This is a genomic window from Marinomonas sp. THO17 (genome assembly GCF_040436405.1).
Lineage (GTDB): Bacteria > Pseudomonadota > Gammaproteobacteria > Pseudomonadales > Marinomonadaceae > Marinomonas.
The window spans coordinates 850,858-1,081,543 of sequence record NZ_AP031575.1; the positions used below are offsets into that span (position 1 = coordinate 850,858).

211 protein-coding genes, 1 tRNA gene and 3 pseudogenes (2 of these 215 running past the window's edge) are annotated in these 230,686 nt (G+C 43.6%); 71 read left to right on the forward strand and 144 right to left on the reverse strand.

Annotated elements, in window-relative coordinates; all coding sequences use genetic code 11:
- The 12 genes from ABXS85_RS04015 to tsaE form a co-directional block, all read right to left on the reverse strand.
- Window positions 1-643 carry the 5' portion of a response regulator transcription factor gene (locus ABXS85_RS04015; RefSeq protein ID WP_353668748.1) on the reverse strand. Its footprint begins 56 nt before the window's first position, so 643 of the gene's 699 nt are visible here — the first part of the coding sequence; its start codon is at window positions 641-643; its stop codon lies off the left edge, out of view.
- Window positions 644-853: 210 nt separating this feature from the next.
- On the reverse strand, window positions 854-2,152 hold the full coding sequence (locus ABXS85_RS04020) for an adenylosuccinate synthase (RefSeq protein ID WP_353669751.1): 1,299 nt from the start codon (window positions 2,150-2,152) through the stop codon (window positions 854-856).
- Window positions 2,153-2,196: 44 nt separating this feature from the next.
- Window positions 2,197-3,366 carry an ATP phosphoribosyltransferase regulatory subunit gene (locus tag ABXS85_RS04025; protein WP_353668749.1) on the reverse strand — a complete coding sequence of 390 codons (1,170 nt, stop codon included), beginning with the start codon at window positions 3,364-3,366 and terminating at the stop codon, window positions 2,197-2,199.
- A gap of 12 nt (window positions 3,367-3,378) precedes the next feature.
- Window positions 3,379-3,576 (reverse strand): DUF2065 domain-containing protein, encoded by a 198-nt coding sequence (locus ABXS85_RS04030; RefSeq protein WP_353668750.1) that lies wholly within the window; start codon window positions 3,574-3,576, stop codon window positions 3,379-3,381.
- A 167-nt stretch (window positions 3,577-3,743) separates the two neighbouring features.
- Window positions 3,744-4,625 (reverse strand): protease modulator HflC, encoded by an 882-nt coding sequence (gene hflC, locus ABXS85_RS04035; protein WP_353668751.1) that lies wholly within the window; start codon window positions 4,623-4,625, stop codon window positions 3,744-3,746.
- On the reverse strand, window positions 4,625-5,869 hold the full coding sequence (hflK, locus tag ABXS85_RS04040; RefSeq protein WP_353668752.1) for an FtsH protease activity modulator HflK: 1,245 nt from the start codon (window positions 5,867-5,869) through the stop codon (window positions 4,625-4,627). Before hflK ends, hflC begins: the two co-directional genes overlap by 1 nt.
- A 39-nt stretch (window positions 5,870-5,908) precedes the next feature.
- Window positions 5,909-7,198: a ribosome rescue GTPase HflX gene (gene hflX / locus ABXS85_RS04045; RefSeq protein WP_353668753.1), complete on the reverse strand. Its 1,290-nt coding sequence runs from the start codon at window positions 7,196-7,198 to the stop codon at window positions 5,909-5,911.
- A gap of 35 nt (window positions 7,199-7,233) precedes the next feature.
- Window positions 7,234-7,479 carry an RNA chaperone Hfq gene (gene hfq, locus ABXS85_RS04050; RefSeq protein ID WP_353668754.1) on the reverse strand — a complete coding sequence of 82 codons (246 nt, stop codon included), beginning with the start codon at window positions 7,477-7,479 and terminating at the stop codon, window positions 7,234-7,236.
- Between the two features lie 89 nt (window positions 7,480-7,568).
- Window positions 7,569-8,501, reverse strand: a complete 933-nt coding sequence (gene miaA, locus ABXS85_RS04055; RefSeq protein ID WP_353668755.1) for a tRNA (adenosine(37)-N6)-dimethylallyltransferase MiaA — start codon at window positions 8,499-8,501, stop codon at window positions 7,569-7,571.
- Between the two features lies 1 nt (window position 8,502).
- Window positions 8,503-10,449, reverse strand: coding sequence for a DNA mismatch repair endonuclease MutL (gene mutL, locus ABXS85_RS04060; RefSeq protein ID WP_353668756.1), 1,947 nt, complete (start codon window positions 10,447-10,449; stop codon window positions 8,503-8,505).
- A 43-nt stretch (window positions 10,450-10,492) separates the two neighbouring features.
- Window positions 10,493-11,821 (reverse strand): N-acetylmuramoyl-L-alanine amidase, encoded by a 1,329-nt coding sequence (locus ABXS85_RS04065; RefSeq protein ID WP_353668757.1) that lies wholly within the window; start codon window positions 11,819-11,821, stop codon window positions 10,493-10,495.
- Between the two features lie 87 nt (window positions 11,822-11,908).
- Window positions 11,909-12,379, reverse strand: a complete 471-nt coding sequence (tsaE, locus tag ABXS85_RS04070) for a tRNA (adenosine(37)-N6)-threonylcarbamoyltransferase complex ATPase subunit type 1 TsaE (RefSeq protein ID WP_353668758.1) — start codon at window positions 12,377-12,379, stop codon at window positions 11,909-11,911.
- Between the two features lie 148 nt (window positions 12,380-12,527).
- On the opposite strand from tsaE, the gene ABXS85_RS04075 reads away from it, so the two are divergent.
- Window positions 12,528-13,277: a sulfite exporter TauE/SafE family protein gene (locus ABXS85_RS04075; RefSeq protein WP_353668759.1), complete on the forward strand. Its 750-nt coding sequence runs from the start codon at window positions 12,528-12,530 to the stop codon at window positions 13,275-13,277.
- Window positions 13,278-13,352: 75 nt separating this feature from the next.
- Here ABXS85_RS04075 and orn read toward each other — a convergent pair whose 3' ends face one another.
- Window positions 13,353-13,904 (reverse strand): oligoribonuclease, encoded by a 552-nt coding sequence (orn, locus tag ABXS85_RS04080; RefSeq protein ID WP_353668760.1) that lies wholly within the window; start codon window positions 13,902-13,904, stop codon window positions 13,353-13,355.
- 74 nt (window positions 13,905-13,978) lie between these two features.
- Here orn and rsgA point away from each other — a divergent pair, with 74 nt between their 5' ends.
- Window positions 13,979-15,016, forward strand: a complete 1,038-nt coding sequence (gene rsgA / locus ABXS85_RS04085) for a small ribosomal subunit biogenesis GTPase RsgA (RefSeq protein ID WP_353668761.1) — start codon at window positions 13,979-13,981, stop codon at window positions 15,014-15,016.
- A gap of 85 nt (window positions 15,017-15,101) precedes the next feature.
- Here the strand turns inward: rsgA and ABXS85_RS04090 are convergent, their stop codons facing one another.
- Window positions 15,102-16,010, reverse strand: coding sequence for a flagellar motor protein MotB (locus ABXS85_RS04090; protein ID WP_353668762.1), 909 nt, complete (start codon window positions 16,008-16,010; stop codon window positions 15,102-15,104).
- A 28-nt stretch (window positions 16,011-16,038) separates the two neighbouring features.
- Window positions 16,039-16,893: a flagellar motor stator protein MotA gene (gene motA / locus ABXS85_RS04095; protein WP_353668763.1), complete on the reverse strand. Its 855-nt coding sequence runs from the start codon at window positions 16,891-16,893 to the stop codon at window positions 16,039-16,041.
- A gap of 124 nt (window positions 16,894-17,017) precedes the next feature.
- On the opposite strand from motA, the gene ABXS85_RS04100 reads away from it, so the two are divergent.
- Together ABXS85_RS04100 and asd are read left to right on the forward strand one after the other, a co-directional pair.
- The gene (locus tag ABXS85_RS04100) at window positions 17,018-18,520 is read left to right on the forward strand and encodes an HDOD domain-containing protein (RefSeq protein ID WP_353668764.1); all 1,503 of its coding nucleotides are present in this window, start codon (window positions 17,018-17,020) and stop codon (window positions 18,518-18,520) included.
- The gene (asd, locus tag ABXS85_RS04105) at window positions 18,517-19,377 is read left to right on the forward strand and encodes an archaetidylserine decarboxylase (RefSeq protein ID WP_353668765.1); all 861 of its coding nucleotides are present in this window, start codon (window positions 18,517-18,519) and stop codon (window positions 19,375-19,377) included. The genes ABXS85_RS04100 and asd overlap by 4 nt, the downstream gene beginning before the upstream one ends.
- Window positions 19,378-19,457: 80 nt before the next feature.
- On the opposite strand, the gene secF is transcribed toward asd, so the two are convergent.
- The 5 genes from secF to queA all read right to left on the reverse strand — a co-directional run bounded on the left by secF (window position 19,458) and on the right by queA (window position 24,936).
- Complete coding sequence (gene secF, locus ABXS85_RS04110; protein WP_353668766.1) at window positions 19,458-20,372, reverse strand: protein translocase subunit SecF; 915 nt, start codon at window positions 20,370-20,372, stop codon at window positions 19,458-19,460.
- A 10-nt stretch (window positions 20,373-20,382) separates the two neighbouring features.
- Complete coding sequence (gene secD, locus ABXS85_RS04115) at window positions 20,383-22,236, reverse strand: protein translocase subunit SecD (RefSeq protein WP_353668767.1); 1,854 nt, start codon at window positions 22,234-22,236, stop codon at window positions 20,383-20,385.
- A gap of 88 nt (window positions 22,237-22,324) precedes the next feature.
- Window positions 22,325-22,651, reverse strand: coding sequence for a preprotein translocase subunit YajC (gene yajC, locus ABXS85_RS04120; protein ID WP_353668768.1), 327 nt, complete (start codon window positions 22,649-22,651; stop codon window positions 22,325-22,327).
- Between the two features lie 72 nt (window positions 22,652-22,723).
- Window positions 22,724-23,842 carry a tRNA guanosine(34) transglycosylase Tgt gene (gene tgt, locus ABXS85_RS04125; protein ID WP_353669752.1) on the reverse strand — a complete coding sequence of 373 codons (1,119 nt, stop codon included), beginning with the start codon at window positions 23,840-23,842 and terminating at the stop codon, window positions 22,724-22,726.
- A 32-nt stretch (window positions 23,843-23,874) separates the two neighbouring features.
- On the reverse strand, window positions 23,875-24,936 hold the full coding sequence (gene queA, locus ABXS85_RS04130; protein ID WP_353668769.1) for a tRNA preQ1(34) S-adenosylmethionine ribosyltransferase-isomerase QueA: 1,062 nt from the start codon (window positions 24,934-24,936) through the stop codon (window positions 23,875-23,877).
- Window positions 24,937-25,095: 159 nt separating this feature from the next.
- On the opposite strand from queA, the gene ABXS85_RS04135 reads away from it, so the two are divergent.
- Both ABXS85_RS04135 and ABXS85_RS04140 read left to right on the forward strand, forming a co-directional pair.
- A tRNA-Leu gene (locus ABXS85_RS04135) sits at window positions 25,096-25,180 on the forward strand.
- An 81-nt stretch (window positions 25,181-25,261) separates the two neighbouring features.
- Window positions 25,262-25,447 carry a DUF2986 domain-containing protein gene (locus tag ABXS85_RS04140; protein WP_353668770.1) on the forward strand — a complete coding sequence of 62 codons (186 nt, stop codon included), beginning with the start codon at window positions 25,262-25,264 and terminating at the stop codon, window positions 25,445-25,447.
- 15 nt (window positions 25,448-25,462) lie between these two features.
- Here ABXS85_RS04140 and ABXS85_RS04145 read toward each other — a convergent pair whose 3' ends face one another.
- The 3 genes from ABXS85_RS04145 to ABXS85_RS04155 form a co-directional block, all read right to left on the reverse strand.
- Window positions 25,463-25,816, reverse strand: coding sequence for a VOC family protein (locus ABXS85_RS04145; RefSeq protein WP_353668771.1), 354 nt, complete (start codon window positions 25,814-25,816; stop codon window positions 25,463-25,465).
- 34 nt (window positions 25,817-25,850) lie between these two features.
- Entirely contained in the window at window positions 25,851-26,744 is an 894-nt protein-coding gene (locus ABXS85_RS04150) for a DMT family transporter (protein ID WP_353668772.1), read from the reverse strand.
- Window positions 26,745-26,849: 105 nt separating this feature from the next.
- The gene (locus ABXS85_RS04155; protein WP_353668773.1) at window positions 26,850-27,050 is read right to left on the reverse strand and encodes a 4-oxalocrotonate tautomerase family protein; all 201 of its coding nucleotides are present in this window, start codon (window positions 27,048-27,050) and stop codon (window positions 26,850-26,852) included.
- Between the two features lie 54 nt (window positions 27,051-27,104).
- On the opposite strand from ABXS85_RS04155, the gene ABXS85_RS04160 reads away from it, so the two are divergent.
- Window positions 27,105-27,509 carry a GtrA family protein gene (locus ABXS85_RS04160; protein ID WP_353668774.1) on the forward strand — a complete coding sequence of 135 codons (405 nt, stop codon included), beginning with the start codon at window positions 27,105-27,107 and terminating at the stop codon, window positions 27,507-27,509.
- A gap of 3 nt (window positions 27,510-27,512) precedes the next feature.
- On the opposite strand, the gene ABXS85_RS04165 is transcribed toward ABXS85_RS04160, so the two are convergent.
- The 3 genes from ABXS85_RS04165 to ABXS85_RS04175 form a co-directional block, all read right to left on the reverse strand.
- Entirely contained in the window at window positions 27,513-28,514 is a 1,002-nt protein-coding gene (locus tag ABXS85_RS04165; RefSeq protein ID WP_353668775.1) for a pirin family protein, read from the reverse strand.
- 113 nt (window positions 28,515-28,627) lie between these two features.
- A complete protein-coding gene (locus tag ABXS85_RS04170; RefSeq protein WP_353668776.1) occupies window positions 28,628-29,884 on the reverse strand; it encodes a HAMP domain-containing sensor histidine kinase in 1,257 nt (418 codons plus the stop codon).
- Between the two features lie 18 nt (window positions 29,885-29,902).
- Window positions 29,903-30,592 carry a response regulator transcription factor gene (locus ABXS85_RS04175; protein WP_353668777.1) on the reverse strand — a complete coding sequence of 230 codons (690 nt, stop codon included), beginning with the start codon at window positions 30,590-30,592 and terminating at the stop codon, window positions 29,903-29,905.
- A gap of 130 nt (window positions 30,593-30,722) precedes the next feature.
- Here ABXS85_RS04175 and ABXS85_RS04180 point away from each other — a divergent pair, with 130 nt between their 5' ends.
- A complete protein-coding gene (locus ABXS85_RS04180; RefSeq protein WP_353668778.1) occupies window positions 30,723-31,739 on the forward strand; it encodes a glycosyltransferase family 2 protein in 1,017 nt (338 codons plus the stop codon).
- Window positions 31,736-33,166, forward strand: a complete 1,431-nt coding sequence (locus ABXS85_RS04185) for a glycosyltransferase family 39 protein (protein WP_353668779.1) — start codon at window positions 31,736-31,738, stop codon at window positions 33,164-33,166. The genes ABXS85_RS04180 and ABXS85_RS04185 overlap by 4 nt, the downstream gene beginning before the upstream one ends.
- A gap of 90 nt (window positions 33,167-33,256) precedes the next feature.
- Here ABXS85_RS04185 and ABXS85_RS04190 read toward each other — a convergent pair whose 3' ends face one another.
- On the reverse strand, window positions 33,257-34,378 hold the full coding sequence (locus tag ABXS85_RS04190) for a GlxA family transcriptional regulator (RefSeq protein ID WP_353668780.1): 1,122 nt from the start codon (window positions 34,376-34,378) through the stop codon (window positions 33,257-33,259).
- 303 nt (window positions 34,379-34,681) lie between these two features.
- Window positions 34,682-35,803, reverse strand: a complete 1,122-nt coding sequence (locus ABXS85_RS04195) for a hybrid-cluster NAD(P)-dependent oxidoreductase (RefSeq protein ID WP_353668781.1) — start codon at window positions 35,801-35,803, stop codon at window positions 34,682-34,684.
- A 250-nt stretch (window positions 35,804-36,053) separates the two neighbouring features.
- On the opposite strand from ABXS85_RS04195, the gene ABXS85_RS04200 reads away from it, so the two are divergent.
- From ABXS85_RS04200 to ABXS85_RS04210, 3 genes are all read left to right on the forward strand, one after another.
- Window positions 36,054-37,325: an aromatic ring-hydroxylating dioxygenase subunit alpha gene (locus ABXS85_RS04200; RefSeq protein WP_353668782.1), complete on the forward strand. Its 1,272-nt coding sequence runs from the start codon at window positions 36,054-36,056 to the stop codon at window positions 37,323-37,325.
- A 274-nt stretch (window positions 37,326-37,599) separates the two neighbouring features.
- A complete protein-coding gene (locus ABXS85_RS04205; RefSeq protein ID WP_353668783.1) occupies window positions 37,600-37,923 on the forward strand; it encodes a helix-turn-helix domain-containing protein in 324 nt (107 codons plus the stop codon).
- A complete protein-coding gene (locus ABXS85_RS04210; protein WP_353668784.1) occupies window positions 37,917-39,233 on the forward strand; it encodes a type II toxin-antitoxin system HipA family toxin in 1,317 nt (438 codons plus the stop codon). The genes ABXS85_RS04205 and ABXS85_RS04210 overlap by 7 nt, the downstream gene beginning before the upstream one ends.
- Before the next feature lie 41 nt (window positions 39,234-39,274).
- Here ABXS85_RS04210 and pssA read toward each other — a convergent pair whose 3' ends face one another.
- Together pssA and ABXS85_RS04220 are read right to left on the reverse strand one after the other, a co-directional pair.
- Window positions 39,275-40,612 (reverse strand): CDP-diacylglycerol--serine O-phosphatidyltransferase, encoded by a 1,338-nt coding sequence (gene pssA, locus ABXS85_RS04215; protein ID WP_353668785.1) that lies wholly within the window; start codon window positions 40,610-40,612, stop codon window positions 39,275-39,277.
- A 161-nt stretch (window positions 40,613-40,773) separates the two neighbouring features.
- Window positions 40,774-41,697, reverse strand: a complete 924-nt coding sequence (locus ABXS85_RS04220) for an alpha/beta hydrolase (protein WP_353668786.1) — start codon at window positions 41,695-41,697, stop codon at window positions 40,774-40,776.
- Window positions 41,698-42,256: 559 nt separating this feature from the next.
- Between ABXS85_RS04220 and ABXS85_RS04225 the strand changes: the two genes are divergently transcribed.
- Window positions 42,257-44,170: a methyl-accepting chemotaxis protein gene (locus tag ABXS85_RS04225; RefSeq protein ID WP_353668787.1), complete on the forward strand. Its 1,914-nt coding sequence runs from the start codon at window positions 42,257-42,259 to the stop codon at window positions 44,168-44,170.
- Window positions 44,171-44,701: 531 nt separating this feature from the next.
- A complete protein-coding gene (locus ABXS85_RS04230) occupies window positions 44,702-46,639 on the forward strand; it encodes a methyl-accepting chemotaxis protein (protein ID WP_353668788.1) in 1,938 nt (645 codons plus the stop codon).
- A gap of 35 nt (window positions 46,640-46,674) precedes the next feature.
- On the opposite strand, the gene ABXS85_RS04235 is transcribed toward ABXS85_RS04230, so the two are convergent.
- Window positions 46,675-47,628, reverse strand: coding sequence for a LysR substrate-binding domain-containing protein (locus ABXS85_RS04235; RefSeq protein WP_353668789.1), 954 nt, complete (start codon window positions 47,626-47,628; stop codon window positions 46,675-46,677).
- 115 nt (window positions 47,629-47,743) lie between these two features.
- Between ABXS85_RS04235 and ABXS85_RS04240 the strand changes: the two genes are divergently transcribed.
- Both ABXS85_RS04240 and ABXS85_RS04245 read left to right on the forward strand, forming a co-directional pair.
- Window positions 47,744-47,983 (forward strand): DUF1127 domain-containing protein, encoded by a 240-nt coding sequence (locus ABXS85_RS04240; protein ID WP_353668790.1) that lies wholly within the window; start codon window positions 47,744-47,746, stop codon window positions 47,981-47,983.
- A 194-nt stretch (window positions 47,984-48,177) separates the two neighbouring features.
- Window positions 48,178-49,941, forward strand: coding sequence for a hypothetical protein (locus tag ABXS85_RS04245; protein WP_353668791.1), 1,764 nt, complete (start codon window positions 48,178-48,180; stop codon window positions 49,939-49,941).
- Window positions 49,942-49,994: 53 nt separating this feature from the next.
- Here the strand turns inward: ABXS85_RS04245 and ABXS85_RS04250 are convergent, their stop codons facing one another.
- On the reverse strand, window positions 49,995-50,897 hold the full coding sequence (locus ABXS85_RS04250) for a LysR family transcriptional regulator (RefSeq protein WP_353668792.1): 903 nt from the start codon (window positions 50,895-50,897) through the stop codon (window positions 49,995-49,997).
- 131 nt (window positions 50,898-51,028) lie between these two features.
- On the opposite strand from ABXS85_RS04250, the gene speB reads away from it, so the two are divergent.
- The 7 genes from speB to ABXS85_RS04285 all read left to right on the forward strand — a co-directional run bounded on the left by speB (window position 51,029) and on the right by ABXS85_RS04285 (window position 58,270).
- A complete protein-coding gene (speB, locus tag ABXS85_RS04255; RefSeq protein WP_353668793.1) occupies window positions 51,029-51,991 on the forward strand; it encodes an agmatinase in 963 nt (320 codons plus the stop codon).
- Window positions 51,992-52,051: 60 nt separating this feature from the next.
- A complete protein-coding gene (locus tag ABXS85_RS04260; protein WP_353668794.1) occupies window positions 52,052-52,903 on the forward strand; it encodes a sugar phosphate isomerase/epimerase in 852 nt (283 codons plus the stop codon).
- 59 nt (window positions 52,904-52,962) lie between these two features.
- Window positions 52,963-54,006 (forward strand): 2-oxoglutarate and iron-dependent oxygenase domain-containing protein, encoded by a 1,044-nt coding sequence (locus ABXS85_RS04265; RefSeq protein ID WP_353668795.1) that lies wholly within the window; start codon window positions 52,963-52,965, stop codon window positions 54,004-54,006.
- Between the two features lie 68 nt (window positions 54,007-54,074).
- Window positions 54,075-54,872, forward strand: coding sequence for an ABC transporter substrate-binding protein (locus ABXS85_RS04270; protein ID WP_353668796.1), 798 nt, complete (start codon window positions 54,075-54,077; stop codon window positions 54,870-54,872).
- A 167-nt stretch (window positions 54,873-55,039) separates the two neighbouring features.
- A complete protein-coding gene (locus ABXS85_RS04275) occupies window positions 55,040-56,587 on the forward strand; it encodes an amino acid ABC transporter permease/ATP-binding protein (RefSeq protein WP_353668797.1) in 1,548 nt (515 codons plus the stop codon).
- Window positions 56,588-56,600: 13 nt separating this feature from the next.
- On the forward strand, window positions 56,601-57,338 hold the full coding sequence (locus ABXS85_RS04280) for a class II aldolase/adducin family protein (RefSeq protein WP_353668798.1): 738 nt from the start codon (window positions 56,601-56,603) through the stop codon (window positions 57,336-57,338).
- A 20-nt stretch (window positions 57,339-57,358) separates the two neighbouring features.
- The gene (locus ABXS85_RS04285) at window positions 57,359-58,270 is read left to right on the forward strand and encodes a glyoxylate/hydroxypyruvate reductase A (RefSeq protein ID WP_353668799.1); all 912 of its coding nucleotides are present in this window, start codon (window positions 57,359-57,361) and stop codon (window positions 58,268-58,270) included.
- A 63-nt stretch (window positions 58,271-58,333) separates the two neighbouring features.
- Here the strand turns inward: ABXS85_RS04285 and xdhC are convergent, their stop codons facing one another.
- The 3 genes from xdhC to xdhA form a co-directional block, all read right to left on the reverse strand.
- Window positions 58,334-59,197, reverse strand: a complete 864-nt coding sequence (xdhC, locus tag ABXS85_RS04290; RefSeq protein WP_353668800.1) for a xanthine dehydrogenase accessory protein XdhC — start codon at window positions 59,195-59,197, stop codon at window positions 58,334-58,336.
- A 107-nt stretch (window positions 59,198-59,304) separates the two neighbouring features.
- Window positions 59,305-61,638, reverse strand: a complete 2,334-nt coding sequence (gene xdhB / locus ABXS85_RS04295) for a xanthine dehydrogenase molybdopterin binding subunit (protein WP_353668801.1) — start codon at window positions 61,636-61,638, stop codon at window positions 59,305-59,307.
- A complete protein-coding gene (xdhA, locus tag ABXS85_RS04300; RefSeq protein WP_353668802.1) occupies window positions 61,631-63,121 on the reverse strand; it encodes a xanthine dehydrogenase small subunit in 1,491 nt (496 codons plus the stop codon). The genes xdhB and xdhA overlap by 8 nt, the downstream gene beginning before the upstream one ends.
- A gap of 225 nt (window positions 63,122-63,346) precedes the next feature.
- Between xdhA and ABXS85_RS04305 the strand changes: the two genes are divergently transcribed.
- From ABXS85_RS04305 to ABXS85_RS04340, 8 genes are all read left to right on the forward strand, one after another.
- Window positions 63,347-64,327, forward strand: coding sequence for an ABC transporter substrate-binding protein (locus ABXS85_RS04305; RefSeq protein ID WP_353668803.1), 981 nt, complete (start codon window positions 63,347-63,349; stop codon window positions 64,325-64,327).
- Window positions 64,328-64,358: 31 nt separating this feature from the next.
- Complete coding sequence (locus ABXS85_RS04310; RefSeq protein WP_353668804.1) at window positions 64,359-65,141, forward strand: ABC transporter ATP-binding protein; 783 nt, start codon at window positions 64,359-64,361, stop codon at window positions 65,139-65,141.
- Entirely contained in the window at window positions 65,119-65,910 is a 792-nt protein-coding gene (locus ABXS85_RS04315; RefSeq protein ID WP_353668805.1) for an ABC transporter permease, read from the forward strand. The genes ABXS85_RS04310 and ABXS85_RS04315 overlap by 23 nt, the downstream gene beginning before the upstream one ends.
- A gap of 48 nt (window positions 65,911-65,958) precedes the next feature.
- The gene (locus tag ABXS85_RS04320; protein WP_353668806.1) at window positions 65,959-66,456 is read left to right on the forward strand and encodes a nucleoside deaminase; all 498 of its coding nucleotides are present in this window, start codon (window positions 65,959-65,961) and stop codon (window positions 66,454-66,456) included.
- Between the two features lie 113 nt (window positions 66,457-66,569).
- The gene (locus tag ABXS85_RS04325) at window positions 66,570-67,559 is read left to right on the forward strand and encodes a 2-oxoglutarate and iron-dependent oxygenase domain-containing protein (protein ID WP_353668807.1); all 990 of its coding nucleotides are present in this window, start codon (window positions 66,570-66,572) and stop codon (window positions 67,557-67,559) included.
- 963 nt (window positions 67,560-68,522) lie between these two features.
- On the forward strand, window positions 68,523-69,662 hold the full coding sequence (locus ABXS85_RS04330) for a sigma-54 dependent transcriptional regulator (protein WP_353668808.1): 1,140 nt from the start codon (window positions 68,523-68,525) through the stop codon (window positions 69,660-69,662).
- Between the two features lie 39 nt (window positions 69,663-69,701).
- Window positions 69,702-70,148 carry a hypothetical protein gene (locus ABXS85_RS04335; protein WP_353668809.1) on the forward strand — a complete coding sequence of 149 codons (447 nt, stop codon included), beginning with the start codon at window positions 69,702-69,704 and terminating at the stop codon, window positions 70,146-70,148.
- A gap of 8 nt (window positions 70,149-70,156) precedes the next feature.
- The gene (locus tag ABXS85_RS04340; RefSeq protein WP_353668810.1) at window positions 70,157-70,669 is read left to right on the forward strand and encodes a hypothetical protein; all 513 of its coding nucleotides are present in this window, start codon (window positions 70,157-70,159) and stop codon (window positions 70,667-70,669) included.
- A gap of 76 nt (window positions 70,670-70,745) precedes the next feature.
- Here the strand turns inward: ABXS85_RS04340 and ABXS85_RS04345 are convergent, their stop codons facing one another.
- Genes ABXS85_RS04345 through ABXS85_RS04365 form a run of 5 tightly spaced genes read right to left on the reverse strand, consistent with a single transcriptional unit; the run spans window position 70,746 to window position 78,685 of the window.
- The gene (locus ABXS85_RS04345) at window positions 70,746-71,144 is read right to left on the reverse strand and encodes a DUF4150 domain-containing protein (protein ID WP_353668811.1); all 399 of its coding nucleotides are present in this window, start codon (window positions 71,142-71,144) and stop codon (window positions 70,746-70,748) included.
- A gap of 12 nt (window positions 71,145-71,156) precedes the next feature.
- Entirely contained in the window at window positions 71,157-71,684 is a 528-nt protein-coding gene (locus ABXS85_RS04350; protein WP_353668812.1) for a DUF3540 domain-containing protein, read from the reverse strand.
- Window positions 71,681-72,748, reverse strand: coding sequence for a pentapeptide repeat-containing protein (locus ABXS85_RS04355; RefSeq protein WP_353668813.1), 1,068 nt, complete (start codon window positions 72,746-72,748; stop codon window positions 71,681-71,683). Before ABXS85_RS04355 ends, ABXS85_RS04350 begins: the two co-directional genes overlap by 4 nt.
- Window positions 72,749-72,764: 16 nt before the next feature.
- Window positions 72,765-75,410 (reverse strand): DUF2169 domain-containing protein, encoded by a 2,646-nt coding sequence (locus tag ABXS85_RS04360; protein ID WP_353668814.1) that lies wholly within the window; start codon window positions 75,408-75,410, stop codon window positions 72,765-72,767.
- Between the two features lie 2 nt (window positions 75,411-75,412).
- Window positions 75,413-78,685: a contractile injection system protein, VgrG/Pvc8 family gene (locus ABXS85_RS04365; protein ID WP_353668815.1), complete on the reverse strand. Its 3,273-nt coding sequence runs from the start codon at window positions 78,683-78,685 to the stop codon at window positions 75,413-75,415.
- A 346-nt stretch (window positions 78,686-79,031) separates the two neighbouring features.
- On the opposite strand from ABXS85_RS04365, the gene ABXS85_RS04370 reads away from it, so the two are divergent.
- Entirely contained in the window at window positions 79,032-80,558 is a 1,527-nt protein-coding gene (locus ABXS85_RS04370; RefSeq protein ID WP_353668816.1) for an NAD(P)/FAD-dependent oxidoreductase, read from the forward strand.
- A gap of 470 nt (window positions 80,559-81,028) precedes the next feature.
- Here the strand turns inward: ABXS85_RS04370 and ABXS85_RS04375 are convergent, their stop codons facing one another.
- Window positions 81,029-82,507, reverse strand: coding sequence for a gamma-aminobutyraldehyde dehydrogenase (locus tag ABXS85_RS04375; protein ID WP_353668817.1), 1,479 nt, complete (start codon window positions 82,505-82,507; stop codon window positions 81,029-81,031).
- A 16-nt stretch (window positions 82,508-82,523) separates the two neighbouring features.
- The gene (locus ABXS85_RS04380) at window positions 82,524-83,435 is read right to left on the reverse strand and encodes a LysR family transcriptional regulator (RefSeq protein ID WP_353668818.1); all 912 of its coding nucleotides are present in this window, start codon (window positions 83,433-83,435) and stop codon (window positions 82,524-82,526) included.
- Between the two features lie 294 nt (window positions 83,436-83,729).
- Between ABXS85_RS04380 and ABXS85_RS04385 the strand changes: the two genes are divergently transcribed.
- The 6 genes from ABXS85_RS04385 (at window position 83,730) to pncA (ending at window position 90,209) form a co-directional block, all read left to right on the forward strand.
- Complete coding sequence (locus ABXS85_RS04385; protein ID WP_353668819.1) at window positions 83,730-84,881, forward strand: ABC transporter substrate-binding protein; 1,152 nt, start codon at window positions 83,730-83,732, stop codon at window positions 84,879-84,881.
- 137 nt (window positions 84,882-85,018) lie between these two features.
- Window positions 85,019-86,035, forward strand: coding sequence for an ABC transporter ATP-binding protein (locus tag ABXS85_RS04390; protein ID WP_353668820.1), 1,017 nt, complete (start codon window positions 85,019-85,021; stop codon window positions 86,033-86,035).
- Complete coding sequence (locus ABXS85_RS04395; protein WP_353668821.1) at window positions 86,032-86,988, forward strand: ABC transporter permease; 957 nt, start codon at window positions 86,032-86,034, stop codon at window positions 86,986-86,988. Before ABXS85_RS04390 ends, ABXS85_RS04395 begins: the two co-directional genes overlap by 4 nt.
- The gene (locus tag ABXS85_RS04400; RefSeq protein ID WP_353668822.1) at window positions 86,978-87,787 is read left to right on the forward strand and encodes an ABC transporter permease; all 810 of its coding nucleotides are present in this window, start codon (window positions 86,978-86,980) and stop codon (window positions 87,785-87,787) included. Before ABXS85_RS04395 ends, ABXS85_RS04400 begins: the two co-directional genes overlap by 11 nt.
- Before the next feature lie 39 nt (window positions 87,788-87,826).
- A complete protein-coding gene (locus ABXS85_RS04405) occupies window positions 87,827-89,251 on the forward strand; it encodes a gamma-aminobutyraldehyde dehydrogenase (RefSeq protein WP_353668823.1) in 1,425 nt (474 codons plus the stop codon).
- Between the two features lie 214 nt (window positions 89,252-89,465).
- On the forward strand, window positions 89,466-90,209 hold the full coding sequence (gene pncA, locus ABXS85_RS04410; RefSeq protein ID WP_353668824.1) for a bifunctional nicotinamidase/pyrazinamidase: 744 nt from the start codon (window positions 89,466-89,468) through the stop codon (window positions 90,207-90,209).
- 126 nt (window positions 90,210-90,335) lie between these two features.
- On the opposite strand, the gene ABXS85_RS04415 is transcribed toward pncA, so the two are convergent.
- Window positions 90,336-91,787, reverse strand: a complete 1,452-nt coding sequence (locus ABXS85_RS04415; protein WP_353668825.1) for a mannan-binding lectin — start codon at window positions 91,785-91,787, stop codon at window positions 90,336-90,338.
- 554 nt (window positions 91,788-92,341) lie between these two features.
- On the opposite strand from ABXS85_RS04415, the pseudogene ABXS85_RS04420 reads away from it, so the two are divergent.
- Window positions 92,342-93,358, forward strand: a pseudogene (locus tag ABXS85_RS04420) (IS110 family transposase).
- Window positions 93,359-93,708: 350 nt separating this feature from the next.
- Here ABXS85_RS04420 and ABXS85_RS04425 read toward each other — a convergent pair.
- From ABXS85_RS04425 to ABXS85_RS04495, 15 genes are all read right to left on the reverse strand, one after another.
- Window positions 93,709-94,563, reverse strand: a complete 855-nt coding sequence (locus ABXS85_RS04425) for a hypothetical protein (protein ID WP_353668826.1) — start codon at window positions 94,561-94,563, stop codon at window positions 93,709-93,711.
- 327 nt (window positions 94,564-94,890) lie between these two features.
- Window positions 94,891-95,469, reverse strand: a complete 579-nt coding sequence (locus ABXS85_RS04430; RefSeq protein WP_353668827.1) for a hypothetical protein — start codon at window positions 95,467-95,469, stop codon at window positions 94,891-94,893.
- An 818-nt stretch (window positions 95,470-96,287) separates the two neighbouring features.
- The gene (locus ABXS85_RS04435) at window positions 96,288-97,364 is read right to left on the reverse strand and encodes a GNAT family N-acetyltransferase (RefSeq protein ID WP_353668828.1); all 1,077 of its coding nucleotides are present in this window, start codon (window positions 97,362-97,364) and stop codon (window positions 96,288-96,290) included.
- Between the two features lie 59 nt (window positions 97,365-97,423).
- Window positions 97,424-97,750, reverse strand: a complete 327-nt coding sequence (locus tag ABXS85_RS04440; protein ID WP_353668829.1) for a hypothetical protein — start codon at window positions 97,748-97,750, stop codon at window positions 97,424-97,426.
- Window positions 97,751-98,041: 291 nt separating this feature from the next.
- Entirely contained in the window at window positions 98,042-99,139 is a 1,098-nt protein-coding gene (gene tssA / locus ABXS85_RS04445; RefSeq protein WP_353668830.1) for a type VI secretion system protein TssA, read from the reverse strand.
- 17 nt (window positions 99,140-99,156) lie between these two features.
- Window positions 99,157-103,236: a type VI secretion protein IcmF/TssM N-terminal domain-containing protein gene (locus ABXS85_RS04450; protein WP_353668831.1), complete on the reverse strand. Its 4,080-nt coding sequence runs from the start codon at window positions 103,234-103,236 to the stop codon at window positions 99,157-99,159.
- Complete coding sequence (locus ABXS85_RS04455; protein ID WP_353668832.1) at window positions 103,233-103,976, reverse strand: DotU family type IV/VI secretion system protein; 744 nt, start codon at window positions 103,974-103,976, stop codon at window positions 103,233-103,235. The genes ABXS85_RS04450 and ABXS85_RS04455 overlap by 4 nt, the downstream gene beginning before the upstream one ends.
- A gap of 11 nt (window positions 103,977-103,987) precedes the next feature.
- On the reverse strand, window positions 103,988-105,370 hold the full coding sequence (gene tssK / locus ABXS85_RS04460) for a type VI secretion system baseplate subunit TssK (protein ID WP_353668833.1): 1,383 nt from the start codon (window positions 105,368-105,370) through the stop codon (window positions 103,988-103,990).
- The gene (locus ABXS85_RS04465) at window positions 105,367-105,876 is read right to left on the reverse strand and encodes a hypothetical protein (protein ID WP_353668834.1); all 510 of its coding nucleotides are present in this window, start codon (window positions 105,874-105,876) and stop codon (window positions 105,367-105,369) included. Before ABXS85_RS04465 ends, tssK begins: the two co-directional genes overlap by 4 nt.
- 8 nt (window positions 105,877-105,884) lie before the next feature.
- Window positions 105,885-106,976 (reverse strand): type VI secretion system baseplate subunit TssG, encoded by a 1,092-nt coding sequence (gene tssG, locus ABXS85_RS04470; protein WP_353668835.1) that lies wholly within the window; start codon window positions 106,974-106,976, stop codon window positions 105,885-105,887.
- Entirely contained in the window at window positions 106,940-108,805 is a 1,866-nt protein-coding gene (gene tssF, locus ABXS85_RS04475) for a type VI secretion system baseplate subunit TssF (protein WP_353668836.1), read from the reverse strand. The genes tssG and tssF overlap by 37 nt, the downstream gene beginning before the upstream one ends.
- 19 nt (window positions 108,806-108,824) lie before the next feature.
- On the reverse strand, window positions 108,825-109,208 hold the full coding sequence (locus ABXS85_RS04480) for a hypothetical protein (protein WP_353668837.1): 384 nt from the start codon (window positions 109,206-109,208) through the stop codon (window positions 108,825-108,827).
- Between the two features lie 16 nt (window positions 109,209-109,224).
- Entirely contained in the window at window positions 109,225-109,845 is a 621-nt protein-coding gene (locus ABXS85_RS04485) for a type VI secretion system tube protein Hcp (protein ID WP_353668838.1), read from the reverse strand.
- Window positions 109,846-109,932: 87 nt separating this feature from the next.
- Window positions 109,933-111,873 (reverse strand): type VI secretion system contractile sheath large subunit, encoded by a 1,941-nt coding sequence (gene tssC / locus ABXS85_RS04490; protein WP_353668839.1) that lies wholly within the window; start codon window positions 111,871-111,873, stop codon window positions 109,933-109,935.
- Window positions 111,874-111,919: 46 nt separating this feature from the next.
- Window positions 111,920-112,159 (reverse strand): hypothetical protein, encoded by a 240-nt coding sequence (locus ABXS85_RS04495; RefSeq protein ID WP_353668840.1) that lies wholly within the window; start codon window positions 112,157-112,159, stop codon window positions 111,920-111,922.
- A gap of 337 nt (window positions 112,160-112,496) precedes the next feature.
- On the opposite strand from ABXS85_RS04495, the gene ABXS85_RS04500 reads away from it, so the two are divergent.
- Window positions 112,497-112,916, forward strand: coding sequence for an SPOR domain-containing protein (locus tag ABXS85_RS04500; protein WP_353668841.1), 420 nt, complete (start codon window positions 112,497-112,499; stop codon window positions 112,914-112,916).
- Between the two features lie 170 nt (window positions 112,917-113,086).
- Here the strand turns inward: ABXS85_RS04500 and ABXS85_RS04505 are convergent, their stop codons facing one another.
- Genes ABXS85_RS04505 through ABXS85_RS04520 form a run of 4 tightly spaced genes read right to left on the reverse strand, consistent with a single transcriptional unit; the run spans window position 113,087 to window position 117,575 of the window.
- Window positions 113,087-114,220, reverse strand: coding sequence for a transporter substrate-binding domain-containing protein (locus tag ABXS85_RS04505; protein WP_353668842.1), 1,134 nt, complete (start codon window positions 114,218-114,220; stop codon window positions 113,087-113,089).
- A complete protein-coding gene (locus ABXS85_RS04510) occupies window positions 114,217-114,921 on the reverse strand; it encodes an HAD family hydrolase (protein WP_353668843.1) in 705 nt (234 codons plus the stop codon). Before ABXS85_RS04510 ends, ABXS85_RS04505 begins: the two co-directional genes overlap by 4 nt.
- The gene (locus ABXS85_RS04515; protein ID WP_353668844.1) at window positions 114,908-116,092 is read right to left on the reverse strand and encodes a hypothetical protein; all 1,185 of its coding nucleotides are present in this window, start codon (window positions 116,090-116,092) and stop codon (window positions 114,908-114,910) included. The genes ABXS85_RS04510 and ABXS85_RS04515 overlap by 14 nt, the downstream gene beginning before the upstream one ends.
- Before the next feature lie 13 nt (window positions 116,093-116,105).
- On the reverse strand, window positions 116,106-117,575 hold the full coding sequence (locus ABXS85_RS04520; RefSeq protein WP_353668845.1) for an SLC13 family permease: 1,470 nt from the start codon (window positions 117,573-117,575) through the stop codon (window positions 116,106-116,108).
- 519 nt (window positions 117,576-118,094) lie between these two features.
- Between ABXS85_RS04520 and ABXS85_RS04525 the strand changes: the two genes are divergently transcribed.
- The 8 genes from ABXS85_RS04525 to ABXS85_RS04560 all read left to right on the forward strand — a co-directional run bounded on the left by ABXS85_RS04525 (window position 118,095) and on the right by ABXS85_RS04560 (window position 124,942).
- Window positions 118,095-119,282, forward strand: a complete 1,188-nt coding sequence (locus ABXS85_RS04525; RefSeq protein WP_353668846.1) for a helix-turn-helix domain-containing protein — start codon at window positions 118,095-118,097, stop codon at window positions 119,280-119,282.
- A gap of 425 nt (window positions 119,283-119,707) precedes the next feature.
- Window positions 119,708-120,346, forward strand: a complete 639-nt coding sequence (locus ABXS85_RS04530) for a DUF2589 domain-containing protein (RefSeq protein WP_353668847.1) — start codon at window positions 119,708-119,710, stop codon at window positions 120,344-120,346.
- A gap of 82 nt (window positions 120,347-120,428) precedes the next feature.
- Window positions 120,429-120,932: a DUF2589 domain-containing protein gene (locus ABXS85_RS04535; protein ID WP_353668848.1), complete on the forward strand. Its 504-nt coding sequence runs from the start codon at window positions 120,429-120,431 to the stop codon at window positions 120,930-120,932.
- A 33-nt stretch (window positions 120,933-120,965) separates the two neighbouring features.
- Window positions 120,966-121,568: a DUF2589 domain-containing protein gene (locus ABXS85_RS04540; RefSeq protein ID WP_353668849.1), complete on the forward strand. Its 603-nt coding sequence runs from the start codon at window positions 120,966-120,968 to the stop codon at window positions 121,566-121,568.
- 25 nt (window positions 121,569-121,593) lie between these two features.
- On the forward strand, window positions 121,594-121,812 hold the full coding sequence (locus ABXS85_RS04545; protein WP_353668850.1) for a hypothetical protein: 219 nt from the start codon (window positions 121,594-121,596) through the stop codon (window positions 121,810-121,812).
- A gap of 178 nt (window positions 121,813-121,990) precedes the next feature.
- The gene (locus ABXS85_RS04550) at window positions 121,991-122,308 is read left to right on the forward strand and encodes a hypothetical protein (protein ID WP_353668851.1); all 318 of its coding nucleotides are present in this window, start codon (window positions 121,991-121,993) and stop codon (window positions 122,306-122,308) included.
- 259 nt (window positions 122,309-122,567) lie between these two features.
- Window positions 122,568-123,779: a cyclopropane fatty acyl phospholipid synthase gene (cfa, locus tag ABXS85_RS04555; protein ID WP_353668852.1), complete on the forward strand. Its 1,212-nt coding sequence runs from the start codon at window positions 122,568-122,570 to the stop codon at window positions 123,777-123,779.
- 524 nt (window positions 123,780-124,303) lie between these two features.
- Complete coding sequence (locus tag ABXS85_RS04560; RefSeq protein ID WP_353668853.1) at window positions 124,304-124,942, forward strand: hypothetical protein; 639 nt, start codon at window positions 124,304-124,306, stop codon at window positions 124,940-124,942.
- A 95-nt stretch (window positions 124,943-125,037) separates the two neighbouring features.
- Here ABXS85_RS04560 and uraD read toward each other — a convergent pair whose 3' ends face one another.
- The gene (gene uraD, locus ABXS85_RS04565; RefSeq protein WP_353668854.1) at window positions 125,038-125,559 is read right to left on the reverse strand and encodes a 2-oxo-4-hydroxy-4-carboxy-5-ureidoimidazoline decarboxylase; all 522 of its coding nucleotides are present in this window, start codon (window positions 125,557-125,559) and stop codon (window positions 125,038-125,040) included.
- Window positions 125,560-126,016: 457 nt separating this feature from the next.
- On the opposite strand from uraD, the gene uraH reads away from it, so the two are divergent.
- From uraH to ABXS85_RS04580, 3 genes are all read left to right on the forward strand, one after another.
- On the forward strand, window positions 126,017-126,373 hold the full coding sequence (gene uraH / locus ABXS85_RS04570) for a hydroxyisourate hydrolase (protein ID WP_353668855.1): 357 nt from the start codon (window positions 126,017-126,019) through the stop codon (window positions 126,371-126,373).
- A 340-nt stretch (window positions 126,374-126,713) separates the two neighbouring features.
- A complete protein-coding gene (gene hpxO, locus ABXS85_RS04575; protein ID WP_353668856.1) occupies window positions 126,714-127,868 on the forward strand; it encodes an FAD-dependent urate hydroxylase HpxO in 1,155 nt (384 codons plus the stop codon).
- A 273-nt stretch (window positions 127,869-128,141) separates the two neighbouring features.
- On the forward strand, window positions 128,142-129,119 hold the full coding sequence (locus tag ABXS85_RS04580; protein ID WP_353668857.1) for an aldose epimerase family protein: 978 nt from the start codon (window positions 128,142-128,144) through the stop codon (window positions 129,117-129,119).
- A 74-nt stretch (window positions 129,120-129,193) separates the two neighbouring features.
- Here the strand turns inward: ABXS85_RS04580 and ABXS85_RS04585 are convergent, their stop codons facing one another.
- From ABXS85_RS04585 to ABXS85_RS04645, 13 genes are all read right to left on the reverse strand, one after another.
- Window positions 129,194-130,276: an ABC transporter substrate-binding protein gene (locus tag ABXS85_RS04585; protein ID WP_353668858.1), complete on the reverse strand. Its 1,083-nt coding sequence runs from the start codon at window positions 130,274-130,276 to the stop codon at window positions 129,194-129,196.
- 172 nt (window positions 130,277-130,448) lie between these two features.
- A complete protein-coding gene (locus ABXS85_RS04590; RefSeq protein ID WP_353668859.1) occupies window positions 130,449-132,416 on the reverse strand; it encodes a methyl-accepting chemotaxis protein in 1,968 nt (655 codons plus the stop codon).
- 236 nt (window positions 132,417-132,652) lie between these two features.
- Window positions 132,653-134,638 carry a methyl-accepting chemotaxis protein gene (locus tag ABXS85_RS04595; RefSeq protein ID WP_353668860.1) on the reverse strand — a complete coding sequence of 662 codons (1,986 nt, stop codon included), beginning with the start codon at window positions 134,636-134,638 and terminating at the stop codon, window positions 132,653-132,655.
- A gap of 16 nt (window positions 134,639-134,654) precedes the next feature.
- Window positions 134,655-135,575 carry a substrate-binding domain-containing protein gene (locus tag ABXS85_RS04600; RefSeq protein ID WP_353668861.1) on the reverse strand — a complete coding sequence of 307 codons (921 nt, stop codon included), beginning with the start codon at window positions 135,573-135,575 and terminating at the stop codon, window positions 134,655-134,657.
- Between the two features lie 404 nt (window positions 135,576-135,979).
- Window positions 135,980-136,756: a helix-turn-helix domain-containing protein gene (locus ABXS85_RS04605; RefSeq protein ID WP_353668862.1), complete on the reverse strand. Its 777-nt coding sequence runs from the start codon at window positions 136,754-136,756 to the stop codon at window positions 135,980-135,982.
- A 271-nt stretch (window positions 136,757-137,027) separates the two neighbouring features.
- Window positions 137,028-138,029: a porin gene (locus ABXS85_RS04610; RefSeq protein ID WP_353668863.1), complete on the reverse strand. Its 1,002-nt coding sequence runs from the start codon at window positions 138,027-138,029 to the stop codon at window positions 137,028-137,030.
- A 307-nt stretch (window positions 138,030-138,336) separates the two neighbouring features.
- Window positions 138,337-138,567: a hypothetical protein gene (locus ABXS85_RS04615; RefSeq protein ID WP_353668864.1), complete on the reverse strand. Its 231-nt coding sequence runs from the start codon at window positions 138,565-138,567 to the stop codon at window positions 138,337-138,339.
- Between the two features lie 28 nt (window positions 138,568-138,595).
- Window positions 138,596-139,375 carry an electron transfer flavoprotein subunit beta gene (locus ABXS85_RS04620; protein WP_353668865.1) on the reverse strand — a complete coding sequence of 260 codons (780 nt, stop codon included), beginning with the start codon at window positions 139,373-139,375 and terminating at the stop codon, window positions 138,596-138,598.
- Window positions 139,365-140,657, reverse strand: coding sequence for an electron transfer flavoprotein subunit alpha/FixB family protein (locus tag ABXS85_RS04625; protein ID WP_353668866.1), 1,293 nt, complete (start codon window positions 140,655-140,657; stop codon window positions 139,365-139,367). The genes ABXS85_RS04620 and ABXS85_RS04625 overlap by 11 nt, the downstream gene beginning before the upstream one ends.
- Entirely contained in the window at window positions 140,654-142,582 is a 1,929-nt protein-coding gene (locus ABXS85_RS04630) for a (Fe-S)-binding protein (protein ID WP_353668867.1), read from the reverse strand. The genes ABXS85_RS04625 and ABXS85_RS04630 overlap by 4 nt, the downstream gene beginning before the upstream one ends.
- Before the next feature lie 166 nt (window positions 142,583-142,748).
- Complete coding sequence (dgcA, locus tag ABXS85_RS04635) at window positions 142,749-144,815, reverse strand: dimethylglycine demethylation protein DgcA (protein ID WP_353668868.1); 2,067 nt, start codon at window positions 144,813-144,815, stop codon at window positions 142,749-142,751.
- 111 nt (window positions 144,816-144,926) lie between these two features.
- Window positions 144,927-145,472: a DUF5943 domain-containing protein gene (locus ABXS85_RS04640; RefSeq protein WP_353668869.1), complete on the reverse strand. Its 546-nt coding sequence runs from the start codon at window positions 145,470-145,472 to the stop codon at window positions 144,927-144,929.
- 164 nt (window positions 145,473-145,636) lie between these two features.
- On the reverse strand, window positions 145,637-146,614 hold the full coding sequence (locus ABXS85_RS04645) for a dipeptidase (RefSeq protein WP_353668870.1): 978 nt from the start codon (window positions 146,612-146,614) through the stop codon (window positions 145,637-145,639).
- A gap of 328 nt (window positions 146,615-146,942) precedes the next feature.
- On the opposite strand from ABXS85_RS04645, the gene ABXS85_RS04650 reads away from it, so the two are divergent.
- Window positions 146,943-147,956, forward strand: coding sequence for a hypothetical protein (locus tag ABXS85_RS04650; protein WP_353668871.1), 1,014 nt, complete (start codon window positions 146,943-146,945; stop codon window positions 147,954-147,956).
- Window positions 147,957-148,359: 403 nt separating this feature from the next.
- Here ABXS85_RS04650 and ABXS85_RS04655 read toward each other — a convergent pair whose 3' ends face one another.
- From ABXS85_RS04655 to ABXS85_RS04670, 4 genes and pseudogenes are all read right to left on the reverse strand, one after another.
- Window positions 148,360-149,334 (reverse strand): hypothetical protein, encoded by a 975-nt coding sequence (locus ABXS85_RS04655; protein ID WP_353668872.1) that lies wholly within the window; start codon window positions 149,332-149,334, stop codon window positions 148,360-148,362.
- Window positions 149,335-149,336: 2 nt separating this feature from the next.
- A complete protein-coding gene (locus tag ABXS85_RS04660; protein ID WP_353668873.1) occupies window positions 149,337-150,128 on the reverse strand; it encodes a hypothetical protein in 792 nt (263 codons plus the stop codon).
- A gap of 364 nt (window positions 150,129-150,492) precedes the next feature.
- Window positions 150,493-150,669 (reverse strand): annotated as a pseudogene (locus ABXS85_RS04665) (integrase core domain-containing protein); the annotation flags it as partial.
- Between the two features lie 4 nt (window positions 150,670-150,673).
- Window positions 150,674-150,817 (reverse strand): annotated as a pseudogene (locus ABXS85_RS04670) (transposase); the annotation flags it as partial.
- Window positions 150,818-151,055: 238 nt separating this feature from the next.
- Between ABXS85_RS04670 and ABXS85_RS04675 the strand changes: the two are divergent.
- Complete coding sequence (locus ABXS85_RS04675) at window positions 151,056-152,867, forward strand: hypothetical protein (protein WP_353668874.1); 1,812 nt, start codon at window positions 151,056-151,058, stop codon at window positions 152,865-152,867.
- A 189-nt stretch (window positions 152,868-153,056) separates the two neighbouring features.
- On the opposite strand, the gene ABXS85_RS04680 is transcribed toward ABXS85_RS04675, so the two are convergent.
- On the reverse strand, window positions 153,057-153,323 hold the full coding sequence (locus ABXS85_RS04680; RefSeq protein ID WP_353668875.1) for a hypothetical protein: 267 nt from the start codon (window positions 153,321-153,323) through the stop codon (window positions 153,057-153,059).
- 114 nt (window positions 153,324-153,437) lie between these two features.
- Between ABXS85_RS04680 and ABXS85_RS04685 the strand changes: the two genes are divergently transcribed.
- Window positions 153,438-154,688, forward strand: coding sequence for a murein transglycosylase domain-containing protein (locus tag ABXS85_RS04685; protein WP_353668876.1), 1,251 nt, complete (start codon window positions 153,438-153,440; stop codon window positions 154,686-154,688).
- A 107-nt stretch (window positions 154,689-154,795) separates the two neighbouring features.
- On the opposite strand, the gene ABXS85_RS04690 is transcribed toward ABXS85_RS04685, so the two are convergent.
- Together ABXS85_RS04690 and ABXS85_RS04695 are read right to left on the reverse strand one after the other, a co-directional pair.
- Window positions 154,796-155,272: a GNAT family N-acetyltransferase gene (locus tag ABXS85_RS04690; protein WP_353668877.1), complete on the reverse strand. Its 477-nt coding sequence runs from the start codon at window positions 155,270-155,272 to the stop codon at window positions 154,796-154,798.
- 207 nt (window positions 155,273-155,479) lie between these two features.
- Window positions 155,480-156,688, reverse strand: a complete 1,209-nt coding sequence (locus tag ABXS85_RS04695) for a hypothetical protein (RefSeq protein ID WP_353668878.1) — start codon at window positions 156,686-156,688, stop codon at window positions 155,480-155,482.
- A gap of 68 nt (window positions 156,689-156,756) precedes the next feature.
- Between ABXS85_RS04695 and ABXS85_RS04700 the strand changes: the two genes are divergently transcribed.
- Window positions 156,757-157,053, forward strand: a complete 297-nt coding sequence (locus tag ABXS85_RS04700) for a cupin domain-containing protein (protein ID WP_353668879.1) — start codon at window positions 156,757-156,759, stop codon at window positions 157,051-157,053.
- A 10-nt stretch (window positions 157,054-157,063) separates the two neighbouring features.
- On the opposite strand, the gene ABXS85_RS04705 is transcribed toward ABXS85_RS04700, so the two are convergent.
- The 5 genes from ABXS85_RS04705 to ABXS85_RS04725 all read right to left on the reverse strand — a co-directional run bounded on the left by ABXS85_RS04705 (window position 157,064) and on the right by ABXS85_RS04725 (window position 163,219).
- The gene (locus ABXS85_RS04705; RefSeq protein WP_353668880.1) at window positions 157,064-158,038 is read right to left on the reverse strand and encodes a sensor domain-containing diguanylate cyclase; all 975 of its coding nucleotides are present in this window, start codon (window positions 158,036-158,038) and stop codon (window positions 157,064-157,066) included.
- A gap of 266 nt (window positions 158,039-158,304) precedes the next feature.
- Window positions 158,305-160,128: a methyl-accepting chemotaxis protein gene (locus ABXS85_RS04710; RefSeq protein WP_353668881.1), complete on the reverse strand. Its 1,824-nt coding sequence runs from the start codon at window positions 160,126-160,128 to the stop codon at window positions 158,305-158,307.
- A gap of 269 nt (window positions 160,129-160,397) precedes the next feature.
- Window positions 160,398-161,870, reverse strand: coding sequence for an EAL domain-containing protein (locus ABXS85_RS04715; RefSeq protein ID WP_353668882.1), 1,473 nt, complete (start codon window positions 161,868-161,870; stop codon window positions 160,398-160,400).
- Between the two features lie 442 nt (window positions 161,871-162,312).
- On the reverse strand, window positions 162,313-162,801 hold the full coding sequence (locus ABXS85_RS04720; protein ID WP_353668883.1) for a GNAT family N-acetyltransferase: 489 nt from the start codon (window positions 162,799-162,801) through the stop codon (window positions 162,313-162,315).
- 76 nt (window positions 162,802-162,877) lie between these two features.
- Window positions 162,878-163,219 (reverse strand): hypothetical protein, encoded by a 342-nt coding sequence (locus ABXS85_RS04725; RefSeq protein ID WP_353668884.1) that lies wholly within the window; start codon window positions 163,217-163,219, stop codon window positions 162,878-162,880.
- 512 nt (window positions 163,220-163,731) lie between these two features.
- On the opposite strand from ABXS85_RS04725, the gene ABXS85_RS04730 reads away from it, so the two are divergent.
- Window positions 163,732-164,448, forward strand: coding sequence for a hypothetical protein (locus ABXS85_RS04730; protein ID WP_353668885.1), 717 nt, complete (start codon window positions 163,732-163,734; stop codon window positions 164,446-164,448).
- 141 nt (window positions 164,449-164,589) lie between these two features.
- On the opposite strand, the gene ABXS85_RS04735 is transcribed toward ABXS85_RS04730, so the two are convergent.
- The 15 genes from ABXS85_RS04735 to ABXS85_RS04805 form a co-directional block, all read right to left on the reverse strand.
- Window positions 164,590-165,039: a GNAT family N-acetyltransferase gene (locus ABXS85_RS04735; RefSeq protein ID WP_353668886.1), complete on the reverse strand. Its 450-nt coding sequence runs from the start codon at window positions 165,037-165,039 to the stop codon at window positions 164,590-164,592.
- 55 nt (window positions 165,040-165,094) lie between these two features.
- On the reverse strand, window positions 165,095-165,394 hold the full coding sequence (locus tag ABXS85_RS04740; RefSeq protein WP_353668887.1) for a chorismate mutase: 300 nt from the start codon (window positions 165,392-165,394) through the stop codon (window positions 165,095-165,097).
- A 111-nt stretch (window positions 165,395-165,505) separates the two neighbouring features.
- Window positions 165,506-165,769 (reverse strand): Txe/YoeB family addiction module toxin, encoded by a 264-nt coding sequence (locus ABXS85_RS04745; RefSeq protein ID WP_353668888.1) that lies wholly within the window; start codon window positions 165,767-165,769, stop codon window positions 165,506-165,508.
- On the reverse strand, window positions 165,762-166,016 hold the full coding sequence (locus tag ABXS85_RS04750; protein WP_353668889.1) for a type II toxin-antitoxin system prevent-host-death family antitoxin: 255 nt from the start codon (window positions 166,014-166,016) through the stop codon (window positions 165,762-165,764). The genes ABXS85_RS04745 and ABXS85_RS04750 overlap by 8 nt, the downstream gene beginning before the upstream one ends.
- A gap of 136 nt (window positions 166,017-166,152) precedes the next feature.
- Window positions 166,153-166,530: a DUF1801 domain-containing protein gene (locus ABXS85_RS04755; RefSeq protein ID WP_353668890.1), complete on the reverse strand. Its 378-nt coding sequence runs from the start codon at window positions 166,528-166,530 to the stop codon at window positions 166,153-166,155.
- A gap of 118 nt (window positions 166,531-166,648) precedes the next feature.
- Window positions 166,649-167,743: a hypothetical protein gene (locus tag ABXS85_RS04760; RefSeq protein ID WP_353668891.1), complete on the reverse strand. Its 1,095-nt coding sequence runs from the start codon at window positions 167,741-167,743 to the stop codon at window positions 166,649-166,651.
- Window positions 167,744-167,854: 111 nt separating this feature from the next.
- The gene (locus tag ABXS85_RS04765) at window positions 167,855-168,340 is read right to left on the reverse strand and encodes a hypothetical protein (RefSeq protein WP_353668892.1); all 486 of its coding nucleotides are present in this window, start codon (window positions 168,338-168,340) and stop codon (window positions 167,855-167,857) included.
- A gap of 111 nt (window positions 168,341-168,451) precedes the next feature.
- Complete coding sequence (locus tag ABXS85_RS04770; RefSeq protein WP_353668893.1) at window positions 168,452-169,003, reverse strand: dihydrofolate reductase family protein; 552 nt, start codon at window positions 169,001-169,003, stop codon at window positions 168,452-168,454.
- Between the two features lie 39 nt (window positions 169,004-169,042).
- Window positions 169,043-169,570, reverse strand: coding sequence for a hypothetical protein (locus ABXS85_RS04775; RefSeq protein ID WP_353668894.1), 528 nt, complete (start codon window positions 169,568-169,570; stop codon window positions 169,043-169,045).
- 564 nt (window positions 169,571-170,134) lie between these two features.
- On the reverse strand, window positions 170,135-170,518 hold the full coding sequence (locus ABXS85_RS04780) for an immunity 22 family protein (protein ID WP_353668895.1): 384 nt from the start codon (window positions 170,516-170,518) through the stop codon (window positions 170,135-170,137).
- A gap of 75 nt (window positions 170,519-170,593) precedes the next feature.
- Window positions 170,594-170,920: a hypothetical protein gene (locus ABXS85_RS04785; protein WP_353668896.1), complete on the reverse strand. Its 327-nt coding sequence runs from the start codon at window positions 170,918-170,920 to the stop codon at window positions 170,594-170,596.
- A gap of 108 nt (window positions 170,921-171,028) precedes the next feature.
- Window positions 171,029-171,517 (reverse strand): hypothetical protein, encoded by a 489-nt coding sequence (locus ABXS85_RS04790; RefSeq protein ID WP_353668897.1) that lies wholly within the window; start codon window positions 171,515-171,517, stop codon window positions 171,029-171,031.
- 108 nt (window positions 171,518-171,625) lie between these two features.
- Window positions 171,626-171,886 carry a hypothetical protein gene (locus ABXS85_RS04795; RefSeq protein ID WP_353668898.1) on the reverse strand — a complete coding sequence of 87 codons (261 nt, stop codon included), beginning with the start codon at window positions 171,884-171,886 and terminating at the stop codon, window positions 171,626-171,628.
- 124 nt (window positions 171,887-172,010) lie between these two features.
- Complete coding sequence (locus ABXS85_RS04800) at window positions 172,011-172,526, reverse strand: hypothetical protein (protein ID WP_353668899.1); 516 nt, start codon at window positions 172,524-172,526, stop codon at window positions 172,011-172,013.
- A gap of 513 nt (window positions 172,527-173,039) precedes the next feature.
- Window positions 173,040-173,606: a hypothetical protein gene (locus tag ABXS85_RS04805; protein ID WP_353668900.1), complete on the reverse strand. Its 567-nt coding sequence runs from the start codon at window positions 173,604-173,606 to the stop codon at window positions 173,040-173,042.
- 469 nt (window positions 173,607-174,075) lie between these two features.
- On the opposite strand from ABXS85_RS04805, the gene ABXS85_RS04810 reads away from it, so the two are divergent.
- Entirely contained in the window at window positions 174,076-174,297 is a 222-nt protein-coding gene (locus tag ABXS85_RS04810) for a hypothetical protein (RefSeq protein WP_063331944.1), read from the forward strand.
- Entirely contained in the window at window positions 174,290-174,580 is a 291-nt protein-coding gene (locus ABXS85_RS04815) for a type II toxin-antitoxin system RelE/ParE family toxin (RefSeq protein ID WP_353668901.1), read from the forward strand. Before ABXS85_RS04810 ends, ABXS85_RS04815 begins: the two co-directional genes overlap by 8 nt.
- A gap of 104 nt (window positions 174,581-174,684) precedes the next feature.
- Here ABXS85_RS04815 and ABXS85_RS04820 read toward each other — a convergent pair whose 3' ends face one another.
- The 13 genes from ABXS85_RS04820 to dld form a co-directional block, all read right to left on the reverse strand.
- Complete coding sequence (locus ABXS85_RS04820) at window positions 174,685-174,948, reverse strand: type II toxin-antitoxin system RelE/ParE family toxin (protein WP_353668902.1); 264 nt, start codon at window positions 174,946-174,948, stop codon at window positions 174,685-174,687.
- Complete coding sequence (locus ABXS85_RS04825) at window positions 174,935-175,168, reverse strand: ribbon-helix-helix domain-containing protein (protein WP_353668903.1); 234 nt, start codon at window positions 175,166-175,168, stop codon at window positions 174,935-174,937. The genes ABXS85_RS04820 and ABXS85_RS04825 overlap by 14 nt, the downstream gene beginning before the upstream one ends.
- Before the next feature lie 165 nt (window positions 175,169-175,333).
- Window positions 175,334-175,930, reverse strand: coding sequence for a methyltransferase domain-containing protein (locus ABXS85_RS04830; RefSeq protein ID WP_353668904.1), 597 nt, complete (start codon window positions 175,928-175,930; stop codon window positions 175,334-175,336).
- Window positions 175,931-176,056: 126 nt separating this feature from the next.
- On the reverse strand, window positions 176,057-176,686 hold the full coding sequence (locus tag ABXS85_RS04835) for a DUF1349 domain-containing protein (protein ID WP_353668905.1): 630 nt from the start codon (window positions 176,684-176,686) through the stop codon (window positions 176,057-176,059).
- Window positions 176,687-177,114: 428 nt separating this feature from the next.
- The gene (locus tag ABXS85_RS04840; protein ID WP_353668906.1) at window positions 177,115-177,762 is read right to left on the reverse strand and encodes a glutathione S-transferase; all 648 of its coding nucleotides are present in this window, start codon (window positions 177,760-177,762) and stop codon (window positions 177,115-177,117) included.
- Between the two features lie 96 nt (window positions 177,763-177,858).
- A complete protein-coding gene (locus tag ABXS85_RS04845) occupies window positions 177,859-178,647 on the reverse strand; it encodes a DUF2071 domain-containing protein (RefSeq protein ID WP_353668907.1) in 789 nt (262 codons plus the stop codon).
- Between the two features lie 60 nt (window positions 178,648-178,707).
- Window positions 178,708-179,115: a hypothetical protein gene (locus ABXS85_RS04850; RefSeq protein WP_353668908.1), complete on the reverse strand. Its 408-nt coding sequence runs from the start codon at window positions 179,113-179,115 to the stop codon at window positions 178,708-178,710.
- Between the two features lie 103 nt (window positions 179,116-179,218).
- Window positions 179,219-179,641 (reverse strand): hypothetical protein, encoded by a 423-nt coding sequence (locus ABXS85_RS04855; protein WP_353668909.1) that lies wholly within the window; start codon window positions 179,639-179,641, stop codon window positions 179,219-179,221.
- 172 nt (window positions 179,642-179,813) lie between these two features.
- Window positions 179,814-180,824, reverse strand: a complete 1,011-nt coding sequence (locus ABXS85_RS04860; RefSeq protein WP_353668910.1) for a 5'-nucleotidase — start codon at window positions 180,822-180,824, stop codon at window positions 179,814-179,816.
- A 106-nt stretch (window positions 180,825-180,930) separates the two neighbouring features.
- A complete protein-coding gene (locus ABXS85_RS04865; RefSeq protein WP_353668911.1) occupies window positions 180,931-181,719 on the reverse strand; it encodes an SIR2 family protein in 789 nt (262 codons plus the stop codon).
- Window positions 181,719-182,273: a non-canonical purine NTP pyrophosphatase gene (locus ABXS85_RS04870; protein WP_353668912.1), complete on the reverse strand. Its 555-nt coding sequence runs from the start codon at window positions 182,271-182,273 to the stop codon at window positions 181,719-181,721. The genes ABXS85_RS04865 and ABXS85_RS04870 overlap by 1 nt, the downstream gene beginning before the upstream one ends.
- Window positions 182,263-183,249, reverse strand: a complete 987-nt coding sequence (locus ABXS85_RS04875; RefSeq protein WP_353668913.1) for an adenosine deaminase — start codon at window positions 183,247-183,249, stop codon at window positions 182,263-182,265. Before ABXS85_RS04875 ends, ABXS85_RS04870 begins: the two co-directional genes overlap by 11 nt.
- 1,497 nt (window positions 183,250-184,746) lie before the next feature.
- Window positions 184,747-186,492: a D-lactate dehydrogenase gene (dld, locus tag ABXS85_RS04880; RefSeq protein WP_353668914.1), complete on the reverse strand. Its 1,746-nt coding sequence runs from the start codon at window positions 186,490-186,492 to the stop codon at window positions 184,747-184,749.
- Between the two features lie 237 nt (window positions 186,493-186,729).
- Between dld and ABXS85_RS04885 the strand changes: the two genes are divergently transcribed.
- Window positions 186,730-187,350: a phosphoadenosine phosphosulfate reductase family protein gene (locus ABXS85_RS04885; protein ID WP_353668915.1), complete on the forward strand. Its 621-nt coding sequence runs from the start codon at window positions 186,730-186,732 to the stop codon at window positions 187,348-187,350.
- Window positions 187,351-187,443: 93 nt separating this feature from the next.
- Here the strand turns inward: ABXS85_RS04885 and purU are convergent, their stop codons facing one another.
- From purU to ABXS85_RS04910, 5 genes are all read right to left on the reverse strand, one after another.
- A complete protein-coding gene (gene purU / locus ABXS85_RS04890) occupies window positions 187,444-188,310 on the reverse strand; it encodes a formyltetrahydrofolate deformylase (RefSeq protein WP_353668916.1) in 867 nt (288 codons plus the stop codon).
- Window positions 188,311-188,424: 114 nt separating this feature from the next.
- Window positions 188,425-189,090, reverse strand: a complete 666-nt coding sequence (locus ABXS85_RS04895; RefSeq protein WP_353668917.1) for a sarcosine oxidase subunit gamma family protein — start codon at window positions 189,088-189,090, stop codon at window positions 188,425-188,427.
- Entirely contained in the window at window positions 189,083-192,100 is a 3,018-nt protein-coding gene (locus tag ABXS85_RS04900; RefSeq protein WP_353668918.1) for a sarcosine oxidase subunit alpha, read from the reverse strand. The genes ABXS85_RS04895 and ABXS85_RS04900 overlap by 8 nt, the downstream gene beginning before the upstream one ends.
- A 12-nt stretch (window positions 192,101-192,112) precedes the next feature.
- Window positions 192,113-192,397 (reverse strand): sarcosine oxidase subunit delta, encoded by a 285-nt coding sequence (locus ABXS85_RS04905; protein ID WP_353668919.1) that lies wholly within the window; start codon window positions 192,395-192,397, stop codon window positions 192,113-192,115.
- A gap of 30 nt (window positions 192,398-192,427) precedes the next feature.
- Window positions 192,428-193,681, reverse strand: coding sequence for a sarcosine oxidase subunit beta family protein (locus ABXS85_RS04910; protein WP_353668920.1), 1,254 nt, complete (start codon window positions 193,679-193,681; stop codon window positions 192,428-192,430).
- A gap of 337 nt (window positions 193,682-194,018) precedes the next feature.
- Here ABXS85_RS04910 and ABXS85_RS04915 point away from each other — a divergent pair, with 337 nt between their 5' ends.
- Window positions 194,019-195,032, forward strand: a complete 1,014-nt coding sequence (locus ABXS85_RS04915; protein ID WP_353668921.1) for a lipid A deacylase LpxR family protein — start codon at window positions 194,019-194,021, stop codon at window positions 195,030-195,032.
- A gap of 372 nt (window positions 195,033-195,404) precedes the next feature.
- Here ABXS85_RS04915 and ABXS85_RS04920 read toward each other — a convergent pair whose 3' ends face one another.
- The gene (locus ABXS85_RS04920) at window positions 195,405-196,304 is read right to left on the reverse strand and encodes a LysR substrate-binding domain-containing protein (RefSeq protein WP_353668922.1); all 900 of its coding nucleotides are present in this window, start codon (window positions 196,302-196,304) and stop codon (window positions 195,405-195,407) included.
- Window positions 196,305-196,385: 81 nt separating this feature from the next.
- Here ABXS85_RS04920 and ABXS85_RS04925 point away from each other — a divergent pair, with 81 nt between their 5' ends.
- The 3 genes from ABXS85_RS04925 (at window position 196,386) to ykgO (ending at window position 197,690) form a co-directional block, all read left to right on the forward strand.
- Window positions 196,386-197,033: a LysE family translocator gene (locus ABXS85_RS04925; protein WP_353668923.1), complete on the forward strand. Its 648-nt coding sequence runs from the start codon at window positions 196,386-196,388 to the stop codon at window positions 197,031-197,033.
- 249 nt (window positions 197,034-197,282) lie between these two features.
- The gene (locus ABXS85_RS04930; protein WP_353668924.1) at window positions 197,283-197,546 is read left to right on the forward strand and encodes a type B 50S ribosomal protein L31; all 264 of its coding nucleotides are present in this window, start codon (window positions 197,283-197,285) and stop codon (window positions 197,544-197,546) included.
- Window positions 197,547-197,690: a type B 50S ribosomal protein L36 gene (ykgO, locus tag ABXS85_RS04935; RefSeq protein WP_013795806.1), complete on the forward strand. Its 144-nt coding sequence runs from the start codon at window positions 197,547-197,549 to the stop codon at window positions 197,688-197,690. It begins immediately after the preceding gene.
- A gap of 36 nt (window positions 197,691-197,726) precedes the next feature.
- Here ykgO and ABXS85_RS04940 read toward each other — a convergent pair whose 3' ends face one another.
- The gene (locus ABXS85_RS04940; protein WP_353668925.1) at window positions 197,727-198,266 is read right to left on the reverse strand and encodes a DinB family protein; all 540 of its coding nucleotides are present in this window, start codon (window positions 198,264-198,266) and stop codon (window positions 197,727-197,729) included.
- Between the two features lie 55 nt (window positions 198,267-198,321).
- A complete protein-coding gene (locus tag ABXS85_RS04945) occupies window positions 198,322-198,807 on the reverse strand; it encodes an arsinothricin resistance N-acetyltransferase ArsN1 family B (protein ID WP_353668926.1) in 486 nt (161 codons plus the stop codon).
- 178 nt (window positions 198,808-198,985) lie between these two features.
- Here ABXS85_RS04945 and ABXS85_RS04950 point away from each other — a divergent pair, with 178 nt between their 5' ends.
- From ABXS85_RS04950 to ABXS85_RS04965, 4 genes are all read left to right on the forward strand, one after another.
- On the forward strand, window positions 198,986-200,269 hold the full coding sequence (locus tag ABXS85_RS04950; RefSeq protein ID WP_353668927.1) for a 2-hydroxycarboxylate transporter family protein: 1,284 nt from the start codon (window positions 198,986-198,988) through the stop codon (window positions 200,267-200,269).
- Between the two features lie 118 nt (window positions 200,270-200,387).
- Complete coding sequence (locus ABXS85_RS04955) at window positions 200,388-202,007, forward strand: sensor histidine kinase (RefSeq protein ID WP_353668928.1); 1,620 nt, start codon at window positions 200,388-200,390, stop codon at window positions 202,005-202,007.
- Window positions 202,004-202,687 (forward strand): response regulator, encoded by a 684-nt coding sequence (locus tag ABXS85_RS04960; protein WP_353668929.1) that lies wholly within the window; start codon window positions 202,004-202,006, stop codon window positions 202,685-202,687. The genes ABXS85_RS04955 and ABXS85_RS04960 overlap by 4 nt, the downstream gene beginning before the upstream one ends.
- Window positions 202,688-202,798: 111 nt before the next feature.
- A complete protein-coding gene (locus ABXS85_RS04965) occupies window positions 202,799-203,230 on the forward strand; it encodes a hypothetical protein (RefSeq protein WP_353668930.1) in 432 nt (143 codons plus the stop codon).
- Here ABXS85_RS04965 and ABXS85_RS04970 read toward each other — a convergent pair.
- The 12 genes from ABXS85_RS04970 to sdhC all read right to left on the reverse strand — a co-directional run bounded on the left by ABXS85_RS04970 (window position 203,213) and on the right by sdhC (window position 217,062).
- Window positions 203,213-203,722 carry a hypothetical protein gene (locus ABXS85_RS04970; RefSeq protein ID WP_353668931.1) on the reverse strand — a complete coding sequence of 170 codons (510 nt, stop codon included), beginning with the start codon at window positions 203,720-203,722 and terminating at the stop codon, window positions 203,213-203,215. The genes ABXS85_RS04965 and ABXS85_RS04970 overlap by 18 nt on opposite strands.
- 124 nt (window positions 203,723-203,846) lie before the next feature.
- A complete protein-coding gene (lhgO, locus tag ABXS85_RS04975; protein WP_353668932.1) occupies window positions 203,847-205,070 on the reverse strand; it encodes an L-2-hydroxyglutarate oxidase in 1,224 nt (407 codons plus the stop codon).
- 29 nt (window positions 205,071-205,099) lie between these two features.
- The gene (locus ABXS85_RS04980) at window positions 205,100-205,345 is read right to left on the reverse strand and encodes a cysteine-rich CWC family protein (protein WP_353668933.1); all 246 of its coding nucleotides are present in this window, start codon (window positions 205,343-205,345) and stop codon (window positions 205,100-205,102) included.
- A 72-nt stretch (window positions 205,346-205,417) separates the two neighbouring features.
- Window positions 205,418-206,290 carry a succinate--CoA ligase subunit alpha gene (gene sucD / locus ABXS85_RS04985; RefSeq protein WP_353668934.1) on the reverse strand — a complete coding sequence of 291 codons (873 nt, stop codon included), beginning with the start codon at window positions 206,288-206,290 and terminating at the stop codon, window positions 205,418-205,420.
- Between the two features lie 2 nt (window positions 206,291-206,292).
- Window positions 206,293-207,459, reverse strand: coding sequence for an ADP-forming succinate--CoA ligase subunit beta (sucC, locus tag ABXS85_RS04990; protein ID WP_353668935.1), 1,167 nt, complete (start codon window positions 207,457-207,459; stop codon window positions 206,293-206,295).
- Window positions 207,460-207,549: 90 nt separating this feature from the next.
- Window positions 207,550-208,989 carry a dihydrolipoyl dehydrogenase gene (lpdA, locus tag ABXS85_RS04995; protein ID WP_353668936.1) on the reverse strand — a complete coding sequence of 480 codons (1,440 nt, stop codon included), beginning with the start codon at window positions 208,987-208,989 and terminating at the stop codon, window positions 207,550-207,552.
- Window positions 208,990-209,097: 108 nt separating this feature from the next.
- On the reverse strand, window positions 209,098-210,609 hold the full coding sequence (gene odhB, locus ABXS85_RS05000; RefSeq protein ID WP_353668937.1) for a 2-oxoglutarate dehydrogenase complex dihydrolipoyllysine-residue succinyltransferase: 1,512 nt from the start codon (window positions 210,607-210,609) through the stop codon (window positions 209,098-209,100).
- A 31-nt stretch (window positions 210,610-210,640) separates the two neighbouring features.
- Window positions 210,641-213,478 (reverse strand): 2-oxoglutarate dehydrogenase E1 component, encoded by a 2,838-nt coding sequence (locus ABXS85_RS05005; protein WP_353668938.1) that lies wholly within the window; start codon window positions 213,476-213,478, stop codon window positions 210,641-210,643.
- Window positions 213,479-213,850: 372 nt separating this feature from the next.
- Entirely contained in the window at window positions 213,851-214,555 is a 705-nt protein-coding gene (locus ABXS85_RS05010) for a succinate dehydrogenase iron-sulfur subunit (RefSeq protein WP_353668939.1), read from the reverse strand.
- A gap of 12 nt (window positions 214,556-214,567) precedes the next feature.
- Window positions 214,568-216,340 (reverse strand): succinate dehydrogenase flavoprotein subunit, encoded by a 1,773-nt coding sequence (sdhA, locus tag ABXS85_RS05015; protein WP_353668940.1) that lies wholly within the window; start codon window positions 216,338-216,340, stop codon window positions 214,568-214,570.
- A gap of 3 nt (window positions 216,341-216,343) precedes the next feature.
- Window positions 216,344-216,691, reverse strand: coding sequence for a succinate dehydrogenase, hydrophobic membrane anchor protein (gene sdhD / locus ABXS85_RS05020; protein ID WP_353668941.1), 348 nt, complete (start codon window positions 216,689-216,691; stop codon window positions 216,344-216,346).
- On the reverse strand, window positions 216,685-217,062 hold the full coding sequence (gene sdhC, locus ABXS85_RS05025; RefSeq protein ID WP_353668942.1) for a succinate dehydrogenase, cytochrome b556 subunit: 378 nt from the start codon (window positions 217,060-217,062) through the stop codon (window positions 216,685-216,687). Before sdhC ends, sdhD begins: the two co-directional genes overlap by 7 nt.
- 564 nt (window positions 217,063-217,626) lie before the next feature.
- Here sdhC and gltA point away from each other — a divergent pair.
- Window positions 217,627-218,913: a citrate synthase gene (gene gltA / locus ABXS85_RS05030; RefSeq protein ID WP_353668943.1), complete on the forward strand. Its 1,287-nt coding sequence runs from the start codon at window positions 217,627-217,629 to the stop codon at window positions 218,911-218,913.
- A 68-nt stretch (window positions 218,914-218,981) separates the two neighbouring features.
- Here gltA and ABXS85_RS05035 read toward each other — a convergent pair whose 3' ends face one another.
- Complete coding sequence (locus tag ABXS85_RS05035; protein ID WP_353668944.1) at window positions 218,982-219,212, reverse strand: hypothetical protein; 231 nt, start codon at window positions 219,210-219,212, stop codon at window positions 218,982-218,984.
- Window positions 219,212-220,297 (reverse strand): DUF2066 domain-containing protein, encoded by a 1,086-nt coding sequence (locus tag ABXS85_RS05040; protein WP_353668945.1) that lies wholly within the window; start codon window positions 220,295-220,297, stop codon window positions 219,212-219,214. The genes ABXS85_RS05035 and ABXS85_RS05040 overlap by 1 nt, the downstream gene beginning before the upstream one ends.
- Window positions 220,298-220,415: 118 nt before the next feature.
- Here ABXS85_RS05040 and purM point away from each other — a divergent pair, with 118 nt between their 5' ends.
- From purM to ABXS85_RS05055, 3 genes are read left to right on the forward strand one after another with little or no spacing between them, the layout of a single operon-like run.
- The gene (purM, locus tag ABXS85_RS05045; protein ID WP_353668946.1) at window positions 220,416-221,474 is read left to right on the forward strand and encodes a phosphoribosylformylglycinamidine cyclo-ligase; all 1,059 of its coding nucleotides are present in this window, start codon (window positions 220,416-220,418) and stop codon (window positions 221,472-221,474) included.
- Window positions 221,471-222,124: a phosphoribosylglycinamide formyltransferase gene (purN, locus tag ABXS85_RS05050; protein ID WP_353668947.1), complete on the forward strand. Its 654-nt coding sequence runs from the start codon at window positions 221,471-221,473 to the stop codon at window positions 222,122-222,124. The genes purM and purN overlap by 4 nt, the downstream gene beginning before the upstream one ends.
- Before the next feature lie 12 nt (window positions 222,125-222,136).
- Window positions 222,137-222,883, forward strand: a complete 747-nt coding sequence (locus ABXS85_RS05055) for a DUF3108 domain-containing protein (RefSeq protein WP_353668948.1) — start codon at window positions 222,137-222,139, stop codon at window positions 222,881-222,883.
- On the opposite strand, the gene mobA is transcribed toward ABXS85_RS05055, so the two are convergent.
- The 6 genes from mobA to ABXS85_RS05085 form a co-directional block, all read right to left on the reverse strand.
- The gene (gene mobA / locus ABXS85_RS05060; protein ID WP_353668949.1) at window positions 222,866-223,450 is read right to left on the reverse strand and encodes a molybdenum cofactor guanylyltransferase; all 585 of its coding nucleotides are present in this window, start codon (window positions 223,448-223,450) and stop codon (window positions 222,866-222,868) included. The two genes, ABXS85_RS05055 and mobA, sit on opposite strands and share 18 nt — an antisense overlap.
- A gap of 3 nt (window positions 223,451-223,453) precedes the next feature.
- Window positions 223,454-224,452 (reverse strand): glycosyl transferase family protein, encoded by a 999-nt coding sequence (locus ABXS85_RS05065; RefSeq protein ID WP_353668950.1) that lies wholly within the window; start codon window positions 224,450-224,452, stop codon window positions 223,454-223,456.
- The gene (locus ABXS85_RS05070) at window positions 224,449-227,130 is read right to left on the reverse strand and encodes a nitrate reductase (protein WP_353668951.1); all 2,682 of its coding nucleotides are present in this window, start codon (window positions 227,128-227,130) and stop codon (window positions 224,449-224,451) included. The genes ABXS85_RS05065 and ABXS85_RS05070 overlap by 4 nt, the downstream gene beginning before the upstream one ends.
- A gap of 271 nt (window positions 227,131-227,401) precedes the next feature.
- Window positions 227,402-227,731, reverse strand: coding sequence for a nitrite reductase small subunit NirD (gene nirD / locus ABXS85_RS05075; RefSeq protein WP_353668952.1), 330 nt, complete (start codon window positions 227,729-227,731; stop codon window positions 227,402-227,404).
- A gap of 8 nt (window positions 227,732-227,739) precedes the next feature.
- On the reverse strand, window positions 227,740-230,295 hold the full coding sequence (gene nirB, locus ABXS85_RS05080) for a nitrite reductase large subunit NirB (RefSeq protein ID WP_353668953.1): 2,556 nt from the start codon (window positions 230,293-230,295) through the stop codon (window positions 227,740-227,742).
- Window positions 230,296-230,335: 40 nt separating this feature from the next.
- A protein-coding gene (locus ABXS85_RS05085) for an FAD-dependent oxidoreductase (protein WP_353668954.1) crosses the window boundary here: on the reverse strand, window positions 230,336-230,686 show its end. It continues 861 nt past the right edge of the window; 351 of the gene's 1,212 nt are visible here — the last part of the coding sequence; the start codon falls outside the window, past its right edge; the stop codon is at window positions 230,336-230,338.

A 230,686-nucleotide genomic window follows, 5' to 3' on the forward strand; every position in this document is an offset into this window, starting at 1 on the left:
TTCTCGGATCACCATTTTCCAAACTACCTATTTTTTTACGCAAATTACTAATATGCATATCCAAACTACGATCGTACATGGTTAATTTACGGCCCAATGCCTTCTCAGACAATTCTTGTTTGGTTAAAACTTGACCTGGTGCCATTAACATACATTCAAGTAATGTATATTCAGAGGTTGTTAATTCAACCAGTTCACCTTCTAGATAAACAGTACGATCTTTACGGCGCAACAACACACCGGACAACTCAATATCTGCGGTTGGATCGTCTTCTTTTTCCTGGCTAGCGCGACGTAAAATTGCTTTTATACGAGCCAACAATTCACGTGGATTAAATGGCTTCGATAAATAATCGTCTGCCCCCATTTCCAGACCTAAAATACGATCAATATCATCCCCTTTCGCTGTCAACATAATAACCGGGACCGCACTCTTATTACGGATTTGTTTAAGGGTTTCGAAGCCATCCAACTCAGGCATCATGACATCCAAAATCACAATATCGGGCATGTCATTTGCCATCAACTCCAAGGCTTCACGGCCATTCCAAGCATGCATCACTTCATAGCCTTCACCATCAAAATATTCTTTTATTAAATCCGATAAGCGAGCGTCATCATCAGCCAGCAACAACTTCATCATATTTAAATCCTCTTCCACTAATCTTTATTATATCGACATAATATGCCTTCAATTCAATTGTAAAGATTACCCTAGACAGCAGCACACCCGCGCCCCTCTTTTCACACTATTTACAAAGAATACTTAATATTGAACTATGGGATTTATAACAACAAAAAAGCCGCAAAACTGCGGCTTTCTTTACAAAACAATTAAGGAAGATGTATTAACTTATTGTTTAAATGGATCACGTAAAACAATAGTTTCGTTACGATCTGGACCAGTTGAAATAATATCAACCGGCACACCAACTTGTTTCTCTAAATAAAGAATATAATCTTGCGCGTTTTTCGGCAAAGCATCAAAGCTTTCCGCACCAACAGTGGATTCACTCCACCCTGGCAACTCAACATAAGTTGGTTCAGCTTGTTCATAACCCTCACTGTCCACCAAAGAACCGGCAACAGGATTACCTTGTCCATCCGTATAACCAATACAGACTTTTACTGTTTCGAAGCCATCCAGAACATCCAGTTTAGTTAAACAGATACCCGATACAGAGTTGATTTGCACCGCATGACGTAATGCCACAGCATCAAACCAACCACAACGACGTGAACGCCCTGTTGTTGCACCAAACTCATGACCACGTTCACCTAAACGCTGACCATTTTCGCAGAATAATTCTGTTGGGAAAGGGCCAGAACCAACACGAGTTGTATAAGCTTTAGTAATTCCCAAAACATAATCCAGATACAAAGGACCAAACCCCGTACCTGCTGGTGCGCCACCTGCCGTTGTATTAGAAGAAGTCACATATGGATATGTACCATGATCCACATCCAACAAGGAACCTTGAGCACCTTCAAACATGATGTTCGCACCCGCTTTACGCAGATCGTGCAACAAGTTGATGGTATCTGCCACCATAGGACGAAGAAACTCTGCCATTTGCAGACCTTCCGCGTAAACCTCATCATAAGAAATGGCTTCAACATTGTGATATTGAGTCAAAACGAAGTTGTAGTATTCCAACACTTCTTTCAACTTGCTGGCAAAGCGCTCTGCATCCAATAAATCACCAACACGAATGGCTCTTCGAGCCACTTTGTCTTCATACGCAGGACCGATACCACGCCCCGTCGTACCAATTTTCTTCTCGCCTTTCGCTTGCTCACGAGCTTGGTCAAGGGCAATATGATATGGCAAAATCAATGGACAAGCCGCACTCACTTTTAGACGATCAACCGCAGGCACACCTTGCTCTTGAAGCTCAAGCACTTCTTTTTGCAACGCCGCTGGCGATAACACCACACCATTACCAATGATACACTGTACGCCATCTCGCAAGATACCCGAAGGAATCAAGTGTAGAACAGTTTTCTTTCCGTCGATTACCAAGGTATGTCCCGCATTATGACCACCTTGAAAACGCACAACGGCAGCAACATCTTCAGTAAGCAGGTCAACCACCTTACCCTTGCCCTCGTCACCCCATTGTGTGCCCAGAATAACAACGTTTTTACCCATAGTTTCAGGTCTCATTTAGATAGTTCTTAAAGAAAAGTCTTGTGTTAACGTGGCAGCATTTGCCATTCGCCATCCATTTGCACCAACTGGTATTGCGCCTCTTTGGCTGTGTCACCCTCCAGTGCTTCAACCACCTGATAACCTTCAGCACGAAGTGCATTCACCTTATGCCAAAGCTTGGCATCTTGACTAACAGGAGAAATCACCGTTTTTGGTTTCGCTACCACCACTTCACTGAGGCTCACCAAAGCCTTAACATCGGTACTAAAACCCGTTGCTGGACGCGAACGACCAAACACGTGACCAATGTTGTTATAACGACCACCACGAGCGATCGCATTACCATGACCCGGCACATAAGCTGCGAATACCACACCTGTGTGGTAGCTATAAGACACCAAATCACTTAAATCAAAATGCATTCCCACTGCTGGGAAACGGTTTTCTACAGACCTTGCCATGTCCTGCAAAAGCGCAATGGCATTTTTCACTGGCACTGAGATATTCGCCAACAAAGCTTCCGCTTTTTCCAACACTTCATAACCACCACACAAACGAGGTAATTGAATTAACCAGTTTGCTTGCTCAGCATTTAATGAAAGGGTTTCAACATAACGCTCAAGCTCAGGCAAATCTTTGGCACGATACAAATCAGCCAATTTAGTTTCTTGGTCTGACGTTAAACCACAGGCCGCCACCACGCCATTAACGATGTCAACATGCCCAAGATCTAGCACTAGATTTGACAAACCTGCTACAGTTAAGGTCTGTAGCATTAAAGAGAGCACTTCGATATCACTTTCAACACCACCATGACCGTATAATTCTGCTCCCAATTGAATCGGACAGCGAGTGCCATCTAAACCAGATGGCACAGTACGCAACACACTGCCGCAGTAACTCAAGCGCTGAACACCTTCTTCTTTTAGACAGTGCGCATCAATACGCGCCACTTGAGATGTAAAGTCGGCACGCACCCCCATGAGGCGACCCGACAACTGATCGATAACTTTGAAGGTTTCAATTTCTAAATCTGAACCAGCACCCGTTAATAAGGAATCTAGGTACTCTAATAGAGGAGGTATTACCAGTTGGTATCCCCAACCTTGATGGAGATTAAGCAGAGTTCTTCTTAGGTGTTCTATTTTAGCAGCCTGCTCAGGCAAAGCTTCGTCCACTCCCTCAGGAAGTAACCAGCGATCTGCTAACGTCATTCAATTATCCTCTTAGCTTCGTGTCAGCAAAAGAAGCGCTACTCCAAGAAACATACTAACCGCCCCTAGGATACGTAGATTGAGGTCGGAGCTGGCTAGAGCTCGAGCCATAATTTCACGCCAGAAATGCGGCGCGAGAAAAGGCAAAATCCCCTCGGCGATCAATAAAAGGCTGACGCCAACCAGTAGCGACTGCAACAATTCCTGCATAGATTCTCTTTATTCCGACCATTAAAAAACCGGGCCTAACCCGGTTTGTGCAATAATAACATGTTTCCTATTTTAACAAATAGGCTTAACGGACGATTATTCACGAATATCTGTCGAAGATACCCACAAAATTGCTTTCGCCTTTATGAGTACCCTCAACAAAAGAATTACTTGATACCACCTTCCGTAGAGCTATTTAAATACTTAAAGAACTCACTATCTGGTTCAAGTACAAACAAGTTCCCATTACCAACAAAGCTTTCTCGATAAGCTTGGAGACTACGATAAAATTCATAAAACTCAGGATCTTGTTTATACACTTCAGCATAAATAGCTGCCGCTTGGGCATCGCCATCACCACGAATCATTTCCGCGTCACGTTGTGCTTCAGCTTCCAGTACAACTTTTTGACGATCTGCATCAGCACGAATACCTTCCGCTAGCTCCAGACCTTTTGATCTGTGTTCTCGCGCCTCACGCTCACGCTCCGTTCTCATACGCTGATAAACAGACTCACTAACATCTGGTGGAAGATCGATTCGCTTAACACGGATATCGATAATAGAAATACCCAATTCATTTTGTGCGACTTTATTTAGGTCATCACGCAATTCTGTCATGAGCAAATCACGCTCTCCAGACACCACTTCGTGCATGGTTCGCTCACCAAACTTGTTACGCAAACCTGTATCTACTCGTGAAGACAAAACACGGTTAGCAACAAACTCATCACCCGAAGTGGCTTGATAGAACTTAGCAACCGAATCAATTTTCCATTTTACATAAGAATCTACCACTACCGCTTTTTGCTCCAAGGTCAAGTAACGTTGTGGGCGTGAATCCATCGTCAGAATACGCGCATCAAACTTCTTCACCTCGTTCATAATGGGCAGTTTGAAATGTAAGCCTGGCTTGACATCATCCTCAACAATTTCACCAAATCGCAACACCACTGCACGTTCAGTTTCTTTCACAACATACAGAGTCTGAGAAGCAACCAAAACCACCAACAGGACGACAAATAAAACGACAAAAGAAAAACCTTTCATTAATTTCTGCCCTCTCTACGAACGGTTACACCTTGACGCTTACGCAACTCATTTACTACTTGATCCGCTAAGCTACTGATGTCTGAAGAACCTAAGCTACTTGTATCTCTAGCAGAGGTGGCCGCTTGCTTCATAAGCTGATCCAAAGGCAAATACATCATATTGTTGCCACCTTCCGTATCAACCACCACTTTATTCACGTCTTTGTAAACAGACTCAACCGTTTCGATATACAAGCGACGACGAGTCACTTCAGGCGCTTTGGTATATTCGCGGTACAATCGATCAAAACGATCTGCTTGACCACTGGCTCGAGCGATAATTTCGGAACGGTATGCTTCCGCTTCCTCTCGAATACGCTGTGCACGACCACGTGCTTCAGGAATCACACCATTGGCGTAAGCCTCAGCTTCATTTTTCACCCGTAACTCATCTTCTTTGGCCTTGATTACATCATCAAACGCTTCTTGAACTTGTGTAGGCGCTTGTGTGTTTTCAACGTTGACTTTCGAAATCAACAAACCAGTACCGTAAGCATTACTGTAATTCTGAATACGTGTTTTCACTTCATCAGCCAACAGCTCACGACCTTCTGTCAGAATCTGTCCCATCTGTGAACTGCCCACTACATGGCGTAAAGCACTCTCTGTCATTTGCGCCAAAGACTCTTCAGGATTGCGCACATTGATCAAAAAGTCTTTTGGGTCTTGTACTGAGTATTGAACTGAAACGCCCACTTCTACAATGGCATCATCAACCGTCAACATAAGCGCTTTGTGATCATGAGAACGTACTTTGGTTACGTTCACTTTACTCACGCTGTCAATTAAAGGTGGATTCCAATGTAAGCCTGGCATCACAGTGCTATGGTATTTACCAAGACGCAGAACCACACCGCGCTCTTGTTGGTCAACCTGATACACACCCGTTGCCGCCCACAAAGCAAATAAAGCCAATAGCACGATAACCACTAAGCCACCGCTGAACTTGCCAGAGAAACCTGAGCTGCCATTACTGGAACCGCCACCTTTACGAGATTTTTTCACCCCTAACATGTCCATCAATTTATTAAAGGCTTCATCAAGGTCTGGTGGACCTTGTTCCTTACCTCCTGATGGACGGCCCCAAGGATCATTACCTTTTTCTTTATCGCGACCTTCATCTGGGCGACCAGTACCATTACTACGGTTTTTATCTGGATTCCATGGGTCGTTGTCGTTATTACCCGGTTCATTCCAGGCCATACTACATCTCCACTTTATTTTAATGATAATTCCAGTTACCTATGCGGCTTCTATCTGCTCTTCAGACATACCAACACGGGCCAAAATCTGTAAATAGTCTTTCTTTGGTAGCTTCACATCCAACACAAAGCGACCATCGTCATCAAAGCTTTCTGACTTTACCGCGCCTTGTTCAAACAACATAGCACGTAAGCGCCCATAATGACTTGGCAAACGCAATGTTTCACTGAATACGTCCACCGCCAGCAACTCAGCGATGGCCTGTTTTAGCAAATCCATTCCATCTCCGTCACGTGCAGACAACCAAACTCGACGAGGGTTCCCTTGTTCGTCTCTATCTATACGTGGCTCAGCGGTAGAAAGTGCATCAATTTTATTAAAAATCAGTAAAGTCGGCACGTCTTTGGCACCAATTTCTTCTAACACGTCATCCACATGCAGCATATTATCGTCACGAGACACGTCAGCCGCATCAACTACATGCAATAGCAAATCTGCCTCTGCAGACTCTTTCAAAGTCGCTTGGAAAGCATTAATCAAACGATGAGGCAAATGTCGAATAAAACCAACGGTATCCGCTAACACTACGGAGCCGATCTGCTCTAAATCCAAACGACGTAGAGTCGGATCCAAGGTCGCAAACAATTGATCTGCTGCATAGACTTCAGAACCCGTCACACGATTAAACAAGGTAGACTTACCGGCGTTGGTATAACCCACTAAAGAGACAGTTGGTACCGCTGAACGAGAACGAGAACGTCGGCTCTGGTCACGCTGTGTACCCACTTTATCTAAGCGTTTTTGAATGGATTTTATTCGCACACGCAATAAACGACGGTCGGTTTCCAACTGGGTTTCACCCGGCCCACGCATACCGATACCGCCTTTTTGGCGCTCTAAGTGAGTCCAACCCCGAATAAGGCGAGTAGACATGTGCTGCAACTGGGCCAGTTCAACTTGCAGTTTACCTTCATGGGTACGTGCACGTTGCGCAAAGATATCAAGAATCAGACCAGTACGATCTAATACTCGACACTTCAAAACACTTTCTAAATTACGTTCTTGAGATGGCGATAAAGCGTGATCGAACAATACCACTTGGGCTTCTTCCTGATCCACAATATCTTTAATTTCATCCAATTTTCCGCTGCCAACAAAATATTTAGCATCGGGGCGCTGACGGGACCCTGTCACCACTGCCACAGGGTCAGCACCAGCCGATATAGCAAGCTCAACAAACTCTTCTGGACCATAGCTTTCATTTTGATCATGAAAATCAATGTGAACCACAACAGCAATTTCACCACTATCTGGGCGTTCAAAAAACAATCTAGTATTCCTCTGTTTGCCTTATCTCAGACAAACTATTCAGCGGCATCTTCCGGCTGATCAGGAGACGGGATGCGAATTGTACGAGAAGGCACTACAGTTGAAATAGCATGTTTATATACCATTTGGCTCACTGTGTTCTTCAAAAGAATCACGAACTGATCAAATGATTCAATTTGGCCTTGAAGTTTAATCCCATTCACAAGAAAGATTGACACAGGTATTCTTTCCTTGCGTAGAACATTTAAGTAAGGGTCTTGTAATGATTGCCCTTTTGACATCGGAATCTCCTTAAAAAAAGCGAAAACTAAAAATTAAATATTGAAAAAACAATACCGTAGATACTACACCAAAATTTTTATTATTTCCCCTATATAATCCTGCTTTCTGTATAATTCAAGACTTGTGAGACAAGATCTTGCGACAAACTGTCAAAAATCCTCAGATCCTCCCAACCTCGCAACCAAGTCAGCTGTCGCTTCGCTAGCTGACGCGACGCGACCACTCCTTTAAAGATAGCATCTTCTAATAAATCGTCACCGTCTAAATACTGCCAAAGTTGCCGATAGCCGACACAGCGCATGGATGGCATTTCACTGGTCAAATCACCACGTCGGTATAACGCTTCAACCTCAGCTAAAAAACCTTGCTCCATCATCTGATAAAAACGCTGCTCAATACGTTCATGTAATACGCTTCTTTCTTTGGGCATAACCGCTATATTAATCATGTTAAATGGTAAAGCCATTTTTTCCTGTTCTGCCCACCATTGCGTCATGGTTTTTCCCGTTAAACGGTAGACCTCCAACGCACGCTGTAATCGTTGCGGATCATTGGGATGAATGCGCGCCGCTGCAGCAGGGTCCACTTCAGCCAGTTGTGCGTGCAAAGCCCCCCAACCAAGCTGAGCGGCTTCCGCTTCTATCTGTTGACGTAATGCGGCATCGGCTTTGGGCATATCGGCCAAGCCTTTTTGCAACGCATTGAAATACATCATGGTTCCGCCAACCAGTAATGGTTTTTTCCCTTTTGCCAAAATATCATCAACATGGGCTACGGCATCGACCACAAAATCCGCCGCTGAGTAAGACTCAATCGGATCAATAATATCAATCAAACGATGCGGCGCTCTAGCCAGTACTTCAGCCTCAGGTTTTGCCGTACCTATATCCATTCCTTTATAAACCAAGGCCGAATCAACACTAATGATCTCAAAACCATGCTGTTCAGCCAGTTCTACCGCTAAGCCAGTTTTTCCTGAGGCCGTCGGCCCCATTAAACACAATACATTTGGCTTAGCCATGTTAGCGACCCCGTAAAAATAGTTTATCTAAATCAGACATACTTAAATATGCCCATGTCGGTCGTCCGTGGTTGCATTGCCCACTGCGTTCCGTGATTTCCATATCACGCAGTAAACTATTCATTTCTTCTATGGTCAATTTACGATTGGCACGCACTGCACCGTGACACGCCATAGAAGCCATCAACTCATTCGCTCTTGACTCCAATAAATCCGAGACTCCATTGGTTGATAAATCACTGATCACGTCACGCACTAAATTCTCCACATCCCCTCGTATCAGAATAATAGGCACTTCTCTTACCATGACGCTTTCCAGGCCAGTTCGCTCGACTTGAAAACCGAAAGCCTCAAATACGTGACCGCTCTCCTCGACCAGATCTGCCTCACTTTGTGACACGGAAATATTGATCGGTACCAACAAGGGTTGAGTCGCAATGCTTTTTTCATAGAAAGCATTTTTCATACGCTCATACACTATGCGCTCGTGAGCTGCATGCATGTCCACGACAATTAAACCTTGCTCACTTTCAGACAAAATATAGACACCATGAATTTGCGCCACGGCATAACCCAAGGGCGGCACTTTTTGATAATCCTTTTCCGCCACATGGTCAAAAGGGGTTACCGATGACGCCGTCGCTACCTGAGTCACTTCGCCAGTTTCAGGGTCTATCTGCTCAACGAATGGTGAACTTGATGAGGTAAAACCCTCTGCGTATCCAGAAAAACGCTGTATGCCATTTAACTGACTACGAATGGAATCTCCAGATGGATTTTGAGCATTATTTTGCGAACTCTTTTGAAAATCTGTTTGACGCATCCAATCCATTCCAGAAGAAGGACGATTGGCTAAAGGCAAAGCCGATTGTTCAGACAGTTGCGAATTCACTGCCGCTTCATTTTGATAATCCGTTACACCCGTTGGAGCCGCTTCTGATTCTGGACGCACATCGGCAATGGCTTTATGGATACGACTAAATAAAAAGTCATGTACTAGACGACCATCACGAAAACGTACTTCATGCTTGGTTGGATGCACATTGACATCCACAGTGGAAGGATCCAGCTCTAAATACAACACAAATGTTGGATGTCGACCGTTATACAAAACATCCCGATACGCTTGTCGCACCGCATGCGCCACCAACTTATCTTTAACCACTCGGCCATTGACAAAGAAATATTGTAAATCCGCTTGTGAACGAGAAAAGGTTGGCAGCCCTATCCAGCCCCATAAGCGCAAACCAGCCGCTTCCACATCTAATGTCAGAGCATTTTCAATGAACTTCTTACCTAACAAGGTGGCCAATCTGTGTTCCGCGTGCAACTGATCCGTCACTGGTCGAAGATCATATACCTGTTTGCCATTATGACTTAAACGAAAACCAGTCTCATAACGACTCAGCGCCAAACGTTTGACCACTTCCTCTAGGTGAGAAAACTCCGTTTTTTCAGTACGCAAAAACTTACGGCGCGCTGGTGTATTAAAAAACAAATCACGTACGTCAATGGTGGTACCTTGTGGGTGGGAAGCCGGTCGAATCGCCGCGGCCATCTCCTTGCCTTCTGCTTCAACACGCCAAGCTTCACTCTCATCTTCTGCCAACGAGGTCAAATGCATACGAGAAACCGAACTAATACTGGCCAAAGCTTCACCACGAAAGCCCAGAGTAGACACAGCTTCCAAATCATCCAAGGTGACAATTTTGCTGGTGGCGTGACGACTCAACGCCAAGGACAGATCGTCTTTGACAATACCAGCACCATTGTCGCGAATTTTTATGCGTCTTACGCCTCCCTGCTCTACATCAATGTCCAATTGAGAAGCACCAGCGTCCAAGCTGTTCTCCAGCAATTCCTTAACAACGGACGCTGGTCGCTCAACCACTTCACCTGCAGCAATTTGGTTGGCAAGACGAGGAGATAAAAGATGAATTCTTTTCATTAACGACCTTTTGTAGTTTGTCCCTAAAAGATAGGCAATGTTGTTATCCGGCTGGAATGACGAGCTTCTGGCCCACCCAAATAACATCATTCTTTAGGTTGTTGGCTTTACGCAGTACGCCTAAGGATACCTGATTACGACGTGCAATTTTTGATAAGGTATCACCTTTGCTTACGGTATAAATGTAATCGGAATGTTTTTTCTGCTTCCAAGCAACCAAGGTACCTTCTGGCGCATTCTTGGTGTAGTAATCAATCACGCCCTCAGCAATCGCGGCTGCCAACTTAACACGATAAGTGCGACTGGATAAATTTTTGGCTTCCGTTTTATTTGACACAAAGCCTGTTTCCACCAATATGGAAGGTATATCAGGCGATTTTAACACCACAAAACCCGCCTGCTGAACGGTATTCTTATGCAGCTTAGCAACATTTTTCATTTCACCTAGAACACTTTGCCCTATGTTCAAACTCATTTGAATGGTCGAGTTCATTGACATATCGAGCAAGACTTCTGCCAAAAGTTGGTCTTTATCATCCAGTGAGATCCCCCCCACTAGATCAGCCGCATTTTCTTGCTGAGCCAACCAACGACCCATTTCTGAAGTTTTACCGCTTAACGATAAGGCCCATACTGAAGCACCGCGAGCGCTAGGTTTCGTAAAGGCATCAGCGTGTACCGAGATCATCAAATCCGCATTTGCTTCACGCGCCACTCGTGATCGATCCCGCAATTTTAAAAATACATCTGTAGAGCGAGTCATGACGGCTTTAAAACCCTCAACCTCATTAATGCGCCTGGCCAACTCTTTACCTATGGATAATACAATGTCTTTTTCACGCACCTTGTATTGGCCCAGTGCCCCAGGGTCTTTACCACCGTGCCCCGGATCAATGGCAATAACGATGTCACGTTTTTCTTGCGATAAATTGGCCAAACTTTTCACAATGGTCGCAGGCTTTTTTTCACCGTATTCCAGCTCCACCATAATCCGCGGTCCATAGGTTTGGTTGGCTGCCAGCTCAGTACTTTTGGCTCGTGCAGCTTGCGCGAGATCCAATACAAAACGTACACCATCGTTGCGCTTAGCATAACGTACTCTCATCAACACATCTGACGATAAGGCGGATAAGTTATTCACCACTGCATTACTCAAATGAGCATCGCTTATGTCTACCACAACACGATCAGGATTGGAGAGCGGAAAGACTCGATGAGTAGATTTTTCAGATAACTCAAATACCAAGCGCGTTATTCCATCTTGCTGCGCAACTCGAATATCACGTACCTCAGATGCGACAACTTCCATAGACAGCATGGACGCCATCCAGAACAGAAAAATACTTAGTAAAGTTTGAAATTTAGTTTGCATATCAGACAGCTAGCAATATATATGAGACACACTATAACGGCTGAACCTATGGATCTCAATCAATCATAGAGTAAAGAATTTGACAGCTTAGCTTGCCAGGCTCGTTTGCCATTGCGTCATAACATGATCACCTTTATCAGTAAGGGATTTAATCAGCACATGTCGACCCTGGCGAATTAAGGAGAGGTGTACCACAAGATCGGCAGCTGGCAAAATACCTTGCCCCATTTCAGCCCATTCTATTAAACACAAACTCCGTTCGTTAAAATAATCTCGGATCCCCATGAATTCGAGTTCTTCAGGGTCCGCAACACGATATAAATCAAAATGATATACCTCTAAATCGGCTATCTCATAAGGCTCAACTATCGTGTAAGTGGGACTTTTTACTGGACCTTGGTAACCCATACCACGCAAAATTCCTCGTACCAGGGTCGTTTTCCCCATCCCTAAGTTACCTTCTAAATGAACCACACCACCTTGCAGCAAAGCAGCAGAAAACTCAGCGCCAAAAGCTTCCATATCCACTTCACCATAAATTTCTCTTTCTATTTGCATTCTTATATTAACCCTATATACCCGCACCTTTCTCTTCAACTGTGCAGAGTTATTCAAAACTCAGACAATTCTAATACACAAGACTTTTGAAACAAGCTCCGTTAGCGCATAATCGAATATTTTTGGACCGTTTCAATTAAGGCGTTTTATGGATTGGTTTCTTATTGGCTTAATCGCCATCGCAGTTTTCATTACAGGCATTTCAAAAGGCGGCTTCTCTGGTGCATTTGGCATTATTGCCGTGCCACTAATATCACTACAAGCCTCTCCAGTTTACGCCGCCGCCATCATGCTACCCATCTTATGTTTAATGGACATTTTTACCGTGCAAAAGTTTTGGCAAAAATGGAATAAACAGGAATTAATTAACTGTATTCCCGCCGCCATTGCTGGTGTGATCCTTGGTGGATTAACCGCATCATGGTTCTCAGCTGATTGGTTAAAACTCTTAGTAGGTATTATTGCAGTTGGTTTCAGTATCAATTCATGGCCGCGTCATAAGAGCACATCAACTAAGCGCCCTCTGAGTAAATTCGTCGGCAAATGCTGGTGTGTATTGAGCGGCTTTACCAGTTTTATCGCCCATGCTGGCGGGCCACCTTTAAGTGTTTATTTGCTGCGCGCCAATCTAGACAAAACCCAATACGTCGCCAGCGCTGCCGTCATCTTCACAGCCATAAACTATGTGAAACTCATTCCTTACAGCATGCTAGGACAACTCAATACAAGTAACATACTCGTATCTTTATGCTTCGCCCCACTCGCTTATCTCGGTGTACAACTGGGGGCTTGGTTGCACTATCGTATTTCTACAGGTTTGTTCTTTAAATGCATGTACAGTTTCTTATTTTTAACAGGTTGGAAGCTCATATGGGACGGCACTATTGCCTTATTCTAACCCCCAAAAAGCACTTAAAAAAATACCGCCCTTTAAAGAGCGGTATTTTTCATCATCTTACCTAAAAAGTGCTGCTTACAGAGCCAGTCCAAACATGGTTTTACGGTAATGCTTTAATTCATCTATGGACTCCAAAATATCATCCAATGCCAGATGGGCGCCAGATTTACTAAAACCTTCTAAAGCTTCTGGCTTCCAGCGACGAGCCAACTCTTTAATAGTACTCACATCCAGATAACGGTAGTGAAAGTAGGCCTCCAAGTTAGGCATGTAACGGTATAAGAAGCGACGATCCTGACCCACACTGTTACCACAAATTGGCGAAGCGCCTGCGGGAACATATTTCTCAAGAAAAGCAATGGTCTGTGCTTCCGCTGCTGCCATATCGATCTCAGACGATAAAACGCGTGCCGTTAAGCCTGACTCTCCATGATGTTGTGTACACCACTCATCCATGCCATCCATTACGGATTTGTCTTGATGTATCGCTAAATTAGGCCCTTTAGCCAGCAGATTCAAATCTTTATCTGTTACCACTGTGGCAATTTCAATGATGGTGTCTTGCTCAGGATCCAAGCCCGTCATTTCTAGGTCAATCCAGATTAAATTGTCTCTATTCAAACTCATACTCACTCAAATCCTTTATTATCAATGCCAAGCATTATACTCTATGCGCCTTACTATAGGATCAGAAAAGACGAATGTCGAAGCGAAAACTCACCAAACAACAAACTTGGCGCATTGAAAAAATTCAGCAAGAGCGCGTCGAAAGAACCAAGAAACGCAGTAACAAAGCAGAAGAATTGTTGCAATCTTCTGATCTTGGTCCTGAAACACAAGGCATGGTGATTTCTCACTTCGGCACTCAAGTGGAAGTGGAAGGCACTCAAGAGCCTTTTATTGGTGTCACTACTCGCTGCAACCTACGTGCAAACCTTGGTCAATTGGTAACAGGAGACCAAGTCATTTGGCGTCCTAAACAACAAGAAGGTGGTGTGGTAGTGGCCACCACGGAGCGCCATACCTGCTTGTCACGCCCCGATATGCACGGCCGTCTAAAACCGGTCGCCGCCAACATTGATCATATTGTGATTGTGATTGCCGCTGAACCTGTGGCGCATGCTAACTTGATAGATCGTTATTTGGTCGCAGCCGAAACCGTTGGTATTCCTCCGGTTATCTTGTTAAACAAGTGCGATTTAATCAATGACACTAACCGTGATGATTTGCAAATCCTAATGGCAACTTACCAGCAGCTTGGCTATCAAATCATTCGTACTTCCACTAAAGATCAAGCTGGAATGGAGTCCCTTTATCAATTTCTACAAGGCAAAACCAGTGTTTTTGTGGGTCAATCCGGTGTCGGCAAGTCGTCATTAATCGGCACCCTATTACCCGGCATTGAAATCAGCGTAGGTGAATTATCTCAAAAACGTAAAAAAGGCACTCACACCACAACAACCGCTCGTTTATTCCATATGCCAAAAGGTGGTGATCTCATTGACTCACCCGGCATTCGTGAGTTCGGTTTATGGCACATTAGTGAAGATGAACTGCTCAACGGTTTTATCGAGTTTCGTCCTCATATTGGCTACTGTCGCTTCCGTGATTGCGCCCATGAAAAAGAGCCAGGCTGCGCTATCTTAGAAGCGCTTGAAAAAGGTGAGATTAGCCAACACAGATTTGAAAGCTACTTAAGAATCAAACAATCAATTCAAGACAATCAAAACAACTATTAAATGATTCAATAAAAGGATACAAAAAAACGAGCACACAGCTCGTTTTTTTATTGATAGACACTATATCGGTAAATCCATCACTTCATCAGAATACCGTTTCAGGCGTTAACTTAATATCTGACTGTTTAACAGCGTTGCCGAAATTACGACGATTTTGCGCCAATAATTTACGATAGGCTTCATCGGTTAACAAAGTAATCGTAATACGTCGGTTCTCAGGGCTGGCGGTATTAAATCGATTGTATGGCACAGTATCACCTAAGCCGACCACCTGTGCAAAACGATTATCGGTAACACCTCCTTCCTCCAGAATTTGACGGGCCGCATTTGCGCGTAACGCCGATAAATCCCAATTATCCAAACCGCTGGAACCAGCATATTTCGATGAATCCGTATGGCCACTGATCACAATGGGGTTTTTCACCCGATTAAACAGAGGTGACATGGTCAGCAAAGTATTTTCTATGTCAGGCATCATACGTGCACTGCCACGTTCAAACATAGGCTTATCTGGCGTTTCCAAAAGAGTAATTCGCACTCCGATTGGAGTCACTTCTATACGTAAATTCCTTTGCTCGGCCAAAACAATGTTATTTTGCTCTAACTCTTGCTGAACCAAATCATTTAACGATTTCGAGTCCGAAGATGCATCCCCATTGCCCACCATAGATTCATGAGAAGGTACATCCGTACTGCCAGGTTCTGGCAACTGCAAATCCAATTTTCTCTCTACACTCATAGCAGGACTGCCACCCAAATCAATCGGATTGGCACTAAAACCTGCCGTGCCTGCCCCCATTGGATCCTGAAAATAACCCTGAATGACTTTTCGCTCTTGAGGTGTCGTTACACTGAGTATCCATAACACCAAAAAGAATGCCATCATTGCCAAAGCAAAATCCGCTAAAGCAATTTTCCAGGCGCTACTGTGATGCCCACCTTTTTTAACTTTTTTGACTCGTCGAATAATTAAGCTATTGGAACCTAAGGCCATATTTTCCCCCTAAGAGCAGCTCATCGCCTTAGCGATACTGCTGAAGCTCAATCGACAATTCTACAAAACTTGGACGCATTTCTGGAGGCAGCAATTTGCGACCTGTTTCAACCGCTACTGGTGGCGCATAACCAGACACCACAGAGTTCAAGCTCGCCTTGATACACAAATAAGCCTTCAATTCATGACTACCCAAAGTTTCAAGATGAGCAGCTGCTGGGCCAACAAAACCGTAGCCTAAAAAAATACCCAAAAAGGTACCCACCAAAGCCGCAGCTACATGATGCCCTATTTCTTCTAAAGGACCGCCAATAGCCCCCATGGTAATAACAATCCCTAATACCGCAGCAACAATACCAAAGCCCGGTAAGCCTTCAGCCACACGATTCAGAGCATGGCCTGGTTCCACTAATTCTTCCTGAATCTGTTCTATTTCATTATCCATAATGGCTTCAATTTCATAAGCGGGTAACCCGGTTAAAGTGAAAATACGGTAATTATCGGTGAGGAACTCCACTATTTCGTGGTCACGAACCACATCAGGAAAACGATGAAACAAGTCACTGGTAAAAGGCGATTCAATGTCTTCTTCAATAGACAAAAATCCCTCTTGACGACTTTTCTGAAACAGACAATACATCAAACCTAATAACTGAGAATAAAAACGTTTATTGTGCCGACTTCCCGTAATCACTTGCGGTAGCATAGTAAAGACTTTTTTCTGAACAACGAAAGGATTCGCTACCATAAAGGCCCCTAATGCGGCACCACAAATAATAATGACTTCAAAAGGCTGCCATAAGGCCAATAACTGTCCATGTGCGGCCACGTATCCTGATACAACACTGATAATTACGACTAGCAGGCCCGCTATTGCAAACATAATTTTACTTCCTTAATACTGACAAAGTATGCTCTTACATAAATATACAGTATGATTAATCTGATACGAAGTATAAGAGCATGATGCATACTTATAAACAACCGAGTGAGCAAAGTCACCTTTTATGAGCAGCAAATCTCCATCGGGCCTAAATGCATGGCTGAGTTTTCTTCAGACAAAAAAATTTCCAGTGCGAGCTGGTAATTTGGCTCGCCTAAAGGCGCAAATAGTACGTCAAGAAGACACACTTGAAAGTATGCAAAAGAACATCGCCAGCGACCCGCTTCTCGCCTTCGCTATTTTAAATGAAGCGAATCGCATCGTACCCAATAGGCACACTGAAATTAATACCCCATTCCATGCGGCGACTATGGTGGGAATGAAAGGCATCCACAATTTATTTAAGCATTTTGATGCTTACGAAACCCGCAACCGTAAATTACCCGAGCGTCTAAAAGCCTTTATCAGAGCGATTCAAACCAGCTATGAAGCCGCGACCATTGCCCGTCACTGGTCAATTGAAAAATTAACCAGTCACGAGGATGATATTTTTTGGATTACCCTCTTTCGTGATACCGCACGCTGGTTACTTTGGTATCACGCGTTTCCACAAATGTCGGAAATAGAACAACGCATCCAAAATGGCGAAAACGCCAGTAAAGCTGAGACGATGGTTCTTGGGTGCCGAATTGACGAATTAACCGTACATTTATGCACCTTTTGGGAATCACCAAACAATATTATTGAATCCTTTTTGACCAAACACATTCCCAATGCAGAAGAGTTACAACAGCTAGCACACTTAGCTCATCACCCTGATGAATTACCTGGTTTTACAGAAGACAAACGTTTAACCATTTTAATCAACAATCCTTTGATTTTTTCTTATTGTGCTACCAAAGTGGCCCATGAAGTGGAGCGCAATGGTTGGGACGCCAAACAACTGGCATTTTTCTACCGCATCATTTCTACCGTCATGCATCGCCGTATTGGCGAGGTCATTCGCACTGCCCATTTTGCCTCCACCGAAGCCGCTAGGCTTTATAACATGCGCGGCAAACGGCCTGTCGCTTTACAACTATTAGATCCAAATTTGTATACTGCAAAAAGCGCTTCTCAGCGCCCAAAAATTGTTGAATCGCCATTACAAGAGTTGAAAAAAGCCTTAGCCAGAAGCGAGAATCAAAATAGTAAAAATCGAGCCAATTTGGCACTTAAAACCATCAAACAAACCATTCCAAGCACTCAACACTCTATTTTGTTTAAACACAGCAAACAGAAAGCGCAGCCATTACTTCAATTTGGCTACAAGCTTGACGTGCTCAAAAACATTAATTGGAGCGCCAATTCAAAAGTCTTTAACAAACTTTCCAGCGGTGTCTCGGCAAGCCACCTGCATGGTGAAAAATTACAGGCTATGGTTCCCGGCCTGCCAGGATCCTCAGACCAAATTATTGATTCAGAAAGTCACTTAATGCTGGCTTCGGCTAAATTAAACGATGAAGAAATGATGATATTTTGGTTGGAAACCCGCAGTGCATTTAAAGACAAAGATTTCAAGACACTCAAACAAATAGTATCGTTAGTTCATAACACAAAAAATCAATCATCAGGACGAGTACAGTGACGAAAGATCAATTATTTGCCTTTGCGCAGCACATCACACCTCAAAAATCTCTATCGCGCATCATCGGGCGTATTGCGGAATGCGAAAACACCTGGGTAAAAAATACTTTTATTAACCAGTTTGTTAAAAAGTATCAAGTTGACATGTCTGAAGCGGTAAACAGTGATCCTTCGTCTTACCGTAACTTCAACGATTTTTTCACGCGAGAAATTCGTTCAGAACTTAGGCCCATTACTCGTAAAAGAAATGGCATCGCTTGTCCTGCCGATGGCGCAATCAGTCAATTAGGCAAGATAGAGCATGGCACCCTTTTCCAAGCCAAAGGCCATCATTATAGCCTGACTAGCCTACTGGGCGGAGATGCCTCATTATCTGATCAGTTTTTAGGTGGCTCGTTTGCGACTGTTTACTTATCGCCGAAAGATTACCACCGTGTTCATATGCCATTAGCAGGCAAGCTGACTAAGATGATTCATGTTCCCGGCAAGCTCTTTTCCGTAAACAAAGTCACTGCGGAGCAAATTCCTAATGTATTCGCTCGCAATGAAAGAACCGTTTGCCTTTTTGACACCGAAGCAGGCCCAATGGCAGTCATTTTAGTTGGCGCTATGATTGTGGCTAGCATCGAAACCGTATGGGCAGGTCAAGTCACTCCTTTTAATAAACAAGTGGTTACTTGGGACTACACCTCTTTAAGCGATGTTAAATTAAAGAAAGGTGAAGAAATGGGACGCTTTAAACTGGGTTCCACTGCCATCGTCTTATTTGGCAAAGATGCCGTTGAGTGGGAAGATACCCTAGAAGCCGATAGCCCAACCAAAATGGGCATGGCATTTGGTAAAGTGATTAAGAGTTAATCCTATATTTTTATAGGGTACATATTAAAAAGCCTGCATTGCAGGCTTTTTTCGATCCAATAAAACAAGCTTTACCAATATTATGGTAGCTCGTCTTCCAATTCCTCTTTTGGCGTTGGCACCAAATCTTCACGACTCACGTTCATAGCCAACAACAAGTTAGCTGCGACAAAGATAGAAGAATAAGTACCAATCACAATACCAACCAGTAAGGCCATTGAGAAGTTGTGAATGGCTTCGCCACCAAACAAGAATAAAACAACCAAAACAAACAAGGTTGTCATCGAGGTAATCAAGGTACGACCCAAGGTTTGGTTAATCGATTCGTTGATCAAGTCATAGGGTTCTGTATCACGCATAATCCGGAAGTTTTCACGAATACGATCACATACAACGATTGTATCATTCAATGAATAACCCACGACCGCCAATAATGCCGCCAGCACCGTCAGATCAAACTCCACTTCAAATACAGAGAAGAAACCTAGGGTGATGATCACATCGTGCGCTAAGGCTGCAACAGACGCCACAGAGAACTTGAACTGGAAGCGTACCGCAACGTACAACATAACAATGAGCAATGCCAACAGCATCCCCAATCCACCTTGCTCGCGTAGCTCTTCACCTACTTGTGCACCAACAAATTCAGAACGTTGCAAGGTCACGGATTGCTCGCCGTTGTTTTGCAAACTGGCTAATACTTCATCGCCCAAGGTTGGGGTGTAAGCATTTGCCATGCGTACCACTACATCAGTTGGCGAACCAAAATTCTGAACAACAACATCATCATAACCATTATCACTTAGCAACTGACGCACATCATCCAATTGGGGGGCGGTTTCATATGCCACCTCAATCAAGGTACCGCCAGTAAAGTCGAGGCCAAACTGCAAACCTTTGATGGCCAGTGAAGCTAAAGAAATAAGGATTAGTACGATAGAGAAACACGCAACGATCTTACGCATTGCCATAAATGGAATATTGGTCACTTTCATGGCTCACTCCTTAAATATAAAGCTTCTTGTTTTTACGACCACCACCGTACACTAGGTTAACCTGTGCACGTGTTACCAAAATAGCCGTAAACATGGAGGTCAAAATACCTAACGATAAGGTAACTGCAAAGCCTTTCACCGGCCCTGTTCCCACGGCAAATAAAATAACCGCAACCAGTAAGGTAGTGATATTAGCATCAAAGATAGTCGTAAAAGCTCGGTTGAACCCTGAGTGAATGGCTTGTTGACTTGGCACACCATTGGCAAGCTCTTCCTTTATCCTAGAGAAGATAAGCACGTTAGCGTCCACCGCCATCCCCATAGTCAATACAATCCCGGCAATCCCCGGCAAGGTTAATGTCGCCGACAGAATGGACATACAAGCCATCAAGAGAATAATGTTAAGGGCCAAAGAAATGTTGGCGAAAATACCAAATACCTTGTAGTAAACCAACATGAATAACATGACCACCAACAAACCAATCTGCGCCGACGTCACACCCAGTTGAATATTTTCAGCCCCTAGGCTTGGGCCAATAGTTCGCTCCTCAACAAAGTAAATTGGTGCCGCCAAAGCACCAGCTCGAAGCAATAGGGCTAATTCTGAAGATTCACGTGGACTGTCCAACCCAGTAATACGGAAAGAGTTGCCCAAGGTAGTCTGAATGGTCGCTAAAGAGATAATCCCTTTTTCACTGTAACTGCGACGCACTTCTTCTAGCTTACCGTCTTTTTCCACAAATCGACTGCGAGATTTGTGTTCAATAAACACCACTGCCATATTTCGGCCCACTGCAGAACGCGTGACTTTCGTCATCTGTTTGCCGCCTTTGGAGTCCAGGCTGATGTTTACCTGTGGCTGACCATTTTCATCAAATGATGAGCTGGCATCGGCCACACTGTCACCTGTGATAATAATGTCGCGCTCAAGACGTGCAGTACGACCACTACCATCACGGAAAGACAAGGTTTCGACATCAGCACCTTGATCGTCCAGACCCGCTTCCAAATGGAATTCCAAGTTCGCTGTCGCACCGATAATACGTTTTGCCGCCGCCGTATCTTGTACACCCGGCAACTCTACAACAATGCGGTTGCTGCCTTGACGCTGTACCAAAGGTTCCGCTACACCTAATTCGTTAACACGATTACGCAAAGTCGTTAAGTTTTGCTCTAACGCATAAGCTTCAATTTCTTGCGTTTCTGCTTCGGTAAAGGTCACATCCAAGAAGTAATCACTGCCTTCTTGACGAGTGTTGTAACGGTAGTCGGCAAACTCATCTTTCAATCGGTTTTCCGCCAAATCAAGGTCGCTTTCTTTCAGGAAGCGAATAGACATCACGCCATCTGCTATGGTCACACTACGGTAACGAATTCGCTCTTTACGTAATGCTGCCTTCATTTCGCTGCTGCTCACTTCCAAACGCTGCTTGAGCGCCGCTGGCGTATCCACTTCCAATAGGAAATGCACACCTCCGCGCAAGTCCAAACCCAGTTTAGCAGGGCCAGCACCCAGTGATGCCAACCATTGTGGCGTTGTCGGCACCAAGTTCAAAGCACTAACATAATCTTCACCAAGGGCGGCAGCAACAACAGGTTTCGCCGCCAATTGGTCCTCACCGCTATTGAAACGCAAGGTACCACCAGCAGAAGTTAACTCTGCTGATTTCAATTCGATATTCGCTTTTTTGAGCGCTGCCTCAGCAGTTTGTAGGGTTCGCTCATCCACTAGGGCAGTGGCTTTTTGAGTAGAGAGTTGTAACGCTGGATCATCTGGATAAAGGTTTGGGAAGGCATAGAGTAGCCCCAAAGCCAAAACAAGAAGAATTAGCAAATACTTCCACAAGGGGTACTTGTTAAGCATGAAAAATCCTTTATACCTTAAAAATTAAGTGGATCGACAAAAGAAAAAGCGCCTTTGGCTGAGCCGGTAGGCGCTTTTCTTAGCAACATTAAATCGACTTTAATGTTCCTTTCGGCAACACAGCCGCAACAGAAGACTTCTGGAATTTCATCTCAATGCCTTCAGACACTTCAAGAGCGACATAAGTGTCGTCTACTTTTGTTACCTTACCCAAGACACCACCGCCTGTTACGACTTCAGTCCCTTTCTCCAAAGAAGCAATTAAGTTTTTATGCTCTTTGGCACGCTTTGCTTGTGGACGCCACATTAAGAAGTAGAAAATAACAACAAAGCCAGCAAGTAGAATCAGGTTAAACATACCTGCATCTGCTGGTGCGCCACCTTCAGCGTAAGCTGGTGAGATCAATGCGATCATGGTTTTAGCTCTCCAATGGTTTATGAAACTCTTACAATTCTCTAACAAAAGAAAATTGTCTTATTTTGTTTATTATTCACTCAAAGGCGGTGTTTCTAAACCGCGCTTTGCATAAAACTCATCAACAAAGGCGTCAAATCTACCTTCATCGAGCGCTTGACGCAATCCCGCCATGAGGGTTTGGTAATAACGCAGGTTATGAATGGTGTTTAATTGTGCTCCTACCATTTCCTGACATTTGTCTAAATGATGTAAATAGGCCCGAGAAAAGTTTTTACAAGTATAACAATCACATTCTTTGTCTAAAGCTTCCACATCGTGACGATATTTCGCGTTACGAATGCGCACCACACCTTCCGATGTGAACAAATGACCATTACGGGCATTACGGGTTGGCATAACGCAATCGAACATATCGACACCACGGCGCACCCCTTCTACCAAGTCTTCAGGTTTGCCAACCCCCATCAGATAACGAGGTTTGTTTTCTGGCATTTTTGGCGTGATGTAATCCAATACCTTGATCATTTCTTCTTTTGGCTCACCAACGGACAAACCACCGATGGCATAACCATCAAAGCCAATGTCCACCAAACCTTCTAATGACTCGTCACGCAGGTTTTCATACATGCTGCCCTGAATAATACCAAACAAAGCCGATGGACTGTCGCCATGTTCATCTTTAGATCGTTTCGCCCAGCGTAAACTCATTCTCATGGACTTAGCAGCTACCTCAGGCGTGGCAGGGTAAGGTGTACATTCATCAAAGATCATAACAATATCGGAGCCCAAATCACGCTGTACTTGCATGGAAATTTCTGGACTCAAAAATACTTTGGAACCATTAATTGGCGAGCGAAAGCTCACTCCCTCTTCGGTAATCTTGCGCATTTCTCCCAATGAAAACACTTGGAAGCCACCTGAATCAGTCAGAATGGGCTTTTTCCATTGGGTAAAGTCATGCAAATCACCATGTGCTTTTATCACTTCCGTACCCGGGCGTAACCAAAGATGAAAAGTATTACCCAAAATAATATCGGCACCGATTTCTTCAATATCTCTGGTTAACATACCTTTCACTGAACCATAAGTACCAACCGGCATAAAAGCCGGAGTTTCAACTTTACCGCGGGGGAAGGTCAAAGTCGCGCGACGCGCTTTACCCGAACTGGTGTGCAGCTCAAAATCCATAAAACATTCTGGACGTTTCTCAGACATGCGTCTTAATCCTCACTTTGCGGGCCTTTGGCCTGCGCATTTCGTGTTACAAACATGGCATCGCCATAACTAAAAAAGCGGTACTTCTGCTCAACTGCAACCCGATAGGCATTCATCACTTCCTGGTATCCGGCAAAAGCACTGATTAGCATAATTAAGGTGGATTCAGGTAAATGAAAGTTGGTTACCAAGGCATCCACTGTCTTAAATTCATAGCCCGGATAAATAAAAATACTGGTATCGTCTTGCATCGGGGCGATTTCTCCAGACTGACTGGCAGATTCTAAACTGCGCACACTGGTGGTGCCTACTGCAATCACTCGACCGCCTCGAGCCTTGGTTGCCTTTACCTGCTCAACAACCTGCTCATCCACTTCCACATACTCAGCGTGCATAATGTGGTCTTCCACCTTATCGACCTTCATAGGCTGAAAGGTACCCGCGCCAACATGTAAGGTCACAAAAGCAATTTCTACGCCTTTATCTTTCAGCTTAGCTAACAAATCATCATCAAAGTGCAAACCTGCTGTTGGTGCAGCAACCGCACCTGGCTTTTCACTGTAAACCGTTTGATAACGTTCCTGATCACTGTCTTCATCCGGACGCTCAATGTAAGGCGGCAATGGCATATGGCCGACGCGAGACAAGACATCCAATACAGGTTCAGCGAAGGATAAATGAAATAAAGCACCATTGCGTCCCAACATAGTGGTTTCAATATGCTCATTTTTATCCTGACCTAGGAAGATCTTACTGCCTTCTTTGGGGGACTTACTGGCACGCACATGAGCCAATGCTTCGGTGGAATTAATCACTCTTTCTATCAGGATTTCAAGTTTGCCACCTGACTCTTTTTGACCAAACACACGAGCGGGAATCACCCGAGTATTGTTGAACACCATTAAATCACCGGCTTCCACCAAATCCAAAAGCTCTGGAAATTGGCGATGAACCAGCTCACCGCTTGGACCTTCAAGATGCAATAAACGGCTCGCCGTTCTATCTTCAGTGGGATAGTTGGCAATCAAAGAATCGGGTAAGTCAAAGTGATAATCAGAAACCAGCATGAGCAGAAAGTTACCTTGAAAAAACGACCCGGCATTCTAGCGAAAATCACGACAAAAAGGTACTTTCTCAAGAAAGAGAAAGTAAAAAGACAAAAAATAATTCACACAGTCGTTGACATCTTCTCAAATCTCCCTAAAATACGCCTCACCTTTTTCAAGGCCAGTGTGGTGGAATTGGTAGACACGACGGATTCAAAATCCGTTGCCGAAAGGCGTGGCGGTTCGAGTCCGCCTACTGGTACCAACATGAAAAGCCCTGATCGAATGATCAGGGCTTTTTTCGTTTATATCCAATTAACTGTTACTTCACTTATCAGGTAATAACATGAACCGCCGCAAAAAGATCAAAAGCATTCTGACCAAGAAGGCGAAACAAGCCAACCAAAAAGCCAACCCGAAAAATAAGCCAAAATACATTTCCAAAGCGGATCGCGCCAAGTTAGCAGCACAAGCCAATCAAACAGTTACACCTGAGGTCACATCAAACGAAACAACAACACCTGGAGAATAAGTAACTGAAAAAGGCCTATTTCAAAGGCCCCCAAACAGCCCACTCATTACCACAAGGGTCTAAAAAGTGAAAACGACGGCCACCAGGAAATTCGAAAATTACCTGCTCAATGGTGCCACCAGCAGCCACTACTTGATCAACAACCGCTTCCAGATCCTCGTTATATAACACCACCAAAGCGGCACCTTGTTGCGGACGCGAACAAAAATCTGCCTTAAAAAAACCACCATCTAAGCCCGCATCTTTAAAAGCTGTGTATTCAGTACCGTAATCCACAAAATCCCAACCAAAGGCTTGACGAAAAAAACCTTTGTTTAACTCAAGATCCCGAGCGGGTAACTCTACATAATTAATTTTTGTCGTTTGCATGCCTTTTCCTTTGTTATTGATCCGCCTTATTTATTCACCCATCTTTCGCCGTCGATACCACAACCAATATGACACTGAGTACAATCATAGCGCCACCCAACCATTGTTGTTTCGGTATTTTTTCAGCAAAACGTACCTTAGAATAATATAAGGTGCCTAATATTTCGATTTGCCCAAGGGTTTTTACTAAAGCTGGATTCACCAAAGCAAAACCGGTAAACCAACCAATGGAACCCAGTGAGCTTAATACCCCTACTTTCCAACTTAAACCTTTATGCTGGCGAAAGGACACTAAGAGATCTTGGCTTAGTATCGCTTGCAGCCCTACTAAAATGAGTGACTGCAATGCCAATACATAACAAAGGGTCATCCCAGCACTGGTAACAATGGAGCCGGATAAAGCATGACTGGCCATGGAAGCCATGACAGAGGTAATAGCAAAGCAAAAACCACTGGCCAAACCAAGCAGTAATGACGCATCTTTATGTGCTCGACGAAGGTTCTGCCATTTCACCGTCATCACAATGGCGCCCATTACACCCAAAGCAATGCCCAACCATGATCCTAAGGTTAATGTGTAATGCAGCAGTGGCAAACCAATTAATGCCGCCAACACGGCTTCTGTTTTGGCTAACAAGGTTCCCATTGCAAAACTACCTGATCGGAACGCACGCAGCATGAAATAGGTGGCTAACATTTGCGCTACAGCACAGCTTGAAGCAGCCCACCAAAAAATCGCTTCTGCTGGCCATTGCACACCGCCAAATAGGAACCAAACCACCAGCAAATACACACTCACCAAAGGCAAACCGTATAACGAACGTGCCATAGTGGCATGAAGAAAGCCCGCATCATGGGCAAGGGTGTTTTGATAAGCCGTTCGAGCTGACTGACAAGCCGCGGCAAATAAGGTTATGACAATCCACATACAAGCTTTCTAATACCATATGATGAAAGATTCTAGCTTGCAGTCTGATATAGTATTTGTAAAAAGAATAAATTTAATATTTTGCATTCCATAAAGGAATGATATTTATTTTTGCTTACGCAGCTCTGTTACCTGCTCACCAGCAATCCCCCAATTGTCGGTCTCCACTTCATCAATCACCACCACAGTAGTCGCTGGATTCTTGCCTAGAACCTCAACCAACAAATCCGTCGCCCCTTTGATCAGTGCTTGTTTCTGCTGCTTGGTCACTCCTTCATTAGTAATACGAATTTTCACGTAAGGCATGACTTATCTCCTAAATTCATCTTTTTTTGACCTTCAACTCATTAAGATTGCAACATGAAACAGATATTAAAGCACCCTCTTTTGCGCTTTGCTTTGGTTGGCGGAATCGGTTTTCTGGTGGATATGAGCAGCTTTGCTTTATTGAGTCACTGGCTGGATTATGCTGTCGCCCGAGGCTTGGCTTTTTGGATCGCGACCAGCAGTAATTGGTGGTGGAACCGTCATTTTACATTCGCACAACAAAATAAAGCCGCCATAGTGGAATGGTTGCAATTCCTTGGCGGCTCAATTGTGGCGTTTGTACCTAATATGATCTGCTATGTCATTCTCAATCAACTTGATGCCATGCAACACCTAGCTTTTGGCCACTATATTGCGTTAGTGCCCGGCGTGCTGCTCGGCATGATGATTAATTATAGTCTTTCTCGGTATTGGATTTTTTCATCGCCGCCCGCGTAAGCATTAGTTCGCTTCGGCATGCTCAGCGAAACGCCCCTTGCTTTTATCATGCACTTGATCGTGGCGAGGCCAAGGCCAGCCGCCAAATTGCGTGCGCTGATAATCCTGAAAGGCTTGCTGCAACTCTGCACGAGTATTCATAACAAATGGGCCGTGCTGCTCGACATGTTCATTGATCGGACGACCTTGCAAAAGTAAAAATCGTGCCGGCTTACCCTTATTTTTCATCGTCAATTCGGCTTCACTTTTTAATAAGAATGCCTGATTCACCAAGCCTGTCGTGTCGTCTATTTGCGCCTCTTCACCTTCAAAAAAATATAAGGTTCGAGTTAATCCAGCTTGTGCAGCTGGTAAAGTCCATTCAGCATGCTCAGCCAAATCAATCAACCAAATGGCTACCTGATTATTGCTGTCCGCCGCCCAGGAGTTTGGCGGACAAGGCAATGGCTTAATTCCTTCTATTGACCCTGCAATCACTTTTACCTTCACTTCATTGCCATTTGAGTCTTGCTTGGTCAACACTGGTGTGTCTTCATTCCATAGCATAGTGAAATGCGGTGGCACCATTTTATTTTTGCTAGGCAAGTTCAACCATATTTGAAACAATTCGGCTGGATTTCTATCGGCTTCATTCAGTAAAGGAAACATTTCTGAATGCTGAATACCTCTACCAGCCGTCATCCATTGGGTATCGCCATTGCCATAACGGCCTGCGGCCCCCATAGAATCCGCATGATCAACAAAACCCTCGTTGACGATAGTGACCGTCTCAAAACCGCGATGTGGATGAGCAGGAAATCCAGGCACCTTACTACCATGATACATACGCCAACCATCTATGCCTGAAAAATCTTGACCGATGGGGCGATTATTCAAAGGCGCGTCCGGCCCCATTTCACCATTACCTTTTGGGTAATCATCGTTATGAAAAGCACAAAACAAAAAAGGGTCAAAAGTTGGCCAAAACATTTCCAGTGGCATTTTTCTTAAAATGGTCTTGCTCATAATTCCCCCTAGACAAACAGCCAATTTGTATAACCAGCATGATAACATCAAAAAAGTCGATTCTTTTATGCTGTTATTGGATCTAAAAGATCGACTATTTTGATAAACCCATTTCAATTAGGGAATTTGAGATGCGCTGTACAACCTTCTTTCGAATTATCTTCCAAGCTAAATTCACAAGCGTATTTGGCGCAGATATCTCGCACTATCATGAGACCTAATCCGTAACTCTCTCCACCCGGCTTGCCAGATAAGCCACAACCTGTGTCTATTATACGAACGCTATTTTCTAAAACATGAATACGAACTTCACCCTGACTGGTTGAGGCCATGGCATTTTTTAATATGTTGCCCACCAAAATATGCAAAATAGGCTCGGGCATTTGGGTGACCAAGTTCTGTTCAATGTCCAGCACCATATCAACCTCATCACCGATAAGATAAATAGAATGCGCCCGCAAAATGTCTTCAAACTCCGCTTTCGTCACAGTTCGCTTTGCCACTGCCGACAAATCTTCTTCACGAGTTAAAGACAAAAGCGTGGATATATAGTCTTCCATTTCCTGACAAGCTTGGCGCATCCTGACTTTTTGGCGCTCCACAAAGTCTGGTGAATTGGCTTTTTCCAATAGGGTAATGGACCCTTTTAACACCATAAGCGGGGTTCTCAGCTCATGACTGGCATAGCGATTAAACGCCCTTTCTCGCTCAATCAGCGAGCCAATTTGTTGCTGGTAATCATTAAAACAAGCCACTAGCTGATGCACTTCACGGGTGGCGGCACCACTGGGTAAAGGAATCGCCGAAACATCATTCGCACTCCTACTCGCCAATGTTTCTGATAACTCTGATAAAGGCTTGGTTAAGCGTGTAGCAATGCGCATCACCACCCACAAACTGACCACTAAAAGCAGCAAAGATAAGAACAACTGGGTACTTTGAGTACGAAACATTTGCGCTTCGCTGCTTTCATAAATTTCATCGTAATGAATGATATATAAAGTCCTAAATTGACCGTTAATCAACACTTGCGAACGCATGGAGAAAACTTCTAAATCAGTATCCGATGCTTCATCCAGTTCATATGGTTTGTCATCTTTCATAGTGGGATCCAGCACTATGCCTAGTGGCAGATTTTCTTTTCCTAGATAAGCCATTGAAAATGGCGGTATCGCAACCTGAGTTAAATCTGTTCCCTGCAATTGTGCCACGGCAATTTCTTTATCTTTGAGCATGCGGTTTTCTGCGTATATGAGTTCAATGTTTTCAATCACGGACTGAAACATCGAAAAATGAAAGGCAATAATGGCAAAGGCCACCACAGAAAAATACGTAAAGGTGAGCTGCTTGGCGGTTTTAATCTGTTTCATGGGGTGTCATCAAATACATTATTCAATTGGCAAACTGGGCTCAGCCACTAAACGGTAACCCACTTTAGCAACTGTCTGTAAATAATCATGCTGGAATGGCTTATCCATAAGACTGCGCAATTGATAAATATGACTGCGCAGCACCTTAGTGTCTGGCTCCTCATCGCCCCACAAGGCATCACAAATTTCGTCTTTACTGACCACATCAGGCGCTTTTAGCAGCAGCAATTTTAGGATGGTGAACTGCGAAGGGTTTAAGGCATAACGACTGCCTTCACGCTGTAACATACGGTTTTTGGTGTCTAACGTTAATTGGCCAAACGACAGGGTACGATTGGCCAATTTTCCTTGCTGACGACGCACCAAGGCTTGCAGGCGTGAATCTAGAATCTCTAAGTCAAAAGGTTTGACCAAATAATCATCTGCCAAGCTATCAAACCCTGCCAAGATGTCTTCTTTAGTGTCCCGTGCCGTTAACATGAGAATCGGTATATCAACGCCTACTTCTCGCAATGATTTACACACAGTCAAGCCATCCATCTTAGGCAACATAACATCCAGAATGATGACGTCGTAATGCTCAGCTGTTGCCAAATCATAACCATGCTGACCATTATTCGCATAATCAAGGTCAAATCCCTTGAGTTCGAAATAGTCAAAGATGACGCCCGCAATGTCTTTGTGGTCTTCCACCAACAAGAGTTTCATAAGTTACCTAAATTAAGCTTTTTCTATAGCCACATTGTCACACATTGAGGTGAAAAAAAAGTGAATCACCTTTTTGCGACAGCCTCTCAAATAGTATGGCCTCATTCGTTTACAACGACAGGAAATTATTATGAGCGCCGTTTCTTTTCAAGATTACGCACAAGCCAGCATTCACCCTAAAACCAAACCCTTGGTCAGTGTCATCATTCCTTTTCTGAATGAAAGCGAGGTATTAGAACAATGCCACCAAAGAGTCACTAAGGCTTTATCTGAGCTGCAGCAAGGCTGTGAAATCATTTACATAGACGATGGTAGTCAAGACCAAAGCTGGCACATGGTCAGTCAATTCAATCATCCTTTGCATTACGTACGCAGCCTTAGATTAAGTCGAAACTTCGGCAAAGAGGCGGCTATGAGCGCGGGTTTAAAAGCCGCCGCAGGGCGTTGTGTCATCCTATTGGACGCCGACCTTCAAGATCCCCCCGAATACATTCCACAAATGGTTGAGGCCTGGCGCAATGGCGCTCAAGTAGTCGAAATGCAACGTCGCGAAAGACAGGGGGAAAATTGGCTAAAACGTTTCACTGCGCACGGTTTTTATCGTTTCATGTCTTATGTCAGCGATCATTCCATTACTGAAAACGTTGGCGACTTCCGTCTGATGGACGAAAAAGTAGTAAAAGTCATCAACACCTTACCTGAGCGCACTCGCTTCATGAAAGGCTTACTTGCTTGGCCAGGATTCCGCCGTCAAGTATTGAGCTTTGACCGTGACCCAAGGTTAGCAGGCCAAACCAAATGGAATTATCCCAAATTGATTCACCTTGCCCTAGAAGGCATCACTTCTTTTAGTACCAAACCTTTGCGCTGGGCAACCATGGCAGGACTCGCTACGTCATTGGCGGCGTTTGTCATGGCGCTGGTGGTGTTCACCAAAACCTTAATCTGGGGCGAACCTGTGGTTGGCTACCCTTCCACTATCTTGATCATTCTTTTCCTTGGTGGCATCCAATTATTGTCGATTGGCGTGTTAGGCGAATACGTCGGACGCCTTTTTATTGAATCCAAACAACGACCGCTTTATGTACTGATGGAAGAAGCCATAACAAAACCTAGTCATACGAATACGGACACGCGCACATTATGAAATCCAATACACCTGAACTCAGCGCCACCTTTAAGCGCAATAGCATAATACTAATCGGCTTATGCATCGGCCTAAGACTGCTTTCTTTGGGTCTATACCCTCTAATGGACACCACCGAAGCACGCTATGGGGAAATGGCTCGCATCATGTTTGAAACCTCAAACTGGATTACTCCCATGTTTGACTATCAAGTACCCTTTTGGGGCAAACCTCCCATGTTTACTTGGCTAAGCAGCCTTGGTTTCAGCCTATTTGGAATCAATGAGTTTGCCGCACGCTTGCCACATTTATTAGTAGGCATGGGCATTTTATGCTTAGTCTATCGCTTTGCTTCTAGCCTCTATCGTGGTTCGCAAATGGGTTGGTTTGCTGCCAGCATATTAGCTTCAACCAGCGCCTTTATTATTCTCAGTGGCGCTGTAATGACAGACACAGCATTGACCTTTTCCGTCTGTCTGACCATGGTCAGTTTTTGGCAAGCCTGGCATAACAAAGGCAAGCTATGGGGGTATTTATTCTTCATCGGGTTGGCTTTGGGCATGCTGTCCAAAGGACCTTTGGCTGTGGTCTTAGTAGGCATATCCTTAACCTTATGGTTAATTCCAGACCGTCGATGGCAACACCTATGGTCAAGTTTACCTTGGGGATACGGTAGTTTGCTGTTTCTGATCATTGCCATTCCTTGGTACCTAATGGCCGAATACCGTACGCCGGGGTTTTTGGACTATTTTATCGTCGGCGAACACATAAAGCGTTTTATCGTCAGTGGTTGGCAAGGTGATCTGTATGGTTCAGCCCACGAAAGAACCCGAGGCACCATTTGGTTGTACGCTGTGATTGCCATGCTGCCTTGGAGTCCATTGATCCTTTGGCAATGGTTGCGCAATTTAAAAGACAATCGTGACGCGCAAAGCAGTGAAAATGGACTGGGCAGTTACCTAGTCTGGTGGATGCTGGCCCCCATGTTGTTATTCAGCTTTTCCGGCAACATTCTGGCCAGTTACGTCATGCCAGCTTTACCAGCTATGGCCTTGCTGCTCGTCCATTTACATCAGCAAAGAAGACTACCAAATGGGTACTATAAAATCGGCTATATCACGCCCTTGCTCTTGGTTCTTTTAGTCAGTGCTCTGCATTTTAATTGGCTACCAGTAAGATCAGAGAAAGCGTTACTAAAGCAATGGCAACAACAACCAGAAGCCAATATGAGTGACTTATATTACTTACATAAACGCCCGTTTTCTGGTCAATACTATTCAAGGGGTAAAGCTAAAAAGGTGTCTACAGACACAGCCGACTGGCTACCTGCGCAAACAAACAGCTTCTTCATTGTACAGGGCATACAAGACTCAACTCAGTATGAAGCATGGCAATGTGACAAAAGAGCGCAATCCAGCAAAGAAGCTTTATTCTATTGTGCTCAATAGGACATTAAACGAGTTTTGCGCTTTAAATGGCAATAAAAAAACGCGCTGTTGTTATACCAATCAGCGCGTTTTTTATGTGTAAAATACAGCTTACATAGAGACCGAACCGTAGCTAGGCTCGGCATGAGAGTGATTAAGTGCCTCTTGTGCATGGGCCATCTTAATCACTGGTTCTTCACCGTTAGACTGAGGTAAATCTTGCTTCGCTTGATGGCTCCACGCCATTTTACGTTCGTCACGAGGGGACACACCTATGTGTTTACGATAACAACGACTAAAATGCGGTGTTGAAATAAAGCCACATGCCATGGAAATTTCTACAATAGACATGTTGGATTGTTTCAACAGTTTACGTGCTCTTTCCAGTCTTAACTTAAGATAATAACGGGAAGGTGAACAATCTAAGTGGCGATGGAACATACGCTCAATTTGACGACGAGATACATCGACAAAACTCGCTAATTCGTCTAGTTCGATAGGCTCTTCCAAGTTATTTTCCATCAGTTCAATCACATCCACCAACTTAGTTGCCCCCGCGCCACCGACATTAAACTGACGCATTGGCATACGTTGTTGATCCGACTCATGACGAATACGTTCACAGATAAACATATCGGAAATGGCATTTGGCAGACGCGGCCCATGCTGTTTTGCCATCATAGTCAACAACATATCCATAGCGGCCGTTCCACCGGATGAAGTAATACGATCGCGATCAAGAGAGAACAAGCGATTATTACACTTCACTTTTGGAAAGGTTTCTTGCAAAGCGGTGAGACATTCCCAATGTACACTGCACTGATAACCATCTAACAAGCCTGCATAAGCTAATAGATAAGCCCCAGTACAAATTCCACCGATGGTAGCGCCCTTACGCGCCTGCTTCACTAACCAAGAGGCCTGCTTTGCAGTATAAGCTCGGGTGATATCAACACCACCCGCAACGATAATGATGTCAAAGTTGGTAATGTCTTGAATTGACATGTCTGGCGTCAGACTCAAACCATCACTGGCCGTGACAGATTCACCATCTTCAGAGATCAAACTCCAACTGTATAAAGGTTCAGCGGACAACTGATTGGCCATGCGTAATGGTTCAATCGAAGAAGCCAAAGCGATCATAGTAAAATGATCCAGCAACAAGAAACCCACTTTCGTCGTTTTTCTTGCTTCAAATGGGACTACCGAATCTGAATTTGTTGCCATCACCATATTAATGCCCTCGTTTATGTATGCACTTTCTCCACACTTGATCCATGTACAGCAAAATACAGACCATGTTTGAAGAGGTGCTGTTATTTTTATTAAGAAAACACACCAACACACACTAACGCCTTGAAATCTAAAAAGCTTCCGAGCAATAAAAACGACACGCACATTTTTTCTTCATGCTCAGGACACATCAAGGCATTCGCTTTGCACTAATATAGACCTGTTTTGCTCTTTTATTGAACGCTTATTTAATAAAAACTCAAAATAAAATACAGCGTCCAAAAAACTTGCTCTGTTTCTCCCCTAATATTCAATTACGACATCAGACTTGGCCACTGTACAACAAGACAATACATAACCCGCTTCCACGTCCTCATCTGTGATGCCACCATTATGATCCATCTGAGTTTCCCCCGATTTAATCATCACTTTACAAGTACCACAAATGCCCATACCACAAGCTTTTGGAATCATTAGGTCCAACTTAGCAGCTGCATTATGCAAGGTTTCTCCAGCCGCAATTTGAACACTCTTGCCGCTTTCTTCAAATTCCACCCGAAGTAGATCTTCCTGACTAACTGCATCTGCTTCAGCCTGTGCTACCTCCGCCAATTCTATGGCATCTTCTACCACGCTAACTGGCGTCGAACCGAACGATTCTTCATGGTAGTGGGACATGTCAAAGCCCCTATCTTTTAAAAGCTTTTTCACTGCTCTCATATAGGGTTCTGGGCCACAGCAAAAGATTTCGCGCTCCATGAAATCGGGAGAAATCATGTCCAGCTTGGCTTCATCTAGATAACCGCGATATCCTTGCCAAGGCAAACCGTTTTCCATACGCTCGACAATCAAGTACAAACCAAAATTGTCTAAGCGCGCCGCCATATGATCCAATTCACGAGAATAAATCACATCACGAGGAGAACGCGCGCTGTGAATGAAAGTCATGTCCACTTCCGCATTGGTATCAAACCACCAACGCGCCATAGACATGAGCGGCGTAATGCCCACCCCACCAGATAACAACAGCACTTTTTCGGCAGGAAAATCGATGCAGTTGAATTGACCTACCGGGCCATGTACTGCCAGCTCCGTCCCCACTTTCATGTTTTCATGCAACCAATTGGACACCTCACCACCCGGCACTTTTTTCACCGTAATAGAGAAGCTATAAGGGACAGAAGGCGAACTCGAAATGGTATAAGAACGCATGACTTGCTTATTATCAATGTCCAACTCCAAGGTAACAAACTGCCCTGGTTTGAAGAAAAACATGACAGGCTGTTGCGCCATAAAACAAAAGGTTTTCACATCCCATGTTTCATGTATCACTTTCACACAACGTACATTGTGACGACCATTAACCCAGGTTTGCGTATTGACTGGTGCCAGGTAGTCAGCTGACGCATTGTTCAAATCTGTCATAGCAGTTTCCTTCAAAATAGATGTTCATCAGATCATTTCGAGCCATTTTGGTGGCTATGTACAATGTCGATTTAACCCTCAGCGACAATAACTTGCTCAACACAACCAAGAGTAAGCCAGCTCTGCCCTAGCACGTCGATTTAAATGCCATCTCGTGTCGGAATTAGGCATTTTCATATCCCTTAATTAAGACAATATGGCGACGTTAACGACATCCCTATCAATCTTTTTGTCAGTAAGGGCCAGAAAGATGAATCAACATGATTTACTTAATATTCGTCACGCCAATTTAGCCGATGCCAAATCCGCTATGAGCGATCTACTAGCATCTCGTCCTAGTCATTACTCCCTAGAGGCGCAGCTTTATAATGATCCACATATGTTTCGCATTGATATGGAAGAAATCTTTCAAAAAGAATGGCTGTTTGTCGGTATGACCAGCGAGATTCCTAAAAAAGGCGACTATTTCACTGTTGAAATCGGCCAAAATCCGGTGCTCATCGTGCGAGATGCTCAAGGCAATGTAAATGCTTTTCACAATACCTGCCGCCATCGTGGCTCCGTTATTTGTACAGAGCATAGGGGCAAGGTGGCGAATTTGGTTTGCCCTTACCATCAGTGGACTTACGATTTAAAAGGCAACTTACTGTTTGCTGGCACTGAAATGAATAAAGACTTCCAGCTAAAAGAACATGGCCTAAAATCCGCCCATTGCAAAACCGCTGGTGGCTTCATTTTTATCTGTCTCGCGGAACAAGCGCCAGACGATGGATTTGAAGACTATCTTGCGACACTGGAAAGCTACATGGAACCCTACGATGTTGAAAACACTAAGCTGGCTGTAGAGTCCACCATGTATGAAAAGGCGAATTGGAAATTAGTGCTTGAAAATAATCGCGAATGCTATCACTGTTCTGCCAGCCATCCTGAGCTATTGAACACCCTATTGGAATGGGACGACACAGAAGACCCAAGAGCTTCGCAAGAGTTTCTCGATCATTATGCTGAACAATCCGCTCAATGGGACGCGGAAGGCATTCCTCATAAACACCAAAGTTTTGGTGAAGTACAACGTAATCGCATTGTGCGCATGCCTCTCAAAAAAGGCACCCAAGTCATGACCATAGACGGTTCTGCTGCCTCTAATAAGCTGTTAGGTCGCATCAAAAATCGTTCACTGGGCTCAATGCGCATTCTGCACTTGCCAAATTCATGGAACCATATGCAGTCGGATCATTTCATTGTCTTTAGAGTACTGCCTATCTCCGCGCAAGAAACCTTGGTCACCACCAAATGGTTTGTTCATAAAGACGCAGTAGAAGGGGTAGATTATGACCCTGAGAACCTTCGTAAAGTGTGGGATGCAACCAACGAACAAGACAAGGTACTTGGCGAACGCAATCAAATGGGCATTAACTCTATTGGCTACCAACCTGGCCCTTATTCAGAGACCTATGAGTTTGGCGTTATTAACTTTCTTAACTGGTACGCCCACACCATGCAGAAAAACCTTTCTGCTTAACCTCTTTTCATTGATCGCCCTATGCTATAGCCATAGGGCGTCAAAATCCGATTAAGCCCGCTTAGTCGGATTTTTTATACCTATGACACGACCTACTCATAAACCAAGCAAACCTCTCCACAAGATCCCTTTTTAGTTACTTTAAATAGGTAAATTACACACAATGTCACCAAAAAAGCACTCTATAGAAATTTGACTAAACTCTTATAAGGTTCTAAATTAGAGACATTAGAATGAAAAACACTGCTTATGTAACTAATTTAGGACATTAAAGATGAAACACTTAACCGCATCCGCATTAGCAGAAGAAATAGGCGAGAGACTAAAACAAGCACGCTTAAATCGAGATCTTACGCAATTAGAAGTCGCTAAACTGGCTGGAGTGGCACGCAAAACCGTTCTAAACGCTGAAAAAGGCAAGGTACAACTGGATATTATGATGGCCATTATGATGGCCTTAGACCTGACTGAACAAATTGATCTATTTCTTCCAAAACAAGAAATTTCACCACTACAATTGGCCAAACTACAAGGTAAAAAACGACAAAGAGCATCAGGACAAGCGAGTAACAAACAGACTGGAGTAAGCGAATGGTAATGGAAGTCATCAAGGTAACCTACCAAGATCATGACGTTGGTGCAGTAAGCTTTGACACAGACAAAGGCATAGGTGCATTTGAATATGAACCCAGTTTCATCAAAAAGGGCATAGAGTTATCCCCGATCAAAATGCCATTGTCCACACGCATATACCGCTTTCCTGAACTGGATTTCAATACCTTTAAAGGCCTACCCGGTTTAATTGCTGACTCTTTACCTGACGATTTTGGTAATGCGGTTCTGAATGCTTGGGTCGCAGGACAAGGCCGTTCACCAAATGACATTACCCCATTGCAAAGACTACAATATACTGGAAAGCGAGGCATGGGCGCATTAGAGTTTGCGCCAGCCACAAAACTACGCAGCCTCAATGCCTCTCAACAAGTAGAAATCCAATCCCTTGTATCCATAGCACAAGACATACTCGACTCAAGACATCATTTTGCCGTTGCACTCAAACCAAATGAACAAGAAGATCGAGAGGCCATGATGTCATTATTATCAGTAGGCATGAGCGCCGGTGGAGCAAGACCCAAAGCCGTATTAGCCTTTAATAAAGATTTCAGCCAAGTAAGATCAGGTCAAACTAGCGTGCCAAAAGACTTCACTCATTATTTAATGAAGTTTGATGGTGTTAGTGAACATAACCAAAACCAAGAAACCTTTGGCGACCCTCTCGGTTATGGCGCCATGGAATTTGTCTATTATTTAATGGCAAAAAAATGTGGTATCGAAATCATGCCGAGCCGATTATTAAATGAAGGCAATCGACGACATTTTATCACTCAGCGATTTGACCGAATCAAAAACCAAAAAGTTCACGTACAAACCCTAAATGGTTTGGCTCATATTGATTATAAAAAACCCGGAAGCTGCTCATACGCAGAAGTGTTTGCAGTCGCAAGACAAATGCAATTATCAGCCCTCGATGCGGAGCAACTTATTAAACGTATGACATTCAATATCATTGCCCGTAACCATGACGATCACGCTAAGAATTTTGCTTTCATACTGCATAATGATACTTGGTCTCTCGCGCCCGCTTATGATTTAGCCTACAGCTACAAGCCCGGCAGCAAATGGGTCAATAGCCATTGGATGAGCTTAAACGGCAAACGAGATGATTTCACACGGGATGACTTCTATAGCCTCGAAAAGCTCAGCCCAATGTTTAGTAGACGCAAGTTAGACGACATCATTGACAAAACCATTGAACAGGTTTCCCATTGGCCCAAGCTCGCAAAAGAATGGGATGTGCCCAATACATTAATAGACGAGATCAAGGCCAATCTGAGACTAACCCTATAGCTAATGAGCTGTATGTCCGTAAAGGAAGACAAGGTTATTGTTTACAAAATGCGTTTCAACAAACGATCCGCCCGTACCCGAAACACACGCTTAAGTAACTTTTGAATAGCTTTAGGGTATTCTCTACGTGTATCCAATTGCAAATAATTGGTCACCGTTTTGGTATGTTCAAAAATACTTTCTAACTCAGCTTGAAACTTACCTTCCAACAATTGATGATTGTCTTGAATCAGCAAGCCATTCTCCAAGTCCAACGCCCAAGCCCTTGGATTGACATTATTCCCTGTCAGCAAAGCACGCTTACGATCAGCCCATAAGCCTTTTAAATGAAAACTGTTGGCATCGTGTCGCCACAAATGAATAGCAAGCTGACCGCTAGACAAATATTTACGATTGGAACGGGCAAACTTGCGTAGGTTAATTTCGTATAAATAAGGCAAACCACCTATGGGTTTAAAAGGCTGCTCAGGTGGAATATAAAAATCATTGGCTACTTTGTCACCAACGATAATATGAGTTTCTACCCCTCGCTTTATGGCACGCTTAACTTCCCTTAACACCACTTTCGGCAAATTAAAATAAGGCGTGAAAAGATACAACTCCGTTCGTGCCTCGGCAATCATTTCCACTATCACTTCATTCAATTGATTGTCTTTTTTACCCACCCCCACCAAAGGGGTTACACCTATGTGCTGCGGATTAATCAACTCACTTTCCAATGAGTAAGAGGCTTCAAGCAAAGACGCTCTAAACTGTTTTATCAAAGGCTTTAGTTTTTTCGTTGTAGGCCATTCTCCTTGGGAGAAATCTTGCACGGCAATGTGGCCTATCATGACTTGCTCAATAAAACCCACCATACTATCAGCGAGCTTTTGGCATTCTAATACATGGTATCTGTCTAATCGGTATTTATCCTGCTTATGCAAATAGACATTATTGAAACTAGCACCACTGTAAATGACTTTATCGTCAATAATGAAACCTTTTAAATGCAGCACACCAAACACTTCACGATGGCGCACTGGCACACCATAAACCGGAATTTGCTCTTTGTACTTTTGCGCAAACTCCTGATACATGGCAGCATTTCCTTCACAGGCTTCTGCGCCAATCAATCCCCGTTGTGCACGATGCCAATCGACACAAATCACAATGTCTAAATCTGGACTACGCTGTTTGGCTTCATAGGCCGCCGTTAGTATCTCACGCCCTCCCTCATCGTTTTCCAAATACAAAGCGACCAAGAAGATTCTCGACTTCGCAGTACGAATCGCCTCAAGTAGAAACTCTCGATACTCACTTGGCGAATGCAGGATAGTAAAGTTATCTGGATGAGCAGAAAACATGGGTAAGGATACGAACAATGAAGCTTGTGGCATAACTTAAAAAAACGACCTTTAAAAAAACAGACAAAATTGTAACAAATCTGCTCACCAATTTCGTTAAAAATATTAAACAACACAAAGTAAAATAATGAGTTAACACTTTTATCTCTAAGCTTCCATGAGCAGATCCGTTACAAACACAAGACTATTGAAATTTACTCACCATGCTGAGCAAAGAAATCCAATAATAACTGATTAAACGCAACCGGCTGCTCCCAATATGGTGCGTGTCCTGCCTCTCTAAAAATATACACATCAGGATCGTTCCAATATTTTGCATAACTGCGCAATCGAGAAGGTGGCATGTACATGTCTGCATCACCTGTAAAGAGTAAAAGAGGTACTTCAACTGCAGCAATCTGCTCTGGAGTAAGGGCATTTTCCAAGGGGATGGCAACTCGCTTCAAGCGTGAAATTTCCTCAATTGCTAACCACTCTTTCATACCTTCTGGGTTTGATTCACGGTAATTTGGACTGACTTCTTTCAAAAGTACTGGCATGGCTCTATAGCCTTCCGGAAACAAGGTATCGTCTGTGGCACGGTAATTTGGATCACCTATTTTACCTATGGTCACCCCAATCGTGATACTCAGCAATCGCTCAGGATAAGACACAGCAACATCAGGAACAATATCAGCACCCGCGGCTAATCCCACTAAGTGAAAACGCTTTACTCCCAAATGATCAACCACACTCAACAAGTCACTCATGCCACTCACAGTGACTGACTCATCGGTAATTTCAGTATTCAAATGACCACGACGAGAATAAGCAATTACTCGATAACCCGCTTTAGCAAACACAGGTTGTTGATACTTCCATATTAATGCGCTACTGGAAGCAGGATGCAGGAGCACTACAGCCTCACCTTCACCACCTGTATCCCAATACCAAAGTCGTGCACCATCTACGTCAACATAACCTTCTTTAGCTGGCACTTGATCAGGTACTGGTGCCCATTCAGTTTGCGGCTCAATAAGGTTATCTTCTGACACCTTTACCGAAGAAGATGTCATTACATTACATCCTGTTATAAGGGTTAGTATTGACCCCATAGTAAAAGCTTTAAACAAGCTCATGAATTACTCCTTAAAATTACAGATTAGTAAAAGAAAACACATCCAAAGAAAAAATAAACCGAATAACAAAACACCTTACCCAAACTGCTTCACTCAACAAGACTGGAAAATTTAGCCATCTTTATAAAATAGAATATTCGCCTTTTAACAATCCTAGATAATAAAAAAGCCCTTTCAGGTAGTACCAACTCACCCAATCCATCTTCATTAAATAAAAAGGCATTAAATAGATCTTAAAAGACCTTATCCACTTAGGTAAAATATCAATAAGCTCACATTTCTTCTTCTAACTTTTAACAACTTATCCGCTCAATACCTTCCTCCTTATCGTCCTTTTTTCATGTATAGATAGGAATACAATCACTCCGTTTTCAATAAAAACTTATCTTTTAAGATAAATCTTAAAATCAACTTAAAAATTAAGTTGATTTAAGAAAGATAAATTTCTTTATTAGTCACTATATCATTTACAAAAAATAACATTCAATTATAATATTCAAAAAGTTTCAATATTTTCCACAACTTGCGTTATCCCCCTAACACGATAAGGATATTTCTGATGACCTTAAATAAAAAGCTTATTCTCTCTAGTTGCGGCATTTTGTTAATCATCTCAACAATACTAACTGTCATTTCCATTGTCGCAATACGCGGTCAAATTACTCAGGATTTACGTCAGAACATGCTGACTTATGGACAAGCAAGCTCAAATCAAATTGCGAATTGGATAGCCGACAAAGGACAAGTACTTCATGCACTAAAAGAAGTTGTTGAAGCCTATCCAGACAATGACGATGTTATTTTAAGGTCATTAAAACAAACCATTTCTGCAGCTAAATTAAGCTCCTTAGTTTATGGATTAAAATCCGGCGATGCTTTTTTCAGCCGCGGTAAAAATGTTCTGGACAATTACGATGTAACCAAAAGGGGCTGGTATCAAACAGGACTAAAAACACAAAACTTAGTCATAACAGAACCTTATAGAGGGAGAACTTCCGGAGCGTTATTAATCTCTCTAGTTCAACAAACACAGCAGAACGGACAGTTTCACGGTGTGTTAAGTGCCAATGTGAATTTAAATGGTATTGATGATGTGATTTCAGACATGGCTGTACCAGGTGAAGGATACGCTTTTATTGTATCTGACTCAGGTAGAATTATTTCTTACCCAGAAACAACGAACGCATCAAATGAAGCAAACGATTTTAACAATAAAATGCTAAATGAAGTAGATGAAGGCTTGAGTTTGTCTTTCATTCAAGAAAATAGTCAATCGAATATGCTCAGCGACATTAATATCCATAACGTGGATTATTTGATGTCTTCACGACGTATTCAAAATACACCTTGGACCTTAGTGTTATTAGGTAAAAAAGATATTCTCATGGCCCCCGTAACAGAACTGGCCATAAAACAAGCCTTAGTGGCCATTGCATTGATGCTGGTTTCTATTTTCCTTATGAGCTTTATGATTCGAACCTTATTAGCTGACTTGTTTAGAGTATCAAATGCTCTTGCTGACATAGCCCAAGGTGAAGGCGATTTAACGGTACAAATCTCCACCAAAAGTCAGGATGAAGTCGGTAAACTGGCGCACAACTTCAATGACTTTGTGTTCAAACTACGCGACATTATCAAAAGTATTGAACAACTTACTCATACCTTATTTGAGCAAGCAACCAAAAGTACTCAATCCGTAGAAGAAAGCACTAAACGCTTAAATGTCCAACAGGACGAAATGATTTCCGTTGCCTCGGCCGTTGAAGAAATGACATCCGCTACGCAAGAAATTGCGCTTAACGCTGAGATGACGGCAGACAATTCAAACAAGACTGTCACCATAAGCGATAATGGTCAAAAACTTGCCAAAGCAAGCTTAGAATCCATTTCTCAATTATCAAACGAAGTCAACGAGGCCAGTCAGGTCATTACCGAACTGAATGAGCAAGGAGACAAAATTAACAGCATAGTTTCCACCATCAGTGACATAGCTGAACAAACCAATTTACTCGCACTGAATGCTGCCATTGAAGCCGCTCGCGCCGGAGAACAAGGACGAGGCTTTGCCGTCGTTGCCGATGAAGTTCGTGTCTTATCACAAAAAACTCACCTTTCGACGGAAGAGATTTCAGGCATGATATCTACTTTGCAAAGCACAACCAACAAAGCGGTAAAAGTCATGGAACTATGCCATAACCTAGCCAATACCAGTGTTGAGGACACAAAAAAATCAGGCGAAAGCTTCTTAGAAATTGCCAATGCCATCGAACAAATCAACCAAATGACCATTCAAATCGCCACAGCCGCCGAAGAACAAACCAGCGTCATTAGTGAAATAGGCAAAAATACCGTAGCGGTTCGTGATGTTTCATCCAACTTGCTGGATCAAATGTCAGACGGTTTAAAACAATCTAACGATTTAAAAGGCTTGGCAGAATCCCTTCGCACACAAGTGAATAAATTCAAACTGTAAAAAAAAACTCTGGCAGAGCGGCAACACCGCTCTGCCAATTAGATGGATAGAGCCCTACAGTCAGTATGCTGAGCCAGGTATTTTTGCCAAGCCACATCAATTTCTTTTACTTCACTTTTAATCCAGCGACGAAACGCTTGTACTTTTTCACACGTAAATTCAGATTAGCAAAAGAAAACATATTTAAAGGAAAAACAAACCAATCAACAGAACACCTTAACCAAAATTTTTCACTCAACAAGACTGGAAAATTAAGCCACCTTTATAAAAAATATTAGCTTTTTATAATCTTAGATAATCCCTCCCTTTCAGCTAATACCAAGTCACCCAACCCATCTTCATTAAATAAAAAACTTAGCTTTGAAGATAAACCTTAAATTAACTTGAAAATCAAGTTAATTTAAGAAAGATATATTTCTTTATTAATCACTACATCATTTACAACAGATAGCATTCAATTATAATATTCAAAAAAATTTCAATATTTTCCATAATTTGCGTTATTCCCCTAACACGATAAGGATATTTTTGATGACCTTAAATAAAAAGCTGATTCTCTCTAGTTGCGGCATTTTGTTAATCATATCAACAATACTAACTGTCATTTCCATTGTCGCAATACGCGGTCAAATTACTCAGGATTTACATCAGAACATGCTGACTTATGGACAAGCAAGCTCAAATCAAATTGCGAATTGGATAGCCGACAAAGGGCAAGTACTTCATGCATTAAAAGAAACTGTTGAAGCCTATCCAGATAATGACGATGTTATTTTAAGGTCATTAAAACAAACCATTTCTGCAGCTGAATTAAGCTCCTTAGTTTATGGATTAAAATCCGGTGACGTTTATGGATTAAAATCCAGCGACACTTTTTCCAGCCGCGGTAAAAATGTTCTGGAGAATTACGATGTAACCAAAAGGGGCTGGTATCAAACAGGACTAAAAACACAAAACTTAGTTATAACAGAACCTTATAGAGGCAGATCTTCCGGAGCGTTATTAATCTCTCTAGTTCAACAAACACAGCAGAACGGACAATTTCACGGTGTGTTAAGTGCCAATGTTAATTTAAGTCGTATTGATAATGTGATTTCAGACATGGCTGTGCCAGGTGAAGGATACGCTTTTATTGTGTCTGACTCAGGTAGAATTATTTCTTACCCAGAAACAACGAACGCATCAAATGAAGCAAACGATTTTAACAATAAAATGCTAAATGAAGTAGATGAAGGCTTGAGTTTGTCTTTCATTCAAGAAAATAGTCAATCGAATATGCTCAGCGACATTAATATCCATAACGTGGATTATTTGATGTCTTCACGACGTATTCAAAATACACCTTGGACCTTAGTGTTATTAGGTAAAAAAGATATTCTCATGGCCCCCGTAACAGAACTGGCCTTAAAACAAGCCTTAGTGGCCATTGCGCTGATGCTGGTTTCTATTTTCCTTATGAGCTTTATGATTCGAACCTTATTAGCTGACTTGTTTAGAGTATCAAACGCTCTTGCTGACATAGCCCAAGGTGAAGGCGATTTAACGGTACAAATCTCCACCAAAAGTCAGGATGAAGTCGGTAAACTGGCGCACAACTTCAATGACTTTGTGTTCAAACTACGCGACATTATCAAAAGTATTGAACAACTTACTCATACCTTATTTGAGCAAGCAACCAAAAGTACTCAATCCGTAGAAGAAAGCACTAAACGCTTAAATGTCCAACAGGACGAAATGATTTCCGTTGCCTCGGCCGTTGAAGAAATGACATCCGCTACGCAAGAAATTGCGCTTAACGCTGAGATGACGGCAGACAATTCAAACAAGACTGTCACCATAAGCGATAATGGTCAAAAACTTGCCAAAGCAAGCTTAGAATCCATTTCTCAATTATCAAACGAAGTCAACGAGGCCAGTCAGGTCATTACCGAACTGAATGAGCAAGGAGACAAAATTAACAGCATAGTTTCCACCATCAGTGACATAGCTGAACAAACCAATTTACTCGCACTGAATGCTGCCATTGAAGCCGCTCGCGCCGGAGAACAAGGACGAGGCTTTGCCGTCGTTGCCGATGAAGTTCGTGTCTTATCACAAAAAACTCACCTTTCGACGGAAGAGATTTCAGGCATGATATCTACTTTGCAAAGCACAACCAACAAAGCGGTAAAAGTCATGGAACTATGCCATAACCTAGCCAACACCAGTGTTGAGGACACAAAAAAATCAGGCGAAAGCTTCTTAGAAATTGCCAATGCCATTGAACAAATCAACCAAATGACCATTCAAATCGCCACAGCCGCCGAAGAACAAACCAGCGTCACTAGTGAAATAGGCAAAAATACCGTAGCGGTTCGTGATGTTTCATCCAACTTGCTGGATCAAATGTCAGACGGTTTAAAACAATCTAACGATTTAAAAGGCTTGGCAGAATCCCTTCGCACACAAGTGAATAAATTCAAACTGTAAAAAACTTTGGCAGAGCGGCAACACCGCTCTGCCAATTAGATGGATAGAGCCTTACAGTCAGTATGCTGAGCCAGGTATTTTTGCCAAGCCACATCAATTTCTTTTACTTCACTTTTAATCCAGCGACGAAACGCTTGTATTTTTTCATACTTAAAATGTGGTGCTGGTGCCACCAAATAAAAATCGTAACGTGATTTCATATAGACAGGTAAAGGACAAATCAACTGCCCTTTTTGAATGTGATCATATACCAAACCAAAACGCACCATAGCCAAACCTTGTCGAGATAACAAAGCCTCCACTAAGGAAGTGGAATCCGCCACATGCAAATTAGACTTTAAAGGTAGATCGTATAACTTAAGAAAAGTTTGTAATTTAGGCCAAACATGCTCCATATCTGGACCAGTGTCTGTAATGATAGAGATATCCAAAAGCTGTTCAACAATGCCTTTAGATGTGTCAATTAACGCAGGGTGACATACTGGTAAAAGGTTCTCTTCAAATAATAGTTCAGATTGTAATCCATCATAATGACCTTCACCTAAACGCACACAAAGGTCTAAATCCGTATCGGCAAAACTTGACAAGCCGATGCTAGGACTAAGCCGCAGATTAATATCGGGAACCGACGCTTGAAACATACCAAGCCTAGGTACTAACCAACGACTCGAAAAAGAAGGTACTGCACTAATAACCAAGGTGTTTGGATTCGGGTCCTGAGTAATACCTCGCACCCCTTCTTCCATTAACTGAAAGGCCCGATTGACGTAGTCATATAAATAATGACCTTCTGAGGTCAATATCACTTGACGCGTTTGTCGTTCAAACAAAGTCACCCCAAGATGCTGTTCTAGGGTTTTGATCTGCTGGCTAATTGCCGCTTGAGTAACAAACAAATGCTCAGCGGCGTCTTTAAAGCTCAAACTTTCTGCGGCAAATCGAAACGCCAACATAGATTTCAATGGCGGTAAACTGCGAGATAATGACATAACTCACCTATAGTTAAGTTTTTCTTAATCATAATAGGTTTTTTCTCGTTTGTCCCTCAGAAATATCTGTACCACTATAAACACATAATCTGACAACAACCGAGAGGACAACAAAATGAAAACCTATCAAGATACACATTTAGAATTAACAGCTCAACGCCTTATTTTGAAGAAAAAAAGCGCAAGTGACTTCACCAAAGTGGCACTCAAAAGTATCAAAAGCCTTATTGCTAAAATGCACCATAATTGGAAAACCCGTCGTCAGCTTCATCGATTGAACGAGATGCAGCTAAAAGATTTAGGCTTAACTTCATCTGATGTATACAATGAAGTGAATAAACCTATTTGGAAATAAATAATGCCATCCAGAAACTCACACCTTTAATCCGGTTACTCACCTTGGTAGCCGGATCCACCCCCAAATTTCACGCAAACAAACTCAATATCATACCAATAAAACTGTTTACTTTTTAATCAAAGCATATTAAGAGTAATAAAAAGAAAATTGCTTACCCTCACAAAGTGACTAATTCCACACAGGAAATAATAATGAAACAAATCACTTTATTACTCGTCAGTTTTTTGCTTTTTGCTTGTTCCAGTAATCCGACAGGTACCATCAGTGTTCGCTCAGTCGAATCAGATGGCAAATTAAAAGAACCCCTCACTTCCACCGCCAATCTAGTAACAGATGATAAAACCATTTTTAAAACTGAAACCGACGGTTCTACTGATGGAAACGATGTATATGCCATCTATCTTACAGATGCTTATTTAAAATATTTAGCCGATTGGTGGGGAGTTAATGAGGTCATTTTTGTCGTTGAATTTACCGAAGCTGTAACCGGAGAAACAGATTCAGACACAGCTACAAAAATATTGGGCCCCTATGAAAAGTTGTCTGATGGCATCAAAGCGCCATTACTAAATAAAGCCTTGTATGGGCCCAAAAAAATGGAAAGCGATTTACTGAGCATGAACATCAAAGTCTATGAATATGACTTAGATGAAAATGATGAGAGTTCAGCTATGCTCGAATTTATCGCTTCTGCTGCAGAAAGCTTTTCTTTATCTGACCCTATTACCTTGGGGGAGATAAAACTTGCAAAAGAAATTGCAAATACATTATTACTCGCCAATGAAAATGACCTTATCATGGAAATGGATATTGATTTTGTGGCAGGAAATAGCAAATACGCTTCCAACAATCATTCTAATGTTGTACCTCTGAAAGACGGTGAAATAATTATGGTTAAACAAGAAGGATGCGCAGTGATGACATGTTATGACTATTTTAGTAAAGGCGGGTCTAACATTCCTGGATTCCTTCCAGACTTATTTATGCTAATACCGACTGCACTGAACAGAGCTTTTGTTGACACCCCGGATCATTCGAGTCTCAAAGATTTTAAAGATGAAAATCTAATTGTGACAAAGGACGGTATTACAGAGCTTGATAATAACGGCAAACCAAATGGACTTTATACAGATAAAACTTGGCTTAGATTAAATATCGTAAAAGGCGGGGATGCGTCGCAATGGTCGTTCAGGAAAAAACTTTATCCAACAGCAGAAGAGATTGAAAAGCTTTTAAAAAATCCCTACTCACTTAACCGTGAAAACATCGATTCCATCTTAAAAGGTATTAATGACGCACAAGAAAGCTTAGTTGAAGTAAAAACAAAGGCCGTTATTAAACTGACGTCTAAAATGAGTCAAAACGACACCCATTTTATTGAAGCAAATACTAATAACAGTAGCTTATGCATAAGTTATCCAGAGAATGTAAATATTATTAACACCGCTGCCAAACCGAATGATGGCGATGATACACAAGCCTTCAAATTTGGTAAGTTGAGTTCGTCAAAACAAAGCAGCTGTTACAAAATAGCTCCCTCATCAGAAGCAGGCTCATCAGAAGACACTTTTACTCCAGGATCAGGTGACTTTATTGTGAACTATGAGGTCAATGATGATATCAAAGTACAAAGTTTACCTTACTTAGTAAGAGCAAGACTTGAAGTAAACGACTTTACTCTGTCCTGCATGGCTAATGCTGACAACACCAGCTACCAGCTTGTGCTTAAGCCCAATACATCAGAGAGCAAGAGTAAAATCCCACAGATCACAGCTGTTCTCTTTGGGGATGCCGATCAAGACATTCCCTTCACTGCAACCGATACCGAGATTAAGACCAACAGATACTTTGATCAAAAGGATGACATAAACATCAAGGTAGAAGATATTTTTGGAGCCTCTATTTCTCTAAAAATTTCAAATGATGATATTAATAAATGCCTTGCCAATACGTGAGATACAGGGGCTTCCTAGTAATTATTTAATTTAAAAAACTAACAGACGCCAATTTATTTTGATTTTATACCGGTTTGCTTTATTAACAACTCTCTCATTAACTGAATAAAGATCTCACGGCTTCTGCCACGGCGAAAGATCATCGAAAACGGCGCTTGATACCCAAACTCACTTGGTAATAAAGGTATTAGGCGTCCCTCTTTGACAAAACTTTGGGCATAATGCTCCGGAAGATAACCAACATACCGACCAGAAAGAATAAGGGTCAGTTGTGCTTCCATACTCTCAACCGTTGCCGTACTGTGACCAAAGCCTCTTTTTCTGAGATCAGCAGCATTCCAGTAACTGCGAGTAACGAGGCCGCAATTGGTTACTTGCTCGACTGACACATAGTTTTCATTAAATAAGGGATGAAGATGGCTGCAATACAGCCAATGCTGCTCACGATACAGCTTTTCTTCTACCACGTTATTAACGCTGGAAGGAAAGTTACCAATAGCGAAATCCAGTTGATTGTTTAAAATACCTTGCACCTGCTCATACGGACTGCGAATTTGTAGATTAAGATGAACGGCCGGAAACTTTTCACTAAATTGTCGAATAATATTTGGCAAAGAAAGGGACTCATCCATCACAGTCGCATCCAGTACCGCAATACGAAACGTTCCTCCCATGTCGCCTTTTAATGCTTGAGCGTGTCTTTCCAGCTCTTCCATTTCATCCATGAGTTTGATCGAATGATGAAAAAACTCTTGTCCCTTTTCAGTCAGAGAAAAGCCAGAGCGGCCACGTTGACACAAGACAAAACCTACATAAGCTTCCAATTCGCTCATATAGTTACTGATGGCTGAAGTAGTCAGATTGAGTTCTTGTTGAGCGCCAGAATAGCCCTGATGTTTTACCACGGCGATAAAAACTTCTAGCAATCTTACATTGATTCGCTTTTCTTGCCTCATAGACTAAGCTCCTTTTCGGTATCACTTCAGTAATTTCTGAAGTGATTATTTGGCATTTACTATTTAACCGTCAAGGTCGCTTTTCTAACATGAACCTTAGTTAAAAAATCACACTGCTAAGGCCCATGACTATGCATAATCCGCAGCACAAGCCCCTTTATCAACCACAGAGTGGTAACGACATGCCACGTTTTGGTGGCCGCGCAACCATGATGCGTCTGCCATTTGTGGAAGAGCTAGATGCACTTGATGTGGCTTTTATCGGGGTTCCACTTGATGTCGGCACGTCCCAACGTGCTGGTACTCGTTATGGCCCGCGTCAAATCCGTGCCGAATCCGTGATGATTCGACCTTATAATATGGCTACGGGAGCCGCTCCTTTTGACTCACTCTCTGTGGCAGATATCGGTGATGTGCCAATCAATACCTATAATCTGTTGAAGTCCGTCGACATCATTGAAGAATATTACAACAAGCTCAATCCATACTCTCTTATCCCACTGACATTAGGTGGTGACCATACATTGACCCTACCTATTCTGCGCGCCCTCAAAAAAAAGCATGGTCCTGTTGCCTTGATTCACGTGGATGCACACACCGACACCAACGACAATATGTTTGGTGAAAAAATAGCCCACGGCACAACATTCCGTCGCGCAGTAGAGGAAGGGCTGCTCGATTGCGATGCGGTATTCCAAATTGGACAGCGGGCACAAGGTTACTCCGCCGAAGACTTTAAATGGGGTGAAACGCAAGGCTTCACCCTCATTACAGCAGAACAATGCTGGCACAAATCACTTGATCCTCTTATGAGTGAAATACGCCAAAAGATCGGCGAACGCCCTGTCTATCTTTCATTTGATATCGATGGCATTGATCCTGCTTGGGCACCTGGTACAGGCACACCAGAAGTGGGCGGTTTAACCTCCATTCAGGGTCTTGAGATCATACGAGGTTGCAAAAACTTAAACCTGATTGGCGCAGATTTGGTCGAGGTATCACCACCTTACGATGTGAGTGGTAATACTTCGCAATTAGCCGCGAATTACCTGTATGAGATGCTGTGTGTTTTACCCGGTGTTCAGTATCGGTAAAGAACAGCATACCTAAAAAGTAAACGACACATTACATGCACTAGCGACGGGCAGGTCAATATGCAGTTAGCATTATATCGAACACTTTGGGGGGTAACGTCCTGTCTGGACGACATCGCATCCCAATTAAAAGCAGTCGGATTTACTGGCGTCGAGGGTCGAATTCCTCTCACATCAGAAGCGATAAGCCGTTTTAAACAAGAGCTCACTCGAAATGAGCTGGATTACATTGCCATTTTATTTACCGGTGGTAATGTCATTCCCGACCAGTCGGAATCACCACAACAACATTTAGAACGAATGGCAAGACAGATCGAATCGGCCCAAACACTCGGCGCTAAGTTCATTAATGTATTGGCAGGGAATGACCGTTGGCCCATGTCACAACAGGTCGACTTCTTTGGCCAAGCTCAAGAACTCTCCGAAAAAGCAGGCATAATATGCAGTTTTGAAACGCATAGGGGCACCTCTCTCTACAGCCCCTGGCCTACCCTTGAACTCATCGACCAGCTGCCCAATCTTAATTTCACTATGGACATTAGTCATTGGGTATTAGTGTGCGAACGCTTGCTTAACCAACCCGAAGACGATTTATCAAGCTTTCTGGACCGTGTTTACCATATTCAAGCTCGAGTTGGCTATGATCAGGGAGCACAGACTCCTCACCCAGCCGCCCCAGAATTCAAAACAGCCCTTAAATTTCATCAATCTACTTGGCAATCTATTTGGCAGCGACATCAAGCAGAAGGTCGAAACATCACCACCATGACTACCGAATTTGGCCCTGATGGTTACTTACATCATCTGCCATTTACCAATGTGCCAGTGGCAGATCTTTGGTCACTAAATGATTGGATGGCATTAGAGGAACGCTCTCATTTTAACCGATTTATTAACACAGTCGACGGATAACGCTTTACCAACCAATACCCATTAATTAGCGCATTTAGTATCAGAGTTAGGATTTTATTATGAGTTCATCTAACAAAACATTTACTCGTATTCCCGTTGTGAACGTAGCAGGACTGTTCAGCGAATCCCTTGAGGAAAGAAAGAAGGTCGCGGCAAAAATGGGCGAAGCCGCCAGAGACGTTGGCTTTTTGTATGTCACAGGGCACGGCATACCTGCCGATAAAATCAAAGCACTTCGAGAGGCAGCCAAACAATTCTTTGCTCAACCCATTAATAAAAAAATGGACTACTACATAGGAACGTCCAAAACCCACAAAGGTTTTGTACCTGAGGGTGAAGAAATCTATGGCACAGGCAAACCCGACAAGAAAGAGGCCTTTGATATTGGCTTTCCTGCACCTGAAGACCACCCTTTTGTTATAAACAAAACTCCTCTGATTGGTGCAAATGACTGGCCAAGGCTGGAAAATTTCAAAGAACCTGCATTAGATTACTATGAAACTGTTTTCGCACTGGGACGAAAACTCTTCTCTGGTTTTGCTTTGGCATTGGATCTTGAAGAAGATTACTTCGAGTCAATGGTGACTTGTCCGCCCGCCAAACTGCGCTTAATTCACTATCCTTTTGATGCTGAAGCCGAAGACAGACCGGGTATCGGTGCGCACACAGATTACGAGTGCTTCACCATGCTACTATCCGATCAACCCGGTCTAGAAGTCATGAATGATGATGGTATCTGGATAGATGCCCCACCGCTCAAAAACGGAGCAGAAGAAGCCTTAGTCATCAATATTGGGGATATGCTCGAAGTGCTTACAGCTGGGCGTTTTGTCGCCACATCACATCGGGTTCGCAAAGTATCTCAAGAGCGCTATTCCTTTCCTTTATTTTTCGCCTGTGATTACCACACGCTGATTCGTCCGTTGCCCCAATTCGATAATGGTAATACCGAATATAAAGAACTAAGCATAGGCGATCACATGTACAGCCAAGCTTTACAAACCTATCGATACTTACGAGAAAAAGTTGCCAAAGGTGAGCTCTCCATGCCGGAGCGAGCGACTGACGTTGCTACCTTTGGATACATGAAAAACCACTCTTAACCCGAAAAACAATAATAACTAGATCACAAAAGAGAAGCGCTATAAATAAACTACTGAGGAACGACAAAATGAAACCAATCACATCGAAAATCGTAACTGGATTAACCCTATTAGCAACAGGTATCTTTAGCCAAATGGCAGTGGCTGGAACACTGACAGACGGAAAACTCGTCATTGGCATGGAAATCACCTATCCTCCATTTGAATCTTACGATGGTGACAAGGTAGTAGGGTTTGACCCAGAGCTTACAGCTCTCTTAGCCGCCAAAATGGGGGTGGAGGAAAGCTTCAGTGACAACAAGTTCACTGGTCTGATTCTAGGATTAGGTGCCAACAAATTTGATGCTGTCATTTCCGGTATGTACATCAAAGACGAACGTCTAAAACAGGCAGACGCTATACCCTATGCTCGAACTGGCGCCGCCATCATGGTCGCGAAAAACAGCACAGTCTCTCCGGCAACAGACAAAGACTTATGCGGTCTGAAAGTCGGGCTGCAAACAGGCACCTCTTGGGTAAAAGAGTTAGGTGAATTATCCACCTCTTATTGTCTCCCAAATGGCAAAGAAGCCATCAAAATTCAAGAATTTCCATCTGCTCCAGAAGCCACACAAGCCATGTTATCAGGCAACATTCAAGCACAAGTTGAAATTGCCGGCGCAGCACAGATGTTTGTTGAACGTACTAAGGGTCGAGTAAAAATCAGTTCGACTGATTTGGTTTACCCAAACACATTGGGCATCTATGTAAAAAAAGGCAATACCGAACTGAAAAAAGCCTTTGAAAAAGCCATGGCAGAAATCAAAGCAGATGGTTCCTACTATGAGCTCATTCGTAAATACGAACTAACGCCGGTCAGCAAATAATAACCTTTGCTTAATATGGAGCTACAAACTCCAAGCAATGACTAAGGTATAAAGAGTGGTAGCGTCATGGACGCGCTCCTACTCTTTCTGATCTCACGCAACATGTGCACATTGATTTCATCTAACGAAGAAGAACGCCTATTCTTGAGATAGGTATCGGAGCTCAAATGAATTTAGATTGGGAATATTTTTTCTCACTGTTTACCATGGCCTCTTTTTACAGAGCCTGCGTCACGGTTGTCGTTATCAGCACACTTTCTTGGATACTAGGACTTGGCTTGGGGTTTGTTATTGCTTGTGCCAAAATGTCCACCGCACGCTGGTTAAATCTTCCTGCGGGTGTGTTTATTTGGTTTTTTCGTAGCGTCCCCCTGTTAGTCGTCCTTGTTTTTGTCTATAACTTACCACAACTCTTTCCTGCTACTGGGCCTTATCTTGGTGTGCCATTTATTGCCGGCTTGGTTAGTTTAGTCGTTACAGAAGCAGCCTATATGGCGGAGATCCATCGCACGGGTTTGCTGTCTGTTGCCCAAGGACAAAGAGAAGCAGGACACGCGCTGAATATTGGTTTTATTGGCGTTCAGAGACTGATTGTCATTCCTCAAGCCATTCGAATTTCCATGCCAGCCTTGATCAACGAATACGTCACTGTAATCAAGCTTAGCTCTCTTGTTTCAGCGATTTCATTACCAGAATTACTACAAACAGGTCAGCGCCTTTATTCACAAAACTTTCTCGTCATGGAAACCTTACTCGCAGTGGCGGTTTATTACGTTGCGATTGTGACCATCTTTGGTTCAGTTTTACAGTGGATTGAAAAAAAACTCGATGTGCCATCACGTAAACCTGAAACCCTCTCGGACGAACAATGCGTCGCGCTAAGAAAAGCCGCGACCGCCATACCCTCAAGAGAGACCCCAGATTCAAAAGGCCAGCCACCCGCCTTGCAACTTAAGCAAATTCGCAAACAGTTTGGTGATCATGAAGTCCTTAAAAAGATTGATATGGACATCAAAATTGGCGAAGTTATTAGTATTATCGGCCCTTCCGGCTCAGGTAAAACCACCCTCATTCGAACCATCAACTTGCTCGAAACACTCAACGGCGGTGAAGTGATTTTATTTGGAGAGGATTTCATCAAAGGCGGTCAAAAACCAAATCAGAGAAACCTTCGCAAAGGTTTGCAGCGTATTGGTATGGTTTTCCAAAGCTTTAATCTCTTTCCACACAAAACGGCGCTGGAAAACATCATGCTAGCCCCCCGCTATCATGGCAAACCGAGTGATGCAGAGGTAAATCGTAAACAAGCCCTGTATCTACTGGATCGAGTCGGGTTACTTGCCCATGCAGACAAATACCCTCATCAACTCTCGGGTGGACAACAACAACGTGTGGCCATTGCGCGAACCCTCGCCCTGTCTCCCGACATTATCCTGTTTGATGAGCCAACATCGGCACTCGACCCTGAAATGGTTGGCGAAGTGCTGAAGGTCATCCAAGATCTCGCCAAAGAAGGCATGACATTAATTATCGTGACACATGAGATGGACTTTGCTTTATCGGTATCCGATCGCGTCATCATGATGGAACATGGCATCATTCAGGCAGACGCAAGTCCACAAGACATTATGCAGGCCGATGACAACCACCCTGCTTTGCTTAGAGCAAAACAGTTTATGGGAATAGAGGCACAACCAAGCGAATACACAGCATAGGGAATAAAGGTCCATGCAACAAACCGAACTAGAATTACGCCAAGACTTAGCAGCCGCTTATCGGCTAGCGGCCATGCTAGGCTGGGAAGACACCTTATACACACATTTTTCAGTTCGCCTGCCTGATACCATAGCAGGTGAGCCGAGATTTTTAATCAACCCATTTGGCTTGATGTTCGATGAGATTTGCGCAAGTGACCTCATTGTTGTGGACCTCAATGGTCAAGTAATAGAAGGCAATGCAGATTACAACCCTGCTGGCTTCACCATTCACAGTGCAGTGCACATGGCACGCGACGATGCCCATTGCGTGATCCATACCCATACCTTGGCAGGCATGGCGGTGGCAGCTTGCAAGAGCGGACTGCTCAATCTCAATCAAATCAGCGCCGAATTTCATCAGCGTTTGGGGTATCACGCCTATGAAGGTGTCGCCTTTAATCTAGACGAACGTCAACGTATCCAAACCTCACTAGGGGACAATATTGCGTTAGTGCTAAAGAATCATGGCCTATTAAGTGTTGGGGCGACAGTGGCTGATGCTTTCCAAGTGATGTTCTACCTGAATAAAGCCTGTGAAATTCAGCTTGCAGTAGGACAAGTTGCCAGCCTCTCCGCCATTGACACCATTCCTGATTCCCTTGCTGATTACGTATCAGGGCAATTTAAAAAGGTAGAACATGAACGCCATATTGTATGGCAGGCCTGGAAGCGTAAACTGGATCGAATCGATCAATCTTACAAAGACTAAGCAATCGATAGGGAATCGAAATGCCCCTTTATGTTCTCCTAGCGTCCAATGATGACGAGTTCAATAATGAGTTGCTGGCTCAATCTCAGCAATATCCATGGATAGAATGGGTGCTGCCAGAGAGCCCACATGCCGTAAAGGCCCACATGGCAGCCTGCTGGTACCCTCAAGCCGATTTACTGGACAGGTTTCCTAATATCAAATGTCTGCACTCATTAGCGGCGGGGGTCGATCATTTAGGAGAAACATTGCTGAACTCCACTCGCTCAATCTGCAGAATTGTAGATGAAGAGCAAAAAGCGGGAATGCTGGAATATGTGCTTTGGGCAGTACTTTATTTTCAAAGAGATTTTGACAAGGCGATGCGACACCAAAACCAGCAAGATTGGCAACGCTATGTTCAGCGCCCAGCGCAGCAAACCTATGTCAGTATCATGGGGATGGGAGAAATAGGCAGCTTTGTCGCTAAAGGGCTTGCGCAACAAGGATATCAAGTCGCTGGTTGGTCAAATTCTAGAAAAAGCGTAACCAATGTCACCAGCTATGTGGGCAAAAGTGAACTTTCTTTGATGCTTAAAAAAACCGATATCCTCATCAACCTCTTACCTTTAAACGACAAGACATCTGGCATCATTAATCAGACTTTACTGTCTGAACTCAACAAGGACGCCGCCCTAGTAAACTGTGGCCGCGGCGGACATGTGAATTATGACGACCTCATTACTGCACTGCAAACACAATGCTTACGTGGCGCCATTTTGGATGTCTTTGATGAAGAGCCCCTATCAAAAGAAAGCCCCTTTTGGCGCATTCCCAACCTATTGATCACACCACACATGGCGTCCGCCTCTTCCATCGCCACACTGGTAAAACAAGTATCAGAAAATGCCATGCGTTGGCAAAGCGGAGATCCCCTCATAAACAGGCTCTAAAGAGACAATATCCTGTTAACTCAAGGCTTTCATTTAACCGATTACCTTCATTTACCAATTTCTTTAATGGGACTCACTCAACACCTTGTTAATGTCTTGCCAAGTCAAACCAGTGGCTTTTTTCTGCTCCCTTTGCAGGTCACCTTGGGTCAATTGAATAATCTGTCCGGCAATGGAAATGGCAATTTCAAAGGGCTTTTTCCCGGCCACTTCGGGTATACCCACTGGGCTGTGAACAGAATCAATCTCCGCTTTACTAAATGACGCACTGGCCAAGCGCTTTTTAAAGCGCATGGCTTTGGTCTGTGAACCAATCAAACCGATAAAGCGACAATCTTTTCGATCCAACAGGGCTTCCACCAGCTGATAATCCAACGCATGATCATGGGTCATGACCAAGGCGATTTCATTGGCGGTCATGACCTCTACATGCTCCAGCATGGAATCGTATACCAAGGGCGTCACATTGCTCGGCAAATCACTTGTTTTCTTGTCTTGAACAAGGCTGGTACGACTGTCTACCCAACGGATTTTAGCCTGCATTTCCCCCAATACATTCACCAAGGTGGTCGCTACGTGGCCCATGCCGAAAATGGTGATTTTCGCTGCGGGTTCTGGAAAATATTCCAACAAAACACTCACCGCCCCGCCACAGCACTGGTTGGTTTTGGCGGCAAGCGGAAAGTTTTCCAATATATGCGATGGCCCCTCGTTCGCCTCCAGCATGGCACGGGCTTTTTGACAGACAGCGTATTCCAACTGTCCCCCACCTATGGTGTCAAAACTGTGTTCTGCGGTAATCACCATCTTGCTTGCTGATTCTCGCGGTGACGAACCTTTGGTGCCGATCACAGTGGCCATCACCCAAGCTTGCCCTGACTTTTCCACTTCCACCAGAGCTTGAATCCAATTAAGAGAAGACATCATAGGCTGACCTCCTTACCCTCTTGCCCTACTTGAACTTCCACTTCCACCAGAGCTTGAATCCAATTAAGAGAAGACATCATAGTTTCACCTCCTTTTTCACCCTATTGTTATGACGCTTTCGCGCCAGCTTGATAGGCTTTCGCTGCTTGCAAAGCATAGTACACAGCTTCCGGTGTCGCGGGTGCAGATAAAGGCGGTGATAACTGATAATCACATAGAGAAGCGCATGCATCTTTTAATGCACACCATACGGAAATCCCCAACATCAATGGTGGCTCACCAACGGCTTTGGAGCGATACACGGTTTCTTCACTGTTGGCGCGATCAAAAAGTTTCACGGTGAGCTTTTCTGGCACATCGGCGGAGGTTGGAATTTTATAATTCGCCGGACTGTTGGTGGTAATACGTCCTTTGTCATCCCAGCTAAGTTCTTCCGACGTTAGCCAGCCCATGCCTTGCACAAAAGCCCCTTCTATCTGGCCAATATCAATGTGCGAGTTAATGGAGTAGCCCACATCGTGCAGAATGTCCACCTGCGTCACCTTATATTCTCCCGTTAAGGTATCGACAATCACTTCCGATACCGAAGCGCCGTTGGCGAAATACAAGAAAGGTCGACCTTTTGCGGCTTTTCTGTCGTAACCAATTTTCGGCGTTTTATAAAACCCCGTCGACGACAAAGACACCCGGTTCATATAGGCCAATTTGATGAATTCAGGGAAGCCCATGCTGTCGGCTCCCAAACTCACCACATCGTCTGCAATGGCAAAGTCTTCGGCTGAAATGGCAAACTGCTCAACAGCGAATTCACGTAATCGCTCCTTAATAGTATTGGCAGCGTCTAAGGCCGCCATACCATTTAAGTCCGTTCCCGCGGATGCCGCCGTGGGCGAAGCATTCGGCACCTTATCAGTACGTGTCGCCCCCACATTGACCCTTTGATAATCAATGCCAAACGCCTTCGCAACAATTTGTGCCACCTTGGTGTATAAACCCTGTCCCATTTCCGTGCCACCGTGACTCACATGAACACTGCCATCTGTGTACACATGCACCAAAGCTCCGCCTTGGTTAAGGTGTTTGGAAGTGAAGGAAATACCGAATTTCACCGGAGTTAAGGCTAAGCCCTTTTTCAGATACGGGCTTTGTCGATTATAAGCTTTGATGGCCTCACGGCGAGCACGATAGTCGGAACTCACCTCCAATTCCTCGATCAAGCTTAACAACACATCTTCTTCAATCTGCTGACCATAAGGCGTGGTGTCTTTGCCCGTTTGATAGCAATTCAGCTTACGAATGTCCAACGCGTCTTTGCCGACTTTGCAGGCAATTTCTTCAATAATGTTTTCCGCTAACAGCACCCCTTTGGGGCCACCAAAACCACGAAATGCCGTATTGGAAACCGTGTGAGTTTTGCCTCGATAACCACTGATACGAGCATTGGGTAAGAAATAAGCATTGTCAGCATGAAACATGGCCCGATCCACCACACCATCGGATAAGTCTGCGGTACAGCCACATTTGCCCACCATGTCGTATTCCGCCGCGACAATTTCACCTTGCTGTGTAAAACCCACTTGATATGAATTCCAGAAGTCGTGACGTTTACCCGTTTGCACCATATCGTCTTGACGTGGCATGCGGTATTTCACTGGACAACGGTTGCGCACCGCCAATACCGCCGCCATGCACCCGAGTGTCGCCGCTTGCGATTCTTTTCCGCCAAAGCCGCCGCCCATACGTCGCGTTTCCACCAGCACTTGAGCAACGGGCAAATCCAATACCCGCGCCACCAATTTCTGCACTTCTGCTGGGTGTTGTGAAGAAGCAAACACCTGTACTCCCCCGTCTTCATTCGGAATAGCGACACTGATTTGGCCTTCCAAATAAAAGTGCTCCTGACCTTTAATATAGAGATCCGACGACAAGGTATGCTCAGCTTGTGCTAATGCGGTTTTACTGTCGCCGCAACGAATGGTGTGGGTAGGTAAAACAAACTCTTGGCGCGCCAATGAGTCTTTTGGATGCAAGGTAGCGGCTTTACTCTGATAAGTAATTTCAGCCAATTCCACCGCTTGTTTCGCGGCTCGCAAATTGGTGGCCGCCACGGCAAAAATAGGCTGACCAATATAATGAACAAAATCCCCTGCCAATAACATATCACCACTTAATACAGGGGAGACATCAGGGTCCCCAGGAATGTCTGCTTGCAAGATCACATCCACCACACCCGGGTAAGCTTTTACCTTATCCAAATTTATCGACACTATGTCAGCAAAGGCTTCAGTGGACTTGCCTGTAGCCACATGAAGCTCATTGGGCCACTCTGGCATGTCATCAATATACACCGCGTCTCCCGTCACATGCTTGAGGGCGGATTCGTGACTGGGTAAGGCTTTGGTATCCTGCCCTGTGATAAGATTGTCCGGCAATTTACGCATGATCCACCCCCTTGTTGCCTATGTCTTGACCAAGAGCCAACCAGGATTCAGGCACTGGGTGGCCTGAAAGCGTCGGCACGGGATCACCTTTTAACTCCAACCAAGCTTTACGTACTAAATTACTCGCCATATCGAGACGATATTGCGCGCTGGCCCGCATATCACTCATGGGCTTTAATTCCTCACGCAAAGCCTGCAAAGCTTGCTCTAATGCTACCTCATCTGTGAGCGCCACATCTTGCAAACAAGCCTCCGCAGCGTTAGCACGAATGGGGGTAGCGGCCATACCGCCAAACGCGAGACGAACGTCAGTCATTCGCCCTTCATTAACCCTAAAACGCGCGGCTAATAGCACACTGGAAATGTCGTCTTCCATACGTTTGGAGACTTTATAGAAACGGTGAAAATCCGCCAGCTTGTCCAACGCAATGTGGAAAGCAACGAGGCATTCATCATCGGCCAACTGGGTGTGTTTATAGCCTAAATAAAATTCCGACATCTTAACCATACGGCTAGAACCATCAACTTTGTCCAACCGCACATCGGCATCAAACGCCAGCAAAATAGGAGGCATATCGGCAATAGGCGAGGCATTTGCCACATTGCCACCTAGGGTGCCGCGATTACGAATCTGTCGTGACGCAATACGACTCAGCAGATGATAAAGCTGCGGATAAGCGACTTGACTAAAGTCCTCCAATTGACTGTAAGTGACGCCAGCACCAATTATAAGTTGCTCACCCTGCGCTTCTAACTGCTGAATCTCAGCCACATTATTAAGATCAATCAGCAGATTAAAATCTTTATAACGCTGGGTGTTTTCCAGCATTAAATCTGTTCCACCCGCGATAAATTCCGCATCTGGATACTGCTGTTTTGCTGCGAGGGCTTCCGCTAAGCTTGTGGGGCGCAAATAATTTGTATTGGTTGCTGATTGCTCTAGATCAGCTAATGCGGTTTTCAACCAGTCCTGTTGACTCAACAAATGATCTTGCTGTCCTGCCATCGCAAGCCCAGCTTCAATAATGGGGCGATAGCCAGTACAGCGGCATAGGTTTCCAGAAATGGCATCGCACACAGATTCACGATCCAAGACCTGATCTGTCTGAGCAAGATTTTCATACAAGCCTGCCAAAGACATCACAAAACCCGGTGTACAAAAACCACACTGTGAACCGTGGGCATCGACCATGGATTGTTGAGCAGGATGAAGGCCTTCTCCCAATTCAGCTAAATACTCGACTGACACCACATGCTTGCCTGCCAGAGACTGCAAAGGGGTAATGCAAGAATTAAGGGTGAAATAGGTTACTTTGCCCTCTTCCAGTGCACCAACAAGCAGCGTGCACGCACCACAATCGCCCGATGCACAGCCTTCTTTCGTTCCCGTTAAACCGCGCTTTTCTCGCAAATAGCGTAACGCAGTAAAATCACTGGGGAGCGATGTTTCCTCAACCACACGGTCGTTTAATATGAATTTCAAAGCTCTCTCCTCATGCCTCTTTGTCTGTCACGATGCAAAAACCTGACCAATCGTACAGACTTTTCTAACATTAAAGCCCATTCCCTGAGATTTCACAATGCCAGCCGTTAAAAACGTCAAGCCCCATAAAACTGGAACATTAGTTGCAAAAGAATGTGAAATGAAACGACTGAATCAAATTTCAGACCCTTTTCTTTATTTAAGGCACACTAACGGAGAGAATCCATGAAAAAAGTATTACGCGCTTCCTTACTTGCCAGCCTAATAGTCAGTACTTCTGTCCTCGCCGCAGACCAAGTGACCTTCCAGCTAGATTGGTTACCAGGGGGCGACAAAGCACCTGTGTATGTGGGGATTCAGCAAGGGTTCTTTGCCGAAGAAGATTTGCAAGTAAGCATTGCCAGTGGTCGTGGTTCCACCGATGCTCTAACCAAAATGGCCACTGGGCAATCTGACATAGGCAGTTCTGACATCAGTGCCTTAATGGCGGCAAAAGCCCAAGATGATGTGCCTGTGGTCGCCGTTATGCCCTATTTCACACAAGCACCTCACGCTTTTTTCGCCTTAAAAAGCAGCGGCATAGCTTCCATTAAAGATTTAAAAGGCAAAAAAGTCGCCACTTCGCCCTTTACCTCATCAAATGCCTTCTTGCCTTTGGTGCTAAAAGAAAACAATTTAAGCGAGAGTGATATCAAGCTGGTGAAAGCAGATCCAGGCGCTCTAGCACCCATGATGATAACAGGTAATACCGACGCCATTATTGCTTGGGTGACCAACACGGCTTTGTTTAGCGCACAAGCCAAAAATGCCGGTAAAGAAATTGTCGAAATGCCTTGGTCTGACTCAGGGCTGTCGTTATACAGTTCCTCTCTACTTGCTTCAGAGCGTTTCCTTGAGGAACGCCCAGAGGTGGCTAAACGCTTTATTAAAGCCTTCGCTAAAGCCGTCAAATTCACCTACGAAAACCCACAACAAGCAGGCGAAGACCTTCATAAAATGGTACCGGAAGTGGATGCAGACATTGTCGCAGCGCAAATCAAAAGCATCACAGGCTTGGTATTCAACGATGTCACTGAAAAAGATGGCTTCGGTCATTTTACTGCACAGCGAATTAAACAAACTTGGGATTACGCTGCCAAAGCCAATGGTCTGAGTGAAGACGCCCTTGATCCAGAAACTGTGGTCGACAGCAGCTTCTTCAAGTAATTCGAATCATCTTAAGTAAGGCGGCCTTTACATGGATCAGCAAAAAAACTCGGCTTATGTCAGCATGAAAGGGGTGGGCCACCAATACGATTCACAAACCTCGTTAGTGGTAAAAGACATAGACTTGGACATTCACCGTCACGAATTCGTGGCGGTGGTTGGGCCGTCAGGCTGTGGCAAATCCACCCTGTTACGCATGGTCTCTGGCTTATTAATTCCATCACAGGGAAAAGTGTCAGTTTTTAATCGCCCTGTTACCGAACCGAGAGATGATGTAGGAATCGTTTTTCAAAAGGCCAATTTATTGCCTTGGCTAACGGTACGTAAAAATGTTCTATTTCCCCTAAAGCATAAGTATGGACGTTACTCTGAATCAGACGAAAAACGTGCAAATGAATTATTAGACATGGCTGGATTGAGTCAGTTTGCCGACAAAATGCCAGATGAATTGTCTGGTGGGATGCAACAAAGGGTTGGCATAGTGCGGGCCTTGTTATTGAACCCTGACATTTTATTAATGGATGAGCCCTTTTCCGCGTTAGATGCCTTAACCCGAGAACAGATTGGTTTTGATTTATTAAAAATCTGGCATGATCATCCGAAAACTGTCCTCTTTATTACCCACTCCATTAGTGAAGCCGTATTACTGTCTGATCGCATTCTGGTGATGAGCAAACGCCCCGGTACGGTTTTGGACTTAATCGAGGTGGACTTACCTCGTCCTCGCACCTCCAAAACCATTAATTCGCCACGCTTTGCGGAACTCACCGACTTAATCCGAGGCTATATTTATGAACCAGAAGTCCCAGCCTAAGCAATGGCTGACTCAGCAAGCAAACCGTTTTGCACCCGCACTCTTCTTTATTGGTTTGCTGATATTGTGGGAAGGCATCTGTCGGGTTGGCAAGGTGCCTAATTACATTTTGCCTTCCCCTTCCGCCATAGTAACGGCTTTTTTTCAGGTCGATTTCTCTCGCTGGATGGTGCATTTGTGGGCAACCCTAAGAGTCGCCCTTATGGGGTTCCTGTTGTCGATTTTCATTGCCATTCCTTTGTCCATCGGCATGATGCGCTCGCAATTAATGAATCGCATCTTGTACCCTGCCTTAATCGTTATCCAGTCTACCCCCGTGGTGGCTGTGGCACCTTTGATCATAGTTTTGTTAGGCACAGAAGACCCATCACGGGTGCTGATTACCTGCTTGATCACCTTCTTCCCATTGGTGGTGTCGACCACTACTGGCATGTTGGAAACACCTCCTGAGATGATCGAACTCAGCCAATCCTTGCGAGCACCACGCTATCGCGAAACCTGGCAAATTCGCATTCCTTACGCCATACCACATATTTTCAGTGGCTTACGTGTATCCATTACCTTAGCCATCATTGGTGCCGTGGTCGCGGAATTTGTCGCCGCCGAAGAGGGATTGGGTTATTTCATCCAGTTCTCAACCTCTTTCTTTAAAATTCCTCAAGCCTTTGCTGGTTTGATTTTCTTATCCATCATCAGCTTATTACTCTTTAAGTCGGTGCAATGGATTCAGGCATGGCTTTTTCCATGGAGCTTACCCAAAACCAAATAACCCCAAGACAAAAAAACCAAAACTTGTAGCGGCACATAGAGAAAAAACATGACCCTTTCAATACAAGACGATCAGCTATCAAAACAGGATAAAGATTTTCTCCGCCAGAGCTTCGCTTTAGCAGAAGAAGCCAAGCAACAAGGCATTCATCCGTTTGCAGCCCTATTAGTGGATGAAGATGGTGAAATCCTCATGACTCAGGTAAATGGCTATTTACCCGATTTCGATATGACAGGTCACGCTGAACGAAAGCTAATGACACGTGCTAGTAAGGCGTATCGCCCTGATTTTCTCGCTAATTGCACCATGTATGTGTCGGCGGAACCTTGCGCCATGTGTGCAGGGGCGGCTTATTGGGCAGGATTGGGGCGGCTTGTTTATGGCTTAAGCGAAGCCAGCCTCAAAATCATTACGGGTAATCACCCCGAAAATCCGACCCTAGACCTCCCTTGTCGTACGGTTTTTGATTCTGGCCAACGCCAAGTTGAAGTGCTTGGCCCTTGCCTTGAAAAAGAGGCCGCAAAATTGCATGAGAATTTCTGGTAACACCAAGGTTAAATAAACACTCATAGAAATACCGGAGTAGAAGCTGTCAGGCGGTACGTTCAAGTCTCGCCAGGTCATTGCTCCATTTTCCAAAAGTAATATTAGGAGATGCTATGACCGCTTCATACTCACTGGAAGAACTTAATCGCGAAACCACCTTTGGTGGTGCAGGACAAGACGCCGATGACAGAGACATTCCTGTCATCGACATGAGCGACTTTGAGAATCGCCGAGACGAAATACGCGAACAACTTTGGCTAGCCGCCACCGAAATTGGCTTTTTCCAGCTCAGTCATCATGGTATTGCACAGCAGGATATTGATGCTGCCTTTAAAGAGTCTGAGCGCTTCTTTGCGTTACCAGAAAGCATTAAAGGCAAATACTTAAGGCCCAAAGGCGTCAACGCAGGGTGGGAAAGTCGCAGCCAAATTCGCCCATCTACTGGTACAGAGGATCAAAAAGAATCCTACCAAATTACCCAATATCATATGGATGGCCTCTGGCCAACAGAGGAAGAGTTACCTCATTTTCAAGCCAACACCCTATCGTTTGAAAAACAGTGCTGGCAACTGGGTATGAAGGTACTGTCTTGCTTCGCAGAAAAGTTAGGTTTCGAGCAGGACTTCTTCAGTAAGGCTCATGATCCGCAACAAAGTGATTATCAAAGCACCTTGCGTTTACTGCATTATTACCCTACTCAAGGCGTAACAGAACAAGGCAATATTTGGCGCGCCGGTGCTCATACTGACTTTGATTGCCTGACGTTACTCTTCCAACATGAAGGGCACGGAGGATTGCAAGTCTGCCCGGGAGAAGAAGCACAAAGCCAACGTTGGACCAACATTCCCCCTCGTAGTGAGGTAATCACCTGTAATATTGGTGACATGCTAATGCGCTGGAGTGACGATCAACTCAACTCGAATTTACACAGAGTGCGTCTACCAAGAATCAATGAATATTGTGGCAGTCGCCACTCTATCGCTTTCTTTTGTCAGGCCAATAAATCGCAAATCATTCAAGGGCCAAACAAACGCTATCAAGCCATTCGTGCCGATGACTTCCTCAATCAGCGAATCCAAGCCAACTTTGTAGACAAAAAGTAACCCTTTAAAACCAAATCGCAGCCCTGCGATTTGGTTTTAAAACTGTCCATTAATTTTAAATTTTTAATAGCTTGAATAATTCACTTCTTTCTTTACTCAGTTTCATAAAAAATAAAATTCAACTACACTCATAATTCTTAACTTAAATCTTTACTTAAGTTTAACCCGAATGGGTAGAAACAAACCCATAAAACTTCCAAAAAATTAATATTAACCTATTAATTTAAAAGGGAAATTTTTTTGGCACTCTAATTGCTACTAATAAAGTCTTAATGTAAAAAAGGGTTGTTTCGACCCAATAAGCTTCAACGCAAGATGATTTATCTAAGGATCGAATATTTTATCCAAGCGAATTTCAAATAAAATTTCGTCATAATATAAAGGGATAAAAATGCATGAGGTCAAAAGGATTATGTTGATTTTTGACCTTGTCATTCAGGCTTTTCTCTCTTATAGGATAAGTTTTAAAGTGTAACGAAAACTAAAGGGGGTACGAATAAGTCTGATGGTCTTGACGTAAAAATAACGCTCTTTTATTGACCGCTTTTTTTCAAAGAAAGTTTTTAAAGAAAGCTTTCAAGACAAGTTCTCCATCCTGTTTTGAAAGCATTAATCAAAATAAAGAGCATATATCTCACGTCTAGCAGCAAGCTTGTATGCTTGCCATATCGACCTATATTTTTTATCGCTCTTCTTTGACGACTTAAGAGAAATAGTCTCATTTGGCAAAGTGCAATGGATATTATTAAGATTTCAACTCACTTTCCTATTGAGAAGCCATTTCTCTGCTAATCATCAAGTTGAGATGACTTATTCCTAATTTCCCTGGCGCAAACACAAAAATACTATTCGTATCTGCTAACGGAAAACATAAGAATGCTAGGGGAGATATGAGCAAGTCCACTGACTTCGGTATCGTTTAAAAGACTTATTCATGCCTTCCCTATGATTAAGAGGCCTAATATGAATATTATTGATTTAAATATCATAGGAAATTCTGATGTTATAAAGCAGCTTAGAAGTACCATTAAAATGATGTCGAAATACCCTACCACGGTATTGATTACTGGTGAAACAGGTACAGGTAAAGAGCTGGTCGCCAGAGGGTTACATTACGGTGGCAACCTAGCGGATCAACCCTTTGTTGCGATCAATTGCTCTACTTTTTCCGATGAATTATTTGCTAGTGAATTATTTGGCTATAAAAAAGGCGCCTTTACTGACGCCAAGGCTGATAAAGACGGCATTCTAAAATCCATTCATAGCGGCACCATTTTCCTAGACGAAATTGACAGTCTTTCCCTCAAATCTCAGGCTGCCTTATTAAGAGTATTACAAGAATCCGAGTTTCGCCCCATAGGTTCAAATCAAGTCATAAAAACAAATGCGCGCTTTATTGCGGCATCCAATTGCAGGTTGGAAGAGAAAATAGCAAGCCAAGATTTCAGGCAAGATTTGTTTTTCCGTCTGTACATTCTGTCGATTAAGGTGCCTTCTCTTAGAGAAAGAAAAGAAGATATTGCGACATTAACCCACTTCTTTATTGATAAACTGAATCATCAATATGGATTAAATAAAAAAGGCATATGCCAAGACTTACTCCATTCCTTCATGGATTATGAATGGCCAGGCAATGTACGAGAACTAGAAAACGCCATACACAGATACTATCTCATGGTATCGGGAGAATGGCTTGATTCCTCTGAAGAACTCGACACCCCGTTACTTTCAGGCTCAGATACATCACAGTTAGTATCCTCTTCCAACGATAGTCTAGAACACGATAGCCTAGAACACGATAGTCTAGAAATTACTCCCAGCAAACCTGTCTATGATGAAACACTGTCAAGCGTATACCAGCACTCAATTAAAGAAGCTTTAGAAATAAGCTTTGATAAAAATAATCCAGCTGAGGAACTGAATTTTACCAATGCCAAACGTCGTGCCATTGAAACCTTTGAAGCAAAATTCGTATCGCGTTTATTACACATCACAGAAGGCAATGTGACCAAAGCCGCCAATCTATGTGGAAAAGAAAGACGGGCATTTGGCAAATTAGTGAAAAAATATCACATTAAAAAAATCGACGTAAATTTGTATTGAAGTGCCATGTGATAAACCACCATATACCACAGGGCAAGTATGAAGAAGTTTATCCTGGTATTGATTAGTCTTCTGCTCGTTGGCGTGATGGTCACTCTGTATTTACCTACTTTGCCAACGACCAATCAGCCAATAACACCTGCCTATCAGCTTGATAAGGAGTCCCTGACGAAACCTTATCCAATGGCTTCATTCTTGTTAATTACCCCCTTCCCCAAAGAAACAAAGTTTGCCCTGAGAATTGGCTTATACAGTGAATTAAGCCAAGCCATAGACAAAGCCAAGCTGCTTAACGCTTCCTCTCCTACTGATTTGGTCACTATTATCAAGGCCATCGATCTGCAAAGAGAATGGTATTTTTTATTGGCTGGCCCTTATTCAACCCCTTTGTTAGCAGAGCAAAAAAAACAAGCATTACAAAATCAGCAAATATCATCTACACTCAGCCTATGGCCTGAAAAGGCAAATACCAATGAGGATGAGTAGCTTACTGGATGAATTACTTACCACCGCTTCGACGTTATCAACAGATGGTCAGAGTCGTAAGGGATAAACATGATCAAAATCCCGCCAAACCTGCGACGCATTTAACGCTGGGCAACGCTTTTGGCGGTAAACTCGCTGAGTCAATGTTAGAGGAAGATGTCTCTGCCACACAAATTCGCCTTCGCACCTTGGAAACCATGAATTTACCCGCTGGATCATTACGTCGTCCGGGTGAAATAAAACCCGGTGGACTATTACCCACTCGAACCAACTCCTCATTGTTTCACAAACTCAACCAGCCTATTAGAAATTACATGCAAGGGGGGAAAACTCGTCACCCCGGTAATCGCACGGATGCCGCAGTGGGCACAAAATTTCAAACCCAACTTTCACCGCAATCCCCAAATAATAGGCGCCCTCATCATACGCCTATCAACTTACATGAAAAGCATGCAGATCATCGCAGCGAGCAGCACCATCCAGCGCCACATCGTCATCAATCTTTAGTGTCAAAACATTAACCCAAGTTAAAAGGGTGGCTCCCCATTATACTCCTTACTAATATCAATTGACGCATCGCCCCACCTGCATTTCTTGTTAGGACAAAATCATTACCTTAGGCTGAGAAGGGGTAAGCGTTATTCCTGGCGCATTAGGCACCATACCATTTTGCCCTGTTGGTGATAGCATTTTGGTCGCCGGCATAATCGAAGTGAATACTTTCACACTACCAAACACATGACGTGAAGGACCAATAATAAGACTGGACACCACCCCCATAGCAATCCCGGCCTGATTACCATTTGACATAGGTATCATGGTCATTAAGTTATGATTAGGCATTGCCATAGTAAAAATATTTGGCACATTCGGTATTGCTGTCGCTGTCATCGCGATATTAGGGTATGGAATGGGTACCACAGCTAAGGCGATGATGGTTTTACACACATCTGGAAAACCCAGATTCATCGCTGGCATTTGTGTATTGGCAAACATTGTTTTCCACCTTTAGCCCATGTTAATCCGTTCAGCATCAATGCGAACATCCTTCTCAGCACTAATAATTTGCTGCTTCCCTCTTATATTCAACAATCCTTTTGCATTAACAGAATAATGCCCAACATGTTGAAGCAAACTTTGAGCTTGTTGCAATAAAGTATTCGATACTGATACCACATAATCTTTGCTGATCATCCCTATCTTATTCAGTGACAAGAGTTCAATATTTTCAGTCCCTGTAAACTTAAGCTCAGGCGCTAGCCAATGCATTTTTTTGTCTGACGCTATGGTTAACTCTTCCGCTTCAGACGAACGCGAAAAAATATGAGAAATATAATATTCTTCAGCTATGCCAACAAAACCCACCTTATCGCCTAGACAAGGCTGAACCAGCAAACTTACCGCTCCCTTTGCAACAAACACATCATCAATCACCCAGCATTGAGTGACTGCATCAAAATCTGTAATCACACCGTCGTATAACACAGCAACACAATTAGGAAGAGGATTTGAACGTATTTTTAACAATGATTTCATGCGGTCACTCCGTAGCTTGCTAGTTTTTCATCAATATTTTGTTGATTCGAATCCGTTGTAAGTAATTGTGTCTTATCTGCTCCACGCCATTGACAGTCCTGTTCCTGTAATTGATGAATCGCCGTTCGTAACAACTTGGTATGACTAAAATCACATTCCTTCAAATTAGCGTAAGACAGATTAACGTAACTCAAATCAGCACGAGAAAAATCCACTTTCTCCCCTTCTAAGCCTTTCATCCAACATTGCGTCATCACACAAGTTGCAAAGCTAGATTGAAGGATATGCGCTTGCTGAAAATTGGATTCCGTTAAATCTGCCTGATCAAAGGTACATTGCTGGATGGCACTTTCCATAAATAAAGCTTGTTGCAATTGAGCTTGGCTAAAATCTACCTCCGTCAATTCGCATTTAGAGAAGTTAGAGCCTACAAGATCCGCTTTTGTAAATTGTGTCCCAATAAAGCGACTCTCACTGCAGGTACAATAGGTTAATTTGGACTGATTAAAATTTTGTCCGCTAAAATCACACTCCAATAATAAGGCTTGTGTAAAACAACAATCCTGTAATTGAATGGTGGTAAAATCCGTTTTTAACCAAACGATATTATAAAAAGTACATTCTTTATAAGTTGCCTGAGTGGAATCTATTTCAGATAAGGTCACCGTATCCCATTGACAAGCAACAAAGGTAACATCGGTAAAAAGGCATTGATGCCATGTGCTTGCTTGTATTTTAATTTCTTGCCAACGGCCACCGCTAAAATCGCATTCACTTAAGGTTGCCATTTCACAATCACTTTGCCAGGATGCCCCTTTAAAGTCGCACTGAATAAAGCTCGATTGTGGAACTTGGCACTGTTGAAGCTGGGTATTTTTAAAATCACATTGCGTAAACACTGTTCGAGTCATATCACATTGCTCAAAATGGCTAGCGTTAAAATCACAATTCAAAAATACGCCGCCTTCAAGCACAGTGTGATCAAATGTCATTCCGCTCAAATCAAGTCCCATAATGGGTTGGCACATGGCTAACTTTTCTTCAATGAGTTTTAACTTATCCATTTTCCTCCTCCTCATTTTAATGAATGGATGGCATTGGCCCTTGATGCATGCCTTTCATCAAACACATTTCAAACACAGACTCCGTCATATCGTTATTAACCAATTCACAATCACGTAAATCCGTCTCAATAAATTGGCATTTGCGTAATGAACTACTGTTAAACATCGCTCCTTTGCAATTACAGCCTTCTAATCTTGCTAATGTCATAATGCAAAAATGAAACAAGGCTTGTTCAAAATCACCTTCTGAAAGCTCAGTTTCACCAAAATCACATTCAATAAAAACCGCCTCCTTGCCCTCACTTTGACTCATATCAACCCCTCGAAAACCACAACTGCGCCAGACACTCTTGCCAAGTTGTATTGCTTGTAAGTCTCCCTGATTACTAAACTGAACTTTTTCGGCTTTTACTTTGCTAAAATCTGCCTTTTGTGCTTTTGTCTCCAGCATCATACAGCGCTCTAATGTGGCATTTTGCCAATGGCTCTCCTGCAACTGGGTTTGCATGAAAATGCTGTTTTTTACTGTGCTATCTTGCCAATCACACTGTGTTAACTTCGCTTCCACAAAAGTCGCTTTATTGCATTCAACGCCCTGCATACAGCAAGCAAACATATCGACATTAGGTGCCATCACGTCATCCAAAATGGCGTTGTTAAAATCACAGCGATCAAACTGCGCCTGAGTGAAATTCGCATGACTTAAATTTGACCGCTCAAAACAGGTGTGTTTGGCTTGTACACTGGATAGATTCGCCTTCACTAAGTCACTTTGGATAAAATCTGCAGCATCTAAAGTGGCCAAGGTAAATACAGCCCCATCGAGACGACAGTCAATAAAATGACAGCCTGTTAAATTGGCTTTTTCTAACATCACATCACGCATATCCACACCAGAAAAATGCATTCCAGATAAATCGGCCCCCGCTAAATCCCTTCCTGCTAAAGAAGCCGAAACCGCCAGAAGTTCTTTCACCCAAGCACGAATTTGCCTTGGGCCATGTTCAGGTAATGGTAATGACAACGCGATAAGCGAAGGAGAATGTTGACGTGCTTCACGAGCTGACTTAGCAGACAACTCTTCTCCTTGCCGTACTTTTTGTTGCTGTTCATCATTCAATATATTGGGCGATGGCAGGTAGCGCATCCACTCTGGTTCTTGATACGATGCTTGCGATATCAAATCCGTTGCCGTGACAAACACTCTCTGATTTACTCGCGCCTTCATACTCTGCGTTGACTCACTTGGCTTGTTCTGATCGCTTGTCGATTTCTCTGCTTGTTGCTGAGCGACCAATAATTGTCTGTCCGCCTTTTCACTCGCTTGATCTGCCATCTTTTTGGCATAGGCCAAATAAGGGCTTAAATCCACATCGCCACTGTCTATCAAGGCTTGAGGAATCGGACTAGGGGCGTCATCTTCTTGTTGTGAATCATCAAAGGAATCCACTGGAATAGGCACAGTTGGATTATCAGCTTGTATTTGAGCACGATATTTTTGCCGGATATCCGCCACTTTTTGTTGCTGAGAACGTTTTGCCTCAGCGTGCATTTGATCATAAGCCTGTTGCTGTGTCTGAGTTTTAATCGGCATGAGTTGGGATTCATTAAACACATGCCCAAGGGCCGTTTCGGGATCGGTACGTAACGCCAAGACATGCTCATAATAGGCCATGTCACGTGGCTTATCGTGCGCACCCTCACAAGCCAACATAAGCTGTTTGATATCCAGACCATCGGAATCCTTAACCTCGGTCACACCACGATAAATTGCCATACCGAGTAAGAGCTCAGGAAAAAACCAAACCGTATCAATAGCGGTTTCCACTTCTCGAAAAACCAATGCCTCATCCACTTGCTGACGAATAAAAGCACGTACCTTAACGTCCGGTAATGCCCCATCTATGCGAGGGTATTCACTGTGTAAACCTTGTAAGGAATAAACCGTCCCCGGCTGAATAAAGCCCTGTAACTGTTGATCTTCTGGTGCAGCATTAAAAAGCTTAGCTTGAGTATCTTTGGGAAGTCCCGGATGATCATGATCTAACCAATCTTGATCATAAGAACCCTGATAACAAGACCGCTGTGGCCAAGTAATCTCTAAAGGCGCAAAACATGCTAATGATCGAACATGCTTGTCGGCTTTCGTGCTGTCTTTTTCAAGGTACAGATTTGGCAGCCAATAAACACCCGACTCTTTATCCCGATATTTTTCTTCAATTACTCCAGTACCTAACGGATTATCAGCATAATCATAGGCCCCATAAGTCCTATGATAATTTAAAGGCATACAGGTAAATGCTTTTGGCTTACTCGCCAGATCAAATAGACCACCTTGCCAATGTCTGTCACCTATCACTTGTAAGATCTTTTTTGTCTTACCCAAAACCACCGAGACCCGCATTTTCCTTACCGGAACGGCATCGACAGCATAAGCACTGCCGGCTAACAACCATTCACCATGAGGTTTAGCAAAGCCCATATCCAGTAACGTACCTTGACTTAAATAAGGCGCTAATCTTGGCCACTGACCATTCTCTGTCAGCAACTGTCTATCGGCCCCTAACTGAAAAAAACACATGGCGCCGACAGCAAATTGATTGCCATTTAAACCATAGGTTTTACTGATGAGACTTAACTTACTCGGTTTAATAATTTGCATGATTATAAAGTACACTTAACTGCTAGCATCTCAGCGACAATCCCTCGAATCTGTGACTCTATTGATGGCTGATTTGTTATAGCTGCAGGACCATATGAGAGTTGAACCTTAACACCTGCATTATTATCAATTGAAACATTTGCTCCTATATTTGTAGAAACGGACACACTTCCTCCAATATCTGTATTAACAGACATATTGCCTCCTATTGTAGTATTTAAAGCCAAACTAGCTCCAATTGTGGTATTGATAGAAGATCCAAGAGACAATTTGGTTGTTACGTCATTTGAAGCGCCAATAATGGTATTGGTTGAATTACTCACAGATAGCTTAGTATTTACTTCATTTGACGCCCCAATTGTGGTATTAATGCTATTACTAAGAGAAAGTCTGTTATTCACTTCATTTGACGCCCCTATATTCGTACTAATCGAGTTACTTGCTGACAAATTCGTTGATATTGAATTCGACTCACCAATGCTGGTATTAATTGAATTATCAAGCGACAACTTGGTAGTGACATCATGGCTCTCACCTATCATGGTGTTAATGGAATTAGCCAGAGATAGTCTTGTGCTGATGTCATTTGTCATACCAACAAAAGTATTCATGCTGTTGGTTGCCCCTAGGCTGGTCGACAGATTATTTCTCACCCCAATAAAAGTATCATTTTGATTGGTGACTCCCATTGTCTGACTAACATGATCCGCATTACCGATAATCTGGGTGTTACTGGTTGAATTTCCCATGGTAGTAGACCTACTTTCCGTATTGCCATTCATTAACGAGGTACTGTAGGTATTTCCTGTTGTGGTTGAGTCCGAATAGGTATCACCAATTTGCTCATTTTTATTGATTACCTTGCCTTCTGTTTTTGAATGTGAATACACCACAGCGGTTGAGTCATAACTGTCCACACTGGGAGGTTCAGTACCCGTGCCACTAAGATTGATGCTTTTTCCTTTTGTATGACTTTGACTCAAATTCGATCCATCCGACAAGCCATCGCAGATATCAATAATTTTTTGGTTTGGAATCCGACCATTAATAAAACTCAAATTATTTTCATCAATGGATTCCACAAATGGTCCTTGATACGAAATATTCACACTCTTGTTCGATTGGGAATAACTCTGACGAGTATTGTTGTAACTGACACTGTAATCTTGCTCACTGTAACTTTCACTGAAATGGCTACCTTGTGACACACTGGCACTGGCTAAACCTTGTGCGCCCTGTTCTGTGGTGGAATAGCTAAATGAAGTTCCCTTGTTATAACTCGCGCCACCAATATTCGCGCCCAACACCGAGCTATTGAGATAAGCCTCTTTAACAATCTTGGTCGCGGTATTTAATTGTGGCGTGACTTCTTCGCCAAAATGGATACTCAAGCTATCACCATAACTGGTATTACAACTGCTTCCCCAATTGGTGTTAAAGCTCCAACTGTTGTTTTTCCAATAAGCGGGTTGAATGCTTTTCTGACCATGAGAAGACAGGGCCTGTTGAATTTGTGGGATTTCACTTTCGTTGTCGCCCCTTGCCACGATCACCATGGAGTTCACCGCTGGTACCGTCTCAGAACTGTCCGATAAGGCCACCCAGTGTTTAATAGAGGTGCCTTCATCGGTCGCAAACTGCACCACACAACCGATTTCTTTAAACCTTTGTGCAGGGAGATCCTCTCCTTCTCCTATGCTCACATGACCAAGTCGTGGGTCAAAGTTTGCTTTCTCAAAAAAATAGGCATCCTTAGGCACGGCGCTTTCTAACACCTTGGCCAGTACGCTGCCCTGATGGGTTTCTTGTAAATCATATGGGGTAATCAACACCGCTTTGCCATCCATCGAGGCAACTGACATGTCCGCGTTAGGATCAAATACAGTTTTGTCCTGAGTCACTTCTACGGATGTATTTTTTTTCATATAAAAAGGAATAGGGGTTGCTTCAATGGAGGCTGAATAAGGGGCCGTTTGACTTGCTTTATGAGTGATTTTAGTAACGGTAAAAAAAGCGTTATTGAATTGCTCTGGCATCAATTGCGTTGCGGTTTGCTTAGGTATCTTCGCAGATGGATCAAGAGGCATTTGCTGCAAATAAAATGCGTAGCCAGGGCTTAATAATGTGGACGTGCATTCCCCCGATAAAGTCGATTGCTGGCAGGCAAATTGACTGTCGAGATAAGACAAACTTTCTTCGGACTCGGCTTCATCAACCCCGTAAGAAAAGGCTTTGTAATAGGAGTAATCAACCTTATCGGTTTCCTCTGTGGTGGCCGTGATATAACTGTCATAGCCTGCCACCTCATTGCTTCTCCAATTAGGTTCTCGATACACCAAGGTGGATTCCAAATGATTGGGCACCATGGTCACTTGGTATTGTAAATTACAGAGTAAATCACCCTGCTGTAAGCCGAGGGGTAAACTACTGGTATAACTGTATCTCAGCCTCAAATAGCCTTGTTTTGTTCCGGGAATCAGCACATTTTCTGGCTGAGAAGTCTGATTAGAAAACACCAGTGTCAGCGCATCCTCACCGTGTACAAAGTAAAAATACACCGCCGCTTTTTTCATCAAGCGTTGCAACATGGCAAAATCCGTCTCTCCCGATTGCAGCCAATCCTGCTTACGCGAAGCGGCCAGCCCGGTAATATGAAATGCCAGTTTAAATTGTTCCCCAAAGCGCAGTAATTCTGGCTGTAATAAAGTCTCAAACACCTCTTGGATACGCATATGTTTGTAAAGGTGGTATTTATTTCGCAAGGTCAAAGGAAACAGAGGGGATTGCATTTCTGCCGTGTATTCCCCTGGAGCACTCAGGCTTATAGACGAAATCACTCCATAAAAATACCGTGATGGCAGCTCTTCAAGCTCATCAGGCGCGACCGTTAACAACTTAGTATTATCCACATCAAGGGGATCGAACACCAAGCTGTAACCAATTTTCACCCGCGCCCATTGACCGATCAAATCATCGGCCACCCCCTGCACAGACGGCAATTGAGCCACTTTGGGTGTGGCTGGCGGCAAATCTGCAAAATCACTTGTGGGGGTCGCCTTAGTAGTCAAAGGATCCGCTTCATTGGCACGTAAATTCAGGCTGAAATGATATGACTGAGATACGGCTTCCTGACCTTGTAAAGACATCAGCCGCAAATAATTGGCATTGAAAGCGTGCCCTTTAGCACCGGCCTTCACCTCAAAAGACAAGTTGGTCAAAAATTGTCTTTTCGAATCCACAGCCATGTAATCGAGCGGTAATCGATTATCACTCATATAATCTGCCTCATGCTGATCAATCAGGATAAGGAGACCAGAGCAGGATTAATGCCAAAAAATAAAAATTAATAAAAACAGTTGGTTAGCTTAATGCAATAAAATAAAGAAGCGAATACCTGTTATAAAAACAGCCAACTGGGTTCATTTTAACCCAACCTAATAGGCCTCAATAATCCATAAAATGGCTGATCATGCGGCCTTACTAAAAAACCACTTAACACCCGAGATAATCCCAAACCATGCATTTCCATTAAAAAAACCTCTGTGCAATAATCAAAACATCATTCATTTCGAGGAAACGAGTCAGAACATCACATTCAATATAATAAGGAAGTCGTAAACCATGGAAAAAAAGAAAGCGAAAGTTGCCATCATTGGCGCAGGTGTCTCAGGTATCGCGGCAGCGAATGTTTGGAAAAAGTGTGGCTATGAGGTTACATTATTTGAAGCCTCAGAACAGGTTGGAGGTCAATGGAACCAAACTTATCCTGGCGTCAGCTTGCAAAATACCGCCCCTCAATACCAATTTTCTGAATTCCCCTGGCCCTTTAAAACGGACCGTCACCCCAGTGGAGAAGATGTTCTAAAGTATCTCAATCAAGCCGTCGAAGAATTTGCTTTAACCATCCAGTTTAATCACCGACTCAAGGCTATGACAGCCGATCCTCAGGGCTGGCAATTAACCTTTGAAAACGGTAACAGTCATCACTTCGGCTACGTTGTCATTGCGACAGGGCAATACCCCGGAGGCGATCAAAAGCGTTTGCCCCGATTCAACAATATGGATCTGTACCAAGGTGACATCATCACCAACATCGATTCCAAAGAGGTCTTTAAAGACAAAAATGTTGCTGTGATTGGCTTTGGGAAAACCGCTCTGGATTTCGCTACTTGGAGCAGTGAGACAGCCAACACCACAAAACACATTTTTAGAACACCAAGGTGGACCATACCAGATTACTTGCTTGGAATAGATTACACGAAACCATTCTTTGCGCGAATCGGCAGTGGCATGATGCCCTCATGGGGAGCCAGTACTTGGATGCAAAAGTTGTTACATAACCGACTGCCTTTTATCGTTAATGGCTTTTGGCGTTTAATCTGTAATCTATTTTTATATCAGCATCGCCAAGATGCAAAACTCGGCTCAATCGAGAAAAAAGTGTTAGATGTGGTTATTCCGCCTAAATCTCAATTCATGGCCGACTTCAGAAGTGCTTCTGCCCTTGCGCCAAAACGATATTATGAATACATAGCGCACCAAGGTATCAGCCCCTATCGTGGCGAAGTGTCGGCGTTTTATGAGGATGGTATTATCTTATCGGACGGTCAAAAAATACCCGCCGACATGGTTTGCTTATGTTGTGGCAATGAAGCGCCTAACTACGACTATCTGCCCAAAAAATATGCTCAATTTCTACAAATAAACGGCGGCCCTTCACTCTATCGCCATCAAATTGAACCTCGTATTCCAAACTTAGGCTTTGCTGGCTACAACCATGGCTTCATGCACATTGCCTTGGCGGAAATGGGAGCGCTATGGCAAATCGCGGCGTATGAGCAAACTTTTCAGTTACCAAGCGAAGAAGACATGCTTGCCTCAGCGGCAAGAGTTATGCAGTGGAAAAAAGATCACTCTTCTTATGAGTCGACCATTAATATGGCTGTCAATACACGCTACCAACAACATTTGGACATACTGATGCAAGATATGGGTATCAGCCAATGGCGAAAAATGCCCAATGTCTTCGCTGAAGTCTTCTCTCGATATGACCCGACAGACTACAAGGGTGTCATCAAAGAGTATTTGACAAAAAGCCAACAAACTTCCTTTGGTGCTATCAAACCCACCGTAGCAGTGGATGCCTAATAAGACCAAGGTATTTTGGATTCCAATAGCATTCAATCATACTTCACTGAAAGCACTTCACTAACAGGACGCCCACATCACAATTTAAAATAGGCAATTTAAAATGGGTGTCCTGTTAAAACTAACAAGGGTGTTATCAAAGAGTATTTGACAAAAAGCCAACAAATGCCCTTTGGTGCTATCAAACCCACCGTAGCAGTGGATGCCTAATAAAACCTAGGTATTTTGGATTCCAATAGCATTCAACTATACTTCACTGAAAGCACTTCACTGAAAGCACTTCACTAACAGGACGCCCACATCAAAATTTAAAATAGGCAATTTAAAATGGCTGTCCTGTTAAAACCCTCGGCAATTTAAAATGGGTGTCCTGTTAAAACCCAAAATAGCTGTCCTGTTAAAACCCTTAACAATAAATATTATGCATTTAAGGAGGATGATTGCTTGTGACATTAACGCCGCGATGGTCTTTAGATGTGACTGATCATAATGTGTCGCAAAACGGAATAATTTTCCAAAGACGCCATGGACAAATCCTTACCATATCCAGAGCGCTTTAACCCTCCATGGGGCATTTCACTGGGCAACAAAAAATGATTATTGATCCAGGTACAACCATACTGCAATTGGGAGGCAACTCGCATGGCGCGTTTGATATTGCCCGACCATACCGACGAAGCCAGACCGTACTCGGATTGATTGGCCCATGCTAGCGCTTGCTCTTCATTATCGCAGCATGTAACCGAAACCACAGGACCAAATACTTCCCGTTGTACTATCTCATCTTCCACTCTCACCCCTGCAATCAGAGTGGGTTGATAAAAATACCCAGAGATATCCGGAATATTGCCCCCAATGACAATCTCAGAATGCGCCAATTCGTCGGCCCGCTCAACAAAACTGGCCACACTGTTGCGTTGTCGTTCCGAAATCAAAGGACCAAAGTCATTGTGCTCATCCTCGCTATCACCAAAGGTCAGCTTAGCAATACTCAATTTCAAATCCGCTATCAGTTTTTCGTAAATCCCCTTCTCAGCGTAAACATGACAGGCCGCCGTACAATCTTGTCCCGCATTATAAAATCCATACTCAGTAATGCCTTGAACCACCTTTTGCAAATTGGCATCGTCCAGTACGATGACCGGGGCTTTTCCGCCTAACTCTAAATGCGTTCTTTTCACCGTCCGATAAGCCGCTTGTAATACTTTTTGCCCAGTAGAAATATCACCGGTCAAACTCACCATTCTGACGCCCGCATGCTTGATCAAACTATTACCAACGCTTTCTCCACGACCAAATACAATGTTGACTACCCCAGGCGGCAAAATGCCCTGAATCAACTGAGCAAATGCGAGACTCGTGAGAGGCGCTTGCTCTGAAGGCTTAAACACCAAGGTATTCCCAGCCGCCAAAGCGGGTGCAATTTTCCATGCCAACATCATCAAAGGATAATTCCACGGCGCAATCGCGGCCACCACACCCACAGGATCCATGCGTGTCATGCTGGTATTATTGGGTAAATACTCCCCCGCTGCAGCATTTGGACGACACCGAATCGCCCCCGCAAAATAACGAAACACATCCACCGCCGCTGGCATTTCATCTCGCATCACCAAGTGTCTGGGTTTACCACAATTTAGGGCTTCCAAATCCGCCAAATAATGGGCATTTTTTTCTACCACCTGCGCCAATTTCAATAAGTAGCTAGCGCGTTCAATTGGCGTGGTTTTCGCCCAATGAGGTGCCGCCTTTTGCGCAGCCTTGACACTGTCATCAATTTGCTTATTCGAAGCCTCAGCAATCAAACTAATGGAGCTTGTATTAACTGGATTGATCACACTTTCCTGATGGCCTTCACCCACTTGTAATTCCCCATTAATCAGTAACTGGGTAGAAAACGGGTAAAACTTACCTTTTTGTTCAAAAGCGTTTGAAAAAGAATCTGTCATCTATTCATCCCATGCTTTAACCAAAAAAGGTTGGCGGAGAAATGGACTCTCTCGCCACCTCGATAAAATGATTAATCAGTGCATTTCTGACTCCGCCGCGGCGCCACAGCACACCAATGTCCAAGGTATTTGAAACATCGAGAATTTGTTTCGCTTCTACCCTATCCCCCTCAACAGACCAAGGGCGATAAGCCATTTCCGGCATTACTGCGACCCCCATTCCAGCTGACACAAAACTTCTCACTGCTTCTACTGAACTGCTTTTCATTGCAATGTTTGGCACGACCCTTTGAGCCTCCCAAATAGCACGTATTCGTCGCTCCATTTCATCGGTCGACAACAAAATTTGCGGCTCTTCCAACACGCTTTTCATATTCAACGATTCCTCCTTGAGTAAAGGATGTTCAGGAGGAAGCCAAATGTGATAGCGAGAGTAAGTCAACACCTCGGTATTAAAAGCAAAATGATTATCCAGATCAGACAACATCAGCACGGCCACATCCAGTTCGCCACCAATAATAAGGTGTTCAATGTATTCTCGTTCGTCCTCCACCACACGCACCGAAATATTGTGATAGACCCGTTTAAAACGTGCGACTAAGTCTGCTAAATAGTAGCCTGCAACCATATTGGTAACGCCCACATTCAACACCCCTGAAACATCGTCCGTGGTTTGTTGTAAGCTGCGTTTTGCGTTTTCAACTGATCCCATTATCAAATAGGCCTGACGCAAAAATTGATGCCCTGAGTGGGTCAACTCCATGCCTTTTGAATGTCGTTCAAACAGACTGACCCCTAACTCTTCTTCCAGCTGCTTAATGGCGGTTGTGAGAGTAGACTGAGAAATATAAACCGCACTGGCCGCCGCGGACACCGAACCTGTCTCTGCAATCGCAATAAAATAGCGAATTTGCTTGAGAGACATCATGATGAAATGCCCTTAACGATTGCCGCTGTTATCAGCGCAAATCCCCTAACGATGACCAGCCTAAATGACGAAAACATAAGATTTTTTCCTTCTTGCTGTCACATTGTTAACAGATATATCACAAACCAGAGCCAACTCGTTATCTATTTTATCGATAGCCAAGTTCTTTATTTTGTATTTGCTATGCCTTTTTGTGGCTGGATATGCTGAGCAGTAACAAGAAGGGGTACTTTGCACCACTCCCCAAGCATAAAAAACAACAAACCAACACAAACTGACCATGAAGGACGCCTTATGATTGCTCTACGCTCTACCGCAAAAATAGCACTATTTAGTCTCCTCTCCTGTGGGATAGGCTTATCAAGCAACCTATACGCCGCTTCGGGTGAAGGCGAAGTGAATATCATCGCTTGGCCGGGTTACATCGAACGCGGAGACACAGACCCCGCCTATGATTGGGTCACCCAGTTTGAACAAAATACGGGCTGCTCTGTGAATGTGAAAACCGCCTCCACTTCAGATGAAATGGTAAGTTTGATGGCCAAAGGTGGCTATGATCTGGTTACCGCATCAGGCGACTCCTCCCTCAGACTTATTTATGGCAAAAGAGTGCAGCCCATCGATGTGTCAAAAATTACCGCTTGGAATACCCTAGATCCACGCCTTAAAAATGCCCCTTGGTTTACCGTAAATGGCCAGCATTATGGGGTGCCTTTTCAGTGGGGACCCAATGTTCTTATGTACAACACTCAAGTGTTTAAATCCGCTCCCACCAGTTGGAATGTTGTTTTTGAAGCTATGACATTGCCTGATGGCAAACCCAATAAAGGTCGAGTACAAGCCTATGATGGCCCTATTTACTTAGCCGATGCAGCACTCTACCTAAAAGCCACTCGTCCAGAACTCAACATCAAAGATCCTTATGAACTCAATGAAACCCAGTATGCTGCCGTACTTGCGTTACTGCGCCAGCAACATAAATTGATCCATCGTTATTGGCACGATTACAACGTACAAATGAGTGATTTCAAAAACGAAGGTGTGGTCGCGTCAAGTGCTTGGCCATTTCAAGCCAACGCCTTGATGGCAGAAGGGGAAAACATTGCCACTACCGTCCCAAAAGAAGGGGTAACAGGCTGGGCCGATACCACCATGCTTGCGTCAGACAGCAAACACCCAGTGTGTGCTTATCAATGGTTAAACTGGTCGATTACACCAAAACTGCAAGGGGATTTGGCAGCTTGGTTTGGTTCAGTGCCCGCGGTTCCCAAAGCCTGCGACAACAATCCGTTATTAGGCGTCAAAGGCTGTCAAACCAATGGCTTTGACGACTTCGATAAAGTGGCCTTTTGGAAAACCCCAACCGCCAAATGCGATGCCGAAGGCACTTGCGTTTCATACAGTCGCTGGACCAAAGACTACATCGCCATCATGGGCGGGCGATGACCTAGGGACAGACCAATATGACACACCAGCTCCCTTGTATTCTTCTAGCACAGACGTGCCGTTTAGATAGGATACAAGGGAGCCTTCAATACAAATTAATACAGAGCAATTAATACAGAACATTGCATAGGAAGGTTATGAGCGCATCGATTCAACTGGTAAAGGTAACCCGTCAATTTGGTGATGTGGTTGCCGTCAATGAGGTATCTATTGATATCAAGGCGGGGGAGTTTTTCTCCATGCTAGGCCCCTCTGGCTCTGGTAAAACCACTTGCTTGCGCCTCATTGCAGGATTTGAACAGGCCGATCAAGGCAGCATTCTCATTCATGGTAAAGAAGCCGCTCATCTGCCACCTTATCAGCGTGATGTTAATACGGTTTTTCAAGACTATGCTCTTTTCCCTCACATGACCATAGAAGACAACGTAGCCTATGGTTTAATGGTCAAAGGCATGGCAAAGAAAGCCCGCAAAATTCGTGCTCAAGAAGCACTCGATATGGTGTCCTTATCTTCATATGGTAAACGTATGCCGGGGCAACTGTCTGGCGGCCAACGACAACGAGTCGCCCTTGCCCGAGCTCTGGTCAATCGCCCAAAAGTGTTGTTGCTGGACGAGCCCCTTGGCGCCCTCGACCAACAGCTGCGTGAACAAATGCAGTCTGAACTGAAAAGCCTGCAACGACAACTCGGCATCACCTTTATCTTTGTCACCCATGACCAAAACGAAGCCCTGTCCATGTCTGACCGTGTGGCGGTATTTAATCAGGGGCGCATTGAACAAGTCGATCATGCTCAAGCCTTATACAATGCCCCCAAAACTCGCTTCGTCGCCGAATTCGTTGGCACTACCAACATTATCTCAAGCCCACTTGCGCAACGTTTGACACAACAACAAGGCACCTTTTCCATTCGTCCGGAGCACATTCAGCTCAACCAGTCTCCAACTGACAATCATATAACCACCCAAGGCACCATCAGTGACATCCTCTATCATGGTGCCAATACCCGTTTTCATATTACTTTGGCAAGTGGTGAAAGCCTCAGCGCACAACAAACCAACCAACTGACCGACACCCCCTTGACGCTAGGGGATGAAGTATCCCTAAGCTGGTCTGCCGCGGCCATGGTGCCCCTCGAAGGAGCCACACCATGACCTCACCGAAAACAGCAAAGTCGATGTTACCCAAAAGACGCACAGGAACTTTTAGCGCCTTAGTGGATCATTTGTATCGTCACCCCAATCAGTTTTTGATTGGTTTACTCTTGACGCCTATTTTGTGGTTTGGCGTCATCTACCTTGCGCCATTACTCAGTTTGCTTTGGCAAAGTCTTTACCATTTCGATGACTTTACCATGCTGGTGTCAGACGATCTGTCCCTTGATAACTTTGCTCAACTCTTGCAAGCTGCCAACTTCGATATTATCTTGCGCACTGTCACCATGGCATTGTGTGTTTCCCTGTTCAGTGCGGTGTTTGCCTTCCCTATTGCCTACTACATGGCGCGTTATACCAAGGGCAAAAGAAAAGCCTTTTTCTATCTTGCTGTCATGCTACCCATGTGGACCAGCTACATTGTCAAAGCCTACGCTTGGACCCTGTTACTTAGTAACGATGGGGTGCTTCAATGGCTCATTGCGCTACTGCATTTGACTCCGTTATTGGACTATTTGCTGAGCCTTTCTTTAGTAGGAGGCAACACCTTATCCACCTCACATCTGGGTCGCTTTTTGGTGTTTTCCTATATTTGGTTGCCCTTTATGATTTTACCGATTCAAGCTTCACTCGAAAGGTTACCCACCTCTTTACTCAACGCCTCGGCCGATCTGGGCGCGACGCCCTTTAAAACCTTTTGGCATATAATATTGCCGCTTACCATACCAGGCATTGCCGCCGGATCTATTTTTACCTTTTGCCTAACCCTGGGCGATTACATCATTCCCCAACTCATCGGGCCTCCTGGTTTATTCATCGGCAGTATGGTTTACATCCAACAAGGTGCCATCGGCAATATGCCGATGGCCGCGGCCTTCACCTTAGTGCCAATTTTACTCATCAGCTTGTATTTGTATTTTGCCAAACGCTTAGGAGCCTTCAATGCACTCTAATCATCAGGCACCTAAATGGCTCTCCATGATCGCCTTTGCAGGTCTGTTCCTGCTGCACTTTCCCATTCTCATTATTGCTGTGTATGCTTTTAATACCGAGCAAGCAGCCTTTAGCTTCCCGCCACAAGGCTTTACCCTACATTGGTTTGTGGCGGCGACACAGCGGCCAGATATTTTTCAGGCCCTTGGCTTATCGCTCAAGGTGGCCGCACTGGCTACCCTTCTCTCTTTGCTATTAGGCACCCTTGCAGCGGGCGCCATGTATCGACGCCCCTTTCCCGGCAAAAACGTCCTAACCCTAGTCTTTATTATTCCTATCGCCTTACCCGGTATCGTCACCGGCATCGCTTTACTCAGCAGTTTTAAATCATTGGCGATTGAACCCGGCTTGCTCACCATTGTTATCGGCCATGCCACCTTTTGTGTGGTATTGGTGTACAACAATGTGGTTGCCCGCTTACGCAGAATCGCCTACAGCCAGATCGAAGCTTCTATGGATCTGGGGGCCGATACTTGGCAAACCTTTCGCTATATTATCTTGCCCAACCTTAGCTCAGCTTTGTTGGCAGGAGGCATGCTGGCCTTTGCCCTATCATTTGACGAATTAATTGTCACCACCTTTACAGCCGGTCATGACAACACCCTACCCCTGTGGTTACTCAATCAATTAACCCGGCCAAGAGACGTTCCTATTACCAATGTTGTCGCCCTTTTCGTCATGCTTATTACTATGCTTCCTGTACTCTTTGCTTATAAGATAACTCAGCAGGCCGAGCATGCTGAAGGGGGTAGCAAATGAACAGCATTTACCAAGACCATGTCAATCAAGGAAACTAACATGCAAAAATCTCAACTCATTAATGGTCAGTTTGTCTTAGGACAAGGCGCCCCGATCGATGTGTTTAACCCTGCTACGGGAGAGTGTCTCACCAGCATTCCTGAAGCCAGCCCAGAGCAAGTGGAGGCGGCGATAGAAGCTGCAGAGACGGCATTTGAGCAATGGTCTCAAACCACTCCCAAAGATCGCGCCCAACGACTCTTACAACTGGCCGATGCGATAGAAGAAGAAGGTGAAGCCCTCGCTCGTCTAGAATGTGACAACACAGGCAAACCCTACATTGCCATGTTGGACGATGAAATTCCCGCCATAGCCGACACCTTTCGCTACTTTGCTGGCGCTTGCCGCTGCCTAAATGGTTCCGCTTCCGCCGAATATCTGGAGGGTTATACCTCCATGATTCGCCGTGACCCTATTGGCGTGACCGCCTCGATTACGCCTTGGAATTACCCACTCATGATGTTGGCCTGGAAACTGGCCCCCGCCCTTGCCGCCGGCAATACCATGGTACTCAAACCGTCAGAAATTACTCCATTAACCAGCTTGAAACTGGCCCAGTTACTCAAGGATATTTTTCCGGCTGGCGTGGTCAACATCATCTTTGGTCTGGGCCATTCGGTCGGCGCTCGCCTAAGCAGCAGTGACAAGGTCAGAATGATTTCATTAACGGGTTCCATCGCCACCGGACAAAAAATCGCTCAATCCAGCACCGACAACATGAAGCGTCTGCATATGGAATTGGGTGGCAAAGCACCGGTACTGGTGTTTGAAGACGCCGACATGGCAGAAGTAGTGGAAGGCGTAAAAGCCTTTGGCTTTTACAATGCAGGTCAAGACTGCACCGCCGCCTGCCGTATATATGTACAGCAGAACCGATACGATGAATTTGTCAGCAAGATCACCGCAGCCGTGGCCACCATTAAAGTGGGAAGCCCCTATCAAGAAGACACTGAAATGGGCCCACTGATCAGCCAACAACACTTTGAAAAAGTCTGTGATTTTGTCGAACGTACTAAAAAACTCAAACACATTGAAATCACCACTGGTGGCCATCCACTTGATCTAGACGGTTTCTATTACGCACCAACCGTGATCGCCCATGCACAACAACAAGACGACATTGTGCAGCAGGAAGTATTTGGCCCGGTGATCTCGATTACGCCATTTGATACCGAAGAGGAAGCACTGCGACTCGCCAACGATTCCAAGTATGGCTTGGCCTCCTCAGTCTGGACCCAAGACACGGGGCGTGCCGCCCGCTTAGCGGCCAGATTGCAATACGGCTGTACCTGGATCAACACTCATATGCTGCTGGCAACCGAAATGCCCCATGGCGGAATGAAACTTTCAGGCTATGGCAAAGACATGTCCATGTATGGTCTAGAAGATTACACAGTGGTTCGCCACATCATGAGCAAGCACTAAACCATCTAAAAAGGCACGATCTTAGCATGCCCCATGGCAGAGAAGATCTATGACTGCATGGGAGGCCGGGTCACCATGACGGCCCCCTGCATTCAGCTGCTCTGTATTAACGCAATCGCAAAAAATAACAATAATCATCGACTGCAATATTTAAATGGAATGAGCTAACCCAGCTTCTTCCATGTACCAAAATGACCATCAAGAGGAAACAAATATGTCTGATGTAACCAGAAGAGATTCTTTGCGCCTGTTAGCCGGAGGTGCTGCTTTCATTGGTTTAGGCGGAGCAACAAGTATTAGCCAAAAACTCATGGCACAACCTTTGGATACTAATGGCAACGAGAAAAGCGCACTAATTGTCGTCGATGTACAAAATGACTTTGTACCCGGCGGCTCATTGGCGGTTAAAGGCGGCGATGAAGTGGTGCCGCTCATCAACCAATTAAGCAAACAATTTAAAAATGTGGTCATTACCCAAGACTGGCACAATAAAGGCCATGCTTCTTTTGCCTCAAGTTACCCAGGTAAAAAACCCTTTGAAACCACCGAACTCTATTATGGCACGCAGGTTTTATGGCCGGATCATTGCGTACAAGGCAGCAAAGGGGCGGAATTAGTCAAAGGCTTAGACATTCCTCATGCTCAGCTGATTATTCGCAAAGGCTTTCACCCAAATATAGACAGCTACTCTGGCTTTTTTGAAGCCGATCGCGAAACACCGACAGGCTTGCAAAATTACTTAAAAGAACGCGGCATCACCACCCTTTACGTAGTGGGGTTGGCGACGGATTTTTGCGTCGCTTGGACTGCAATGGACGGAGTTACCTCAGGTTTCAATGTAACCGTCATAGAAGATGCGACCCGAGCCATTGACCTAAATGGATCACTGGCCGCCGCATGGAAAGCCATGAGCGAAAAAGGCGTGTCACGTATTCAATCAACCAGCGTGCTGGCCTAATCCCGCCATCACAAATTTTGCAGTAACAAAGATAACCAACGCCCCTAAGCTCAAAGCTCAAAAAAAGCTTTTCATTCATTGGGGGCGTTTTATCTCTATAGTATTCGGTTAGCGTTTTCCTACAAATTACAACCCACAACCGCATACAGAACCCGATGAGGGATTGATATTGGTCCAATTTCCATTCCATTTCAGGTAACTGGCCGTACCGGAACAGGTGCTCGGGCAATTGTTCTGAGCATCGTTATTATCCATAAACACCTTTTGGGCATACACATCAATGTCCAATCCCTGACCAATTTTAATATCTTTAAAAATATGACTTAGCGCTTGCGAAGTAATATTGTTGTGCACCGTCTTTGACGTGCCTGTGTAGTTATGACAACCAAAACAATTACTCGCAAAATCACTGTTAATATCGACCTGCTGATAGCGAGTTTCCGCAACCGAGTTTGCCAAACGTAATGACCCCCGCTCATTAGGCACTCCTTTCCCACCTGAACTCATAGTGATATCACTGGCCCACAGAGCGCCGACATTAAAATAATTTTCAAGCACTTGCATATCAGCATCGCCTTGTTTTTTCAGTAACTCATCAATACCTTGATTTTGCTGAGTAATAACTGAAATATTTTCCCAAGCATTCGCATCGGTAAACACTGTACCATAAGGATGCACGCGACAAATATTGGTTGGCGTCCCGATTGGAGCAGTCAGTTTTTCAGGGGGGTTATTAAAGTTACAAGCATTCCCGGCATCAGCCGAATCGGCCAAGCCTGCGGTACAACTTTGACTGGCCATGGTCCAAGTGGTTTCTTCTTGTAAAGATGAAGGCAAGCAATCTGGCGAATTGAACTTATGCTCATAGGTTGCCCAAATGAATTCTGGATGATCTTCTGTCGCCACAACAATATGCACGCCAATCAGACCCAGGGTAACATTATCCTTGGATATAAGCTGTTGCTGAGTGACAAATTGGCCTTTTTCAACTTCCTCTACTGACAAGGTTTTCCAAGCAAACTTTAACTCAATCGTCCCAGCGGGAAAATTAGTGATATTTTGCTGCTGCAATTCCACTGCACTCGCCGACAAATCGCAGAGATTTCGCGTAAATCTGACGTCATAGTAAATGACATTCCCCTCTTGATCATAAATGGTCGCCCCACCCCCTGCTTGCCCCGTAATGAGACTGGATTTCTGTAAACCAGTACGTAATGTAGACCCGGATATCGCCATATCACAGGAGTCTGCAGGTGTGCCGTCGTCATTAAATTCCAGCAAAGAAAACTGCTCATTTACCTGAAAATTGCGTAATTTGGGTTCAGATGTCGAAGGCGACATCAAATACAAATAGGTTTGATTAGCAAACTGATAAAAATCACAGAAATTTGAACTACCATCAGCGCCACTTTTTTTCACTTCAACTGGCAGCGAAGGCTGGGTTAACCAAGTGGCATCAACAGGACAATCGGCTGCTGTCATCCCCATCACTTGATAATCTGACTGAGCCCAAGACTCAGCCGAGAAGGTCACCATCAACAAGAATAAAACCGCCATTAAGGCGCTGCAATTCTTCATACTCTTTCACCTCATCCTTAACATTGATGTCTCAAAGACAACTTCCTACTTGAAACACAGTAAATATAAAGCAGCGCCTATGCCCATAAACTATGCAAAACTGATTGTTTTAATTCGCCAGTGGATGGTCTCTTGGATCTGCCCCTAATATTCAAGATAGCAAGTAAATGGAAAATATGTATCAATTTCACTGGGGTTCGCTTGAAATAAAACACCCAAGCTAAACACCCAAACTTACTACTCTAATCGTACTGATATTACGATTACTGACTCACGCCTCTAGCCACTAAATTGCTTTATTGACTAAACGTTAGGTTACAATCCTAAGACAACTTTGATGCGTTGAATATTACACGGCATTACACCAACGAATAAGTTTGGGTTAGATTTTGAAGTGTCCCTGTAGTGATCTGATAAGTTGAGTGTCCTATTAAATTTTAACTGTTAAAACCTTTTAAGATGGGTGATTAGATGGACGCTCCTAACTGGTAACGGCGTCATAATGCGCCAAACTTAAGTTTGCCACTAAAGTTGATCAGATAAAGGAGCGCCCAATGAATAAGCCTAATACTATTGCTATCGATTTAGCAAAAAATATTTTTCAGGTTTGTGTTGTTTCGCCAAACCGCAACGTTATTAAAGAGAAGCGTTTGTCTCGTATAAAACTCACAGAGTTTATCGTAAAACAAGAAAAGTCTGTGGTCGTTATGGAAGCCTGTTATTCAAGTCATTACTGGGCAAGACTCTTTACTGATATGGGACACGTGGTTCGCCTGATTCCAGCTCAGCATGTTAAACCTTTTGTGAGAGGAAATAAGAATGACCGTAATGATGCTCTCGCCATTGCCGAAGCGTCTCATCGACCTAATATTCGTTTCGTACCCAATAAAACGGTTGAGCAACAAGATATTCAAGCGCTTCATCGCATTCGAGATAAACTCGTCTCTCGTCGCACCAGCATAGTGAATCAGATGCGCGGGCTACTGTCTGAATATGGTGTGATAACAGGTCAAGGTATCAGTGCATTTAGTAAGATGAGTCATATGTTGATCGACCCTGCTGATCATAGACTGTCGTTGATTATGAAACACCAACTCACAGAAGCGTTGGATTAGCTAGCACAACTCACCAAACGCATTAAGCAAATTGAAAAGAGCTTGAACCAATATGCCGATCAAAATGAGAGTTGTCGCCATCTACTGACGATTCCAGGTATTGGACCCATCAATGCGACTGCGTTGTTTTCTTCAATAGGTAATGCGGCACAGTTTACGAAGCCTAGAGACCTTTCGGTGTGGTTAGGCGTCACGCCTAAACAGTTTGCCAGTGGTGATAAATCTTATCAAACAGGCATCACAAAACGTGGAGATCGTTATCTCAGAAAGCAGCTTATCCATGGTGCTAGAGCGTTGATAAGTATTTCTAGATATAGACAAGATAAACTGTCTCTGTGGATTCAGCAACTCGTTGAACGACGTGGCGTAGGGAAAGCCATTGTGGCGACCGCGAATCGGTTAGCTCGAATTGCATGGATTATATTACGCAGAAATGAAGAGTATCGACCTGCCTAACTAAAGTAGAAAGATAGACAAAGAGTAAAGCTCACAGCCCTTCAAGGTTGGCAAAAAAGATGAATAAGCGGTTTTCCGCACTTAACCACAGTCTGTACAGGACAAGGCTAGTTTTATAAAGCCGAGTGGGTGTTTTAGACAGTTAAGTGCGGATCTCATTTGGGCCAGAAAGTACACCTAAAAACACTTTCAGAATAGGCCGGATATATGTCAGCACAACCGTTTCTCTTTTTCGAAACTAAACAAGGGTTATAGAAAAAGAAAAGCGAGATACGTAGGTGTCAGGGACTTTTTCGCCTTGACACCACCGGAACGTCCATATATGTCCTGTTAAATGCTGCAATTTGCTGTTAAATTTTCCACCGCGGACGTCCTGAATTTACTTCCGTTGAAGCACCATGGTTAAATTTTTGCCTTACTTTAGCTTTTGACGATATCGTTGGAGTCATGTAACGAGGATTACTTTTTTTCAGTTCCTCTGTGCCCACACGTGGCCGGATGGGTTCGTTAGGTCTAGACTCATCCGCTGCATTATTGGCTGATGGCAGTATCGACGTTGCCCCTGTGTTCTTGCTTTTTCCTGATGCGCTTATGGTTTCCTTCACTACCTCAGTCCGGGCACTGAAAGTGGCATTTTGTGATTTGAAATGTTCGGGATGACTTGTGTTATCTGTAGTAGGCTCCACTGCCCCTTTGCTCCATTCTATGTCGGCGTTCTCACTGCCTACAATTTCCCCCATTAACCGACCCAACCCTGTTTTCCCTGCACGAGTGCGTGGTGTTTGTGGAGTGCCATCATCAGGAAACATTCGACGTATTGATTTCTCTCCTTCTTCTTTTTTTGTGAACTTGGTGTCTCTTTCCGGTAGCCCCCTCACCCACTCCTCAGCTATTTCTTTTCGGCTCGCAGTACTTGCAAGCAATCCCGCGCTAACAACTTCTTTAGCAGTAGCGCTCCTTATTTTTGTTGGGTCTTTTACTTGCCCCCTGATACCCTCCGCCAGGCTTTGCCATTCGGTGTTCTTTAGCTTTTTTGTATCACCGATTTTCGATGACGGTCTCTCAGCGTGAGCTATAGTTTCAATAATAACTTCGGTCTTATCTTCATCATGTTGACGGATTTTCCCTTTAACTTGGTAGTATTGAAGTTCATCATCTGCCTTTTTTCTTACACTTAACGTTCCTGCTAGCACTTTCTCATTCATTTGTATCGCTCCTGCTCCTGAACCTTTCAAGAACACTAAAGTGGGTGTCCTGTTAAAACCAATCCTTTAAAATCTTAGTGTGGGTGTCCTATTAAAACCTCCTCAATCTCTTACTTAATAGGAAACCCAGACTAAACTATTAAAACCTTTTAAGATGGGTGTCCTGTTAATATTTATGTGGGTGTCCCATTAAAATCTTGTTAGATGGGTGTCCTGTTAAATCCATTTTTTAAAGGGTTATAAAAAAGAAAAGCGAGATACGTAGGTGTCAGGGACTTTTTCGCCTTGACACCACTGGAGCGTCCATATATGTACTGTTAGAAGTCATTATTTCAGACTATCCATCTCTTCAGGAGTATTCACCCACGGGATGGATCGCACAGATTCATCGTTTTCTACATTACCTCTAGAGGCGCCAGCTTTCATTAAGACAGCCTTGTTTCGCGCTATCACGTCATTCGCTTCGCGAGGAGTATAGTGTTGACCAATTTGTCCCGGGCTAAGCAGATCGATTCCTGTTATGGCCTGTATGTTGTCGATCGTACGCCCTACGCAATTTCTTGTGGGGACAAGCTCGTCACGTTTTGTTTGTGCAGTGCCTCGCGCAGTGGTTGTTTCATAGACAGTTCCTAGGTTGTGATGTATTTTTTCTACCATATCAAGCTGATTCTTTCCCTGTTCGGTTAGGTTACCGAGGAAGACACTCGAGTCCATTTCGGGCAGACGATTTTTAGTCCTATCTTCCTGCCCTTCGTTGGTAACTCCCCTGAATACTTCCCCCGCCATAGACAAAGATTCAGCCCCCGGGAAAGGAGCAAGTGGCTTTTTTTTGAACCGACTGCTGCCCCCCCCTCCTCCCCACCCACGTACATCAGGCCCGCCGACATCTTTTTCGGCGGTTATCATGTTTATATGCCCGGGCATAGCCCCTTCCTTTGTTACGCTGGTACTTATATGCCTCCCTAGGAGGAATTTCGCGCCAGATTTGAAAGTGGTGGACGCTCGTTTTAGCATGGTTATTCTCCTTTGTAGGTTGTTTTTTTGTAGTGGTCAAAGATGACTGGCTACCTTGCTATCGGTGTTCCTTCATTGGTGTTATTCATGGATATTGGGCGCCACATTGATATTTAGGATCACCTAAAAAACTATTTAGCCATTTAGCCAAACAAAATCTCAACCCCAAACACCCTTCTCTTTAAACAAGCTCCCAAGTTCACTCTCCCGAATAACCTTAAGAACCTCATCTAAATCTATTTCCACCACACTTCTTACCCATTGCAACCAATGCTTAACCTATCCCCTTATGAGACCTGCAATGCGTTCTTTCGTGGCACCTTGCTCATAACGCTGCTGCAGTTTGTTGATATGGTTCGCTATGGTCTTCCAAGCGAGGCTTACTTTTTCTCTGATGGCTTAAAGGTCTGATGGCTTAAAGGTCTGACGGCTTAAAGGGTAGTGGCTTAAATAGGCCTAAAAACACCCAAACTAAATTTAAGACGGCGTGTTTTACACAGCACTAGCCAATCCTCCAATCTGCCCCTCGCTCCTCAGCCATGACTTTTTTGTAAGCAGGTCATGTCACCCTATGAGCCGAAGCGCCCCGCCAAATACAACCAAAGTTGTAATGTCTCTTTTCGCTGCGCTGCTTTGTCTCTCGCTCTCGCTCTCTCTTTCTCCCCCTCTGCTTCTCTTTACCTTTCCCTCTCTCTTTGTTTGCCTTTTGCTCACCCTAACCACACTTTTTTGTGCAGGGCGATGTGGGAACCCATGTTGGCGTATAGGGTTTCCAGTTCTTTGCGACACGCGGCTTCGCTTTGTTCTGGCCCCAGGTAATAGAGGATTTCGTTGTCATCTGGCGCAATTTGTCGAAAAGGCAGTGGATGAAAGCCGAGCTTGTGCAGGGCTTTTTGCGAGGGCATGTTGTCTTCATACACTTTGGCGTAACAACACCGCATGCCTTTTTGCTCCACGCCGCTGCTCAGTAACATTGCTACCGCCTGTGGCCCAAACCCATAACCCTGAAAGTCTTGTCCTAACCAGTAATAGAAGAATCCCACGCCATTAAAGACTTCTAGGCACACTGAACCGATAAAGCCCCACTCTTTATGAACAACCGCATAGACATCATGATTGGGCATCATTTGGTTGTTTTGATGCCAGTCAAACCACTGCTGATCGTCTTCAAAGCAGGGCAAATTGCACAACTCGGAGACGGATTTCAGACCTTCTTGCTGATTAATATAAAGCCAGCGAAAACCATCTATATGATGGGGCTCCAATGGGGTTAAATAGAGCTCTCTTGTTTCTGTCCTATTCTCCGTATAACGCCAGTCAACTTTGGGGAAATCACGGTTGTTCATCTGTCGCCGTTTTTCGGTCAGCCAATAATAAGCATCCAGAATCTGTTTATTTTGATAAAATCTCAGCAAAGCCCCTTTATACAGATGGATGGCAGTAGCATAGTCGCCAAGCTGGAAATGGGCTTCGGCCAAGGCGTAAACCGACTCTATAGCGGCGTCATCATTTAGCTTAAACTGTGGGTTGGTTTGAATCGCTTTTACGATATCAATCACCATCACCCAATCACATAAACGCTGTGCCAGATCTAGCATCAATTGATACTCAGCTAGCGAACTTTCTTTATCGAAAAACTCTCTTAGTTGCAGTAACCAATAGAGCCTGTCTTCAGCATAAATATTTTGCTGTTGCACTTGTTGCAGCTGGGCAAGCCACTCATTTTGCGGTTGAGCAAAGGCAGCTTGCGAAAATGGGTAGTCTGACGTTTGTCTGGCTGCAACCATAGTTATTGCCCATCCTGTTAGTTAGTGTAAGTCTCTCGTTATTACACTTTTGCTTCGCTTTACTCTTCCTGTTCCTCTGCTGCTTCAGCCGCTTCGGCATCGGCTTCCTCGGCTTCGCTGGCCTCTTCCTCAGCCACTGGCTCCGCTGGCGGATTGCGTTTGGCATCGAGGGCGGGCAAGAGGGTTTTGTCCAGATAAATCTCCAAATCTTGCAGGAACAGGGCTTTGACCTCGTCTAAGGTCGGTGTTTCGTCATCGGCAAAAGTGCCTTTGCTCAAGTAGTCCATGATTTCTTCCAGTATCTCGCCCAATGACGCTTTAAGCTGAGCGTCCAACTTTGGCAGTACTAGGCCCAATTGAATTTTGAATGCGATATCGTCTGACATAGTTTTGGTCCTTTGTGGTTTGGCGGCTGGCGAGGGTCTCGCGGTTTGCCTTTACATCTTTCAATGCTTTGCCTTTACTACTTTTTATACTTTTTATGCTTTCTATGCTTAGCCTTAGCCTGTCTTGCATTGGCTTGCTTTATTAAGGGTATTGCAATAGGGTTGCCAACTTTTTAAAAATTATTTTTCTTTTTATTTTCAATTAGTTAAAATAAATTTTTCATTCTAATCTGGGTTGCCCTTTACCCACGGTATCTGGCCTTTACCCGGGTCTAACACGCCGTGCGCGGCTTAGGATTCAATGCCCATGATGTCAAACAGGTTGATTTGCCCTCCCTTCACGAGAAAGATTTCTTTATACAAATCGGGCGCACTTTGCTGGCCCCATTCGCAGGCGGTGTAGATTAGGTAAGGTACGATGGAATGCGGATCGTCTTTTTGCAGAAAGTCCGCCGCCCTGTGTAAGGCGTTGAAGGCTTCCGCGCGGCTGGTAATGGGGCCGTTGCCGCCTCCGCCATCCCCATTCATGCCACTGGCTGAAGGGTCGTCCGAGTCTGACTCATCGGCTGTTTCTTCGCCGGCGAAATGGATACCACGGCGATTCAGTTCCAAATCGATGAGGTCGCCTATCTGCTGTAATACGCCACTAAAGTCGGTAAAGCTGGGGGCCTCGCTGCCGCATTGCTCATCCAACCAGTCTTCTAGGTATTGCAGGCCTTTTAAGGCATCATCCAGTGACATTAACACTTGCTGGAAATACGAGGTGTCGGTCAGCATAAGACGTTGTTTGAGGTCTGACAGGCTGGGGCCGTCCCCTTGAGGACGTTTGCCTTGCTGGCTAATTTTGTCGAAATATTGTGCGCTTTCCCAATCGTTCCAGCTGCATTCCCTGCCATCCAAATTGGTGTGGGTAATGGGCAGGCTTTTGATCACTGGGGCCAGTTTGTCATTGATCCATTTGAGCGGGTTGGTGCGAAATTCAATGTCACCATCGAGCATTTCCGGGTACATGCTCTCCCAGTAATGTTCACACATTTGCTGCACTAGGAGACAGGCCGGGGCAATGCCGTTAAAACCCTCTAGGTGAATTGAGGCTTCAAACAGCCACATCATGAGTTGCAGGTCTTTGCTTTTTTCCGCGAGCGCTTCTAAGGCGATGTCTTTCACCAAGCGCCAGTCTGCCACTTTGAGATCATGGGTCCACACGCCCATTGGTAAGTTGGGGTCATCGGACTGACGGGCCGCCTTGATGCTGGAATACACCCCATTGTGACGCACCGATTGCCCGACCCCATTGTCCCCTATGGGTTGCAGTAACTGGTTTAAGCTGTAGCCCATGTGATATTGAAAATAGTCATCGGGCGACTGTATTGCGTGTTCAAGTCTCATGTTAACCTCCTTTTCGGTTATTCACTGAGATTAGGCGCATAGGTAGGAAAATACAGGGGCAAAGGCAGATTGCGAGTTTGCCCTTTGTCATCCAACACATAAGCGGCTAATTGCACATTGGCACGGCTCACATAAGCCGGCACTGGGGCTTGTTGGCTGTCACTCTTAAGCACCACGGGCACATAAAAAGATAGGAGCGCCGCCCCATCTTGACTGTGAATCAGTTTGTTTTGGTAACGGGCGATCCATTCCAACAAGGCCCACTGCCCTTGGCTGTCAAAACGCGCACTGGCTAAGGCGGCATCGACAACAGGTGGTAACTGGGCAGATCGGCTCGGTGGCCCCAGCGGACGATACGCCGAACCACTGGCCCAACGCAGGGTTAAGGTCAGTGGCTGACCCACTTGCCAAGTGAATTGCGTCTCCCCGTTGGGAAACTGCAGCTGTTGGGTGCCACTTTGCAGCTGCCAACTAATAATCTGATTACTGCCAGAAGAACCACCAGCATGGGCATCAAACAGGATATTCAGGTTGGCCTGCCAGGTTTTTGCCTTGTCTTGCCAGATGTGCTCAAAAAACTGATTGACCTGTTCCATCTCCAATAAGAAATCCCGCCACGACCCTTGTAAATTCAGCGGGAAAGCCGGGTCTTGATCTTCCATTAGGGCGTCCAAATCGGACAAGAGATGGTTGGATAAGGTGCGATATTGCGCCAAGAAACTCTGCAATTGCTGAGGAGACACTTCCTTCACGCCAATCTGGCTTAACTCAGCGAATGGAAAGCGTCCGGCCAACTGCTGGTTGAAAGCACGGGCCAAGGTTTGGTAACGCTGGATAATGGCTTTTTTCTCGGCGCTGGTGCATTCCAATTTGGCTTGCTGGGTAATTTGCCGATCGCGCATGGCAAACCAACTGTTGCCTTGATTAAGGGTGATCAACCCCAAGGTGTCGTCACAGGCTTGGTTGTTCAGTGCGGGTAAGGTCTGGCCGATGAGGTCATTCAAGGTGCTGACTGGGTTACCCGCTTCGCCCCGCTCGAATCTCGCCAAGTCGTCCAAGGTGGCCAACCAACGTTGCACACTCAGGTCACTTAAGCCACTGTGGCTGTTCTGTAGGTATTGCAGCAATGGCTGGGCATAATGAAAGGCCAGATAGTTGATTTTTTGCTGTTGGTTTTGCAAATAGCTTTCGGTTTGTTTGGCATCCTTGAGCTGGAATAAGGCTTGCGCAAAACTGGGCGCTTGCCAATCCGGTGACAGCACAGGTTGGTAGAGACGGTAATCAGCCACCAGTTGTTCTATTTGCGCGAGTTGATAGTGCACAAAGGCATTCACCTTTTGGTTTAGGTGCAGCACATTAACACTGTCCCCTTGTTGTTTTAACAAGGTCTCAATTTGCAACAACAGGCTTGATACCTGACGAAAACTGCTGACCGCCTGCTGTAATTTGCGTTCTCTGTCGGCGATCAGGTTGTAACTGGGTGGGGGGGCGGTGAGCTGTTGCGAAGGACGTATCATGGCATCGCTTAACAGACGCTCGGTGACATCTTGCAAGCGGCTGCGCAAGGTATTTTCAAACAGGCTAGTGGCGGAATATTGGGCCGCAAAGGCTTGCTCTTGTACCAGCATATCCAGCAGTTGTTGCAATGGGGCCTGCTGCCAACGCACTATGATTTCGGATGACTCCAAGAGCGGAGGAAAACGCCCCTTAATGTAAGCCAGTTGCGTAATAGCCCGCGCTTTGTCCATCAGTTTAATCAAGGCGGGGGATTGTTCAATGACACCTGCTTGGTTGCGCACAAACAAGTCGCCAAATGGCGACACACTTAAGTTGGCCAGTTCCTGACGAATCGGTTCATCGCATTCTTGTGCGGCAAAGTCTTCGGCCATGGCCTGTAACACCGCCTCGTTGTAACCAAACAACACCATGCGTTCTTCCGCTTCTTCCAAATGGCTTTGTATTAATCCACACGCACTGCTTTGTGGGGTGGTTGAGAGCCAATCCTGTTCGGTTTTTTGCAACCAGTATTCCAGTCTGCCAAGGTCTTGAGCAATGGATGACGCTGGTAGGTTGGCGTGTCGGGGTACCCTTTTGGGGCCACGATTAAAGTCTTGCAAAGGCCCGATGGGCACGTTTTCCACCACTGCCTTTAAGGCCTGTAGCAATTGATCAGTTTGTTGCTGTAAGTGGTTAAGGACCACTTGTCGATCCACCAATGGGTCTGTGGCACTCCACTCTAATGGCAAGTTGAGATGGGTAACGCCCCCGACAATCAGGTGACTGTGTAAATCAATGGTCTCTGGCACTGGGTTGTCGTAAAGGTAGTTCAGTAGGTCATATAAGGCTTTGCTAACGCCTTTGTCACTGTCTAAGGGGCCCGCCAACATGAGCAAACGTTGCTGATTTTCTTCAAAGGCCAACAGGGCCTCAAAACGGTCAAAATAGCCACTGAGCAAGGTGGGATAATGGTCGGTTTGTGGCACCGCCTTGATACGGCGTAACAAGGCTTCGGCTTTTTCCTCCAATCGACACTCTAAGCCCTGAAAAAGTTTGTTTTTAAGAAGCTGATGACTGACGCTCTGTTCTTTTCGCTGTGCGGCATGACCAAACCAAGACAGGGGCATCGCCAGCGACACATTGGCACCAGATATGTCGCTCAACCCTTGTAATAAAGCATAACTTTCGCCGCCCAACTCAGAGCAATCAGGCATCAGCAAATGTATTTGTTGTAATTTTTCTAAGCCAAATTGATTGAATTGCTGGATACGGACTATGTCGTGTGCCAATAAGATGGCCAGCCCCAATGCCAAGCCCAATACGGAAAACTGCAAGCGCCGAAATAAGGTGTTGCTGGAAAAAAGACGCTTATCAATGACTCTGGCCAGGTGCTTTTCAGCAAAGATTTTATGCTGGAAGACCGCGTCGGCAAACACCACCTTGGTTTGTCTTTGACCGCTAAAATACAGGCCTCTCAAAGGCAGGGCCTCTTGAAAACCACTTTGTGAAAAGGCCCCTTTGATGACTTTGCTTAAGGGCTTTTGCAACTTGCCAAACTGATGGGGAAACATCATAAAGCCGTCCATGTCCGCCAAGGCTTGTCCCGTTGCGGCGACTTTTAGCTTGATGTCTTGTAGGCGCTGTAACACATAAGCAAAGGCTTGGTTGATCCAATCCAAGCGAAAGGCGGTGTCCAAACGATAAGGGTTGGACCACCCCAACATCTGCTCAAACACCTCCTCCGGCTGGCTGTCCCAATACGCCTGCCAACCGGAAATGTGTTCACAATCTGTCACCATAAGGTACACAGGCAAGACAAAGCCGGTTTGCTTCTGTACTTGCCAAAGTTGGTGAAACAAGGCTTCACCGACCGCGTCTAGCGCCGCTTCCTCTTCTTGTAACAAGGAGGTGGCGGAAATGCACACAATGAGATTGTCCACTGGCCGTTCGGGTCGATACCAATGCAAACGGCTCACTAGAGCAGCAAGGGTGGCCTCATCCCCTTCAATGACCACCCCGTGATCGTAAAAGTGCCAACCGCCCCCGCCGCCCATAAGGCGTTTTTCTCGGGGCAATAAGCGGTCCCGTCGACCGCTGAAGACGCCTGTCATCAATTGCCGTTTGTCCGCCGCCTGATCACTCAGCAATAAGGACCAAGACATACGATATCGCCAAGCCTGACGTGTGGTTAAATACTCCAGCACCGCAATGGCGCGACGTATCTGCACCAGCAACAGCCTTTGCTTATAAGGGCGCGGTTTGCTGGGGGTGGTTTTTTTACGGAACAGGCGCTTATAGACCCACGAAAAAGGCGCCATCATGAGCCGAACACATCCGGCCAGCACTCGATATACGCCTTTGCCCATCTTGCGCATCAAGGCCAGCATTTTTTTGGCAAACCAAGCCCCCACCAGCACCAACAGCACTAGGCCAATCAAGAGCGCGATCATTTGCCATAAAGGGTCTTGCCAAATGGGTTTAAGCGCTTCGATTAAGGGTTCCAGTCGTTTTATTAGGCCATGATAGAGACTCTCTAATTGACGGGTGATCGTATCGTATTGGCGCATGAACGACTTGAGTTGTGCCAGCCATTCCTTCACAAGGCCCCCCATCTATCCAGTCCACTCAACAAGATAAACCAGGCAATGGCTCCCACAATTAAATACACTAGGCTGATGTACACCGCACCTCGATACCAGATCGACACAGGTGCCAGACGTTCTTCCTGCTGGGAGGTCATCTGTTGCTCATAGGCTTGGGCGAAGAGTAACTGATCCACTGGTGGTTGATGCTTTAGCACCAGTTGAAAGAGTTGTTGTCGATACTGGCGTAACGCCTTAGGGTGATCCCGACATTGACCAGAAAAGCCTAATCTTAAGGTCAACAGGTAAACCGCCGCCAACTGCACTTCCATAGGGTCATGTTCTTCTTTGGCCAGCAGCTGATCTATGTGTCGGTATAAAGCGCCCCCCGCCGAACAACTGTGAAAGAAGTGATTCTCCAGCAACACCCCCTCCCAGTTCTCTTGTCCAACCCATTGCAGTTCTAGAATAAAGAGTTCATCCGCCAAGGCCACCATGGCATAGTAGGCCTTGTCCATTTGCAGGGCTTGTCGCTCGGTCAATTGGGCAAGCCAGTCTCGTCTTTTCTCCGCCAACCATTGGCTTAAAAAAAGGCTCACCGCAGACGCCGTTTCCTGTGGGTTAGGCAAGGCTTGTAATTTCAGTATGCCTTTGGCTTCCAACAAGAGTTTATCCGTCTCAATCCATTGTTTTACCCGGATGATTTGCTGATAAAATTCGTTCATCAACTTGACTAGGTGAAATTCGGATTGCTTCATCTGCCCTCCTATCACCCTTGCTCAGTCTCATGGGGCAGATGCACCACAATGGCTTTAGGTTGCAGATGCTTAAGCTTGCCATTGGTACAGGTGAGGATCAGGGTTTGCCCAGCTTTGATGAATTGTGGGCTCACTTGCAGATAAAACAGCCCCTGATTTGGGCCCGCTTTGAGGCCAGTGGCCTCGTCGTATTCTACGGCTTGTGTGCTTGCGCCCAGCAAGCGTTTGGTGGCCAGTTCTTTGTGCAGTTTACTCGAGGCAATGCGACAATCCCTTAACCACTCTGCTAGATCTGACTGGGTCTGGGTGGCTTTGGGTTTGAGTTCGATCAGTAAATCTTGCTGCCCCCACGCCTTGTCAAACAAAATCGAGAACACGCCTTCTTGGTTTTCTTCAAATGGTAGGCTGGTGTAACGCACGTTCACCCTATCCAGTTGTTGATTGAGATAAGCCAAGGCTACCTTAATACTTTGATAGCAATCATTATGTTGATAAGACGGCAGTTTGGGGGGAATCAGTTGTTGATCCAGTTCCGACATGGCGCCCACCAGTCGCGCCAAGATCTGATAAAGTTGCCAAGGTGAGGTGTGATCCTGATCGGCCAGCAATTCAAACTCAGACAAATGCTGCACCATGGCGCGTATCCACTGTTTATGCTGTTCACTGACGCGGTTACCCAAACGTTCTTCATCGTCTGAATAGCCTGCCAATTGGCGGGCTTTTTTACGCATACTAAAGGCCAATTGTTGCAGCTGTTTTTGCAAGGCCGAACGGCTTTGTTGATTGTCTTCACTGGTTAAGAAGGCATCGGCGGCGATGCCCAACATGGGGGGACAATAGTCGGTCACTTGAAAGTGCGCGCCATCTTGTTTGGCCACTTCAAACAGGGGCATGCTGATGTATTGGGCGCTGACGTCCTGGCTGGCTTGTAACGACAAAATGGGCTGCAAACGCTGTAACGCCAGTTCCCCTTCGCCTGTGTTGTCGTCTTTTGCAGGAGCACTTTCTACCACAGAAAAACGCTGTATGTCGGCGCTCTGGCTGGCCGCCCCCGGCATACGAATGGGCACGGTCAGTTTGATTTTCACACAATCCTGACGGTCCCATTGGGACACTTGTTGTAAATCCAGCATTAAGGGCGCGTCATCACGCACGTCGTATTCCACCCATAGGCCGTCTGGCATGATGGCTTGCAGAGACTGGACGTAAATCACCCCATCCAGTAAACGGCTTTCGTCCAGGCGTAAGCTGACGATGCCCCAACGATAAGGTTGCAGATGCAAGGATAAGTGTTGAAGCTGAGCTTCCCAATAGATTTGATCCTGTTGGAAATGCTGAGGGGACAGCAACATGCCCTCGTGCCAACAGACGGCAAAGCGGTTTGTGCGGCTCATAGGGCGCGCTCCTCTAAACGATACCCTTGCCCTTGTAAGGTAATTAATAACTGGTGAAACTGGGTGATGTCCGCCAGATATTGGCCTGGTTCGGCAAGGTAATTGGCAAATAACAGCACACTATGGGCCTGAAAATAGAGATCCGGTAAGCTGAGCCGAGTTTGTGCTGTGCGCGGTACCACCTCGTAGGACTGCACGGACAACTTGTGCTGATACAAAAGTGCTAGGGCGGCTTTGTTGGCAAACCAGTCTGGGCCACTGAGTGCCTTTAAAGCCTCAGCGGTTTTCTCATCGTAAATAAAAACGATGTCTAAGGCGGTGGGTAAATTTTGATTACTGTCGGGATCCGCCTGCAACCAGATCTGGGTCAGTTGGGTTTTATCAAAGTCATAAAATGGCACGTATTTGCCCGCGACTTTTTCCACCGAATTGAGGGTTTTCGCGCAGCCAGAAAGCAGGCAAACCAGCATCACATAATTCACGATAGGGACCTGTCTCATTGCCATACGCCCCCTTATTGCACCAAATCCAACATAAAACGTACCTCTTTTCTGGCTTTATCTTGTCCTTGCAATACGGCGCCATAGGCCAAGCGATTGTTGCCGCCCTCTTGGTGACTCAAGGTGGTGACTTTGGGCTCGACATCGTCATCCAAACACACCAATGTAATGCGACAATCGCTGCGTTTATCGCACACCCAAGAGACCAGATCGCGCAAAGCTTGGTGTTCTGTTCCGCCGGGCACCAAGCGCTGAATCCGCACCAAACTCAGTGGCCCTAACACCAGCTCCACTGCCGCCTGTTGGTCCCAGACTCGGGTGCCTAGGGTTGCCTCTGCGGACAAACGCTGGTTGCGTTGGCCTAATAAAGTATGGTCATTTTTCTGTATTGTTAGCCAACGCCCGACCAAACTGCGCAAGGCAATCAGGCTGACCCCCAGCACGATGGCGAAGAGTTTTCGCATCATGGGTAAGGTCATACGGCAGTTAGCCAAACTGCCCGCAAGGGACAATAAGGTGGCGTCCTCTTGCTGATGACGCTGGCGTTGTAAGCTGTCCTCATGGCCACTGATGGCCAGCATAAATTGCCCCATACTGGTGTGCTGCGCCAAGCTGCTGGTTAAGGTGGCATGATGTTGTGCGTGAATCAGATAACGCAGGGCCTGCAGTCGATTGTTAAAAAGATCAATAAAGGCCGCCAAAGCGCCTTTGCCATAGCGTAAATCCTGACGCAACAAGTCCACAAAAGGTTCCACCAATGGCCCATCCAATCCGGTTAGGTTGTAATAGCTGCACTCCACTTGGTGTTTGGCCTTGTTTTGCTTGCGCTTTGCTGTCTTGATCTGGTCTTTGCTATTGCCTTGTTTGTTCACTCTGCCTAGTGCGTCCGTATCGGCCAGGGTCACCTTGCGTATTTCACCGGGCGGCAAGACCTGTGAATGAAAACTGCTAAAAAATAGGCTGTTGTTCAAGGCTTCTAACAAGTCATCGTCATGCAGGTTCATGCCCACCAGTAAGCGCGTCAACTGATGGAAGGACCAGTTGGCGTCGGGCTCAACAAAAAGCTCTGCTACAGAATAACCTGTTCGCCAATGCGTGGTTGCCATTGCTGCCACACTCCTTCACGTTGATCACTGATCAGCTTAAGCTGCACAAAGTGATTCAAGCTGGTATACAAACCGAAAAAATAGCTCAACACACTGCCCAATAAGATGGGGTTTGAGCTGGAAAAATAGTCTTCATTAATCAACAAGGAAAGTTCGGTACCGCGACAGTGTCCGCGCCACATGTCTTTGCCCATGCGTTTCACCACGGCGGCGGCAGTCAACTCGACCAGTCCCTCCACTTGGCGTAAGTGGGAACGAGACATAGGATCGCAATACAACCGCAAGATGTGTTTCAAACTGGCTAATGAAGAGTCGCCGGCGCTTAAACTGTCCAGATTCAAGGACAACTGTGACAGGAGTTTCACGGTATTTTGACCGTCCAATTGCGCGCCTTTGAACTGAGTGGGGATCCCCAAAATCGAAGCACTGAGCATGGGGCCTGAGCCAAACAATTGCAGGGCTTGGCCTTCACGTAGGGATTCAGGCAAACGACGATTATTGCACAGGCCTTTAATGGACAGGGTTTGATCTATGGGTTGCGCGGTCGAAAAGTCCGCCTGATAAATGGCTAAGAAGGTATCGCAACCACGTTCCCCCGGTTTCATTAATTCCACCAAACGGGTCACATAGTATTCTTGCCCCTGAGCGTTTAAGTTGGGCCCTAACCAGGGTGTCACCAATCGGCTTTGCCCTGAGGCGGAAATGCTTTTGACTTGCGTTAAGCTGTGAACTTCGGCATTCATGTAATGTTTTTCATCGGCCAATACGCGATATTCATGCTGATGGTGTTGTAACGGAATGGGTTTGAAGGTCTTCTCATACAGGTTGATCACTGGAAAGCAATTCAGTAGGAAGCTGCGGGTATTGAGCTGCACACTGTTGGCCGATTGATCCAGTAAAAAGAGAATCTCAAAGCGGTCTTGAGCCCCATTCAAGGCTTGATTGTGCGCTAGATTGAGCAAATCAAAAAAGTAAAATTTTTCCACAAAGGCAAAGTATTCCTGTAGCAAGCGATAAGCGCGCTGGCTGCCCGCGTCATCGGGCAAGACATTTTGATCGTCCGCGAAACCTTGCCATTCCACAACGGATTGAAGAGCCGATTGAAAGCCTGATGGAGACTGTCCTTGAGGTGGGCGCAACAGGGTTATCTTGTCCTCCACTTTCACCGCCACCGCCACCAAAGCATCGCACAGCATTTGGTACAATTGCGCTTGATGGCTCGAATCACACAGGTAAAAGCGCAACCGGGAAATGGGGTAGTTTTGTATGGCTTCCGTCCCTGTGTTGTCCACCTGAATGGACACCACAGACTGAAAAATGGTGTTCTTGCCGACCGTCTCTTCTAAGCCCAACACACTGTTTTTCGGCAATACCTTGGTGTCGGTCACTTGTAAGGGCCATAAGTCGGTGTGGTAACAGTTGGTAAAACGACAGTCTAAGCTTTCTTTTTGGCCATTCTTACCTATGCGTTGCGCCGTACCAATTAGCTGGCGACCTTTCTCAAAACAATAGCCATTGACAAAATTCGCTCCGTCCGGCTCAACGTTGGCTTGCAACACCGCCATGCAAGGCAAGGAGCGAATCAGGTTGGGGTAGAGACTGTGCAACAACTGGTTGGGGATTTGGTTTTTCTGGTCATTGAGATCCGCCCGTAAGCGCCCTGTCATGTAGGCAAACGATTGTAACAGCTGCTCCACGTGAGGATCATTGGAACGGCCAGCGCTGAGTTTGAGTTCGGCGGCGGCTTCTGGATAGGTACGACTGAACTCCTCCACGGATTGTCGTAGATAGCGCATTTCCTGTTGAAATAAAGCATAACTTTGCGACATCTCACGCCTCTCTGCTGATTCATGCTGCAACAAACTCAAAGGCTTGTTCAAAGGCTTCATGGGCAAGCTGGATGCTCAACCGACAGCGGGACACTTGCCCCAATGTGCCCACATCCAGCACCTGAATCTTTTCAATACGAGGTTCAAACAACTGCAGTATCTGCACTACATCGTATTGGAATTTTTCCAATTGGCCTTGATCGTTGAGTGACTGGTCCACCACTGCACAGAGACTGTGCGGAAAGTCGCTGTCATCATGATTAGCATCCACCCTCAGACCATCCACTCCGGCATCCAGAAAGCCGCCACTGCTGAGAATGCGCTCCACATTGGCAATCACTGACGCTTTGGTAGAAAGTCTGCGTTCTGACTGGGTGAGTTTTTCAAACAAGGCCGCTGCCACAATCGCCTCCAAAGGATTAGCTTGATAAGGCCGCAATGGGTCGGTTTTTCGCGATACTCCAAGCGGCGGCGGAGAAACCTGCCGTATTGGCCACGTCCGCACCCTGTACTTGATGATGCCAACCTATCTCAATGAAATTCAGTTTAAATTGCTCCGTCGGCATGTCATTGGGGTGCGACTGAAAATGGATTTCACTGATCAAGGCCAAACGCAATTCGATGCGCATGATAATATTGAACTGATCGCCTGAGTTACGCAGTACCCATAAGGTGGTTGGTGGTCCTCCGACCTTGTCGAGAGTTAATGCCCTTAAGCAGTAGTCATACATTTTTGGCGAGGTGTAATCCGTGTATTTCACACAGGTAAAATCGGTAATGACTGGTCGCCCCGAAGTACGCGAGTTATTACTCACATCCGTGGTCACCTGCTGCTGAATGCCTTGATTAATGGACACCAACTCAATGCATTTTGCACCGTCAAAGTGTACTCCACCGGCATTGGCCTTTAAGGCCGCCCACGCAGGACCATCACCTTCACCTACCTCACCATCTATCATGGTGCCTATCCCGGTCCCATCTTTATTTGGCTGCCCAGAGGCGATTGTATCGACACCAAATTGCAATAATATTAGATCCATCGTTGTAAACCTCTTTCATCATGTTAAAGCGCATCACTGTGTACCATCGCGGCTGTCTTTTTTACTGTTGTTTTTAAGACAGCTCAGTTACGGCAACTCGGCCACCAAGCGTATGGACGCTGTCAGTTCTTCCAATTGGAAATGGGGACGTAAAAACACCACCGAACGATAGCTTCCTGGCTTACCTGGCACATCAAACACATCAATGCGTGATTCTCGTAAAGGGTAGCTGGCTTTCATTTCCTGTGGTGCGGAGTCGTCCACTAAGACATAGTTGCTGATCCAGTTATTCAGATAGTCGGAAACGCTGTCACGCGTCGCAAAACTACCAATTTTGTCGCGCATGATGACCTTAATGTAGTGCGCAAAACGCGAGGCATTGAGCACATAAGGCAACATGGTCGAAATGCGCGCGTTGGCGTTGGCCGCATCGGTATTGTATTTTTGCGGTTGCCCCGTGGTCTGACCGCCAAAGAAAGCCGCCTTGTCACTGCCTTTTCGATGCAAAATCGCCATAAACCCAAGGTCGTTTAGCTCTTTCTCGCGTCGGTCGGTGATCTGTACTTGGGTTGGACAGGTCAACTTAATGTCCCCGGATGGGGTTTTAAAAGTATGGGCTGGTAAGCCTTCGACCAAACCGCCCCCTTCGACACCACGAATGGCAGCGAGCCAGCCATGTTTGGCATAGGCATTGGTGACTCGCTGTGACAAGATGAAGGCTGGGTTGCCCCAGAGGTATTTTTTGGCATCACTGCCATCGACATCTTCGACAAAGTCAAAGCCTTCTGCGACCACGGTTTCTGGCCCATAAGGCAAGCGTAATAAGACTTTGGGCAGGGTTAGGGAAACGTATTTGGCGTCGTCACTTTCGCGGAAACTGCGCCATTTTATCAATTCCGCACTTTCGAAGATCTTGGTCAAGTCCCTGGGCTGTGACAGACTGAAAAAGTCTTCCATATCAAACAGCTTGGCATAAGCGGCTGAAATGAAAGGCGCGTGCGCTGAAGCCGCCACACCAGAAAGTTTTTCCAATAATTCGATGTCTTCTGGATGACGACCAAATTCGTAATCCCCCACCAAAAAGGAGAAGGGATCGCCACCGTGAGTACCAAATTCTTCCTCATAGACCTTTTTAAATAAGGCACTTTGATCGAACTCCACGGCTTTTTGCAGGTCTTTTAACAGATCCTTTTTGGCGATGTTGAGTAAGCGAATTTTGAGGCTGGCTCCGGTCTCGGTATTCATCACCAAGAAGTTCAAGCCTCGCCACGTGGCTTCCAAGGCTTGGAATTCACTGGCGTGCATGACCTGATTAATTTGATTGGTGAGCTGAGTGTCAATCAAGGCAATTTTGTCGGTCATTCGATCACCGGCAAAACGCCCCGGATTGTCCGGTACGTTCTGTAAGATGGAAGCGGCGAATTCGCCGATCAATTCAAGGGAATAAGGCACCTGAGTTTGATCCAGCGCCATCTGGCCTTCGTCCAACATGCGCGTCACCAATTTAGACGGTGTCACACTTGACCAGCTTGACACATCACTGCCAAACAAGCCGATTAACTCTTGTTGCAGGGCCTCGTCTGCTATTATCTCGGATAAAATGGCGTCCAGTGGGTCATTGCCATCCAACTTGGCCAACATGTCACGAATGCGATTTCGGGATTCATAGAGGGTGTTGGTGATGGTCAGTTGTTTTACCAGACTAATGGGCTCAAAGTCGGCCATGCCATTAAAGAAGAGTTCCACGTTTAATCGCTCACTTTCTTCGTCAATAACATTAGGCACCACATAAGCCAATCTGACCTGACAGCCTTTCATGATGTCATCAAAGTTATCACGGTCAATTTGCACAAATTCACGCTCTTTCACCGGCGGTAAGGGTTCCGTTGGCGCACCGGATAAATCCGCCAACACGCCGACAATAAGCGGTAATTCTCTTTGTACAATGGCGTCCCCTATTTCAACATCGTAGGTGATATGAACCCTTGGCGACCGTACCCTGGACAGTTTTTTCTGATTACTTTCCAAAATGAAATCTCCCATTTAAAAAGTGAGTAAGGCAAGTCCTTGCTGATTACTTCTTAGTTAACCGAAAATACAGTTGATCATTACGGGTTATTGAGCTGATCTCTCCTTGCAACTCCAGCGCTTTTAAAGCCTTATCAACCGCCACGATAGAATCGTTGATTCTTTGCTTTTTTAACCACCAGTTTGTGATACCGACCACTGTGTCTTCACTGTCTGGATGATTGGTTAAGTACTTCTTTATTAATTGAGCCACATCATCTGCTTGATAATAATTTTTTATGCCCATCTGACTTAATCTCATAAGGTTTATGGTTCTCGGTCTTATCTCTAGAGCATATTAGATGCCAACTTGGAAATATAATTTAAGACATTGTTTTATATTGAAAATATATTTTTATTTGCAAATATTGCTTTACCCTTTAGGGTAAATTTCAACCCAGAAAAGTGGGTCTTGAATGCAATACCAAAAGAAAGGAGAAAATAAGGTTTTATAAAAACATCCTAAGTTTTTATCCAGCAGTGCCTTCATAAAATCAGAAAGTTATCTATAATCATTATCCAAAGTTTAGGAGAATATTTTTCAGGAGGTGAAATCTATTAATATATAACGGAGTTAAGATAATATGCGCAAGACCATCATTATCTATTTTAATATTATGTTATTGGGCATAATTTTAGTCCTCTATTTGCCTTCTCATATTAATACCAAATACAAAAATAATCGCCTTTACACCGTAGACGCAGATTCTCTCATATCGCCTTATCCACTGAGCAGCATGCACCTACCTGCTGCAAATAAAGGCGCGAAATATACGCTTCAAGTGGGCTTGCATCGTGAATTGGGGCAAGCAACAGACCAAGCGCAGCGTATCGAATTCGACGCGCCATTGCGGATTATTAAGGCGAAAGACCACCAAAAAGAGTGGTTTTTAATTTTGGTTGGTCCCTATTCAAACAAGTTTAAAGCAGAGCAAGCGAAACAAGCATTGCAAGATGAAGGCATCTCTTCTAGGGTCAGTTTATGGCCTAGTGGCGCTCAGTAATTCGTTGTTTTTAAATATAAATATTTTTAGATACAAATGTTTTTAGATATAAAACTGGAAAAATAGCCCTCACTACTTCTCCATTATGACTTCACTACTGACTAATGCTAAGCAAATCACATTCAGCAAAAATACCCTTACCTTTTTATTTTTTCCGTTAAGAATCAAGGTCAGTGTAAATATTCTTCATAACGAATCTGCCATTCTCTGCTGTTCACTGTGCTTAGTATCTGTCTATTGATGGGCTTAGTGAGAGGGCTGTTTTTGGTCATTAAGATGGAATAGTTCTTTTGGTCTAGGTCAAGGGGTAACACGGTGACATCTTTTAAATAGCCAGACTTTACTAGAAACTGCATTTCTTCTTTATTATGAATGAAGGCATCCAATCGTTTCTCTTGCAAACTCAGCAGCACCTGGCTCCAAGAAAACAATTGCTTGCTGTCTTGAAGCTTATGTTGCTGTAAAAAATTTTCCACACTCTGACCTTTCAAATCCGAATTCAGTACATTTAAGTAAGCAATATTTTTATCAGCCAAATCATTTACATTGGAGATCTGTGCCCCTAACCCTTGCAGGGTTAATGCGGAAGTCAGTAAGGCGGTCACGATAGAGACAAAACTCACACCAAAAAACATTAAAATAATGACCAGCACTTGCCCCGCTCTGTGTTTCACTTCAAAAGGACTGCCTTGACCTGAGAAGACCAACAATGTGGACCAAATCATGGCATTGAAAAAGCCTTTTAACGGCCCATCGCTAAACAAGGGGTTGAGGTTTTTATTCTCTGCCCGCCAGTACAATAAGGCCGTGAACACCATGATAGACAATAGCACCAGTAAGACCAGTAGGGTCTCCATAAAAGGAAAGTTTTTCACCAGACGAAGCAGGTTCGCCCAGCCAGATTCTTGAGCAACCAATACGCCAATGTGACCTTGAAAATAACTGTGAGAAAAGTCGGCCATCCCTTCCACTTCAGCATTGGGCACAAAGGGCCCCAGTACCACATCGATTTTTTGTTGATTGAGAGCGGTAATGATGTCTTGATCATCGACAAATTCTATAAAGCGATAAGAAAGTCGCAAACAATTCGCTATTTCTCGCCACAGATCCGCTCCAATGCCAGACCAGCCAGCATATTCAGTGTCGGAAGCATTGGATTCATAAATAAAAGGAGGAGAAAATTTTACGCCAACTTTAAGGGGAGCCGGGGTATCTATCCTGATGTCTAAGCAATCCGCTTGGGCAAGATGGCAGATACCGAGCACAAGAAAACTGATCCCAAGGAGGAGACGAATCACTCTCATGCCTTCCCTCCCGAAAAATACACCCGCATTTGAGCAGGAGAATAAAAGTAAAATGTCGGCTGGTAACCCGCTAACTCATCTACTTGATTATAGCCCCATAAGGCCGCCGCAGAGTCAATTCCTGCACGCTTGGCACACAACAGATCCGCTGGTGCATCGCCTATCATTAAGGTTTTGTCTGGCGATGTCTCGTAGTGCTTCATGTAATCCAGTAAGACGCTGGGATTAGGCTTAGCAGGCGCTTGGTCGGCCCCCACGACTTGATCAAAATACTTCAACAAATCTAGGTTGCGTAATATGTCTTTTGCCCGCCGCCCCTCTTTTCCGGTCGCCACACATAAGGTTTTTTCCTGCTCAGTTAACCACTTTAATAAGGCTTCGATGTCCGGATACGGCAATACATAATCCGCTAAATATCGACTGTGCCGACTAAAATGCGGCAGCAACTCTGTCGGCAAACCTAACTCTTTCATAATCTGCTTAAAGCCTTTACCCAAGTGCTTTTGATATTCGCGAAACAAGGCCTCCACGGAGCGGGAGGCAATGGCAAAACCAAAATAATCAAAGATAGAGGCCCTAAAGGCCATTTGCATTACCATTAAACTGTCTACCAAGACCCCATCCATATCAAAAATAAACAATTGATAATCTTTTTTCCCTGCTGTCATGAGGTTTTCGTTTTCAGTCTTAAGGCTCGACATACAAAACCTCAGACACGTCTTCAAAGCGATACAGTCCGGTTTCTTTGGCATATGCCTGATAAATCGCAGGTAGACGATTGTTGCAAAACTGTTTAACTTTGCGTGCCGCTAAGCCAACCAAAAACTGCTCCGCGCGTTTCACTCCACTGTCAACAAGTGCCACTTCTTGTCTGCCTAACTTCATCAAATTGACCAGCTCTTTGCCTTGTTCTTGACCGGCAATCGCCACTGTTATCATGCCGCCGTCGTCAACAAAGTTGGTGCCAGCTCCTAACACCGGATACTTGGCATTGGCCATTGTCCAGTTAACCAATTGATTGGCAGGCACAAACTGATTACTGCCTGCCTGAGTTTTGACTTGCTGATAGTTGGCAATGAGCAACATGGCTTGGTTAGCATTGGCAATCTCAACCTGCTGCTTCCATTGATCAAATGTGTCCACCGTGGCAGGTTCAATGAGTTGCAAAGGAAACCAACTGTATTGACGAAAGCCGACCACTTCTCTTTGTGCCGTTGTGGAATTATCGTTCAGTGGTAATACCGCTATTGCTCTTTCATCGCCGCAATAACGACTCAAATCCAATAAGGTTTCAGACAAAGAAAGAAAGTTCTTATGCTCATAAATACCTTGCGTATTCACCGCCTCAAAGTAACCATATGGCTCCACACTGTAATTCACGCCAGCGAAAACAATTTGCGGTAAAGCATCCCAGTCTTTTTGGTAGGTTTGTTGATAAAAATCGACATTCTGACCTGGGCAGTCCTGAAGGAATAATTGCTCTGCTAGGCTTTGTTTGGGGAAGTGTTTATCTTCATAGGCTAAATAGTGCGCTCCAATGAGCTGCTGAGCTAAGTCATCCACCAATAGTATGTAATCCGGTTTCCAATCATTGATGCCATACAGAACATCCCTAGTGGAACGACGGCGAAAGTTACAGCCATTGTGGTTAATTAAATCCATATAGTGAAAGCGCACCTGCGCCGAAGGCAGATCGCTTTTTAGTTTACTTAAAATGCCTTCATCAATTGAGTTAACCCAACTTAAGTCCGTATTGTAAGAGTGAATCACATATACTCTTGGTTCATTCCTTTTATGTTGAACCACCAAGACAACAGTAATAACTAGGATAAAAAGAATGGTTAATTTAATGGCGTTATTCATCATCTTCATGCTTTTCATCTCCTTAAATCAATGCTTGTTGCGACCAATAAGCTAACGAGGCGCATAGGGCGACCACCCGGGCAAAACAAAACCAGATATTGGATGTCAGGAAGGCTTTCTGCATGTCTTTATGTAATAGCTTTTCATCGTTTAACGCTGCACTCACTTGTGCCGAGACGCCATGTTGGTAAGAAAATATAAAAGACTCGCTGAGTAGTAGAAGGCAAAAGCCCAATACCCAAGGAGACATAGCAGCCCCCCCTGACACTGAAATCAAGACACTCATTAAGATCACAAAAGTAGGTGGCCCGGGAAAAAATAGGCGAATCCCAAACACCACCAAACTGAGTAGCAAAATACCAGAAAGTGGGCTGGTTGATATGTATGTGCCTAACCACTTCAGGTGATCAAGAGCCAATTGATCTAAATTCAAATGCTGAATCATGGGGCCCCAAGAGACAATGGAAGCAATAAACAGCAAGGTGGGCCAATCGACCCGACTGCGCATATCCTCGATTGTTAAGCCATCAAAAAGAAAGATGGTCATGGCGATGAATAAGGCGACCCAAGCCAATTCAATGTGATGCAATGACATGCTTAAGATGGACCCTACTAATAACATCATGGCGATCACAGCACCTTTCTCTTTGTTATCCAGCCCTCCTAGGGATTGTAATTCTTGCTTTAATCTTTTAATTTCGCTGCTGGACACGGTTTGCTCATGTCGACAGCGCCATAGCATCCACAGCAGGTAAAAAATCAATAAGATGACACCTGCGATTAAGGTACTTTGCAGCCAATTCCCCCATTGGAAATAAAACTGGGTTTGCATATCCAAAAAGCCCAGCATCACAAAGTTAAGAGGATTTCCCGTTAGAAAAATAGTGCACAACAAAAAACTGCCCTGCATCGAACTGATTTGCAGTGTCGCATGACGATGGGGATTGTCAGACAATCTGGTTAAGTCCAGCGCCAAAGGTGTCATGATGGCGGATCGTCCTAATGGTGAGGGAATAAGAGAAGATAATGACGCCCCCAAGCCAAATAGGATAAAGGGTTGGGTAAAACGATTATTGGGTAAGCGGGTGGTCAACCATAAAGATATCCTTCTCGCCAAGCCAGAAGTACTCATCAGGGCGGCAAATAAAAACATGCCAAGCACTAAAAAAATGACATTCGAGCCAAACCCGGCCATCACCACTTCTCGCGGAGCTAAATTTAAAACCACGGCTAAAATGGTCACTAACAGAGAGGGCACAAAGTTGGGCGTGAGCCTAAACACCCACATGCTCACAGCACCGACAATCAGTGCCAAAAAAGTCACCCCCTCAGAACCTGCTAAATCAACAACCTGCTTAGGCATATTGAAAAACAAATATAATGGAAGCGCTAAGGTCACCAGCCAACCAATCAGCTTAAAAAGAGTATCCTGCTTGGTTTTGGATTCTATTTCAGTGGATTCAAAGCTAGGTTTGTCAAGAAGATCATTCATAGCATAGTCTCTAATCATTTATTAACAAGATAAAACTATCCTCTTAAATGACTAAAGATATAACTTGGCGAAAACACGTAAAAATTATGATTATATTATCTAAACTTATTCCTCTTCATTTTGATTAACTTATCCTGGCGATTATAAACAACACATTGTTATAAAACTATCAATTAAAACTCCTTCATATTCACTGTCTATTTAACAGAGAGTTTTTATCGATTTGAAGGTTTAAAAGTTTATCAAAATGCACTTGATCAATCCCATACCGATTCAGAAAGACAATGTATTAGAGAATTTTACAAAAAATAACAAATGCTTAGCTTCTATTGATGCCCAACTTATTCACTGACTTAATAGCTTATTCACTCTATTAATCGGCCATCGCCGCGTTTTTATAATAAGAAGCACTGTCCATTCCCATATTTCACCGCATACTCAATATGAACAACCAATTATAAAACCTAATTTGAGTTCTAGGATTAAAGTTCAAACCTAAATCATAAAAGGAATTACATTATGATAAATGAGCTATCCTATAATTTTATAGCCCCTAATGATTTACGCGTTACACCCCAAAAATTTACTTCTCAAGGTTATCAAAATTACCCTATTCTTGGGCATTCTGATGCTATTATTCGAGTAAAGAAACAAATTGAATTCGCCTCAAAGCTTCCTTTTGTCATCTTTCTTTCTGGTGAAAATGGCTGTGAAAAAGCTGCCGTTGCATGGCATATTCATCACCTGGACAAAAAAGAAAAGGGTAAATTCATCTGTGTTCCAGTCAATTTAATTGATGCAGAATCCTACAAAGAGCACTTATTAAAAAGTCTGCTGTTAGCAAAAGGCGGCACTCTTTATATTGAAGATATTGATGATTTAAGTGACGGCAACAAAGATGTCTTGACCTCTCTTTTGTCGAATGATGATTTTTTCATGAAGCTAAATCAAGATAAGATTCATCTTGTTATTTCCTGCTCTAAAAAGGACCTTTCCCATCCGTCGCAGCAATGGATGTATGATATTTTTGGCGCCACCACACCGCAATTTAATTTTCATCTTCCCCCTTTAAGAGAGCGAGCGGAAGATATTCCAGAACACATTGCCTACATCTTATCCAGTCTAGACATAAAGTTAGATATTACTAGCTCTGCCCTATCTCTACTGCAGCATTACGATTGGCCCGGCAATATCATAGAGTTACACAGACTAATACTCTTTCTTGCTTCCTTTTGTGAAAGCAAGATTACCGCTAAGGAAATTCTGGATCTTGGTATTATTGATGTCACCTCTCCGCCATTCAAAGACGAGCTGATTGATAAACTTCTCAGCCATCAGTTGGATATTTATGATCACCTTCATCCTAGTATTCAAAAATCGCTGAATTTCCTGAGCCTTCATTTTCTGGATGAAATTTGTTTAGAAGACGTTGCCGCATCCGCTTTTGCCAGCCCTTCTCATCTGTCTTTTCTTTTCAGAGAGCATTTAGGCACATCCTTTAAGCCTTTACTGAATCAGATGAGAATCGAATTTGCCAAACGTAAAATTGCCAAGTCCCCAAATCACAGTATTACTGATATTTGCCTGCAATCCGGGTTCGGTGATTTGAGTCACTTCGAAAAAATGTTCAAACGTTATTCTGGTTGTACCCCTAGAGAATTCCGCAATCAACAACGCAAAAAACGTAAGCAAGCTTATGTGTCATAAGTAGAAATGAAAGCTCACTGGTAGAAAATCTCTAACGCAAACGTCAGAGATTTGTTAGGGAAGATACAGACTTATGTTCACAAGACTTAATCGCTCCTCCCTTCACCACAACACATTCTCTTCACTTCAAAAAATGACAGTTTATGAGAAACCTAAATACATAAAAAGGCGGTCAAATAGAGCATGAAAATGTCCCCTATTTGACCAAGTTTTCAAGCAAAGTTTTATTTAGTCTAACAACATCATCTCATCAAGCTGTCACCCTGTGACTGAAATTTTGAACACTGAATTCAAATCGTCTTCAAGCAACCTTTTATGACATAAGACGAAAGGAATTTCAGTAATAAAAAAGAGGATGAAGATGATATGCAGAGCATGAAATTCGCTCTATCGAGGTTCACATATTAATAAACAAGGAGACAAAAATGTCTGGATTAGCTTCAATGGCCCAGCAATTTAGTGGTTTACCGATGAAATCTCTTCTCGGTGCCCCGCTAAAAGCGGCAACCGATGCCAACGGCATGATGGCACGTACACAAACTCAGTTCATGTTAAGTACCTGCTTTGACAAAAAAGAAGATGTTTTGGAACCCATTATGGTGTCCTTCAATATCACTCGTTCAATTGTTAAAGCGGACGGTACCGAAGCAACCCCGCCAACGGCGACAGTGAAATTCACCCTGCCTTTACTCACTCTGATTCCACTTAATTCACTAGCGGTTGATGATGTTAAAGTGCATTTTGAAATGGAAGTGAAAAGCTCCACATCAAAAGATAATGAAAGCAGTCAGGAGCAAGAAACGGCAGCCAAAGCAGACATCACGGCCAAATATAACGCAGGTCTGTTCTCCGTTGAGGTACACGGTTCTGTTTCTCATAACAGCAAGTCTTCTTCTTCTCAGAAAGAGCATTATGAAGCCTCTAATCAGGCCAAATACGAAGTGGATGTTCACGCAGGACAGCTGCCACTTCCAACCGGTGTGACCACCATTATTAATGCCTTCACCAAAAACATCGATCCTATCATGTTAAAAGATGAAGCAACGACGACACCTGCTCAATAGCAGTTTTACCTTAAGGAGTAGTCTGGAAGCGAACCGATCTCGCTTCCTCTTATAGCGTCCTAAACTGTCGATAGGAAATAACATGATTGAATTTCAAGCTTTGATGCGCGCCATTCACAAGAGTGTTAAAGATGCCGCTAAATCCGTTGAGGGTGAAACCATCGATTTCATTAAGCGATTCTTTGATGAGGAAGAACGTGACGACCCGAAGGATCCATACAATACCGAACCTGTATTACGTCCTAAAACCTGCGCCATGGAGTTTCCTAGTCGCACAGCGGATGGGATAGAAAATGTCACCGCTGAGATCCCTATTTTGGCACTCTGCCCTATTTCTGCTCCGCGCATCACAGAGGTCAAATTTTCGACCGAGCTGGAAGTGACCACCAGCAAAGACGATAAACTCATGGTGTCTTTTCCAGACCCAAACAAAAAACGCAGTTTTATCGGTGGCAGCAATAAAGAAAACCTCGACTCTGCCAATACCAAAATTGAAATCACCTTAACCGGCAGCGAGCCGCCAGAAGGCTTAAAACGTCTCATCGAAGGCTATGAGCGAACCTTGAGAGCACAAATTCCAGGCTAACTCAGGTTCTTGGATGATTAAAAGGAACACCCTATGGCCACTAAAAGTATCGCAAATCAATTTTCTGGATTGCCAATGAAAGCACTCATCGGGGCTCCCCTTAAAGCCGCCACCGATGCCAATGCCATGATTGCGCAATCTCAAACACAGTTCATCATCAATAACTGCTTTGAAAAGGCGTCTGAGGAAAACGACGACTTACGTCCCATTATGATTAAGTTTCGATTGGAAAGACAAACACTAACAGCTCAAGGCACACCAAGTGCTACTCCCATTAAAATGGATTTTGTAGTGCCACTGATGACCTTAATTCCGATTAATTCATTGGCAATTGAAACGTTAAAAATCTCTTTTCAAATGGAAGTCAAAAGCTCAAGAGAATTTACCAAAGAAACCGCGTCAGAACGTAAAGAACGTGCTACCAGTAAAGGATTGATGAACACTTATAAGGCGCATGAATTTGATACCGAACTGCATGGCTCTCTATTTAGCAAAAGTAAAAACGCTAGTAACTCTTCTGCAGGAGCCGATTACGAAGTCAGTCTTACCGCAGGGCAATTGCCCCTACCCAAAGGCATGACAGCCATTTTGGATATTTTCACCAAAAATTTAGCGCCTCTGCCATCAAAAGAGTAACCTCACTTCCACAAGGAGCAAGATAATGAGTGTTAAAACTGAAATAAAGTGCCCTGATTGCCAATCCCCTATATTCATTGAATCTAACTTACTTTTAGCGGGACAAAGCTTTAAATGTTCCAATCCTAACTGTCACACTTCGATTTCTCTGTCTTTGTCAGAAACGCAAAAAGTGGCTAAGGCGTTCAACGAATTTCAACAAATTCGTCAAAATGCCGTTGAGCAAGCACAAAAATACGAGTGAAATCCCCAAATAAGTGACCATTTCATCCTATGTTTATTGTTACTTATTTCTTTTGTAAAGATTTTGCATTGATCCAGACACAACAATCAGTTACATTCATTTACAAACCATTGCTTCTCATGGAAATGGTTTGTTGAGCAATACCCAACTCCAATTTGATATTTGAAAGGAATTCGTTGTGACAAAATTGCATAAATATTTCGCCTTTGCGCTGACCTTCGTATTGGCGAGTTTAGCCACCTCAGCCAACGCCATCGATAACCGCAAAACCCTTTGTGTGCACGCAGACAAAACCCGTGTCATTGAAGTGGTTTACCCTGAAGGAAATCGCCTTCCTTGTGAAGTGCAATACACCAAAGGCGATACCACACAAACCCTTTGGAACGCTAAAAACAAAGCAGGCTACTGTGAAAATAAAGCTGCTGAGTTTGTTGAAAAACAAATTGGCTGGGGCTGGTCTTGTGATCTTGTTGCAGACAGTGCAGTCAAAGAATAAACAGCCATTCAATAAGTCATTCCCCACTTTCCGCCCATTTTTTTGGCAAAACGGTCAGATTATCTGGCCGTTTTTTTCGCCATCATCACAGCTTCTTAGGGTGCCCTTTCGGCCTCTCTAAAGAAGGATTCATTCATACCGCATTAAAAAATATTATTAAGACGATAGTTTATTTCCGCTTTGTTTTGAAGCTTGGATACGTAGTATGAATGGAGTGACATTCTGTTGATATTACCGCCTAGATGTTCGGAGGAAATAGATGAATACCCCCAATCAAATCAATGAAGAAACATCCTTATCAAGGTCTTCTCCTCATTCATCTCTCTCTGACAATTCCCCTCCACCTCTTAGCGTATCGCCAATAGAAAAATGGTTTTCTCAACTCCTTAATCAAGCTGACATTAAAGTCAATGGTCCTAATGCTTGGGATCCTCAAGTCCATAACCCTGACCTTTGGAATCGTATATTAAAAGAAGGTTCGATCGGTTTAGGAGAAGCTTACATGGAAGGCTGGTGGGATTGTAAAAACCTTGAAGAATGTATTCGCCGACTACTAAGTGCGGAATTGGATCGCAAAATCATCAAGCGCAGAACCTTATTAACACAGTGGCTAAAAGCCAAACTCTTCAACCGACAATCGGTCAAGCGTGCTTATCAAGTTGGCGAGCAACATTATGATGTCGGTAATGATTTATACCAAGCCATGCTCGACCCAACCATGGCCTATTCCTGTGGCTATTGGGAAAATGCCAATGATCTCCATCAAGCGCAACTAAATAAATTACGTCTCATTTGCCAAAAATTGCATTTACAAGCTACCGATTCTATCATCGAAATTGGTTGTGGTTGGGGAAGTTTTGCTGAATTAGCGGCCCGAGAATATGGGGCACATGTAACCGGAGTCACCATTTCCAAAGAACAAGTCAAGCTCGCCAAAGAGCGTTGTAAAGACTTACCTGTGGACATTCGACTAATGGATTATCGTAGTCTGGAAGGTGAATATGACAAAGCGGTTTCCATTGGTATGTTTGAGCATGTAGGACGCAAAAATTATCCGCTATTTATGCAAACTGCTCATCGCTTAATAAAAGACAATGGTATTTTCTTACTGCATACTATCGGCAGTGATATAAGCTCACAAGGCACAGATCCTTGGATTGATAAATACATATTTCCAAATGGGGTCATTCCTTCCTTAACCGATATCAGTGAAGCCGTTGAACCCTATTTTGTGATCGAAGATGTACATAATTTTGGACAAGACTACGCCAAAACCCTCCTTGCTTGGCAGCAAAATGTTGATCACCATTGGACGAGCTTGCAGTCGAAATACAATGACCGCTTTTATCGCATGTGGTCTTATTACTTAAAAACCTGTGCGGGTGCATTCCAAAGCCGTTCATTACAACTATATCAAGTGGTATTACGTAAACGTCGAGTACCTTTATCCCGTTATCAAAGCCCTAGATAGACCTTGATAGAATTGTCTGGACTGTTATAAGTAACTTGTAGTGCTACAAAAATAAGGTATTAAGAAGACTGACTTACTCACAGGGTGAACAAATCTACTCTATTGGTAGGTCTATTTTTCAAGGTGCAGAAGGTACGGCGAGCAACGACTTTGCGTGCTTGTTTACTGGATCAGTTCAGCTATTGTTTTTTTGCTATGGTTATTTTTGCTATGGTTTTTTGCTCTCTACGATAGCACTCCAGACAGGCTCATCAAACTGGCATTGGAAAGCAAAAAACGGCTTCTTTCCACGAATGTCTGTCATCTCTATTATCATCTCAAACAGCCATTCTTATCAAATTAAACGAATTATTAAAAATCTATTTTTATAATAAAAACAATAAGATATTACAGAACAAAAAGTCTCTCACATGACTTTTCGACTAGCAAAAACACCGTAATTTCCTTGCGTTTCGCCAAGAGAGTCTAGGGCATTCGCCTGACAATAGCCTGACATGATTACAAGGCAGGTTAGGAGAAACCATATGGGCAGGAATTTCACAGATAAATCACAGATTTCTCAGGATGGTAAAGGCATCTGTGGTTTCACTCACATGATTCAGTTATTGATCGACAATAATAAAATGACGCTGGAAGATTTCGAACGCCTCTATGGTAGCAGCACAAATTTTGCTGAACACTGGCTCAGAATGCAAATTGATCAAGACAGATTAGCAGGCTCTGATCAAGTACTAACCGCACTACAAAACTCACTCCATTTTACTGGCGATGTTGGTTGTCAAAACAGCAAGATGACACTGTATCAATTATTAGCTGTCATTCACTGGGATTGGACAAAACACTATGGATTTGCCCTGACTCCCGAAGCCATATGTGACTATTTGGATCACAAGTATCGTCTTAAAATGGTACTGCAAATATTCAATCGATATCCGACGATCGATGAACTATGGCAAAGCAAAACCCACCATTTAGGTGAAGGGATTTATGGCATTATGAAAGCCGAAGGAGCAGGCCCCCAAAAAGATCAGATTCAACACTATGTGTATATCGACAAACAAGGTGAGTTGATGACATGGACAGAAACGGGCAATGCTGCAAAAAGGAAAATTAAAGCGCACGGCTTTGAACAGGTTGTTGTTCGGCTATCTCCTCAAAAATAATTGGCTCCTCAAAAATAGCTAGCTCCTCAAAACAAAAAATAGCGGAAAGCCCACTGACCCGATACTTCAGGTCAGCAAGCTTGCTTTTTTAAAGCTTAAAATTCAGCCAATCGAAAAGCCGCAATTTTATGCACTTCGCTGATGGCTCGCTCAAATTCCCTTTGCCAATCATTTGGGGTTCGCTCAAGGAAGCCTTGCAAAATTTGCGTCTTATTGGCTCCTTTCACTGCCATAATAAAAGGAAAGCCAAATTTACTACGGTAGTCATGATTCAATTGAAGAAAGTGAGCCAACTCTTCTTCATTGCATTGGTCTAATCCGGCACCCGCTTGTTCTGACTTTGAAGCCTCTGTAAGTTCACCAGACAATGCCGCTTTACCTGCCAAATCCGGGTGCGCTCTTAACAATAACAGCTTTTCTTCATCGGTACTGTTATCAACAATCTGTTGCATCGCCAGTTGAATCTTGTCCATACTGTTATACATCTCGATAGGGTGCGCCAACTTGTGTCGCCAAAGTTGTTCAGCAACCCAAGGAGAATGTTCGTAAACACTGCCTAACAGTGTCACAAATTCACTTTCATCTGAGGTGGTAAGAACAACTTCTTGCAATGACATTTTCTGTCTCCAACTTCTATACTCGTTTTTCATACATCTAGATTGATTAAAAAGGCTAGGGAAGGTACGAATAAGTCTTCTGAACATCAGTCTTATCAGAGAAACGGCCTATCAAGGCAAGAGTGAGCAGGAATGTTAATACCTTTCAATCACTCTTAACACAGAGAGGCCGTTTCTCTGAAAGACCCGAAGGGCGTGGTCTAAGCTCTCTTTATTCTTTGTTAAGCTTCTTGCCAATATGTTTAATATTGGACGGCGAAACTTGCCTCGAATAAAAGAGAGTTATCCACACGCTGAAGTCAGTGGACTTGTTCATACCTTCCCTAGAATCACCATAAAACAAATGGCACACCTATTATTTAATATGAAACAATGCTTTCATTATGATTTCAAGCAACGAGGCCAGTGCCTTCAAAAAAATCATTAGATTCACCCGTTATACTCATAAGGATCAAACATGGGCTATCTCACAACACATATTTTAGACACCACTAAAGGCATTGCGGCCAGTCAGGTAGAAATTAAGCTGTATCGTTATGACGATAAAGGCAATAAAAGTCTAATACACACAACCAGATCCAATGATGATGGTCGTTGTGATGCTCCGTTATTAGCAGAAGAGCATTTCAGCAAGGGGGTGTATGAGTTGGAGTTTGGCATCGAAGATTACTTTGCTCAGCAAGGCATTGAGATGCCTCAGCCAAGCTTTCTTAATATGGTCACGATTCGTTTTGGTATCAGTGATGAAGCGGCGCACTACCATATCCCACTATTGGTTTCGCCCTATTCCTATAGTACTTATCGCGGTAGCTAAAGTGATTCTCCAGGCAATTTAATTGCACCAAAATAGCCCAAGCGCACCAAATAAACTCACAAAGAGATGCATTCAAGCTAAAGGGCTTACTTTATATGAGTCATATTTTTGTCCATTTGTTCAACAATTGCTTCCTCATAAGATAAATAAAACAATGGTTTCATAAAATATTTAACGGGATCATTTGTTTCATGGCACATTTATTGCGAATATAATGATAAAAATAGCAATGCAACTAAGATGATTGAAGTGAACAATGTGCATAGAGAACCATGCACATAAAGGACAATGCACCAAGGCACACAATCAAGATCTGTAATAGCAATGAGGTAATAGCAAGATGAAAGCATTGATCATTGGCGCTGGTATCGGTGGAATGTCCGCCGCTGCGGCTCTTAAACAACAAGGTATTGAATGCGACATCTTTGAAGCAGTAAAAGAAATCAAACCCGTCGGGGCCGCACTTTCAATATGGTCAAACGGTGTTAAATGTATGAATCATCTCGGCATGGGACACATTATGGATCAGCTTGGTGGACCAATGCATTTTATGGCCTATCAAGATGGCTTAAGCGGAGCAGTAATGACCCAGTTTAGTCTGAGTCCATTGGTGGAAGCCGTTGGCGAACGCCCTTGCCCTGTGTCACGGGCTGATCTGCAAAACCAAATGATAGACTGGTGGGGCAAAGAGAAAATACAGTTTGGTAAACGCATTGAATCGGTTGAACAATCTGCCGCTGGTGTGACTGCCTATTTCACGGATGGCACACAAGCGTCGGGTGACTTTATGATTGCCGCTGACGGTACTCACTCAAAAGTGCGCGCTCATGTCTTAGGTTATGAAACAGAACGCCGCTATGCTGGTTATGTAAACTGGAATGGTTTAGTGGATATTGATGAAGATATCGCCCCAGCAAACCAATGGACCACATTTGTTGGTGAAGGCAAACGGGTTTCCATCATGCCAATTGCCGATGGCCGCTTCTATTTCTTTTTCGATGTTCCACTACCAAAAGGCCTTGATGAAGACAGAAGCAGCGTTAAGCAAGATTTAACCAGATACTTTGCGGGGTGGACTGAGCCTGTGCAAAAACTCATTGCTGCCATTAACCCTGAGACCACGAATCGCATTGAAATTCATGATATTGAGCCTTTCGATACCTTAGTAAAAAACAAGATTGCTCTATTAGGTGACTCAGCCCACAGCACCACACCAGACATAGGACAAGGCGGCTGTTCAGCACTTGAAGATGCGGTTGTCTTAGGGCAATGCTTTGCAAAAAACACAGACATTGAAAGCGCATTGCTCAATTATCAATCTGAACGACGTTTCCGCGTTAAAGATTTGGTATTAAAAGCCCGTAAACGCTGTGATGTGACACACGGAAAAGACATGCAAGAAACGCAAGCTTGGTACGATGAGTTACGTCAGGAAACGGGCGACAACATTATAGAAGGCTTACGTAACACCATAATTGGCGGGCCACTGTCTTAACAGTATCCCTGTCTTAATGGTTTGTCATAACCTCCCCCAGTATGCTTGCTGGATGATTCTGCCTACCCTTGATGATCTCTCGGGTAGGCATTTTTTTATTGGTTTTTGATACAGCATATTGTGCAATCCGCGCATCTTGAGTTGCTATTCATGGTCAAGTTCAGAATAATGGTTTCCCTCAAAGAAAGACGAATCAGGCTATACTCAAGGCCAGTAAAATAACAAAAAAGCAATCGTGGACCGAATATAGGGTCCTTGTAAAAAGGTAAAAGCATGCCATTAACCGATCTTTCGCAAGTGAAACAGATCCACCTAAAACGCGAAGGCATTCGTGCAAACATTCTCACCCTAGGCGCCAGCATTCAGTCTATTCACCTTGATGGTTATCCACACTCAGTAGTACTTGGCTCACCTAACTTCGCAGATTATTTAGGCTCATGCCGATATTTTGGTGCGATTGTTGGTCGTGTTGCCAATCGTATTGCCCACAGCCGGGCTATGATTGGCGATAAAGAATATCTGCTTACGCCCTCCTCTCCCAGTCCACATCAATTACACGGTGGACCAGCAGGTACAGATTGCAAAAATTGGCGCATTATTGCGCAAAGTGACGATGCGGTTCAGTTGCAAGTCACGTTAGAAGACGGTGAGATGGGATATCCGGGAAGAATGCAGATTCAAGTAGAGTATCAATTGCTTTCACAGGGCTTGGAAATGCGCATTCAAGCCACCAGTAACCAACTTACCCTTTGTAATATCGCAGGACACAGTTATTTTAATCTAGATGGGCAAGGCAGTATTTTAGATCACCAACTGAAAGTCGTCGCTGATCATTATTTACCTGTAAACGACGATTTAATTCCCACCGGAGAAGTCACTCCAACTCATGGAAGTGCCTATGATTTCAATCATTTACGAACCATTGGTCGAGACGATTACTTAGGGCTAGACACCAATTTTTGTTTGTCTTTAGCGCCAAGAGTGTTGCAAGAAGTGGCCGTACTGAAAGCGCCTTTAACTGGCCTTAGCTTGCACTTATTGACAACCGAACCTGGCTTGCAGGTTTATGATGCAAGACACGTTGACCTTGCTGCCAGCGCCAACATCAACCAACATCCTCTTGGTGCTTATGCCGGCTTAGCCTTGGAAGCACAGCATTGGCCTGATGCGGTTCATCACTCTCATTTCCCGCCGATTTTACTGGCACAAGGGGAGACTTATGAGCAAACCACTCAGTACCTGTTTCGTTAAATGTTGCCATTATAAAAAAGGGCCAAAACTTGGCCCCTTCTCTTTACGCCTTCTTGTATTCAAACCGAATCCTATTACAGGCTTAAAATAAAAGTCCCTTCTGGTGTTACAGGCAAATATTTCTGATAAAAATCAAAATAAGCTTGCTCTGGCTCCAAGTCTGCGAACACATCTGGATACATCACCTTAGCATAAAAAGCAATCATGGCACTGTCCATAATGGTACGACAAGCACCGTGATAAGCACCAAACATCATATTGTTCTTCACAGCGGAAAGACTTGACCAACCGGTACGCTGTTTAAAGCCTTGTAAACGTTTTAAAGCGTCTTCTTTATTTACGCCTTGTCCCATAATCATAGCGTCCGGAGAGTTGGCTGATTCATAACCAGTCATCACAATCACGTCTGGGTTAGCTGCAATCACCTGCTCTGGGTTAAGCTTACCCCACCACTCGACAAAAGGTGCTGATATATTGTCACCACCCGCCATAGTAGAAATGGCCCCCCACATGTTTTTACCAAAGGTGTAGCTCAATTCACTTGGCCCCATTGAACCGAATTCTGTATACACTTTGGGTTTCGGTAGATTGGCATCAGCTAAGCGTTTACTGATGCCTTCGACACGATCCTGATATTCTTTGGCAATCTTTGCTGCACGCGCTTGCTGGCCTGTTACCACGCCAATAAGTTCGGTACTTTTCAAATGGCGCTCTAGGGTTTGTGCGTTGTAATCGACAACCAAAACCGGAATACCCGCTTGTTCAATCCGCTCAATATCGCTACCTAAACCTTTGAATTGCCAATCCGCTAGCAATAATACATCAGGACGCAATGCAATCACCTTCTCTACTGAGAAGGTTTTGGTATCAACACGGCCTATGCCGGGAATATCCGCTAAAGAAGGACGGTGTTTTACGTACATGTCCCAATTGGCAGGGCGAGCCTGCCATATGTATTTGGACATACCAACAACATTGTCATAAGCGGCTTCCGTACCAATTGCCATGTAATCCTCTGGGTAAAAACCCACAATCACTCGCTGGGCAGGACTGTTAAAGGTCACTTCACGACCCAACACATCATCCAGGGTAACTTGTTTAGCCCAACTTAAACTTGCCATGACGGCGAACAAAAGCGTTATGAACAACTTTTTCATACTCGTACCTTATTACTTCATCAATATTATTTGAGTATGATAATCGTTATTACTTAAATTAAAAATAGCTTTCTCTTAAAGGCATTAAAAAATACCAAGAATGCAACAAAAAAAGCCGCTTAATCACTTAAGCGGCTGATCATTTAATACCAAGTTTGACTATAGCAAAGCCCTATTCGGTGCGGAATTTCACCACCATCGAATGCAACTCTTTACCCAGTTTGTCTTGCTTATCACATAATTCTGCAACGTCATCAGAAAGAGTAGCCACTTGCTTAACAGAGTGACCAATATCATTAATGTTTTTATTTATATCTTCTGTTACCGCTCTTTGCTCTTCTGCTGATGCCGCCGTTTGCATTGTCATATCACGCATCTGCTTGACTACTTGTTCTATTTCTTCAAACGAGTGTAACGCTTGATCTGATAAATTCATGGCGTTTTGTGACTCTTGCAAACTGCTCATCATGGAATCAGAGGCTTTTTTAGTACGGCTTGCTAATGAGTTCAATATACTGGCGATTTGTTCCGTGGATTCTTGCGTCCGCCCCGCCAAGGTTCTCACTTCATCTGCCACCACCGCAAAACCGCGCCCTTGTTCACCAGCGCGGGCGGCCTCAATGGCCGCATTAAGAGCCAATAAATTGGTTTGCTCAGCAATGTCCTGAATGGTCGCTAGGATTTGATTAATGTTAGTGGTTTCCTTTTCCAACTCAATAATCATATCGCTAGAGGATTTAATACGCTCTCCCAAACGGTTCACACCATCGGCACTGCCTTTGAGTAAGTCTTTGCCTGCTAACGTGGTCTCTAAGCCTTTTTCAGAAAATTGCGCGGAATGGCTACAACTTTCTGCCGCTTCACTGGAAGCAATAACCATCTGCTGACCCGCCTCAACAATTAACTCAATAGATTGCAGTTGATCCGCCGTAGACTGAGCCACCTGCTGGGCCTTGCTTGCCGTGTCAGCTGCGACCTTATCAATTTGTGAGCTGGACTTTTTAATACCAAGCATTAAACGACGTGTGGAATCGATAAACTGATTAAACCAACCGGACAACTCCCCCGTCTCATCTTTATTTTCTATCTCTATCTTAGAGGTTAAATCCCCTTCCCCTTCCGCCAGTATTTTTAAATGACTGGACACGGACTCAATGGGCGTCACCAAGCCTTTAGAAATAACAAAGGCAACCGCAAAACAAACGAACAATAAAATCACACACACCACCACAGTGGTCTGAATTAGCTCATAGGTACTGGCATAGATTTCGGTAGTCGGCATCAGGCCAACGAACTTCCATTGCAAATTGGGCGACGTGACCACATTGGCGTAATAGTCTTTACCATCTAGGTTAAAATGCAGCATTCCAGCGGAGGTTTGGGCAATTTTCTGGTAAGCATCACCTTGTAATTCACCGATTTTCTTGAAGTTGTTGTCAGGATGGATTGCATCAACCAGCACGGTGCCCGTATTTTCGATCACCATGATACTGCCCGACTCGCCTAACTGAGTCTGGTTTGCCATCTCAGTCAGCGTTTTGATGGAGAAATCAACGGCCACTACTCCACCGATCTCACTGCCTTTTCGATAAGCTCTTACCGCTGAAACATAAACCGCATCATCAGGTTCCCAATAATAAGCTTCTCGCAATACTGTTTGGCCTGTGTTGTTTATTGCTGTTGGATACCAAGGTTCTTTTTTCGGATGCCATTCTGCATACTCATAGGTTCCCGGCCATTCAGCATAACCATCACCTTCATCACCCATGTAAACATAGACAAAGTTAGGGTTATTCGTGCCCACCGCTTCAAATAAATTATATAAGGCAGCCTCTCGACCACCATTATTACTCGCCACCTCTTTAGGGGCTTTGCCCTGCTGCTCGAAATAGGTAGTTAGCGGTTTGGCTTGCGGGTCTGTTACTACATCACTGGCGGCCAAAAAGCCCACTGTGTATTTAATATCTTTGATAAATTGGTCAAAGGTCTTTTCCACCGCCCCTAAGGTTTGTTCACTGTTTTTAGCAAAGTTTTGAAGGGCTTGATTTGAGGCGAGAAATCCAGTGATAGAACTCACGATAAGGATAGGCAATAGGGTCGCAAGAGAAAACGTAATTAATAACTTCGTCTTAATTTTCATAGACATCTTCCAAATAAATCTATCGGTGATTAATCATACAGTGCATTAGAATTTCTTATTGTATTTAATCTGTTTCTGCATGAACAAGCTTATAAAACTTTAAATCATGCAATTAAGCGAATGCCTTAATCATTTTTTTGCCATAAAAAATATTATGACTATAAAATTTACTTATCATAAATTTAAATAGATCCTTGTTGATCAGTTTATTTCATAAGCTTTCTATGAAATGAATTCTAAACACGATAATTCGATATCGATGCTTTCAGTTGCTCTGCTAAAGAGCGAATATTCACGCCAATTTTAGCCATATTTTGTGCCTCGATCGCGTTATCTTCCGCAGAGCGACTAATATCTTGAACACTCTTATTAACCTGCGTTGCTGTCGCACTTTGCTGTTCCGTCGCACTGGCAATCTGCTCATTCATACTGGCAATTTTTTCAAGGTCTGCACTTACCTCTTCAATACTCGCCTCCGATTCTTCCGATACGACCACCATATTGCTGGTCATATCCTGACTGTCCTTCATCGTACCAACCGTTGTTTCAATCAGTTTTTGCATCTGTTCAATGGTTTGCTGTATTTCTTCTGTCGACTGTTTAGTCCTACCAGCCAAAGATCTCACCTCATCTGCCACTACCGCAAAACCACGGCCTTGTTCTCCAGCCCTAGCGGCTTCAATAGCCGCATTTAACGCTAACAAATTGGTTTGCTCGGCAATGTCTTGAATGGTTTCTATCACACTGTCAATGCGTTTCCCGTGCTCATTTAATTCCTGAGTTGCCTTACTGGCTAAATCAATTTGTTCAGCTTGCGCATGCACAGACGAAATTGTCTCACGTATTTTGAGTTTGGCTTTGCCCATGGATTGCTTAACATCAGCAGCGGTTTTCATGGTTTGTTGTGACAAGACTGCGACTTCCCCTACAGCCACTTCCATTTGTTCCATAGATTGGGCTGTTTGAGTTGAGACGTCCTTTTGCGAAACGGCTGAATCCGTAGACTTTTGACTAAACTGCGCATTCTTTTCAGCGGTTTCTTGCAATTGCCCCGAAGTGGTTAACAATAAAGAAAAAGTCTCCCGTAAAGTTTTCATCAAACTCTGGAGGTATTGACCTAATTCGGCGAATTCATCTTTGCCCGAGGTATCAAATTTTACTAATAAATCCCCATCACTCACTTTCATAATGGCGTCTTTAAAACGACTCAAGGAACCTCTTAGGCTTCGAGTGAGCCAGACAGCGACAAATATCGCCGATATCACTCCTATCGCTCCAATACAAGCTTGTAAAATCAAGCTAAAACGAACATCTGCCGATGTCGCTTGTTTACTCTCATCCATTTGCTGACGATAAAAATTCAATAACGCTTCAAGGCTTGTCAACAAAGCATCCATACGTTCAGAAACATCATTAACCGTCTGATCTATTGTTTGACTCTCTTGTTCCTGTATGCGGTATAAAGCCAACAATCCATCAGGTGATTCCAATTGATCCAATAAAGGCGTCAGCATCAATTGAAACAGACGCCCTATATCCCTATCTATTCTTAACAAACTTTCATAGCTACGATTTAAAATAATGTCCTGACCCGCTACGATACTGTCTAATTGCTCAAAATCCCCCGTCACTAAGTAATCCGCAAAACCATTGATAATTAAAGAAGCACTTCGATTAAATGTGGTAATTTCAAGCTGCCAATCAGCATTGTCACTATAGTATCCGCTACCGTACTTTCTTAGATAATAATCCAACAAAGTAGACAATTTACTGGCCTCATTTTGCTTCAGCTTAACAGCGCTGACATTCATACTGTATTGTCGATGAGTGGCTATAGCCCCATTAATAAGACCTTCAACCTGGCCTATTTCCTGTTGTATTTTAGTCAATTCAGCCGCCAATGACTCTCTGTCAGTCTGATTAATGAGGATGTCTATTTCTTCATTCAAAATGACATAAATTTGTTGTAATGCAGTCAATCGACTGTCAATTTCACTAATATCCTCACTGGCAAGCGCTAGATTTAATTGACGATCAGCCAGCAGAACATTGGTCTTAATATTGTTAGCTTCAAGGGTTAAGGGAACTGTTTTATCCGTCAGGTAAACTAACCTGTCATTCACTCTTCCCATGGACAGCAAGCTGGTTGTCACTAACACCACCAGAGCAAGAGTAAGAAAAGCAAAACCAATATAGACTTTTTGAATAATGGATAAAGACATAAACGTTACCCTGACACTATTTTGTAAATTGACTGAGATTGTCAGGTGTTACTAATTTAAAAGGCACCCAAATTTCTCGCTCAACTGACTTATTATTAATCATATCAATGGCGGCTTGGGCGGCCTCTCTCGCCTGTCCGGGGGCATCTTGAAGCACAGTAACATCCAGCTTACCTTCTCCCATGAATTTCAATGCATCGGCAGTGGCATCCACTCCGCCTATGAAGTATGGCCTAGGATCTTGTCCAGCCTCTTCAATTGCGGTGATCGCACCAATTGCCATCTCATCATTATTCGCCACAATGACATTAAATTGACCTTGGTATTCATCAAGCCATCGCGTCATAATTTTCAGCGCTTCATTGCGTTCCCAATTACCGCGCTCACGTACCAACACATTCAGATCTGGATATTGTTTCAACACAGTATCTACGTCCAAGGTTCTCATGGTGGCAGCATGATGCCCTTCTATTCCCATCAACAATAAAACATTGCCTTTGTAGTTGGCTAAACGCGCAAGCTCCTCCATCTGCATGGTGCCAGATTCAAGCTCATTTGATCCGACATAAGTGACGCCATTTGGCAGTGCAGCCACATCAGGCTCTACGTTTAATAAAACAAGGGGAATGTTATTACTGGTGACAAGGTCAATAATTTGCTGAGCGTAAGCTTCTGAGTTATCCACCAAAACAACGATCAAAGCATCCACCTTGGACTCTACAAAATACTCCACTTGATCCAGTTGCTTTTGCTTGGAAGACTCTGCCTGATCAATAAAGGCTACGTGACCTATCTCATCAAGACTGGCTTCAATATTGAATCGCAGGGTATCAATAAAATTATCATTGAATCTAGGAAGACTAACAGCAACTAAGCTAGCGTTAAGGGGCATCGATAACACAAGAGCCATGACCAAGAAGAAAGATTTGACGATCATTTTCAATTACCAAAGTGTTCGAAAAACAATCTAAGCGTAGACGACCTTTTTTAATAATGCATAAGATGAAAATGTGTACAAATGTATCAGTTAAGAGTCATTTTGCTCGTCTAAACTATAATTTAAAGAAGCAGTTACCTTAGGAATGCGCAGTTTCGAGAGAGAGAGTCAAAGTATGTTTGCAAAAGGGGATATCACTCGGCATGAAGGAAAATTGCCACCGTTCAAGGTGGCAATTTTCGAAGACATGAGCAAATACTGAACGAATACATTTGAAGCCTAATCCACTATACCGCCTGCATACACATCGGCCATAGTTTTGCGGATAAAAACCGCCATTGAACGACGGCTTCTTCAATTGAAATGGTGTTTATTCGCTCAAATTCAGCTCGCAAAGCTTGCTATTAAGGCATGTTATTGACAATACGAGTGCTTGCATCTCGTAAAATGGGAATCACACTTTTTTCTAAATAGGCATGGTCCATACTGCCCTGTGGCCAAGCCAATGACAAACACCCGATAAGAGTGTCATCCGGTCGCTTGATCGGTACTGACACAGACTCTATGCTCAAGCCATTAATGTTTTGGTTGTCGTAATGGGAAATTTGTCGAACGCCATAACCTAAGATTTTAGTTTGCTCAATTATCTGGTTTAACCAAATACTATCATGAGCCAACTTACCTTCTTTCGTTTTCAGTTTCTTCAAGTTATAAATGACATCAGATCTCTCCTCACTATCACAAAAAGCTAGGAAGCAACGACCCACACCAGAGTAAAGGAATTCCAGTTCAGTCACGGAAGGCCAACAATTAAAAAAGGGCGAACGATGGCAAGTCGTTTCAATATATTTCATCCTGTTAACTTTTCGAACGGCAATACCAGATGGCCAATTTAGTGTCTGATAAAGATATTCCAACACAGATACACTTGCTTCTGCTAAGCGTTCTTCTTGAGATTTAGGCTGAGTATCTTCAATAACGGAAGAGGATAAACTGTATTTGTTCTCACTGTGAGACTTTACGACCCAGCCACTCAGGATAAGTGTTTTCAATATTCTCAGCAGTGTTGCCTTGTTTATCCCAGTACAACGTTGCAATTCAGAAAGAGAAAGCGGAGATGTCTTTTGTAGCTTTTCCAGCACTTGCATCGCCCGCGTAACAGAATCGATTGATTTCACCATAACGCAAACCACTTAAGCATTAAAATATATCATTACTCAGGCATAGAAAACCGATAAAAGTTGAACACTGTCATAGCATTCATCCTGCTAACAATATGTCATTTATTATTTTTATAAGATTTGATTATAATGCTTTAGCACAACACAAGATCATTCAAAAAATAGGAATGTCCAGTGTTTTTTGAGATAAAAAAACCGTCCAAGTAAAAAGGGGAGTATTACTTGAACGGCTTCTTTTTATTACACTAAGCTATTAATAGTGGATTTATTATTAATAGCTTATATTAACACCTAATGCGACATTATCAGCTGTAATATCGTAATTAGCGGCTTCAGCCCAAAACGCAATGTTTTTACCAGCCTGCTTCTTAATCTGATAAACCGTACCCTTATTATCATTGGCATCAACATCTGAGTCTTTATTATAGTAGCCAGCTGCAATCGAGTAGCCATGACTTAAATGGTAACGTGCCGTCACACCGAACGTGTCGTAATCTCCTGCTGTACCAAAGGTATCTTTATTCATTTCATAGGTAGCACCGAGATCAAGCTTATCAAATTTATAACCTGCGGTTAGCGCTGTACGCGTATAGTCTTTAGAGGCATTAGCCAGACCTTTACTGACAATAACCTGACCCGCACCCAGGTTCACATTACCCTCGTTGTAAATCACACGATAAGCCTCTACATCAACATCATCGCCGTTATCTTCATTGATAGAAAGCGTTGCAAGAACCAGCTTAACTCCCATGAATTTAGGAGACGCCCAAGCAATCACATCATCTCCCTCAGAAGGTTGAGCAAATAGCGTATTACCCGATGTCGAAGTGGTACCAGAATGCGCCTCATTGTATTCAAATATATCTACATTGGAATAGAGGTCGCGTTGTTGTCCACTGGTAATTCGTGGTGCTAAAACAAAAGCACCGTAAGCTGTTGGAAAGATAGCATGCGCTTCTTTGATGTGAATGTCTGCCTCACCCTCGTTGCTGGTAGTATCTCGGCTGTTAATGGCATCCGATAGATCCGCTCTAAGGTTATAAAGTATGGTAAATTCTTTAGCTTTAACTACCCCATTCATACCAACTTCGGCTTCAAAAGCCTCTGGATCAAAGTCTTTATCTTCGACATTTAACACCCCAAGGCTGGTTAGAAAGGAAAAGTTCGGTTTATTTACAACCAAATCGGAATCGTCTGCTGCGAAAGCAGCTTGAGTCATTAGGAATGGAACTGACAATGTCATTGCCAATAATTTGCGTGTGTTATTAATCATAATAATGCCCTTTTTTTAATAATTGTTTTATAGAACATCTGTAGACTATCAATATTGTTTAAAGAGAAAGCAATGTGTTTCACTGAGTGAAACACATTCTTGCTTTCAACAATATTGAACCAAGTGCAAAGAATGGAAGACGTATTCAATAACGCCATCACTTGACAGGAAAAGTATGAGAAAAACGGCTTGAGTCAAAGCCAGCAATCATGAGTAAAGAATAGGAAATGTGATTCCATCACCTATTCTTTGGTAAGGAACGCAGAAGGTACCAACAAGCCTTCTGGCTCTCACCTTCTATAAAAAATTAAATGAGTGACGTTATTACCTTAGACACATCGGGCAATATTGTGGTGTTGTCTTTTTGCATCTCTTCACAGAGGTCTCTTATAAAAGGGACTTGTTCTGGATAGGCTTTCAACCAAGCCAAAAGCGAAGACTGAACCTCCTCCAAACTTTGTTCTTGGCATACAGGAGCTCCTAGGGCAATCAGTTTTTCTTTGAAATCCACTTCATCAATCAAATTGACAATCATCATATAATGTCACCTCAATCACGGTTTAATACTAACGAATCACTTTTTCTTCCAACAAGAAGTCAAAAATGGCTTGCGCTTTTTCATCCACCGTTTCGTTTTTCAACACCTTACCCCCGCCTCCAGTGGGTTTAGCCGTTGCCGCTTTAAAACGATCTGCCGCCGTTTTGGCTTTTACCACCTTCATACGCTTCGGTCTTGGTTTAGCGGGTACAAACTGCCATTGGGCAGCGACCTCATCTGCAATTGACATGGTACTTATTGATTCAATTTCAGCCCGCTGGCCTGGTCCAAAAGCCGTTTGACGAGGCGCTTTCGCCGCCTTATCAAGGGTCGCTACGAAAGGTAACGCCACCGTTACTAAACGTCTTTGACCTCTCGGTAACGCCAGCAAAACTTGTGCCACTCCATCATCAATGGACTGAATTTCAGCTACCCTAGGCAAAAGTGGCCACCCTAGTTTTTCCGCTAATAGATACGGCAACATACCTGAAGATTGGCCCGTTTCTGATCTGACACCCATTAGCAAGAGTGAGGCTTCTTGCGCCTTAATATAGTCCATTAAGGGCGATAAAACATCCTCATTGGCTTGCTGTGCTAGAACCGACAATTTAGATAAACCCATGCCTGCGTATTGACGCAATACCGGAGAATCTGCGCTACCAGCATGCACCACAGACAAACTCATTAATTGACGCTCTTGCAGAAGAAGACCCATTTCAACCGCACGACCATCTTCCTCAGCACGACGCTCACGGCCTGATTGAGGATGACGACCAATTGAAACCAGAGCCAATACTTTAGGCAACATGGCTCACCTCCGAAGTCGCTTCATTCTGTTGCAATGTTTTGCCCGTGTGCTGCTCTGCCAAACGGCACAACTGGGCTAGCACTTCTTCACTGTCCGCAATCACAGCTAAATCCGCCCGTTTCACCATATCGCAGCCCGCATCTGTATTGATGGCAACTATCTTGTCACACTGACCAATGCCCTGCATGTGCTGTATCGCACCCGAGATACCCACCGCCACATAGACTCGCGCCGTCACCCAAGTGCCCGACGCACCGACTTGGCGCATTCTCGGCATATAACCATCGTCCACCGCCACTCGACTGGCGCCTTCCGTTGCCCCAAGCAAAGCGGCACAAGCGTGAAATTGTTGCCAATTATGAATACCATTGCCCGCCGATAAGATAAATTCCGCTTCCGCTAACGGCACAGCGTTAGGGTCTACTGGAATCAAGCCTTGATCTTCCAATCGAACCTCAACGGTATCTTGTTCTAGCTCAAGTGCTAAAGGCAAGACTTCATGGCGGGTTTCATCAATCGCTTGGCCACACTCTTCTAACAACATCAGAATACGTGGCGTATCACGTTGAATATCCTGACTAGCAGACGCGGCACGACACGTCGTCGTATCGATGGACACCTGCCAAGCTTGTGTCGCAGGACGCTCACCCAGTTTCACAGCCAAACGCGATGCTAAATCGGCACCACCATGCACACTGTCAGGGAACAACCAATGCTTCGGCTGATACCTGGTTTCCAATTGTAATAAAGCTTGAAGACGTTGTTCTGGAGCAAAGCCTTCGTATTCAGCGGCAGATAAATGCACCAAACGATCCACACCCGCTTCATCAAACTGAGTTTCTTTGGATTCACCAAAACATACCGCTACAACCGCTAAATTCTCCTCGGCATTGACAGCTTTTCGTTGCTTCGCTAGTTCATGAGCCAAGCCCAAAATGTCTTTATCTTGCGCCGTCAGACGCCCACCTGCCATATCCGGAACCACCATAATATAAGCATTGGGTTCCACCACTTGATGCAATGGCAATATCACCTCTTGTGCCGCAACACTGCGACGTTTCGCGCCAGCAGTGGCTTGACCATTACCCGCTAAACGATCAATTCGCTTAATGCCATTGGGCCCAATAAAACCCACTTGGTGGGGGTTTTTCCGTATTAAGCCTGATGGTCCACGCACCACTGCCGATACTTGCGTCATGGCTTGATGCAAAGGGTGAAGGCGATTGCGTGCTATCCATTCGGCCCTGGGATCACGACGTAGGATATCTTCATGTTCTGTCATGCTGCTCCCTCAATCAAATGTTCGGCCATGATTTCAGCAATGTCCCGAACTTGTGGACGGGGCTCGACCACCCCTTCCAGCATAGCGGTACATTGTTGACAACCCACCGCAACCAATTCCGCTCCCGTTGCCACCACATCTTCCATGCGCATATCAGCAATACGTCTTTCACCAGGAATGTCGGTAATCGGCGCACCGCCACCGCCACCGCAACAGCGCGAGCGATATCCAGAGCGTTCCATTTCCGCTATTTCAATGCCCAAGCTGGACAATAACGCTCTCGGTGATTCATATTCGCCATTGTATCGACCGAGATAACAAGGGTCGTGATAGGTTACCTTGCCACCTTTAAAAGCATCGACTTGTAACACGCCTTGCTCAATCAGGCGATTTAGGAAAGTCGTATGGTGCAACACCTCAACACCTTGCAAAGCACCAGCTTGATCAAAGTCTGCGTATTCATTTTTCAAGCAATGAAAGGCATGCGGATCCGTGGTAACCAAGGTGCTAAATTCATACTGAGCTAAGGTCGCCAAGTTGCGTTTTGCCAAACTTTGAAAAGTCGCATCGTCTCCTAAACGACGCGCCACATCACCACTGTCTCTTTCTTCGTCACCTAAAATCGCTACCTCCACATTAGCGGCTTTAAGTAATTTCACAAAGGCTCTAAGGATGCGTTGGCTGCGCATATCAAAGGCACCATCCGAGACCCAAAACAGCACCTCGGCTTTTTTAACCTCTTTCATCAACGACAAATTTTGATCCGCCGCCCAATGGGTACGACTGCCCGGCGCATAACCATTTGGATTGTCCGTCGCTATGATGTTTTCTAATACTTCAGCACCCTTGTTTGGTGTGTCGCCTTTTTCAAGGGTCAAAAAACGTCGCATGTCGACGATAGCATCCACATGCTCAATCATCATGGGGCATTCTTCCACACAAGCACGACAAGTGGTGCACGACCAAAGGGTGTCGGCACTGACCAAACCTTCGGTGATGATCTCTTGTGGCGAGCCGCTCGCCTTGCCCACCGCCACATTAGGGTAAGGACTGCCCGCATATTTTTCATCCGTGCCACCCGCTAAACCCACCACCATATCTTGGATAAGCTTTTTCGGATTGAGTGGCTGTCCTGCCGCAAAGGCGGGACACATGGCTTCACAACGACCACATTGTACACAAGCATCAAAACCTAATAACTGATTCCACTTAAAGTCTTCTGGTTTCGCCACACCATGAGATTCGCCACCTAAATTGGCAGGTTTCAATCCCGTAGAACGACCACCTCCAAAACGCTCAGGACGACGGTGAAAGGCCAAATGCAAAGCCCCCGCAAAAGCGTGCTTCATCGGGCCACCCCATGTCATGCCAAACAGCATTTCACCTAGACTGAGTATCACTAATAAGGCCAATACCCCACTCACTAGGGTTAAACCTATGTTACCTAGACTAAAACTCTCCGGCAGAATGCCTGCCGCAGGTAAAGTCAGTACAAAAAAGGTAATGGCAAAGGTGAGTAAACTTTTCGGCAGGCGCATCCACGGCCCTTTTGAAAGGCGCGAAGGCGGGTTAAGGCGGCGCTTAAAGACAAACAAAGCACCGCAAAACATCATGCCAAGGGCAGCCAATAACATCCAAGCCAAAATACGACTTTGAATGTCGAACAAATGCACCAAGATCACCAACACCATGGCTAAGACAAAACCACCCCCTGTCGCCACATGAGTGCGAGACATGTATTTATCGCGCTCTACCACATGGTGGAGATCGTGAAGATAACGCTTTGGCATGGCCAGTAACCCGGCCAAGATAGCCACTTTTTCCGCTTGTCCTGCGCGCCAAAGACTCGCACGTCGTACCGCGCCAATGACAGCCAATACCAACAAGGTGGCGATCAAAGAAGGAATTAACCAATCAAAAATCATGTTTTACCCTCAATATTGAGCGTATTGAAAACAACAAAACCTATTCACCATGAGATGAGCAAGGTAAAGACAAGGCAAAAATGAACGAGAAAGCAGAGTTTATAATGATAAATGAGCATTTCGAGTTCACTTTTAACGCCGTATTTACAAGCTCCAGCCTTTGCTTTTATAAATCTTTGCAAAGACGCAAAGCATCATACATAGCCGCATGGATGTTACGCTGTGATACACAATCCCCTAGACGCCACAACAGCATGCCGTCCAGTTTATCGGCCAACAACTCAGGCTGAGGCTTGATATCAAATAAAGCCTCATTATCAATCTGACCTTTGTTGACTGAGTTGGCTTTGAGCGCGTAATAAAGTTCTTCGTTTGGTCGTGTGCCGTTCTCCACGACCACCTGATCCACAACGCGCTCTTCTTTTTGACCTGTGTATTCGTTTTCCAATACCGCGACCAGTTTGTCGTCTTCTCGATAGACTTTTTCAAGCAGCATATCGGACGTCATAATGACTTCTTTTTCATACAAAGATCGGTAGTAAGTCGGGAAGGTGGTCCCGCCTATGCCAACCCCCGGTTTAATGTCGTCTGTCACCAGCTCAACAAGAGCGCCTTTTGAGGCCAAATAATCTGCCGCGGACATACCGGAGAATTCACAAATGGTGTCGTAGATGAGCACATTTTTACCCGGCTCGACGGAAGCATTCAGGATATCCCAAGTCGATACCACCAAGCCTTCTGCTGCGCCCCATTCAGGATTTTGCTCAAGGAAAGGACGGCCACCGGTACACAACACACACACATCTGGATGCAAAGATTGAATTAAGTCAGCATCGGCTGCCGTGTCCAAACGCACCTCAACGCCAAGACGCTCAATTTCCATGATCAACCAGCGAGAAATACCAGCAATTTGATCACGCTGCGGTGCTTTTGCTGCCAAACTGATTTGCCCACCCAGTTCAGAGGCTTTTTCGATTAAGGTCACTTTATGGCCCCGTTCCGCCGCCACACGCGCCGCTTCCAAACCGCCAGGGCCACCACCGACTACCACCACATTACGAATCGGGCCAGTGGTTTTTTCAATAATATGTGGTAAGCCCATGTACTCACGAGAAGTCGCGGTGTTTTGCACACACAAGACATCCAAACCTTGATATTGACGGTCGATACAATAGTTCGCCCCCACACACTGGCGAATCTGGTCGACCTGATCCATCTTAATCTTGGCAATAAAATGTGGATCGGCAATGTGCGCTCGAGTCATGCCGACAAAATCCACATAACCCGCTTCGAGAATGCGCTTCGCTTGGTTGGGATCCTTGATGTTTTGGGCATGAATCACCGGCACCTTAACCACTTCTTTAATGCCCGCCGCCAAATGGAGGAAAGGCTCAGGCGGATAGCTCATGTTTGGGATCACATTGGCTAAGGTATTGTGCGTATCACAACCTGACCCCACGACGCCAAAGTAATCCACCATGCCAGTGGCATCATAGTATTGCGCGATTTGTTTCATATCCTCATGGTTCAAGCCATCTGGGTGGAATTCGTCCCCCGTGATGCGCATGCCCACTACAAAATCTGGCCCCACTTCTTCGCGCACTGCTTTGAGTACTTCCATACCAAACTTCATGCGACCTTCGAAAGTGCCGCCCCATTCATCGGTACGCTTGTTTACTCGTGGCGACCAGAACTGATCTATCATGTGTTGGTGTACGGCCGACAGTTCAACACCGTCCAAGCCCCCTTCTTTGGCACGACGTGCCGCTTGGGCAAAGTCACCAATAACGCGCCAAATTTCCTCTTCTTCGATGGTTTTGCAGGTAGCACGATGCACGGGTTCACGAATACCAGATGGCGACATCAGGTTTGGCCAGTTTTCCCCATCCCAACGGGAACGGCGTCCCATGTGCGTAATTTGAATCATGATTTTGCCGCCATGCTTATGAACCGCATCGGCAAGATTTTGGAAATGGGGAATGATGCGGTCTGTCGACAAGTTCACCGAACTCCACCAGCTTTGTGGACTGTCAATCGACACCACACTGGAACCACCACAAATACACAAGCCACAACCGCCCTTGGCTTTTTCTTCGTAATATTTCACGTAACGGTCTGTGGTCATACCGCCATCGGTGGCATATACCTCCGCATGCGCCGTACTCACAATGCGATTTCGAATGGTTAACTTATTAATATTGAGAGGCTCAAACAGCGCATCATACTGGGACATATAAAGAACTCCCGCTTACTGGAAAATACGTGAAATGGATTGATCAAAGCCATGCCGGCCCGCATGGCTTAACTGACTTTGTTAAAAACTGACAGACCTTCCTGACTGACGCTAAATAGGTTTCACTTCAAAATACCCCACATCACACCCTTCTTCCGCGCCACTTTGAGTCTGTGTGGCCTGGGTACGAAGGGACGATTTTTGACTGTCTAAAATCTGGTCTAACGCGCCTGCAAACCAACCTGTGAACATGTAATCCACTTTGCGATTGACCTTTTTACCGTGAATCTTTTCGTAGTGATAAACAAAAGCGGAATTTTCCAAACGGACTTTTGCTGTGCCTTTTTCAATGTCCAATTCCTCGGTAATGAAAAAGCCCCAACCACGCTGGGATAAACGCTTCAAATAGTGATGCCAGATGTCAGCACCATAAATGCCATGACACTCAGACTCTTGCTCACACCAAAAATAAGCCGACTTATAACCCGCTTTATAGAGAATGTCGGCGTAACGCTCTGCTCCAATCTCGTCTTCAATGCCCATGTGGTTGTTGACAAAAAAGTGACGTGGCACATACAACATAGGCAAAGCATCGGTGGTCCATACACCGGTTTCATCGTCCACTTGAATTGGCATTTCTGGTGAATGTGTAGACATGTTCAATTCCTTAAATTCTTAAACAAGTTTTAAAGCCAGTATTGCTCTGAAACGTTATGAGCGAAGGCTTCCCGAGGCAAAAACAAACGAAAGAGCGGAGTTTATAAGTTATAAATGAGCATCTTGAGTTTGTTTTTAACGATGGTTAGTCGAGCGCAATAGTTTCATTCGTCCCACACTTCGGCTAAAAGATTTACCCAGTTTTCACCCATGATTTTGCACACTTGGCGCTCACTGAAACCGTGACGCAATAAGGCTTCCGTCAAGTTCGGGAACTCACCTACAGTACGAATGCCTTTCGGGTTAATGATTTCACCAAATCGAGTTAGGCGACGTGCATAGCCTTTGTCATGAGTGAGGTATTCGAAGAAGTCATGACCATGACCTTGGGTAAAATCGGTGCCAATACCAATGGCATCTTCACCCACTATGTTGTAGATGTATTGAATGGCTTCCACATAGTCATCAATGGTGGCGTTGACACCGGCTTTGAGGAAAGGCGTAAACATGGTCACTCCCACAAAACCGCCATTATCGGCAATGAATTTCAACTCTTCGTCACTGCGATTACGTGGGTGCTCTTTCAAACCAGAAGGCAGGCAATGTGAATAAGCGACGGGCTTTTTGGATTCAATAATGACTTCTTTCGCGGTATTCGGGCCAACGTGAGACAAGTCACACAACATGCCCACACGGTTCATTTCAGCAACGATTTCGCGACCAAAACCCGACAAACCGCCATCGCGCTCATAACAACCTGTACCCACCAAGTTTTGCGTGTTGTAGCACATTTGAACTATGCCAACACCCAGGTCTTTGAATATCTGCACATAACCAATTTGGTCTTCGAACGCATGGGCATTTTGAAAGCCCATCATGACACCGGTTTTGCCTTCTGCTTTTGCTCGGTGAATGTCTTTGGTGGTATATACCTTGGTTAACAAATCACTGTTGGTCTCAATCAGTTGATTCATTTCCACCACGTTGCGTACCGTGCCTTCAAAGTTTTCCCAAAACGACACAGTACAGTTCGCGGCAGTCAACTTACCTTTTGCCATGTCTTCAAACAATTCGCGATTCCATTTCGCGCAAATCAAACCATCAATCACAATGGCTTTATCGTGTAGCTCTGCTGGGGTCATGGTGGATTCCTTTAGGGTCTTAGCAATGAACCCAGTGTAATTTTTCACTCCTTGGGGAAGCTGGCTGGAAACGACTTGAGTAACACCAAAAGCGACTTAGGGATCTAACCTATGTTGCAAAGAGATATGAGCGGGAAGGAATAGAAGAAAAGCCAGCTTAACAGCCCTACAAACTGTATACTGATCGAGGCTTCAAGGATTTTGAACTTTAGAAGGATATGAATACCACCTCATGCATATAGTATGCTTCATCAGTCTTCTTGCCTTGATTTTTAACTGCCTAGTCGTACAATAATAAAACATAAGTAATTAATTTGGCTAATAAATTATGAATGGATTCACCCTACAACATACTGCCAAGCAATATCTCAAGTCGTATCGCAAAAAAGTAAAAGAACGCCTTAACAGGTTCAATGAGCACTATCCACCATTGGATCTAGAAGAATTTGAAAAAAGTATCGAAAAAACCTATCAGCGCTATTTTAAAACTGAACGCTGGCTAGACAGTCATCATCCAAAACCAAAATACTATTTGCTGCTATTAAAACATTACCAAGACTTTGGCTTATATCACGCATTTTCCTTAGCGTTAGAAAGCAAAGACCAGGATTGTCGTGTGTTAAATAACACGCTTTTTCAAATATCACGTCACAATCTACTGCTACGAAGTATGCTGGGAAGCGGTATGGATCACACCAATTTGCTAGAAGACCTGATGTCTGTCTTGGCCTGTAACGATGAAGAAGCATTAGCCCATTTTCTTCCTGCCGAATTGGAAATCGCTCAGCATCGACATTATTTTGAAGTCGCCAGTCACCTTATTAAAGTGCTTTATTACCAACAAACCCAATATAGAGAAGACGCTTACACAAAAGCCGAAAAATTTCTGACCAAAAAAAGCAATGCAAAATGGGAAATTGCCATCCTTCAATATTTAATGGCCATTGGTGAAAAGAAGGCTAACGCTGCCAGCCAAGCCCTACAAGACATGTGTGATTCCTCTCGCTACACCTCTCCCTTTGATAAAGATTTTGCGGCCAACATTCATGGCTATTATCAATTGGCTCGACTCATAGACAATGACTTGTATGAGCAGATCACTCGCCCCACTCACAAGTGTTTCTGTGACGCTTTTGCACAATGGCAAGACGAGAATCACTTCCCCAAAGGAGAGCAACACTACCTATTTCCTTCCCATCTTCAATATATGAATCAGATTTTTCAAGCCCCTTTGCCCACCGTCACCTTAGAAGATGAACGAAAAAAAAAGCAGAGATATCAAGATGTCGATCAATTTGCAGCAGATCTCACTCTAAATATTGAGAATAAGATGAAACCATAAAAACACTTCCTTCTCTGTTTAAAAATTTGCGTGCTAAAGATTGGGAGAATTCAATCCATTGAGAAAGCACGTCTTTGAATCACGAAAAAGTCGACCTCAACTCTGAAACTAAAAAATTCATTCAACTTCTTCCTCAACTTTATAGCTCTGAATTAAAGTAAGAATAGCAGAATAATAAAATGAATTCACACTAGAACCTGAGCAATGCCGTGATCTTAAGTGCTTGCAATTAGAACCTATATAAGCTAAAAATTTAGAATTTTTTATGAAATCATGGCTAAACATAACCCTTCTTGAGGGGAAGATTAAAAATAAAATGACACTCCTTATATGAAATGCCATTTATTAGGGAGAAATAATTTAACAAAGACTATTAATATTTTTATTGATTTTCACTAAAAATTCAATACACATAAACCGCCCCTTCTCCACTGAAGGTTTCATTTGATGAAGAATCGTCCTGAGAGGAAGCTTTTTCATGTGGAGATAAAACAGCCAGTACTCCATTTCTATCTGTATCTATAGCGAACCCGAAAAGGTCAATATTATTTTGTACAAGCGATTTCAGATACCCATTATTACTAATGAAACTTTCACTTACATCATAAACATAAACAGCGCCAGACTTTTTCGCTAATCCGTTATACTTATTAGTGTAAGTCGAATAAAAACCGTCTAGACGATTGCTTTCAAATGGAGCACCAACTGCTAACCTTGTACCTTTAGCATTTAAACTAACACTCATACCAAAATTATCTAATCGATTAGCATTCGGTGCTCTTACTTCTTTTCCATCATCCCATTTACCATCAACATAATTATATAAGACAACTGCTCCTTCAGAAAAATGATCATTATCTAAAGCTCCTTTATTATTAAGATCATCACTCTTACCTTCATCGGTAATTTTATAAAAAGCATAATAATTAGCCATTGGTGCACCAACTGCCATTTTATTTCCATTATTTGATAGACTTACAGAATAACCAAAAGAAGTGGTTGGTTCGAATGGATAAGTATAATATGAAGAAAATATAGACCTACTTGAAAATCTCTTTTCTTCATACCAGCCTGAAGTATTTATTAAATCTTGGCTATTTTCCGACTTTCTAAAAACATAAACAGACTCCGCAAAAGGAGCACCAACAGCTATTGTTCTCCCATCTTGACTAACATCTAATGATGCACCAAAGTTACCGCCACGATAATTGTTAGATGATTTTAGATATGCCTCTTCGTACCAACTATTTTCTTTATGAGCATATACATAGACGGCACCACTTTGATCTGATTCATCGCTATAAGGTTGATTGATGCCACTAGCTCTTCCATCCTCTTCAAATGCACCAACAGCTAATATTGAGCCATCATGGCTCAAGCTTACTGCTCCTCCAAAATAATCACCTTTTCCTTTATTACTAGCAGTGATATATGATTGAGAGGATCAATGATCTTTTCTGGTGATCCAGAATAGATATATACTGCACCAGAGGAATCTTCTCGTCCAGCCGCACCAATTGCTAAAATACTTCCATCAAAGTTCAAGCTTAAAGATACACCAAATTCATCACTAAGATCTGTATCATCTCTTCTAATAATTGCTTTCTGATGCCACCTTCTTCCAGTTGCGGTATATATATATACCGCATTTGATATTGTTTCGCTTTCACTGCTTAAACCAGCTTTCATTGTTTTGAAAGTACCACCTACGGCTAACACCTTACCATCATCACTTATATCAATTGCATAAGAAAAACTATTATGCAAATCATAATCTGGCGCTAAATGTTCTACCAATTCATTGAAAACTTCATCATACACATACTTACCATACCCGCTCTTACAACCGGATTCGTTACATGCTCTAATACTAAACTTACCACTAGTACCAAAATCATATAATGAATATTTAAATTTATAGTTATAACTTTGCACCCCCTGTTTCACTGTCGCAACAGTTGCTATACCGTTATTTTGATCTACAATTTCATAATATTTTGCGTCTGGCACATCTATCCATGTGAAAAGTAGTGTTTTATCATCTGTGATTTTAATTTCAAAATCTGGTGACCTTTGTGGCCAATCATTACACCCCAAAAGAAATAAGGCCATCAAAAACATTGAAATGCATTTTAGACATGAAATTAAATATTTAGATTTCAAAACAATCATACTCCATTACTTTTTTCCATTAAAAAATCTCAACAATATTAAAGGCAATTTCAGCTAACAAACCCACAACTCATGATTAAGTGGATAGTATTATAAAATCGCAAATTAATTAGGAGAAATACGAACAAGTTAGATAATTTTAACCTGAATTGCTTAGCATACCAGCAATTCTTAAAAAGTGATATTTAGTCATAACTTTCTCACTATTTTAGTACTTTAAGCGCCCCAACTCATCGTTTAGACGAATTAACCCCACATAGACCGTATCATCCAATCTACTCGTAACATATTTCCAAGCTCGACTGCACGGCAAGTTTGTTGTTTATTGTTAGATAGACCTTTGTAGATGGTGTTCACTTGACCACTATTGGTATAGCTCTAAACTAGAGTTTTCCAGTTTTGCTCGGTAAGCTGCCGGAGGCAGGTTACCCAAACTTTCATGTGTTCGCTCTTCGTTGTAATCCAATCGCCAGAACCAAGCCATTTCTTTTACTTGGCTAAGGCTCTCAAACAGATAGGCATCAAGAGATTCTCTATGGAATGGTAATCCCCCCATATTTGGATTTCCAATTGTAATAGGTTGCATTGCTGATTCCATGCTGACGACATACTTCCTCTACCTTCATTCCGGAATCCACTTCTTTTAATACTGCGATGACCTGTGTCTCTGTGCAACGTGATTTTTTCATAATCGTCTCCTGTATTAATCATTACAGAAAACTCTAATTATGTCTGTCTCAGTTTAGAGGACGTGGACAATAGTCTTATATGGAAAAATATTATTGCTAACATTTTTGAACTGTTCGGTTTGTAGGTAAAAAACTAAGCTTAGAATCAATTTCTCTTCTGATAATTTGATTTTAATCGTTTTTTATGAAAATATATGCGCGTAATACTCTTAAGTTAGTTTTATTTAATGGATCTAAAATGAAAAAAACAACTACTTATCTTATCATAATGATTGCGTTCTCTTTTTTTTATTCTAATAGTGCTATTGGGGGAAGGCAGTCAAAGTGTAGCACTGAAGTTCAACATTTAGTGTATTCTTCTAATTTTGATGTTAGTGAGCAGCCTAATTTTGATATTTTTGATTCTGTTTGTAAGCCCCTACCGCAAGATGATAACCAGATATTATCTTCAGTTCTTGTTTTAAATGAAAATTTTTATTTTATTTGGATAGTTTCAATAATTGATAAAGCTAACACTGAAGTTCTTGCAACTTATAAAGAATATATTTATGAAGATGCAACAATTAGAGTTGAGAAAGGTAGGATGTGGTTAGATACTGCGCCTTATATGCTAACTGATACTACGAGAGCTGTTGGCGTAAGATTAGATATAAGTTATTCCGGTTCGTGTATGTCTATGGCATCCGATGGAAATCATTTAACTTTGTTTGATACAGCAAATATAAAAGATAAAAAATTGAGGCCTATATTAACATCTTTACCCATGACTTATCATAGGAATCGTGGAGATGTTTTTTGTAGCATTCATAATAATCCTACACTTAGAAAAATACATGAGCAAGGCAAGTCTTATATTCAAGTTTTATCCACTAAGACTAATGGTTATAATGACCTGCGAGTTATCACTAAAACTAAAGTAATCTATTACCCCAATCGTGATAATGAACAAATAGTTCTTGCTGAGCATCGATATAAAAATGATTTGAAATTTGATGGTGAAAGTTATTTAAAAGGTAATCATGATAAAATTCCTAGTCTAGAATTTAATGAGATTGTAAATTTAGATCATCTGCTTATAGAGAAGAATCTTCTTAATGAAACACCAAAACGTATTATTAATAATACTCCATTAAATAAAGCCCTAAAGAAAGGAATGAGCTATCCAGAATACGACAGCGTTGAAGCGGCTATTAGTTTTAAAGAAAATATGCAAGAAGATTTGGATGTTGTTTTGGATAAACCATGGCAGCAAAAAACATTAATAGATTCTGATGATTCAGATCGTTATCGCTATCACCCAATGGGAGCGGTTGTTAATTCAAGTCTTTATTTACTTTATGTTGAAAAAAATGCAGCCAATCAAACCATTTCCATCTATGAAAATAATATTATAACGGGTGAAAATCATGAGGTTTATTCAACAAAAAATACTGACTTAATGTTTTATGCTGCAGAAATTGATATTAAGGATGAGAAACTCATATTCTCTCCTGATCGTAAAAAAGGCGTTTTTTATTGTTATAATATCGGTTCAGCTAATGCTATCTATGAGTGCGATATTAAAGTTAGATCTAGGTCTCAAGATGATGAGCCATTAGTTTCTCCTAATAATCGATATACTGTATTGCCTTATTACTCTGTAAGTTCATCTATGAAAATTAATAAAAAAGAGTTTAATCGTAAAATAAAAGATTGGGAGGTAGCTTATGAAGCTGCTGTATCGAGATATATAGACAATCCATCATCTATTACTTATGGCTATAAAACCGTTATTTTAAATGATTATAAAAATTATAAATCTGAAATGCTTTTTTCTGTAGGTCATGCTGATTTTCTGATTGGTCGGTTTTCATGGGCGAATGATAGCAATGCTTTTTATTTTGATAATTCTGGTGCTTTTGCTTGTATATGGGAATATGATATTGTTAATAAAAAATTACAAAAAATAGTGCCAGAGCATGAAGCGGAAAGCCCATTTTATATTAATTTTGAAGGTCGAGATTTTATTATATATCTAGAGGGTAATAATATAAAAATAGCAACACCATAAAGTTTTTATCAATCCTGTATGGAATTGGCATTTATTAAATCGTATACCGTAATGGTTTGAAGTTAATTATATTTATAACCGAGAATATTTCTTTTCTTTGAGAATTAAGGAAACTACGAACAAGTCAGATAATTTCGCTCTGGCTTGTTCGTCACCCTTGAATAATGGCGCTTTAGATTTAAAACGCCATTATTCAGGGACGACTAGGTAGTGACGCTTGGCAATGAAAGACAAAAAGAACAACATATGGCAACTGGACAAAGCAGCCACAAAGGCTTCTTCCGGATCAAGATTGGCCGCCACCGAATAAGGCAATGGCACCACATCGGGCGACGATGAGGCCGGGACGATTAAACCGCCATCAAACTGCCATTCATGGCCTCGACTGTATTGGTTGTCTGTAAAGGCTTCATTCTCACCACGATTCCATTTAACCCAAGCATAATATCGAGACATACATTTATCCTTTTAAGATAAAAACACATTAATAGAGAGTTTCCATTCTAGGTCAAATGAGCATTCGTTCTCCATAATCAAAGTCGATTTCATCCAGCTATTTAATGACAGCAAATGCCAGCATGGGAAAAACAAGGTTATCTTGATACACTCAACAAGCTTTTGATTGATGGGCAGGGATTGATGAACAAAAATTGGGGTCGCCTTACGGCATTGTCTTCTTGTGGTGTTTTGCTGTTTTTACTCAGCGGTTGCCAATCCATTTTGAATTTCGATTCGGTTAATTCCGTCAAACAGTTATCCAAACAGGTACAAGATGCTGATAGCCTTGATGATGTTAAGGCCATCACTGCACAAGCAAAAATCACTCGCGATCACATTCGCGCCGATTTAAAAGCCATTCAAACCTTATACAAAAACCTTGATCAACAGGTGAAAAAGAAATGGGGCAAAAATAATAGCCAGCTGCCTGATAAGAAAAAGTACGTCAAATACGTCAATGATTACCAAGCTCGCGCCATTGTGGATTTTGATAAAGGCAAAGTACGAGTGGAAACCCTTGATACTCGTAACCCAAGAGACACCTTAATCAGTGCCGTGACTGCCACCCTACTGACCACAGCCGACCCAACCAAAACCGACATTTTTTCCAGCTCTGCCCCAAATACCGATGGGGTTCCCTTCTTATACCCACAAGTCATGGACAACGAAGGTGTGCTGGTAAAATACCCCTGGCGAGCCGGGCGCTATGCCAATTATCTGGTGACCAATCAACTTGAACGCAGCACCAATAACGGCAAGCCAGTCTATGCGGTCGAATTTGATCTGGTGGAAAAACACGAACATTTGCGCCAAGAAAAATACAGTCAATACGTTCTGGCCGCGGCCAAACGTTACAATCTAGAACCGGCACTCATTTACGGTATTATCGAAACCGAAAGTTCTTTTAACCCCTACGCGGTTAGCCCTGCCAACGCCTACGGACTCATGCAAGTGGTACCCGCAACCGCTGGACGTGATGTCTATAAGCTGATCAAGAAAAAGTCTGGCCAACCGAGCAAACAAGTCTTGTTCTCGCCTGAACAAAACATCGATATAGGCAGCGCCTACCTACACATTTTGCAAACCCGTTATCTGGTCAAGGTTCGCAACAAAACCAGTCAAGAATATTCCATGATTTCTGCCTATAACGGCGGTACTGGAAACGTACTCAAGACCTTCGACAGCGATCGGTCGGTCGCTATGGACAAGATCAATCAGAACTCCTCCAGTTCCGTTTATCAAAGGCTCAGATACGATCACCCCAGAGCGGAGTCTCGAAAATACTTAGAAAAAGTGACCAAAGCCAAGAAAAACTACGAGTAAATTTACGCTGTAGTGCTACGTGTAATATAAATTTAAAGGCAAGAAAAAACTTCTACCCCTGAAGTAAACTCATATCAAGTCTATGACATACTCTTAATCGATCAGGATTATTCTGTGGCTATACGTTCAATTTGCGCTTGATCTAAGCGAAATACAGACAGCTCTTCTAAAGGCTGAGCTCCCATAGACAGGTAAAATTTTATGGCTGAATCATTCGTTTTAAGTGCCCACCATTCAAACCGAGCACAGTCTTGTTGTTGAGCAAGCTTTGCCAAATGAACGAGAGTCTTTTTACCTATTCCCTTACCTTGAAATTCCGGTTCTACGTACAAATCATCAAGGTGTAAACCAGGCTTTCCTGTCGTCGTCGAGAAGGTATAGTAAAACACAGCAAAACCGCAGGGCTGATCGTCATACTGAAGAATCAAAGCCGTTGCATGGCTATTCTGCCCAAGCAAGTTTGTCTCAATATCCGACTCTGTGACTGTAATCTCAAATGGAAAGCCCTCTGCTACTGCCAAGTCATGAATGTACTTTAAAATGAGTTTAGCGTTTTCATGACGGGCAATTTTAAAACTTAACACGGGGTTTCCTCAGCAGACAGACAAAATATGGATGTATAGGTAGATTAACCACTTTTTGCTCAGACACACACTTTTTTAGGATCAAAAGGGTCAATGAGCATGGAACCGTCATCTTTTTTAACATTTCAGATCCATTACTAATACGTCATCTACTTAGAAAACCGTCTTTAGCGTTTTTTATCTAAATGCCTTATATCGAAATGCCTTTTATCGAAAAAGAGTAATCTGGTTTCCTTGAAAGCTAAATGGCACCTCTAAATCAGCACAAGTGTCTGTTGGTATGTATTCGATGAGTAGCTCATTTTTGTCAGTACCGGATAATAACGCAAGCATGGCGCCTGCAAATATTTCGTCACCTTTTTTCATGCCGGAATAACAAAAAATTCGAGTGGTGCTGTCCATTTCTTCAAAAGCACGATTCACCAATCCAGCGGGCTGAGGAAAGAAATACCAATCCGCATCAAAAGCTAAATCAGGGAACAAGAATTGATTCAGACCAATGACACTTAATTCAGGATCAATATTATAAATTGTGGCCGATAAGGTTTCCTGCTCATTAATGCTTAACCAAGAAACACTAGGATCTTGGAACCAATTACCCGCCATGGTGCCCTTTACATCACGCATGTGGTGTTGGCAAGGAGGTATGCCTTCGGCGGCGGCTGCAAACATAAAGGAGCCGAGTTTGTTTTTTAATTCAGTTTGAATAGGCTCAATAAAATAATCCAAACCACAAACTTGTTGTAATCTATCCGGAATAACAGCACGAACCAGTTCTTCCGTCCAATTGCCAAACAGCTCAAGATCCGCAATAAAGCTGTCAATATCATAACGGTCTGGATTGACATAATCATTAGCAGGAACCTGGTAATCCATTAACCCCAAGTCAAATGAGGTAATACCTGGTCCACCCGCAACCCCCAAAATATCGCCAGCATTGACATCAATATCCACTTTTTTAAAGCGTGTTGGATCGTCCCCAAAAGAAGCCGTATCTTCTGGTTCTAATGAACCTATGGCGTTCATCAGAGTTGGATTTAACCAACGTAAGTGCAATAAATACATTTTGATGTCTGCACAAGGCCGCAGGTGCAATGCCCAATCGTTTTTTTCGGTATTCCATTCAACGGCAACCACTTCACCATCAAAGGGCGCCAACACATTAGCAGCGATAGAGCCTTTGGAATAATCGTTTTCGTCCAATGGAATTAAATTGACGTAATTGTGATGCACAGGCAATGTGTGGCTTGACGGTCCAACTTCGCCTAAAGGGATGATGGCTTTTAAATCATTGTCTTGAATAAGAGTATGGGTAAAAAAATCTTTATTATCAGGGCATTCTAAACTGCTGTAGTCAATCGCAAAAAGGGTTGGACTAAACAGCAAGAAACTGATGAGATATGTTAAACGCAGCATAGTAGACTCCTGTCGTTTATAGTCGTGTGCTACAAGTGTAGTTAATGTTTTCAATGCAAGGTGAATTCATGATAAAAAGTCCTGCTAACCCCGTTGCCGTACCTACTGTACAATTGGAAAATGAACGCGCTATTGTCACCGAATGGCGTTTTGCGCCTGGGGCTGAAACCACTCTTCATACTCATGAATATGATTATATTGTGGTGCCACAAACCACGGGAAGGCTCACCATTGAAACGGAAGATGGACGATTTTATTCAGATTTAACGACAGGTGTTTCCTACTCAAGAGGAAAGGGGGTAAAACACAATGTTATTAATGAAAATAGCTTTGAATTTGTCTTTGTGGAAATTGAATTAAAATAGCCCCCCCCTATTAATGTGCCGCTTTACTCTGTTTGGATTTATTTTGGTACATGTATTGATCCGCTTCATAAATGAGGGTTTCCAGAGGTTTCATTTCCTGATTATGAGTTGTCGTTAAACCAACACTAAATTTTAGTTCAAAGGGCTGTTTTGATTCTTTGTTGAAATCCTGTACCGCCTCCTTAAAACGCACCATCATTTGCTCTCCCTGCTCTAAGGTAGCGCCTCTTAATAATACAACAAACTCATCTCCTCCTAATCGGCCTACAATATCCGAATGACGAAATTTTTGTTGTAGTAAGGCGGCAAAATTTTTAAGCGCTTTATCCCCCATCTGGTGCCCAAATTGATCGTTGATTTGTTTAAAGCCGTTAAGGTCAAAATAAGCCAGGGTATATATTTCTTTTTTGAGAGGGTCGCCAGAAGCAATTTGTTTGTGCGACTGACTCATAAAACCTCTTCGATTTAAGACATTGGTGAGTTCATCTGTGGTGGCAATATGAGTGGCAATAAGTTCATTTTGCGCCATGGTGGCGAGTTCAACCAAATCTTCAATGTCTTCATTGGTGAGAAAATGAGGTTTGTCATCTATGATGCACAAAGTACCGAGTTTACTGCCATCCACATAGGAAAGAGGCACGCCTGCGTAAAAACGAATATAGGGCGCCCCAGTTACCAAGGGATTATCGTGAAAGCGTTGATCTTTCGAAGCATCGGGAATAATAAAGGGCTCACTGCCCAAAATGGCATGACCACAGAAAGAAACATCCCGCGACGTTTCCACAGCATCCAAACCAATACAGGATTTAAACCATTGCCGATTTTCATCCACTAGGCTAATGAGGGCAATGGGCACATTAAACATACGTTTAGCGATTCGGGTAACACGGTCAAATCGTTCTTCCGGAGGGGTATCCAACACACACAGAGAGCGCAAGTTATTTAATCGGCTGGTTTCATTTTCAGGCAGGTCAGGCGCTTGCATGGCAGTCAATCCTCTTTGCATGTTTCCAATTTAAACATAGCAGAGGAATAAGGAGACGCAAGCTAGCCATCGGGCCAAAATAAGAGGTAAAACAAACAGAGCATGGTTACAACACAGCTCTATTCAAGCCATGTTTGCCCATCACAACTCCATTATCAGTCACTTAATAAAACCTGCTTTCAAGCACTTAACTTGCAAGTGTTTAACTTTCAAGTGCTTACAAAGAGGATTAGCGTTTTTAACAAGACCTAAGACTCACACTGACTTTAGGCCTCTAACAGGGAGTATTTTTTCTGGTTGTCCAAATAAAGTGAGTAAACTTCATCAATACCATTTAAGTTACCCACTTCGTCGCGGTAGCTTAGGGTGTGATCAATCGCTGCACCTTGCCATTCGGTTTCAATCTCTAGACGCTGTGGGCTTTGTTTAAACTCATCAATAAATTCATTAATAGCGCTTAATAAGGTATATGAAGCAGGCTCGGCAGACACCACAGCGGAGTAATAAAATGGCTCAGGTAAAATGCTGCTAACGACTTCCACTTTATTGTACCAAGGGCTGTCGGGGTTCACCGATGCCCAATGAAATACCGGATGATCGGCAGCAAAGGCATCAATAGAACCATTTGCCAATGCATCGTGAACTCTGGAAATATCGCCATAGGCGATAAGATTCGAAAGCCTGATCTTGCCACCCGGCTTATTTTCATTTTCCGCCCAACGAAATCCTTGCTCTTCCAAAGTGACTAACGCTGCCGGATCATTGACAACGCCGAGTACTTTGCCTTCTAAATCAGAGAGATTATTGACCGATGTGTCATTGGCTTGTCGACATAAAACAAATTTTAGATAGGTATAGGTATTTGAAAAGGCAATGCCCTGATAAAAATCACTTGGTGGTACCGCGCACCAAACTACATCTGCACTGGGTTGACCCTTTTCTTTTCCGGCAAATAACAACTCTGTTAACAGATCCCAAGGATGCTCAATAAACTCACATTTCACACCTAACCAATCCGCAAAAGCTCTCGCGTATTCGGCATCTAAACCTTGAATGGAAGCGTTTGGTGTGGGACGAAAGGTAACACCAACCAGAGCTGAGTCCACCGCAACACGAATCACGCCGCGTTTTTTGATGTCGGCTAACTTATCAAATGCAGGGGTATTGTGAACGTGATTAGCTTGTAAAAACTGATTGATACTATCCTCTATTGCCTTTCCTTCTATTGCATTCCCTTTCATCGCTAGGCAAGAATCGAGTGATTGCGTCACATCCGCCGCCCAATCCACTTTATTCACGGTTCTGTTGGAGGACTCTTTACTGGCTTCAAGTAACTCAAACACCACAGCATTATGTTCGGAAATACTTTCTAGGCGATCAGACATTTGTGAAAAACGCGCTTGAATGTCCGACAAGGAGGACTCTATTTCACCATCTAACGCATTTAATTCTTTACCTATGGTGTTCATCGTCTCATGAAGTGATTTAGTCACAGCCGACAAATCAATCAGCTTGACCGCTTCATTGGTACGCGCCATGGTTTTTTTGGCCAAATCCCCCACTTCTTTTGCCACTACAGCAAAACCACGTCCATGACTGCCAGCACGTGCTGCTTCAATGGTGGCATTAAGAGCCAGCAGTTGGATGCCTTTGCCTATGTCTTCAATCGTATTCAGTACCTTGGTGGCCCCTTCGGCTTTGGTATCCAACTCATCACTGATACGAGCCAGTTCATCGCGTATTGCTTGGGTTCTTTGCTCAACCGATTGACGTGTTTTTTCCTTTACTTGGCTGGCACTATGCGTACTGCTTTCGATTTCTTCTCGTGTCTGACTGAGTCCGGTGCGCAAATTATTTGAACGAACGTCTATTTCTCGCATTAAACTGTCTTGAGCTTCCCCTGCTGTGCTCGCAAACTTGAGCAAATTATGTAGGAAATTCAGCGCACTAGAAACACCCTGCGTAAAGTTATCAAAGGTATTATTGTATTGAGTAGTCTCTGAATTCTTGACTTCCTGTATGTCATTCAATGCATTCTCTTGTTGGTCAACATCTAAGGAATCTGATTTCTTAAACAATCGACTTAACATCTTACTACCTCTCTCACTTGAGACGATCATGCGTTACACATAACGAAAAAACCATTTAAGTAATTACGCAATATTTATGCCCATAATGAGGAGGTGTGTTTGAAAAATAAGTCGTTACAAGAATGTCATAGTTTACGCATTCAAATGATGGCTTAGCGTATATATTGTCAACAGAATGCATGACTATCATTGCAAGATCGATAGGGCCTTGTGTCGTCTTAGTGCATTTTTAGCCCTAAAATAAGCCCAAGCGACCAAACGAAAGTGCTTTATGAATTTTTATCCATTCCAACCTGATGCAGAAACTGTCTAATGTCCTCCAATGGCAAGGGTTTGCAATATAACCACCCTTGTCCCAACGGATTGTTAACATGTGTTTTAATATAGTCTTCCTGTTCTTGAGTTTCTATGCCTTCAAAGACAATAGTGGCTGGCAGGTCTTGAATTAATTTGAAAATAGCATGCAACATGGTCTCATTAGTATTGCTTAAGCCAATGGACTGAGTGAACTCCTTATCAATTTTAATTTCTGAGGCATTAATGGCATTGAGCCAAGATAAGTTGGCATAGCCTGTACCAAAATCATCTAAGGAAATTTTGTAGCCCTTCGCCAAATATCCTTCCACCGAATGACTAACATGCTCAAAACCGACCGCAGAGTCTTCCGTGATTTCAAAGGTAAGCTGGTCTGCTGGTAATGCATATTCCTGACACTTGTCATCAATGAAAGACAGTAGCTTTTCATCGTTTAAATCCCTCATGACAAGATTGATACTGAGCTGAAGGTTAGGAAAAAGGGGCAATAAATGGCTAAACTCCGCAATCGCCTTACCGACAACCAAATAGCTTAAGCTGGACATCATTTGATGTTCTTGTGCTAATGAAATAAAGGTATCTGGAGAAACCACGCCATATTTTCGGTCTTCCCAGCGTGCTAACGCTTCAATACCCACTAGCCTTTTTTCATGCAATTGAAACTTAGGTTGATATACCAAATACAAGTCGCCATCGCGTATGGCTCTTTTTAATCGGCTTGGCATTGAGCTGTATTTGTTATACTGAAGAAATATCACGCCAAATAAGGCAATACCCAACAAAAGAGATATCACGGTCAGAAAACCAAGATAAGCCGTGTTTTGTAACCACAATCCACTTCGTTCTTTGTAGGCCCAACTGCAGATATCGCTCGCTTCTATACAATCGCTCACGGCAAGTTGCTTAATCGACGCATTGCGAATTTTCGCCATTAATTCTGTCTCACTTAATTCACTCAGCACCTCAAATACATATTCCCCCTCTAAATTGGTCACAGCAAAATCACTGTAAGGTGTTTTGAACAAATTTTTAGCGTAAGAATTGGGGGCAACAAATGCAATCGTATGATTATTCCTTAATAAATTGACATGCACATGGCCATTAAACAGGGTGTTCAATCCGCGCCAATGCTGATAGCCATTCGCAAACGTTTGGGTCGCTGCAGGTAACACAACAGGAGGGTTTAGATTGCCCCGTCCAGCGGTACATAGGATGCTATTATCAATAACTCGTCCAACGTCTTTTAAGTACTTATGAGTCCATAAAAAATCACGCAAAAAAGCCAAATCTTTCTCACGACAAAGGTCTTCTTTATTTATCGGAATGGACAAAATTTTATCAATACTGTCTTTTCTAAGCTGGGTATTCGCCAAAATGAGTTTCGAATATTGAGTCAGCTCTTTTCGCTCAGCACTTTGTAGCAACAAATGGGCTGCACCAAAGGTAAGCGAAAAAGCCGCCACTAGACAGATTATTAAAACGAATTGCCACTTAAAATTGAAAATGTCATGCAACCTAATCTTACTAAATAGCATAGAAGATTCACTCTGGTATGTGGGCCTGCGAAATAAGGGGTCACTCAATGCACAAAGTAAGATTTGCTACGACAAACTCTGCGACTAGACAAACTCTGCGACTAAATATAAGCAAACACCCATTCTGATAAAATGCCAAGTAATGATAGGTTAAGGAGTGTTATTTAATTTAATAATAACCTTTAGGCTTTCTTCTTAGAGGCTTTGTGCTTGGAGGGATTCCTTTAAAGCGTAGCAGTTGCATTTATGGGCGAATCCGTTTCTTGCTCCCCATCTCAATGAGTGATTCCTAAAAAATGCTTCATCCCTAAAGGTAAAACGATTTAGGCTATTATCAAGCGAGTTTTTTCTGCCAAAGAACGGCCCTTCCAGCACTTGGATCTAACTCATAGGCATGAAAACCAAACTTTTCATAAGCCGCTTTCGCAACATGGTTATTGCTCAATACTTCCAGTGTTACCTTGCAACAGCCTAAGTCGATGGCTATAGACTCAATTTTTTCTAACAAGAGTTGACTCAATCCCAAACCTCGATAGTCCTTAATCACACACAAATCATGAATGTTAATCAAAGGTTTACAAGCAAAGGTGGAAAAGCCCTCAAAACAATTCGCTAATGCGGCTGGCAACCCATCAACATAGATGAGCACACTAAAAGCATGAGGGCGTTTGGACAAGGCGGAGACAAGATGCTTTGCCGTCTCAGGAGAAAGCGGATGAGCGCCACCCATTGGATCACAAGCGTACTCGTTCAATAAATACGGTATGTCTTTGGCGTGTTGCGGGTTTAAATAATCGGCTTGTACTACATCTATCTTTTTCAAAAATCACTCCATCTTAATCCATTTCAAACAAGATTCTACTTTGCTTACAGCACAATAGGGAAGGCGCGAATACTGGCTAAACACTCTGGGCTCCCAAAATGGCCATGCCAACCAATAAAAGCATGACACCAAGTAATCTTAACCACCAGAAATAAAAGCGCTTAAAACATAGATTCACCAAAAAAAGCGCAGAACAAGCCCAACCCACTAAAAGCAACAACACAGCAAGAATAGCCCCAGGCTCTCCACCACGGAAGTGATCTTGCACGGGGCCAGGTATTTGCCACCAAGCATCCATCCCAAACACCAATAAACTCAACCCCAGTAAGCTCAACCCCAGTAAGCTCACCCCCAGTAAGCCAAGAGAAAGCCCCACTGTTTCAATTTTTTGCCATACACTCAGTGTCGAGTTATTCAAACTTACCTCACCATAAATTGTCTCATTTTATGCTTTGATCTCTTCACTAAGTGACAATTTAGCGAGTCCAATTTCAAACGCTCACGTCGCGATGATGTCACCGTTACTTTCGGCCACCGAGCAGTAAGCATACCAACTGAATCATAACTTAGAAGCATTATAACAGTGCGCATTTTTCCAGTTTAATCTAAGCATCAAATCGACACACAATACCAACAAAACTGGTTCTAACCCTTTAGCTAAGGCAAGTCATCTGAGCTTACTTATTCAACGTCTAATATTCTTACCATAAAGATTTTATCTAATATCACCCATAGCAAAAAGCAAATTAACCTTGCCTACCAGGCAAAATCTGGTTAAAAAATACACAATACAAGAAGAAAAATAACTCTGCTTTATCGCATTGCTTAAATGCGCCTTTGCTTAAATGGGCCAATGAATACTCAAACAATCATTGTTACTCGCCCTAAATATCTCGATATAGTGTTGAAATAGATAAAGGTTGTCTCGCTATGCAGTTCGAAAATGTTAAAAGCACATCACTCGAGCCCAACTCTCCTTTAGAAAAACGTGTATTTTCTCTCATGAAAAAGACCATTAGCGACAATATATCACTAGAAGGTTTCAGGGCGCTGATCGCAAATAGTCAGCAAATAGAGATCATATTCTGTCTAGAAGACAATCAAGAGATAGGTTTTATGTATTGCGGCACCTACCAACTCAATAATAAACTCATTATCATTAGATCAATGCTCGGAATGCTGACCCAATACCGCAAAGATAGCCTCAAAAAAGCCAAGCTCGTGCTAACAAAATCCATGTTTAGCATAAAAATGAAACATTTAAATAAGCAAGTTTGCCTCGTAAGCGTTATCATTAATCCATTAGTTTATGCAGGGTTATGTTCTTATTGGCGTCAGACTTACCCCTCTCCTAATGTATCAATGACAAAAAAGTATCAAACCATATTAGAAAGCTGTTCAGATTATTTTAATTGGAAGATGAATAAAGACTATGTGGTCAAAATACCTTTTAGTATATTTATAGAAGAAAAAGATATTCAACGGATTAATCAACATAACCCCTACATGATTTATTTCTTTTCACGTGTATTCAGCACAAATTGGGACGAAGGAATCGTCACAGTGACCCCTGTTAACCTAATGAACTTATTCAGTCTCACCTTTAGAAGTATTAAAAAGGGAATACAAGGCTTAGTAGGAAAGTAAGCACTCATTATTTAGTGACGACAGGCTAACCTCATCCCCACGAAAAATGTTTGATATTCGTCACATTGTAATCTGTATTGCACCCGGAGAAGACTTCTGGGGTAAAGCTGCACAGCATGAACTTATTCGTTGCCTAGGTCCCTATTCCAAATTCATATACAAACGCAGCATATCTTTATGCTGAATTCCGTTCTCAAAAATAGGCTCAGGGTACTTGTTTATAAAATGGTCTTTTACTACTGAATCAACACGAAAACCAACAGCTTGATAGAATGTTAATGGGTAACCAAATGACCCCGTACCCACTTCAATTCTGGCTATGCCTTGTGACTTTAATCTAGCAAGCACAAACTCCATGAGCTTAGTACCAACACCCTGTTTCTGAAACGCTTCTGAAACGGAAACGTTATATAGCTCCATTTTCTTATCCGTTAGAAATCCGGCAACAATAACCCCCACCACAAGGTCACTCTCCACTGCTGCAAAAACCAATCCATTTTCCATATACAAAGCTATGTTTTCGATACTGGGATCGGCCTGTAAGAGGAGTTCAATTGGGATTTCAGCTGCTGTCGTTTCTAGGTATTTCATCTGTGATTATCTATAAAGCTTGAAGCATGAACGCCCTTTTATGCATCCCTTGCCATTATTTATCATGACTTTTCGCAGACTGAATACGCGACATATCAATGTGATTTTGTACCACCTTGTCTATAACAGTCCTCAACAAGTCTCTCGCGAATTCGGGGTCTAATCCATAAGTTTCAGCCAAGCCAGAAATACGCTCAAATTGTGCTGCTTCACGTGTTTCATCTTTTGCGGGAAGACCCTGTTCGGCCTTATATTGACCAACTTTATTAGTGACTTTAAACCTTTCGGCAAACATCGCCAGTATCGCATTATCGATATTATCAATGCTATCCCGGTAATCATCTAAGCTTTCCAATTTCGGCTCCTTTAAAAGAGTCATAACATCGCGTTAAACACAAACCATTTATAGCTGAAAATGCCAAGCGCTGGCAGTCTGCTTTAACCCATTATTAACGGCCTGATCTAGCTAGTAATGATAACGACATGACAGGACGGTTATTGCTTGATCGTCAACGACATAAACCAAGCGATTTGTATCGTCAATTCGCCGTGACCAGAAGCCAGCTAAGTTCTCCTTTAGAGGTTCAGGTTTCCCCATACCCTCAAAAGGAGAACGTTTAACATCTGTGATTAATTTATTAATCCGTTTTAATGTTTTCTTATCTTGTGTTTGCCAATACACATAATCGTTCCAAGCCTCGTCAGTCCATGACAGTAAACGACTATTCATCGATTAAATCTCTTGGTGTTGTTTGACCGGCTTTGTACTGAGCAATTGAACGATTCAAATGCTCAGCATTTGCTGGAGAACGCAGCAAATGAACAGTTTCCATTAAACTGTTGTAATACTCTAAAGACATAACCACAGCATCTTCGGCATCTCGGCGGGTAATAACGGTTGTGTCGGCATCATTAACCACATCATCTAAGACACTTTTCAAACCATTACGAGCTTCTGTAAAAGATACGATTCTCATAACAACCTCCACATGTACATTTAATAGTACAAGTATAGTCCTAAAAGCGATACTTGTACAACAAATAGAACATGTTAATCACTATCAGCTAATACCCCACTAAACGGTGTGCTGTTATTTGACTTATTAGTTGCTTTCAACAAGTTATATCTTTCCCTTCTTTTAGTAAGGAAACCGCCCGCTTAATAAAATCCTCAATACGGGTTTTGGAAATATCTTTTGTTTTACTAAACCGGATGCAACCTTTTCCAATACTTAACCCCGCTAACAGACTCCCTTCAGGGTCAATCTTTTTTGTATTGCCACAATACAAGCTCACATAACCTCTCTGTGCATTCAGATGAAACAGCACAGAGTCGTTTAATTTGAAACAAAGCATCTTGTAATTAATGGCTTCCTGAATCGCTGAGTCTTGTTGGAGAATCATTTCCCTCAATTCTTGTAGCTTCTCCTTTCTCCAGTCTAGATCCAGTGATTTCATATACTCTGAAGGGGTATTAACATCGTATTGCATTTGACATTTCCTAACTCCTTGTGCAGCTAACGCCTCGTTAAGAGGCTATTAATTATTGGCTAAAATAAGCAAAGAAGGAGCAAATAGCCAACTGTTATCTGTCCTTTTAAACGACTTGTTAGTTTTCTTTACGGCTTAACATACGTTTAAGGCTTTTTAAGATCCTCGGTGTATCAATTGAAATTAGCTTTCCTTGGTATTCTTTAACTTTTACTAAATCTCCAACCAAGCTTTCTTGGTTAGGAGTAAGATTAGAAGGAGTGCTCATTTTATATTGTTCATTAGATAGCTTTAAATTCTCAATCGTTGTGTCTTTTGCTTCAATTATTGAATTGGCTAGCATCAATTGCGATCTCAAATGCATTATGTTTGCTTCAAGTTGCATTAACGCGACATCTTGCGAGATTACAGCACCTTTATGGACTTCAAGTTCAGTTGGTAATGAAAGGTATGAAGCTAAACAATCTGCAATTACAGTAAGAGCTTGCTCTTTAGTATCAGGTATTACGGAAAATAAAGTTAATTCATCATGATGTGCTATTTCACTTTTAGCCTGAATCCCCAAATCTTCTAAGAATTGACTAAAATACATTAAGTATTGCTCACAAGGAATTCTTACTTCAGCTTCTAGCTTTAACTCTATAAGTACCTTATGCCCTTTGCTTTTTAAATTTTTCTTTGCCGCAGAAATCAATGAAACAACGACACCTGATGTTTCTATTAAGAATTCTGATATTGAACTAGTTGTCTTTAAATTTTTGAACCTAAACCCAAAACCACTTGATACAAAGTCTTCATCAGAACGGTAGTATTCTATATTCTCATAGGACTGAAGATCGGGTAATTCCGAAAGCTCATTTCCAAAAGCCAGAATACTGAAGCTTTCGTCCCATTCTTCGAACTCTAGTTGAATTTCATATGTAGCGTCGATTGAACCTGTTTCTTCATCTACTTCGATTTCAAGATCAATTCCTCTATGGCATGACAATCCAGAATCTAGCTGAGAATCAACCTCAATAAAAAAACAATGTTTAAAGATTTTTTCAAATTCAATATCTAAAACTTCATCTCTCAGTATGTCATCATAAATATAAACTCGATGTTTTTCAGGTTTAAAGTTCCAAAGGTAAGCCCATGAGTTTTCACCTACAACACCGTTAATAGAGACTTTATAATGTTTATCTTTTTCGTCTATTTCTATAAATTCAATCATATTGCCTACTTGCAGAGTTGAGATAAAACTAACGCCGCCAACACAGGCGAGCGATAGCGAGTCTTACACGCGTTTTTTGCGTGCATTTGTACTTGGCCTTGTTATGGCTTTTTAATAGTGCGCCCATATCTCTCTTAGCTCACAACCTAGTATTTTGGATAAAGCAGCGATTTGCTCTTTGCTAAGAGGCTCAATATCTGGGTTCAGGGCCGATAACTCGAACTTAGAAAAACCTGCCGGCCATTTAAACTCAAGATCCGTTGTTTTTACTGCGGCGTTACAACATGGCATTTTAATAAGACTTTCTTCCAATTCCCCGTTTTCAGATTGCTCGTCAATTTGACAAAACAGTTTTTCACAATCTGACTCCTCTTCACTAAAAGGATCGTTCTTTAGTGATGCTTCGCAAGAAGGGCATATAATCTCTTCTAGATTCTGGCCCTGATCGATGAAAGTCACTTTAGAATATACTTCGATCTCGACTTCTCCTCCTCCTGGGGTCAACTGCTCTAAGTAATTTATAGCCTCTTGGTGCGACCGCTCATCAGGAACAAAATTCATATCGAAAGGAATCAATTTCAAATAATTATCAGACATTCTTTCGACTTCTCCTTGTAGCCATAATGTCCAGCACAATAGCTGGCAAAGCTGACACGTATTTGCGCAGCAAATTAAGTGGCAGGTTTGACAGTCCGTTGCTGCTGCTTGTTACAGGTAATTAACTTCATACTTGGTTTGGATATAGTCATTTGTAAATGCTGTTGCTTGAGCATTTTCAAGTTTAACGGGTTGATTGGTTTGACCGAACAACGGCTTACCCGACCCAAGCAATATGGGGGCCTGTGTGATAGTCATTTCATTTATGAGCTTCAAGTTGAGAAAAGAGGTAATAGTGGCCCCTCCGTCAACATAAGCATGCTTGAAGCCGGCGCTCTCAAGCTCTGAGATGAGAGCAGACACATTGCCCGAATAGATTTCGACCCAAGCCTTTAAGTTCTCCGGTACTTCTTTAATACTCTTGCTGAGAGCAATGATTCGAATGTTTCCGTATGGCCATTGCTCTGAGGTTAAGTTAAAACTTGCAAGCTTTTCCATGCAACCACGCCCCATGATCATGCAATCAACAGAAGCAATAAAATCATTAAACCCCATGTCAGATTGCTCACCAAGGTCAACATCGGTTTTGCCAGCAGTTTCAAGCCACTCAACACCACCATCATTGGTGGCAATAAAACCATCTGCACTTGTTGCTATAAACACGGAACACTTCATCGGGATTACCTATAACGCCCTACACAATTAGCTTGTTAGATCATTAGCCAAAAAAGAAATAGATTTTGGTGCTCCTTTAAGAAAGTCATCGGAGTCACACCATGGATAATTCTTCTTATCTACCCAGGAAAATATCTCTTCGCTTTGCAACTCTTCCAGAGCAATCATTTCTTCAATTAATATAGTTAATTGCTTTGTCATACCTTTATTAAAAACCCACTTATAATCACCATAACCAACTCTAACACTACTTTTTTCCTTGTCGGTCATTACCACTGCCCATTTACATAGTGTTTGTTTTTCATCAGAAATTACTGAATCTGTCATACAAAATGTATACACATTTTCATATTTCTTATTAAAATCACTAACTAAAACATTGGTGATAGAATCTAGTCCTTGTGTTTCAGAGGGAAATGAAATTGTATCTGATTTCACTTTCATACTTAAACTTGCAGAATTTTCAAAAATACCTTTCATTAAGTGTGGTTTATTATCATCCTTTGCTCGGATATATACGCTGATTGCTTCTTTGTGATTTTCGGATAAATTCATATTGTGTCCATTGGTTGTCTAACGCTAAGCTAACGGGCGTGAAAATGTATTCAGGATTCGCTTTGATTTCTATCCTTCCCTCAATTTGCATTGTATCTCCTCTTGAAACCTAACAATTAAGGATTATAGTGCGCATGCGCGTTTAGACAGTTCGAAAACTTTACCAATACCTTTATAAATAACTAAAAATCATGCTTTTATAAACCTATTCACAAAATCCAAAACAGGAAAAACCAGCGTACTCGTTATTTCATCTTTCTTTTAAGTAAGCACAACGCGTCATACCTAAAAAAAGAGCGCAATACGGATATTCCTTTCCATTGATACTAAAACGCTTATTATCCATAGATACTAAGAGACTTTTTATTTTACTACCAGCGCAAACGCGCAATACTGTAATTAGTTTTTAGGCTAAGCGAGCCAAAAGTTGGCACTTCAAATTGAAAGGGGCCAGAGTAGAATAATTTTTTATTTTACTCTGACTCTAATTATTAAAGTGGCGAAGCTACCCCAAAAAAGAGCATAGACAAAAACGTCAAATGATCAAAATTGTTAGGTGTAGATTTATATTGGATAGCCATACTCTCCGATATAAACTAGTTCAAAGCCTTTACCTTTAACCGATTTCGGATTTTCAATTTCTTCTTTTGAAACAAACAGAAGCACGTTGGTATCTAACAGTTGTAAGCTTTTCGCTTTCTCAACTACATCATTTGACCAATGCTCAGAATATGAATAAGGCTTAAAGAACTCCTCCAAGGAGGATTCGTTCTCCCGCGCTCCAATTTCCATAAAGTCTTGATCTATAAAGTATTCACCCTGTGATTCACAGAATTTGGACAATGGAGTATCATCATCTTCACCATAGTGCTCTTCCAGGAAATCACTATATTTAGAATGATCTGAAACTCTTCCTAAGAAGAAATGAAAGATCTCATGTGTTTTCATAGGTTTACTCTCAAGGGCAGCTAACACCTGCAGCTGGGACGGAAGAACCTGTGCGAAGCGGCGGTTTTTGCGTCCCTAACCTGCACTTGTTAGCTGCCCTTGCTGATATAGGTAAATGATCTTTGGGTAATAGTGATATGAAGACATAGCGAATTCATTGATGCTGAAGACACAGCGTACTTGCTGACTACATATGTGACAATGAAAGTTGCAATAATCCTGTTCCCATGTCGTTAACTTACCCATTGCTTTATTGAACTCATCTTCGATGTCAGACGGTTCAAAAGGCTTACGCCAATTTAGTTTGAAAGCCGTTATGTCATCGCAAGCTTCGCACCAATAAGTAGGTGTAGCCCCAAATATCGGTTCACCGCTAAAGCGGTCATTCTTTTGCAGCCTCACAAGCCGCTCTTTTGCTTCAATAGTTTTAGCAGCTAACACCCAAAGCAGCGGCGCGCGTTAGCGCGTACAACCCGAATGGCGATGCTACCTTTGCTTATAAAGTGGCTTCTACCCAAACCAGCCTTCCCATTTTTCGTTGGCCTTTTGATGCGATGTAATACCTGCATCTAAGGCTGAATGAAAAGCTTCTGCTTGTTCTAAATCGAAGCCTGCATCTTCAAAATTGAGTATTTTAATATTGCCAATTAGTGTAAATGGTTTTGGTTGAAACATTTGGTATAGCTGGATAGGCTCACTTAGGCCTTGCCCCCATGCTTTGACTAGATATACATCCTGTTTTGAGCCATTTTCAAAGGTTACGAGTCCCTCTTGCGCATATGCCCAAACATCAACAAGATGCTGATGCTTTTCGATTACCTCATGAGCAAGATCAACAGCTTGCTGTTGAGTTTCGGCTTCGAAGTTCTGCAGCTCTCTGTTTTCTCCGGATTGGAAAATCACATATGGGACCATTAATTCTCCATCTTGCCCGCTACCAATATAGGCGCTGTGAGCAAGAATAAGTCCTACGATGTTTCCAATTAGCTCAATGTTCATCAATTCTTCCGCGGCCACTTAACATTTGCAGTAGTTGCGCGGGCTTTTTCGCGTCGACTGGACTGCCTGTGTTTGTTATAAGTTACCTTGGCACTCATCTGCGATCTTCTAACATAGCAGTTCAGCCCCATTAAATTTCACACCTATGATTAATTCAGCCTTCGATGAAGGTACTGCATTAGCATCATAAAGCATTTCCCTAAGACAGCTTAAGCAAGTAACAAATACTTGCTCTTTACGCACAATTAAGTCCTTAAGCCAGTCCAGTGCGATACTCTCTAACCCAACTTTTTCTCCGCCTAATAAAGTAGGCATTTCCCAATCCCAATTCTTATTCCAATACTCAATTGAGCGGAATAGAATCTGCATTTCGTTAGGCCTCAAATCTCTCATGACTTATAACGCCCCAAGCAGGGCAATAATACTTAGGCTAAAATACGGAACGAAGTGACGGGAGCCTACCTACGTGTTAGTGACCCGCTGATTTGGTTTGTTAGGGCTTAGAACCAGCAACGGCCATTGCACACAAAATTCGCTTCTTCCCGGTTTCTTCTGCCTCACATTCCTGAAGCTCTTTGTGAGCTTCAGTGAAGTTTTCAGGAACCGCCATATTTTTAAGCTTTCTTAAACATACTTCAGCAGTATAGGATGAGTATATTTCGCTCTTTAAGGGTTGGTAGTTATACACTTCATTGACTATTTCATGCATTGTTAACCCCATCATCTTTTGAACATCCATATCCTTAGGGTAGCTGTTTATTTGCTCCTTAGTTGGCAAGGCAGCTAGCAAAGATTCCTTTGACACCCCTTTTTTTCTGTTAAAAATTGCTGAACGCGCCATGCTAGCAAGTGAAAGGCAGGCCTTAACTTTCTCAGGAGCTAAATCGGATAATAAACTGTCAGCTTTATCAATTTGCTTTTCATTTTTAGCTCCTGAGCTAACCTTATTTCCGTTAGTTGAACAAGAAATAAGCGCGAAAATAGCCAATAACAAAATTAAATACTTCAAATTTATACCTCTGTGTATATGGAGTCCTAACGCCGTGCACAAGGGCGGCTAAATAAGTGTAGCGTTTTGGATGTCCCAGCGACCAACGGGAGCGATTATTGCACTTTGTTATACGGCAAACTAGTCACTAATTAATTTACTACTGTCCCAGAAGTCATTTCCTTTATCCTACTATTTTTTTGTTTCTGGCAACAAATAAGATTCAATTTTAGAAGTATTTTTCACCTTGAAGGTCTTCTAGCAAGCCTACGGTTGCGCTTCTTTCACGTAGGGACTACCCTCAATATGCCAACGTTCCACTACTGAAAAATAGGCTTTTTAACTCAGAGTCACTTTGGACTGCTACCAGTCTAGATATATGCCTAGAAAGACCTCTTAAAACAAAATCCAAGGCCAGACTTTTTTCTCCCTTACATTCATCAAGAAACCTATCCCATAGTGGCTTGAAGCTTCAAGCACTAATTAAATTATTTCGTCCCTATCAATCATACCAATCTTTAGCCCTACAACGCCTCAAACACCGGCCAGAGTTACTGTTTCGGCACACTGCATTACAGGCATTGAGCCAACCTTTTTGTTTGAATTTTTCCTTATAAAATTGTTTAACTTCCGTGATGCACTTGAAACAGCTTTCCAATCCCAATCAGTTGGTGACCCCATAACATCACTATAATTAGGGCCCCAAGCAGTCGCACGTTTTTCCGTGTTGTGATTCGTATGGCTATATTTTAAACCAGCTTGATTGATGCCTTTTAGCTCAAGAGATATAAGGCCCCAGCCATCGACGCGATATCTATGGGTCGCGCCCTGACACTTTTGGGGGTTTAGCTCAATTCGATTCACCTTCACACTCTCAGACGCATTAACAGGCCAAAGTATAAGATTTGCGGAGCGATTCAGAGTATTGGAAAACTCTGCCAATTGATAATACTCAAATACTTCCTGTGCATTTGAAAATTCAACAAGATCTTTATCATATTCAGAGTACGATTCGAAAACTCTACACTCCATTTCACAAAAGATGAAATCAAGTATCTCTAAGAAGTCATTGTCTATTGCATAGAAATTACAATTTGGCATCTACTCGATATTTCCTTGCCGTCCGTGTAACGCCTCAAACACCAGCTTAGTGAAATTGGCGGTTTTTTTTGCACAAGCGAAAAAGGTGACAGCTTTGCCAAGTCCTCGAGCTTTAACTTGTTAGGGCTAGTCACTGCTTGAACCGACAAATATCCAGCGCTGACCTTTTGAGTGAATATTATAAAGGGACTTTCGCCCCCTATTGCTTCAGTAGTATCTTGGTTTTAAGCAGCCTGAGGTGGCTTTTAATGAATCACGTCAGGCGATTCCTCAGGGTCAGAGTCTGAATTAAAAGGGATCAGAGTAGAAGAATATTTAATTTTACTCCGACTCTAATTATGCCTTCTAGTTAGACCGATCTAAACGCTCAGCACTTAACGGTATCAATGGAATTGACCCACCATAATTCATAATGCGACAATTGTAGCAACTTGCTACAATCTATATATCCCACTAAGGAGGTTTTATTATGTCTACTGCAAGTATTCGACTTGACCAAGAATTGGTTGATAAGGCGGCTATTATGGCTAAAGCCCTAAACCGCACAACACCAAAACAAATTGAGCACTGGGCTAAAATCGGTGAAATGATGGAAGATAACCCAGATTTACCCTATGAATTCGTAAAACAAGCTATCATTGCCAAAGCCGAAAAAGAAGCCGGAAAGCTTGAGGAATACAACTTTGGCTAAGATTATCCAAGTTCTTCAGACAGCGACATTTAAAAAAGCGGTCAAAAAACTACACAAAAACCAAAAAGCGGATCTGGATAACGCAATCAAAGCACTGATTAAAGATCCGCTGCTAGGACAGCAAAAAAAAGGCGATTTATCCTTCCTTCGTGTTTACAAATTTAAAATGATTAAACAACTAACATTGCTTGGTTATAGTTATGAAGATGGCACGGTTACTCTCGAACTTATGGCGTTAGGCTCTCATGAAAATTTTTATCGCGATATGAAAAATATCTTCTGAGCTGGCATGAGACATAACTTCCCAATAACAGGCGCAGGCACGTGTGGCATAATGGCGAAGCCGCCCCGCGTTTATGCGTCCCAGCGAGAGTGTTTATTGAGTTGTTAGGTATGTTTATAAACATCAGAGCGATGCCCGACTTTTATCACCAGTACCACAAGCTCGTTTTCTCGGATTTCATAAATGATTCTATAAAGGCCTTGCCGGATACGATACAAGTCTTGTCCACTAAGCTTAATTGCTCCATCTCTTCGAGGGTTTTCAGCTAATAAGTCAATTTTGGCGAGGATCTTCTTAACGTCCGATTTGGGAATTGCCCTAAAATCTTTTGCTACTGATTTCTTGAAAGTGACGCTATATTTTTCCATCAGCTTCCAAACTGTTTAGCAAGTCCTCATAGGAAATTTCGGGCTCGTTGGCCCGTAGTCTTACCGCAGCCAAGTCTTCTTGATCTTCTTTCATAAGAAGTCTGACTGCTTCATCAACTAACTCTGATATTGAGGTATCTGATGATGCTGCCCGCAGTTTCAGAGCATTATGAATTGCTGGCTCGAAATAAATGGTTGATCGTTTTGATAAAGTACTCATGAATAAGGCCCACTTCAGTAACGTTAAAACATTATAGCGTTAAAATGTCATTCGGGCTAATTTTACTCAAAAGTTCCTAATGCCTAACTTAGGAGCAATAACACGCAGGCTAAATGGGAGCGGAACAAAACTGGCACGCGTTGCGGAATCGCTCTTAAACGCTTTTTATGTACGTTTCACCGCGACCACGGAATAGGTATGCCAACGCTTCATTCTACCCAATGAAGTTTTCGCTTTTTCATCACGCTCAAAGAAGCTGACTATTTCAAAGTCTGAGAACAACCCTTTTACTTCTAATTCCGATAAAGGTGTTGTTGGGCTACGATAATTCTCAGCCCAACTGTCTTTAAGCCCCATGAAATCACCAGCAAATACCCCACCGACTTCGATTGAAGATTGGATGTTACTCCACGTCGAGTTAAATTGGTTTGGGTCAGCGAAGAACAAACTGGAATTTGCGATAACTACACCAGATTTTGGATAGTCGAACGACTCAAACGAAGACTCTGCAATATTCACTAATGACTTTGACCCAAATCTATCTCTGCAAATAGCGACCGAATCAGGATTAATATCGAAGCCATGAACTTGAAAACCCTGTCGCTCTAGGTATTCGATATCACAGCCTGTTCCACAACCACAGTCAGTGGCTACTTTGAGTTTTGATTCATTTAATTGCGCTGCAAATTCAGTGCGTTTTGAATGTGGACGAGACAGTGCCTTTTCGTAGTACTGCCGCCAAATTTCAGTATTTTCATCCATAAGCTTCTGATTTTCCCTAAAAGTACATAACGCCCGCATTAAGGTGTGAGCCGCGCTCGGCGATACTTGAACGGAGCGAAACCGCCAAGCGTGAGGAATCACCCTTAAACTCTTTGTTATGTGAATTTAGACCGCATGAGCAAGCCACTGACAAGGCTCTAAGCTCATATCAGTAAAACGGGCTGTGAATGACGAATCGAGTGGGCTACATGCATACACACCAAAATTAACTACCGAGTTTGCTGGCAAAGGTGGATTGCGCTTACCCATTTCTGCGGTTGTTTCGCCAAGTTTATGCAGATGGAAGATTCGCATTTGCTTAAAAGTAACTCCATCAAAGGATGATTCGATTAAGAAGTCCGGTCCTCTTCTGCTTAAGCGATACCAAATTTCGTTTGGAAGTGAGATGTCCGAAGTAGCCCAATCAGAATAACCTAGGTTAGTAACAACACTACCTAATCGAGAAAACTCATCGTTTTCATACTCAATAGAAGCTTTGAACCAGTTTTCATTATCTAGGTAAATAATGAGACCACATTGATCAAATTGAGCCTGATACTCGAAGCTCACTTTAGTTGTAAATGTAAAGTTTTCGTTGGATTCAACCTGCAGTGCTGGCGCATTATCATTACGGAAACCGTAGTATGAACGTTGCCAAAAATCAGTACTTGGCTCAGTAGTGATTGAGACTGACTTTGCACTCACCTCACTGACTTTCAGCTTAAATATCCACTTACCAACTGTAAAATCTATCATTACTATTCTCTTATAATTGCACGGAATTTGCCGTATTCACATAACATTTTTAATAGTGCGCATGCGCGTTTAGACAGTTCAAAAACTTTACCAATACCTTTATAAATAACTAAAAATCATGCTTTTATAAAGCTATTCACAAAATCCAAATCTGGAAAAACCAACGTACTCGTTATTTCATCTTTCTTTTAGGTAAGCACAACGCGTCATACCTAAAAAAAGAGCGCAATGCGGATACTTTTTATCCATAGATACTAAGAAACTTTTTATTTTCCTACCAGCGCAAACGCGCAATACTGTAATTAGTTTTTAGGCTAATCGTGCCAAAAATTGGCACTTCAAATTAAAAGGGGCCAGAGTAGAATAATATTTAATTTTACTCTGACACTAATTATTAAAGCGAGCGCAGCGAGTGGTTAATGCGTTTGTTATGAGTATGATTTAAATGGTGTAAGATCTATCCCTTCGATGTCACAAACAGCCTTAACCGTTGGATTTGTACAAAGCCGATTCAAATACGCAGCTAAATGTTTGAAAGTAAGTGGCGACTTCTCTATTGGTAATGACCACTCCGCGAGCATAAACAAGAAGTAATCGCATGCAGTTAGCATATCACCAAGCAAGTATTCATTATGCTCAAGTTGGTCGTTGATAATGGATAGTGCATCCGAAATTCTGTCATCTTGTGCCGCTACAACATTTGGAATGGTAGCTTCATCATTAGTATGGCGATGAGGGTAATAACGAACCATCAGTTCTGCTTGCAACGTGTTATTCAGAAACGCTAGCCATTGATAAAATAAAGGACGTTTCGGGTTCCCTATAGATGGCATCAAATCTGATTCAGGATGTAATTCGCAGATATGCATGCAGATTGCTGGACTTTCGAAAATAGGTTGTTCGTTTACAACTAAAGTTGGAATTCGACCAGCGGGATTGAGCTTAAGATAATCCGCTGATTTCTGAGAGTTTGATTTTTTATCAACTAACAATAATTCATAGTCTGCATTTAAGTGATGAAGCAAAAAATGAGGAGCTAAGCTCGCGTTGTTTGGATAGTAGTACAGCTTGAACAAAATTGACTCCTTGGTCTCTAAAGTTGCGGATACTCATAATGCCTCAAACATCGGCGCAGCCTTGCTGCGTCCGCGTGCTTTGACTTATTAAATTTTTTACCCAATGACAGTTGGTGGCAAATAAATAGTAAACTCATTTAGTGGCTCGATTAAAACACTGTATGGCGAACTTTGCTCGGACTGATTAACAATGCCGAGATTGGATAGAAGTTTAAACTTAGCCGATTCTAACTTGGCTGGCTTAACTTCAAGCTCTTTATGCCACACTCGATATGTTCCTAGCTTTCCATCTCTTCGGTAATAGAAGCCTGCCAAAGGGTGTGTCAAGTAAACCAGAGCGGATTCAATATCAGGAAAACCAGGAAAATTTAACTGATCGGATTCGTCCTGAGTCAGTCTGACCGAGGCTTCTGCCCAACTAGAAGTCGTTTCCATGTGATATTTATCGTACAAGCCAGATATTTCGTTTATCGCGCAATCGAAACTAACTTTCCCTGAATGCCAAGGAAGGCTCCATAGGTATCTAGGTACTGCGAGCGTCCAAGAATCTAGAATCGTGCCGAGGAACCACACACATCGCTCACCAGTCTCAGTGTCGATTATGTAGATTCGGTAGTTTGTCTGCCCCATCGTAAATTTGGGGAATGGAAAAATCGCTGAAGTAAAATCTACATCAATAAACGGGACTACCGATATTAGCCCCATTTCTTGGCCATCAACTTCAACTGTGTCCAATCGAAAGCGCTCAGGAAATATCCCTTGAAACCTATCAGCGGGAACAGCATAAGTAATGATTGCAAAATGCTGCAGACCACACAAAACATCTATTCCTTTAGGTTTGGGCCTTTCTATCAAGTAATCTTGTAACTTTCGTGATTCCTGCACCATACCTCCTTGAAATTTAACGTCTAGCGCAACGTAGTGGAGCGTTTTTTTATATGCTTGTTAAGCGTCTTTGCCATGATACTCATACCTTTCTTCTAGCTGGAATACTTTGGCCAGAATTGGCTGGACTTGTTTTAGCCATTGCAATGACTTTTGTGAATACCTTGATGAAGCAATAACAGTTAAACACTCACCGTTCTTTGACTTGATATCTAAGCCTACGTATCCACTGCCTTTAGCAGGTTCCATTTCGTAAAGTTCAACGGCAGCAGCGAACTCAAACTCAGCTGAGATACTTCTGTTGTTTTTGATACAACCGATAAGATTAGAATCACCCGACACCCAAGCAATAAACTTGTTTTTGCTTGACCTATCATATTCATCACGCACTTCTGTTGGAGCTTGATCTTTTAATGGAATATCGGCTTCAACATCAACCGGCCTATTAATTTCAATCCATTCTTTCATAGTACTTACGCTTAACGCCGCCAGCAAACTCGGCTTTGTAGTTGATTGATTTGTGCTAGCGTAGCGTAAAAGCACAAATTCAAGCAACGGAAAAGCCGTCGTTTTAACTGACCTTGTTAAATTCATTGCTTATTGGTGGTAAGAACATAGACAAAATTAGTGCCCCGTTTACCATACTCGTTATATCCCATACAGCATTCTCCCAACCATAATATATAGTTGGCCCTGTAAATATGGATACTGGAAAAATAAGCACGGTACTACCTAAGTAGAGCCATCGACCCCAATTTTTAAAAAGTAGAACACCAACAAGTGAACCTAATATAGCAACCAGTAGTAATATCAATAAAGCGACTGAAGTAACAAAATTAGATTCTAGATAGGTGTACCAATCAATCGACTCCGGCAGCTGTTCCCATGCAGCATCTAAAGCCCCCGAATCTAAAAAGTACAACGCAACTCCAATAGCTAATTCAGCTATTAATAAGCCTATTACCGCAAGCCTAAATATTACTCGATTACTCATAGGTTCCTTGGAATTTAACGCCGTTGTAAATTGCAGTTTTGGAGGAGCCCGTTTGTGCTAAATAAGCACAAAAAGGAGCGACAGAAAAACTGTCAATTTGACAGCCTAACAATTGGGGGGGCAGAGCAAGATAATATTTAATTTTACTCTGACGCTAATTATTAATGCTTTTTTAGTTGTATGCTTCGTCTGGCACTGTATCAACTTTCTTCTTGGCTTTTTCTTGCATTATTTTATTCAGAATTGAGTTTGATGGATAAAGAACTTTTGCGCTCGGAACCTCTGTTGACGCTGGGTCCAAGTGTGAATCTTGATCATCAAAAAAGATGTGTGGCTTAAAGGCCTTTAGAAAGCGGCTTTTCTCTAAACCTCCAAGAAAAAATGCTTGGTCAATATAGACATTCCAACTTCGAAGGGTTTTTATAACTCTCATCTCCGCTGGGCTATTTCGCGCAGTCATAATAGCCAATTTTACAGGAGAATACTCAATACGCCCCGGTAACCTTTCTTGTACTTTTGATAATTTTTTCAGAAGGTTAGCATATGGCCCTTCTTGTAAAGGGATATCTTGTTTTTCATTTTCACTACGCCAGAATTCTTCTAACCCATCCGTTTGGTTAACAATTTCACTGTCCTCACTAAAAAGCACAGCATCTGCATCAAAAGCAAAGCGAACTTGGTCTTCGTTCAAACTTGCCTCTGACTGAGGAGGCCTTTTTACTAATGCCGAGGCACATACCCCACTATCGATGACCTCTTGAGCATCTTGCTCATTGGTAGTTAGAAACAAGTCGACATAAAAAGCGTCTAAATAGATCGAACTCGCTTCACCAGCTGTAAATGCTGAACGAGTAATAGGGAGTTTTCTCCGACGAATTTCATTCAATACTCTAAAGCCTGTTTCCGGACTATTTCTTGAAATAACAACCACCTCGACTATTGGTGCATAATCTTCCGGACTTTTGTGCGTATTGAGATTTAACAGTGACCGTACTAACGGCATAGCTGTACCATCATTTAGCGGTTCATCTTCGTGCTCAAGCATATATGTTCGATATTCGTCTATCGCTGTGTTTGGATCTGTATTATTTTTTTCTCTAAAGATCTCATCAGCTTCAGATAAATCAAATAGTGCAGTAGCTGAAATCCCGACAACCAAAGTTTCTGTTAAATCTATTGGCATAATCCTTTCCATTTCTGACGTATTAAAATTTTTCTATTACGAAACTAACGCCCGCGTAATAGGGACGAGCTTGCAATCGTTCTAATTGACGCGTTTGTTAGTTGCATTACTGGAACTTCGATAGAAACTCTAATAATGCCTTTTGCGGATCATTTTCCTTTGAGGTAAGCATTTTTATCCCCCATTGTTCTAATATTGTTTCTTGAATCGGATTTGGTCTATGTGTAAAGACATAAGACTTGGGCTGCACTCCACCTCCATTATTAGATTTCCATAATTTAGCCAGCTTGTAAAAAAGAAATCTAAGATTCACATCAGTTAAACTGTATCCAATAAATAGGACGGATTTCCCAAGAACATCTGATCTAAGTTTAATATCTAAAGGAGTTTCAAATTCTAAGCGCTCATAGTAACTTGATTCGTCTAATACGATAGTGTCATCGTTATCAAAGTCACCATGAAATTTTATTACTTGAGTTACACCGTCTTTGATCTTGGCAATATCAGATACACCTGCAATTTTTGTGTATTTCTTTTCATATAGTTCATATGATTTTTCAAGCCATCGATCATAATTCGTAGTGTAAACCATTGGGAATTTCGAATTTGCAATAAGCTTATGTATCTCTGAACCTTGCAAATCTACATTGGCAGAATGCCAATTTGTATCCATCCAGCTTCTGAGAGGGCCAATGCTACCTGTTTTCACTCTGTAGTATTCCGCCAAGGCCAAACTATCGCCAAAAGACTTATATATTTCAGGGTCATATCCTAGCTCATCAGCAATATGATTTATTAGTTCTGACCATGTCGGAAGGCCAAGGTTTTTGGATACACCTGCACCCACAAAAAGTATGACATTTCTTTCTCGATAAGACGCAAGAAGGTCATCCATTACATAATCTCCGAAACAAGAAATTCTCTAAAATTATCAAAAGCTAATTTTCGCATAGATATCTCATTCTTCTTTTCGCCCATTTCAGCGAATGTTTCTTGAAAGCCCTTTGGTATAAAGACACAGTCCCATTGAAAATCTTTACTACCTCTTGGCTCGGGAGCAATGTTTCCTTCTACAGCCCCTTCAAACATATAAACTTTCTTGGCGTCACAGAATGCAATAATGGTTTTTGCAGTTAGCGCCGTATTTTCTAGCCCCCCAAATAGTTCAGAGAACTTTTCTGCCTTTAATTTATCCCAAAACACTTGGGTTAGACCGCCAGGAAATCCTTGTAAGCTGTCAATATATAACCCTGTATGCTCGACAAATACAGGGCGTCCAACTTTACTGAACGCCTTTAAAACTTTATCTCTTACAATATGGTTAACATCTTCTGTCTGTATTTCATGAATTGTTAAAGGCGCGTGGACTATTGAAACACCAATATTTCCCAGAATAACTTGTACCTCTTTAGCTTTATGAGGATTTTTTGTAACGAAGTTAATTTCCATATAACCCTCTAATAAAACTATATTTTTTTTGATTGGTATACATATCGCGTAAATGCTGTAAGGAATTTGTCTCACGATAAAATTCTAAATAGTCATCAGTAAGAGTCGATGAATGTATTGAAGGATTGTCAGAACATATAACAAACGGAACTTTATGATCAATGAAGTCAATAACAGGGTGAGACTCATTTTCATTAACTGCGTTAGTTAGCCTGTTACTAATGGGGCAAACCTCTATGCATATATTTCGATCTTTCAACAAATTCATTACTTCAACCGATTTTGACGCAGCAGTTCCGTGACCAATTCTGTCAGCGCCAAACTCATTGACTGCACGAATTATATTTTCAACTCTTCCAGTTTCTCCCGCATGAATTGTCACTTTAAGTCCATACTTATCTTTTGCATGTAAAAAAAGTGAACCAATTTCAATTGGGGATGTAGTATCTTCATTACCTGCTAAATCAAGCCCAACCACAGTATTCGGCCTGCCTAGTTTTTCATATGCTCCTAAAAGAGCTCGCAAGTGCTCTTGAGCGTAATCACCTCTAGAAACTGTTAAAATCAATCCTACTTTTATTTTATGCCTTTCAGATGCCTCTTCAACTTCAGATACAATCCAGTACAATGCTTCATCTGCCGAAATATTATTTAGCAAAGCCAAGTAAATGACACTATTACGTATCTCAACAAATGTAATATTCTGAGACTTCAAATTTAGAAAAGCACTTTCCACAATCATCCTAAGGCTACTCTTACTCTTAGGTATAAGTCGTAACGCCTGCCAAGGTTTCAAGTATGAGGCTAAAGAGTTAGCGGGTAGTGATATGTTTAAATCTCTTTCTAAATCAAATCCGGAAGGTAGTTCAGATCTATCTCTTACCAATAAGCTTCGAATAACATCAGTACTCACCAATCCATTTAAATGAACGTGAAGCTCACCTTTTTTCATTAACTGAATTTCATTTTTATTCATCAGCAATCACTTGGGATTCAAATAATTCAGAGCAGCTAACATCCATGGACACTCCGATTTTTGCAAGCAAAATCAAGTATTAGCAAGAATAGTTTTGCAGCCATTTATTCGGATTTTTAGTAAAGCTTTATTAGCTTATATCTCTGATGCTTTATTAACTCAAAACGGCGCCGACTTGATTCTCATCATTTTGACGTTTTCAACGAAACGATGTTAGTCCCAGAATTTCCAAGTCACGGTCATACCCATCTTGTCATCACTCTGTGCTCGAACAGAAACCGGAATATGCTTTATTTATTGGGATGTGAAATTTAATCGGGCAGGAAAATCCTTCTCAATTCAATAGTACATCCCTTACTTGAACTTCATCATAGAACAGCGTTTTGAGTTTTACCAATAAGAATTGCAATTTTTAAACTAGGGGTTCCGCGGCCTTAAGTTCGCAAGTGTCTGATTGCGCTGCGCTTATCAGACCTACATTTAGTGGTTTACTCTGAGTTGATGTGAGGTTGCTGGACTAACCCCATCCTAGCCACTTGAAGAAGTTTTCTTTTAGATAAGGGGAAACAACACGAGATTTGGTTTGGCGGGATCAGATCTATATTTTGCTGTTTACTCTAAGTTGATCCGAGGCTGCTGGACTAACCCCATCCTAGCCCCTTAAAGAAGCTTTCTTTTAGGTATTGGGAAGCAACACGAGATTTGGTTTGGCTCTAAATAACTTTGTCTGATTGCGCTGTGCTTAACAGACCTACTTTCAGCCTCAAACATTGTATTACTGTAAAAAGAGGCAATTCGCTTCATGAGGCAACTCTCGACGCGATCCTGATTGCGCGAAAGGACTCAAAAGATTTTTTGGTTACTTTTGCATCGTTTGGCAAAAGTTACCCGCCTAGCAGGGCGGAAAAAAGCTCCCCAACCAAAGCCAACCCGAGGAAACCAAAACGCCCTCAGGCAGAGATCAAAAAGCGCCCCAACCAAAGTCATTCAAAGGAAATTCAAGAACCCTCAGGCAGATTAAACATTAGACTTGCTCTATAGAAACCAAAATACAACTTTTACTGTAAACTAAAGTTGTATTCCCACCTATCACTTTATAATAACTAAATTGCAATACCTGATGACGCTGTGCTTAACAGACCTACTTACAGCCTCAAACATTGTATTACTGTAAAAAGAGATAATGAGCCTTCTTGAGGCAATCCTCGACACGTTCCTGAATGTGCGAAAGGATTAAAGCGACTTTTTGGTTACTTTTGTGGCGCTAGACAAAAGTCACCCGCTCAGCAGAGCGGAAAAAAGCTCCCCAACCAAAGCCAAACAGAAGTAAACATCGACGCCTCGGGCAGAGATTAAAAAAACCTCCCCAACCAAAGCCAACCCGAGGAAACCAAAACACCCTCAGGCAAAGATCAAAAACTCCCCCGACCAAAGCCAACCCGAGGAAACCAAAACTCCCCTCGGGCAGAGCAAACCAAAAAGAATCCAGGCTATGAATTAGTAACCATGACCACAACCACAATCGCTGCTTTCGCCGCTCGCTTCTTTCCAGTGTTTAAACTTGCTGGTGCCGCCTATGCCGGGGTTAAAGCTGTTGGTTGGGTCATTCTGCTTGTAGAAATCGCGTAAAGGTTGTTTGGCAATGTATTCATGGCCCACATTATGTTCGGCTGGGTATTCAGCGCCACGGGCATCGTAGCTGGACAAGATTTGCTGTTTCACTGCTTTGCCATCAACGCCTTTTTTCATGATGTAGTTTTGGTGCATCACGTGGCAGAAGAAATGGCCGTAATACATTTTTACGGCGATTTTATCGTCAATCTCTGGCGGTAACACTTCAAACCAATCCTGCTCATTACGTGGGAAAGCCACGTCAATGGTCATGATGGAACCGAGGTCTTTACCATTCATGATGTGGTGACGGGTTAAGGCGCCGCCAGTCACGAAACGGTGCAAAATGGCTTGATCCGCTTCACGTTCGGTACATTCGAAGTAGTCGCCTTCGTTGTTTTTGAAGAATTCCTGTAAATAAGCTTGCGCTTCGTCCACCCCCGCATTGGCGGTTTCCACTATCCAATGGTGTTCGTATTTTTCGCGGAAATCTTCCATGCGCTTGGGCAAATGGTTAGGCCAAAGTTGACTCATGTATTGCATGATGCGGTCCGAAAATTTGTTCGGTAGGAATTTGAACTTACCCGCCCAACGATCCACGGTACGTTTGATGGCAAACATTTTAGGAATGTATTTGGTGCCCAGTTTGTCGATCACCAAATAGCTGTCTTTGCCGTATTTTTTACTGATGTCATAACTACTGCTGTGCAAGTATTCGCCTGACACTGGTAAGTTATCAAAGGTGGATAACATGTCACGACGCATTTGCTCCATCACCGCTGGATCATTGATGCCTATGTAGAAGACACGATGCTTTTCTGGAATCGGGAAGGTATCAAGACGCACCGCGAACACCGCCAGTTTGCCCGCACAACCTGATGCTTCGTAAAGGCGGCGTTTGTCATTGTTAAAACGGGATGGGGTGTCAGCATCCACGTCACGAATACGCTCGTGGTATTCGTTGTCGGAAGCGCGTTTTTCTGGAAAATGCACGTCTTTTTCTTGGTACTTGTTATTTTCCAAGTTAGACAAGATTTCTTCCGGCTCAGAACCCAAATCAATGCCAAGGTTGTTGACCAGTTGCAGCTCACCCTCTTCTGTTATTTGAGCATAGAGAGACAATTCTGTGTAAGCCGGGCCACGTTGTACCAAGGCACCACCTGAGTTGTTACAAATGCCCCCCACGATGGACGCACCAATACAAGATGAACCAATGACCGAATGCGGCTCGCGGCCATAAGGCTTTAAGGTGTCTTCTAGACCAAACAAGGTACTGCCCGCAAACCCTATGATTTGCTTGCCCTGATCAATCAACTGAATGTCATCAATGCGCATGGTACTGATGATGACAATAGGACGATCATAATCGTTACCACTTGGCGTTGAACCGCCCGTCAACCCAGTGTTCGCCGCTTGCATGATGACAATTACATCGGCTTTAACACAGGCTTGCAGCACTTTCCAGATTTCCACCAGCGAGCCCGGTCGCACCACTGCGTAAGCTTTACCACTGCCCAATCGAATACCTTGGCAATAGGGCTGCTTCTTGTCTTCATCCATTAAGGTGTACTGACTTCCCACAATGGCCTTCAATTCTGCGGCCAGATCTATGCTGAAACTGGATTCTGTCATCTTATGCTACTTCGCAACGAGTTAAATTAAGGCGATTAGTATACCCAACTCACCTCCCTATAAAAACTGCTGTTAAGGATTTATTGATCAAGCCCAAGCTTGGTCGTGTTTTTTAAAAGCTATTCGAATTTTCTTATGCCAATTCCGTCTTGCAATTTTTGCCCTTTAGCCCTTTTGTGGTTTGTGTTTGCCCATACAAACTTTTAGTATGCATGCATTCATTTTAGGAGCAGAATTGTGATTGATTTAGATAAAGCCAATGCCGAACTCAAAAGCGCTACGCCACAGGCCATCATTGAATGGGCTATCCAAAATGCGCAAAAACCCATTGTGACCACTAACTTTGGCCCACATGAAGCGGTGATTTTGCACATGGCGACGCAAGTGAAAGCCGACATTCCGGTTATCTGGATCGATTCAGGTTATAACCTTCGTGATACTTATAAGGTGGCGGAAGACATCATAGGTAAGCTAAAGCTTAACTTGGAAGTCTACACACCAAAAGTCAGTGCAGCACGCCGTGACGCGGCATTGGGTGGTATTCCAAGCGTTGACGAAGAAGCTCACGTTGAATTCACCGAACAATTCAAATTGGAACCTTTCCGTCGTGCCATGGCAGAACAAGCTCCAGATATCTGGTTAACGGCGGTACGTAGCGAACAAACCGAGTTCCGCAAAGACATGAAAGTGGTGGAAATGGGCCCAAATGGCGTGATCAAGGTAGCGCCGGTATTGCATTGGAAAGAAGCCGACATGGTGGCTTACTTAACGGAACACCAGCTCCCTACTCCAGATCATTATTTCGATCCGACCAAAGCGCAAGCGGGTCGTGAATGTGGCTTGCACACTAAACTGTAAGCTGTCGATACCTTATAGAAAAGCCAATAAAATAGGGAAGCTTGATGCTTCCCTATTTTGGTTATCTGGTTATCTAGTCAGATAAACTGAGACTTAACCGCCTAATACAACCGTGCGTTTGTCGTTCAAAAAGACGCGTTTTTCCACGTGACATTTCACCGCATGGAACAAGGTCACTCGTTCAATGTCTTGGCCTTTGGCGACGAGATCTTCTGGATAATGGGCATGGTTAACGGTTTGAATGCCTTGGGAAATGATCGGCCCTTCGTCCAAGTCATTGTTCACATAGTGTGCCGTGGCACCCACCATTTTCACCCCCTTCTCCCAAGCTTGATGATAAGGGCGAGCCCCTTTGAAACCGGGTAATAAGGAATGGTGAATATTGATCGCGCGACCGTCTAGGTATTCACACATGCTGGGGGACAAGACCTGCATGTAACGCGCCAACACCACTAATTCCGCCTGGTATTTTTCCACCAAGTCACGCACCTTGGCTTCTTGTTCCAGCTTGGTTTCATGGGTGATCGGCAAGTGGTAATAAGGAATGCCGTGCCATTTTGCCAAGTCTTCCAAATCTGGGTGATTGGAAATAATGACGGTCACATCTATGTTCAATTGGCCAGTACGAAAACGATACAGCAAGTCATTCAAACAATGATCATACTTTGACACCATAATCGCCACTTTGGGTTTGTGGTGCGGGGCTGTTAACGCCCATTCCATATTAAATTCGGCCGCACGTTGAGCGAATTCTTCAGCAAAAGTCTGTTCACTAAAACTGTCTTTTTGAGGCAAGAATTCAATACGAATAAAAAAGCGACCCGACTCTCTATCATCAAAGGAGTGAATTTCGTCGATGTAATTTCCTGCTTCCGCCATGTAGCGTGTCACCACGTCCACCGTGCCTAAAATACTCGGGCAGCTGGCAGTAAAAATCCAAGGGGCTACTTTTGTTTTCATCGTAACGTCTCTTTAAATTGGGTAAAGCGATGGGCTTTTCAGAGGATAGTCCAAAAAGCCCATCACAATACCTTTAGGTGTCTTGAAGGGGTTGAAAGCTGGTAAGGAAAGTCCTTAACAAGTGACGGTTAAGCCGTACTCTTTGCTGGCATCTTGCAGCCATAACCAGAGGTAATCGGCAAAGCTGCGTCTTACGATTAATTGATAGCTTTGCTCTGAAGTACGACGAATGGTCGCGCCACTTTTCGCAAAAATAGTCGAAACTACTTTGCCAACGGGAAACTCACTGTCATGGAAATCAATCGGTGTCGACTTTTTCAGAACATTCACCACCTCATTACCAGACAATTCGAACACCGTATTGCCGCCGCTCACATTCACTAACGAAACATGGCCGCTGACCTCAGCAAAAAAACGTGTCTCCAACTCAAAGGCTTTATCTTGTGGTACTTGTAATAGCCACTCATCAGGGGAAATCCACATCAGGGTCAGTTCACCATCGCCAGAGCTGACCGAAGTGAGTGGTTCGGTTGGCAAAGCCAGGCCTAAAATACTTTCTATACTGGCTGCTTGCGCTGCATCAGGGCGGCAACGTAAGGTCAACAAGCCTAATGATAATTCACGAAACAACACGCCACCTTGGGATTCGCCATGCTCTGCAATTTTCGCCAATTCAACATGATGCAAAGGGCTTTCAAATGGCACATTGGCAGCGGGCAATTGGTTCATCACCAACTTGATAGGCGCTTGTTCAAGCGTTTCTTGATTGCTCTCAGACATGCTGGCGCTCCCCTTTTGGATCTAAGAATATAGGTTGGCAAATTTCCGCTTCCACCACTCGGCCATCTGCCAATGGGTAAAAGACTTTTTCGCCGATTTTATCGTGACCACCTTTGACAAAACCCATGGCAATCGAACGACCTAAACAGGCACTCCAGTAACTGGATGTAACATGCCCGACCATTGGCATTGGAATCGGCGCTTGCGGATCAAACACACCTTGCGCACCTTCCGGCAGTACTATGGTCGGATCAAGGGTTTTTAAACCCACTAGCTGTTTACGATCGGCACGAACACAATCTTCACGCTGCATACCACGCTTACCAATGAAGCTAAAAGGTTTCTTCATGGCCACCGCCCACGGCATGCCCAAATCAAATGGATGCACCGAACCATCGGTATCTTGACCGGCAATGATAAAGCCTTTCTCAGCACGTAAAATGTGCATGGTTTCTGTGCCATATGGGGTCAGATTAAATTCTTCACCCGCTTCAAACAGGGCTTTCCACACATGCATACCGAAGTTGGCTTGCACGTTGATCTCGAACGATAATTCACCCGTGAATGAGATACGGAACACACGAGCAGGCACACCAGCGACAGTCATCTGCTTCCAGTCCATGTAAGCAAAGTTGTCTTTGGAAACATCGTCATCCGTGAGTTTTTCCAACAACTTACGACTGTTCGGGCCGGAAATGGTCATGGTGGACCAATGATCGGTTACCGAGGTGAAGTAGACTTCCATTTCTGGCCATTCGGTTTGATGATACAACTCCAACCATTCCAATACATGAGCCGCGCCACCTGTGGTGGTGGTCATAAGGAAATGATTTTCACCTAGGCAGGAAGTCACCCCATCGTCAAACACCATGCCGTCTTCGCCACACATTAGGCCATAACGACATTTGCCGACCGCCAATTTCGCCCACGCATTGGTGTACACTCGACCAAGGAATTCACGGGCATCTTTACCTTGAATATCGATTTTGCCCAGGGTCGAAGCATCCAAAATGCCCACGGATTCCCGTGTTGCCAAACACTCGCGATTCAAGGCTTGCTGCATAGTTTCATTGCCTTTCGGGAAGTACCAAGGACGTTTCCATTGCCCCACGTCCTCAAACTTAGCCCCATGCTCCACATGCCACGCATGCATCGCAGTGAAACGCTTAGGATCAAACAGTTCACCACAATCACGACCAGCAATGGCACCAAAGGTAACCGGTGTATAGTTAGGACGGAAAATGGTTGTGCCCGTCTCTGGAATGGTTTGTTGCAAGGCTTTGGCAGCAATCGCCATACCGTTAATGTTACCCAGCTTACCTTGGTCCGTACCAAAGCCCATGGCGGTATAACGTTTTACGTGTTCGATGGATTCAAAACCTTCGCGACAGGCCAATTCAATACCGGCTGCTGTAACGTCATTTTGGTAATCGACAAACTGCTTAGGGGCCTTTGATGTGGGCTTGCTGTGTGGAATGTGGAACAAAGCCATGGCTCTGCCCTGAATGCCTTCCTCTGCTTTTGGAAGACTCATGTCTGTGGCTGCTAACCCTAGGTGCGCCAAGGCATCTTCCCCCGCTTGCAAACCTTGCGATAACGCCGCTTGCGTGGTGAAAGCACCGTTAATGGCACCGGCTGTGAGTTGCTTTTGAACCGTTGCGCCTGGCAAGAAGCCGATCACTTCGTCGTCCCACACAGGACGCGCGCCCGTATGACAAGACAAATGAATCACTGGGCTCCAACCTCCTGAGCTGGCAACCGTATCCGCTTTCAATTTAGCAATAGCGCCCGTAACTGCATCACCTGCTTCATTCAAAGGCGCGACGGATACACCTGTGACCCGCTTGGAACCTTGTACTTCAATCACACCTGAGCCAACCATGATGCTGATGCCACGTTCACGGGCCGCATCAATCAAACTGCCTTGTGGGTTTTTACGGGCATCGACAATGGCCACCACCTGACGACCTGCATCGTGCCAATCTATGGCAGTTTGGTAAGCGCCGTCGTTTGCTGTCATGAGCACCAATTCTTTGCCCGGCACCACACCAAAACGATTGATGTAAGTTGACACCGCACTGGCCTGCATACAACCTGGCACATCGTTATTACCAAACACCAACGGACGTTCGTGTGCGCCTGTGGCCAACACCACCCATTTAGCGCGCACGCGATGCAAACGCTGCGCCACCGCACCGTTTGGCGCACGATCGGCAAATTGATCTGTGCAATGCTGTTGAATGGTCAAAAAGTTGTGATCGTGGTAACCGTTTACCTGTGAGTTTGGCAACATCATGACATCGTCAAACTGACTCAAGTCTGCCACAATCTCAGCGACCCAATCCATTGCCGGTTTACCATCAATGGTTTCTTTGCTGCTCAATAAGCTACCGCCAAATTCGCTTTGCTCATCCGCAATGATGACACGCGCACCACCACGTGCTGCGCTTAACGCCGCCATTAAACCCGCAGGGCCTGCGCCTACCACCAAGACATCTGCGTGTTGGTTCATCTTATCGTAGATATCAGGATCTTTTTCTTTCGAAGCACGTCCTAAACCTGCGGCTTTACGGATATAGGATTCATACGTTGGCCACATGGATTGCGGGAACATAAAGGTTTTGTAGTAAAACCCTGGCGGCATCATTTTCCCACCGATTTTGCCCACCAAGCCCATGAAATCCGTCTCAACACTTGGCCAACCATTAGTTGAGGCCGCCACTAAGCCTTGATAAAGGGATTGCTGAGTAGCGCGCACATTAGGAATTTGCGTGGCTTCGGTCGCCCCTAGCTGAACTACCGCATTAGGCTCTTCTGCCCCAGCCGCCACAAAACCACGAGGACGACTGTATTTAAAACTGCGGCCAATGACGTCCACGCCATTGGCAATTAATGCCGACGCCAAGGTATCGCCAGCATAACCTTGGTAAGATTCACCATTAAATGTGAAGGTTAATGGTTTGCTGCGATCAATGCGGCCGCCATCTTGAAGACGATTTTTCTGAGACATCACCAGGCTCCTTTACTCAGCCACAACCGATGGCGTTTCGCCAAGCTTGTACACTTCTAAAATTTCATAAGTTTGCGTGTTGCGCGTGACATTAAAAAACTTGCGACAACCTGCAGCATGTACCCAAAGCTCATGATGAATACCACGCGAGTTTTTACGGAAATACAAAAACTCACCCCACTCTTCATCGCTGCAAGCATCTGGATCTAATGGACGAGCAATATGCGCTTCGCCTTTGGCGTGAAATTCTTCTTCTTCACGATATTCACCACAATGTGGGCAAAAAATATGGAACATACTCTTTCTCCAAACTCTGTCTTAGCCCAATTAATGCGCCACACCGGCCGCACCGTGTTCATCCACCAGCGCGCCATTATGAAAACGAAACATAGAAAAAGGCTTCGCTAGCTCGTGCATTTCCCCTTTCGCTAGCGAAGCCGCAAACACATGACCTGAACCGGGTGTCGCTTTAAAGCCGCCCGTTCCCCAGCCACAGTTAAAGAACAGATTTTTCACTGGCGTTTCACTGATAATCGGACAAGCATCTGGACAAGTGTCCACAATGCCACCCCATTGACGGTTCATGCGCACGCGACTGAACACAGGGAACATTTCCACTATGGCTTGAATGGTGTGTTCAATGGTTGGGAAAGAACCACGTTGACCATAACCGTTATAACCATCAATACCCGCGCCGATGACCAAGTCACCTTTATCAGATTGACTGGCGTAACCGTGTACATGGTTTGACATCACCACAGTATCCAAAATTGGCTTAATGGGCTCAGACACCAAAGCCTGCAAGGGGTGAGACTCTAACGGTAATTTGAAACCCGCCATGTTTGCTAACACACTGGAGTTACCCGCCACCACACAACCCACGCGATCAGCGCGAATTTGACCGTAACGAGCCGTCTTCACACCCACCACAGTGCCGTCTTCCACAATCAAGTCTTCCACTTCGGTTTGTTGAATCAAGTCCACACCATGGGCGTCCGCGCCGCGCGCATAACCCCATGCCACTGCATCGTGACGGGCCACACCTGCACGTGGTTGCCATGACGCGCCCATTACGGGATAACGCGCATTTTCAGAACAATCTAATACTGGAACGATTTCTTGAACTTGTTTGGCATCCAATACTTCACCGTCAATACCATTTAGACGGTTCGCGTTAACACGACGCTCAATGTCGCGCATGTCTTGCAAAGTATGACCTAAATTCAAACAACCACGCTGTGAAAACATGACGTTATAGTTGAGCTCTTGCGACAAACCTTCCCATAATTGCATTGCGTGTTCATACAAATGAGCCGCTTCGTCCCAAAGATAATTTGAACGAACAATCGTGGTATTACGTGCTGTGTTACCACCGCCTAAAAAGCCTTTTTCAATCACGGCAACATTGGTCACACCAAACTCTTTAGCAAGGTAATAGGCCGTCGCCAAACCGTGACCGCCACCACCCACTATGATGACATCGTATTTCTTTTTCGGGGTTGGATTACGCCACACCCGTTGCCAGTTTTCATGATGTGTAAAACTGTGCTTTAGCAACCCAAAGCCTGAATAATGCTGCATCAAATCAGCTCCTTACAAAGACAGCCTTATGACTGTCATGGGTGGTACAAAATAACTGGCCTATCAATGCTCTAATAGGATTTGACCTGATGATAAAGTCAAAGATAGTCGCTTTTATGCTTGGAAGCGTCCCAGCGATGACGAATAACGACAGGCCCATTAGATGCAAAATACGTCCTATCATCTCTACTCTGCCAATGTAAGAAAATTTAGTTATTCAACTCAGTTATAGATACTATCTGTCGATTTATGAAAAACAGTAGTATTTAATGGTTAAAGAAAGTGCTAGCATGAAAAATCACCATTTATCAGAGATAACTATTTATCAGAGATAACTATGACGTTTAAAAGTTATTCCCCTGTTCCTCTCATTGTGAAACAAATACTAATAAAAAGTTTATGCGGCATTAGCCTGATATTTAGTGGTCCATTATTTGCGGTAAATGCGGCTTCTTTTACCCTAGATAATGACGTTTTTGTAGGCGATGACAATGGCTATACTAACGGCATCTATGTGTCTGTTTATCATATTGGCAACAATGTTAAAGAGAACTTCTGGGTAAGACCATTAATGTGGACCATGCCCAGTGGTACAGCGTTAGAGTACGCGAATGTTCATAGTTTTGGGCAGGTATTGACCACAGCAGAAGATATTACTGTAGCCAATCCTGCTGAAGACGATTTGCCTTATTCGGGCCTCCTTCAATACACCAATGCTCATGTTAAGATCGGCCAATATTATGCAGATTGGGTCAGTACAACGCTTGGTCTGGTTGGCCCCAGCGCTAAAGGTAAACAAACCCAGACGGACTTTCACAAACTCATCGGCGCGAAAAAGCCAATGGGGTGGGACACGCAATTAAAAGATGAAGTGGTCTTCGCCTTTTCCCGTGGACACGTCACAAGATTAATCGCATCGCCTCATGATAACTTTGATTTTTTAGTGGGTGGCCAACTTGGCGTTGGTACCCTTAAAAGCGCTGTTAATGCAGGTGCTATGATACGTTTAGGAAAAAACCTTAAATCTTCTTTTGCGACCGTTTTATTGGCCAGCTCTCGCGCCTCCAATCCTCTCGCCTTGGACAATAGCTGGTTTATTTACACTGGTGCATTTAGTACTTATGTCTTTAATCAGATTTTTACTGATGGCAACACCTTTCGCGACAGTCGCTCAATAGACTATGACCACAGCTACAATGTTTTTGTCGCTGGGTTAAGCACTTCATTGGGAAACGGTGCATCATTAACCTTTGCTTATCAAACTTCCTTTTCGGAAGATGAAAGTGTTTCCTCTTATCAAACCGAAAAATTAAATAAGTTTGGCACCTTAACACTGGCTTGGCAGTTTTAGTGAGAGCTGTGCTTTGATGTCTGTAATATTAGAATCGTAAAATACGAAGCTCTCATTATTCATAAGAAGCTCTCGTTATTCATAAATAATCAAGAAATAGCTTGGTGCCATATAGATTAAAATTGGCATCAAGCTTATCTCAGGCACTGATATCTAGAGAGCACAGTGACATTCTGTCGCCGTTGAAAAATGAAATCTCATTGCACAAACTCAGTAACATTCATTAGAGTATCAATTAGTTAAGCTTCTAAAACGCTTGTTCATGTCATTATAACCACGTTAGCTCTTTGCGGCTGTTACCTAACAAACAGAATTGCCATTGATTTGGTGAATTTTTGATAGTTAACCTTTGTGTTGTGTCTTATTAATTCGTTATACGCCACTTGCCATCGTCTCCACCAGCCAGTCTGTAAAAAGTCTGATCCTATGATCATGGGTAGGAGAATCCAAAGTGAGTAAAGCATACTTGTACCCGGTTTCTTGCAGCCCTAAAGGTGCAATTAAGCGTTTCGTTTGCAGATCATCCGATATTAATGGTGTTGAACCAATCGCCATACCAAGATGATCTTGTGCTGCCTGCAAAACAAAGAAAAAATGGTCAAAATACTGTTCTGTTTGAGCAGACCAGGTTTGATCATCTTGTGTCGAAAGCCATTCATACCATGCCTGCGGACGGGTTCGACTATGTAACCACATAGCTTGATTCAAGTTTTGCTGAATGTGTTCTAACCAATATGGCTCACTGCAAACTGGCCCAGCTAATTCAGCACACAATTCGGTTACTTGGTAATCTGTTTTAACGCTAAAATCCAAGCGACGAATAGCAAGGTCACACCCTTCCTCTAGTAAATCTATTGGCCCGCCTGACATACGCAAATCAATGTGTAAATCTGGACACACGGCTTTAAATTGCCCAAGTCTTGGCATCAACCAACGCATGGCGAGACTTGGTTCACAAGACACCACCAAAAAAGGCGAATCGATATCGTGACGATGAATGTCTTCTACCGTTTCACTTAACGCATCTAAGGTTTGACGACTTGTTTTAAATAAACGCCGACCTGCGGAAGTTAAATAGACTCGACGATTCTGCCGTCGAAACAATGACACCCCAATACGCTCTTCAACTTGAGCGACAGCACGACTAATCGCGCCGTGCGTAAGGTGCAACTCCTCAGCCGCTTTGGTAAAACTCTGCCACCTTGCAGCCGCTTCAAAGGCAAGCAAGGCATTTAATGGTGGCAACCGCTTATATTTGTGATTTTTTCTCACAATAAACACCACTATTTTTCGATTTTATTGACTATATAAAAATTTCATAATCCTATTATTCACATAAATAAGGTAAAGACTATGGGTTATGTAAATCACTTTGAATGCTATTCTGTGGCCATTATTACGCTACTGGCTGTTATCAGTCCCGGACCAGATTTCGCAATGATTTCAAAAATTGCACTTTTGCAAGGGAGAAGAGCAGGCATATTGTGCGCATTGGGTATAGGAACAGCCATTAGTATCCACATTACTTATACCCTGCTAGGACTCGGTATTGTTTTGGCAAATAATGCTTGGGTCTTAAATTTACTAAGCTGGTTGGGAGCGACTTATCTTATTTGGTTGGGACTATCTGCACTTTGGCCTGATATTAAGAGGGTTTTATTTCGACTTGATTCTGCTGATCACTCAAGCTCTCAAACAAGTCTTATCAAGAATAATCAGCCAGCTTTTTGGTCTGGTTTTACCTGTAACGCTTTGAACCCAAAAACCATGCTATTTATTGTGTCCTTGTTCAGTCAGGTTATTTCCATAGAATCCCCTTTGATAGTAGAACTGGGGTACGGTGTTTACATCGCTTTAGTGCATTTTATTTGGTTTGCACTGGTCGCTTTCTTGTTAACGGCTAAACAGGTAAAGAACACATCTGTTATCTTAAAAAAATGGATTGAACGAGTATCAGGAGGGGTTTTAGTGGCTTTTGGCGGAGCCCTCTTAGCCCGTTAGTTCAAAGGTTACTGAAGGCAATTGGTCGACTTAACGCACAGTTGCTTTTGACTCATCCAGTCCTGATTGCCCCATGAATCATCCCTAATATCTAAAATCGACGCTATTTTATCTTTTTTCTGCCCATGAAAAGCACAGAAAAACAATGGATTATCAACAGGCATTGACTTCTTACAAATGAAAATAGTTCTTGTTAATGTATTATTTGTTATGTTATAACAAAACAATAAATCAAAATTAGGAGATCTTATGCGAGCTAACATTCACCCAGAATATCGAACCGTTATCTTCCATGACACTAGCGCTGATACGTATTTTTTAATTGGTTCCACTATTAAAACCAGTCAAACCAAGCAATGGAAAGACGGTAACACTTACCCTTATCACACCATTGATGTGTCTTCGGCATCTCACCCTTTCTATACAGGTCAGCAGCGTTCAGCTCAATTAGAAGGACGCGTCCATAATTTCAAACGTCGCTTTGGTGAACGCAAACTAAAAGGAAGTCGATAAATGCAGGTTTTATCATCATTAAAAAGTGCCAAAAAACGCCACCCAAATTGCCAAGTGGTAAAGCGTCGTGGGCGCGTGTTTGTCATCTGCAAGGACAATCCGCGTTTTAAAGCCGTACAAGGTAAGGGTGGGAAGCGTAAATAAAGCAATCAAGCCAGTGAGACATCTCGCTGGTTTGATTTATTGACTTGGAATTAATGCCAACAAGTCGGTGACGCCTGTATCAACGCCAGCTTGGCTAAATAAGGTGGTTAGCTGCCCACGATGATGGGTTTGATGATTAAAGAAATGCAGCAGCAATAAACCAAATTCTTTGCAGGCTTGTTGACCTTTTGTGTTGTGGTAAGTGAGTGGCTGACGCAATGACTCATCCGATAAGTCTGCAATCATATTAATGATGAGCTGATCCAGTGTTTGACGCGCTTGCTGGCATCCCTCTAGGTGCCAATAAAGCCGTTCATCTAAGCTGGTCGGCTGAGAAAAGGCTTGCATTGCTTGTAACGCCAACTGAGCATCAGGGTGATTAGCAAATCGCTTTAACCAAATAATGTCTCCCACCAAGTTGTGATTCAAAGTGCCTAATATAGAAGAGAAAAAAGCGCCTCTATCTAGAGCTAATTGCTCTTCTTCAAGCTCGGCAGCAGCACAATAAATTTGCTCATTCATCCACTGATTGTATTGCGCCAGTAAGGTAAAATGCGTTTTCACTTCATCACTCATTATTCATTATTCATTATTCATTATTCATTATTCATTATTCATTATTCATTTGACTTTACAGCATGACTTGCCAGTAACCCACATCATGCCAAGCATCAAATTTTCTTCCCACTTTAGCAAAGTGTCCGACCTTTTCCATGCCAAACTTTTCATGCAGAGCAACACTGGCCGGATTTGGCAAAGTAATACAACCAATCACGGCTTGCAAATTCTGCTTTTTAAGTCGTTCAAATAATGCTTCATATAAGATGGTACCCAGCCCTTTTCCACCCTGCTCAGGATGAAGATATACACTGGCCTCAACCACAAACCGATACGCTGAACGCGCTTTCCATTGGCTTGCATAAGCATAACCTAGTATCTTGCCCTCAGCTTCGAAAACCAGCCAAGGCAAGCCAGTAGCATGTACCGCTTCCACCCTTTGCAATAAGTCCTTGGCACTAATGACCTCTTCTTCAAAGCTCACTATGGTATGACTAATATAATGATTGTAGATAGCGAGAATGGCCTCAACATCATTGGCTGTTACTTCTCTTATCATGAACGATTCCTCTTATCTTTTATAACGAGTGATTCCTCTTTGAAGGCACTTCATACCTATTACAAAACTTTCAAAAGCTTTCTTTAGTTTCATTAAAGTCTCAAGAACTTCCGCTGCGAAAGAAGCTTGGTAGACTGCGATGCATTCAAAAAACAAGCAAAAAAGTAGTGAGTCAAACATGATCATTAATGAAACCATGACGGTACGTGACCAACGTATCAGCAAAGCAATTCTAGCCATTGCCGCCATTGTTATTTTTATGGCAACTTTTGCAGGAAAAATGCCAGGAGGCATGATTGGGGCTATAGGTATTATGGTGGTTGTCGGCACCATACTCAACTTTGTCGGTGACCGAACGCCTATTATCAATCAATTTTTTGGTGGTGGCGCGATTGTGGTGATTTTTGGCTCAGCTTATCTTTTTCACAGTGGCTTCTTCCCTGCCAAAGCGGATGACAATATCACTACCTTTATGAAAAGCGGCGGTTTCTTAGCCTTCTATGTAGCCAGCTTAGTCACAGGTTCTATCTTAGGCATGGACACACAAACACTGAAAAAAGCGGCATTGAAATACATTCCTGTCATTTTAGGATCCGCTTTTGTTGCCTGTACCCTTACTGGTGTCGTTGGCATGTTAGTTAGCAAAGATTTTTATGATTCTGTCATGCTGATTGCGCTACCAATCATGGGCGGTGGCATGGGGGCGGGCGCCGTACCTTTGGTAGAAATCATGTCTGGTAAAACCGGCATGAACGCAGAAACCCTGATGTCGCAAATGGTACCAGCACTAGCGATTGGTAACGCCATTGCTATTGTCATGGCAGGTTTATTGAACAAATTGGGGCAGATGGCACCAAGTCTAACCGGTAATGGTCAACTGATCCGTGGTCAACAAGCCATCGCGGAAGACAGCGCGGAAACAAGTTCCTTAAATGTCACCATTTTAGGTGTGGGCGCTTTGTTGGCAGTGAGCATGTATTTTGTTGGTACGCTACTCTCTAGTTTCATCAACATGCACACCTACGCCTTGATGATCTTATCGATTGCCTTGATAAAGGTATCTGGCATCATGCCAAAAGCGTTAGAAAACGCAGCACATACTTGGTACAAATTCGTTGTAAGTAACTTAACTCCTGCTCTATTGGTAGGAATCGGTGTGGCTTACACGGATCTAAACCAGATTTTGAATGCCTTATCACCACTCTACTTCTTCTTGGTCTTCATTACCGTCATGGGCGCTATTCTGGGTGCAGGCCTAATCGGTTGGTTAATGGGCTTTTATCCAATAGAAGCCGCCATTACCGGTGGTTTATGTATGGCCAACATGGGCGGTACGGGCGATGTTGCAGTACTAGCAGCCAGCAAACGTATGGAATTGATGCCATTTGCTCAAATCTCTTCGCGTATTGGTGGGGCCTTTATGCTGATTCTTGCTACCCTTGTGGTTCAGGCCATCGCTTAATAATTTCACCCTCGATCAGAAGGGGGATTCCAGCCCCTCTTCTGATCACCCTTTCTGCCTCCCCCTTTCTTTGTCAGCTTTAGTCGCCTGTTTTAATCCGCTATAATTGGGATTTATTTTGTCAAAACCTATCTCAAATATGACGCTCAAGTCTTATCTCGCTCTGATCACCCTATCCACTATCACCCTGCTCATTATCGCTGCGGCCGCAATGTTTGGTTATGTGTTACGCACGGCCTATTTGGACAACATCAGTCAACGCGGATTGGAATTGGCAAGAGTCATCGCCCATGACGACACAGTCATTAAAGCCGTAAAAAACAGCAACCAAGGACAAGCAGCCAATATCCAACAGTATGTGGAAGACATGCGCCAACAAACCGACGCCTCTTTCATTGTTGTCGTGAATGCTCAAGCTCTTCGTCTTAGTCATCCCTTGGCTGAGCGTGTGGGTCAAGCCTTTGTGGGTGAAGATATCTACCCCGTACTGAAAATGGGTCAAAGCTACACCAATGTGGCGAAAGGGTCTTTAGGTGAGGCCATACGAAACTTCACACCGGTATTTGATCAAGACAAGATTATTGGAGCCGTGAGCGTTGGTTATTTATCAAAAACCACCAGTGAGCTTATCTATCAACACTTAAAAGAAGCCGCTTGGTTGGTGATTTTACTGTATTTTATTGGCGTATTAATCGCCATGATATTCATCGCCAAATTAAAACGTACTTTTTTAACGCTTGAACCAGAAGAGATTGTTCACAAGTTCAAAGAGCAAGAACTCATTCTCGACAGCATTCGTGATGGCATTATTGCGGTCAATCACGAACAACAAATTACCGCCGTTAACAGCATGGCAATGGAATGGCTGACTATGAAGGCGCTCACGCCGAATGAAGTCATCAATAAATCATTGAAGCATTATTCACAGAGCCTTTCTCACTTTGCACTCGAAGCGCAAGGTCACATTATTCAACGCCATTTCAGTATTGGTAAACTGGATTTTCTCGCCACCCTTTATCCCTTAGCCTATGCAAAAGATAACTTTGGTTACGTCATTGTTTTTTACCCTGATCATGGTGAGAAGTCCCTCGAACAAGAACTCACCAGTACAAAAAACTACGCCGACTTACTGCGCGCCAAAACCCATGAATATACCAATCGCCTTAATGTTCTGTCGGGTATGCTTCAAGCCGAACGCTATCCAGAGGCGGTGGAATTTCTGCAGCAAGAGAGTGATGGTGACCAAGCCATGCTACGTCAGATCATTCAAACCATTGAAAACAGTGCTGTAGCAGGACTCATTTTTGCGAAGCATAATAAAGCAAAAGACCTACAGCTTGAATTATTGATCGACAGCGATTGCCAGCTCGGTCTTTATTCACCACAAGTTAATGAAGCCTTGGTCACCCTGTTAGGCAATTTACTTGACAATGCCATGCTGGCGGCTTGGCATAATCGCCATGTGAGAACGGCTTTCGTCAAGCTCTTTATCAGTGACCGTAATGCTCATATCATGCTACAAGTAGAAGACAGTGGTGCAGGTATAGACGCCAAGTTAGAAAATCGAATATTAGACTTTGGTGTCAGCAGCAAACACAATACCGAGCAAAATGGTATTGGACTTTATCTGGTGAGGAAAATCGTTGACCAATTTCATGGCAGTTTGGATTGGGAGCGCAGCGAAGAAAATACCACCGTTTTTAGTATTTATTTGGACAAACAGGCCTTAAAAAGATGACCAGCATTGCGGTAATGATTGTGGAAGATGACCTTAGAGCCAGCTATGTGCTTGAATCCACCATTAATCAACAAACGGGATACAATGTGGTGGCCGTTTGTGAGTCCTTGGCCGAAGCTCAACTGAAAGCGGCTGCCTTTCAACCCGAGTTGGTCATGGTGGACATCAGTCTTCCTGATGGTAATGGCTTACAGCTCATCCAAAGACTTAAACAGGATTTACCTAACGCCAGTTTTATCATGACCACAGCTGAGCGTGAAACCAAAACCATCGAAAAAGCCATTCAATTAGGCGTAATGGATTATTTGGTCAAACCCATTCGTATGTCTAGGGTTGAACAAGCTTTGGCTGATTACACTGAATTCAAGCAACGCATCAACAAACTGGACAGAGTCGATCAACAAGATATCGACGCCTTATTTAGAAAAAAATCAAGCCAAGATAAAAGTCGTAAAACCCCTAAAGGAATAGACGAAACTACCTTAGAGGTCTTGCTAGAACACCTGAAAAAGATGGGCAACGGACCTTTCACTGCGGACGACATTGGTGCAGCCGTTAGCTTGAGCCGAATTACCGCACGCCGTTATTTAGAGTATCTAGAAACGCAAGGTCAAGTATCCATGACACTGGATTACAAAACTGGCGGACGCCCTAAACAGCTTTATAGCAAAACCCTATAAAAAATCTGTTTGTTGCTCAATGTCATCAAATTGGCTATTAACAATGCCTCAAAGCTTATCATTCCTATTTGCCTGCTTGGTTTTGTGGTGCAGCTTGATTATGATAAGCCCATGAACAAGCCCAAGCATTTCATTCAAGCCATGTCGAATAAAATTCGAGGGCTGTTTAAACCTAAGCCACGCCCTCTCAATACCCTGTTTATCGGTATCGATTATGCTTGCTTTTGCTTGGCTGAAGCGTTACTTCAAGGCAAAGCTGGCAGACCTGTTACTATCGCAGCCTTTATTGATGATGAACCTTGGAACAATCGAACCAGCGTGTTGGGCTCCACTGTTTATTCTCCTAGTGAAATATCCGCATTGGTGCCCAAACATCAAGTAGATATGATTATTCAAATTGAAGGGGAATCTCTGGAAATTGCCAGCAATATTTGGCAAGGCATATTGGCAACTGGCGTAAAGGTCCTCACCCTTAACTTGGATCAAGACCTTAACGAACAGCTAGATACAGTACGAGAACACAGCCTACTTTGTCGACAATAGGGCCAATTGCTCAATCGGCATGGTCATCGCCATATGCAAAGATTGTTGAGAGCTCATTGGCACAGCGTCTAGAGCATTGGAATAAAAAGCTTGCGGTAATTGAATATCGTTTCTTTGCGCCAATAAAGTACGCACCTGTCGAATATCGACACTGTCTTGTTGCTTGAGCTGCTGTAACTCATCTGCATTCAAACTGGCCGTTGCGCCACCCGGCAAATAAATTGTCCCTGTCACAAAATCAACGCCAAAAGCGACCACACCAGGCACAAAGAACAAAAGCAAACCTATCGCATTAAGAGCCACCACTCCAGCATCAATCGGCCCATGACTCAGACCACGACGATCAGGATAAAGAAGGGTGCCACAGGCGGTCAACTGAGACACTAACAACAGACCGACAATCGCTTTGATAAATCTTGAATCACGTCCCTTATTTAGATGATAAGACTGTAAAACCGCTTGCTCGGATAAGACATTTGTCACTTTGATCATTGGACTCACTCTTTTCAACTCATAGTGAAATCACTTTAGCTGCTTATCCGATACTCTGCCAAAACTCGAACAAATTATTACACAATCCTTTCAGGTAACCGACGCTTACCTTTAAGAAAAGCCATCAGGCTTTCGAAATATTGGTCAATTGATCATCGACTTTATTGGCAACATAAGCCCCAATGGGGAAGGCACTGGTAGCAGCAGGAGAAGGCGCATTACAAACATGCAAAGTGCGCTCACTATCAGCAAAAAGGAAATCATGTACTAGTGAACCATCTTTCATCACGGCTTGTGCACGAATCCCAGTAGGATATGGTTGTAAGTCCTCCAGCTCAATAAGATCACAGTATTTACGCACCTGCTGTAAATAGCCAGCTTTGAACCAAGAGTTTTTCGTTTCGATTAATCCGGTTTTCCAATAGGTTTTGAGTAACCGCCAGAAACCAGGAAAAGACAACATCTCAGCCACATCTTTTATACTAAAATTAATGCGACCATAGCCTTCTCTCTTCCAACCTTGCACCGCATTGGGACCCACCATTATCGAGCCGTCAATCATACGCGTCAGGTGAATGCCAAGAAAAGGTAGCTCAGGATCTGGAATAGGATAAATGAGGTGCTTCACAATATTATTGTGATGTGCGGGTAATTGATAATACTCACCACGAAAAGGAATTATTTGAAAATCCGTTGGAATCTTCAGCATTTTGCTCAATCGATCAGCCATTACTCCACCACAACTGACCAGAAAATCAACCTGCAAATGATTTTTTTTAAATTTGATGTCGACATAATGCTTGTGTTCTTCTAAATCCACGACTTCACTTTCTAACATCAAAGCACCACCCGCATGCTCAAATAGTTCAGCCAGTTTGAAGCAAATTTGTTGATAATTCACTATACCAGTAGAAGGCACATACATTGCGGCAACGCCTTTAATATTTGGCTCGCGACGATTTAATTCCGCTTCATCAAGTAATTCCACCTTTAAACCATTTTCACGGCATTGCTTGTGCAAGACCAGCATGCGCTCAACTTCCACTTCATTAGTGGCGACCAGCAATTTACCGCACTCTTCAAAATCAATACCGTGTTCACGACAGAAAGCTTTGGTGTCTTTTGCACCACGAAAGCAGAAATCGGCTTTGAGCGAACCCGGAGCGTAATAGACACCTGAATGAATCACACCAGAGTTATGACTCGTTTGATGCAAACCAACTTGCGCCTCTTTCTCTATCAACAAAACTCGATATTTTGGATAACGGGTTTGTAATTGCCACGCCGTGGATAAGCCCACAATACCGCCACCTATAACAGCAATATCGTACAGAGACTTTTGAAACATTCTGTAAACCTCCCAGACTGAATACTTTATTATTGTTCATATTGTTCAATTTGGAGAAAAGTTATTTCATTTTTTTCCACATAGGCAAATCGAAAAAGATCTGGGTTGTCTGAATATAGACGTATGCACTTGTGACAAACACAGGCCGTGCCTTGCGCTTCTATTGGTAATAAAGCCAACATTTGTTGAGGAATAGATTCCACAAAACACCAACAGGCTTGTTCTTTTTCTAGACCACAAGCAGCATCTTGCTGGCAAAATGGACATTTAGACATAGTATTCTCGCAAAAAAAATCCCCGCCAATGGCGAGGATTTTATCATCTATGATGATGAATACATCACTTGCTTACCAGCCAGTGATTTCTTTCAATGCAGAACCTATGTCAGCAAGAGAACGAACTGTCTTAACGCCAGCGTCTTGTAGAGCAGCGAATTTCTCGTCAGCAGTACCTTTACCACCAGAAATGATCGCACCAGCGTGACCCATACGCTTACCAGCAGGTGCCGTTACACCAGCAATGTAAGACACAACAGGCTTAGTCACGTTTGCTTTGATGTAAGCAGCCGCTTCTTCTTCCGCTGTACCACCGATTTCACCTATCATAACGATGGCTTCGGTTTGTGGATCGTTCTGGAACATTTCTAGAACGTCGATAAAGTTAGTACCAGGGATTGGGTCACCACCGATACCAACACAAGTAGACTGACCGTAACCAGCATCCGTAGTTTGCTTAACCGCTTCGTAAGTCAAGGTACCAGAACGAGATACGATACCCACTTTACCTGGCAAGTGAATGTGGCCAGGCATGATACCTATCTTACATTCGCCTGGGGTGATTACACCTGGGCAGTTAGGACCGATTAGGCGAACACCTAGCTCGTCACATTTTACTTTACAATCAAGCATATCAAGGGTTGGAACACCTTCAGTGATACAAACGATTAGCTTGATACCAGCGTTAGCTGCTTCTAGGATAGAGTCTTTTACGAAAGGAGCAGGAACATAGATAACAGAAGCTTCAGCGCCTGTTTCTTCTACCGCTTCTTTCACTGTGTTGAACACAGGAAGACCTAGGTGAGTTTGACCGCCTTTACCAGGCGTTACACCACCAACCATTTTTGTTCCGTAAGCAATGGCTTGCTCAGAGTGGAACGTACCTTGACCGCCAGTGAAACCCTGACAGATGACTTTCGTATCTTTGTTAATTAAGACAGACATTATTATTTGCCCTCCGCAGCTTTAACAACTTGTTCAGCTGCGTCTTTTAGACTTGTTGCAGCAATGATGTCTAGACCAGAGTTAGCGAGAACTTCACGGCCTTTCTCTGCGTTAGTACCTTCCAAACGTACAACAACAGGTACGTTTACGCCAACTTGCTCAACCGCACCAATGATACCTTCTGCGATCATGTCACAACGTACGATACCACCAAAGATGTTAACCAATACGGCTTTAACATTGCTGTCAGAAAGGATGATTTTAAATGCTTCTGCTACACGTTCTTTAGTCGCACCACCACCAACGTCTAGGAAGTTAGCTGGCTTACCGCCGTGTAGGTTAACTATGTCCATAGTACCCATTGCTAGGCCAGCACCGTTTACCATGCAACCTACGTTACCATCTAGAGCAACATAATTAAGCTCCCACTGAGCAGCATGTGCTTCACGCTCATCTTCTTGAGATGGATCATGGAACTCTTGCATTTTCTTCTGACGGTATACCGCGTTGCTATCGATGTTGATCTTACCGTCTAGACAATGCAAGTTACCTTCGTCAGTGATGACTAGAGGGTTGATTTCTAGTAGAGCGAAGTCATAGTCATGGAACATTTGCGACAAACCAAGGAAGATCTTAGTGAACTGCTTGATTTGAGTTGGGTTTAGGCCCATTTTGAATGCCATTTCACGCGCTTGGTAAGGTTGAGCACCTACTAGCGGATCTATGATGGCTTTATGAATAAGTTCTGGCGTTTCTTCCGCAACTTTCTCGATTTCCACACCACCTTCAGTAGAAGCCATGAAAACCACTTTACGAGTCGAACGGTCAACAACAGCACCTAGGTACAATTCATTGGCAATATCAGTGCAAGATTCAACAAGAATCTTAGCCACTGGCTGACCATTAGCGTCTGTTTGGTAAGTAACTAGGTTTTTACCCAACCAGTTAGCCGCAAAAGCTTTTACTTCGTCATAAGAATCTACAAGCTTCACACCACCCGCTTTACCGCGACCACCTGCGTGAACTTGAGCTTTAACAACCCACTTGTCGCCACCAATTTTTTTCGCAGCTTCGACCGCCTCTTCTGGCGTATCTACTGCGTACCCTGTCGATACTGGCAGGCCATATTCAGCGAAAAGCTGTTTAGCCTGATATTCATGTAGGTTCATTTGATTCTTCCGCTCATCTGAATGATTGACATAAGTTCTGTCGATTAAGACAGAAATTGCCGACTTAGGAGCCGGCAAATCTAATTTTTATTAACGCTTTTTACGGTTCGCAACGTGAATTGCGTGACCATCCACAGCCAAGGCTGCTTCATGAACTGCTTCACTTACTGTTGGGTGAGCGAATACAGTCAAAGCAATGTCTTCTGCTGTTGAGCCGAATTCCATTGCTATTACTGCTTGCGCAATCAAGTCAGCCGCATGACCACCAATAATATGGCAACCTAAGATACGGTCTGTTTCTTCACAAGCAATGATCTTAACAAAACCATCTGTGTCGTTTGCCGCCATAGCACGACCAGAGGCTGCAAATGGGAATTTACCCACCTTGTATTTAACGCCTTCTGCTTTAAGCTCTTGTTCACTCTTACCTACCCAAGCCAATTCTGGGTGAGTGTAGATGACAGAAGGAATGCAGTCGTAGTTCATTTGCGCTTTGTGACCCGCAATGATATCCGCTACCATGACACCTTCCTCAGAGGCTTTGTGTGCCAACATCGGGCCACGAACGATATCACCAATCGCGAACACACCAGGTACAGAAGTTCGGCACTGCTCGTCAACAAACACAAAACCGCGCTCATCAAGATTGACACCTGAATCCGCCGCCAAACAACCGTCAGTGAAAGGCTTACGGCCAACCGCAACAATTAACTTATCGAAGGTTTGCTTCTGCTCTTCACCTTTTGCATCAAGGTAAGTCACTTCCACTTCTTCACCATTAATTTGGCTACCAGTCACGCGCGCGCCAGTACGGATATCCAATTTCTGCTTCTTGAAGATTTTCGCCGCTTCTTTAGACAAGTCTTGATCACATAGGCTTAGGAAAGCATCTTGCGCTTCAAGCACAACCACTTCAGAACCCAAACGCGCCCATACTGAACCCAACTCAAGACCGATAACACCGGCACCGATAACACCCAAGCGCTTAGGTACTTCACGGAACTCAAGTGCACCTTCGTTATCAACAATGATGTCACCAGTACGTGGTGCTGGCGGAATGTTCACAGGCACAGAACCTGTTGCCAGAATAACGTTCTCTGCTTCGAAGACAGTAACAGTACCGTCGTGAGCAGTGAACTCAACTTTTTTGTTCGCTAGCAGCTTACCGAAACCTTCAAAGCTCGTCACACCGTTTGCTTTGAACAAACCTGTGATACCACTCGTTAGTTGGTCAACGATTTTGTCTTTGCGATCCACCATGGCATTAACGTCCATGGATACATCACCAACACTAATACCGTGTACACCGTATGTGTCTTTCGCATCATGGTATTTTTGTGAAGAATCCAACAAAGCTTTAGAAGGAATACAGCCAACGTTCAAACAAGTTCCACCTAAACGTGGCTTGTTGTCTTTGTCTAACCATTTTTCGATACAAGCTGTCTTCAGACCAAGCTGAGCAGCACGGATTGCAGCCACATAACCACCAGGGCCGCCACCAATTACAACAACATCAAATTTATCAGACATAAGAGATCCCATTTTTCAGTCAAGCTAAGCGGCAGTAACCCAAACCATCGCCGCTCAGCATTCAGTTCATACCACTAGATGCGTATGAATCCTTAGATTTCAAGTACCTTAGATTTCAAGCAATAGACGCGCTGGATCTTCTAGTAACTCTTTGATAGTTACTAAGAACTGAACCGCTTCTTTGCCGTCGATCATACGATGGTCATAAGACAAAGCCAGATACATCATTGGCTGAATCACGACTTGACCATTTACCGCCATTGGACGTTCTTGGATTTTATGCATACCCAAGATAGCGGTTTGTGGTGGGTTAATGATTGGTGTAGACATCAAAGAACCGAAAGTACCACCGTTGGTGATGGTGAAAGTACCGCCTTGCATGTCGTCCATACCCAATTTGCCTTCGCGACCGCGAATAGCAAAATCCATAATAGAAGATTCGATATCAGCAAGCCCCATAGCTTCAGTATTACGCAATACAGGTACCATCAAACCACGGTCGGTAGAGACTGCTACACCAATATCTTGGTAACCATGATAGACCATGTCGTTACCATCAATAGAAGCATTTACTGCTGGGAAGCGTTTCAATGCTTCTGTTGCCGCCTTCACGAAGAAAGACATGAAGCCCAGTTTGGTACCGTTATGCACCTTCATGAATTCGTCTTTGTACTTCTTACGAATTTCCATCACAGGGCCCATGTTAACTTCATTGTAAGTCGTTAACATTGCCGCTGTTTGCTGCGCTTCAACCAAACGCTTAGCGATGGTGGCACGTAGACGTGTCATAGGTACGCGTTTTTCAACACGACCATCCGCACCCAGTGCTGGCATAGCTGCAGCGGGTGCCGCTTTCGCTGCAGGTGCTGCTGCAGGCTTAGCTTTCACTGCCGCTTCAACATCTTCTTTAGTAATACGGCCACCTTTACCTGTCCCTTTCACTTGAGCTGGTGTCAAACCTGCTTCTGCTAAGGCTTTACGCGCTGCAGGGCCAGCTACTGCGTCTTCATCGCCAGCTTCAACTGCGGCAGCAGGCGCTGCTGCTTGCGCTGCAGGTGCAGCCGCTTCACCAGAAGCACCCACAAGGAAAGTGGCTAGTACTTCATCACTTAATACGGTATCACCTTCGTTTTTGGCAATATCACCAATCACACCATCGGCAGGCGCAACCACTTCAAGAACCACTTTATCGGTTTCGATATCAACAATGTGCTCATCACGAGAACAAGCTTCACCTGGTTGTTTGTGCCATGCCGCAACCGTACCATCCGCTACCGACTCAGGGAAAGTTGGTGCTTTAATTTGTACCGTTTCTTTTGCAGAAGAAGACGCTGCAGGAGCCGCTGTTTGTTCCGCTGCTGCTGGAGCAGATGCCGCCGCACCACCCTCTTCAAATTTTGCTAGGACTTCATCGCTTAGTACGACGTCGCCCTCGTTTTTAATAATTTCTGAGATCACACCATCCGCTGGTGCAACCACTTCAAGAACCACTTTATCGGTTTCGATATCAACGATGTGCTCATCACGAGAACAAGCTTCGCCTGGCTGTTTGTGCCAAGTAGCCACGGTTCCGTCGGCTACGGATTCTGGAAAAGTAGGTGCTTTAATTTCAATACTCATTTTATACCCTTATCTCTGACAGGCTATGGTACTAACCAACTAGTGCGTCGTTGACCAGTGCTTCTTGCTCTTCAACATGGACTGACATGTAACCCGCTGCTGGTGCAGCTGACGAAATACGACCCGCAAAGCGAATCTTCAATTCTGGGTACAGTTTTTCCAATACTCGATTCATACGGTGGCGGTTGGAATGCCAAGCGCCTTGGTTTTTCGGCTCTTCTTGACACCAAACCAAACTCTCAACATTTTTGTAAGGCTCCAATACCACTTCAAGATCAGCGTATGGGAACGGATACAATTGCTCCAAACGAACTACAGCAACGTCTTCTTTTTGTAACGCTTCACGACGATTAATCAAATCGTAATAAACTTTACCGCTACACAATACAACGCGTTTTACTTTATCAGCCGCAATGGTTTCAGACGCTTCTGGTAAGACCGTTTTGAAACTGCCTTCGGCTAATTCTTCCAATGTCGAGATAGCTTGTTTATGACGCAACAAACTTTTCGGCGACATAATGATCAAAGGACGACGCATTGGGCGAATAGCCTGACGACGCAAGATATGGAAAATTTGCGCAGGGGTAGTCGGTACACATACCTGAATATTGTACTCTGCACACAACTGCATGAAACGTTCTAGTCGAGCAGAAGAATGCTCAGGCCCTTGACCTTCATAACCATGCGGCAACAACATAGTCAAACCACACAGACGTCCCCACTTATGCTCACCACTGGTAATGAACTGGTCAATTACCACTTGCGCACCGTTAGCGAAGTCACCAAATTGCGCTTCCCAGATCACCAAACCTTGTGGTGACGTGCTGGCATAACCATATTCAAACGCGAGTACTGCTTCCTCAGAAAGATAGGAATCATACAAATCCAAGGTTGGCTGATCATCAGACAAATGTTTCAGTGGAATGTAAGTGCTGCCATCTTTTTGGCTATGCACAACAGCATGACGATGAGAGAAAGTGCCGCGACCAGAATCTTGACCGGTAATGCGAATCGGGTAGCCTTGCTCAAGCAAGGTTGCGAAAGCAAGTGTTTCCGCATAACCCCAGTTAAGGGATAAAGCACCAGCGGTCATTTTATCACGATCTTGATAGATCTTTTGTACCTGACGTTGGACCACGATACCATCTGGAATATGCGTCAATTTTTTAGCAACGTCTTGTAGTTCTGCTAATGGGTAACCGGTATCGCCTTCGGCTGTCCATTCAACACCTAAGTAAGGCGTCCAATCAACAAACAATTTCGTTTGTGACTCCAGTACCAAACTTTTCGCAACGTGTCTTCCGTTGTCCAGATCTTCACGGTTTTCATTTACCATTTGATCGGCTTCGTCCTTACTGATCACACTTTCGTTGATTAGGCGATCGGCGTAAAGGTTACGCGTGGTTTTCAACTTACTGATGATGTTGTACATCAAAGGTTGAGTACCAGAAGGCTCATCTGTTTCGTTGTGACCACGACGACGGTAACATACCATGTCGATCACCACATCACGACCAAACTCGTAACGGTAATCCAAAGCTAATTGCGTTACGAACAACACGGCTTCTGGATCATCACCATTCACATGGAAGATAGGTGCTTGAATCATTTTCGCAACGTCTGTCGCATATTCAGTAGAGCGCGCATCTTCTTGACGGTTCGTCGTAAAACCAACTTGGTTATTGACCACAATATGAACCGTACCACCCGTTCGGTAAGCACGAGTTTGTGACATTTGGAAGGTTTCCATTACCACACCTTGACCAGCAAAGGCTGCGTCACCGTGAATGGAAATTGGCACTACGGTTTTACCTGTGCTGTCTTTACGTCTGTCTTGACGAGCTCGAACAGAACCTTCAACCACAGGCGAAACGATTTCCAAGTGCGATGGATTGAAAGACAGAGCGATGTGAACTTCGCCACCTGCCGTCATCACATTGGAAGAGAAACCTTGGTGGTATTTCACATCACCAGAGGTATTAACAAGCTTCTTACCTTCAAATTCGTCGAATAGATCTTTCGGATTTTTACCTAGGGTATTCACCAAAACGTTTAAACGACCACGGTGCGCCATACCAATTACAACTTCTTTGGCACCAAGAGCACCAGAACGTTGAATCAGTTCGTTCACCATAGGGATCAAACTTTCGCCACCTTCCAAACCAAAACGCTTAGCGCCTGGGTAGCGACTGGCAAGGTATTTTTCCAAACCTTCGGCTGCGGTTAGACGTTCTAGTAGGCTTTCGCGAGTTTCTTTTGAGTATTCAGGGCGGGATCGAACGGATTCTACTCTCTGTTGCAACCAAGCTTTTTCTTGCGTATCAACAATGTGCATAAACTCATAGCCGATACTTCCACAGTAAGTTTTTTCCAATTCTGATACGATTTCACTTAACTTCATACTGTCTTTGTTAAAGAACAAAGAATTGACGTTAAATGACGTGTCCAAATCGGCGCCGGTTAATTGGTGGTAACCAATATCCAAGTCCGCCACTCTTTCACGCTTTTGTAATCCAAGAGGATCCAATGTGGCATGTTGATGACCACGAACGCGGTACGCATTAATCAACTGCAAAACACCGATTTGTTTCTGCTCATGATCAGAGCTGACGGCAGCACCAGCACTGGCAGGCATCGCTCTGAATTTGTTTTTACTTATTTGCAGAAATTGTTCTTGAATCACTGAATGAGGAAGATCTGTTGACTGGGCTTCGCTAACGCGAGGCAATTGGTCAAAACATTTCCGCCATTCTTCCGAAACTGAATTCGGATCGACGAGGTAGCTTTCAAACAACCCTTCTACATATTCCAAGTTTCCACCTGAAAAATGAGAGGTGCTCCACAGCAACTCCATTAAACTTTCGTGCATTCTCGATCACCCTTATGTTCGAGCCAGCTACCGGGGTCCCGGTTCAATCTAACGATTGATCTTTTTATCAGGCCCGTAAGACTTATTACAGTCTCGATTTTTTGTTTACTTCCAGCTACTTTCGCCCTATTACGTTCAATACTAAGCCACTAAAAGCATGTCACTCAATTGATGAAACACTTTGAATCCATAATCACTGAGTTAGCGACTTTTCTTAGCACATCCTTGCTCGTAAAGGTCGAATTTTAAATTCTTTTCATCTTATTCTCCAGCGGAGAATATGCAAAAATGGCGGCATTGAATCAGGATTCAAGCCGCCGATATCGGCAGTTAATTGTAGATCAACTTGATACTAACTGCATCTTCCATCGATCAGGTTGCTCTTTGTAGCAACATAGAACGGATATTACCAATTGCCTTCGTTGGGTTTAACCCTTTAGGACACACGTTCACACAGTTCATAATACCGTGGCAACGAAACACACTAAACGGATCATCCAACTCACTCAAACGCTCTTGCGTTGCATTGTCACGGCTGTCCGCCAAGAAACGGTAAGCTTGTAACAAACCAGAAGGCCCAACAAACTTATCTGGGTTCCACCAGAAAGATGGACAGGCGGTTGAACAACATGCACACAAGATACACTCATATAGACCATCAAGCTTTTCACGCTCTTCAGGACTTTGCAGACGCTCGATTGCTGGCGCTGGCGTATCGTTCATCAAATATGGACGAATCTTTTCATACTGCTTGTAGAACTGCCCCATATCAACAACCAAGTCACGCACTACTGGCAACCCAGGCAGTGGACGTAACACCAGCTTGTTGCCTTTAGCGGCAGTAGAAACCGTTGTAATACAAGCCAATCCGTTCTTACCAGACATATTCATACCATCTGAACCACACACACCTTCACGGCATGAGCGGCGGTAAGAAATGGTCGGATCTTGCGCTTTCAACAAGTTCAGAACGTCTAGCACCATCAGGTCTTTACCTTCTGGTAACTCAACTTCGTAGTCCTGCATGTAAGGAGCATCGTCCTTCTCAGGATTATAGCGATAAATACTAACTAACATTCACATAACTCCTTAGTAAGAACGTGCTTTAGGTGGGAAAGCTTCCATTGTTTTAGGCGCGAAGTTAACGTCACGCTTAGTCACTTTCTTATCCGCTGGGTGATACAGAGAGTGTTTCAACCAGTTCTCATCATCACGCTCAGTGAAGTCGTTACGGGCGTGAGCACCACGACTCTCTTTACGGAATTCAGCAGGAACGGCTGTTGCCTCTGCCACTTCAAGCAAGTTTTCAAGCTCAAGAGCTTCAATACGAGCAGTATTGAAGGCTTCACTCTTATCAGCAAGGTGAAGATTTTCAATACGCTTACGAATTTCCGCTAGCTGCTCTAGGCCTTTCTGCATAGAGTCGCCTTCACGGAATACACCGAAATACAATTGCATCACACGTTGCAGGTCAGCACGCACTTCCGCAACACTTTCACCACCTGTTGAAGCGTTCAAACGATTCAAGCGTTCCATGGCTTTTTCAATGTCTGTGTCTGTTGCGTCTAGGGAGTCAAAACCTTCATCCAGAGATTTCTTCACCTGCAAACCAACCGCACGACCGAATACAACCAAGTCAAGCAAAGAGTTACCACCTAGGCGGTTAGCACCGTGTACCGATACGCAAGCGGCTTCACCACAAGCATAAAGACCATCGATTACGACATCTTCACCTGCTTCATTTTGCATTAAAGCCTGACCACCAACGTTGGTTGGGATACCGCCCATCATGTAGTGACAGGTTGGAATCACTGGAATTGGCTCTTTCACTGGGTCAACGTGAGCGAAAGTACGAGACAATTCTAGGATACCTGGCAGACGCTTATTCAATGTCTCTTCACCTAGGTGATCCAGTTTTAGCAATACATGATCACCATCCGGGCCACAACCACGGCCTTCAAGAATCTCTAAGATCATAGAACGTGCAACCACATCACGACCAGCAAGGTCTTTCGCGTTTGGCGCATAACGCTCCATAAAGCGCTCGCCATCTTTATTGATCAGGTAACCACCTTCACCACGACAACCTTCCGTTACAAGCGTACCCGCACCGTAGATACCGGTTGGGTGGAACTGCCACATTTCCATATCTTGCATTGGGAAACCAGCACGCAACGCCATACCGATACCATCACCCGTATTGATGTGGGCATTCGTAGTAGACTGGTAAATACGACCAGCACCACCAGTGGCGATAACCGTTGCTTTGGCTTTCAGGTAAACCGTCTCACCCGTTTCGATACAGATAGCGATCACACCAACAACAGCACCGTCGTTATTTTTCACAAGGTCAGTTGCGTACCACTCATTAAAGAAAGTTGTGCCACCTTTCAGGTTAGCTTGATAAAGCGTATGCAAAAGTGCGTGACCAGTACGGTCTGCTGCCGCACAAGTACGCGCTGCCTGACCACCTTTACCGAAATCTTTCGACTGACCACCGAAAGGACGCTGATAAATACGACCTTGTTCAGTACGAGAGAAAGGCAACCCCATGTGCTCAAGCTCAAAAACCGCTTGAGGGCCGACAGAACACATGTATTCGATAGCGTCTTGGTCACCAATGTAGTCCGACCCTTTTACCGTGTCGTACATGTGCCAGCGCCAATCATCGTTTGGGTCATCACTTGCGATTGCACAGGTAATACCACCCTGCGCTGATACTGTGTGAGAACGCGTTGGGAAGACTTTTGTGATACATGCGGTATCCAAACCTGTCTCAGTTAACTGAAGAGCAGCACGCATACCAGCACCGCCACCACCGATTACAATGGCATCAAATGAAATCGTACGAATATTCGCCATTACTTATAGCCCCCAAAGAACCTGAATGCCCCACACGATGTAAACAAACATAGCTAAACCGCATAGAGATTGAAAAATGAAACGAGCACCTGTTGCTTTAATATAGTCAGTCGAAACAGACCACAATCCGATCCAAGAATGGATACCGATAGACAACAAGACCAACAAACTAAAAATGCGCATCCAAGTAGTTTCGTAAAGCGCACTCCACTGTTCATAAGTTAAGTCTGGGTTGGCCACCAGATAACCAATAATGAACAATGTATAAATAGATAGGACAAGTGCAGAGACTCGCTGCATCATCCAATCGTATAGACCGGAACGGCCAAAGCTTGTGATTTGCGTTACCATATCCACACTCCTGCTAATACGATAAAGACAGCGGCGATAATCAAATTAGCCATTGCCGCACTGCGACCGCTGTCCAACTCTTCGAAATACCCCATGTCCATAAACAAGTGTTTCACCCCTGCCACTAGGTGATACAACAATGCTGAAACCACACTCCACACAATAAACTTGGCAAGGAAACTGGTTTGCATGGTATTAACAACTTGATCAAAACCCTGTTGTGAATCCAAGGACAAATCAAAAGCGTAAAAAAGGAATACCAAGCCCACAAAGAGAATGATTCCCGTTACACGATGAAGAATGGATACAATGGCGGTTACTGGCTGGGATATTGTTAAAATATCTAGATTGACTGGTCTTTTTTTGCTCACGATTTATACACCATCTTTTTGATTGAATGGTCAATCACGACCCTATGCCTATGTCTACGCTTGTATTAAGCAAATCGATCACTAGCCACATAGGACTGAATTTGAAAACCCCATCGATTTACAAATGCTTTACTAAAAGCGACTCTCTTTTAATAACCACAAACAAATCAATGGAATTATCTGGGGCGCAATTATAGACCAGCAAAAAATGCTAAGACAAATAGACAAGACAAGGTGTTTTCAATGATCACCATTCATCAAATGAATGTAGCCATAAACCGAAACAATAATGGTATAAAATTACATAAATGTTGCCATAAAAAACACTTGTTTTATCTTTTATAAACATAACGTTACAAAATACTTGTATGGCATTTAATCAAGTCTAACCCTAGTATTTCGTCAGTTTATTACAAAAAACAGACTGTCCTAGTCAACAAAGTGTCAGTAGTCAAGATTGACTTTTATGGTCTATAAACAGTATTTTTTCTCGCACCTTCTGGGCCTGGATAATCAAATATAATGAATTCTTAGCCCCGGACCAGAATATGAAGGAGACCACAAATGGCTGATAAAAAAGCGCTACTTAAAGTGGACGGGATCGATAAATCCATCGAACTGCCAGTCCTTTCAGGTACTCTCGGCACCGACGTTGTAGACGTTCGTAGCCTTGGTGCCAACGGTGTTTTCACCTATGACCCAGGCTTTATGTCTACCGGCTCTTGCGAATCTGCGATCACCTACATTGACGGTGAAGCTGGCATTCTTCTGCATCGCGGCTACCCTATTGCGCAACTTGCAGAACATTCAGATTACTTAGAAACCTGTTACTTGCTGCTTTATGGAGAATTACCAACTAAAGAGCAAAAAGAAACATTTGAACAAACGGTTGGTAAGCACACCATGGTAAACCAATCCATGCATAAGTTCATTGAGGGCTTCCGTAATGATGCTCACCCAATGGCAATTATGTGTGGACTAGTGGGTGCCCTATCCGCTTTCTACCAAGATCATATGGACATCAACAATCCAGAACATCGTGAAATTGCAGCGTTCCGTTTGATATCCAAAATGCCGACATTGGCTGCGATCTGCTACAAATACTCAAAAGATCAGCCAGTCATGTACCCTCGTAACGACTTGTCTTATGCGGAAAACTTTTTGTACATGATGTTCGCCACGCCCTGTGAAGAATACAAGGTCAATCCTGTATTTGCGAAAGCTATGGATCGCATCTTTGTTTTGCACGCCGATCACGAACAAAATGCGTCGACTTCCACAGTACGTTTAGCAGGCTCTTCTGGTGCTAACCCATTTGCTTGTATCGCAGCAGGTATCGCTACGCTATGGGGCCCTGCCCACGGTGGTGCTAACGAAGCGGTATTAACCATGTTGGAAGAAATCGGTGACGTTGAAAACATCGATGAGTTCATTGCCAAAGCCAAAGACAAGAATGATCCATTCCGTCTAATGGGCTTCGGTCACCGTGTATACAAAAACTTTGATCCACGTGCCAAAGTTATGCGCGAAACTTGTGACCAAGTATTGGCAGAGCTTGGTCAATCGGATGATCCGCTATTGAAGATCGCTAAACGCCTTGAGCAAATCGCCCTGGAAGACCCTTACTTCGTTGAGCGCAAGCTTTACCCGAACGTAGACTTCTACTCTGGCATCATTATGAAAGCCATTGGCATTCCAACTAGCATGTTTACTGTGATTTTCGCCATGTCTCGTACTATTGGTTGGATTTCACACTGGAACGAAATGATCTCTGGACCATACAAAATTGGCCGTCCACGTCAATTGTATGTAGGTCACACACAACGAGATTATACAGCAGACAAGAAATAGCCCTGTCTGCTCATAAAAAAACGCGCCAAGTCGGCGCGTTTTTTTATGATGAAATGTGAATTATCGGTTTATTCTTCGTCTTCTTCGACGATTTCCGTTACGGTTTTATCACCGCATTTTGCGCACTTACCCTCAATCCAAATTCGACCTTGTGCCTCAAACTCTTCCGGTTCAATCATACCAAGATCCATTGCTTGACAGCGATTGCACCAAGTTTGAGTCAAAAAGTCTTGCTGCTCCTCTGCAGAACGTGCATAAAAATCACGAGCAACCACTTGCTCTGCAGGAATATCCGCCATTAATTCACTCCACTATATAAATAAGAAACCACTCGGTTAGCATCAGGATCAAGCGCATTAAGCGGCGTTTCCACTAACAAACTGCTCAAGGAAATAGAGTTGAACAATTTCTGTTTATCACCATCTACCGCAATTCGGTATTCCACTTGTTCCTCTTTCACTTGCACTAAGGTGACTTCTCGAACCACACCAATACTTTCTAAATATGCCTGAACCTTGGCCATAGAAGCATAATTGTTGACCCCACCAATCTGCATGGTCAGCACGCTTGCCGAACCCGCATTACGAACAGATGCATATCGTGAGGCAAATACATAAGCCAATTTGGCACTGGCTTGATCCAATAAGGCTTCCAAGGTATCCCCAGTAAGCGTAAATCGCTCCGTTTCACCTGCCTTTTGCATCACCAACAAGCTACCACCTATGTGTCCAGCATAGCTACTGACACGCAAAGCCGCCACAGCATCCGTCTGATATCGCTTACTTGCATCGGCAATACTGTCTTCAAAGAAGCCCCAAACATCTGCCGCTGTGATACTTTGTAGATCTGTTGCATCAATTAAAGGAGCATAAATGGGCACACCAACTCGACTGCTGGCTAGGGCAAAATCATTTAATATCTGGGAAGGAGCATTGGAGCCAGACAGACGACGAATACCATTATTCTCACTGGCCAACCACACCAACACAGAAGGACGATTGTTACCCCAAACAGGCAAAGCATTTTGGGATAAAAAGCTATCAATGGACTCTTGATAAAAGGTCACTCGAATTTGCTTACCCGGCACCAAACCACCATCACTAGGCAGTAACTCATTCAAAGAAGCAACCGAATGCTGCGCCACCCAACTGGACGCTTGTTGCTGCGCCTGAAGTAACAAATCGCCTGAAATAGCTTCTTTATTACCAGACACTTTTATCAACACCTGCTCTGCAGCCAGAGCAAAGGCTTTATTCAACATTTGCGCTTCCGATTGTGTCACAGGCAAGTTTATCTCTGCACTGTATAAACCTTTTACATTGACCGCTTGCGCAGACGACACAAACCAAAAACTGATAAGTAGAAAAAATATACGAAAATTCATAGCCCTTCCTTCGTTTATTTTGTCTATTCTACTGTCTTAATAGCAAAGAACCATAGCCCTAATGCGTCACTATGCTAAAATGCCCTTTTTTTCCTCGTACCATGATAAGGCATAGGCAATGACCAAGTCGGATAAACCATCGATTAGTTATAAAGACGCAGGCGTCGACATCAACGCAGGCAACCAACTTGTTGAGCGCATTAAAGGCGTTAGTAAAAAAACTCACCGCCCAGAGGTTATGGGCGGCCTTGGCGGTTTCGGCGCCTTAACCCGTTTGCCAACAAAGTACAAAAAACCTGTATTGGTTTCTGGCACGGATGGTGTAGGTACCAAATTGCGTTTGGCTATGGATTTAAACCAACACGACACCATTGGCATCGACTTGGTTGCCATGTGTGTAAATGATCTCGTCGTTGCGGGTGCCGAACCCTTGTTGTTCCTAGATTACTATGCCACAGGCAAACTGGACGTGGATGTGGCAGCGCATGTTGTGACCGGCATTGGCGAAGGTTGCTTGCAAGCTGGTTGTGCTCTTGTGGGCGGAGAAACGGCAGAAATGCCGGGTATGTACCACGATGGTGACTACGACTTAGCAGGCTTCTGTGTGGGAGTTGCTGAAGAAGACAAGATTATTGATGGCAGTAATGTGAAAGCGGGCGATAAGTTGATCGCACTTGGCTCTTCAGGCCCTCACTCTAATGGTTACTCTTTGATTCGTAAGATACTGGAAGTTAGCCAAGCGGATTTAAACACCGACATCCAGGGCGTGGCTTTAAAAGACGCTTTGATGGCACCAACGCGTATTTATGTAAAATCCATCCTGAAATTAATGGAAAGTGTGCAGGTCAATGCGTTAGCTCACATTACAGGGGGCGGCTTACTTGAAAACATTCCTCGCGTTTTACCAGAAGATGCTGCCGCTAAAATCGACGCCAATAGTTGGACTCGTCCAGCGGTATTTGATTGGCTTCAAGAACAAGGAAATGTCGAGCAAGAAGAGATGTACCGTGTTCTAAACTGTGGCGTTGGCATGGTACTGTCTATTAATGCGGATCAAGCAGATAAAGCGCTGGCCATTCTGCAAGCAGAAGGCGAAGAGGCTTGGATCATTGGTGAAATTTGCCCACGCAATGGTGGCAAAGACGTACTCATTTCTGACCTTGAGTCAAACGCATGAGTTGTCCCATTGTTGTTCTGATTTCAGGCAGTGGTAGCAATTTGCAGGCTTTGATTGATCAAAGTCTGCAAGGCAAATTAGATGTTGAGATCAAAGCCGTCATTAGCAATAAGGCCGATGCTTTTGGTTTGGAGCGAGCAAAAAAAGCAAACATCCCAAACCATGCTTTAAGTCATAAAGAATTTGAATCTCGCGAAGCATTCGATTTAGCGTTACAAGAATTGATCGATCAGTATCAACCTAAATTAGTCGTTTTAGCCGGCTTTATGCGCATTTTAACTGAAACCTTTACGCAACATTATGAAGGTAGAATGCTTAACATTCATCCTTCACTGTTACCTAAATTCAAAGGCTTAAACACACATCAAAGAGCCATTGATGCACAGGAAGCAGAACATGGTGTGTCGGTTCATTTTGTCAGCTCTGAATTAGATGCTGGTGCAGTTATTCTTCAAGCCAGCACGCCAATAGCAGCAACCGACAATGCTGACAGCTTGGCTCAGAAGGTACATGCTCTTGAACATGTCATTTATCCTCTGGCGGTAAAATGGTTTAGCGAAGAGCGACTGATATTACAGCAAGGCAAAGCCCTATTGGATGGTGAGACACTAGAGGAAACCGGTGTTCGTTATCATCAAGGGTTAAATTAGATAGGAGAAAGCATGGGAATTCATAAAATCTCAATTTGGTTAATTGCATTTTTTATGTCTATTCCTATGCTTGCTTTTGCGAATGAAGCGATTACTGATAACAAGATTGCAAATGACAATAACGACCCTTTTTTGCAAGCTTACTCTGCGGTATACAGTACCGTATGGAAAAAAGGCATCAGTCTAAAAGTCGAAGGCAAACAAACACTTTCCAAGCAAACAGGTGACATGTGGAAGTTTATTTTTACTGCTGACAGCCTTATTGCTTCGTTAATGGAATCATCAGAATTCTACGTCCGCGATCATCAAATTATTCCAACCCAATACCATTATAAAACCAAAGTACTGGGCAAAACGCGCAAAGCGACTTTAACCTTTGATTGGAAAAAACGCTTGGTACGTAATGATGTTGAAGAAAAACCTTGGAACCTGACCATCAGCCCAAACACATTGGACAAACTCTCTATTCAGTTACAGATTCGTCAAGACTTAAAACAAGGTAAAAACCAATTTGATTATCTGATTGCTGACGGCGGCTACATCAAAAACTGGCTATTTCAACGAGAAAAAACGGAGACTATCAAGACTAAACTAGGTTATCTATCCGCCATCAAAATGGTACGTACAGACAACCTCAGCAAAGGTAAACAGACTTCTTTCTGGTTTGTCCCCGAATTAGACTACTTGCTCGTCAAATTGGTTCACAAGGAAGACGGCGAATCCTATTCCCTAGATATTGAGTCATTTGAGCGACTTTAAGTCTTCCCAACTGTTGAAATTGGATAGCTCATTATCAAGTCGCCAACAGACTGGCTGACAGCCGAAGTCTTCATAAAATGACAAGACTGAAAGGCCATCTTGGCTGCTGAGGAATACGTCTAAAGCAAACAAACTCGACGCCACCGGCATAATGGCATGTAACGGATGGCTCCCTTGATCATTATGTAAATAATGAATTTGAGTGGGGCTATGTTTTGCTGCTGCTAACAAGGCCTCAAACGCTGCAACAGAGATTAAAGGGGTATCACAAGGAGAAATGATAAGATGCGAAGTTTTCATATCAGACAAGCAAGTGTACAAACCCGCCAAAGGCCCTATGTCTAACATTTGTATGTCATCAGCACATACTTCAAAACCCAATTCCTCATACTCTGCCAAATGACGATTGGCATTAATGACGACACGATCCACTACTTTATCTAACGTATTGGCGACATGTTGTGCCATGGGCTTACCACGAAAAGACAATAACCCCTTGTCTTCACCTGATACTCTTTCACCCTTACCACCCGCTAAAACGACACCTGTTACAGAGGTTATATCCATATTTTAATTCGCTTTTGCTAACCATTGAAAATGACGATTAGACCAAATTTCATCTGCCATTGCCAAGCAAGCTGCGTGTGACTCAATACGATAAACTAACCCCACCACGGCTGCCAATGTCTGACGAACCGCTTGCTGCCCAAATGGATCTGAGCTTTTACCTTGCCAGTGATCCAACATACGCGACACAGCCAAATTGTCCTTACAACGCTTATAACTCGTTTCGGCTTTGCTCCAACGGCTCCAACTGGCTTGTTGGCTTTGCCATTTGCCTAAGGTGACATCGCGCTCAGGATTCACTTCCGCTTCCCCATTACCACCACGAAACACTAACACTGAATTGTCATGTAAAGCTTCGCAGGCTTGCAGATGTAATTCATCATAGCCCCGATGGAATACACCATGAACGCTGTGTGGAGCGGAAAAAGGATTCATCATACGCACCACAGTATTCACAGGGGAACGTAACCCTAATATATGTTTTAAATCCATCATGCGAGCTAATACAGGATGAATAGCTGTCAAACTCATAAAAGCAAAATTGTTTTTTTGCAGAGCAATATCTGCTGCAATAACCGAATCAGACTCCTCAAGCTCGAAAGCTTGTAACACCTGATTGACGTAAATACGCTCTTCGCCAACAAATGCGTGTCCATGCATCAAGACACGTACCCCGGCGTTGGCAAGCGCCAAAGCCGCCAATAAAAACCAAGGTAATTCATTGCGTTTACCAGCATAAGCTGGCCAATCTAGATCAACCTTTTCTTGCAAGCGATCTTGCTGAGCAAGAAAACGACGCGTGGCCCGGGTAAAACCAACCGTTTCCGCCACTGTCTCTTCGCGAATTCGAATCAGCATCCAAAAAGCACCGGCTTGCTCTGGCGCAACCTCTTCATTGAGCAATAAGCTCATTGCCCGTTCCGCTTCTTGTTCTGTTAATGATCGAGCGCCTTTTTTTCCACGCCCTAAAATCTGTACATAGGTTTTGAATTCATCACTCATGCACTTTGCTCCACTTGTATTGGAATAAAAGGTTTTAGTTCAGGAATACAAGAACCACAATTCGTACCACACTTTAACTCTACGCCCAACTCAGTGACGGTAGAAGCTCCTTCTGCCACAGCCTTTTGAATTTGTTTACTGCCCACCTGAAAACACGAACAAACAATTTCACCTTTATCCTCTGCTGTCGCCAAGCTTCCAGCTAAAATCGCCATACGCTCCAGTTCAGACACTTTGGCTGCGGGCGCTAATTTCTCTACCAACCAATCCACAGCAAGTTTCTCTGGTGAAGCCTGTAAGTAGACAACAAACATCAATTCACCATTGGACAAACCGGCTAATCGTTGTTGGTGAGTCAGAGCATTGTCATAGTGCAACCAATCCACCTGTTGTGAGGCCGCCAAGGCATTCGCTAATTGCGCTTGCCAAACTGCCTTATCAAGCATCTCGTCCAAGGCTATCTGATAGTGATATCCAAACTCTGATGGCACTCGACACCAGTAAAGAAAATCCATTTGCGGCAATGGATAACGACTCGCAATCAGACCATAGGCGGCAGGCTGAACCGTCATCAACTTCACGCGAGCTTGTTTGGATTCTGGTTGCCCTGACAATGGATCAACCACTTGTGGTATCAGTTTTGACACCACAGCATTATTGGCAAATTGTTGAGTCCAATGGATGGGAACAAAAATCTGGCCAGGCGCGGTTGTGCGGCTTACTTTCACTCTGACACATACTTCCCCTTGTGCGGATTGCACCTTAATCAAGCCCAGATCTTGCACACCAAGTTGACGAGCATCTTTAGGGTGAATTTCCGCATAAGGTTGATCCGTATGACGCGATAAAGAAGCGGCATCTCCGGTTCTGGTCATGGTATGCCATTGATCCCGTACTCGTCCTGTATTCAGTACAAAAGGCCAATCGGCATTCACTGCTTGCTGAGGCAAGCTTGGTGTAATAGGAACAAATCGGGCACGACCATCCGGAGTATAAAAGTGACCGTCCGTAAACAGACGTTGCGTGCCTTGTGGTTTACCTTTGGGCACTGGCCATTGCACAGGTACTAAAGCATCGTACTCTTGTTTATTCATACGACTAAAGTGACCGATATCAAAATCGCGCTTGCCGCCATTTTCAAATGCCGACAGGGCTGCGTGCTCGACAAAAATTTCATGGACATCCTGATACGAAAACGCCGCACGATAGCCTAAACTTTTGGCGACTTCACACACCGCCCACCAATCATGTTTGGCCTCTCCTGGCGCAGGTAATAATCCACGCTGTCTAGAAATACGTCGCTCAGAATTGGTCACAGTACCATTTTTTTCACTCCAGCCTGTGGCGGGCAACAAAACATCAGCCATCGCCGTAGTATCAGTATGCGCTTTGCAGTCGCTAACGATGACCAACTCACACTTTTCTAAGGCACGCCGCACCTGCGCGGTATCTGGCAAACTCACCATAGGATTGGTCGACATGATCCACACCACTTTGACCTTTCCAGCCTCCATAGCTTGAAATAAATCCACCGCTTTTAGTCCATTTTCGGTTGCCATATTAGGCGCCTGCCAAAATCGCTCAACAAGTTCAATGGCACCCGGTGTAGCAAAATCCATATGTGCAGCCAATTGATTGGCCAAACCACCAACCTCTCGTCCTCCCATGGCATTAGGCTGACCAGTAATGGAAAACGGCCCCGCCCCTTCTTTACCAATTCGACCTGTCGCCAGATGACAATTAATAATAGCGTTGCATTTATCCACACCGGAGGAAGATTGGTTGATTCCTTGAGAATAGAAGGTGACACTTTTGTCATTGTCCTTCCACCAACTGGCCAAGGTCACTAATTCTTCCGCGTTGATAGCGCAAAAATCGGCCGTAGCTAATAAGTTAGGAGTGGCTTTTTGAGCCTGCTGTAAGGTTTCATGAAAACCTGAGGTATGCTGATCAATAAAACCTGAATCAAGCAAGCCTTCTTGTTCGGAAAAGCTTAATAGATAAGAAAAAATTGCCGCATCCGAACCGGGTTTAATAGCAAGATGTAAATCGGCAATGTCACAAGTTGCAGTTCTTCTAGGGTCAATCACCACCACTTTCATGTGCGGACGAGCTTGCTTGGCAGCAGCAATGCGCTGGTACAAAATAGGATGTGTCCATGCTGCGTTAGATCCCACCATGATCAATAAATCGCAACTTTCTAAATCCTCGTAATTACAAGGCACAGTATCTGAACCTAAAGAGCGTTTGTACGCCACCACGGCTGAGGCCATGCATAAACGAGAATTGGTGTCCACATTTGCAGTGCCAATAAAGCCTTTCGCAAGCTTATTGGCAACATAATAATCTTCCGTCAAAATTTGACCAGACAAATAAAACGCAAACGCATCTGGGCCATGTTCAGCGACGACCTGCTGAATCTTATTACTAATGGTGTCTATGGCCTCTTGCCATGGAACATCTTTGCCAAATACCTTGGGGTTGAGCAATCTGTCTTCACTGCCCAGGGTTTGTGCCAAACTACTGCCTTTCACGCAAAGATGACCAAAGTTCGCAGGGTGATCTTGATCCCCTGATACTGGTGGAAAAGCATCTGACTGGTTTGCAGGCAGAGTCAGGTTCACACCACAGCCTACGCCGCAATATGGACAAGTTGTTTTCTGGGTGCGCTCTGCCATAACCTTTCCTTTCGTTTTCATGAGGCAAATTTTTCAACAAAAAAAGCCCAACCACTGTATTCAGCGGTTGGGCTTCGTTGCCTTTTGTAATATCTGATTGCTTTGTAAGTAAACCAGCGTTGGTTCAAGGTGCATCAGTTGGTTTTATTAGTAGCAAATAACAGGCCAAGTTTTTGAGCTGTTTTTAACGCTTCTCAATCCGATTTTTATCGATTTTCATCCATAAAAGCACCACAAAAGTGCGATGTTATTTTTTGCTAACCAAATTGGATCATGAAACAGCGACGAACACCTTGCCTTGCTCCAGTTTGGCTTGCCAAGTCGGGATAGATAAACCTTCTTCTTCAAGACACCTACCAGACTGTAATTCAAAATGCTGTTTGTACAATGGACTGGCCACCGTCCACTCTTCCTTTAGATTCGCCAACAAACCACGGGAAAGCACATTGGCTTTACCAATTGGGTCCCAGTTACTAATAGCAAACACTTGTTGTTTCGCCTCAGGCACATAAAACAAAGCAATTTGTTGACCGTCTAGCATGGCGGCAATGCCAGCGCCTTCAATCAAATCTTGCTGTTCACACATCAATTTCCACTGCATTGTCACGGTTAACCTGCCTTAGCAATCAGTTGCTGTTTTTCTGCTTCGGTCGCAGGGCGAATTTGATTACGCTCTTCAACAAACACCACGTTTTCATCCCCGCCTTCATAGTTGACGAACTGACGGAAATTTTTCAGTGCTTGCTCGTCTTCTAGTGTTGTTTTCCATTCACATTGGAAGGTATCCACCACGTGCTGCATGCTTCTTTCTAACTCATCAGCCAAACCAAGTTTGTCGTCAATGACCACTTCTTTTAGGTAGTCCAAACCACCTTCTAAATTCTCCATCCACACGGATGTACGTTGCAAACGATCGGCCGTTTTGGTGTAAAACATCAAGACTCTGTCGATGTACTTGACCAAGGTTTCGTCGTCCAAGTCAGTCGCAAACAAATCCGCATGACGTGGTTTCATACCACCATTACCACATACGTATAAGTTCCAACCACCTTCAGTGGCAATCACCCCTATGTCTTTACTCTGTGCTTCCGCGCATTCTCGGGTACAACCTGACACTGCGAACTTGATTTTGTGTGGTGATCTCAGCCCCTTATAACGATTTTCTAAATGAATCGCCATGCCCATGCTGTCGTTCACGCCGTAACGACACCAAGTACTGCCAACACAGGATTTAACGGTTCGTAATGACTTACCATAGGCTTGTCCCGTTTCGAATCCAGCCGCCACCAGCTTTTCCCAAATTTCGGGTAATTGCGCCAAGGTCGCACCAAACAAATCAATGCGCTGACCACCGGTAATCTTGGTGTACAAGCCATAATCTTTGGCCACTTGCCCTAACACAATCAGCTTATCAGGGGTAATTTCTCCTCCCGCAATACGTGGCACAATAGAATAAGTGCCATCCTTTTGCATATTCGCTAGGAATCTATCATTGGTATCTTGCAAACCAATATGCTCTTTTTTCAGCACATAGTCGTTCCACACACTGGCTAAAATGGAACCCACAGCGGGTTTACAGATTTCACAACCATGACCCTTGCCGTGTTTTTGTAACAACTCGGCGAAGCTTTTAATGCCTTCAATTTTAATGAGGTTATATAGATCTTGACGGGTATAAGCAAAGTGCTCACAAATATCCGTACTGACTTCCACACCAAGTGCCAACAACTCATTGTCGACGACTTTTTTCAATAAAGCAGCACAACCACCACAGCCTGTTGCGGCTTTGGTAACCCCTTTGACATCACCAACAGACAAGGCACCTGCACACACCGCATCGCTAATGTCTTGTTTACTCACATTATGACAACTACAAATGGACGCTGTGGCAGGCAAAGCATCAACCCCCAAAGCAGCAGGTGCGCCATCCATACTGGGTAAAATCAGTGACTGTGCATTATTGGGTAAATCAATGCCGTTTAAGTAATATTGCAGCAAGGTATCGTAATAACTGTTGTCACCAACCAACACTGCCCCCAGCAACTTCTTACCATCTTCAGAGACCACCATTTTACGGTAGCTTTGGGTCAGCTCATCTTGATAAACAAAACTCTTACAACCTTGGGTTTGGGCATGGGCGTCACCAATCGAGCCTACATCACAGCCAAGTAACTTGAGCTTGGTGCTCATGTCAGCGCCCATAAAACGCTTGTCTGATGCCCCCATTATATGAGCGGCGGCGGCTTTAGCCATGCTGTATCCGGGCGCCACTAGGCCAAAGATTCGACCATTCCACAAGGCACATTCACCAATGGCATAAATGCTGTCATCACTGGTCAAACAATCGTTATTAACACAAATACCGCCACGTTCACCGATTTCTAAACCAGATTGTCTGGCCAATGCATCTTGTGGACGAATCCCTGCGGAAAATAAAATCAAATCGGTTTCTAGGTGACTGCCATCAGCAAAATTCATTCGGTGAAAAGCTTGTTCGCCATCAATAATCTCTTGCGTGGCGGTGGCGGTATAAACGCTCACCTCAAGCCCTTCAATCATTTCTTTTAACACCTGGCCACCGGTTTCATCCAATTGCACTGGCATCAAACGCGGTGCGAATTCAATCACACTGGTTTCCAAACCTAGGTTCTTAAGCGCATTCGCCGCTTCTAAGCCTAGTAAACCACCACCCACAACCGTGCCACGAGACACTTTTGCCGCGCAATCACGAATGGCATCTAGGTCCTCAAGGGTACGGTACACAAAAGTATTGTCTCTATCGTGACCCGGCATAGGCGGTACAAAAGGGTAGGAACCTGTCGCCAACACCAACAGGTCATAAGACAAGCTATCGCCCGATGCCAGTTGTAATGACTTAGCATCACGATCAATGGCAACGACTTGGCTGTTAGTAAAATAACCTATGCCATGTTGATCGTATAATTGACCATCGGTTAACGCCAAATCCGCAGCCGCCTTACCAGTAAAATACTCACTTAAATGCACGCGGTCATAAGCTAGATGCGGCTCTTCTCCGAAAACATAAATGGCAAATTGCTGCTGCGCACCTTGCTCAATCAGTTGCTCAATAAAATGGTGTCCTACCATACCATTTCCCACGACGACTAAACGTGGTTTATCCGTTGTTAATCTGTTTATAGTCATCTTCTTCCCCTTGTCGGAGTCTGGCGTTACCGAAACGGAATCAGGCGACGAGTGATTGGCAATAAGCTTCGCCAAAAATCAGCCGATCCAGCATGTCCGTAACCTTCGTCTTGTTTTGAATCAGCTGAAAATACCAGCTACCATCGGCGACGTTGCCGTATAGAATTGCGCCCACCAGTAGGCCGTCGTTGACCACCAGTTTGCGATAATGATTGGCGCCTACGTCTGCAAATACCAGACAAGCGTCTTGCGTATCAGGTTGAATCTTACCCACCGAAAACAGGTTAATGCCTGATACTTTTAGTTTGGTTGGCGTTGGTACGATAGCAAAGTTGGCAACAGCGCCAGCCAACACCTGAGTTAATACCTTAATTTGTGACCAAATCGGGGC

What these genes read in the sequence shown, in the direction of transcription:
- ABXS85_RS04020 (WP_353669751.1), bottom strand. Translation starts at nt 2,152, where the DNA reads ATGGGTAAAAACGTTGTTATTCTGGGCACACAATGGGGTGACGAGGGC.
- ABXS85_RS04025 (WP_353668749.1), bottom strand. Translation starts at nt 3,366, where the DNA reads ATGACGTTAGCAGATCGCTGGTTACTTCCTGAGGGAGTGGACGAAGCT.
- ABXS85_RS04030 (WP_353668750.1), bottom strand. Translation starts at nt 3,576, where the DNA reads ATGCAGGAATTGTTGCAGTCGCTACTGGTTGGCGTCAGCCTTTTATTG.
- hflC (WP_353668751.1), bottom strand. Translation starts at nt 4,625, where the DNA reads ATGAAAGGTTTTTCTTTTGTCGTTTTATTTGTCGTCCTGTTGGTGGTT.
- hflK (WP_353668752.1), bottom strand. Translation starts at nt 5,869, where the DNA reads ATGGCCTGGAATGAACCGGGTAATAACGACAACGACCCATGGAATCCA.
- hfq (WP_353668754.1), bottom strand. Translation starts at nt 7,479, where the DNA reads ATGTCAAAAGGGCAATCATTACAAGACCCTTACTTAAATGTTCTACGC.
- miaA (WP_353668755.1), bottom strand. Translation starts at nt 8,501, where the DNA reads ATGGCTAAGCCAAATGTATTGTGTTTAATGGGGCCGACGGCCTCAGGA.
- mutL (WP_353668756.1), bottom strand. Translation starts at nt 10,449, where the DNA reads ATGAAAAGAATTCATCTTTTATCTCCTCGTCTTGCCAACCAAATTGCT.
- ABXS85_RS04065 (WP_353668757.1), bottom strand. Translation starts at nt 11,821, where the DNA reads ATGCAAACTAAATTTCAAACTTTACTAAGTATTTTTCTGTTCTGGATG.
- tsaE (WP_353668758.1), bottom strand. Translation starts at nt 12,379, where the DNA reads ATGCAAATAGAAAGAGAAATTTATGGTGAAGTGGATATGGAAGCTTTT.
- ABXS85_RS04075 (WP_353668759.1), top strand. Translation starts at nt 12,528, where the DNA reads ATGGATTGGTTTCTTATTGGCTTAATCGCCATCGCAGTTTTCATTACA.
- orn (WP_353668760.1), bottom strand. Translation starts at nt 13,904, where the DNA reads ATGAGTTTGAATAGAGACAATTTAATCTGGATTGACCTAGAAATGACG.
- rsgA (WP_353668761.1), top strand. Translation starts at nt 13,979, where the DNA reads ATGTCGAAGCGAAAACTCACCAAACAACAAACTTGGCGCATTGAAAAA.
- ABXS85_RS04090 (WP_353668762.1), bottom strand. Translation starts at nt 16,010, where the DNA reads ATGGCCTTAGGTTCCAATAGCTTAATTATTCGACGAGTCAAAAAAGTT.
- motA (WP_353668763.1), bottom strand. Translation starts at nt 16,893, where the DNA reads ATGTTTGCAATAGCGGGCCTGCTAGTCGTAATTATCAGTGTTGTATCA.
- ABXS85_RS04100 (WP_353668764.1), top strand. Translation starts at nt 17,018, where the DNA reads ATGAGCAGCAAATCTCCATCGGGCCTAAATGCATGGCTGAGTTTTCTT.
- secF (WP_353668766.1), bottom strand. Translation starts at nt 20,372, where the DNA reads ATGAAAGTGACCAATATTCCATTTATGGCAATGCGTAAGATCGTTGCG.
- secD (WP_353668767.1), bottom strand. Translation starts at nt 22,236, where the DNA reads ATGCTTAACAAGTACCCCTTGTGGAAGTATTTGCTAATTCTTCTTGTT.
- yajC (WP_353668768.1), bottom strand. Translation starts at nt 22,651, where the DNA reads ATGATCGCATTGATCTCACCAGCTTACGCTGAAGGTGGCGCACCAGCA.
- tgt (WP_353669752.1), bottom strand. Translation starts at nt 23,842, where the DNA reads ATGGATTTTGAGCTGCACACCAGTTCGGGTAAAGCGCGTCGCGCGACT.
- queA (WP_353668769.1), bottom strand. Translation starts at nt 24,936, where the DNA reads ATGCTGGTTTCTGATTATCACTTTGACTTACCCGATTCTTTGATTGCC.
- ABXS85_RS04140 (WP_353668770.1), top strand. Translation starts at nt 25,262, where the DNA reads ATGAACCGCCGCAAAAAGATCAAAAGCATTCTGACCAAGAAGGCGAAA.
- ABXS85_RS04145 (WP_353668771.1), bottom strand. Translation starts at nt 25,816, where the DNA reads ATGCAAACGACAAAAATTAATTATGTAGAGTTACCCGCTCGGGATCTT.
- ABXS85_RS04150 (WP_353668772.1), bottom strand. Translation starts at nt 26,744, where the DNA reads ATGTGGATTGTCATAACCTTATTTGCCGCGGCTTGTCAGTCAGCTCGA.
- ABXS85_RS04155 (WP_353668773.1), bottom strand. Translation starts at nt 27,050, where the DNA reads ATGCCTTACGTGAAAATTCGTATTACTAATGAAGGAGTGACCAAGCAG.
- ABXS85_RS04160 (WP_353668774.1), top strand. Translation starts at nt 27,105, where the DNA reads ATGAAACAGATATTAAAGCACCCTCTTTTGCGCTTTGCTTTGGTTGGC.
- ABXS85_RS04165 (WP_353668775.1), bottom strand. Translation starts at nt 28,514, where the DNA reads ATGAGCAAGACCATTTTAAGAAAAATGCCACTGGAAATGTTTTGGCCA.
- ABXS85_RS04170 (WP_353668776.1), bottom strand. Translation starts at nt 29,884, where the DNA reads ATGAAACAGATTAAAACCGCCAAGCAGCTCACCTTTACGTATTTTTCT.
- ABXS85_RS04175 (WP_353668777.1), bottom strand. Translation starts at nt 30,592, where the DNA reads ATGAAACTCTTGTTGGTGGAAGACCACAAAGACATTGCGGGCGTCATC.
- ABXS85_RS04180 (WP_353668778.1), top strand. Translation starts at nt 30,723, where the DNA reads ATGAGCGCCGTTTCTTTTCAAGATTACGCACAAGCCAGCATTCACCCT.
- ABXS85_RS04185 (WP_353668779.1), top strand. Translation starts at nt 31,736, where the DNA reads ATGAAATCCAATACACCTGAACTCAGCGCCACCTTTAAGCGCAATAGC.
- ABXS85_RS04190 (WP_353668780.1), bottom strand. Translation starts at nt 34,378, where the DNA reads ATGGTGATGGCAACAAATTCAGATTCGGTAGTCCCATTTGAAGCAAGA.
- ABXS85_RS04195 (WP_353668781.1), bottom strand. Translation starts at nt 35,803, where the DNA reads ATGACAGATTTGAACAATGCGTCAGCTGACTACCTGGCACCAGTCAAT.
- ABXS85_RS04200 (WP_353668782.1), top strand. Translation starts at nt 36,054, where the DNA reads ATGAATCAACATGATTTACTTAATATTCGTCACGCCAATTTAGCCGAT.
- ABXS85_RS04205 (WP_353668783.1), top strand. Translation starts at nt 37,600, where the DNA reads ATGAAACACTTAACCGCATCCGCATTAGCAGAAGAAATAGGCGAGAGA.
- ABXS85_RS04210 (WP_353668784.1), top strand. Translation starts at nt 37,917, where the DNA reads ATGGTAATGGAAGTCATCAAGGTAACCTACCAAGATCATGACGTTGGT.
- pssA (WP_353668785.1), bottom strand. Translation starts at nt 40,612, where the DNA reads ATGCCACAAGCTTCATTGTTCGTATCCTTACCCATGTTTTCTGCTCAT.
- ABXS85_RS04220 (WP_353668786.1), bottom strand. Translation starts at nt 41,697, where the DNA reads ATGAGCTTGTTTAAAGCTTTTACTATGGGGTCAATACTAACCCTTATA.
- ABXS85_RS04225 (WP_353668787.1), top strand. Translation starts at nt 42,257, where the DNA reads ATGACCTTAAATAAAAAGCTTATTCTCTCTAGTTGCGGCATTTTGTTA.
- ABXS85_RS04230 (WP_353668788.1), top strand. Translation starts at nt 44,702, where the DNA reads ATGACCTTAAATAAAAAGCTGATTCTCTCTAGTTGCGGCATTTTGTTA.
- ABXS85_RS04235 (WP_353668789.1), bottom strand. Translation starts at nt 47,628, where the DNA reads ATGTCATTATCTCGCAGTTTACCGCCATTGAAATCTATGTTGGCGTTT.
- ABXS85_RS04240 (WP_353668790.1), top strand. Translation starts at nt 47,744, where the DNA reads ATGAAAACCTATCAAGATACACATTTAGAATTAACAGCTCAACGCCTT.
- ABXS85_RS04245 (WP_353668791.1), top strand. Translation starts at nt 48,178, where the DNA reads ATGAAACAAATCACTTTATTACTCGTCAGTTTTTTGCTTTTTGCTTGT.
- ABXS85_RS04250 (WP_353668792.1), bottom strand. Translation starts at nt 50,897, where the DNA reads ATGAGGCAAGAAAAGCGAATCAATGTAAGATTGCTAGAAGTTTTTATC.
- speB (WP_353668793.1), top strand. Translation starts at nt 51,029, where the DNA reads ATGCATAATCCGCAGCACAAGCCCCTTTATCAACCACAGAGTGGTAAC.
- ABXS85_RS04260 (WP_353668794.1), top strand. Translation starts at nt 52,052, where the DNA reads ATGCAGTTAGCATTATATCGAACACTTTGGGGGGTAACGTCCTGTCTG.
- ABXS85_RS04265 (WP_353668795.1), top strand. Translation starts at nt 52,963, where the DNA reads ATGAGTTCATCTAACAAAACATTTACTCGTATTCCCGTTGTGAACGTA.
- ABXS85_RS04270 (WP_353668796.1), top strand. Translation starts at nt 54,075, where the DNA reads ATGAAACCAATCACATCGAAAATCGTAACTGGATTAACCCTATTAGCA.
- ABXS85_RS04275 (WP_353668797.1), top strand. Translation starts at nt 55,040, where the DNA reads ATGAATTTAGATTGGGAATATTTTTTCTCACTGTTTACCATGGCCTCT.
- ABXS85_RS04280 (WP_353668798.1), top strand. Translation starts at nt 56,601, where the DNA reads ATGCAACAAACCGAACTAGAATTACGCCAAGACTTAGCAGCCGCTTAT.
- ABXS85_RS04285 (WP_353668799.1), top strand. Translation starts at nt 57,359, where the DNA reads ATGCCCCTTTATGTTCTCCTAGCGTCCAATGATGACGAGTTCAATAAT.
- xdhC (WP_353668800.1), bottom strand. Translation starts at nt 59,197, where the DNA reads ATGATGTCTTCTCTTAATTGGATTCAAGCTCTGGTGGAAGTGGAAAAG.
- xdhB (WP_353668801.1), bottom strand. Translation starts at nt 61,638, where the DNA reads ATGCGTAAATTGCCGGACAATCTTATCACAGGGCAGGATACCAAAGCC.
- ABXS85_RS04305 (WP_353668803.1), top strand. Translation starts at nt 63,347, where the DNA reads ATGAAAAAAGTATTACGCGCTTCCTTACTTGCCAGCCTAATAGTCAGT.
- ABXS85_RS04310 (WP_353668804.1), top strand. Translation starts at nt 64,359, where the DNA reads ATGGATCAGCAAAAAAACTCGGCTTATGTCAGCATGAAAGGGGTGGGC.
- ABXS85_RS04315 (WP_353668805.1), top strand. Translation starts at nt 65,119, where the DNA reads ATGAACCAGAAGTCCCAGCCTAAGCAATGGCTGACTCAGCAAGCAAAC.
- ABXS85_RS04320 (WP_353668806.1), top strand. Translation starts at nt 65,959, where the DNA reads ATGACCCTTTCAATACAAGACGATCAGCTATCAAAACAGGATAAAGAT.
- ABXS85_RS04325 (WP_353668807.1), top strand. Translation starts at nt 66,570, where the DNA reads ATGACCGCTTCATACTCACTGGAAGAACTTAATCGCGAAACCACCTTT.
- ABXS85_RS04330 (WP_353668808.1), top strand. Translation starts at nt 68,523, where the DNA reads ATGAATATTATTGATTTAAATATCATAGGAAATTCTGATGTTATAAAG.
- ABXS85_RS04335 (WP_353668809.1), top strand. Translation starts at nt 69,702, where the DNA reads ATGAAGAAGTTTATCCTGGTATTGATTAGTCTTCTGCTCGTTGGCGTG.
- ABXS85_RS04340 (WP_353668810.1), top strand. Translation starts at nt 70,157, where the DNA reads ATGAATTACTTACCACCGCTTCGACGTTATCAACAGATGGTCAGAGTC.
- ABXS85_RS04345 (WP_353668811.1), bottom strand. Translation starts at nt 71,144, where the DNA reads ATGTTTGCCAATACACAAATGCCAGCGATGAATCTGGGTTTTCCAGAT.
- ABXS85_RS04350 (WP_353668812.1), bottom strand. Translation starts at nt 71,684, where the DNA reads ATGAAATCATTGTTAAAAATACGTTCAAATCCTCTTCCTAATTGTGTT.
- ABXS85_RS04355 (WP_353668813.1), bottom strand. Translation starts at nt 72,748, where the DNA reads ATGGATAAGTTAAAACTCATTGAAGAAAAGTTAGCCATGTGCCAACCC.
- ABXS85_RS04360 (WP_353668814.1), bottom strand. Translation starts at nt 75,410, where the DNA reads ATGCAAATTATTAAACCGAGTAAGTTAAGTCTCATCAGTAAAACCTAT.
- ABXS85_RS04365 (WP_353668815.1), bottom strand. Translation starts at nt 78,685, where the DNA reads ATGAGTGATAATCGATTACCGCTCGATTACATGGCTGTGGATTCGAAA.
- ABXS85_RS04370 (WP_353668816.1), top strand. Translation starts at nt 79,032, where the DNA reads ATGGAAAAAAAGAAAGCGAAAGTTGCCATCATTGGCGCAGGTGTCTCA.
- ABXS85_RS04375 (WP_353668817.1), bottom strand. Translation starts at nt 82,507, where the DNA reads ATGACAGATTCTTTTTCAAACGCTTTTGAACAAAAAGGTAAGTTTTAC.
- ABXS85_RS04380 (WP_353668818.1), bottom strand. Translation starts at nt 83,435, where the DNA reads ATGATGTCTCTCAAGCAAATTCGCTATTTTATTGCGATTGCAGAGACA.
- ABXS85_RS04385 (WP_353668819.1), top strand. Translation starts at nt 83,730, where the DNA reads ATGATTGCTCTACGCTCTACCGCAAAAATAGCACTATTTAGTCTCCTC.
- ABXS85_RS04390 (WP_353668820.1), top strand. Translation starts at nt 85,019, where the DNA reads ATGAGCGCATCGATTCAACTGGTAAAGGTAACCCGTCAATTTGGTGAT.
- ABXS85_RS04395 (WP_353668821.1), top strand. Translation starts at nt 86,032, where the DNA reads ATGACCTCACCGAAAACAGCAAAGTCGATGTTACCCAAAAGACGCACA.
- ABXS85_RS04400 (WP_353668822.1), top strand. Translation starts at nt 86,978, where the DNA reads ATGCACTCTAATCATCAGGCACCTAAATGGCTCTCCATGATCGCCTTT.
- ABXS85_RS04405 (WP_353668823.1), top strand. Translation starts at nt 87,827, where the DNA reads ATGCAAAAATCTCAACTCATTAATGGTCAGTTTGTCTTAGGACAAGGC.
- pncA (WP_353668824.1), top strand. Translation starts at nt 89,466, where the DNA reads ATGTCTGATGTAACCAGAAGAGATTCTTTGCGCCTGTTAGCCGGAGGT.
- ABXS85_RS04415 (WP_353668825.1), bottom strand. Translation starts at nt 91,787, where the DNA reads ATGAAGAATTGCAGCGCCTTAATGGCGGTTTTATTCTTGTTGATGGTG.
- ABXS85_RS04425 (WP_353668826.1), bottom strand. Translation starts at nt 94,563, where the DNA reads ATGAATGAGAAAGTGCTAGCAGGAACGTTAAGTGTAAGAAAAAAGGCA.
- ABXS85_RS04430 (WP_353668827.1), bottom strand. Translation starts at nt 95,469, where the DNA reads ATGATAACCGCCGAAAAAGATGTCGGCGGGCCTGATGTACGTGGGTGG.
- ABXS85_RS04435 (WP_353668828.1), bottom strand. Translation starts at nt 97,364, where the DNA reads ATGGTTGCAGCCAGACAAACGTCAGACTACCCATTTTCGCAAGCTGCC.
- ABXS85_RS04440 (WP_353668829.1), bottom strand. Translation starts at nt 97,750, where the DNA reads ATGTCAGACGATATCGCATTCAAAATTCAATTGGGCCTAGTACTGCCA.
- tssA (WP_353668830.1), bottom strand. Translation starts at nt 99,139, where the DNA reads ATGAGACTTGAACACGCAATACAGTCGCCCGATGACTATTTTCAATAT.
- ABXS85_RS04455 (WP_353668832.1), bottom strand. Translation starts at nt 103,976, where the DNA reads ATGAAGCAATCCGAATTTCACCTAGTCAAGTTGATGAACGAATTTTAT.
- tssK (WP_353668833.1), bottom strand. Translation starts at nt 105,370, where the DNA reads ATGAGCCGCACAAACCGCTTTGCCGTCTGTTGGCACGAGGGCATGTTG.
- ABXS85_RS04465 (WP_353668834.1), bottom strand. Translation starts at nt 105,876, where the DNA reads ATGGCAATGAGACAGGTCCCTATCGTGAATTATGTGATGCTGGTTTGC.
- tssG (WP_353668835.1), bottom strand. Translation starts at nt 106,976, where the DNA reads ATGGCAACCACGCATTGGCGAACAGGTTATTCTGTAGCAGAGCTTTTT.
- tssF (WP_353668836.1), bottom strand. Translation starts at nt 108,805, where the DNA reads ATGTCGCAAAGTTATGCTTTATTTCAACAGGAAATGCGCTATCTACGA.
- ABXS85_RS04485 (WP_353668838.1), bottom strand. Translation starts at nt 109,845, where the DNA reads ATGGATCTAATATTATTGCAATTTGGTGTCGATACAATCGCCTCTGGG.
- ABXS85_RS04495 (WP_353668840.1), bottom strand. Translation starts at nt 112,159, where the DNA reads ATGGGCATAAAAAATTATTATCAAGCAGATGATGTGGCTCAATTAATA.
- ABXS85_RS04500 (WP_353668841.1), top strand. Translation starts at nt 112,497, where the DNA reads ATGCGCAAGACCATCATTATCTATTTTAATATTATGTTATTGGGCATA.
- ABXS85_RS04505 (WP_353668842.1), bottom strand. Translation starts at nt 114,220, where the DNA reads ATGAGAGTGATTCGTCTCCTCCTTGGGATCAGTTTTCTTGTGCTCGGT.
- ABXS85_RS04510 (WP_353668843.1), bottom strand. Translation starts at nt 114,921, where the DNA reads ATGTCGAGCCTTAAGACTGAAAACGAAAACCTCATGACAGCAGGGAAA.
- ABXS85_RS04515 (WP_353668844.1), bottom strand. Translation starts at nt 116,092, where the DNA reads ATGAAGATGATGAATAACGCCATTAAATTAACCATTCTTTTTATCCTA.
- ABXS85_RS04520 (WP_353668845.1), bottom strand. Translation starts at nt 117,575, where the DNA reads ATGAATGATCTTCTTGACAAACCTAGCTTTGAATCCACTGAAATAGAA.
- ABXS85_RS04525 (WP_353668846.1), top strand. Translation starts at nt 118,095, where the DNA reads ATGATAAATGAGCTATCCTATAATTTTATAGCCCCTAATGATTTACGC.
- ABXS85_RS04530 (WP_353668847.1), top strand. Translation starts at nt 119,708, where the DNA reads ATGTCTGGATTAGCTTCAATGGCCCAGCAATTTAGTGGTTTACCGATG.
- ABXS85_RS04535 (WP_353668848.1), top strand. Translation starts at nt 120,429, where the DNA reads ATGATTGAATTTCAAGCTTTGATGCGCGCCATTCACAAGAGTGTTAAA.
- ABXS85_RS04540 (WP_353668849.1), top strand. Translation starts at nt 120,966, where the DNA reads ATGGCCACTAAAAGTATCGCAAATCAATTTTCTGGATTGCCAATGAAA.
- ABXS85_RS04545 (WP_353668850.1), top strand. Translation starts at nt 121,594, where the DNA reads ATGAGTGTTAAAACTGAAATAAAGTGCCCTGATTGCCAATCCCCTATA.
- cfa (WP_353668852.1), top strand. Translation starts at nt 122,568, where the DNA reads ATGAATACCCCCAATCAAATCAATGAAGAAACATCCTTATCAAGGTCT.
- ABXS85_RS04560 (WP_353668853.1), top strand. Translation starts at nt 124,304, where the DNA reads ATGGGCAGGAATTTCACAGATAAATCACAGATTTCTCAGGATGGTAAA.
- uraD (WP_353668854.1), bottom strand. Translation starts at nt 125,559, where the DNA reads ATGTCATTGCAAGAAGTTGTTCTTACCACCTCAGATGAAAGTGAATTT.
- uraH (WP_353668855.1), top strand. Translation starts at nt 126,017, where the DNA reads ATGGGCTATCTCACAACACATATTTTAGACACCACTAAAGGCATTGCG.
- hpxO (WP_353668856.1), top strand. Translation starts at nt 126,714, where the DNA reads ATGAAAGCATTGATCATTGGCGCTGGTATCGGTGGAATGTCCGCCGCT.
- ABXS85_RS04580 (WP_353668857.1), top strand. Translation starts at nt 128,142, where the DNA reads ATGCCATTAACCGATCTTTCGCAAGTGAAACAGATCCACCTAAAACGC.
- ABXS85_RS04585 (WP_353668858.1), bottom strand. Translation starts at nt 130,276, where the DNA reads ATGAAAAAGTTGTTCATAACGCTTTTGTTCGCCGTCATGGCAAGTTTA.
- ABXS85_RS04590 (WP_353668859.1), bottom strand. Translation starts at nt 132,416, where the DNA reads ATGAAAATTAAGACGAAGTTATTAATTACGTTTTCTCTTGCGACCCTA.
- ABXS85_RS04595 (WP_353668860.1), bottom strand. Translation starts at nt 134,638, where the DNA reads ATGTCTTTATCCATTATTCAAAAAGTCTATATTGGTTTTGCTTTTCTT.
- ABXS85_RS04600 (WP_353668861.1), bottom strand. Translation starts at nt 135,575, where the DNA reads ATGATCGTCAAATCTTTCTTCTTGGTCATGGCTCTTGTGTTATCGATG.
- ABXS85_RS04605 (WP_353668862.1), bottom strand. Translation starts at nt 136,756, where the DNA reads ATGGTGAAATCAATCGATTCTGTTACGCGGGCGATGCAAGTGCTGGAA.
- ABXS85_RS04610 (WP_353668863.1), bottom strand. Translation starts at nt 138,029, where the DNA reads ATGATTAATAACACACGCAAATTATTGGCAATGACATTGTCAGTTCCA.
- ABXS85_RS04615 (WP_353668864.1), bottom strand. Translation starts at nt 138,567, where the DNA reads ATGATGATTGTCAATTTGATTGATGAAGTGGATTTCAAAGAAAAACTG.
- ABXS85_RS04620 (WP_353668865.1), bottom strand. Translation starts at nt 139,375, where the DNA reads ATGTTGCCTAAAGTATTGGCTCTGGTTTCAATTGGTCGTCATCCTCAA.
- ABXS85_RS04625 (WP_353668866.1), bottom strand. Translation starts at nt 140,657, where the DNA reads ATGACAGAACATGAAGATATCCTACGTCGTGATCCCAGGGCCGAATGG.
- ABXS85_RS04630 (WP_353668867.1), bottom strand. Translation starts at nt 142,582, where the DNA reads ATGATTTTTGATTGGTTAATTCCTTCTTTGATCGCCACCTTGTTGGTA.
- dgcA (WP_353668868.1), bottom strand. Translation starts at nt 144,815, where the DNA reads ATGTCCCAGTATGATGCGCTGTTTGAGCCTCTCAATATTAATAAGTTA.
- ABXS85_RS04640 (WP_353668869.1), bottom strand. Translation starts at nt 145,472, where the DNA reads ATGTCTACACATTCACCAGAAATGCCAATTCAAGTGGACGATGAAACC.
- ABXS85_RS04645 (WP_353668870.1), bottom strand. Translation starts at nt 146,614, where the DNA reads ATGACCCCAGCAGAGCTACACGATAAAGCCATTGTGATTGATGGTTTG.
- ABXS85_RS04650 (WP_353668871.1), top strand. Translation starts at nt 146,943, where the DNA reads ATGAATGGATTCACCCTACAACATACTGCCAAGCAATATCTCAAGTCG.
- ABXS85_RS04660 (WP_353668873.1), bottom strand. Translation starts at nt 150,128, where the DNA reads ATGATTGTTTTGAAATCTAAATATTTAATTTCATGTCTAAAATGCATT.
- ABXS85_RS04675 (WP_353668874.1), top strand. Translation starts at nt 151,056, where the DNA reads ATGAAAAAAACAACTACTTATCTTATCATAATGATTGCGTTCTCTTTT.
- ABXS85_RS04680 (WP_353668875.1), bottom strand. Translation starts at nt 153,323, where the DNA reads ATGTCTCGATATTATGCTTGGGTTAAATGGAATCGTGGTGAGAATGAA.
- ABXS85_RS04685 (WP_353668876.1), top strand. Translation starts at nt 153,438, where the DNA reads ATGCCAGCATGGGAAAAACAAGGTTATCTTGATACACTCAACAAGCTT.
- ABXS85_RS04695 (WP_353668878.1), bottom strand. Translation starts at nt 156,688, where the DNA reads ATGCTGCGTTTAACATATCTCATCAGTTTCTTGCTGTTTAGTCCAACC.
- ABXS85_RS04700 (WP_353668879.1), top strand. Translation starts at nt 156,757, where the DNA reads ATGATAAAAAGTCCTGCTAACCCCGTTGCCGTACCTACTGTACAATTG.
- ABXS85_RS04705 (WP_353668880.1), bottom strand. Translation starts at nt 158,038, where the DNA reads ATGCAAGCGCCTGACCTGCCTGAAAATGAAACCAGCCGATTAAATAAC.
- ABXS85_RS04710 (WP_353668881.1), bottom strand. Translation starts at nt 160,128, where the DNA reads ATGTTAAGTCGATTGTTTAAGAAATCAGATTCCTTAGATGTTGACCAA.
- ABXS85_RS04730 (WP_353668885.1), top strand. Translation starts at nt 163,732, where the DNA reads ATGCAGTTCGAAAATGTTAAAAGCACATCACTCGAGCCCAACTCTCCT.
- ABXS85_RS04735 (WP_353668886.1), bottom strand. Translation starts at nt 165,039, where the DNA reads ATGAAATACCTAGAAACGACAGCAGCTGAAATCCCAATTGAACTCCTC.
- ABXS85_RS04745 (WP_353668888.1), bottom strand. Translation starts at nt 165,769, where the DNA reads ATGAATAGTCGTTTACTGTCATGGACTGACGAGGCTTGGAACGATTAT.
- ABXS85_RS04750 (WP_353668889.1), bottom strand. Translation starts at nt 166,016, where the DNA reads ATGAGAATCGTATCTTTTACAGAAGCTCGTAATGGTTTGAAAAGTGTC.
- ABXS85_RS04755 (WP_353668890.1), bottom strand. Translation starts at nt 166,530, where the DNA reads ATGCAATACGATGTTAATACCCCTTCAGAGTATATGAAATCACTGGAT.
- ABXS85_RS04760 (WP_353668891.1), bottom strand. Translation starts at nt 167,743, where the DNA reads ATGATTGAATTTATAGAAATAGACGAAAAAGATAAACATTATAAAGTC.
- ABXS85_RS04765 (WP_353668892.1), bottom strand. Translation starts at nt 168,340, where the DNA reads ATGTCTGATAATTATTTGAAATTGATTCCTTTCGATATGAATTTTGTT.
- ABXS85_RS04775 (WP_353668894.1), bottom strand. Translation starts at nt 169,570, where the DNA reads ATGAATTTATCCGAAAATCACAAAGAAGCAATCAGCGTATATATCCGA.
- ABXS85_RS04780 (WP_353668895.1), bottom strand. Translation starts at nt 170,518, where the DNA reads ATGAAAACACATGAGATCTTTCATTTCTTCTTAGGAAGAGTTTCAGAT.
- ABXS85_RS04790 (WP_353668897.1), bottom strand. Translation starts at nt 171,517, where the DNA reads ATGAACATTGAGCTAATTGGAAACATCGTAGGACTTATTCTTGCTCAC.
- ABXS85_RS04795 (WP_353668898.1), bottom strand. Translation starts at nt 171,886, where the DNA reads ATGCAGATTCTATTCCGCTCAATTGAGTATTGGAATAAGAATTGGGAT.
- ABXS85_RS04805 (WP_353668900.1), bottom strand. Translation starts at nt 173,606, where the DNA reads ATGCCAAATTGTAATTTCTATGCAATAGACAATGACTTCTTAGAGATA.
- ABXS85_RS04810 (WP_063331944.1), top strand. Translation starts at nt 174,076, where the DNA reads ATGTCTACTGCAAGTATTCGACTTGACCAAGAATTGGTTGATAAGGCG.
- ABXS85_RS04820 (WP_353668902.1), bottom strand. Translation starts at nt 174,948, where the DNA reads ATGGAAAAATATAGCGTCACTTTCAAGAAATCAGTAGCAAAAGATTTT.
- ABXS85_RS04825 (WP_353668903.1), bottom strand. Translation starts at nt 175,168, where the DNA reads ATGAGTACTTTATCAAAACGATCAACCATTTATTTCGAGCCAGCAATT.
- ABXS85_RS04830 (WP_353668904.1), bottom strand. Translation starts at nt 175,930, where the DNA reads ATGGATGAAAATACTGAAATTTGGCGGCAGTACTACGAAAAGGCACTG.
- ABXS85_RS04835 (WP_353668905.1), bottom strand. Translation starts at nt 176,686, where the DNA reads ATGATAGATTTTACAGTTGGTAAGTGGATATTTAAGCTGAAAGTCAGT.
- ABXS85_RS04850 (WP_353668908.1), bottom strand. Translation starts at nt 179,115, where the DNA reads ATGAAAGAATGGATTGAAATTAATAGGCCGGTTGATGTTGAAGCCGAT.
- ABXS85_RS04855 (WP_353668909.1), bottom strand. Translation starts at nt 179,641, where the DNA reads ATGAGTAATCGAGTAATATTTAGGCTTGCGGTAATAGGCTTATTAATA.
- ABXS85_RS04860 (WP_353668910.1), bottom strand. Translation starts at nt 180,824, where the DNA reads ATGCCAATAGATTTAACAGAAACTTTGGTTGTCGGGATTTCAGCTACT.
- ABXS85_RS04865 (WP_353668911.1), bottom strand. Translation starts at nt 181,719, where the DNA reads ATGGATGACCTTCTTGCGTCTTATCGAGAAAGAAATGTCATACTTTTT.
- ABXS85_RS04870 (WP_353668912.1), bottom strand. Translation starts at nt 182,273, where the DNA reads ATGGAAATTAACTTCGTTACAAAAAATCCTCATAAAGCTAAAGAGGTA.
- ABXS85_RS04875 (WP_353668913.1), bottom strand. Translation starts at nt 183,249, where the DNA reads ATGAATAAAAATGAAATTCAGTTAATGAAAAAAGGTGAGCTTCACGTT.
- dld (WP_353668914.1), bottom strand. Translation starts at nt 186,492, where the DNA reads ATGACAGAATCCAGTTTCAGCATAGATCTGGCCGCAGAATTGAAGGCC.
- purU (WP_353668916.1), bottom strand. Translation starts at nt 188,310, where the DNA reads ATGAAAACAAAAGTAGCCCCTTGGATTTTTACTGCCAGCTGCCCGAGT.
- ABXS85_RS04895 (WP_353668917.1), bottom strand. Translation starts at nt 189,090, where the DNA reads ATGTCTGAGAGCAATCAAGAAACGCTTGAACAAGCGCCTATCAAGTTG.
- ABXS85_RS04900 (WP_353668918.1), bottom strand. Translation starts at nt 192,100, where the DNA reads ATGTCTCAGAAAAATCGTCTTCAAGATGGCGGCCGCATTGATCGCAGC.
- ABXS85_RS04905 (WP_353668919.1), bottom strand. Translation starts at nt 192,397, where the DNA reads ATGTTCCATATTTTTTGCCCACATTGTGGTGAATATCGTGAAGAAGAA.
- ABXS85_RS04910 (WP_353668920.1), bottom strand. Translation starts at nt 193,681, where the DNA reads ATGCAGCATTATTCAGGCTTTGGGTTGCTAAAGCACAGTTTTACACAT.
- ABXS85_RS04915 (WP_353668921.1), top strand. Translation starts at nt 194,019, where the DNA reads ATGACGTTTAAAAGTTATTCCCCTGTTCCTCTCATTGTGAAACAAATA.
- ABXS85_RS04925 (WP_353668923.1), top strand. Translation starts at nt 196,386, where the DNA reads ATGGGTTATGTAAATCACTTTGAATGCTATTCTGTGGCCATTATTACG.
- ABXS85_RS04930 (WP_353668924.1), top strand. Translation starts at nt 197,283, where the DNA reads ATGCGAGCTAACATTCACCCAGAATATCGAACCGTTATCTTCCATGAC.
- ykgO (WP_013795806.1), top strand. Translation starts at nt 197,547, where the DNA reads ATGCAGGTTTTATCATCATTAAAAAGTGCCAAAAAACGCCACCCAAAT.
- ABXS85_RS04940 (WP_353668925.1), bottom strand. Translation starts at nt 198,266, where the DNA reads ATGAGTGATGAAGTGAAAACGCATTTTACCTTACTGGCGCAATACAAT.
- ABXS85_RS04945 (WP_353668926.1), bottom strand. Translation starts at nt 198,807, where the DNA reads ATGATAAGAGAAGTAACAGCCAATGATGTTGAGGCCATTCTCGCTATC.
- ABXS85_RS04950 (WP_353668927.1), top strand. Translation starts at nt 198,986, where the DNA reads ATGATCATTAATGAAACCATGACGGTACGTGACCAACGTATCAGCAAA.
- ABXS85_RS04960 (WP_353668929.1), top strand. Translation starts at nt 202,004, where the DNA reads ATGACCAGCATTGCGGTAATGATTGTGGAAGATGACCTTAGAGCCAGC.
- ABXS85_RS04965 (WP_353668930.1), top strand. Translation starts at nt 202,799, where the DNA reads ATGAACAAGCCCAAGCATTTCATTCAAGCCATGTCGAATAAAATTCGA.
- ABXS85_RS04970 (WP_353668931.1), bottom strand. Translation starts at nt 203,722, where the DNA reads ATGATCAAAGTGACAAATGTCTTATCCGAGCAAGCGGTTTTACAGTCT.
- lhgO (WP_353668932.1), bottom strand. Translation starts at nt 205,070, where the DNA reads ATGTTTCAAAAGTCTCTGTACGATATTGCTGTTATAGGTGGCGGTATT.
- ABXS85_RS04980 (WP_353668933.1), bottom strand. Translation starts at nt 205,345, where the DNA reads ATGTCTAAATGTCCATTTTGCCAGCAAGATGCTGCTTGTGGTCTAGAA.
- sucD (WP_353668934.1), bottom strand. Translation starts at nt 206,290, where the DNA reads ATGTCTGTCTTAATTAACAAAGATACGAAAGTCATCTGTCAGGGTTTC.
- sucC (WP_353668935.1), bottom strand. Translation starts at nt 207,459, where the DNA reads ATGAACCTACATGAATATCAGGCTAAACAGCTTTTCGCTGAATATGGC.
- lpdA (WP_353668936.1), bottom strand. Translation starts at nt 208,989, where the DNA reads ATGTCTGATAAATTTGATGTTGTTGTAATTGGTGGCGGCCCTGGTGGT.
- odhB (WP_353668937.1), bottom strand. Translation starts at nt 210,609, where the DNA reads ATGAGTATTGAAATTAAAGCACCTACTTTTCCAGAATCCGTAGCCGAC.
- ABXS85_RS05005 (WP_353668938.1), bottom strand. Translation starts at nt 213,478, where the DNA reads ATGCACGAAAGTTTAATGGAGTTGCTGTGGAGCACCTCTCATTTTTCA.
- ABXS85_RS05010 (WP_353668939.1), bottom strand. Translation starts at nt 214,555, where the DNA reads ATGTTAGTTAGTATTTATCGCTATAATCCTGAGAAGGACGATGCTCCT.
- sdhA (WP_353668940.1), bottom strand. Translation starts at nt 216,340, where the DNA reads ATGGCGAATATTCGTACGATTTCATTTGATGCCATTGTAATCGGTGGT.
- sdhD (WP_353668941.1), bottom strand. Translation starts at nt 216,691, where the DNA reads ATGGTAACGCAAATCACAAGCTTTGGCCGTTCCGGTCTATACGATTGG.
- gltA (WP_353668943.1), top strand. Translation starts at nt 217,627, where the DNA reads ATGGCTGATAAAAAAGCGCTACTTAAAGTGGACGGGATCGATAAATCC.
- ABXS85_RS05035 (WP_353668944.1), bottom strand. Translation starts at nt 219,212, where the DNA reads ATGGCGGATATTCCTGCAGAGCAAGTGGTTGCTCGTGATTTTTATGCA.
- ABXS85_RS05040 (WP_353668945.1), bottom strand. Translation starts at nt 220,297, where the DNA reads ATGAATTTTCGTATATTTTTTCTACTTATCAGTTTTTGGTTTGTGTCG.
- purM (WP_353668946.1), top strand. Translation starts at nt 220,416, where the DNA reads ATGACCAAGTCGGATAAACCATCGATTAGTTATAAAGACGCAGGCGTC.
- purN (WP_353668947.1), top strand. Translation starts at nt 221,471, where the DNA reads ATGAGTTGTCCCATTGTTGTTCTGATTTCAGGCAGTGGTAGCAATTTG.
- ABXS85_RS05055 (WP_353668948.1), top strand. Translation starts at nt 222,137, where the DNA reads ATGGGAATTCATAAAATCTCAATTTGGTTAATTGCATTTTTTATGTCT.
- mobA (WP_353668949.1), bottom strand. Translation starts at nt 223,450, where the DNA reads ATGGATATAACCTCTGTAACAGGTGTCGTTTTAGCGGGTGGTAAGGGT.
- ABXS85_RS05065 (WP_353668950.1), bottom strand. Translation starts at nt 224,452, where the DNA reads ATGAGTGATGAATTCAAAACCTATGTACAGATTTTAGGGCGTGGAAAA.
- ABXS85_RS05070 (WP_353668951.1), bottom strand. Translation starts at nt 227,130, where the DNA reads ATGGCAGAGCGCACCCAGAAAACAACTTGTCCATATTGCGGCGTAGGC.
- nirD (WP_353668952.1), bottom strand. Translation starts at nt 227,731, where the DNA reads ATGCAGTGGAAATTGATGTGTGAACAGCAAGATTTGATTGAAGGCGCT.
- nirB (WP_353668953.1), bottom strand. Translation starts at nt 230,295, where the DNA reads ATGACTATAAACAGATTAACAACGGATAAACCACGTTTAGTCGTCGTG.